This is a genomic window from Telluria mixta (genome assembly GCF_029223865.1).
GTDB lineage: Bacteria > Pseudomonadota > Gammaproteobacteria > Burkholderiales > Burkholderiaceae_D > Telluria > Telluria mixta.
The window spans coordinates 1776935-2005491 of sequence record NZ_CP119520.1 but is presented as its reverse complement, the minus strand read 5'-3'; the positions used below and the strand labels follow the sequence as shown (position 1 = coordinate 2005491).

The window sequence follows — 228557 nt, the reverse complement described above, 5'->3', positions numbered from 1 at the left end:
AAAACAGCGATTGCCTTTGCCGCCGCCGCCTTCGCGGCCGGTTTGTCCATGCCGGCGCTGGCCCAGATCTCGGGCGACACCGTCAAAATCGGCATGATCACGGATTTATCGGGCGTGTATTCCGACATCGACGGCAATGGCGGTGCCGAAGCCGTGCGCATGGCGATCGCGGATGCGGGCGGCGCCATCAATGGTAAAAAAATCCAGTTCATCGTCGCCGACCACCAGAACAAGCCCGACATTGCCGCCAGCAAGGCGCGGGAATGGTTCGACCAGCAGGGCGTCGACATGCTGATCGGCGGCACGAACTCCGGCGCCGCCCTCGCCATGGCCAAGGTGGCGGCGGAAAAGAAAAAAGTCTTTATCGCCATCGGTTCCGGCAGTGCGCAGCTGACCAACGAACAGTGCTCGCCGTATACCGTGCACTACGCGTATGACACGGTCGCGCTCGCCCGCGGCACGGGCGCCACGATGGTGAAGCAGGGCGGCAAGAGCTGGTATTTCCTGACGGCCGATTACGCGTTCGGCCAGTCGCTGGAAAAGGACACGACCGACGTCGTGAAGGCCAATGGCGGTACCGTGCTGGGCAGTGTGAAGCACCCGCTGGGCGCATCCGACTTTTCGTCGTTCCTGCTGCAGGCGCAGTCGTCGAAAGCGCAGGTGCTGGGGCTGGCGAATGCCGGCGGCGACTTCATCAATTCCGTCAAGGCGGCGAAGGAATTCGGCCTCACCAGCAAGATGAAGATCGCGGGCCTGCTCGTGTTCATCAACGATATCCACACCCTCGGGCTACAGACTACGCAAGGACTCTACCTGACAGACGCCTGGTACTGGGACATGAACAACGACACCCGCGTGTGGGCGAAAAAATACTTCGCGAAGATGAAGAAGGAGCCGTCGTCGCTGCAGGCGGCGGATTATTCCGCGGCGATGAATTACCTGAACGCGGTTAAGGCGATCGGCACGGACGATGGCGACAAGGTCATGGCCCAGCTGAAAAAGACCAAGATCAATGACATGTTCACGAAGAATGGCGAGATCCGTCCGGACGGCCGCATGGTGCACGATATGTACCTGATGCAGGTCAAGACGCCGGCCGAGTCGAAGGCGCCATGGGATTACTACAAGGTCGTGGCCACGATTCCGGGCGCCCAGGCGTACACGACCAAGGCCGAGACCAAGTGCGCGGCCTGGAAGTGAGCCTGACGTAAGCACGTGCCCATGGAAATTTTCGGCGTCCCCCTGCAGGCGATGATGAGCCAGCTGCTGCTGGGCCTTGTGAACGGTTCGTTCTACGCGATGCTGTCGCTGGGCCTGGCCGTCATCTTCGGCCTGCTCAACGTAATCAATTTTTCGCACGGCGCGCTGTACATGATGGGCGCGTTCGCCGCGTACATCGGCGTCACGTCGTTCGGGCTGAACTACTGGACGATGCTCGTGCTGGCGCCGCTGATCGTCGGCGCGTTCGGCATCCTGATCGAAAAGACGATGCTGCGCTGGCTCTACCGGTTCGATCACCTGTACGGTCTGCTGCTGACCTTCGGCATCACCTTGCTGCTGGAAGGCCTGTTCCGCTCGTTCTTCGGCGTGTCCGGCCAGACCCTGGACGTGCCGGAAGCGCTGTCAGGCGCCACCGACCTCGGTTTCATGATCCTGCCGAACTACCGCGCCTGGGTCGTGGCCGCGTCGCTCGTCGTGTGCCTGGCGACGTGGTTCACGATCGAAAAGACGAGATTGGGCGCCTACCTGCGCGCGGGCACGGAAAACCCGAAGCTGGTCGAAGCGTTCGGCATCAACGTGCCGTTGATGGTGACATTGACCTACGGCTTCGGCGTCGCGCTGGCGGGCTTTGCAGGCGTGCTGGCGGCGCCCGTCATCAACGTGACGCCGCTGATGGGTTCCAACCTCATCATCGTCGTGTTCGCCGTCGTCGTGATCGGCGGCATGGGCTCCATCCTCGGGTCCATCGTCACGGGCCTGGCGCTGGGCGTCATCGAAGGGCTGACGCGCGTGTATTACCCGGAAGCGTCGGAAGTCGTCGTGTTCGTCGTGATGGTGATCGTGCTGCTGCTGCGTCCCGCCGGCCTGTTCGGCAAAGAAAAATGAGGCCCCGACCATGACCATGAACCGAACCCTCGGCTACGGCCTCGCACTGGTGGTGGCGCTGGCGGCGCCGTTTGTCGGCTATCCGGTCTTCCTGATGAAGCTGCTGTGCTTCGGCCTGTTCGCCTGCGCTTTCAATCTCCTGATCGGCTACACCGGCTTGCTGTCGTTCGGCCACGCGGCATTTTTCGGTGGCGCCGGCTACGTCACGGGGCACGCGCTTGCGGTGCTCGGGTTGCCGTTCGAGATATCACTCGTGCTGGGCGTGCTGGCAGCCGCCGCGCTGGGTTTGGTCATGGGGCTGCTGGCCATCCGGCGCCAGGGCATTTATTTTTCGATGATCACCCTGGCGCTCGCGCAGATGGTGTATTTCGCCGCGCTGCGTGCGCCGTTTACGCACGGCGAGGACGGGCTGCAGGGCGTCCCGCGCAGCAGGCTGCTGGGGTTCGTCGACCTCGGCAACGACCTGGCCCTGTACTACGTCGTGCTGGCGATCTGCGTGGCCGGCTTCGCCTTGATCGTCCGGACGGTGCATTCGCCGTTCGGGCAGGTGCTGAAGGCGATCAAGGAAAATGAAGCGCGCGCCATTTCTCTGGGCTACGACGTGGATCGCTATAAACTCGTCGCGTTCGTGCTGTCGGCCGCGCTGGCTGGCCTGGCGGGGGCGACGAAGACCGTCGTGCTCGGCTTCGAGACGCTGACGGACGTGCACTGGACGATGTCCGGCCTCGTCATCCTGATGACCCTGGTGGGCGGCATGGGCACCCTGGCGGGGCCGATCCTGGGCGCCTTCCTCATCGTCGCGCTGGAGAACAAGCTGGGCGACCTGGGGAACTTCCTGGCCGAGACGACGCATGTAGAATGGTTCGCATCACTCGGAGAATCCGTGGGCATCATCACCGGTCTCATCTTTGTTGCGTGCGTGTTGTTGTTCCGCCGGGGTATCGTCGGCGAGATCGCGGCGGTGCTCCACTCTCCGGTTTCAAGGAGGTGAACGTGATCGACGAATCCCTCATGCTGGACGTGAACGGCATCCGCATCCACACGACGACGACGGGGCAGGGACCGGCCGTGCTGCTGCTGCACGGCTTTCCCGACACGCACCTCGTCTGGCGCAAGCAGGTCCCCGTCCTGGCCGCCGCGGGTTTCCGCGTGCTGGCGCCCGACCTGCGCGGGTATGGCCGCAGCGACGCGCCGGGCGGTGTGTTCGACTACACGATGGACAAGCTGCGCGGCGACGTGCTGGGCCTGCTCGACGCCCTCCACATCGATAAAGTCTTCCTCGTCGGCCACGATTGGGGCGGCCTCATCGGCTGGCAGATCGCGGCGCTGGCACCGGAACGCGTGCACCGCTACGTGGCAATGTCCACCGGCCACCCGTACGCCATCGCGCGCGCCGGCATCCTGCAGCGCTTGCGCATGACCTATATCCTCGGCTTCATCATGCCGGGCATCGCGGAACATACGCTTCGTGCGGCCGACTGGTTCATCATGCGCCAGTTCACGGACGAGCCCGGCCAGGCCGACCACTGGAAGCGTGACCTGTCCCCGCCAGGCCGCCTGACGGCCGCCTTAAACTATTACCGCGCCAACCTGAGCCTGGCGCTGCCGCGCGGACACCGCCAGGTGAAGGTCCCCGTGATGGGCTTGTGGAGCGACCGCGACCCGGCGCTGGGCGAAAAGCAGATGCGCGATTCCGCCCATTATGTCGACGGCGAGTTCCGTTTCGAGCGCATCCGCGGCGCGGATCACTGGCTGCAGCTGACGGCGGCCGACGAGGTCAACCGCCTGCTGCTGCAATTTCTCGAAGAGGGACGTGCAGCGGCCGTCTGAGTTTGTTGCGTCGCAACAAGGGTGTCGGACTACAATAGCGCTTTTACGCGTTATTCATCATGTTCGATTTTGCCCTGCTGGCCGTCGCGGCCTTCGTTGCCGGTCTCGTGGATGCTGTCGTCGGTGGGGGAGGATTGATCCAGATCCCGGCGATGTTTGCCATGTTTCCTCGTGAGGTACCGGCAACGCTGCTGGGCACAAATAAACTGGCCGCGATGTTCGGTACGGCCGTTGCGGCCGTCAAATACTCGCGCCGCGTGACGGTCGCCTGGAGCACGGCGGCACCGGCGGCGCTCGCCGCGTTCGCGCTGTCGTTCATCGGTGCGTGGACCGTGACCCGCGTCCCGGGCGACTTCGTCAGGAGTCTCCTGCCGCTGATCCTCGTCGCGGTGGCCGTGTACACGTACAAGAAGAAAGACCTGGGCGCCGTGCATGCGCCGGCGCACAGCGGCATGACGGAACGGCTGCTCGCGATGGGTGTCGGCGCCGCCATCGGTTTTTATGACGGCTTCTTCGGCCCCGGCACCGGCAGCTTCCTGATCTTCCTGTTTGTTCGCTTCTTCGGATTCGACTTCCTCAGCGCGTCGGCGGCGGCGAAGATCGTCAACGTCGCCTGCAATATCTCGGCGCTGATCTGGTTCGGCTACAGCGGTCACCTGCTCTGGCAACTCGGCCTGTTGATGGCCGTGTGCCAGATCGCGGGTTCACTGGTCGGAACGCGGCTGGCGCTGAAGCACGGTAGCGGCTTCGTACGCAAGCTGTTCCTTGTCGTCGTCGGGCTGTTGATCGTAAAGACAGCGTTTGACACGTTCAAGCGCTTGGGCTGGTGATTGTTTCACGTGGAACAGTCAACGCGACTTGCGGACGCGTGTGACAAGCGTCGGCAAGTTCCACGCGCCACCGGGCGTAATCTGGCGGCACATGCCGCTCGTCGCGTCGGAGGTCTGCGTGAACGCGCGGCCGTCCCAGGTCCAAGTCGCGGTCGCGACGCAATCGGCGATGCCGCGACCCTTCTGGAATGAGCTAATGACGCCGTCGTCGTAATCGGTTGCGGACGTCGTGACCAGAACGGCGGAGTAGGGTGGCTTGGCGTCCACGACCCAGTAGCCGTCGCCCGTGTTGTAGGCGGCGGTCCAGCACGTGTGCGATACGAGCAGCTTGTCTTTCGTGAAAGGCCGGGCCTCGAACTCGCCCGATGTTTCGGACGTCGAGTCCAGCAGCTCGCAATCGCCTTCCTTCACCGTCTTGCGTAGCGCGGCCCTGAGCGCGCGCGTTTGGCTGGAAGTCAGTTTAATGGGATTCTTGTCCTGGCTGACTGGCCCTGCTTGCACCTCGGGCGCGGGCAATGGCGGCACAACACTTGATTCAGATTTGCTGCCCCGGCGCACCAGCGCACCGGGGGTGTCGAGCCGGCCCTGGAACTCATCCATCTTGAGCAGTACGGCATTGGCGCCGGCTGTCGATATGGTCCACGTCGTTCCCTTGCCGGACCAGGAGATGCGGCCATCCTTGAGCAGAGCCGGCAACAGGGCGCGGACCTGCGCATCGGTCAGCGTGAGGATGGACGACTTCGGGTCGATGCGGACGATGCCGAGGGCGCGGCCATCGAGGGACATTGCGAGCTGGTCGGGCGTCGGATGACGTTCGTCATCTGCCAGTTGCAGTTCGACCTTGACCGTCTGGTTCGGCCCCGCCGCGCGCGTGACCAGGAGGGTGGCGGCCGGACCATCGCCTTCGTCGTTATAGCCTGCGGCGCGGCAGGTTCGCGTATTGTCGCAGGCGAGTTCCCAGTCCTTGTGGCTGAAGGTGGTTGACGGCAGATCGGAGCGTGGATACGCGCTGGCGTTGGCGCTCAAGGCGAGCAGGGCATAGGTAAGCGGGCGAAGTTTAGACATGGTGGCAAGGTGAAGTGAGTGTGGCGAAAAGCCTAACACGTCACTGTTTCACGTGAAACAAATCGTCGTTTTCGGGGTCGAGCCGAAGCCGCACGGAAAAAAGAATCTATAATCGCTTCTTAATCCTCCTCGCAACACACTCCATCATGCTATTTCCGACTGAATTCGACGTGATCGTCGTTGGCGGCGGCCATGCCGGCACCGAAGCGGCGCTCGCGTCTGCGCGCATGGGCCAGAAGACCCTGTTGCTCACTCATAACATCGAAACCCTGGGCGCGATGTCCTGCAACCCGTCCATCGGCGGCATCGGCAAGGGCCACCTCGTCAAGGAAGTGGACGCCATGGGCGGCGCAATGGCTATCGCCACCGACGAAGCCGGTATCCAGTTCCGCATCCTGAACTCCTCGAAGGGCCCGGCTGTGCGCGCCACGCGTGCCCAGGCCGACCGCATGCTGTACAAGCAGGCGATCCGTTCGCGCCTGGAAAACCAGCCGAATTTGTGGCTGTTCCAGCAGGCCGTCGACGACCTGGTGGTCGAAGGCGACCGCGTCGTCGGCGCCGTCACCCAGATCGGCCTGCGCTTCCGTGCGCGCGCCGTCGTGCTGACGGCCGGCACTTTCCTCGACGGGAAGATCCACGTCGGCCTGCAGAATTACTCGGCCGGCCGTGCGGGCGACCCGCCGGCGGTCTCTCTGTCGTCGCGCCTGAAAGAACTCAAATTGCCGCAGGGCCGCCTGAAAACGGGTACGCCGCCGCGCATTGACGGCCGCAGCATCGACTTCTCCGTGATGACGGAACAGCCGGGCGACCTCGATCCGGTCCCGGTGTTTTCGTACATGGGCAATGCCGCGATGCACCCGAAACAGCTGCCGTGCTGGGTGACGCACACGAATGCGCAGACGCACGACATCATCCGCAACGGCCTCGACCGCAGCCCGATGTACACGGGCGTGATCGAGGGCGTCGGTCCGCGCTACTGCCCGTCGATCGAAGACAAGATCCACCGCTTCGCTTCGAAGGAATCGCACCAGATCTTCCTCGAACCGGAAGGCCTGACGACCAACGAGTTTTACCCGAACGGTATCTCCACGAGCCTCCCATTCGACGTGCAACTGGCCCTGGTGCGCTCGATGCGTGGCCTGGAAAACGCATTCATCCTGCGTCCCGGCTATGCGATCGAATACGATTATTTCGACCCGCGCGGCCTGAAGGCATCGCTGGAGACGAAGGCCGTCCAGGGCCTGTTCTTCGCCGGCCAGATCAACGGGACGACCGGCTACGAAGAAGCCGCGGCCCAGGGCATGCTGGCGGGTATCAACGCGGCGCTGCTGACGCAGGGCCGCGAGGCATGGACGCCGTCCCGCTCGGAGGCCTATCTCGGCGTGCTGGTCGACGACCTGACGACGCAGGGCGTCGCGGAGCCGTACCGCATGTTCACGAGCCGCGCGGAATACCGTCTGTCGCTGCGCGAAGACAATGCGGATATGCGCCTGACGGAGATCGGCCGCAAGTTGGGCGTCGTGGGCGATGCGCAGTGGGAAGCGTTCGAACGCAAGCGCGAAGCCGTTGCGCGCGAACTGGAGCGCCTGCGTGCGACGTGGGTCAACCCGCGCATTCTCGCCGCAGCCGAATCGGAACGTGTAATCGGCCAGGCCATCGAGCGCGAATACAACCTGGCGGACCTGCTGCGCCGTCCGGGTGTGGAGTACGACAAGCTGGTAACCCTGCAGGGTGTCGACGGCCAGGCGCTGGGCGGTCCGGGTGTGGAAGATCCGGCTGTGAAAGAACAGGTCGAGATCCAGCTGAAGTATTCGGGCTATATCGATCGCCAGGCACGTGAAGTCGAACGCCACGATCATTACGAAAACCTGAAATTGCCCGAGAACCTGAACTATCTCGAGATCGCGGCATTGTCGATCGAAGTGCGCCAGAAGCTCGATAAACAGCGGCCCGAAACGCTGGGCCAGGCCTCGCGCATTTCCGGTGTCACGCCGGCGGCAATTTCTCTGCTGCTCGTGCACCTAAAAAAACGCGGCGCCAAGGGTTTTACCAGTGTCCCGAACGAGGAATCGGCCGCATGAAGAATTTCGACCGAGCGGCCTTGTCCGCTGTGCTGGGGGAGGGCATCGATGCGATGCGCCTCGACGTGAGCCCGGCCCAGCAGGACAAGCTGATGAATTACCTAGCGTTGATGTTCAAGTGGAATGCCGTCTACAACCTGACGTCGCTGCGCGACCCGATGCAGATGGTCACGCACCACCTGCTGGATTCGCTGGCGGCCGTGCCGGCATTCGCGGCTGCAAAGAACGTGCTGGATGTCGGTTCCGGCGGTGGTTTGCCGGGCATCGTGCTGGCGATCGTTCGTCCCGACATGAAAGTGTCGATGATCGACACGGTCCATAAAAAAACAGCTTTCCTGACGCAAGTGAAAGCGGAGCTGGGCCTGGCCAACGTCACGGTGTACACGGCACGGGTGGAGCAATTGCAGGTGAGCGACAAATTCGATGTCATCACCTCGAGGGCTTTTGCCGACCTGTCGGATTTCGTCAACTGGTCTTCGCACCTGCTGGCCGACGGCGGCCGCTACATCGCCTTGAAAGGGGTAGCACCGAAAGACGAACAGGAACGGCTGCCGGCAGAGTGGAAGGTCGACAAGGTGGAACCGCTGGACGTACCAAGGCTCGGCGCCGAGCGTCACCTGGTATTCATCGAACGTTCCACGTGAAACAATCCCGCGAGCACTCCAGTCCCGGCACAAACATATAAACTGTATAAACAGTTTATACCGTTAATACCATATAAATCGTATAAATCGTTTTAATGGTATTAATCGTATGACTGATAAAGGCATACATGGCGAAAATTTTTTGCGTAGCAAACCAGAAGGGCGGGGTCGGCAAGACCACCACCAGCGTGAACCTGTCCGCCGGCCTCGCCAAGCTTGACCAGCGCGTGCTGCTGGTCGACCTCGACCCGCAGGGAAATGCCACCATGGGCGCGGGCATCAACAAGGCGGGGCTGACCTCGTCGATCTACGAGGTGCTGCTGGGCGAGGCCGACGTGGCCGCGGCGCGCCTGCGCAGCGAAGCAGGGCGCTTCGACGTCCTGCCCGCCAACCGCGAACTCGCCGGTGCCGAAGTGGAGATGGTCGAGCTGGAAAACCGCGAGCGCCGCCTGAAGGAAGCGCTGGCCAAGGTCGACGCCGACTACGATTTCATTTTGATCGACTGCCCGCCCGCGCTGTCGATGCTGACCCTGAACGGTCTCGTGTCCGCGCACGGCGTCATCATCCCGATGCAGTGCGAGTACTACGCACTGGAAGGCCTGTCGGATCTCGTGAACACGATCAAGAAGGTGCATGCGAACCTGAACCATGATCTGCGCATCATCGGCCTGCTGCGCGTGATGTTCGATCCGCGCATGACCTTGTCGCAGCAGGTGTCGGCGCAGCTCGAGCAGCATTTCGGCGACAAGGTGTTCAAGACGATCATTCCGCGCAACGTGCGCCTGGCGGAAGCGCCGTCGTACGGCATCCCGGGCGTCACGTTCGATCCGTCCTCGAAGGGCGCGCAGGCATATATTGCCTTCGGCGCCGAGATGGTCGAACGCATCAAGACAATGTAACCAGAACCAGCATAAGTCATGGCAACCAAAAAACTCAAAGGACTCGGCCGCGGCCTCGATGCGCTGCTGGGCGGAGACACTCCCGAGACGCCGGCCGCACCATCCGGTGCGCCGTCGCTGCTGCAGGTCGGACAGATCCAGGCCGGCAAATACCAGCCGCGCACGCGCATGGACGACGGTTCGCTGGCCGAGCTGGCGGCGTCGATCAAATCCCAGGGCATCATGCAGCCGGTGCTCGTACGGCCGATCGACGTGTCGCCGTCCGGCGCGCGCTACGAGATCATCGCCGGCGAACGCCGCTTCCGCGCCGCCCAGCTGGCGGGCCTGGACGAGATCCCCGTGCTCGTGCGCGAAGTCGATGACCAGAACGCCGCCGCGATGGCGCTGATCGAGAACATCCAGCGCGAAGACCTGAATCCGCTGGAAGAGGCGCAGGGCATCGCGCGGCTGATTTCGGAATTCAGTTTCACCCACGAGCAGGCGGCGCAGGCCGTCGGCCGTTCGCGCAGCGCCGTGTCGAACCTGCTGCGTCTCGTAAACCTCGCGCAGCCCGTGCAGACGATGCTGATGGCGGGCGACATCGACATGGGCCACGCCCGTGCCCTGCTGGCCGTCGACGCGGCCAGCCAGATCGCGCTGGCGAACCAGGTCATCGCCAAGCGCATGTCCGTCCGCGAGACGGAAAAGCTGGTCGCGCGCGCGCTGGAAGAACAGAACGCGCCGCCGGTCGCGGCGCGCCAGAAAGAAAAATCGGGCGACATCGTGCGCCTCGAGGAGGAATTGTCGGACCGCCTGGCGACGCCCGTCGCGTTCAAGATGGGGCCGAAGGGCAGGGGACAGATGATCATCGACTTCGCCGACCTCGACGTCCTGGACACCGTGCTCGCGCGCCTGCGCGCCTGACGCGGACACTCCCGCACCGATGCCGGGCCGGGTGCCCGGCATTTTTTTATCCGTACCGGATGCACCACGGCGACGCGCCCGCGCACTCCCACTGCCCAGTGCCCTCACTGCCGCGGTGCAAAACGAGCAGGCCGATGAGTGTGCCCTTGGTCGCGCTACCAGGCCGCGCGAGCCGGTATATGCATGGCCGGAACTGTTGGTTTACCTCACCGTGCGGTCGTAATTACACAACATTTCGTAGGAAATTTAACGTTTTATTGTCGAAATAGTTTGTAGTTTTTACACCCGATATAAGCGAGCGCAAGGCCGGAAGAGTTTGACTATGGCTCCGATAACACCTTATAATCCCGCTGATTCATGTAATTACCATACCGTTACACGGTTCCACCACGGCTGGCGCGAAAAGAACAGAAAAATGCTGCGCTTGGTCTCCCTGCAAATTCTGGCAACACTTGTGGCCGGCGTAATCGCCGGACTGCTTGGGGGGTGGGCTGCGATGTTTTCGGCGGTACTTGGCGGGATGTGTTGTGTCGTGCCCAATGGCATCATGGCGTTTCGCCTGTTCGCCAGTTCACAAAAAGTGGGCGGTCCAAACCCTGCCACATTTTTCATCTGGGAATTTGTAAAGATTGCTTTAACGCTCGCGCTGCTGTACGCAACGGCGCGGCTGTACCACGGCCTGAACTGGCTGGCCCTGCTGGGCGGGTTCATCGTGGCGCTGAAAAGTTACATCATTTTATTATTTGGGCATAAACAATGACGAACACGGTAGAAACCGCGGCGGAGCATGCGCCAACCGCAGGCGAATATATCCAGCACCACCTGGGCCACTTCACCAAAGGTCACCAGTCCTTCGTGGTCGACTTCAGCGTATTGAACCTCGACACGATCTTCTGGTCGGTTCTGACTGGCGTGATCGCACTGGCGATCATGTTGGTCGCCGCTCGTCGTGCGACCTCGGGCGTACCGGGCCGTTTCCAGGGTCTGTTCGAATCCATCGTCGAGATGGTCGAAGACCAGTCGAAATCGATCGTCCACGGCGACCGCCGCTTCATCGCGCCGCTGGCACTGACCGTGTTCGTCTGGGTGTTCCTGATGAACTCGATGGACTTCCTGCCGGTCGACCTGTTCGCCGGCCTGTTCCGCGCCCTCGGCATGGGTGAGCCGCATTTCCGTATCGTCCCGACCGCCGACCTGAACGGCACCATGGGCATTGCACTGGGCGTCCTGGCCGTTGTCCTGTACTACAACGTCAAGATCAAAGGCATCGGTGGCTGGATCCACGAATTGTTCGCCGCACCGTTCGGCATCTGGCTCGCGCCGGCCAACCTGCTCCTGAACATCATCGAATACGCAGCACGCACGGTGTCGCTCGGCATGCGACTGTTCGGCAACATGTACGCCGGCGAACTGCTGTTCCTGTTGATTGCTCTGCTCGGTTCCACGCTCACCGTGTTCGGTATCGTCGGCCACATCATTGCGGGTTCGATCTGGGCAATCTTCCACATCCTGATCGTGCTTCTCCAGGCATTCATCTTCATGATGCTGACGCTGGTGTATATCGGTCAGGCCCACGAGAGCCACTGACCGACGCGATCGCAAGAACGAACAAGATAGTGGTAGTAAAGAAGTTGTAAATTTTTAATTTTTTAAATAACTTTTGGAGTAAATCTAATGACTGACTATTCTTACGTTGCGCTGGCTTGCGGTCTGATCATCGGCCTGGGTGCAATCGGTGCCTGTATCGGTATCGCTCTGATGGGCGGCAAATACCTGGAAGCTTCGGCACGTCAGCCTGAACTGATGAATACCCTGCAGACCAAGATGTTCCTGCTGGCCGGTCTGATCGACGCGGCATTCCTGATCGGCGTCGGTATCGCCATGCTGTTCGCGTTCGCAAATCCGTTCCACGCCTAATCGAATCATCATTCGGTTCTGAACAGCCGAACCCCCCAGGTTCGGCATCCGTTTTTGTGAGAAGGAATTTACCGTGAACTTGAACGCAACTTTATTTGTTCAGTTCGTGGTCTTCTTCATCCTGGTGTTCGTCACGATGAAATTCGTGTGGCCACCGGTGATGAAAGCGCTCGACGAGCGCGCCGAGAGGATCGCGAACGGTTTGGCCGCAGCAGACCGCGGGAAGGTGGAACTGGCCGCCGCCGAAAAGCGCATCGCCGCCGAACTGGCCGCGACGCGTGACGAAAGCGCCAAGCGCATCGCCGACGCCGAAAAGCGCGCCGCCGCGATCATCGAAGAAGCCAAGCAGCAGGCAAGTGTCGAAGCCGCACGCATCGTCGAAGGTGCCAAGGCCGACGCCGAACAGCAGGTTACCCGCGCGCGCGAAGAACTGCGTGCCCAGGTGGCTGCCCTGGCCGTCGCCGGTGCCGAGCAGATCCTGAAGCGCGAAGTCAATGCAGCGGCCCACGCCGACCTGCTGAACCGCCTGTCGACCGAGCTCTGATCATGGCTGAACTCGCAACCGTCGCCCGCCCTTACGCCGAAGCCCTGTTCCGCGTCGCCCAGCAGGGCGACCTGGCCGCCTGGTCGGCCACCGTCGCGGAACTGGCGCTGATCGGTGCCAATCCGGATGTGCAGGCTTTTGCTGCCAATCCGAACGTCAAGCAAGCACAGCTGGCCGATACGATTGCGTCCCTGGTCAAGTCGCCGCTGAACGCTGAAGCGAAGAACTTTATCGCGATGCTGGCCGAGAATGGCCGCGTTGCCCTGCTGCCGGAAATCGGTGCCCAATTCGCTGTGCTCAAGAATGCACAGGAAGGCGCCGCCGACGCGACGATCCATAGCGCGTTTGAACTTTCGGCCGATCAGCTCAACCAGCTGGTCGCCACGCTGGAAAAGAAATTTGGCCGCAAGCTGAACCCCACGGTCGTGGTCGATCCGTCGCTGATCGGTGGCGTGCGCGTGGTCGTCGGCGATGAAGTGCTCGATACCTCGGTCCGCGCGAAGCTGCAGCAGATGCACAACGCGCTGGTTGCCTGAGAATCGCTAGACAAGCACCGTCGCCGCGTCCAGGACTTGCCCTACGCATCAAGAAACTATTAGGAGTTAGCACTCATGCAACTTAATTCGTCTGAAATCAGCGAACTGATCAAGAGCCGCATCCAGGGCCTCGAAGGTCAGGCTGATGTTCGTAACCAAGGCACGGTGATCTCCGTCGCCGACGGTATCTGCCGCATCCATGGTCTGTCGGACGTGATGCAGGGCGAGATGCTGGAATTCCCGGGCAACACCTTCGGCCTCGCCATGAACCTCGAGCGCGACTCGGTCGGCGCCGTGATCCTGGGCGCCTACGAAGGCATCTCGGAAGGCGACACCGTCAAGACCACGGGCCGCATCCTGGAAGTGCCGATCGGTCCGGAACTGCGCGGCCGCGTCGTCAACGCACTGGGCCAGCCGATCGACGGCAAGGGTCCGGTCGACGCCAAGCTGACCGCCCCGATCGAAAAGATCGCCCCGGGCGTGATCGCCCGTGAATCCGTCTCGCAGCCGCTGCAGACCGGTATCAAGTCGATCGACGCGATGGTGCCGATCGGCCGTGGCCAGCGCGAGCTGATCATCGGCGACCGCCAGACCGGTAAATCGGCTGTCGCTGTCGACGCGATCATCAACCAGAAGGGCCAGAACGTCACCTGCGTGTACGTCGCAATCGGCCAGAAGGCATCGACCATCAAGAACATCGTCCGCTCGCTGGAAGAGCACGGCGCGATGGAATACACGATCGTCGTCGCCGCATCGGCGTCCGAATCGGCTGCAATGCAATACATCTCGGCCTACTCGGGCTGCGCGATGGGCGAATACTTCCGCGACCGCGGCGAAGACGCGCTGATCGTGTACGACGACCTGTCGAAGCAGGCAGTCGCTTATCGCCAGATCTCGCTGCTGCTGCGCCGTCCGCCGGGCCGCGAAGCGTACCCGGGCGACGTGTTCTACCTGCACAGCCGTCTGCTGGAGCGTGCCGCACGCGTCAACGCCGACTACGTCGAAGCCTTCACCGGCGGCGCCGTCAAGGGCAAGACCGGTTCGCTGACCGCACTGCCGATCATCGAAACGCAAGCGGGCGACGTCTCGGCATTCGTGCCGACCAACGTGATCTCGATTACCGACGGCCAGATCTTCCTGGAAACCTCGCTGTTCAACGCCGGTATCCGTCCGGCGATCAACGCAGGTATCTCGGTGTCGCGCGTCGGTGGCGCAGCCCAGACCAAGGTCATCAAGGGCCTGTCCGGCGGTATCCGTACCGACCTGGCACAGTACCGTGAACTGGCCGCGTTCGCGCAGTTCGCATCGGACCTGGACGAATCGACCCGCAAGCAGCTGGACCGCGGTGCGCGCGTGACCGAACTGCTGAAGCAGAAGCAGTACTCGCCGCTGCCGATCTCGCTGATGGCCGCTTCGCTGTTCGCCGTCAACAAGGGCTTCTTCGACAGCATCGACGTCAAGCGCGTGCTGGACTTCGAAGCGGGCCTGCACGGCTTCCTGAAGTCGAGCCACGGCGCGCTGCTGTCGAAGATCGAAGAGACCAAGGCACTGGACAAGGACAGCGAAGCAGCGCTGGCCGCCGCCGTCGCCGATTTCAAGAAGTCGTTCTAAGACCGGCTTATTGATGGATCTCGGGACGGGGAGCAATCCCCGTCCACTTAAGGAGTAAGGGCTCATGGCAGCAGGCAAAGAGATACGAGGCAAGATCAAGAGCGTAGAAAATACGAAGAAGATCACCAAGGCGATGGAAATGGTCGCCGCGTCCAAGATGCGCAAGGCGCAGGACCGGATGCGCGCCGCCCGTCCCTACAGCGAGAAGGTCCGTAACATCACGGCCAACCTCGCCACTGCGAACCCGGAGTACACCCACGCGTTCATGGCGCAAGCCAAGGACGTCGAGGCGAAAGCCGTCGGCTTCATCGTCGTCACGACCGACAAGGGTCTGTGCGGCGGCATGAACACCAACGTGCTGCGCCAGGTGACGCAGAAGTCCCGCGAGCTGGAAAGCACGGGCAAACGCATTGAAGCCGTTGCAATCGGCAATAAAGGTCTGGGTTTCCTGAACCGTGTCGGCGTGAAGGTCGTGTCGAGCGTCACCCAGATCGGCGACACCCCGCACCTGGAAAAGCTGATCGGCCCGATCAAGGTCATGCTCGACGCTTACCAGGATGGTCAGCTGGACGCGGTGTACCTGTGCTACACCAAGTTCATCAACACCATGCGCCAGGAACCGGTCATCGAGCAGTTGCTCCCGCTGCCGGCCGGTCACCTGGAAGCGGACAGCGGCGCCCACTCGTGGGACTACATCTACGAGCCGGACGCGCAAGTCGTGATCGACGAGCTGCTGGTCCGTTACGTGGAAGCGCTGATCTACCAGGCGGTGGCCGAGAACCTGGCGTCCGAGCAATCGGCGCGTATGGTGGCGATGAAGGCCGCGACCGACAACGCGGGTAACGTCATCGGCGAGCTGAAGCTGGTCTACAACAAGACCCGCCAGGCGGCGATTACCAAAGAACTCTCCGAGATCGTGTCGGGCGCAGCTGCGATCAGCAGCTGAGCGACGTAGCGACCTCACGAAACGACATTAAAACTATATCTGAAGGAACGAAAATGGCTGATGGCAAAATCGTTCAGTGTATCGGCGCGGTGGTTGACGTGGAATTCCCGCGCGACGCCATGCCGAAGGTGTATGACGCACTGAAAATGGAAGGCTCCGAACTGACGCTGGAAGTGCAGCAGCAGCTGGGCGACGGCATCGTCCGCACCATCGCGCTGGGCAGCTCGGAAGGCCTGCGTCGCGGCATGACCATCCAGAACACCGGCAACCCGATCATGGTCCCGGTTGGTCCGGCCACGCTGGGCCGCATCATGGACGTGCTGGGCAACCCGATCGACGAGCGCGGTCCGGTCAGCCAGGAACGCACCGCGTCGATCCACCGTACCGCCCCGCAGTACGACGAGCTGTCGCCGTCGCAAGACCTGCTGGAAACCGGCATCAAGGTGATCGACCTGGTCTGCCCGTTCGCCAAAGGCGGTAAGGTCGGCCTGTTCGGCGGCGCCGGCGTCGGCAAGACCGTGAACATGATGGAACTGATCAACAACATCGCTAAAGCGCACTCGGGTCTGTCCGTGTTCGCCGGCGTGGGTGAGCGTACCCGTGAAGGTAACGACTTCTACCACGAAATGGCCGATGCGAAGGTCGTCGATCTGGACAACCTGGGCAACTCGAAGGTCGCGATGGTCTACGGCCAGATGAACGAACCGCCGGGCAACCGTCTGCGCGTCGCGCTGACCGGCCTGACGATGGCGGAAGCGTTCCGTGACGAAGGCAAGGACGTTCTGTTCTTCGTCGACAACATCTACCGTTACACGCTGGCCGGTACCGAAGTGTCGGCACTGCTGGGCCGTATGCCGTCCGCCGTGGGCTACCAGCCGACGCTGGCCGAAGAAATGGGCCGCCTGCAAGAGCGCATCACGTCGACCAAGACCGGTTCGATCACCTCGATCCAGGCCGTGTACGTCCCTGCGGACGACTTGACCGACCCGTCGCCTGCCACGACCTTCGCCCACCTGGACTCGACCGTCGTTCTGTCGCGTGACATCGCCTCGCTGGGTATCTACCCGGCCGTGGACCCGCTGGACTCGACCTCGCGCCAGCTGGACCCGCTGGTCGTCGGCGAAGAGCACTACACGACTGCGCGCGCCGTGCAGGGCACCCTGCAGCGCTACAAGGAACTGCGTGACATCATCGCGATTCTGGGCATGGACGAACTGGCACCGGAAGACAAGCTGGTCGTCGCACGCGCACGTAAGATGCAGCGTTTCCTGTCGCAGCCGTTCCACGTCGCTGAAGTGTTCACCGGCGCACCGGGCAAGTACGTCTCGCTGAAAGACACGATCAAGGGCTTCAAGATGATCGCGTCGGGCGAGCTGGACCACCTGCCGGAGCAGGCGTTCTACATGGTCGGCACCATCGAAGAAGCGATCGAGAAGGCCAAGAAGCTGGCTGCCTAATCGCTAGCCTCTTCAAAGGACACTTATGGCAAATACCATTCACGTTGACGTCGTCTCGGCCGAAGAGCAGATCTTTTCGGGCGAAGCGGAATTCGTCGCGTTGCCGGGTGAATCGGGTGAGCTGGGTATCTACCCGATGCACACCCCCTTGATCACGCGCATCCGCCCGGGTGCCGTGCGCATCAAAGTGGCGGGCCGCAGCGACGAAGAGTTCGTGTTCGTCGCCGGCGGCATCCTGGAAGTCCAGCCGAAAGGCGTGACCGTCCTCGCCGACACCGCGATCCGCGGCGCCGACCTGGACGAAGCGAAAGCCCAGGAAGCCAAGCGCAAGGCCGAAGAGCTGATGGTCAACAAGGAATCGGCAATCGACTACGCCAAGGCGCAAGCCGAACTGGCGGCGGCGGTCGCCCAGCTGGCCGCCATCGCCAAGCTGCGTCATAAAGGACGCTGATCGCTGTTGTTCGAGCGCTCAAAAAAAAGGCAGCCCTGGCTGCCTTTTTTATTTCCCGGAACCGGGGTCAGAGCCCGGTTTTGGGAAATAGCCCGCGAGCCGTTGCCGAAATTCGGGCTCTGACCCCGGTGTAAGCGGCGCCGTCCGAAGATGCAAACCTGATAAGCTGGCATCAACGACAAGACGACGAGTAATCACATGCGAACCATCGAACAAATCCTCCGCGCCGCCCGGACCGTGGCCGTCGTCGGGCTCTCGAACAAGCCCGAACGCGCCAGCCTGGAAGTCGCCAGCTACCTGCAGGGGCAGGGCTACCGCATCATCCCCATCAATCCCGCGTACGCCGGCCAGGAGATCCTCGGCGAGACCGTCTACGGCACGCTCCAGGAAGCGGCCGATGCGCTCGCGTCGTCCGGTACGCGCATCGACATCGTCGATTGCTTCCGCAAATCCGAAGAGATCCCGCCGATCGCCAAGGACGCCATCGACGTGCGCGCCGGGTGCCTGTGGATGCAGCTCGGCATCGAGAACCAGGTCGCCGCCGACCTGGCCCGGGCCGCGGGCCTGGACGTGGTCATGAACCACTGCATGCTGATCGAGCACCGCAAGCTGGGAGAACAGGCCGCATGAGCATGCTGGAACGCTTCCGCGCACCCAAGCACCTGGAATTGCGCGACAAGGATGCCGGCGATACCCCGCTGCGCGACGACAAGAAGGGCAAGCTCAAGAATGGCGAGATCAAGGAGCGCGAGCGGGTGCTCACTGCCGAGCTGACGGCCGAAGTGGCCAAGCTGCAGGAAAAGTTGTATGCGGCGCGCGACCAGAAGCTGCTGCTGATCCTGCAGGGGATGGACACCTCCGGCAAGGACGGCACCGTGCGTGCGCTGTTCTCGCAGATCAATCCGATGGGCCTGCACGCCACCGGCTTCGTGGCGCCGACCGAGAAGGAAAAGGCCCACGATTTCCTCTGGCGCGTGCACGCGCGCGTGCCGGCCAAGGGAGAAATCGGGATCTTCAACCGCAGCCATTACGAAGACGTGCTCGTGCCGCGCATTCTCGGCACGCTGGACGGGAAGGACCTCGACCGCCGCTACGCCCAGATCCGCGACTTCGAACGCATGCTGGCCGAGACGGGGACGACGGTCATGAAGGTCTTCCTGCACATCTCGAAGGACGAGCAGCGCGAGCGCCTGCAGGCACGCCTGGACGATCCCGAGAAGCACTGGAAGTTCGACCCGGCCGACCTTACCGCGCGCGAAAAATGGGACGTCTACCAGGACGCCTACGCCGACGCGATCAACGCGACGGACGGCGACCACGCGCCGTGGTACATCGTGCCGGCGGATTCGAAGACGCACCGCAACCTGATCATCGCCCACCTGATGCTGGAGACCATGCAGGGCATGAAGCTCGAGTGGCCTGAGCCGAAGGCGGACATGGCCAAGGTAAGGATAGACAACTGAGTCGACGGGTGAGATTGGCATAGAATGGAGATCCACCAACCCGTACGATCTCCGACCATGTTCAAGTCCACCGCTTTGCTGCTTTCCCTCGGCGCCGCCGCGACGTTTTCCACGCTGACGGCGGCACCCGCGCTGGCGCAGACGCCGGCCGCCCAGCCCGCGGCTCACCCGGCCAGCTGCCCGGCCGTGCTGAAGCACACCTTCAACCGCCTGCAGGACGAAACGCCGCAGGACCTGTGCCAATACAGCGGCAAGGTCGTGCTGGTGGTGAACACGGCCAGCTACTGCGGTTTCACCAAGCAGTACGAAGGCCTGGAAAAGCTGTACGCGAAATACGCGCCGCGCGGCCTCGTCGTGCTGGGCTTCCCGTCGAACGACTTCAAACAGGAAGACGCGGACGCGAAGAAAATCGCCGACCTCTGCTACAACACGTACGGCGTGAAGTTCCCGATGTTCACCAGCACCGTCGTCTCCGGCGATAAAGCCAATCCGCTGTACTCGGAGCTGATCAAGGCGACGGGCAACCAGCCCAAGTGGAACTTCAACAAATACCTGATCGACCGCAACGGCAAAGTCATCGACTACTTCCCGAGCAAGGTGACGCCGGAAGATCCGACCCTCGTCGGCAAGATCGAGCAGGCACTGAAGGGCTGAGCTTCTCTTGACCGGTGACAGGTTTATCGTAATAACCCGCATACCTTCATGGTCATTTTGATGCACATCAACGATTTTGTTGAGGTGGCTCAATAGACTGATCTTCGTTGAACAACAACACGAAGAAAGGTCTCACCATGAAGAAGTCGATGCTGAAACTGGTGTTCGCCGCCCTGGGTCTCGTCGGGGCTGCCGTGCCCGCACTGGCGCAGGAATCGCCGTGGCTGGTGCGCGCGCGGGCGGTGCACATCGATCCGGCCGACAAGTCCGATCCCGTCGGCGGTACCGGCGCGAGCGACCGCCTGCACGTCGGCGACAAGTGGATCCCTGAAGTCGACATCTCCTATTTTTTTACGCCCAACTGGGCCGCGGAGCTCGTCCTCACGGTGCCGCAAAAGCATGACGTCACGCTGGACGGCAAGCGCATCGGCAGCTTCAAGCACGTGCCGCCGACCCTGCTGGCGCAATACCACTTCCTGCCTGGCGCGCAGATCGACCCATACGTCGGCGCCGGCATCAATTACACCCTGATTTCCAAGGTCGACATCCTGGATGGCGCCGGACGCCTCGAGCACGACAGCATCGGCGCGGCGCTGCAGGCCGGCGTCGACATCCGCATCGACAAACAATGGTCGGTCAATCTCGACGTGAAGAAGGTACAGATCCGCAGCGACGTCGACATCAACGGCGCACGCGCGAGCCGCGTGAAGATCGATCCGGTGCTGTTAGGCGCCGGCATCGGCTACCGGTTCTGACCCCCGTAACGAACCCCGCTTCCTCCAAAAGCGTGCCGGCCGTAACAGGCCGGTTTTGGCCGGCCTCATGTCGGCCTTTTTTATTTGCGCAGCACCGCGCGCAGCGGCCCGCGTAAGGCGTTGCAGACGACGATCTCCTGCGCGCGCGCAAGGCTGTCGCGCGTGAGCGGGCATTCGATCGCGCCCCAGGCCGGATCGTCCAGCAGCACGCCGCGCATCACGCCGGGCAGTACGCCGGACGACAGCGGCGGCGTGTACCAGTGGCCACCGATCTTCACGAACACGTTGCTGCGGCCACCCTCCGTCAGTTCGCCGCGTTCGTTGAAGAACAGCGTGTCGAAGGCGCCGGCGCTTTCCGCCGCGCGCCAGGCGGCGTCGTAGCGGCTGCGGATGCTCGTTTTATGACGCAGGAAGACGTCGTGCGCGCGCGTGGGCGCGTCGGCCAGCAGCACGGCGACCGGTTCGGCGAGGGGCGCCAGCGCGCCCGTCTGCACGACGATCTCGCCGTCCGGGCGCAGCGCGAGCCGTACGCGGTGCGGGGCGTCGTCCGGCAGCACAGCGCACGCTTCCATTGCGGCAGCGCGCGCCAGCTCCGGCTTGAACGGGTGACCGAAATACGCGGCGGACGCGCCAAGGCGCGCGAGGTGGCGCTCCAGATGGCGGCAGCCGTCCGCGCGCGTGCCGTAGATGGTCTCGAAGATCTCGAAGTCGTTCGCCAGGCCCGTGAGGAAGCCCGCCTTGAGCCGGCATTCGGCAAACTCGGCGCCCGCGTCGCTGTCGTACACGATGCCCGCGCCGACCCCGAGTTCGCCGTGCCGCACGCCGTTCTGTTCCGGCTGCAAGGTCAGGGTGCGGATCGGGACGGATAAACAGAAGTCGCCGAACCGCGCATTCTGCAGCGTCCCGAACCCGTTGCCCGCCGGCGGATCGATCCAGCCGATCGCGCCCGTATAGATGCCGCGCGCGGCCGGTTCCAGTTCGCGGATGATTTCCATCGTGCGGCGCTTGGGTGCGCCCGTGATCGAGCCGCAGGGATACAGGGCGGTAAAGATGTCCTGCAACGTGGTGCCCGGCGCGAGCTGGGCCTGCACGGTGGACGTCATCTGCAGCACGCTGCTGTAGCGCTTCACCTCGAACAGCGCCGGCACGCCCACGCTGCCGGTGCGCGCGATGCGTCCCAGGTCGTTGCGCAGCAGGTCGACGATCATGAGGTTCTCGGCGCGGTTCTTCGGATCGGCTGCCAGGTGCTGCGCGCGTACGGCGTTCACCACGTCGTCCGTGTCGGCCGGCGCGGTGCCCTTCATCGGACGCGCCAGCAGCCGGCCGGCATCGTGGCGCACGAACAGTTCGGGCGACAGCGACAGCACTGCGCGTCCATCCGGTAGGGCAATGAGCGCACCGTAGGGCACCGGCTGGCGTGCGCGCAGGCGCGCGTACAGCTGTTTGATGTCGCCGAAGGCGTCGAAGCGGAGACGGTACGTGTAATTGACCTGGTACGTGTCGCCGGCTGCGATGTAGTCGCGGATGCGGTCGATGGCCTGCGCGAACGTGGCTTCGTCGACGTTGGCGCGCACGGCGCCGATGCCGGCCGGGGTGTCCGGTGCGCTCGTGGCCAGCCAGGCGTCGACCTGGTCCGCATCCAGCATCGTGTAGCGCTCGAACAGCAGCACCTGGGCCAGCGGCGCATGCAGCTCGCGCGGCGGTGCGATGCCGAGCAGCTGCTCGCCCAGTTCATACGTCAGCACCGGCACGGCGTGCAGGCCGCGCGCGAGGGCGTCCTGCACGCCGTCCAGCAGGCGCGGCCAGTCTTCCACGCGCTGGCACGCCAGCATGCCCGCATAGCCCTCGTACAGGCGCGAGCGCGCCTGCGCATGGCCTTCGGGGCTCGCGTCGTCGAGCAGGGCGAACACGGTGGCATCCATGGCGGTGGTCAGGCGAGGAGAAGGGCCAGCTGCAGCGGGCTGTTCTCGGTGGGGTGTTGTTTGAAACCGCTCTTGGCGTAGCGGTGCCAGCGTCCGGTCACGTACGCGACGAGCATCCCGGCGCGCGCGGCCACGTCTTCCTCGCGGCCGTGGCCCTGCGTGCTGGCCACGCGCAGCGCCTGCTTGAACGCCAGCTCGACCTTGTCGTAGAACTGGTTCATGCGCACGACCAGGCGGTCGTCTTCGCCGACGAGGGCGTCGCCGATCAGCACGCGCGTCATGCCCGGATTGTTGACGGAGAACGACAGCAGGATCTGCAGCATCGCATGCGCCTGCGCGAGGCCGTTGTCCTCGCGTTCCGCGACCTGGTTGAACAGGGTGAACACGGTACCCTCGATGAATTCGATCAGGCCCTCGAACATCTGCGCCTTGCTGGCGAAATGGCGATACAGGGCCGCTTCCGACACCGACAGCCGGGCGGCCAGCGCCGCCGTCGTGATCTTCTCGCCCTTCGGGTGTTCGAGCATGGCCGCCAGGGCCTGGAGGATCTGCTGTTTGCGTTGGCCCGGCTTGGTGCTTGCCATGTTGTTAGAGGTTCTCCGTGTTGTATCTGGGTGCGAGCCGGCGCAGGTGCGCGGGCAGCTTGAGCACGGATTTTACTTTGACATCGACGTAACCGGGGCGTTTGACCATCTTCGGCAACGGGGCTTTGCCGATCGGATCGCTGAAGCGCAGGTATTGCGTGACCCACGCCGTGCGCACGCCGAGCTGCTTGGCGCGCTTGAGGTTCATGAGGGTGTCCTCGACGAGGATGCAGCGCCCGGCCGCCACGCGATGGCGCCGCAGCAGGCGGCGCAGCATCAGCTTCGACGGCTTGGGACGCAGCTGGCCGTGCACGCGCATGTCCTCGATCGAGACATGGTGGGCGAACTGGCGCTGCAGCCCGATGTGGCGCACGACGCCCGTCGAATACGCGGTCGGCGCGTTCGTCAGCAGGATCTTGCGGCCGGGCAGGCGGCGCAGCAGGCGCTCCAGGCCGCGCTCGTAGCGCACCAGCTCGTGCAGCGCGCCGATGTCGTGCGTCTGGCGCAGGAAGTCGGCCGCGTCCACGCGGTGGTGGCGAATCATGCCCAGCAGCGTCGCGCCGTAGCGCTTCCAGTAGCCGACGCGGGCCGCATCGACCGCTTCCCGGCTTGCGGGCGTGACGCCGTCGCCGAGCACGCGCGCGATGTACGTGTTCATGTTGGCGCTAATCGCCGGAAAGATCGCGTGCGATGCATCGTGCAGCGTGTTGTCGAGGTCGAACAGCCAGACAGGCGAGAGGGGCTTGGACACGGGAACGAAAAACGAACAGTGGAATCGCGATTATATCGGGCCGGCGTCAAAGGCTTCCTCTGATACAGCTCGCAGGTGGGCTAAGCGGGCTCATCCACAATGAGTCAAGGATGACTTCAGTGAGGTGTCCATGCGTCGCTTCTTCCACCTGATTCTGGTGTGCCTGCTGGCCACGCCGCTGGCCCACGCAACCGACCGCGGCGCCCTGTTCCGGCTCACGCTGGACGGCCACGTGATGCATCTGTTCGGCACCTTGCACGTCGGCCTGCCGGACTTCTATCCACTCGAAGACCGCCTCACGGGCGCGCTGGCCGAAGCATCGACGCTGGCGCTCGAGATCGATCCCGACCAGCCGCGCGCCGACCTGCAGCATGCGCTGCGCACGTACGGCATGCTGGCGCCCGGCAATCCCGCCTACGACAGCCTGCCGCCCCTGCAGAAGCGGCGCCTCGACAGGCTGTTGCAGCAGGGCGGGCTCGACGCGTCATCGATGCTGGCCTTCAAACCGGTGCTGCTGGCGACGATGCTCACGTTGGCCGAATACACGCGCCAGGGCTACCGGGCCGACCTGTCGAGCGATGCGTGGCTCGCGCGCCAGGCGCGCCGGCGCCACGTCCGCGTGCTGGCACTGGAATCGCTGGGCGGCCAGCTGGCGCTGCTGGACCGCCTGCCGGTGCCGGACCGCTGGCGTTTTCTGGAAGAGATGATGGACACGATCGAATCCGGTGCCCAGCGTACGGAAGCGCGCGAAGTCGTGCGGGCCTGGAGCACGGCGGACCGGCAGGCGCTCGACCGGATGGCGGATAAATGCGAGACGGACCGGAGCGTGTCCGGCCGTTTCGTGACCCAGGTGTTGCTCAAGGAGAGAAACGCCGGCCTGGCCGAGCGCCTGCTGCAATTGCTGCAGGCGGAAGACCGGACCGTGGCCGCGATCGGTGTGCTGCACTTGCTGGGGACGGGGAGTGTGCCGGCTTTGCTTGAACAAAGCGGGGTAACGATCGAGCGGATCTATTGAGCGTTGACGGGATGCAGAAACAAAAAAGGGTCCGACGAATCGGACCCTTTTTCTAAATTCTGGCGGAGCGGACGGGGCTCGAACCCGCGACCCCCGGCGTGACAGGCCGGTATTCTAACCAACTGAACTACCGCTCCAGCTTTTACTGCAATCTCGCATTCTGACGCTTGTCATCGCGCCGCGAGTGTCCTGCATTCCTGCCGCGCAAACGCGCAGCGTGGACAAGATGCTTGTCTTATCCGTTACGTCAGGCATCGGGGATACCAAAACAGGCGGGAATCTGGACAAATCCTGGTGCCCTTGACGTGGATTGAACACGTGGCCTCTCCCTTACCAAGGGAGTGCTCTACCACTGAGCTACAAGGGCAGTGATTTTTGTGGCGCCGTTAAGACGCCACAGAAATTCAGTGCGAGCGGATCATAGTGCCAAAAGCCTGTTCGGTCAAGACTTCCAGCAACAAAGAGTGCTCGATGCGGCCATCGATGATGTGCACGGTGTTCACGCCCGACTTGGCGGCGTCCAGCGCCGACGAGATTTTCGGCAGCATGCCGCCGGAAATCGTGCCGTCCGCGAACATCTCGTCGATCTCGCGTGCCGACAGGTCGGTCACCAGGTTGCCGTTCTTGTCCTGCACGCCGGCGATATTGGTCATCATGATCAGCTTTTCGGCTTTCAGGATTTCCGCGATCTTGCCGGCGACGACGTCGGCATTGATGTTGTAGGCCTGGCCGTCCTGGCCGAAACCGATCGGCGAGATGATCGGGATGAAGGCGTCGTCCTGCAGCGCTTTCACGACGGCCGGATTGATCGCTTCGATTTCGCCGACGAAACCGATGTCGAGGAACTCGCCCGGTTTCTCCTTGTCCGGCATCGCCATCCTGCGTGCACGGATCAGGCCGCCGTCCTTGCCGGTCAGGCCCACGGCCTGGCCACCGTAGTGGTTGATCAGCATGACGATGTCCTGCTGGACTTCGCCGCCCAGCACCCACTCCACCACTTCCATGGTTTCTTCGTCGGTGATGCGCATGCCTTGCACGAAGGTGCCCTGCTTGCCGATTTTCTTCAGGGCGTTGTCGATCTGCGGACCGCCGCCGTGCACCACGACCGGATTCATGCCGACCAGCTTCAGCAGGATGACGTCGCGCGCAAAGCCGTGCTTCAGGCGCTCGTCGGTCATCGCGTTGCCACCGTATTTGATGACGATGGTCTTGCCGTGGAAATTGCGGATGTAGGGGAGTGCTTCGGCCAGGATCTGCGCCTTGATCTGCGGCGAGACCGCAGTCAGGTCGTTGTTCTGGTCGTCACCCGTCAGATTGGTCAGCGTTGCGTTCATTGGGGGTCCGGAAAAGAATTTGCGAGATTTTACAGGCAATAGCCTACCGCAGTGGCCATTATAGAAGTTCTATGTTGTATTTTCTGGCACCGGCCGTTAAGGTGCATTACATCTGGATACACGATGTCACCTTTCGCATGAGCACTTGTTCACAATGCGGCGCCGAATTCGGTTGCGCGATGGCCGATGGCACCGATGGTGCACCGTGCTGGTGCACGAAGCTGCCGCCCGTGGTCGCGCTGCCGGCGTCCGGTGAAGCGGCCGGGTGCTGGTGTCCGGCCTGTCTGGAGCAGCATATCGCGCAACGGACCATCGAGGCGCCGAATACGTAGTCAGCGCGCCGTCCGGAAAAACCGCATCATTTCGCGGCTCGCGTTCGGGCCCTTGCCGTCCGTGTAGCTGCCGCGCGTATCGCCGCCCGACCACGCGTGGCCGGAACCGTGGATTTCCCAGTGTTCCGCGTGGATGCTGCCATCGGGCCGGCGGTGCACGGTGCGCGTATAGGCATGGCCATCGGGCACGCTGCCGGGTTCCACGACGACGTCTTCCGATGGATGGCGCCGGCGCTGGTTGATCAGTTCGTGGCCGTTGGCCGGATGCACGGTCGTGTCGCGGTCGCCGTGGAACACGATGATCGGCAACGATTTACCCGGCTTGTGGCCGGTGCGGAAATCGCCCTTCATTGCGGCCATCGCCGACGGCAGGTCGTGCGCGGCCGCGAACGGCAGGCCGGAATGGACACCGACGGCCGCGTACAGGTCCGGATACAGCGTGCCCATGATGGCAGCCATCGCGCCGCCCGCGGACAGGCCCGCGACGTAGACGTGTTTCGGATCGATCACGTAGCGCGCCATGATGTCCTGCGTGAGCCCCGCGATGATCGATGGTTCTCCCTGGCCGCGCTGCTGGTCCGCCGCGCTGAACCAGTTCCAGCAGCGCGAGGCGTTGGCCTGCTGCGACTGGGCCGGATAGGCGACGAGGCAGCCGTATTCCTCGGCCAGCGCGTTCATGCCGGTGCCGAGCGCGAAGTCGTCGGGATGTTGCGAGCAGCCGTGCAGCATCACGAGCAGCGGCGCCGGCTGTCCGGCATAGGTGCTCGGGATATACAGTTTGTAGTCGCGGGTGCCGGCGTCATTCGTATAGCTGGCGTCGATGAAATGGCCGGGCATGCCGATCGCGGCCGCACCCGTCGACAGCGGCGGCACATTGAACGGGTTGGCACTCTGGCCCAGGCGGGACAGGTCGGCCAGCATGTCGGAAAAGGCGTCGTAGGTCGGATAATTCGAGGCCGGCGGCGTCATGGTGTCCACACTTTTGACCGCCGCGGTCTGCACGGCAGTGGCATTCTTGACGGATTCCCGGATGACGGTGCGGGCAACGGACGGGCCGCGGCGCATCAGGGAGCGGGTCGCAGCGCGCATTTGCGCCAGGAACTTGTGATTCAGGGTCATCGGCACTCCTTGTGGGGGTGTGTCGGCAATGCGCCGGCGCGTGGCTGAGGCATCGATCGAGGGTTCAGTCTTGATGGCGAAGCTTGCGCGAACCTTACAGATGGGATAAGCGCAACGCGCACAACGGAAGAGCCCAGTCTACGCAGGTGGGCTCGCCGGTCAAGCGCAATTCGTCCCGGTAGGTTAATCTGCGCACCATGTGTCCCATATCCCAGACTCGTTCGCGCTCCAGGTCGCGCGACGCAATACCCCACAGCACAGGCCATACGGCATGAACAACACACGTCTTCCGCCGGAACAACAGACGCCCGTGCCGTCTCCATGCATCAATGTGTGCAAGATGTCGCCCGCGACGGGCCTGTGCGAGGGGTGCCTGCGCACCATCGACGAGATCGTCGCCTGGGGGCGCGCCGACGACGACTACAAGCGCGCCGTGTGGGCGGACATCCGCCGGCGCGAAGAACAGATTCCATTCGATTGATGCCGGCGCTGCGAATTTAGAACCAAAAATCTAGCACGGTCGTGCTTTTATCATCCATAATCGACGGGTCCGATCAACTATCGCGAGAAACCCATGGCGCTGCCTCCCGTCCTGCAAAACCTGTCCCTCCCCGTCATCGCGTCGCCGATGTTCATCGCCAGCGGTCCCGCGCTGGTGGCCGCGCAGTGCAAGGCGGGCATCGTCGGATCCTTTCCGGCGCTGAACGCGCGTCCGGCCGAGCTGCTCGACACGTGGCTGACGGACCTGCAGCGCGAGCTGGCGGATTACGAGGAACTGCATCCGGACAGGAAAGTCGGCCCGATCGCCGTCAACCAGATCGTGCACCAGTCGAACGACCGCCTGGAACACGACGTGGCCGTGTGCGTGAAACACCAGGTGCCCATCATCATCTCGTCGCTGCGCGCGCCGCCGAAAGAGATGCTGGATGCCGTGCACGCCTACGGCGGCATCGTGATGCACGACGTGGTCTCGATCCGCCACGCCGAAAAGGCGCTGGAAGCGGGCGTCGACGGCCTGATCCTCGTCGCGGCCGGCGCCGGCGGCCATGCGGGCGCGTTGTCGCCGTTCGCGCTGGTGGGCGAAGTGCGCAAATTCTTCGACGGCCCCATCGCGCTGTCGGGTTCCATCGCGACGGGCGACGCCATCCTCGCCGCGCAGGCGATGGGCGCCGACTTCGCCTACATCGGCTCACGCTGGCTGGCGACGCGCGAATCGAACGTCACCGACGCCTACCGCAGCGCGATCGTGGAATCGTCGGCGGCCGACGTCGTCTACACGAACCTGTTCACGGGCGTGCACGGCAACTACCTGAAAAAATCGATCGTGGCGGCCGGGCTGGATCCGGACAACCTGCCGGTGTCGGACAAGAGCAAGATGAGCTTCGGCTCGGGCAGCGCGAAGGCGTGGCGCGATATCTGGGGCGCGGGGCAGGGTGTCGGCCTGATGGATGATGTGCCGACGGTCGCCGAGATGGTGGAGCGCCTGACGCAGCAGTATCAGGCGGCAAGGGAGCGGCTGGGCCTGAAGGCCTGAGTCAGCGTATAAACGTCGCCCCTGCGAAGGCAGGGGCCTAAGTTTTACGCGTCAACGGTACGCATGCAAAATTGGACCCCCGCCTCCGCGGGGCGACGTTGGTCAGGGTTGCGCCGACGCTTCCATCACCTTGTCCGCATCCCGAATCACCCACAGCCCCGGCAGGTTGCGCCAATACCCGTGCGCATCCATGCCGAAGCCGACGACGAACTGGTTCGGCACCGTCAGGCCGACGATGTCCGCCTGCACCGGTTTCACTTTACCCAGTTCCTTGTCGGCAAACACGGCCAGGATCACCTCGGCTGCGCCCATGTCGAGCAGGCGCTGCTTCACGTGGGCCAGCGTCTCGCCTTCATCGAGGATGTCGTCGACGATGATGATCGTACGGCCCTTGACGTCCTGGCGCGGGATAACCTTCCACACGACTTCGCCGCCACGGTCCAGGTCGCCGTAGCGGGTGACGTGGATGTAGTCGAACTCGAGGGGGAACGTGAGTTGCGGGAGCAGGTTGCCGGTAAACACCACCGCGCCGCCCATGACACCCAGCACCAGGGGGAATTCACCCGTGTCGTCATTGTCGAAACGCTGGTTCAGCACCTCGGCGACGTTGCGTACGGCCGCCTGGACCTTGTCCGCGCTGACGATTTCCTCGGCATTGGCCAGCAGGGCGCGGGCGCGGTTGTAGTGAAAGTCTTGCATGATATTTCAGAGTCGGTTGCAGGATCGGATTGATCCTTGGGTGTGCGATTATCCGCCAGTTTGCGCTTGCGCGCGATTTCCGACAGCGCGGGTCGGCGGTATGCTTTAGAGGGCGTATCATACCGGCTTGATAAACACATCACCCGACAACCGAGCCACCATGCCAGCACCTGACTCCACCCACGTGCGCGCCGAGCGCCTCGAGAAGCTGCGCGCCGCGATGGCGCGCCACCAGGTCGACGCCTTCATCGTACCGTCCGCCGATCCGCACCTGTCCGAATACCTGCCCGGCCGCTGGAAGGGCCGCGAGTGGCTGTCCGGGTTCACGGGGTCCGTCGGCACCTTCATCGCCACGCAGGATGTTGCCGGCGTCTGGACGGACGGCCGCTACTACACGCAGGCCGAGAACGAACTGGCCGGGACGGACATCCAGTTGATGAAAATCCCGTCCGGCGCGAGCCTGCTGCACATCGACTGGCTGGCGGATAACCTCGACGCAGGCCAGACCGTGGGCGTGGATGCGCGCGTACTGGGCCTCGCCGTCGCGCGCCTGCTGGGCGATGCACTGACTGCGCGCGGTGTGAAACTGCGCACCGACCTCGACCTGCTGGACGAGATCTGGGACGACCGTCCCGGCCTGCCGCCCGAACCGGTCCAAGAACACGTGGCGCCGTTCGCCGTGCTCGATCGCGCGGATAAACTGCATGCGACGCGCAACGCGATGGCGAAGCTGGGCGGCGAACGCCATTTCATCTCGACGCTCGACGACATCGCCTACCTGTTCAACCTGCGCGGCGCCGACGTCAGTTTCAACCCGGTGTTCCTCGCGCACGCGCTCGTGGAAGCGACGGGCGCCACCCTGTTCGTCGCCGACGGCAAGATCGATGCGAGCCTGCGCGCGCGGCTGGAACAGGATGGTGTGCGCGTCGCCCCTTACGACCAGGCGCAGCAAGCCCTGGCCGCGCTGCCGTCCGACAGCACCTTGCTGATCGACCCGCGCCGCATCACTGCCGGCATGCGTGCCGCCGTGCCGGCGCATGTGCGCGTGGTGGAAGCCATCAACCCGACGACGCTGGCGAAATCGCGCAAGCTCGATGCCGAGATGGACCACGTGCGCGACACGATGGAACAGGACGGCGCCGCCCTGTGCGAATTCTTCGCATGGCTCGAGCAGACGCTGGCCGATCCGAATCGCACGCCGCTGAACGAAGTCCACATCGACGAGCGGATCACGGCGGCGCGCGCACGGCGGCCGCACTTCGTCAGCCCCAGCTTCGGCACCATCGCCGGCTTCAATGCAAACGGCGCGATCATGCACTACCGCGCAGCGCCGGAACACTGCGCCGTGATCGAAGGCGATGGCCTGCTGCTGATCGACTCCGGCGGCCAGTACCTGGGCGGCACGACGGATATCACGCGCGTCGTCCCCGTCGGCACGCCGTCCGCCGCGCAAAAGCGCGATTTCACGCTGGTGCTGAAAGGGATGATCGCGCTGTCCGTCGCGCGCTTCCCACGCGGGACGAAAGGGCCGATGCTCGATGCGCTGGCGCGCGCCCCGATCTGGGCGGCGGGCATCGATTACGGCCACGGCACCGGCCACGGCGTCGGCTACTTCCTGAACGTGCATGAAGGGCCGCAGGTGATTTCGCCGTCGGCGCCGCCGGAACCGCATACGGCCATGGAACCGGGCATGATCACGTCGAACGAACCGGGCATCTACCGCCCCGGCCAGTGGGGCATCCGCATCGAGAACCTCGTGCTCACGCGCGTCGTGGGTGACGAGGGCTTCGGCGAATTCCTCGGCTTCGAGACGCTGACGCTGTGCCCGATCGACACGCGCTGCATCGACCTGTCGCTGATGCGTGGCGACGAGGTCGCGTGGCTCAACGACTACCATCGCAGCGTGCGTGCGCGCCTGCTGCCGCACGTGAGCGGCGCGGCGCGCGACTGGCTCGAACTGCGTACCAAGGAGATCTGACATGGCGGGAGCACGTTCCACCCGCGCCAGCGCGGCCGTCGACCGGCTCAAGCGGCGCACCGGCGTGACGTCGTATTCGATGGCGCGCACCGGCGACGGTCTGTTCTTCCTGTCCGAAAAGCCGGGTGCGCCGCCGCTGTGCGCGCCGCTCGAGCTGGACGAGTTCGTGGCATTCGTCAACGGCCTCGGTCCGCAAGAGGTCAAGCGCATCAGCAAGCACGACGTCGAATTCGAAAAACAGCTGGTCAGGAAAAAGACTTGACGGCGCCCGTATCGAACGACCTGGCCCTGACGCTGCCCGAGCTGTTCGGCGCCTACTGGTCGCAGGCCGAACTGGCCACGAACGCCCTGATCCTGCTGAACCTGGCCGGCGCGCTGCTGCTGGGCCTCATGGTCGGCTACGAGCGCTCCTACCACGGCCGCGCGGCCGGCATGCGCACGTATGGCCTCGTGTGCATGGCGTCGTGCGCGCTGACGATCGTCGCGGGCTATCCGAGCCACTGGTTCGGCGGGCACGGGTCGTCCGTGGCGCTCGTCGACCCCACGCGCGTGATCCAGGGCGTCGTGACGGGCATCGGCTTCCTCGGCGCCGGCGTGATCATGCGCTCGGGCTTCAACATCAGCGGCCTGACGACGGCGGCGTCGATCTGGTCGTCGTCCGTGATCGGCATCCTCGTGGGCCTCGGCTTCTACATGGCCGCAATGGGTCTCGCATTCTTCTCCGCGATGATCATGATCTACCTGAACAAGGCGGTAGGCCTGCTGCCGTCGCGCCATGCGGTGGCCGTCACCCTGCACTTCAAGCCCGGCGTGTATCCGCAGGAAGAAACGCTGCGTCGCGCGGCGCTGGAGCGCGGCTACGAGATCGCCGGCGGCTCATTGACCATCTCCAGCGAGAAGGGCTGCCAGGAATGGCATTTCGTCGCGCTGGAATTGCCCGGCAAGCCGGGCGCGCCGCTGTCGGTGCTGGCCAGCGAGCTGTCCACGTTCGAGGGCGTGGACGGCTTCCAGCTCTCGCACGCGCGCAACTGAGGTAACTAACAACAACACGAGGAGCACATGACACCCCAGGACGTTCTCGATTTCTGGTTCGGCGCACCGGGCAGCCCTGAAGCAGGCAAGCCGCGCCGCGAATGGTTCGTCAAGAAGGACGAATTCGACGCCGTCATCCGCGACCGCTTCGGCACCGCCATCGACCAGGCGCTGGCCGGCGGCCTGCGCGAATGGGATGTGCAAGGGCCGCACGGCACCCTCGCGCGCATCCTCGTGCTCGACCAGTTCACCCGCAACGCCCACCGCAACACGCCGCTCTCGTTCGCCGGCGACGCGCTGGCACTGGCGGCCGCGAAGTCTCTCGTCGACAGCGGCGCCGACCGCGAACTGCCGCCGCTGCAGCGCGCCTTCGCCTACATGCCGTTCGAGCACGCCGAGGACGCGTACATGCAGGAGCGCGCCGTCGAACTGTTCGGCGTGCTGGCGGCCGAACATCCGGGCTACGACGAGATGCTCGATTACGCGCACCGCCACCGCGGCGTGATCGCGCGCTTCGGCCGCTTCCCGCACCGTAACGAGATCCTCGGGCGCGCGTCGACGCCTGAAGAAATCGAGTTCCTGCGCCAGCCGGGCTCCCGCTTCTGATGCCTGCGACCCTGAACATTGTCGGCGCCGGCCACGTGGGCCGCGCCCTCGGCCGCCTGTTTTCTACGCGCGGCGTGTTCACGATCCAGGACGTCCAGACGCGCAGCAGCGCCAGCGCGCGCGATGCCGTCGCGTTCATTGGTGCCGGCACGCCGGTCGACAATGTGCCGCGACCGGCCGACATGTGGATGCTGGCCGTGGCGGACGATGCGATCGGCGCCGTCGCCGCCGCGCTGGCGCAATCCACGCCGATGGCAGGTGCCGTCGTGTTCCACTGCAGCGGCGCCAAGGCCTCGACCGAGCTGGAAGCGCTGCGCCAGGCGGGGGCGCTGGTCGCCAGCGTGCATCCGGTGCGCAGCTTCGCGGATCCGGCTGCCGTCGCGGCGGCGTTCGACGGCACGTTCTGCGGCGTGGAGGGCGATGCCGCCGCGCTGGCGGTCCTGCTGCCCGCGTTCGAGGCGATCGGCGCGCGGCCCGTGCAGATCGACCCTGCCGCCAAGACCGTGTATCACGCGGCCGCCGTGTTCGCGTCGAACTACCTGGTGACCGTGATGGATGCCGCGTTGCGCGCCTACGAGGCTGCCGGCATCCCGGCCGACGTGGCGCGCGAGCTGGCGCGGCCGCTCGCCACCGAAACCTTGGCGAATGTGCTGCGGCTCGGACCGGAAGCGGCGCTGTCCGGCCCCATCGCGCGCGGCGACGCGGCGACGGTGGCGCGCCAGCAGGCGGCCGTCACGGCGTGGGATGGCCCGACGGGAGACTTGTACGATGCCCTTGCCACGGCCACGTGGGATCTGGCGCGGCGCAAGCCTCGTAGTATGTGACGCCATGTCACGTATTTTGTCGATGAAATTTACAATTCGTCGTCGGGATTTTCGCCTTATCGCGTATGCCTTGTATTTTCAAACGAAAAAAATCGGGCATTATTTTTGCGTCTCCTCTCGCGCTAAAACACTAGGGGAGGCAAACCAATGTTTAACAAATTCTGGAAAGCCGGTGTAGCGAGCGCGATGGTTGTGGAGAGCAGTCTGGCGGCTGCTGCGCCTCTCACTTTTATCCCGCCTAACGACCCGACGGGGTACATCGGCTCGACGCATGCGAATGACGGATGGTCGATGGGACGCGGTATCGGTTTCAGGGTAACGACACAGGAAACGATATCGAGCATCGGCGTCTACGTGGACCTGTCCAACACCGAATTGCATTGGGGCATATACACGATCGACTCGTTGGGAAACGACTACTCGAAGCTCGACACGCTCGCATCCGGCAGTTCGGTGGTCACCACCAACGGGCTCGCGTGGGTCGACTTCAACGTTTCCGACGTTGTCATCAACGAATATTGGAATTACCTGATCGAGTTCTCGTTCGACGGGGCATCCAACCAGAATTTTTATTATTACAACCGTGACGAATCCTGGGATCAGGGAATATACCGTTCACTGGACGGTGAAGCACTGAGCCGTTTCGAAAGTTACTATAACGTGCCGGCGATTCGGGTCAACGTTGCCAACATACCGGAGCCCGCATCGCTTGCATTGGTCGGTGCCGGTTTGCTGGCGCTGGGTGTGCGCCGCCGCCGAAGCTGAAGACCTGGCGTGATTGCGCCGCTTTGCGTCATGTTGTAAAAAGCCTGTCTGCCCAAACAGATGGGCTTTTTTGTTGGAGATCACATGGTTTTGACTGCATGGGCGACGCTGGCTGCACTGGGCGTCTATTTCTGGACCGGCGTAATGGCCGGCTGGGCGAGGAACAAATACAAGGTGCCGGCCCCAATGATGGACGGCCCGCTGCCGTTCCAGAGCGCGCAGCGGGTGCAGGCGAACACGCTGGAACAGCTGCCGCTCGTGCTGGCGCCGCTGTGGTTGTGCGGCCACTACCTCGGAGACTACTGGGCAGCCGCTGGCGGCTTGCTGTGGTGCGTCGGGCGGATCCTGTACGCGCTGGGCTATTACCGCGATCCGGCCAAGCGCGAGATCGGCTTCATCATTGGCATGGTCGCGTGCGGTGCGCTCGTTGCCGGCAGTGCGGTCGGGCTATTGTCCGCCTAAGCTGTTGCAGTAGAGCAAAATCTCGAAAACCATTCGTCGACAAAGTTCCCATACTGCAATAAGCTGTGTCTGATTTCAATTTATTGGATGACGGCGTCGCCGTCATTCGTGGAGGACGACAGCATGCTGTTCCTGAAAAGTACGAGTGTCACCAAGGCACCGGGCATTTATGAAGTCGACGTGGCGGCCAAGCCGCCGGGTAAAACGTTCGGCGTATTCCTGGCAACCGATCCCGACAATCCGCCACAGGCCGTGCTGACGGCCCTGGCCGAACTGGGATTCGAGAAAATTTATCAACAGACCTATGTCCACAAGGACAAGGGCAAGGTCCTCGACCTCCATTTCCAGAAGAACGGCACCGATCTGTTCAACGGCTGGAAGACCGAGGAATGCGCGGCCAACCTGGCCGCGATCGACACCCTGTTCGGCAACGTCGGCATCAAGATCGCGCCGCGCGTGATGAGCCTGGCCGAAGCCTACGCCTGATCAGCTTTTCACTTCAATGTGATACAGCGCCCACGGGCAGGCGGCAAAGCGCTGCGGCAGCGGCAGTGCCGCCATCTCCGCCACCCGGTCGGCGTCATACACGGTCCATAGCGGTCCCAGACCTCCCAACGGCATCGGATTGGCGTCGATGTGCGTGGCGACGATGAAGCGCCGCGCACGCGCCTGCGCGATGGGCAATTCCACGTTGTAACCATCCACGGCGCGCAAGATCAGGATCGTCCTGTCGTTCAGCGTGGCGCCGGTGCGCGCCAGCACGTCCGTCAGCAGCGGGCCGCGCAGCGTGTGCGGCTTGCCGTCGTATTCCAGGGTCGGCCGGATGGTCTGCGGCGGCAGGGCCAGCAGGCTGGCGTAATCGAATGCCCAGGCTTTCGTGAACGTGACCTGGTGCTTGTGCATCATCTGGTCCAGCGCCGGGTCGAGCGGACCGCGGTTGCTGTGTGCAATGTCTCCGGTGACCGTCAGCAGGGCAGGGCCGCGGCCGGACGGTCGCGCCGCCTGGCCGGCGATCGGAAAGGCGCCCGCAACCGCCGCGGCGCCGAGGAACTGGCGTTTGTTCATGAGAAGATATCAAGATCGATGCGATGTTCTTATCATAGCAATATTGTCGAATGGATTTGTTTTCCACAGGCATGGATTTGCTCCCCATTCCGATCGAGGATGGCGAACTGTCCATGCTGGCCCAGCTCCCTATGCCGATCGGCAATGCCGACATTCTGGCGCGCCTGCTTGCCGAGACACCATGGCGCGCGGACACCGTCGTCGTGTACGGCAAGCGCTATCTGCAACCCCGCCTGACTGCCTGGTATGGCGAGGCCAGCTATACCTACTCCGGCCTGACCCTGCATCCGCTGCCGCTGACGCCGCTGCTGGAACAGTTGCGCGCCGCGGTCGAGCAGGCGACGGGGCGGCGCTACAACAGCGTCCTGCTAAATTACTACCGCGACGGCGCGGACAGCATGGGCATGCACAGCGACGACGAGCCGGAACTGGGTCCGCAGCCGGTCATCGCGTCGCTCAGCTACGGCGCCACCCGCACCTTCATCCTGCGTCACAAGGGCACCAGACGCACCGTCAAGGTCGACCTGACGGACGGCAGCCTGCTGTTGATGGCAGGGAGCCTGCAGGCCAACTGGCAGCACGGCATCAATAAGACGGCGAAACTGGTTGGACCACGCCTCAATCTAACTTTTCGTTACGTGAGCTAAATCGTTGTTATCTCTGCCCAATTTTCGCTAAAGCATTACTGAACTTAGGGTCATTAAGTTACATTCGATTACAAGTCTTACGAGTTCAGCACGGACTTCACGAATTTGCGGTGCTATCTTGACCACATCACGATTCACGATTGAATCGCGAACCAGTCAAACAACGCAAAGGGAATCCGTAACATGAAAAAGCTCATCGTTGCACTGATCGCCACTTCCGCCGCCATCGGCGCGGCACAAGCCCAGACCACCCAGACCCAACCGCGCGCCTACGTCGGCGTCGGCATCGCCACTGCGGACCACGTGAATTCGTCGGTAGGCGGCCTGACGAATGTCGACAGCGACGGCTACAAGGCCTCGGGCAAGATCTTCGGCGGCTATGAATTCGACCAGAACTGGGGCGTCGAAGCCGGCTACACCGACTTCCGCAACTCGGATTTCAACTACACCGCCAACGGCGTCAACGGCAGCGGCCGCACCAAGGGCAACAGCTACTACGTCGCGGGCAAATATAATTACCCGGTCAACGACCAGTTCGCCGTGTACGGCAAGCTGGGCCTGCAGCATAGCGAGCGCAAGCTGGAAAGCGCCGCGCTGAACCTGAAAGACACCGACACTGGTGCCTACGGCGCGGTCGGCGTGCAGTACAACCTCAACCAGCAGGTCGCTCTGACCGCCGAGTACGAGCGCTATGGCAAGAGCAAGGCAATCGGCGCCAAGGCCGACGCCTGGACCGTGGGTGCGCGCTACAGCTTCTAAGCGTCTCCGGCTTCACTCCTGGGGAAAGGGCCTGCCATGCAGGCCTTTTTTTTTCGCCCGCAAAATTCGGGGTCAGAGTGAGATGCACCGGTTTGGTAGACAGGTTAAATCAGGTACACCCGTGCATTTTTTCGACTTCAGCTGGCGTACGGTAGCCGAGCGTCTGATGAAGTCGTTGCTGATTGTAATACACGTCGATGTAGGCGGTAATGGCGGCTAGTGCCGACTGCTGATCTTCATAGATCGTGTGGTGCGTCAGCTCGTTCTTCAGGTTCGAAAAGAAACTCTCCGCCACGGCGTTGTCGTGGCAGTTTCCTCTGCGGCTCATGCTTGGGCGTATCTGGTTGTCGCGCAGATGATTGCGAAACATGGCTGAGGAAAACTGCGAGCCCTGATCCGTATGGCAGATCATCCCGTTGACAGGCTTTCGCTGTGCGATACCAGCTTGCAGCGCTGTCACGGCCAGGTTCGCTGTCTGGCTCGTTGCAGTGGCCCATCCGATGACACGATGCGTGCACAGGTCGACGAAGGCGGCAAGATGCAAAGGTCCCTTCCTTGTTGCGATCTGCGTCATATCGCCGACCCAGACCCGATTGGGCAGCGTTACGGCAAATTGGCGTTTGACCAGGTCTTCCGCCGGCGGCTCGGTCTTTTGATACGTCCGCATCTTTTTGAACCGCGCCATGCGGCGGGTTTCGATGCCAGCGATCCGACGTATCCTGGCCACGCGGTTACGACTGCAATTTACACCTTCAGCAAGTAGCAAACGCCATGTTTTGATGACGCCTGGCGCGTGCCATTGCTCTGCGTGCAGTTCTTCGATGCGACTACGTAGCGCCACGTCTTCGCGGCTGCGTATGCTCGGCTCGCGCTCACGTGCGGCATAACAACCGCTTCGGCTCACCTCCAGCAACCGGCACATCATCGCAATCGGAAACTCTTTGCGATGCTCATGAACAAAGGCGTACCTTACGGCTTGCGTTTCGCAAAGTACGCGTCGGCCTTTTTTAGGATGGTGTTCTCCATCTTCAACCGCTCATTTTCCCGCCGCAGCCGGGTCAACTCATCCTCGTCCTGTGCCAACGGCCGCCCTGGGCCGTTGAACGCCTTCTCGGCGCCAGCTTTCTCAAGCGTCTCGGCCCATTTGTAGAGCACGTTGCGCCGCACGCCAAGCTCCAGTGCCAAGGCTGTCGCGTTATCAGTTGCCTTCAGGCGTGTGACCGCCTCTTGCTTGAAAGCCTTCGTGAACTCTCTGCGCTCGGTAGGAGCAGGTTTAGTCTTATCCATGGGAACGCATTGTCCTCTATTTGGGATGTCCACTAAACCCGGTACACCTCAGAGCACATTTTCGATCAATTTCCTGCTGCGCAGCGGATCCTCGATGGCAGTCCACATACGCGCGTTGAACCCGCTACCGGCTACAAGCGGCTGCTTGAACTTGCGTTGAAGATCGTGCACCAAAAAGTGCTCTGACCCCGAACTTTACGGACGCACGGTCCGCCCGCGCTGGCCTGCCGGCCGCATCCACGGCGGCAGCGCCAGCGGCAGCGCGGGCGGCGTGAACCCGGCCGAGATAAAGCGGTGCAGCGACGACCACGGCCATTCCGATGGGTTTTGGCAAAGGCCGTGGCGCATCGGATTGCTGTGCACGTAGTCGACGAGGCTGGCGTATTCCTCGTCGTCGCCCACGCGGTAGTCGCGATAGTGACGCTCCCAGATGGTGCCGTCGCCCGTGCCGCCATCGCCCTTCGCCTTCTTGCCGCCCGGCAGGCAGGCTTTATGCAGCGCCTTGGAAAAGGCGATCTTGACGGCGCGCCAGCGCGACGCGCAGTCGTGGTCGCCCGGCGGCAGGGTCCAGATGGCGTGCGCGTGATTCGGCAGCACGACCCAGGCATCGACGTGGAACGGTTTGCGGATACGCGCCTGGCGCATCGCTTCGCCGAAAGCCGAGAAATGGTCCGTAAGTAAGGTGCTGTCCCGATCCAGCAAGCGCACCGTGAAGAAAAAGGTCCCGCCCGGGACCCGGTTGTCGCGGTAATGTGTCATGAACGTAGTCTGCCAAGCGGCGCAGCCATGCCGTGTCGATCTGGCGCAAACGCGCACGAGTTGAAGAGTCTCAACCACAACGATTCTACCCACGATATCGCTTAAACGACGATCCATTTCCGCGCATTAAACCGTGTGGCGGATATGGCAAACATGATGTTTTGACACCGCAATGGTCGTCATTTGTTCGTCCGGTGAATTTTTTTTCAAACGGACTGAACCTTTTCACAACGGCCGGTATTAACCGGACGATTTCCGCAGTAACAAGCTGACATGCCACCCATTGCCCTGCTGTCCCAGCACCTGGTCTGCACCGGCCAGCTCGTTGCGCCCGACGCCGCCGCGCTGGCGCGCCTGTTGTTGCTGGCGCCCGTGCTGGAGGAGTGGGTGGTGCGCGCCGGATTGCAGGAGTGGCTGATCCGGCGCACGGCGTTGGCGCTGCTGCCGGTGGTCGTGTCGGCGGCCGCGTTCGCGCTGCTGCACGTCGGATCCGGCCGGCATGCGGCGGGGCTCGTGCTGGCACCGGGACTGGCGCTCGCGCTGCTCTACCAGCACGGGCGCGACTGGCGCTGGTGCGCGCTGGCGCACTGCGGGATGAATGCACTGGCCCTTGGTGGCTGTGCCCTTTGAACGAATCTGGGAGTAACTATGATCGGGCTGCATAGAAGTGTTTATACCGTTCTCGCCGCGCTCGCGTTCGTCCCGGCCGTGCACGCGGCCGATGCGCTGAACGGCAAGAACCTGTACCTGAACGGGCCGACCGGTGGCGGCACGTCCTGCGCGTCGTGCCACGGGCCGTCGCCCGCCGCCAACGTCAACGGCATCCTCGCCGCAGCCAATAAACCGGACGTGATCAGCAGCGCCTTCAGCGCCAACAAGGGCGGCATGGGCACGCTGTTCAACGGCAAATTCACGACGGCGGAAATCGCGGACCTCGCCGCCTTCATCGGCAACCCGACCGTGACCGCCGCACCCGCGGCCGCCGTCAACCCGGCCTCGCTGAGCTTTGCGGCCACGACCATCGGCCAGTCGGCGTCGCCCCTTGCCACCACCTTGTCCAACACGGGCAACGCGGCGCTGAACGTGGGCACCTTGACCCTGTCCGGCGCGGCTGCGGGCGACTACGCCGTCAGCGGGGGCACCTGCGCCAACGGCACGTCGCTCGCGGCGGGCACCAGCTGCACCGTGCAGGTCGCCTTCAAACCCACCGCGTCCGGTGCGCGCGGCGCGTCGCTCGTCATCGCGCACAATGCGACGGGCGGTTCCAGCACCGTGGCGCTCTCCGGCACCGGCAACGCCGTCGCGCAGGCGACCGTCGCGCTGTCGGCTAACGCGCTCGACTTCGGCGCCCTCGTCGCCGGCACCGCGTCGCCCGCGAAGAGCATTACCGTCAACAACACGGGCCAGGCCGCGCTGACATTCAGCAGCATCACCGTCGGCGGCGCCAACGCGGGCGTGTTCACGCTGGGCGGCACATGCGCGACGGGGACGTCCGTCCCAGCCGGCGGCAGCTGCACCGTGACCGTGACGGCGAATCCGTCCGCCAACGGCGCGTTCAGCGGCAATCTGTCCCTGGCATCGAACGCGTCCAACGGCGCCGTGACGGTCGCCTTGTCCGGCACCGTGTCCGCAGCGGCACCGGCCGTCACCGCGAACCCGTCCGCCGTGGCATTCGGCACGCAGACGATCGGCGCACCGGCCGCGACGCAGACCGTGACCCTGGCCAACACGGGCAACGTGGCGCTGACGCTGAACGGCATCGCCGTCTCGGGCGCGTCCACCGTCACCATTGCCAATAAAACCTGCGGCACGACGCTGGCCGTGGGCGCCAACTGCACCGTGACCCTGGCGTTCGCACCGACAGCATCCGGCGCGGCCGCGGCCACCTTGGCCGTCACGTCGAACGCGGCGCCGCTGCAGGTGTCGATCAGCGGTACCGGCACCACGGCGCCGGCAGCGAAACCGGCGCTGTCGGAAGCGGGCCCCGTCGCCTTCGCGGACACGCAGGTGGGCAAGAGCGCCGCGACGCATACCATCACGCTGTCGAACGGCGGCACGGCCGCGCTGAAAGTGTCATCGCTCGTGCTGGACGGCGCGCAGGCGTCCGATTTCGTCCTGGGTGGCACCTGCGCGACGAATGTGTCCGTCGCCGCGTCAAGCAGCTGCACCATCGACGTCGGCTTCAAACCGACGGCCGCCGGCCAGCGCGCCGCGACCCTCGTCCTGATGACGGATGCGGGCAACCAGTTCACCGTCGCACTGAGCGGTACCGGCGTCGCCGTGCCTGTGCCGATGCTGACCGTGAATCCGCAATCCTTCGACTTCGGCGTGGCCGACGTCAACGGCACGTCGCCCACGCACCGCTTCACGCTGACCAATACTGGCGCCAACGCGGCCACGGTGACGGCCGCCACGTTCACGGGTCCGTACGCGCTGCAGGCGGATACGGGCGCCTGCGCGGCCGTGCCGTTCACCCTGCAGCCGGGTGCGAGCTGCGACCTCGTCGTGCGCTTCACGCCGGTGGGTGCGGGCGATGCCGCCGGCAGTCTCGCATTGGCGGCCGATGGCGGCGGCGCGTGGAATGTCGCGCTGACCGGCAAGGGCAATGTGCAGACCGTGCAAGCGCCGCAGAACGCGGGTGGCGGCGGCTGCTCGTCCATCAAGGACGGCAATGATCCGGTGCTGGCGCTGCTGGTCGTGCTGTCGTTCGGTGTGTTGGGCTGGCGTCGCTTAGTTGTCAAACCCTGGCGCAAGGAGGTGAGCAAATGAGCGCCCGGACGACGACGCGCGTATTGCGCATGGCACTGGTGCTGGCCGCCGCGCTGGAAGCATCCGGCGCCTCCGCGCTCGACAAGGGGGCGGCGGCCCCGGCGTTCGACCTGCCGGGCAAGGACGGCACGGTGCAACTGGCGAAGTACCAGGGCAAGCTCGTGTACGTGGATTTTTGGGCCTCGTGGTGCGGCCCGTGCCGCCAGTCCTTCCCGTGGATGAACGAGATGCAGGCGAAGTACGGCGCACGCGGGCTGCAGGTCGTCGGCGTGAACCTCGATGCGAAGACGGACGACGCGCGCCGCTTCCTCGCCGAGACGCCGGCCCGCTTCGCGATCGCATTCGACCCGGCCGGCGCCACGCCGCGCGCGTACGGCATCAAGGGCATGCCGAGCAGCGTCCTGATCGGACCGGACGGCAAGGTCCTGTACGAGCACGCGGGTTTCAAGGAGGCCGACCGCGCGGAGCTCGAGCAGGTGATCAAGAAAGCCCTCGGAGGTACGCAATGAAGGGTTTCGTTCTGATCGTGCCGGCGCTGCTGGCGCTGGCCGGTTGCGCCACCGTGCAGCCGTGGGAAAAAGGCAAGCTGGCCAAGCCCGAGATGACCTTCGGCGGCGACAAGCTCGAAACGCGCTACGCGGACCACATCTACACGAGCCGCGAGGCCGCATCCGGTGGCGCGGGTGTGGGTGGCGGCGGCTGCGGCTGCAACTGAGGAGACTCCATTGACGACATCCAGACAACCTCCCCAGGACCTGGCGGCTTCGCTGCTCGCCGCCGCGCTGCTGCTGCCCGGCGTGCAGGCGCTGGCCGACGAACCGCCGCAGGGCGGCAGCATCAGCCTGCGCTATCTCGACTACGCCGACCGCCAGAGCGGCCTCGATCGCATCCGCGCGCACTCGCCGTCGATCTCGGTGACGGCGCCCGTCGCCGGCGACTGGTCCATCGAAGGCACGCTGACGGCCGACGACGTGTCCGGCGCCTCGCCGCGCTATCACACGGCCATCTCCGGTGCCTCGCATATGCAGGACGAGAGAAAGGCGGGCGACTTCGCCGTCACGCGCTACTTCCGGCGCGGCACCCTGACGGCCGGCGCCGCGTATTCGACGGAGCACGATTACGTGTCGCGCGCGCTGTCGCTGAACGGTACCTTGTCCAGCGAAGACAACAACACGACGTGGGCATTCGGCGTCGCGGGCAGCCGCGACAGCATCGATCCGGTGAACCACGTCGTCGTCGATGAGCACAAGCGCACGGTCAGCGTGCTCGTGGGCGTGACGCGCGTGCTGACGCCGAACGACATCGGCCAACTGACGCTCACGCGTACGAACGGCGACGGTTACTTCAACGATCCGTATAAACTGTTTGACAACCGCCCCCGTTCGCGCCGCCAGAACACGGTGCTGCTGCGCTGGAACCACTTCGTGGACAGCACGGGCGGCACGTCGCGCCTGTCCTACCGCTACTACAGCGACTCGTTCCGCATCCGCGCGCACACGCTGTCCGGAGAATACGTGCAGCCGCTCGGCGGCGGCTGGAGCATCGTGCCGGAACTGCGCCTCACCACGCAGAGCGCCGCGTACTTCTATTACGACCCCGTGTACGACGGCACGCTCGGTCCGCCGTTCCCGCCCGGTTTTGCCAATGCCGATCCGAACCGGTTGTCGTCGCCGGACCAGCGCCTGTCCGGCTTCGGTGCCGTCACGGTGGGGCTGAAGGTCCAGCGCGAGATCGGCAAGCTGTGGACCGTCGACGTCAAGGTCGAAGGCTACGAGCAGCGCGGCAACTGGCGTTTGTTCCACGACGGCAGTCCGGGTCTGGCGCCGCTGCACGCCCGCATCTTCCAGGTCGGATTGACGCGGCGATGGTAGACGGCATCTACCGCTTTCCGTTCGATGCGATGGCCAGCCGTTGTGAAATCAGGCTGGCCGCGCCGGACGGACACGCGGCGGAAGAACTGGCGCTGGCGGCGATCGCGGAAGTGCGGCGCATCGAGCGCACGTATTCGCGCTACCGCGCCGACAGCATCGTCAGCCGCATCAATGCCGCGGCGGGGCGCTACCGGGTGGAATGCGACGAAGAGACGGCACAGCTGCTCGACTACGCGGATCACCTCCACCGCGCCAGCGGCGGCCTGTTCGACATCACGTCCGGCGTGCTGCGCCGCGCCTGGGATTTTCGTAAGCCGTGCGTGCCGCATGCCCGCGACCTGGCGCCGTTGCTGGCGCTGGTGGACTGGACGGCCGTGCAGCGCGAGGACGGTGCCGTCTACCTGCCGCGCGCCGGCATGGAGATCGACTTCGGCGGCTTCGGCAAGGAATACGCGGCCGACCGCGCCTGTGCGCTGCTGCAGGAGCGCGGCGTGCGGCACGGCTACGTGAACCTCGGCGGCGACATGCGCTTCATCGGGCCGCAACCCGACGGGCGTTTGTGGAGCATCGGTATCCAGGACCCGCGCAAGCCGGATGGCACCGTCGCCAGCATCGCCGTGAGCCACGGTGCGCTGACGACGAGCGGCGACTACGAACGGTTCTTCGACGTGGACGGCAAGCGCTATTGCCACGTACTGGATCCGCGCACGGGGATGCCCGTGTCGCATTGGCGCTCGGTGAGCGTGCTGGCGCCGCTGGCCGTGCTGGGCGGCAGCGTGTCGACCATCGCCATGCTGAAGGAGCTTGAGGGCCTGTCCTTCCTCGCCGCCAGCGGGCTCGCGTACTTCGCCATCGACAGCACGGGACAAGCGCATCACCACAGTATTTCAGGAGATTACGCATCATGAAGCAGCTCTTTCGATGGATGGCCGCGCTCATCCTGCTGGCCAGCACGCTGGGCCGGACAGCCGTTGCGGCCGACGATTTCCTGCCGCCCGAACAGGCGTTCAAGCCGAGCGCCGAACTGCGGACAGGCGGCATCGTTCACGTCACCTGGGCCATCGCGCCCGGCTACCACCTGTACCGCGACCGCCTCGTGTTCGACGCGCCGCAAGTCGGCGTGCCCGCATTGCCGGACGGCGTGCGCAAGTTCGACAGCAATTTCAACAAGGAGATGGAGACGTATGCCGGGCAACTCGCGGCCGACCTGCCCGTGAAGACGGATGCGAAGACGCCGTTCGTGCTGCGCGTGGGCTACCAGGGCTGCGCGGATGCGGGCCTGTGCTATCCGCCCGCCGAAGTCGCGTTCACGGTGGACCCGGCGGCGCCGGGTGCGCTGAAACTCGCGACACAGGAGGCGGCGCCCGCGCCCGCGCCCGCGCACGAAGACGACAGCTCGCTGGCCCAGCGCACGCTGCAATCGGGCAGCGCCTGGCGCATCGGCCTCGCGTTCCTCGCGTTCGGCCTCTTGTTGTCGTTCACGCCGTGCGTGCTGCCGATGGTGCCGATCCTGTCGTCCATCATCGTCGGCGAGGGCAACGTCTCGCGCAGCAAAGGTTTTATCCTCGCGCTGGCGTACAGCCTGGGCATGGCGCTCGTCTACACGGCGCTCGGCGTGGCGGCCGGCCTGGCCGGTGAAGGTCTCGCCGGCGCGCTGCAGAAGCCGTGGGTGCTGCTGACGTTCGGCGCGCTGCTCGTGGTGCTGGCGCTGTCGATGTTCGACGTCTACCAGCTGCAGCTGCCCAGCAGCCTGCAAAGCCGTTTGAGCTCGACGAGCGGCCGCATGAGCGGCGGCCGGTTCGCCGGCGTGTTCGTGATGGGCGCCTTGTCCGCGCTGATCGTGGGCCCGTGCGTGGCCGGTCCGCTGGCGGGCGCGCTGCTGTACATCAGCCAGACGAAAAACGTGTGGACGGGCGGCTGGGCGCTGTTTTCGATGGCGGCCGGCATGAGCGTGCCGCTGCTGCTGACGGGCGTCTCGGCGGGCAGCCTGCTGCCGCGCGCCGGCGCGTGGATGAACCACGTCAAGCGTGTGTTCGGCCTGCTGCTGCTCGCGGTGGCCATCTGGATGGTGACGCCCGTGTTCCCGGTCACCGTCGCGATGCTGCTGTGGGGCGCGTTCGCCGTGCTGTGCGCCGTGTTCCTGCGCGTGTCCGAACCCGTCGCCGCGGGCGCGGGACTGGGCCGATATGCCGGTAAAACGCTGGGCCTCGTGCTGCTGACGGGCGGCCTGTTCGAACTGGTGGGCGCCGCCAGCGCGGGCCACGACGTGCTGCAGCCGCTGGCGCATTTGCGCGGTACGCAGGTCGCCGCCGCGGCCGAGGGCAAGGCGCAGAAGTTCGAGCGCATCCGCACGCTGGCCGAACTGGATCGGGTGCTCGCATCGTCCCCCACGGCCGTGATGCTGGATTTTTATGCCGACTGGTGCGTGTCGTGCAAGGAGATGGAGCGCTTTACGTTCTCCGAACCGAAGGTGGAAGCGCAGATGAAGCAGGTGCGCCTGCTGCAGGTCGACGTCACCGCCAACAACGACGAAGACCGCGCGCTGATGAAGAAATTCGGCCTGTTCGGACCACCCGGCATCATCCTGTTCAAGCAGGGCAAGGAAGTGCCGGAGGGTCGCGTCATCGGGTTCATGGCGCCCGAACGGTTCGCCGAGCACCTGTCCCGCCACTTCGCGTCCTGACATCATGAAAAAACATGCCAAGGTCCTGATCCTGGGTTCCGGCCCGGCAGGCTATTCGGCCGCCGTGTACGCGGCGCGCGCCAACCTGGACCCCCTGCTCGTCACCGGCGTAGCGCAGGGCGGACAACTGATGACGACGACCGACGTCGAGAACTGGCCCGCCGATCCGGATGGTGTGCAGGGTCCCGATCTGATGCACCGCTTCGAACTGCACGCGCGCCGCTTCGACACGCAGATCGTGTTCGACCATATCCACACGGCGCATCTGCACGAACGGCCGCTGCGCCTGTCCGGCGACCAGGGCGACTACACGTGCGACGCGCTGATCGTCGCCACGGGCGCGTCCGCGCGCTACCTGGGCCTGCCGTCGGAGCAGGCCTTCATGGGGCGCGGTGTCTCGGCCTGCGCGACGTGCGACGGCTTCTTTTATCGCGGGAAGGAAGTCGCCGTGATCGGCGGCGGTAACACGGCCGTGGAAGAGGCGCTGTATTTGTCGAACATCGCGTCCAGGGTGACGCTGGTCCACCGGCGCGACCATCTGCGCGCGGAAGCGATCCTCGTGGAGCGCCTGCTGGCGCGCGTGGAAGAGGGCAAGGTGGACGTCCTGTGGAATCACACGGTGGACGAGGTGCTGGGCGATGCGGCCGGCGTGCACACGCTGCGCCTGCGGGGTGTCCGCGGCGGCATCCGCGTGCTGCCCGTGCACGGCGTGTTCGTGGCCATCGGCCACCAGCCGAATACTGGCATCTTCGCGGGTCAGCTGGAGATGGAAAACGGGTACATCGTGACGCGCGCGGGACGCAACGGCCTGGCGACCGCCACGAGCGTTCCCGGCGTGTTCGCGGCCGGCGACGTGCAAGACCACATCTACCGGCAGGCGATCACCAGCGCCGCCAGCGGGTGCATGGCGGCGCTGGATGCCCAGCGCTATCTGGAGAAATAAAGTAGCTTAGCTGGTGAGCGGCTTGTAGCGGATCCGCTTCGGCTTGGCGCCTTCTTCGCCGAGGCGCTTCTTCTTGTCGGCTTCGTACTCCTGGTAGTTACCGTTGAAGAAGGTGACCTGCGACTCGCCTTCGAACGCGAGGATGTGCGTGGCGATGCGGTCGAGGAACCAGCGGTCGTGCGAGATGACCATCACGCTGCCCGCGAATTCCAGCAGCGCGTCTTCCAGCGCGCGCAGGGTTTCGACGTCCAGGTCGTTCGACGGTTCGTCCAGCAGCAGCACGTTGCCGCCCTTGAGCAGCGTCTTGGCCAGGTGCAGGCGGCCGCGTTCACCGCCGGACAGGTTGCCGACGAGTTTCTGCTGGTCCGCGCCCTTGAAGTTGAAGCGGCCCAGGTAGGCGCGCGACGGCATCTCGAAACGGCCGACGGACAGCATGTCGGCGCCGCCGGACACGTCTTCGAACACGGTCTTGTTCGCGGCGAGGCTGTCGCGCGACTGGTCGACGAGCGAGACCTTCGCGGTCTTGCCGATGACGACTTCGCCGCTGTCCGGCTGCTCGACGCCCGCGATCATGCGGAACAGCGTCGACTTACCGGCGCCGTTCGGGCCGATGATGCCGACGATCGCGCCCGGCGGCACGGTGAACGACAGGTTGTCGATCAGCAGGCGGTCGCCGAAGGCTTTCGACACGTTCTTGAACTCGATGACTTCGTTACCGAGGCGTTCCGCGACGGGGATGAAGATCTCCTGCGTCTCGTTGCGCTTCTGGTATTCGTATTCGGACAGTTCGTTGAAGCGGGAAAGACGCGCCTTCGACTTGGCCTGGCGTGCCTTCGGATTCTGGCGCGCCCACTCGAGCTCTTTCGCCAGCGCCTTCTGGCGCGCGGATTCCGTCGCTTCTTCCTGTTTCAGGCGGGCTTCCTTCTGCTCCAGCCAGGACGAGTAATTGCCCTTCCAGGGGATGCCATGGCCGCGGTCCAGTTCCAGGATCCATTCGGCGGCGTTGTCGAGGAAGTAGCGGTCGTGGGTGATGCCGACGACGGTGCCCGGGAAGCGCAGCAGGAACTGCTCCAGCCATTCGACGGATTCGGCGTCCAGGTGGTTGGTCGGTTCGTCGAGCAGCAGCATGTCCGGCTTGGACAGCAGCAGCTTGCACAGCGCCACGCGGCGCTTCTCGCCACCCGACAGCACGCCGATCTTGGCGTCCCACGGCGGCAGGCGCAGCGCGTCGGCGGCCATTTCAAGCTGCAGGTTCAGGTTGCCGCCGTCGGAGGCGGCGATGATCGATTCCAGGCGCTCCTGCTCCTTGGCCAGCGCGTCGAAGTCGGCGTCTTCCTCGGCATACGCCGCGTACACGGCTTCCAGTTTCGCCTGCGCCTCGAAGGCTTCGCCCAGGCCGCTTTCCACTTCCTGGCGCACGGTTTTTTCCGGATCGAGCTGCGGTTCCTGCGGCAGGTAGCCGATGTTCAGGCCCGGCATCGGGCGCGCTTCGCCCTGGATGTCGGTGTCGATGCCCGCCATGATCTTCAGCAGGGTCGACTTACCCGAGCCGTTCAGGCCCAGCACGCCGATCTTCGCGCCCGGGAAGAACGACAGCGAAATGTCCTTCAGGATCTGGCGTTTCGGTGGGACGATCTTGCCCACGCGGTTCATGGTGTAGACGTAATTGGCCATTAGTAACGTGCTTCTATTTTGAAAATAAGGACGACAGGATACCGGAAAAAAAACCGGGGTCAGAGCCCGATTTTAGGAAATTGCCAAAATTCGGGCTCTGACCCCGGTTTGTGGCGACTCAAGCTTGTTTGGCCACCGGCTGCGGCCGATTCAGCAGGCCTTCGGCCGCGAACAGGGCCAGCGCGAGCCAGATCAGCACGAAGCCGACGAGGCGGTCTGGAGTAAATGCTTCGTGGAACAGCCATACGCCCAGCAGGAATTGCAGGGTGGGTGACATGTACTGCAGCAAACCGACGATCGACAGCGGGATTTTTCTCGCGCCCGCCGCGAACAGCAGCAGCGGGATCGCCGTGATCGGTCCGGCCGCGACGAGCAGCAGGCGCGTCGTGTTCGAATCCGTGTTGATGAAGGTGTTCTGGCCGTGTACGCTGAGCCAGACGACGTAGGCAGCCGCGAGCGGGAACAGGACCATCGTCTCGAACGACAGCCCCTCCAAAGCGCCGAGCGCGGCCGTCTTGCGCAGCAGGCCGTAGCCGCCGAACGACACGGCCAGCGCCAGCGCAATCCAGGGAACGTTGCCGGCCTGCCACGTCAGCCAGGCAACGCCCAGCGCCGCGACGCCGATCGCCATCCATTGCGTGCGCCGCAGGCGTTCCTTCAACAGCATCGAGCCGAACATGATGTTGACGAGCGGATTGATGAAATAGCCGAGGCTCGCCTCGATGACGTGGCCGTTGTTCACGGCCCAGATGTAGATGAGCCAGTTGACGCTGAGCAGCAGGGCCGATGCGACGAAGCTGCCGAACACGCGCGGCTGGCGCACGAGGTTCAGCCAGGCCCACTGGCGGCGCACGGCGAGTACGATCACGAGGAACAGCAGCGACCACAGCATGCGGTGCGCGAGGATCTGCAGCGGCGGCACTTCGTCGATGGCGTGGAAATACAACGGAAACAGGCCCCAGCACAGGAAGGCGAGGGCGGCGGACAGGATGCCGGTGTTCATGGGAGGCGTGATACGGGTGAACGGTCTGACATTATCCCTGAACGGACGCGGCCTTGCTGGCGGGTCCGGTTTTCCGGCAGCCGAGGCGTGCGCTCGGTCCGCTTCCATTGATGCAGACTTTGAGAGAATAGCGTCCGGGCAAAAGGACGCGCTCTTGTCTTTCCTTGTCAATTATTCTATTGTGCAACGCACCAGAACAACAAAACGGTGAAACCTTGACGGCAGAACATAAGAAAAGCAGCCTGGCAGGGCTGACGCTGGCGGCGGTCGGTATCGTCTACGGCGACATCGGCACCAGTCCGCTGTACACGCTCAAGACCATCTTCGATCCCGTCCACGGCCTGGCCCTGAGCACGCCGAACCTGCTGGGCATCGTGTCCCTGATCTTCTGGGGCCTGACGATGATCGTCTCGCTCAAATACGTCACGCTGGTGCTGCGCGCCGACAACCGCGGCGAGGGCGGCATCATGGCCCTGATGGCGCTCGCGCTGAACTCCGTCACGCGCACGTCGCGCTGGCACTACGTGCTGATGGTGCTGGGCGTGTTCGGCGCCACCATGTTCTACGGCGACAGCGTGATCACGCCGGCGATCTCCGTGCTGGGCGCGATCGAAGGTCTCGAAGTGGCCACGCCCGGTCTGGAAAAATACGTCGTGCCGCTGACGATCGTCGTGCTGGTGGGGCTGTACAGCGTGCAGCGCCACGGCACGGCCGGCATCGGCCGCTGGTTCGGCCCGATCATGGTCGTGTGGTTCGTGGCGCTGGCCGTCATGGGCGTCATCAACATCGTGCAGGCGCCCGTGATCCTGCATGCGCTGAACCCGCTGCACGCGTTCCAGTTCATGCTGCGCGAGAAAATGATCGCGTTCGTCGCGCTGGGTGCCGTCGTGCTGGCGTTCACCGGCGCCGAGGCGCTGTACGCGGACATGGGCCACTTCGGCAAGAAGCCGATCCGCTTCGCCTGGTTCATGGTCGTGTTCCCCGCGCTGGCCCTGAACTACCTGGGCCAGGGTGGCCTCCTGATCACGCATCCGGAAGCGCTCGAGAACCCGTTCTTCCACCAGCTGGGCAGCTGGAGCGTGCTGCCGCTCGTGCTGCTGTCGACGATGGCGACCGTGATCGCGTCGCAGGCCACGATCTCCGGCACGTTCTCGATGACGCGGCAAGCGATCGCACTGGGCCTGTTGCCGCGCATGCGCGTGATGCACACGTCGGAGAGCGAGATCGGCCAGATCTATATCCCGGCCGTGAACTGGCTGCAGCTGATCGTCGTGCTGCTGGCGGTCGTCGGCTTCGGTTCGTCGGACAAGCTGGCCGGCGCCTACGGCATCGCGGTGACGGCGACCATGTTCGCGACGACGATCCTGACGTTCTTCGTGATCCGTTACCGCTGGCACCTGCCGCTGTGGCTCTGCTTCGGCGCCACCGGCTTCTTCATGGTGATGGACATCATGCTGTTCTCGGCGAGCACCCTGAAGCTGCTGCACGGCGGCTGGTTCCCGCTGCTGCTCGGCGCGGTCCTGCTGACGATCATGCTGACCTGGAAGCGCGGCCGCGAACTGGTGTTCGAGAACCTGGAAAAGCACGCGATCCCGCTCGACGACTTCCTCCAGTCGCTGTTCGTGGCACCGCCCGCGCGCGTGGCCGGCACCGCCATCTTCCTGCGCAGCGAAACGGACGGCGTGCCGCACGCGCTGCTGCACAACCTCCTGCACAACAAGGTGCTGCACGAGCGCGTCGTGTTCCTCACCGTGCACATTCGCGAAGAGCCGTACGTGCCCGAAAGCGAGCAGGTCGAGGTCGTCCCGCTGGGCCACAACTGCTACCAGCTGAACGTGGCCTATGGCTTCAAGGACGAGGCCAACATCCCGGACATCCTGCGCCTGTGCGCCGCCAAGAGCCTCGAATTCGAGATGATGGAGACGTCGTTCTTCATCGCGCGCCAGACCGTGATCTCGGTGCCGGGGCAGGGCATGATGCCGTGGAGGGAGCACCTGTACGTCGCGATGCAGCGCAACGCCCGCACGGCCGCGGATTATTATCAAATCCCGACCAACCGCGTGATCGAGCTGGGCACCCAGGTCGAGATCTGAATTACAAAGGCATACAAATACGCAACAGACGCTTGCAGGACGGGTTGGTAAGGTTCGGTCTTCCACCGATCAACCATCCAATCTGTCCCGTAGGAGTCCCATGAAACTGTCCTTCCCGCTGGCCGCCGCCTTCGCCGCCCTCCTGAGCCTGTCCGCATGCGGCGGCGGTGGCGATTCGGGCAGCACCACCCCTCCCGTCGTCAACAATCCCGCCGCACTGACCAAGACCGACATCTCGATCGGTACGGGCGCCGAAGCCGTCAACGGTGCGCGCGTGCAGGTCAATTACACGGGCTGGCTGTACAGCGCCGCCGCCGCCGACTTCAAGGGCACCAAGTTCGACTCTTCGCAGCCCGGCAAGCCGTTCACCTTCGTCATCGGCGCCGTCGGCACCAACGAATCCGTGATTCCCGGCTTCGGCCAGGGCGTGCAGGGCATGAAGGTCGGCGGCAAGCGCACGATCCTGATCCCGAGCAGCCTGGGTTACGGCGCGGGCGGCGTGCCGGGCGCGATCCCGGGCAACACCGGCCTCGTGTTCGAAGTCGAACTGGTTAAAGTCTGCGGCAGCGCGGCCTGCTGATTCATTCGCGCAGCGCGCTAGCGGGACGGATCCGCACCGCCGCCAGTGCGTGGCGCAGGGTCGACACCAGCGCCACCACGCCCGCCACCAGCAGCGCGGCGACGAGCGTCCAGGCGCCGATCGGCGCACGCTCGGTGAAGGCGCCCAGCCAGCGCTGGATCGCCACCCACGCGAACGGTAATCCCAGCACCGCGCCGGCACCGACCAGCGCGGCGAACTCGCGCGCCACCAGTGTTGCGATCGCCGCGGGGCCGGCCCCATACAGCTTGCGCAGCACGATCTCCCGCTCGCGCCGGCGCACGCTGTACGCGGCCAGCACGTAGATGCCGAAGGCGGCGATCGCCGTCGCGATCGCGCTCGCCGCCGCCAGCAGCCTGGCCAGGCGCAGGTCGTCGGCGTAGAAGATGTCGGTGATCAGCGTTGGCATGCGCACCACGTCCACGGGCTCGTTGGGGAAGTAGCGCGGCCACAGGGCTTCGATGGCGCGCCTGACGTCATCGACGTTCCCGCTGCAGCGGACCGTGAACCCGCCCACGCGATCGTTCAGGAAGAACACACTCGGCTGCTGGCCGTCGCGTGCCGACCGCTGGCGCAGGTCCGGCGCCACACCCACGATCCGCTTCGGCCGGTTGTCGCCCGCCGTATTGGTCACCATCTGCCCGACCGCATCGCGCGGCGTGGGAAAACCGAGCTGGCGCGCGGCCGCCGCATTGATCACCACACGGTCCTCGTCGCCGAACTTGTCGAACGCGAGAGCAAACAGGCGCCCGGCCACCGGTTTGACGCCGTAGACGTCGAAGAATTCGGGACTCACCGCGTACAGGTTGATGTCGGTGGCCGTGCCGCCGGCGCGGCGCAAGGTGACGATGTTGTGGCCGACGCTGAACGGCAAGTGCGAGACCGCCACGCCCGCGACACCCGGCAGGCGCGCGATCGCGTCGCGCAGGGCGCGCGTGCGCGGATCGCGCATGTCGTTCGCGGCCGGGAACATCAGGAGCGGCGCGGTATCGAAGCCGGGATCGAGCGTGCTGGCGTAGCGCGTCTGCCACGCGACGGCGAGCGTCGTGGCGGTCAGGCCGATGGCGACGCCGAACTGCAGCGCCGTCAGCGTACGCCGGATCCACAAACCGCGCGCGGTCTCGCTCGACCCGCGCCCGGCCAGGGCGGCGGTGGCGCGCACGCGCAGCGCCGACCAGGTGGGATAGGCGCCGGCGGCCAGGCCAAGCAGTACGCCCAATGCCAGCGTCGCCGCTAGCGACACAACGTTGAACATGCCGTCCAGCTTGCGCTGTACCAGGTCGGCAAAGACCGGCAGCAGCAGCCACGCCAGCAGCAGGCCGAGGACCGTCGCGAGCAGGCAGACCAGCACCGACTCGGCCAGGAACTGGCGCGCCACGGCCGGCGCCGACGCGCCCAGCACCTTGCGCACGGCGATCTCGCGCTGGCGCGCCAAGGTGCGCACGGTGGCCAGGTTGACGTAGTTGGTCGCGGCCAGCAGCAGCACCAGCACGGCGACGGCACCCAGCCCGATCACGCCGTGGCGGTTGCCGTGCGGCGCGAACAGGTCGTTCAGGTCGGGCGCGAGGTACACGTCGGCGATCGGCTGCAGCCGGTAATCGATCAGGTCGCGCCCGCCCAGCGCCGCGACCTGCTGGGCATAGTCGCGCTGTACGAGCGGCGATGCGCGCAGGCCGCGCCGCAGCGCGTCCAGCACCGCGCCGGCGTCGGCGCCCGGCAGCAGCTTGAGGTAGACCCGGCCGGGCGAAAAGCCCCAGGCGACCCCGGCGAACCGGCGCGCGTCGGGCGGCAGGATCACGCCGCCCGTGCCGGCCAGTGCCTCGTAAGGCAGCGTGGTGGCGGCCGGCGGGTTGGCGACGACGGCCGCCACCACGTACGTCTGGCCGTCGCCCTGCAGCGTGCGCCCGACCACGTCGACGCGGCCGAATACCTTCAGGGCGGTGTCCGCCGTCAGCGCCAGCGCCTCCGGCCGCGTGAGGGCCGCGTGCAGGTCGCCCGCCAGGACGCGCGGCGCGAAGATCTTCTCGAAGTCGGGATCCACCAGCGCGACGCCGAAGGCAAGGGCCCGGCCGCCCGCGCGTACGTTGACGCCGCGGTCGAGGAAGGCGGTGGCGAGCACCTTCTGGCCGCTGGCCAGCGCCGCGTCGCGCGCGGGCAAGCTGGCGGTCGTGCCCCAGTCGTTGCCGAGCAGGGCGAGGTTCCAGCGCTCCTGCAACTGGACCACGCGCTCGCGTTCCGGCACGTGCTCGTCGTACGAGAACGAGTGCCGGACGAAGCCGAGCAGCAAAAAGCACACGGCGATGCCGACCGCGAGGCCGAGCACCACCACTGCGGAATATGCGGGCTCCTTGACGAGCAGGCGCCAGCCGATGCGGAAATCGCGCAGGTTCATCGTGTCCCCCTCATGCCGCCAGCAGCGCGTCGACGACGATGCGGCCGTCGAGCAGGCGCAGGGTGCGCGACGCCTGCGCCGCGTGCGCCGGCGAGTGCGTGACCATCACGACGGTCGTGCCCTCGGCGTTGATGGTGCGCAGCAGGCGCATGACCTCGTCGCCGTGGGCCGTGTCGAGGTTGCCGGTCGGTTCGTCCGCCAGCAGCATGGCCGGCCCGGCCACGAGGGCGCGCGCGATCGCCACGCGCTGCTGCTGGCCGCCCGAGAGCTGCGACGGCCGGTGCCCGGCGCGGTGCGCCACGCCCAGGCGCTCGAGCATGTCGCGCACGCGCCGCCGGCGCTCGGCCGCGGGCATGCCCGTGTATTCGAGCGCGAGTTCGACGTTCTCGAACACGGTCAATTCCTCGATCAGGTTGAAGCTCTGGAAAATGAAGCCGATCTTCCCGCGCCGCAGCGCGTTCAGCTTCGCCTCGCTCCAGCCGGCCACGTTGCGGCCTTCGAACCAGTATTCGCCGGACGTCGGCACGTCGAGCAGGCCGAGGAGCGACAGCAGCGTGGACTTGCCGCAGCCGGACGGCCCCGTGATGGCGACGTATTCGCCGGCCGCGATCTCGAGGTCGATGCGGTCGAGGGCGGTGGTGCGGACTTCGCCCGCCGTGTGGATCTTGCTGACGCCTGATAGTCGGAGCATGTCGTTCCTTCGTTGTTGATGTGATGTTGGAGGGTGCGGGTTACTTCGTCAATTCCAGCTGCCCGGCCTTGCCGAACGACGTGTAGCCGGACACGATGACGTCCTCGCCGGCGGCCAGCCCGGACAGGACTTCCACCTGCGTGTCGTTGCGGCGCCCGAGGCGCACCGTGCGCCGTTCGGCATGGCGGCCGTCCGGCGCCACCACGAACACCCAGGCGCCGCCGCCGTCGCCGGCATAGGCGCCCGGGGGCAGCAGCAGGGCCCGGGCCGGCTCGCCCAGCGTCAGCCGCGCGTCCAGGCCCTGGCCGGGGCTGATCACGGGCGGTTGTGCAGCCGTGAAGACCATCTCGACGGTGAAGCGGCCGTCCTTGACCTGCGGGTAGATCGTGGCGACGCGCAGCGGATATTTATCGCCGTCCTGGACAACCTGGCCGGGACGTCCCGCCGCGACGCGGCTGAGATAGAACTCGTCGACCTGCGCGACGAGCTTGAAGCGCTGCGGATCGTCGATGCGGCCGAGGCGCTGGTCGGGGCGCACCGTCTCGCCGACGAGCAGCCGGAAATCGGTCAGCACGCCGGCGGCCGGGGCGCGCACGGCGAGCGCGTCGACGGTCGCGTTCACGAGCTTCAGGCCTGCCTGCAGGCCCGCGATCACGCCTTCGATCTGCTGCAACACGCGTACGCGCACCTGTTCCTCGGCGGCGCTGCTGGCCCGTTCGTCGTGCAGCAGGCGGCGCTGCTGCGCGAGCTTGTCGGCGGCATCCTCCAGCGCGGCCGCCGACAGGAAGCCGCGTGCCGCCAGGCCGGCGTTCCGCGCATGCTGCTTGCGCGCCTGCTCCAGCGCGAATTCCAGGTCGGCCAGGCGGCGCTGGTGGTCGCTGCGGCTGGCTTCCTGGGCCACGCGCAGGGTCGCGAGGTTCGAGATCTGTTGCGCGTATTCGGTCTGGCGCGCCAGCAGTTCCAGGTTGCGCTGCGGGTTCGACAGGCGGAATAGCAAGTCGCCCTTCGCCACGTGCTGGCCGTCGTGCGCGATCACTTCCTCGACGCGGCCGGATTCGACCGAGTCGAGCACGATGGCGCGCAGCGGCTCGGCGCTGGCGCGCACGACGATCTCGTCGCGGAACACGCCGGGCGCCACGCGGGCGATGCGCACGTCGCGCGCCGCCACCTGCAGGCCGTGCGGCAAGGCCTGCCACGCCGCGAAGGCGGCCAGGGAGAGGGCGGCCAGCAGCGCGCCGGCGCGCAGAACGAGCCGGCCGCGCCGGACGGGTACGCGCACGTCCATGGCGGCGCCGGTGACGAGGTGGGGAGAAGGATTCGTGGTCATGCCGGCAGGGTTTGCAAGCGCCGTGCCACGCCGTTTTTGCCTGCGCCGGCACCGGTTTTACGGCGCGATTGTCCGGAACCGGACAGGTGCCCTGTGCGCTTCCGGACAGGTGACCGCCGGGCAGTTCAACGCGGCCATGCGCGCTGCTAGAATGGTCCGATGGTTGAACCCCGCACCCGCCTCCTGATCCTCGACGACGACCGCGACGTCGCCTGTGCCGCGCAGATGCTGCTGCGCCGCCGCCATGGCGCGGTGGCGACGCTCGACGATCCGGCGCGCCTCGACGCGCTGCTGGCGGACGGCGTGCCGGACGTCGTCCTGCTCGACCTGAACTTCACGCCAGGCCGCATCGACGGTGCCGAGGGACTCGCCGTGCTCGATCGCCTGCGCACGCTGGCAAGGCCGCCGGCCGTGATCGCGCTGACCGCGTATGCCGACGTGCCGCTCGCTGTGGAGGCGCTGAAGCGCGGCGCCGTCGACTTCATCACCAAGCCCTGGGACAACGCGCGCCTTGCCGCCGCCGTCGATGCCGCGCTGGCGCGCCGCGCGGCCGCGAACGTGCCCGGCGCGTCGGCCCTGATGGGAGACGCCGCGCCGATGCGCGAGGTGAAGGCGGTGATCGCGGGTGTCGCGCCCACCGAGGCCAACGTCATGGTGCTGGGCGAGAACGGCGTCGGCAAGGAACTCGTGGCGCGCGCTCTCCACCAGGCGTCGCGCCGCGCCGCCGGTACGTTCCTCGCCGTGGACATGGGCGCGCTGCCCGACGCGACCTTCGAGAGCGAGTTGTTCGGCCACCGCAAGGGCGCGTTCACCGACGCGAAGAGCGACCGCGCCGGCCGCTTCCAGGCCGCGCGCGGCGGCACGCTGTTCCTCGACGAGATCGGCAACATGCCGCTGTCCGCGCAGGCCAAGCTGCTGACGGCGCTCGAGCGCAGGGAAGTCACGCCCATCGGCGCGGATCGTCCCGAGCCGGTCGACGTGCGCATCGTCAGCGCGACCAACCTGACGGAAGACCGCCTGTTCGATCCGGGCGTGTTCCGCGCCGACCTGCTGTTCCGCCTGAACACCATCGTGATCCGCGTGCCGCCGCTGCGCGCCCGGCGTGACGACATTCCCGGGCTGCTGCACCACTACCTGTCGCTGTACGAAGGGCAGTACCAGCGGCCGGTGCGCGAGCTGGCGCCGGCCGCGCTGGAGCGCCTGTGCGCGTGGGACTGGCCGGGCAACGTGCGCGCGCTGCGCCACGCGTGCGAGCGCGCCGTGATCCTGGGCGGCGGCGCCGATTACCGCTACGAGGACTTCGGCCTCGCGCCGGCGGCGCCGGCACCCGCACACGTGGAGACAGACCAGGACTTCAGGCTCGGCGCGCTCGAACGCGACACCATCGCCGCCGCGCTGGACAAGGCCAGGGGCAACATCAGCCTCGCCGCGCGCATGCTGGGCGTCAGCCGCGCCGCGTTGTACCGCAAGCTGGGCAAGCATGGCATCTGAAGCGCGCGTAAAAGCCGCGGCGCTGCTGGCGGTGGCCGGCCTGGCGGCGCTGGCCTTTGTCGCCGGCCGGACGGGCGATGCGCCGCGCGTCGTCGTGCTGTGCGCTCTGGCGGCCGTCGTCCCGGGACTGGTCCTGTGGCGCACCTTGAACGTGCTGGCCGCGCCGCGCGGGCTGCCCGCGTTTGAGCCGCGCGCCGTGCTGAACGTCGAGCAGCAAAGCCTCGTCGACAACGCGCTGGCCCTGGAAGCGCGTCTGGAACATGCGCCGGTCGCGCTGTTCGGCATCGACGGGGACGAGAACGTGCAGCCGCTGAACGCGAACGCGCGCAAGCTGGTCGCCCCGGGCCGCGCCAGCGATGCCGCCGCCCTGTACCGCCAGCTGGCCGGCCGGCCCCACGGCGACCGCACCTTGCTGCAGTTCGAGACCGAGCGCGGCACCGAGCGCGCGCTGGCGACGGTGTCGATGCTGACCCTGCACGGCCGCCCGCAACGCCTCGCCGCGCTGATGCCGGTCGAGAGCGAACTGGAAGCCGAGGCCCTGAACGCCTGGCGCCGGCTGGTGCACGTGCTCACGCACGAGATCATGAATTCGCTGACGCCCGTGGCCTCGCTGTCGCGCACGGCGCGCGACCTGGTCGAGGAAGCGGGTCCCACGCTGCCGGCCGACGTGGCGGCGGACCTCGGCACGGCGCTCGACGCCATCGGCCGCCGCGCGGACAGCCTGGCCAGCTTCGTCGCGAGTTATCGCAGCCTGTCCAACGTGCCGGAAGCGCGGCCGGAACGGGTGCAGTTGGCCGCCCTGTTCGCGCGGCTCGATGCATTGGTGGGGCCGGCGTGGCGCGCGCGCGACGGCGACGTCGAGTTCACGGTAGCGCCGGCGTCGCTGGAACTGATGGCCGACCCGGGACAGCTCGAACAGGCACTGATCAACCTGCTCAAGAATGCGTTCGAGGCCACGGGCGCGGGCGGCCGCGCGCGCGTCGTTGCCCGGCTGGCGCGAGGCGCGCGCCTGCGCATCGAAGTGGACGACGACGGTCCCGGCGTGCCGGACGCGCTGGCCGCGCACATCTTCACGCCGTTCTTCACCACGCGCAAACAGGGCGGCGGTATCGGCCTCGCGATGGTGCGTCAATTGGTACATTGCAATGGCGGTACGGTACGCTACGCGCGCCCCGTGAGCCGCGGCGCGCGCTTCGTCATCACGTTCTGAACGCGTCCCGCGCACGCCTGATTTGGCTCAGTTCCGCGCGGCGCGTCGGGCCGTATCGTTGGCACGCCTGAATGTCACCGGAGCCTGCCATGTCGATACGCCGTTGCCTGTTCGCCCTGTTGCTGCCGTTCCTCGCCTGCGCGCCCGCCTGCGCACCGGCCTGGGCCGCTCCGCTGTACACCGCGACCTTCCTGCCTGAAAACTTCACGGCCTACGGCATCGGCAACGACGGCAGCATCGTCGGCAGCGGCCTCGATGCCGATTTCCAGGGCCGCGCGTTCGTGTGGAAAGACGGCACGACGACCTTCCTGCCCACGCCGGGCGCGTCCGCTTACGCGACCGCGACGAACGGCGGGGCCGCGGCCGGCGCCTCGCTGGTCGGCGACGCCACACGCGGCTTCATCTACCGCGCTGGCGGCATCCAGCCCATCGGCACGCTGTACGGCGGCGACAGCGTCGCCTTCGCCATCAATGCCGGCGGCCAGGTCGTGGGCGATTCCACGGATGCGTCCGGCAACACCCGCGCGTTCCTGTACAGCGGCGGCACGCTGACCGACATCGGCACGCTGGGCGGGGCGGATGCGCGGGCGCGGGGCATCAACGACGCGGGCATGATCGTCGGCGGTTCCCAGCCGGGCCCGGGATTCCCGGACGATGGCGCCCACGCGTTCCTGTACCACGACGGCACCATGCAGGACCTCGGCACGCTGGGCGGCGGCTTCAGTTGGGCCGAGGCGGTGAACAATGCCGGCCAGGTGGCGGGCTACAGCCTGGTCGGCGACGCGGCCGTCTGGCATCCGTTCCTGTACAGCGGAGGCGTGATGATCGACCTCGGTTCCTTCGGCGGCGATTTCGGCGAAGCCCATGCGATCAACGCGGCCGGCATGGTGGTCGGTTATTCCAGCTTCGTCGACGGTGGCTTCTCGCACGCGTTCGTGGTTGCCGACGGCAACCTGATCGACCTGAACACCGTCACGGAAGGGCTCGGCATCCAGGTGCTCATGGATGCGGTCGGCATCAACGACGCCGGCCAGATCGTGGCCAACAGCTGCGACCGGTTCGGCGATTGTGCGCCGGTCCTGCTCACGCCCGTGCCGGAGCCGGCGGGCGCCCTGATGCTGCTTGCAGGCATCCCCGTGCTGCTGTGGCGCCGTAAAAAATGAGGAACTGCTATGCTGGGTCCGGACCTGGAGGACAGCAATGACCACGACGGACACAGCGGACCCGCATGCCATCGAACATCTGACATCGCGCCAGCGCGTGTTCGCCATCGTCGGCGCGTCGTCCGGCAACCTGGTCGAGTGGTTCGACTTCTACATCTATTCGTTCTGCGCGCTGTATTTCTCGTCGGCCTTCTTCCCGAAGGGGAACCCGACGACCCAGCTGCTGAACACGGCCGGCATCTTCGCGGCCGGCTTCCTGATGCGCCCGATCGGCGGCTGGCTGTTCGGCCGCGTCGCCGACCGCTACGGCCGGCGCAACGCGATGATGATTTCCGTGCTCATGATGTGCGGCGGCTCGCTGATGATCGCCGCGCTGCCGACCTATGCCAGCATCGGCACGGCGGCGCCGGCGCTGCTGCTGGTGGCGCGCCTGTTCCAGGGCCTGTCCGTGGGCGGAGAGTATGGCACCAGCGCCACCTACATGAGCGAGGTGGCGGAGCCGGGGCGCAAGGGGTTCTTCGCGTCGTTCCAGTACGTGACACTGATCGGCGGCCAGCTCGCGGCGCTGCTCGTGCTGGGCATCCTGCAGTTGTTCCTGACGCACGACGAACTGAAGGCCTGGGGCTGGCGCATCCCGTTCGTCGTCGGCGCCTGCGCCGCCCTCGTGTCGCTGTACCTGCGCCGTTCGCTGCACGAGACCACCACCGCCTCCGAGCGCAAGAGCGAGGCCGCGGGCAGCGTCGCGTCGCTGCTGAAGCACCACCGGCGCGCGTTCGTCACGGTCCTGGGTTTTACCGCCGGCGGCTCGCTGATCTTCTACGCGTTCACGACGTACATGCAGAAATACCTCGTCAACACGGCCGGCATGAGCACGGAGACGGCGAGCCGCATCATGACGGTCTGCCTGCTGGTCTACATGCTGCTGCAGCCGGCGTTCGGCGCGCTGTCCGACCGCATCGGCCGGCGCACGTCGATGATCTGGTTCGGCGCGCTCGCCGCGGTGTGCACGACGCCGATCATGATGACGCTTCGTAACGTCTCCAGCCCATTGGCGGCCGGCGCCCTGATCGTGTGCGCGCTGGCGATCATCAGCCTGTACACGTCGATCGGTGGCCTGATCAAGGCGGAGATGTTCCCCGTCGAAGTGCGCGCGCTGGGCGTGGGCCTGTCGTATGCCGTCGCCAACGCCATCTTCGGCGGCTCGGCGGAATACGTGGCCCTGTGGTTCAAGCAGGCCGGCCACGAGCCGTATTTCTACTGGTACGTGAGCGTCATGTGCGCGCTGGCCTGCCTCGTCGCGATCCGCATGCCGGACCCCTCGAAATCCGGCCTGCTCAAGTGATGCTGGCGGGACGCACCATGTCGATGTGCATGATGCCGTCCTCGTCGTACGGCGCGGACACCGTGACGAAGCCGAAGCTCCCATAGAACGCTTCCAGGTGCGCCTGCGCGCCGATGCGGATCGCGTGGCCGGGATGCAGCCGTTCCGCGCACGCGATGCCTTGCGCGACGAGTTCTCGTCCCAGGCCCGTGCCGCGCGTGGACGGGCTCGTGACGACGCGGCCCAGCGACATCTCGTCGTATTTCGCGCCGGGCGCCAGGCAGCGCAGGGTGGCTGCCAGTTCGCGCTTGCCGTCGACGGTGCGCCAGCCGAGCAGGTGATGCGCACCCGGATCGAGGCCGTCGATGTCCGGGTACAAACACGTCTGCTCGAGCACGAACACTTGCTGGCGCAGCGCCAGCATGTCGTACAGTTGCGCCGCCGTCAGGTCGGCGAAACCGCTCCACTGCCATTCGATCATGTTCATTTCCTTGTCAGGCCGCCGTCTCGAAACCTTCGAGCACGTTGACCACATTGATGCCGAGTTCGGGCACGACCGAACCCCCTTCGAACACGAAGACGGTCGGCAGCCCGAGAAAGCCGATGCGCTCGCCGATGCGCAGAAAATCGCCGCTGGCGAGGCCGAAGTGCGAGCGCGGATCGCCGCTGAAACCGTCGACGCCCAGCGAGACGACGAGCGCCTGCGGCGCAAAGCCCGCCATCTTCACGCACGCCGTCTCCAGCGCGAGAAGCCATTGTGACGCGCCCGTCCCGCGCGGCAGCGGCACGTTCAGGTTGAAGCCGAGGCCCGCGCCGGTGCCCGTCTCGTCGGCGTGGCCCGCATAGTACGGGTAGTCCGTGCGCGGGTCGGCGTGGATCGACGCGAACAGCACGTCCTTGCGCCGATAAAAGATGTCCTGCGTGCCGTTACCGTGGTGGTAGTCGATATCGAGGATCGCCACGCGGTGCAGGCCGTCGTCGAGCAGGTGCTGGGCAGCCAGTGCCGCGTTGTTCAGGAAGCAGAAGCCGCCGCAGTAATCGGCGCCGGCGTGGTGGCCGGGCGGCCGCGTGAGCGCGAACGTGCCGCGCTCGCCCAGGCGCAGCGCGTGCGCCGCATTGATCGCGCAGTCGGCGCCCGTCTTCGCGGCGATCCACGTGCCCGCCGTCAGCGGTGTGGTGGCGTCGAATGCGTACAGGCCGAGGCGGCCCGTGAAGCTGTCCGGTTCGACGTCGCGGCGCATGCCCGGGCCGGGCCACACGGAGGGCACCAGGTCGCGTTCCGCATTGTGCGGGTCTAGCGACAGCCACTCGTTCCAGGCGCTGCGCAGGAAGTGCAGGTAGCGGGGCGTGTGGGTGCGTTCCAGCGACGTCAGGGGCACGCCGTGCGGAGTGACGATGCGGCCCAGGCCGCGTCGCGTGAACTCGTTCGCCACGACGTCGATGCGCTGGGGCGGCTCCGACGGCGTGGCATGCTGCGTGTGATGTTCGTTGAAGAAAGTTAGCAAGGCGGCCTCGGTTCAGCCCGACCTGGCGAGTCAGCTGTTACGGCACAGTGTACTACTGTTATATGCCGCCACGAAGTCGTCGAAGCTGCCGGTATCCGTCGCCTCGATCTGCGCCTGCTCGGCCAGCGACGCCTGCGCCATCTCGTCGAACAGGCCCGTCTCGGCCGGCATCAGCGGTTCGGTGCGGAATGCCTGGGCGTGCAGTTCGCTCTGGCGCAGGCCGAACTTTGCGAAGGAGCCGAGCGTGCGCACTTCCTGCAGCACGCGCGCGGACGGTGTTTTTTCCGGGTCCGCGACCTTGGCCTTCTGCGCGTTCAGCGCGTCCATGTGCGCGCCCTTGTAATTGTGCTCGTGGTCCAGCAGTTCCGCGACGGGGCGGATGCGTTCCAGCAGGTCTTCCGCCCAATCCTGCAGCAGCACTTCGTGGTCGTTGCGCGTGAGGGTCAGGCCCGGACGGCGGCCTTCCTTCACGGTGCGCGCGAAGTTGCGCGCGTGGACCTGGCCCTCCATCGCATTGATCATGGGGCTTTCCTCGAGTGCGCAGAACAGCAGGAAGGCGTCCAGGAAGCGGCCCGTCTCCAGCGCGATGCCGACCGGCTCGAACGGATCGACGTCCAGGCAGCGCACTTCGATGTATTGCACACCGCGGGCGCACAGCGCCTGCACCGGGCGCTCGCCCGTGCGGATCACACGCTTGGGACGGATCGTCGAATAGTATTCGTTCTCGATCTGCAGGATGTTGGTCGACAGCTGGATCCACTCGCCATCCTTCTTCGTGCCGACTTCCGCGTACGGCGGATACGGGCGCTTGACGGCGTCCATCAGCGAGGTGACGTAGCTCTCCAGGCTGTTCTCGTGCGGGCGCAGGCCGGACTGGGCATCGTTCTGGTAACCCAGGTCGCTCATGCGCAGGCTCGTCGCGTAGGGCAGGAACAAAGTGTCGTCCGACAGCGTCTCGAGGTTGTGTTCGCGGCCGCGCAGGAAGCCTGTCGACAGGGTGGGCGAGGCGCCGAACAGATACATCAGCAGCCAGCTGTAGCGGCGGAAGTTGCGGATGGTCGCGATATAGCTTTCCGACTGGAAGTCGCGTAAGGCGTTGCGGCGTTCTTCCGTGATGCCCTCGTGTTCCGCCAGCAGCTTCCACAGGTCTTCCGGCAGCGAATAGTTGTAGTGAATGCCCGCGATGCATTGCATGGCCTTGCCGTAGCGCAGCGCCAGGCCGCGGCGGTACACGTGCTTGAGCATGCCGAGGTTCGACTTGCCGTACCAGGCGATCTCGATGTCTTCCTCGGCCGGCAGTTCGCAGGGCATCGACTGGCTCCACAGCAGCTCGCCGTCCAGCTTGGAATAGGCGTAGCGGTGGATCGCGTCCAGGCGGTGCAGGGCCAGGCCGATGTCGTGCTCGGCCGGCGTGATGAATTCGAGCAGCGCTTCCGCATAATCCGTCGTGATCTGCGGATGGGTCAGGGCCGAGCCGAGTTTTACCGGGTGCGGAGTCCGGGCCAGATGGCCCTGGCCGTCGACGCGCAGCGTCTCGCGCTCGATGCCGCGCAGGCCTTGCAGGAGCAGGCCGCGGTGGGCATCGTCGTCCAGCAGGGCCAGGCGGCGGGTCAGTTGGTTCGACACGAGGTTTCCTTTCTTATACTGCCGTGAGACGCAGAGATTAACCGAAATCGGCCAACCGCGCCGGGCACTCCCTCGCCGGGCGCCCCAATATGACATTGTAGTTAATGAACCAGGTCAGGTTCCGGGACATTCTGCGCCGCGATCCACCGGTCCACGCACTTCTCCAGCACGTCCAGCGGCAGGGCGCCGTGTTCCAGCACGGCGTCGTGGAAGGCGCGCACGTCGAAGCGCGGGCCCAGTGCCGCCTGTGCCCGCGCACGCAGCGCGGCGATGCGCAACTGGCCGATTTTATACGCCAGCGCCTGGCCCGGCCGGGCGATCATGCGGTCGACTTCGACCTCGTTGTCGGACGGCGGATTGGCCGTGTTCGCGTTCAGCCAGTCGACGGCCTGCTGGCGCGGCCAGCCCAGCGCGTGGATACCCGTATCGACGACGAGCCGCGCCGCGCGCAGCTGCTCGTCGGCCAGGCGGCCGAACTGCGAGAACGGATCGCGCATCAGGCCCAGTTGCGGCCCCAGGCTCTCCGCATACAGCGCCCAGCCTTCGCCGAAGGCCGGATACCAGGCGTGGCGGCGGAACGCGGGCAGGCCGTCGATGGCGTGGGCGCGCGCGACCTGCAAATGGTGGCCGGGGATGCCTTCGTGCAGGGCGAGCGTCTCGACTTCCCACAGCGGCCGCGTGTCCAGGCGGCTCGTGTTGACGACGAGGGCCGCGACGCGGTCAAGCGTGCCCGCTTCGTAATAGGCGCCGCCCTGTGTGTCGGCCCCCGCCTGCTGCACGGGTTTGACGGCCAGCTCCTCCTGCGGGATCGTGCCGAACTGCGTGGACAACTGGGCCTGGACGCGCGCGATGGTGCGCCGGTAGCGGTCCAGCAGCGCGTCGGCGCCCGTCGGGAACAGGCGCGGATCGCTGCGCACGAACGCGACGAACTGCGGATAACTGCCCTTGAAACCCGTGCGTGAGGCAGTCGCTTCCATCTCGGCGCGCAGGCGCGCCACTTCCTTGACGCCCAGCGCCTGGATCTCGGCCGGCGTCAGCGTGGTTGCCGTCGCGGCCTTCACGAGATACGCGTACCACGCCGCCCCACCGGGCAGGCTGGACGCGCCGATGGTCGTGCGCGCGGCCGGCAGGTAGTCGGTTCGCACGAAGTCTTCCAGCTTTTGCAGCGCACCCGCCGCCGTGCGCAGGGCGGCCGCGCCATCGGTGGCGAGCCGTGTGCGCGCATCCTCAGGGATGGTCGCGGGCAGGCGCTGGAACGGCGCGCCGAGCGCGCCGTCCTGCACGTGCTCGCGCATGGTCCGCAGCTGCGCGGGCAGGCCGGCCATGATGGCTTTCGGCGCCGTCCAGCCGGTACGAACCCCCTCGCGCATCTGCTCGATGATGCCGTCGACGTGGCGGGGCAGGGCATTCAGGCGCGCGAGGTAGTTGCGGTAGTCGTCCTCGGTAACGAAGGGCATCTGCGCGACCAGTTGCGGGAAGCGGATCTGCAGGCCGTCCTGGGCGCTGACCGGCTGCGGATCGAATGCGACGAACGCGGCGCGCGCGAGGATGCGTTCCTGGTCGCCCGTGAACAGGTCCCAGGAGAGGCGGTCCTGGCCGGCCAGCTGGGCGCGGTCGATCTGGCGCGCGAGGTCGAGCATGCGGCGCGCGTGCTCGATGACGGCCGTCTGTTCCGCGAGCGAGGTGTCGGCCAGTAGCGCATCGTAGCGGTGGTCGCCGACGCTCGTGGCGAATTCGGGCTGGTGCTTGAGGCGCCATTGCCAGTCGCGCTCGAACAGGGCTTGCGCCTGGTCGGCGGCGTCCGCCGCGAATGCGACGAGAGGCCCCAGCAGGATGAGGGTCGCGAACAGTCGACGCATCGTGTTGGCTTCCGGGTGGTGGACCCGAAATTCTAGCAAAGAGAGTATCCGGGCCGCGCCGGGGACGCCGTCAGCCGAACCGCCCGCCGCTCACGCGCTCGATCCCGGCCAGGTCCCGCCAGCTCTGCGCGTCCGTGAAGCCGGCGTCCGCCAGCAGCGTGCGCACGGCCGCCGCCTGGTCGTAGCCGTGTTCGAGCAGCAGCCAGCCGCCCGGCACGAGGTGGCGCGGGCTGCCTGCGATGATGATGCGCAGCGCGGACAGGCCGTCCGCATGGTCGGTCAGCGCACCCACCGGTTCGAAGCGCAGGTCGCCCTGGGCCAGGTGCTCGTCGCCGGCCGCGATATAGGGCGGGTTGGAGGCGATGACGTCGAAGGTTTCTCCGGCGGCGAGCGCGTCGAACCAGCTGCTCTCGAGGAAGCGCACGCGCGCGCCGTTGGCGGCGGCATTCGCCTGCGCGACGGCCAGCGCGTCCGGGCTGACGTCCAGCGCGGTGACGTCGGCATCCGGCCGCGTGTGCGCGACGGCGACGGCGATCGCGCCGCTGCCCGTGCCCATGTCGAGCAGGCGGGGTGCGTTCTGCGGCAGGCGTTCCAATGACAGTTCGACGATCAGTTCCGTGTCCGGACGGGGAATCAGCACGGCGGGTCCGACCTGGAAATCGAGACCGAAGAACTCGCGCCTGCCGACGATGTAGGCGATCGGTTCGCCGCGCAGCCGGCGCGCCACGAGATCGTCCAGGCGGGAGGCTTCGTCCGGCGTGAGGGCACGGTCGCCCTGCGTGATCAGCTGGACGCGGGATAAACCCGTCGCCTCGCACAGGAGGATGCGGTTTTCCAGCGGGTCGAGCGGCAGGCTTGCCTGCACGGCCGCGATGGTGGCGCCGGGCTGGATGGTCATCAACGTACGCGCCGCACCAGCACCCAGACGAGGGCCAGCGTGAGGATCACGAACCACACGGCCGACCACTGCGGCACGTTCAGGCCGAACACGGTTTCCTGCGCCGCTTCGCACAGGCCGTCGGCCTGGAACAGGCCGGGCAGCAGGGTCGCGGTCGGGATCTTGTTGAGCGTCGTCTGCATCGGATCGATGCCGCACGAAAAGCCCGGGTGCGCCAGCACATACAAATGTTTGCCGACAAAGCCGAGGCCCCCCAGCGCGCACAGCAGCGCGAGTCCGGCGCCGGCCTTGATCTTGTTCGCGAATGCGCCGATCAGGCTGAAGATGGCGATGCCGAGGTAAAAGTAGCGCTGGATCACGCACAGCGGGCAGGGCAGCATGCCTTGCGCGTGCTGGAGATACAGGGCCGCGCCGATCAGGGCAAGGCTGACGGCGGCGATGGCGAGCAGGAGGTTGCGGGAAGAGGACATGGGTTTCCTGATGACGTAGTCGAAGATGATATTTTCAGTCTAGCAACTTATAACGGTCTTAACTCAATCGCCCAGCGCGGCCAACTGCTCGGCCTGGTGCTCGGCCGACAGGGCGTTCGTCAGTTCGGCCAGGTCGCCGTCCATGATCATGTCCAGTTTATACAGCGTCAGGTTGATGCGGTGGTCGGTCAGGCGGCCCTGCGGGAAGTTATACGTGCGGATGCGCTCGCTGCGGTCGCCCGAGCCGATCAGGCTTTTGCGGGTCGCGGCTTCCTTGCTCTGCTGCTCGCGCAACTGCACGTCCTTGATGCGCGCGGCGAGGACCTTCATCGCCTGCGCCTTGTTCTTGTGCTGGCTGCGGTCGTCCTGGCACTCCACGACGATGCCGGTCGGCAGGTGCGTCAGGCGCACGGCGGAATCGGTCTTGTTGATGTGCTGGCCGCCGGCGCCCGAGGCGCGGTAGGTGTCGATGCGCAGGTCGGCCGGATTGATCTGCACGTCCTCGACCTCGTCCGCCTCCGGCATCACGGCGACGGTGCAGGCGGAGGTGTGGATGCGGCCCTGCGTCTCCGTGGCCGGCACGCGCTGCACGCGGTGGCCGCCCGATTCGAATTTGAGTTTCGAGTAGGCGCCCTGGCCGACGATGCGCACGATGACTTCGCGGTAGCCGCCCAGGTCGGACGGCGATTCCGACACCATCTCCACCTGCCAGCGGTTGCGCTCCGCGTAGCGTGTGTACATGCGCAGCAGGTCGCCCGCGAACAGCGCCGATTCGTCGCCGCCCGTGCCCGCGCGGATCTCGAGGAAGATGTTGCGCTCGTCGTTCTCGTCCTTCGGCAGCAGCATCTTCTGCAGCTCGAGGTCCAGTTCCGCGATGCGCGCCTTGGCCGCATCGATCTCGTCCTGCGCGAACTCCTTCATGTCCGGGTCGGCCAGCATGTCCTGCGCTGCGTCGATGTCGGCCTGCGCGGTCTGGTACTGGCGATAGACGGCCACCAGCGGGCTCAGTTCGGCGTGTTCGCGATTCAGCTTGCGGAAGCTGTCCATGTTCGCGGTGGCGCCTTCGGACATCAGGAGCTCGTCCAGTTCGACGAGGCGGTTGGCCAGTTGGTCCAGCTTGGCCAGCATGGATGGTTTCATAGTGTTCTTATCAGGAATGACGACGGACAAGCCGCACGGCGGCATGACATGCCGCGGCGGCGCAGGCGAAGGATAGCAGGCCGCTAACGGCGGCCGCGGAACAGCTGGGGCAGGAGGCTCGCGAGGCGGGCGCGTTCGTCGCCCTGGGCGCGGTGCAGGGCCTGTTGCGGGCCGTGCAGGAATTTCGCGGTCAGGCCCTTCGACAGGGCGTCCAGCACCGTCTCGATGTCCTCGCCCCTGGCGAGCAGCTTGCGCGCCCGTTCCAGTTCGGCCAGGCGCATCGCCTCGCTCGATTCGTGCAGGTCGCGGATCACGGGCACCACGGCGCGGTCGCCGATCCAGTGCATAAACGACTGCACGCGCGTCTCGATGATGGCCTCGGCCTGGGCGACGGCCGCCTGGCGGCTTTCGACGCCGGTGCGCACCACCTCGGCCAGGTCGTCGACCGTATACAGGAACACGTCGTTCAGGCGGCCCACTTCCGGTTCGATGTCGCGCGGGACGGCCAGGTCGACCATGAACATCGGCCGGTGCCGGCGCGCCTTGATGGCGCGTTCGACGAGGCCCTTGCCGATCAGCGGCAAGGTGGAGCCGGTGGAGGAGATCACGACGTCGAACTGCGCCAGGCGCTCGGACAGGTCGGCGAGCCCGATCGCGCTGCCGTTGAAGCGCGCGGCCAGCGCCTCGCCGCGCGACAGCGTGCGGTTGGCGATCGTGATCGACTTCGGATTGTGGGCGGCGAAGTGCGTGGCGCACAGTTCAATCATTTCGCCGGCGCCGATGAACAGCACGTTCTGCTCGCTGACGCGATCGAAGATGCGTTCCGACAGGCGCACGGCGGCGGCGGCCATCGACACGCTGTGCGCGCCGATCTCGGTCGTCGTACGCACTTCCTTCGCCACGGCGAAGCTGCGCTGGAACAGCTGGTGCAGATAGGTGCCCAGGCCGCCCGCCTCGTCGGCGACGCGCACGGCATCCTTCATCTGGCCGAGGATCTGGGCTTCGCCCAGCACCATCGAATCGAGGCCGGAGGCGACGCGGAACGCGTGGCGCACGGCGTCGTGCTGCGGCAGCATGTACAAATGCGGGCGCAGGTCGGCGAAATTCAGGTGGTGGTAATCCGCGAGGAAGCGGGCGGACGCGTCGAGCGGATCGGGCGCGCAGCTGGCGGCGTACATCTCGGTGCGGTTGCACGTCGAGAGCAGCGCCGCTTCGTCTTCGCCGCGGGTATTAAATTTTGAAAACCACCCGCGCGCCGCCTGCACCGCATCGCCGAGCTGCTCAGGCGCCAGCGCCAGTTGCTCGCGCAGCGAGACCGGTGCTGTGGTGTGATTGAGGCCGACGGCGAGCAGTTGCATGGGTGATCAAAAATTGGGCAGCGCGCCCATTATACCCCTACCGCGTCAGGGTTTCACGCGCCCAGCTTTTCCAGCCTATAGCCGTAGCTATATACCGGCACGAGGCGGAAACCGTTCTCCGGACGCAGGCGCAGTTTGTTGCGGACGCGCGAAACGTGGGTGTCCATCGTACGCGACGGGACGGCCGTCTCGCGCACCCAGATCGATTCGTGAATGTACGCGCGCGACAGTGGACGGCCCAGGTTGCGGAAAAACAGCAGCGCCAGGTTGAATTCCTTGTGCGTGACGTCGATCTGCTCGCCGTCCATCATCAGGCGGCCCGGGCGGGTTTCGAAGATGTACGGACCGAATTGCAGCTGTTCGGCACCATTCTGCGACGGGTACGCCCGGCGCAGCAGGGCCTGCGTGCGTGCGACCAGCTCGCCGCGGCGCAACGGTTTGACGAGGTAGTCGTCGGCACCGGCCGTGACGCCGGCCACGATGTCGTCTTCGGCCGAGCTGCCGGCCAGGAACATCGTCGGGGTATTCGGCGCCAGTTTTTCCTTGGCGCGGCGCAGGAGTTCCGCCGCCGGGACGTCGGACACTTGCCAGTCGACGATCAGGAGGTCGGTGCTGTCCTTGCGGAGTTGCCCCAGCAATTCTTTACCGCTGTCAAACGCTTGACAGCTGTGCCCAGCTCCGTTCAGAACTTGGCAGATGAGTTCTGCCTGGGTCGTATCGTTGTCCAGTACGGATATTCTCATGATTTTCAGGCTGTCTCGGCTGTGGGACTGTAGGACATCACTGTAGGAACATTCCTACAATGTCACTAAATATATCAGACTTTTAAAAAGCAAAGCTACCGATGCCTCAGATAAATTCACATTTTCGTTGGGAAATTGCGTCATAGTTGTGTCAAGCCGTAGACAAACTCCCGGTTACACTGACTTCACTTTGTGGTTGAGGAGCTAACATGTTCAAGAGGAAGAACAAGGACGGTGAACTGGCGCTGTTGCCGGTCTCCAGCGAGGACATCGAACGAGTGCGCGAACGGTGTCGCGGCCTCGTGCGCAAGCGCGCGGCCATTTCGGCCGGCGTGTCCGTGATCCCCGTGCCGGGTGTGGACATCGTGGCGGACCTGTCCAGCTTTGCCGTCATGGTGGAAGAGATCAACCGGGCGTTCGGCCTGTCGCCGGAGCAGATCGACCAGCTGCAGCCGCGCATGCGCATCGCCACTTACCAGGCCGTGGCGGCGATCGGCAGTACGCTCGTGGGCAAGATTGTGACGAAAGAGCTGGTGCTGAAATTGTTGCAGAAGTCGGGCGCCAAGCTGGCGGCCAAGTCGGCGGCGAAGATCGTGCCGCTGGCGGGGCAGGTCGCGTCGGCCGCGATCGGCTTTGCGTTATTCAGGCAGATGGGATACCAGCATATCGACGCCTGCACGCGGGTCGCGCGCGAGGTGGCAGCGGCGCCGGCTTGAACAACCGGCGCCGCTGAAGAGGGGAGTCAGGCGTCCGGCAGGACGACGTTGACGTCGAGAACTTCCAGGTTGCCCTGGCGGTCGAGGGAAATCTTGATGTCCTCGGCGTTGACCTTGGTGTACTTGGAGATCACTTCGATCAGCTCGCGGTGCAGGGCGGGCAGGAAATCCGGGCCGCCGCGGCCGCTGCGTTCGCGGGCGATGATGATCTGCAGCCTTTCCTTGGCCGCCGTCGCGCTTTTCTGATTCTTGGGAAACAGGAATGAGAGCAGAGGCATGTCACTTCGCTCCGAACAGGCGCTGCAGGAAGCCCGGCTTTTCGTAGCTGGTGAAGCGCAGCGGGATTTCTTCGCCGAGGAAACGCGACACGACATCCTGGTAAGCCTGGGCCACGTCCGTATCCTTGAAGTGGATGGCCGGATTGCCCTGGTTCGATGCATGCAGCACGGCTTCCGATTCCGGAATGATGCCGAGCAGGGGGATGCGCAGGATTTCCTGCACGTCCTGGTACGACAGCATCTCGTCGTTTTCCACGCGGCGCGGGGAATAGCGGGTGATCAGGAGGTGCTCCTTGACCGGCTCGCCGCCGCTCTGGGCGCGGCGCGACTTGGCCTGCAGGATGCCGAGGATGCGGTCGGAGTCGCGCACGGACGAGACTTCCGGGTTGGTGACGATCAGCGCCTCGTCGGCGAACGTCAGCGCCATCAGGGCGCCGTGCTCGATGCCGGCCGGGGAGTCGCAGATGATGAACTCGAAGTCCATCTTGACCAGCTCGTTCAAGACGTTTTCCACGCCTTCTTCCGACAGCGCATCCTTGTCGCGCGTCTGCGATGCCGGCAGGATGAACAGGTTGTCGCAGTGCTTGTCCTTGATCAGGGCCTGGGTCAGGCTCGCTTCGCCGTTGATGACGTTGATCAGGTCGTACACGACACGGCGTTCGCAACCCATGATCAGGTCGAGGTTGCGCAGGCCGACGTCGAAGTCGATGACGACGGTCTTGTGGCCGCGCAGCGCGAGGCCGGTCGAGAAGCTTGCGCTCGAGGTGGTCTTGCCCACACCACCCTTACCGGACGTTACAACGATAATTCTTGCCATGAAAAAATTGTGTCCTTTTCAGTATCTGGTCAGTGCTGGTACAGGGGGCGCGCCTTAATTGCGGGTCGCCGAACCCAGCGATGATATATCGATTCGGTCGCCGACCAAACGGATTTGTGCCGGCTGGCGTGCGACCTCTGCCGGGAAACCTTCATCGAACGTCCGGTAAACGCCCGCGATCGACACCAGTTCTGGCTGCAACTGCAGCGCGAAGATGCGCGCGCCCGCATTGCCCGACGCCCCGGCCAGCGCGCGGCCGTGCAGCGGCGCGTACACGTGGATGCTGCCGTCGGCGATGAGCTCGGCGCCATTGTTCACGACGGCGGTCACGATCAGGTCGGTGCCGCGCGCGTAGATGCGCTGGCCGGCACGCACCGGCGTGTCGACGATCATCGCGTGCACCGGTGCGGCCGGGGCGGGTGTGGGTGCGGGCGATGGTGCAGGTTCGGCTGCGGGCTCTGCGGTTTCGGCCGGCGCCGCGGGCATCTCCCGTTCGCGGCCGGCGTTCGTCTGCAGTCCGCTGGTGCCGTCGTCCAGGAACAGGTCGTGGGCGCGGATCACGTCGTGCAGCGGGGCCGGCGCACCGCGCACCGCGACGGCGTTCAGGCGGTACTTCTTGAGCAGCGCGACCAGCGCCTCCCAGTCGATGTGCGCGGCGTCGTCCGCGATGCCGGCGACGTCGATGACGGCGAATTCATCCTCGAAGAAATCCGACACGCCCCCGGTCATCTGCTTCAGCGCGGCATCGATCGCGATCGGATCGGCCGAGTGCAGGATGGTCGAAATGGCCACGACCGTGGAGATCTTGATTTCGATGGGCAGGGAGCTCGAGCTTTTGGGCATAAATCAATGTGGTTGGCTTAGCCCGTGCATTCTACTGTGAAATTTCACTCAACGGAAAAGGGTTTTGGCCCGGTTTGGATGACTGGAAACTACTGTTTCCTGAACAAAAATAATGTCTGATAAAGATGCTCAGCCTTAAGCAAAATCAACAAAAAGGGTGTTTTTTCCGATGAATAAGCTGATAAGATTGATTTTGCTTAAACAAGATTTAAGCGAGGTCACTAATATTGTTGGCTTTCTGTCCAAGCCTAAGCGGAGATTGTGATTCCTCAAGCGCGCGTTGTGCTGGTGTTCGAATTCTTCCAGGCCTGGCCAGAAAAAGGCCGACAGCAGGGCTGTCCACTCATTGAACCCCGGCCGCTGGGGCCGGGATACCGGAGATTGATATGGAAGATGTCGTAATCGTGGCCGCTGGCCGTACTGCAATCGGCAAGTTCGGTGGCACGCTCTCAAAAATTCCGGCTGCCGAGCTAGGCGCCCAGGTCATCAAGCACCTGCTGACGAAGACCGGCATCGACCCGGCTGCAGTGAGCGAAGTCATCCTGGGCCAGGTCCTGACTGCAGGCGTCGGCCAGAACCCGGCACGCCAGGCGGTCATCAAGAGCGGCCTGCCGGACAAGGTCCCGGCCTTCACCCTGAACATGGTGTGCGGCTCCGGCCTGCGCGCCACCCATCTGGCGGCCCAGGCCATCAAGTGCGGCGATGCATCGATCGTCATCGCCGGCGGCCAGGAAAACATGAGCGCCTCGCCGCACGTCCTGAACGGTTCGCGCGACGGCTTCCGCATGGGCGATGCCAAGCTGACCGACACGATGATCGTCGACGGCCTGTGGGACGTCTACAACCAGTACCACATGGGCGTGACGGCCGAGAACGTCGCGCGCAAGTACGAGATCTCGCGCCAGGAACAGGACGAATTCGCGCTGCAGTCGCAGCTGAAGGCCGAGGCCGCGCAAAAGGCCGGCAAGTTCAAGGACGAGATCATCCCGATCGAGATCGCCTCCAAGAAGGGCACCACCGTGTTCGATACCGACGAGTATCCGAAGCACGGCGCCACCCTGGAAGGCCTGGCCAGCCTGCGTCCGGCCTTCAATAAAGAGGGCTCCGTCACCGCCGGCAACGCCTCCGGCCTGAACGACGGCGCCGCCGCCGTGATCATGATGTCGGCCTCCAAGGCCAAGGAACTGGGCCTGACCCCGATCGCCCGCATCAAGGCCTATTCGTCGGCCGGCCTGGACCCGGCCATCATGGGCATGGGCCCCGTCGACGCCGCCCGCCAGGCGCTGGAACGCGCCGGCTGGACGCACGAGGAAGTCGACCTGATGGAAATCAACGAAGCCTTCGCCGCCCAGGCCGTCGCCGTCAACAAGCAGATGGGCTGGGATACGTCGAAGATCAACGTCAACGGCGGCGCGATCGCGCTGGGCCACCCGATCGGCGCCTCGGGCGCGCGCGTGCTGGTGACCCTGCTGCACGAAATGATCCGCCGTGACGCCAAGAAGGGCCTTGCTGCCCTGTGCATCGGCGGCGGCATGGGCGTGGCCCTGGCGGTCGAGCGCGATTAATCATTCGCACGGCGCCACCGCTGGGGCGCCGTGCGGTATCCGTAGTCAACAGGTTAAGTGAAAAACTAGGAGAAGACGATGGCTAGAGTGGCATTAGTGACCGGCGGCATGGGCGGCCTGGGTGAAGCGATCTGCATCAAGCTGGCGGCGCTCGGCTACAAGGTCGTGACGACGTACTCGCCGGGCAGCAAGAAAGCGGAAGGCTGGCTTGCTTCGATGCGCGAACAGGGCCATGACTTCAAGGCCTACGAATGCGACGTGTCCGATTACGACTCCGCCCAGGCCTGCGTGGCCAAGGTCGTGCAGGAAGTCGGCCCCGTCGACGTGCTGGTCAACAACGCCGGTATCACGCGCGACATGACCTTCAAAAAGATGGACAAGGTCAATTGGGATGCGGTCATGAAGACCAACCTGGATTCCGTGTTCAACATGACCAAGCCCGTCGCCGACGGCATGGTCGAGCGCGGCTGGGGCCGCATCATCAACATCTCGTCCGTCAACGGCCAGAAGGGCGCGTTCGGCCAGACCAACTACTCGGCCGCCAAGGCCGGCATCCACGGCTTCACGAAGGCCCTGGCGCTGGAAGTGGCACGCAAGGGCGTCACCGTGAACACCATCTCGCCGGGCTATATCGGCACCAAGATGGTCACCGACATCCCGGCCGAAGTGCTGGAATCGAAGATCCTGCCGCAGATCCCGATGGGCCGCCTGGGCAAGCCGGAAGAAGTGGCCGGCCTGGTCGCATACCTGTCGTCGGACGAAGCCGCCTTCGTTACCGGCGCCAACATCGCCATCAACGGCGGCCAGCACATGCAGTAAGCGGTCACCGCTTGCAATGCACCGACACCGCCTCAGGGCGGTGTTTTTTTTTCGCGTCTGAACACCGGGGTCAGAGCCCGATTTTGGGCAATTTCCTAAAACAGGGCTCTGACCCCGGTGTTGGCTTGCGCGCCGTGCGGGGGCCAAGGTGTCGTATGCTCGTCCCGACGGCGGCCGCCGGGCGCGCGTGGGAAAATGTGAATGATCGATGCTGAACAAGTGAAGACCGTGGTGCGCCTGCCGGCGCCGCAGCGCTATGAATATTTCGTTAAGCGGGTCGCCGCGTCGGGTACCGTGTGGGGCCTGTACCGCAACGGCTGGGCGCTCGCGAAGAAGGACGACGGCACGCTCGTGTTCGCGATGTGGCCGGACGAGGAATTCGCCCGGCTGTGCGCGGAATTCGAGTGGGAAGGCTATGAACCGCAGGCGTTCGCGCTGGACGAGCTGTTGTCCGAGCTGCTGCCCCAGCTGCAGCAGGACGGCCTCTTGCCCGGCATCTTCCGCACGCCCGGTTCGAAAGGCGTGATGCCGACGCCGGGCCTCCTGCGCGTTGACCTCGAGGACGAGTTGCGAAGGGAAACACCATGAACGCATTGCCGCACGGTGCGCTGGCCTTGTCCAGCCTGGAAGAACAGATGCTGCAGCCCGGCGTGAAGGGCTTGCCGTTGACGGCGCCGTTGCGCCAGGGCGCGGTCGGCGTGCAGGGCTGGAACGTGCTGCATGGCGATACGAGCTATCCCGTCGCGCTGCTGAAAACGTCCGCGCTGCGTCACAACCTCGACTGGATGCGCGATTTCTGCGAGCGCCACGGCGTACGCATCGCGCCGCACGGCAAGACGACGATGTGCCCGCAGCTGTTCGGCGCGCAGCTTGCGAACGGTGCCTGGGGCATCACGCTGGCGAACGCCGTGCAGGTGCGGGTGGCGCACCGCTTCGGCGTGCGCCGCGTGCTCGTCGCGAACCAGCTCGTCGCGCGCAGCGACGTGCGCATGGTGCTGCAACTGCTGCACGAGGATCCGGGCTTCGAATGCGTCGTGCTGGCCGATTCGCTCGCGGGCGTCGCGCGCCTGGCGGAAGAAGTCGATGCGCATCCGCTCACGCGTCCGTTGTCCGTGCTGGTCGAACTGGGCCTGTCGGGCAAGCGCGCGGGCTGCCGCACGCCGGAGGAAGCGCTGACGGTGGCGCGGGCCATCGAGCGCGCGCCGGGCCTCGTGCTGGCCGGCTTCGAAGGCTACGAGGGCCTGCTCGTGTCGGACGACCATGATGCCGATCTCCGCGCCGTGTCGGGCTTTGTCGCGCGCCTGTGCGCGCTCGTGCGCGAGGCCGACGACGAAGGCCTGTTCGGCACGCGCGAGATCCTCGTGACGGCGGGCGGCTCGTCGTACTTCGACCTCGTCGCGCGCGGCTTCCAGGAGTTGCACGGCCTGTCGCGGCCCCTCGTCTCCGTGCTGCGCAGCGGCTGCTACCTGACGAGCGACCACGGCATGTACCAGCGCCATATCGCAGCACTCGATGCGCGCGAAGGCGTCGAGCCGGAACAGGGCCTGCGGCCCGCGCTGGAGATCTGGAGCGTCGTGCAGTCGCGTCCCGAACCGGGCCTCGCGATCCTCACGATGGGCAAGCGCGACGCGTCGCACGACGCCGGTTTGCCGGTGCCGCTGTGGCACCACCGGCCCGGTCCCGGCACCGCGCACGCGCTGCCGGCGGACTGCGAGATCGTCAAGATGAACGACCAGCACGCGTACCTGCGCCTGCCGGAGGGGCCGGTGCGCGAGATGCTGGCGGTGGGCGACCTGGTCGGCTGCGGCATCTCGCACCCGTGCACGACGTTCGACCGCTGGCCGCTGCTGCTGGCCGTGGACGACGACTACGCGGTGCGCTTCGCGCTCAACACTTTCTTCTAGAATGGCCGGGCGGTAGGCTACAATCGGTTGTCGTTTTTTCGCTGACCGATCATGCCTGCCACGCCGCCGTCGCTGTTCCCGCCCATCCTCCCGAACCGTCATGGCATGCTGGCCGTGGACGACCTGCACACGATCTACTGGGAAGAAGTGGGCAACCCGAACGGCATCCCCGTCGTGTTCCTGCACGGCGGTCCGGGCGCGGGCCTGTCGCCGCAGCACCGCCGCTTCTTCGACCCGAGCACCTACCGCGTGATCCTGTTCGACCAGCGCGGCGCCGGCAAGTCGACGCCGCTGGGCGAATGGCGCAACAACACGACCCAGCTGCTCATCGAGGACATCGAACGCCTGCGCGCCATGTTCGGCATCGAGCGCTGGCTCGTGTTCGGCGGCTCGTGGGGCTCGACCCTGGCGCTGGCCTACGGTCAGGCGCACCCGGAGCGCTGCCTCGGCTTCGTCCTGCGCGGGATTTTCCTGTGCACGCCGGCCGAGATCGAATTCTTCCTGTACGGCGTGCAGTGGTTCTATCCGGAGCTGTACGACGAGTTCATCGCGCCGATTCCGCTCGAGGAACGGGGCGATTTGTTGAAGGCATACACGAAGCGCCTGCTGTGCGACGATCCGCAGCAGTACTGGCCCGCCGCGCGCGCCTGGAGCCGTTTCGAGGGCCGTCGCGTGTTCCTGCTGCCGCAGGAAGAAGAACACACCTCCGACACGCTCGACCTGGGCGTGGGCCGGCTCGAATCGCACTACATGGCGCACGGCGGCTTCCTCGAGCCCGACCAGCTGCTGCGCGACGTCGGCCGCATCGCGCACCTGCCGGCCGTGATCGTGCAGGGCCGCTACGACGTGATCTGCCCGCCGCTGTCCGCGTACCGCCTGCACGAGGCCTGGGCCGGGTCGCGCCTGCGCATGATCCCGGACGCCGGCCACGGCGCGCTGGAAGCGGGCATCGCCCGCGCCCTCGTCGCCGCCACGGAACAGTTCAAGCGACACGGCCGTTTCGATTGAAACGGCGTTCATCCGGACAGAGGCCGCCGCCTGCTACACTGTCCCCAGCTTCTTACAATAACGACAAGCTACGCAGTATGAATATCCAGACCAACGACATCGGCCATGTCATCCAGCTGGCGATCGCGCCCGTGTTCCTGCTGACGGGCGTGGCGACCAAGCTCGGGGTACTGATGAGCCGCCTCGCGCGCATCATCGACCGTACCCGCGACCTCAAGATCCAGCTGCGCAAAGGCCCCGACCCCGATTGCAGCGAAGAGCTCGACGTGCTGTACCAGCGCTGGCAGCTGATCAACTACGCGATCACGGCCAGCACCGGCTGCGGCTTCCTGATCTGCGTGATCATCGCCAGCCTGTTCCTCGGCGATACCACCAACCTGCCGCTGGACCGCTACATCGCCGGCATGTTCGTGGTGGCCATGGTCGCGCTGATTGCCAGTTTTATTTTCCTGCTGCGCGAAGTATCCGTCTCGTTCCGCTACATGCGCATTCACCGTCACGACGCTCCGGCCCGACCGGACTAGATCCTCGAATCGAGACCATCATGAACGACTATCAACGTCCCCCCACCCTGCACAGCTACGGCCTGCGCGCCGAGCTGGAACTGGCGCTGTCCTCCGGCCAGTTCAAACTCCAGCCCGAGAACGGCTTCCTGACCTTGTCGTTCTCGACGGCGTGGAACAAAGGCCTGTTCGACGTCCTCGGCCCGGCCGACAGCTGCCTCGTCATCCACAACACGGAAGAATTCGGCGAGCGCCTGCACCGCGCCGTCCAGCGCGCCTTGCCCAACTGGGCCGGCATCGACGGTCCCGTCGAATACGGCATCCGCTCGCGCCTGGGTTCGGCCTTTTCGCGCCCGATTTCCGACGCGCGCGAAAAGGAGTGGAAATTCGCGTGGCGTTCGCTGGCGCCGCACACGAGCCTGAACCCTGTCACGGTACGCATCGGCAGCATCGAGCAGTTCGCCGAACTGCGCACGCCGGAGAGTTATCCGGCTTGAGCGGCTTGAGCGATTAGAACCACGGCTCCAGGAAATCCCGGTGTAATGCCGGGATGTTCACTCACGCCGTGCCCATGACCGCCTCGCTCCCCGACACCGCTTATCCCCACCTGCTGTCTCCCCTCGACCTCGGCTTCACGACGCTGAAGAACCGCGTGATCATGGGCTCGATGCACACGGGGCTCGAAGACCGCTTCTGGAACTACGGCAAACTGGCCGCGTTCTACCGCGAGCGGGCACGCGGCGGCGCGGGCCTGATCGTCACCGGCGGTATCTCGCCGAACCGCCAGGGCTGGCTGCTGCCGTTCGGCGGTACGCTGAACTTCCGCGGCGACGTTTTTAATCACCGCCGCGTCACGCGCGCCGTGCACGAGGAGGGCGGCAAGATCCTGCTGCAGATCCTGCACGCTGGCCGCTACGGCTACCAGCCGCTCGTCGTCTCCGCCTCGAACGTCAAGTCGCCCATTTCTCCGTTCCGCCCGCGCGCGCTCACGGCACGCGGCATCGAGGCGACCATCGCTTCGTATGTCCGCTGCGCGCGTCTGGCACAGAAGGCCGGCTACGACGGCGTCGAGGTGATGAGCAGCGAAGGCTACCTGATCAACCAGTTCCTGTGCGCGCGCACGAACCGCCGCACGGACGCGTGGGGCGGCAGTATCGAGAACCGCATGCGCCTGCCGGTGGAGATCGTGCGCCGCATCCGCGCGGCCGTCGGGCGCGAGTTCATCGTGATGGTGCGCCACTCCGTGCTGGATCTCGTCGACGGCGGCAACACGTGGGACGAGGTCGTGCAGGTGGCGCAGGCGCTCGAACAGGCCGGTGCCACGATCCTCAACACGGGCTACGGCTGGCACGAGGCGAGAATTCCCACCATCGTCACGTCGGTGCCGCGCGCCGCATTCGCCAGCGTCGCGGCGCGGCTGCGCGATGCCGTCAGGATTCCTGTCGTCGCGTCGAACCGCATCAACATGCCGGCCGACGCGGAGCGCCTGCTGGCCGACGGCAGTGCGGACATGGTGTCGATGGCGCGGCCGTTCCTGGCCGATCCCGACTGGGTGAACAAGGCCGCGGCGGGGCAGGCGGACCGTATCAACACGTGCATCGCCTGCAACCAGGCGTGCCTGGATCACACGTTCGCCAACAAGCGCGCGACCTGCCTCGTGAACCCGCGCGCCTGCCACGAGACGGAACTGGTGTACACGCCAACGCTGCGGCGCAAGCGCATCGCCGTCGTCGGCGCCGGGCCGGCCGGATTGTCCGCCGCGACGGTGGCGGCGCAGCGCGGCCACGCCGTCACCCTGTTCGATGCGCTTGATCGGATCGGCGGCCAGTTCAATATCGCCATGCGCATCCCGGGCAAGGAGGAATTCGCGGAAACCATCCGCTATTTCGGCCGCCAGCTGGAGCTGACGGGCGTGGAGCTGCGCCTCGGCCGGCGCGTGACACGTGAAGAATTGATCGCGGCCGGCTACGACGACGTGATCGTGGCGACCGGTGTCACGATGCGCCGTCCGCGCATCGAGGGCATCGATCACCCGAAGGTGCTGTCCTACCTGGACGTGTTGCGCGACCGCGCGCCCGTGGGCCCGCGCGTGGCGATCATCGGCGCCGGCGGCATCGGCTTCGACACGGCGGAGTTCCTCGTCCACGACGCCGGCGCGCCGCGCCCGCAGCCCGTCGCGGACTGGGCCGGCGAATGGGGCGTCGACCTGGACGTGGCCGCGCCGGGCGGCCTCGTGAAGCCGCACGGCGTGACGCCCGCGCGCAGCATCTGGCTCCTGCAGCGCAAGACGACGCGTCCGGGCGCGGGCCTGGGCAAGACGTCGGGCTGGGTGCACCGCGCCACCCTGGCGCGCAACGGCGTCGCGATGCTGGCGGGCGTGCAGTACGACCGCATCGACGACGCGGGCCTGCACATTACCGTCGGCGGCGACGCCAAGCTGCTGGAAGTGGACAACGTGGTGATCTGCGCCGGGCAGGACAGCCTGGCGGAACTGATGCCGCCGGAAGGGCAGCAGGGCGGACCCGCGTTCCACAAGATCGGCGGCGCGGCATTGGCAGCCGAGCTGGATGCGAAGCGGGCGATCCGCGAAGGGGCGGAGCTGGCGGCGCGGCTATAGGTGGACGCTGGCGCGGCCAGTGTTGGTAGCATAAATACAACTACCAATATGCGTTTTCGTTAACATATTGTCAAATAGGTGATAAGTTGCGGTGTCGATCACTCTGCTTCGGCCCGCGCCATGTCCACCTCAACGAACACCATTCCCTACCTCGACGGCTGGCGCGGTCTCGCGATCGTGCTGGTCCTGCAATCGCACTTCGGCCTCGGCGGCGGCGGCCGGCTGGGCGTCGCACTGTTCTTCGCACTGTCCGGCTACCTGATGGGCGAACTCCTGTTCGTCAAGAACGTGCCGCTGGGCCGTTTCTTTAAACGCCGCATCAGCCGCATCATCCCGACCTACTGGCTGTACATCGCCGTGGCGTTCACGCTGGCGGGGGCGGCCTGGTACCAGGCGCCGTACGACGTGCCGGGCGACGAGCTCGTCTCGACCTTGTTATTCGCGCGCACGTATTACCCCGATAGCATCAGCATTTGGGCGGGAAAATGGTCAATTGGACATTTCTGGTCGCTGAACGTGGAGGAGCACAGCTATCTCTACCTGGCGGCGCTGGCCGGCGTGGCCGGGCTGGCCGGTGTCAGGCGGATCTGGTTGCTGGCGCTCAGCACGATCGCCTGCCTGGGCCTGAATCTCTACTACACGGTCTACCCGCCGGGCGGCGCGTCGCCGTGGTTCGCGCGGTCGGAATGCGCGGCGCTGGGGTTGATCGCATCGGCGACGCTGCGCGCGTTCCGGCACGAGATGCCGGCGTTGCGCGACGGTGCGGCCTGGATTGCACCCGTGACGCTGGCGGTGGCGGCCGTGTGCTTCAGCTGGTCGGCGGTGCCGCTCCTCGCCATCACGCTCGGGCCGCTGCTGCTGGCCGTGTCGGTGAATTACATGGCGACGGCGCCCGCGCTGATGCGCCGGGCCTTGTCCGGGGCCGTGCTGCGCTGGTTCGGCATCTGTTCGTTTTCGCTGTACGTATGGCAGCAGATGGCCTACGAGGCCTACCTGAACCATGTGCTGCAACGCCAGCTGGCTGGCGTGCTCGGGATCGCGGTCGGCGCCGTGGCGTTCTACCTGTACGAAGACCCGATGCGGCGCTGGCTGAACGGCGAGCGCCGCGCGAAGCACACCGCTGCCGCCGCGGCGCCGATCCAGGCGGAAGGCCAGGTATGACGACGCTCAGTGTCCCGCGCCGCTGCTGCGCTTCTTGCTCTTCTTGCTGCGAGAGTCGGACGCCGGCTGTGCCGTCTGGTCACCCTGGCGCGGCGTGTTGAGGTCGCTCTGCCGGGATCCCGTCGGCGATTCCAGCGAGCCGCCTTTCTGCTGCTGTTCCATGCCGCCGTAGCCCGATTGGCGCGATGCGTTCAGGCGGTCTTCCTCGCCGCGTGCCTGCATGCGCTGGGCGCTCTGGCGGGCGCTCCAGCCGGCCTGCTGGGCGCCGGGACCGCCGCGCTGGCTGCCCAGGTTCTCATCGATACTGCCTTGCAACGAGCCGCGGGCGCGCAGGGACGCGCCCTGCTGTTCGATATTCGCCGACTGGACATTGGCCCCGCCCGGCGCCACCCAGCCCGGTGCGCGCGGCTGCTGGCTGCCTTCCGCGACGGGAACGATTTTTTCCTTGGCGATGCCGCGGGCGCGCGTCGCGTCCGGTCCTTTTTGTTTGGTCATTTGATCCTCCTGTGGGCTGCGCATGCTGATGCGCTGACAGGAGGATCATGCGCGCGGGGAACGCGCTATTCCAGAGGAAGAGGGAGCGCACCTTTGTAGGACTGGAACTACCAACTTATCCTTTTGAAACAACGATTTACGTTATCTCAGCAGTGCGTCGTGCTATTTTTTGCGCACGACGACGCAGCCGATCGAATAGCCGGCGCCGAACGAGCAGATGACGCCGTTGGCGCCGCTGGGCAGGTCGTCCTGGTGCGAGTGGAACGCGATGATCGAGCCGGCCGACGACGTGTTCGCGTAGCGGTCGAGGATCACCGGCGCTTCTTCCGGCGTGGCGTCGCGGCCCAGCAGGGTGCGCACGATCAGCTGGTTCATGCTCAGGTTCGCCTGGTGCAGCCAGAAGCGCGAGATGTCCCCGATTTGCAGGCCCGCGCCTTCGACCGTGTCGCGGATCATCGCGGCCGCCATCGGGCACACTTCCTTGAATACCTTGCGGCCCTGCTGGCGGAACAGTTTGTCCGGCTGGCCGACGCCGTCTTCGTCGAAGCGGTTCATGAAGCCGAAGTTGTTGCGGATATTGTTCGAGAACTTCGTCTTGAGTTTCGATTCGAGGATCTCGAACTGGTGTGCGCTCGTGGCCGTGTCGGCCGCTTCGATGACCATCGCAGTGCACGCGTCGCCGAAGATGAAATGGCTGTCGCGGTCGCGGAAGTTCAGGTGGGCGCTCGTGATTTCCGGATCGAGCACGAGCACGGCGCGCGCCTGGCCCGTCTGGACGGCGGCGGCCGCGGTCTGGATCGCGAACGTGGCGGACGAGCAGGCCACGTTCATGTCGAAGCCGTAGCCGTCGATGCCGAGCGCTTCCTGCACCTCGACGGCCATCGCCGGGTAGGCGCGCTGCATGTTGCTGGCGGCGACCAGGACCATGTCGATGTCGGCCGGCGTGCGGCCCGCGCGGGCGAGCGCCTGGCGGGCGGCCGCGACGCAGATCTCGGCCTGCAGCGACAGTTCCTCGTCGGCGCGCTCCTTGATGCGCGGCGTCATGTGGGCCGGGTCGAGGATGCCGGCCTTTTCCATCACGTAGCGCGACTTGATGCCCGACGCTTTTTCGATGAAGGCGCTGCTGGACGGTTCCAGCGCGGTGACTTCGCCGGCCGCGATCTTATCGGCGTGCTCGGCGTTGAACAGTTCGACGTACTGGTTGAAGGCCGTCACCAGCTCATCGTTGGAGATCGAATTCGGTGGCGTGAACAGGCCGGTGCCGCTGATGACGACAGGTTTCATATTTGACTAGCTTTCATGGACGATAACGGGAGGCAACTCCCTGAACCAAGCGATTCTACACAATCGTACTGACGGTGGGAACCGAGGGGGAATTCCACAAGAAGCCCGTCAGTACAGGCGTTGTGGAAGATCAGTGAGCCTGTTGGGCGAGCGACGGCGGCGTTGCCGCGCGCTTGGACAATTGCACCGGCAACCCCTGCAGATGATGCAGTGCCTGGGTCAACTGAAAATCGTCGGCGCTGCCGAATTCGAGCGGCTTGTGCGCGCGCGCGGCCGCGAGGATGCGCATCTGCTCCTCGATGTCGTCGTGGTTCGTCGCTTCCTCGGCCGCGCGGCTGGTATCGTTCTTGAGGTGGTGCTGCAGGTCGGCCTCGCGCATGCGCAGGGCGTTCAGGCCGTCGCCGTCGGCGTTTTCGTCGACGGGGATGTCGGGCACGATGCCGCGCGCCTGGATCGAGCGGCCGCTGGGCGTGTAGTAGCGCGCCGTCGTCATTTTCACCGCGGTGTCGCCGGCCAGCGGACGGATCGTCTGCACGGACCCCTTGCCGAACGTCTGGCTGCCGACGATGGCGGCGCGTTTATGGTCCTGCAGCGCGCCCGCGACGATTTCCGACGCCGATGCGGAACCCGTGTTCACGAGCACGACCATCGGGACCGTCTTGAACAGCTCCGGCACCTTGTCGAGCGGATCGCTGCCGCGGCTGAGCAGGTAGTCTTCCGGCTTGCCGTAGAAGCGGGCCTTCGAATCTTCCCGTTGGCCGTTCGTCGAGACGATCTCGGCATTCTTCGGCAGGAACGCGGCAGAGACTCCAATCGCGCCCTGCAGCAGGCCGCCCGGGTCGTTGCGCAGGTCGAGCACGAGACCTTTTAAATTCGGCTCCTCGCCCGCCAGCGCGGCCAGTTTCCTGGCGAGATCCTCGACGGTCGGTTCCTGGAACTGCGATACGCGCACCCACGCGTAGCCGGGCGCGACGATCTTGCCTTTCACGCTCTTCTGCACGATTTCGTCGCGCATCACGGTGAACGACAGCGGCGCGGCGGCATCCTTGCGCAGCACCGTGAGCACGACCTTCGTGCGCGGCTCGCCGCGCATGCGCTTGATGGCCTCGTCGAGGTCCATGTCTTTCACGGCCGCGCCGTCGACGTGCGTGATCAAATCGCCCGCCTGGATGCCGGCGCGGGCGGCCGGCGCGTCCTCGATCGGGGTGACGATGCGGACATAGCCTTCTTCGCTCTGGTTGATCTCGATGCCCAGGCCAACGAATTTGCCTTCGGTGCCTTCGCGCAGTTCGCGGTAGGCCTTGCGGTCCAGGTAGGCCGAGTGCGGGTCGAGCGCGCCCACCATGCCGGAAATGGCCTGCGTGAGGAGCTTGCGGTCTTCGACGGGCTCGACATAGTCGGCCTTGATCGTGTTGTAGGCATGCGCCAGCTGGTGCAGGCCCTCGATGGGCATGCCGTCGACCGGCTTGTGGGCCAGGGCCGAGTATTGCATCGTGACGCCGACCCCGAGGATCACTCCGAGAGTGACCAGGGCAACGTTCTTGAAGCTGGAGCGCATGGGCGATGAGCGAAAGGGGACTGCGGTCCAGTATAACCGTCCCGCGGCCCGGGTGCGACGCCCGGACGCGCGGGAATGCCGTCAGGCGACAGCGCGCTTGCCGGCTGGCAAGGTGCCGCGGCTGTTGATGATGCGCGAAAACAACGTCAATTGGCCGTTGGTCGTGTCGTCCCAGCTGAAACCCTCGGCATAGCGGCGGGTGGCGGCGTGGTCCGGGTAGTTGCAGCGCAGTTCCGTCACCGCCTCGGCGATGCCTTTTGCCGTGCGCTCCTTCATCAGCACACCCGCTTCCGGCTTGGCCACGACTTCCGGCGTGCCCCAGACGTTCGATGCAACGACCGGCGTGCCGCAGGCCATCGATTCGAGCAGCACGTTGGCCCAGCCTTCGCGGCTGGACGCGAGGATCATCGCATCGGCCGCGTTGTAGTAATGCTTGAGCTCGGTCTGCGCGACGGCGCCGAGGAACTTGACGCGGTCGGTCACGCCCAGGCTGGCGGCCAGCGCTTCCAGCTTCTTGCGCTCCGGGCCGATGCCGGCAATGAGAAGTTTCACGTCCGGCAACATCGGCAGCGCGCCGATGGTCAGGTCGTGCGCCTTGCGCGGGTCGAGCACGCCGACGGAAATGACGGTGAAGCCGTCGATGCCCAGTTGCGCGCGCGCGGCGGCACGGTCCATCGGGACGAAGCGCTGCAGGTCGACGCCGTTGCGCAGCGACACGATGCGGTCGCCCGGAATGCCGAGGCCGATCATCTCTTCGCGCAGCGCCTGGCATACCGTGATCATGCCGGCGGCGTTGTTCGCCGCCCACATGAGTTGCTTTCTCGGCAGCGTGAACTGCGGAATCAGGTTAATGTCGGTACCACGGGCCGTGATCACGACGGGCTTGTTGAAATACTTGCCCAGCATCACTGCGGCGACGCCGTCCGGATAAAAATAGTGCGCGTCGATGACGTCGAAGTCATAGCCCTCGTCGATGATGCGCCCGATTTCGCGTTTGCAGGCCTGGGCCATCAGCCACGGTGCCGCCGTCATCCCGACCTTCGGAATGACGAGGTAGCGGGGGTGCGTGACCTCGATGTCGTAGCGGGTCTCGGCTGCCGGCACCTTGGAAAAGGCCGCGTAGTCGCCGAAGCGCGGGTGCTGCGACGGGAACCAGGGCACCGGCGCGACGACTTTCGATTCGACCTGGCCACTGGCGAGCAGGTAGCGCAATCGGGTTTCGACAAAGATGCCGTGGCTGGGTTTGACCGTGTTCGGGAAGAGGGAACTGAATGTAAGGAGCTTCATCGACGATGTGCGCGGGGCGGAGGTGGTGCGGAGCGTAGCTTCTATTATGTAATAGATTGCAATACTTGTCTGTTCTGGAGGAACGTGCGCCAGTTTAATAGCAAAAAAGCAAACGTGTAGCGTGCTCGTCAGAAATCTGTGATAAATTCGTCTAGTTATTAGTCCGGCGGCAAGTCCTCCGGCCCACCCCCACATGAGGCGAACCGGCATGCAGCGCGGGCGTCTCATGGTCCCTTACCTCAATCTGTAGAAGATCATGAAAATTTCAGTTATCGGGACTGGTTACGTCGGACTGGTGTCTGGCGCCTGCTTCGCCGACGTCGGCAACACCGTGCTGTGCCTGGACGTCGATACGCGCAAGATCACGATGTTGAAGGACGGGATCATCCCGATCCACGAACCGGGCCTGGACAGCCTCGTCCAGCGCAACGCCGCCGCCGGCCGCCTGCTGTTCTCGTCGAACTACGACGACGCCGTCAGCCACGCCGACATCATCTTCCTGGCCGTCGGTACGCCGCCGGATGAAGACGGCAGCGCCGACCTGACCCACATCCTGTCGGCCGCACGCAGCATTGGCGAGCGCCTGACGAAGCCGGCCGTGATCGTCGACAAGTCGACCGTGCCCGTCGGCACCGCGGAAAAAGTGAAACGCGCCATCGCGGGCGAACTGGAGAAGCGCGGCGTGAACGTCGCCTTCCACGTCGTCAGCAACCCCGAATTCCTGAAAGAAGGCGCGGCAATCGACGACTTCATGAAGCCGGACCGCATCGTGGTCGGCTTCGATGACGCCGACGCCGGCAAGCAGATGCGCCAGCTGTACGCGCCGTTCAGCCGCAACCACGAGAAATTCGTCGAGATGGACATCCGCAGCGCCGAGCTGACGAAGTACGCGGCGAACGCGATGCTGGCCACCCGCATCAGCTTCATGAACGAGCTGGCGAACCTGTCCGAACTGCTGGGCGCCGACATCGAGGCCGTGCGCCTGGGCATCGGCATGGACCCGCGCATCGGCCCGGACTTCCTGTACGCCGGCATGGGCTATGGCGGTTCCTGCTTCCCGAAAGACGTCAAGGCGCTGATCAAGACGGCCTCCGACCACAAGAAGGAACTGCACCTGCTGACCGCGACCGAGAAGGTCAACGAGGAACAGAAGAACGTGCTGTTCAACAAGCTGGTGCGCTTCTTCGGCGGCGCACAAAACCTGAGCGGCAAGACGATCGCCCTGTGGGGCCTGTCGTTCAAGCCGAACACGGACGACATGCGCGAAGCGCCGAGCCGCATCCTGATCAAGTCGCTGTTCGACGCCGGCGCCAACGTGGTCGCGTACGACCCCGTCGCCAGCACGGAAGCGAAGCGCGTCCTGGTGGCCGAGCATGGCGAAGACCTGTGCAATGCCCGCCTGCGCATCGTCGAGTCGGCCAAACAGGCCGTCGAAGGCGCGGACGTGCTCGTGCTGGTCACGGAATGGAAAGAATTCCGCGCGCCGGACCTGCCGTTCCTGGCCGAGAACCTGAAACTGAAGGCCGTGTTCGACGGTCGTAACATCTATGATCCGGACGCTTTCAGCGCCGCCGGCCTCGTCTACGAAGGCATCGGCCGCCGTTCGGGGGAAGCCTAACTATGACTGAAGTGAGTAATAAAGGCACGATCCTCGTCACCGGCGCCGCCGGCTTCATCGGCAGCGCGGTGGCGGTGCGCCTGACCGCCATGGGTCATACCGTAGTCGGCTGCGACAATTTCAACGATTACTACGACCCGGCGCTGAAGCATCACCGCGTCGAGGCGCTGTTGAAACCGGCCGGCGTGCCGTGCGAGACCGTCGAACTGAGCGACGGCGAGCAGGTGGCCGCGCTGTTCGAGCGCGTGAAGCCTGCGCTGGTCGTGCACCTGGCCGCCCAGGCCGGCGTGCGCTACTCGCTGAAGAACCCGGCCGCGTACGTACAGGCGAACCTGGTCGCATTCGGCCACATGCTGGAAGCGTGCCGCAACCACAAGGTCGAGCACCTGCTGTACGCGAGCAGCAGCAGCGTCTACGGCGCCAACGCCAAGACGCCGTTCAGCGAGGACGACGTCACCGACGCGCCCGTGTCGCTGTACGCCGCGACGAAGAAGTCGAACGAGCTGATGGCCCATTCGTACAGCCACCTGTACGGCATTCCGACCACCGGCCTGCGCTTCTTCACGGTGTATGGACCGTGGGGCCGCCCGGACATGGCGTACTTCAGCTTCGCGCGCAAGATGCTGGCGAACGAGGCGATCCCCGTGTTCGCCGAAGGCAAGCTGTACCGAGACTTCACGTATATCGACGACATCGTCGAAGGCGTCGTGCGCCTGCTGTTCAAGCCGACGAAGCCGGAAGGCAAGCCGCCGCACGCCATCTTCAACATCGGCAACCAGACACCGGTGCAGGTGCTGGATTTTATTCGCACGCTGGAAGGCGCGCTCGACGTCAAGGCAACGCTGGACTTCCAGCCGATGCAGCCGGGCGACGTGCCGGCCACGCACGCCGATACGAGCAAGCTGCAGGCGTGGGTCGGTTACAAACCCACGACGTCACTGGAGGCGGGTTTGCGTGAATTTGCGCGGTGGTATAATCGGGCGATACGTGAAAATGTTTCCTACCTGAAATGAAAAAAGTCCTCATCCTCGGCGTCAACGGTTTTATCGGCCACCATCTCTCCAAGCGCATCCTGGAGACGACCGATTGGGAAGTGTACGGCATGGACATGAACTCCGAGCGGATCGCGCATCTGCTCGACAATCCGCGCATGCACTTCTTTGAAGGCGACATCACCATCAACAAGGAGTGGGTCGAGTACCACGTCAAGAAGTGCGACGTGATCCTCCCGCTGGTGGCGATCGCGACGCCGTCGACGTACGTGAAGGAACCGCTGCGCGTCTTCGAACTGGACTTCGAGGCGAACCTGCCGATCGTCCGTTCGGCCGCCAAGTACAAGAAACATTTGATTTTCCCGTCGACGTCGGAAGTCTACGGCATGAGCCCGGACTCGGAATTCGATCCGGAGAACTCGGAACTGGTCTACGGCCCGATCAACAAGCCGCGCTGGATCTACGCCTGCGCGAAGCAGCTGATGGACCGCGTGATCTGGGGCTATGGCATGGAAGGCCTGAACTTCACGCTGTTCCGTCCGTTCAACTGGATCGGCGCCGGCCTGGATTCGATCCACACGCCGAAAGAGGGTTCTTCCCGCGTGCTGACCCAGTTCCTGGGCCACATCGTGCGCGGCGAACCGATCCAGCTGGTCGACGGCGGCCAGCAGAAGCGTTCGTTCACCTATGTCGACGACGGCATCGACGCGCTGATGCGCATCATCGAGAACAAGGACGGCAAGGCCACCGGCAAGATCTTCAACGTGGGCAACCCGGTCAACAACTATTCGATCCGCGAACTGGCCGGCATGATGCTGGACCTGGCCGCCGAGTATCCGGAATACCGCGAGACGGCCAAGCAGGTGAAACTGGTCGAAACGAGCTCGGGCGCCTACTACGGCACCGGCTACCAGGACGTGCAGAACCGCGTGCCGAAGATCGAGAACACGGTCTCGGAACTGGGCTGGAAGCCGCAGGTTTCCATGCGCGACGCGCTGGTCAAGATCTTCGATTCGTACAAGGACAAGCTGGGCGACGCCAAGCAGCTCAATACCTGATCTGCGCTCGACCTCGTTAAAAGGCTGCCGCGGCAGCCTTTTTTATTCTCATGAACATAGCCATCCTCGGCGGCGGCGTAGCGGGTGTCGCCAGCGCGATCGCATTCAGGTTAAAAGGGTTCGACGTCACCGTTTACGAACGGCGCGCCGCCGATGCGAACATCGGCGCAGGCATCGTCGTGTGGCCGAATGCGGCCTTCGTGCTGGATCGATTCGGCATCGTGGGCGACATCGCGGCCGTCGCAGGCCGTCCGCGGGCGATGCGCCGCCTGTCGCGTGCCGGCGAGGACCTCGGCGCCCTCGATATCGGCCTGATCGATGCGCGGATGGGCTATCCCAGCCTGTCCATCCTGAGAAGCGATTTCCAACGCATCCTGATGGCGCGGCTGCAGGCGTTGCGCGTCGGCGTCCAGTATGGCCGCAACGTTGCGCGCATCGAACCGGGTGGGGTCGTCCACTTCGACGACGGGACGACCCTGACGGCGGACCTCGTCGTCGGTGCCGATGGCCGCATGGCATCGCGCGCCCGCCGTTACGTCACGGGTGACGACACGCCCGTCTACCAGGGCTTCATCAACTGGATCGGCGTCTGCGAAGGCGAGTTCGACGTGGACACGATCTCGGACTATTGGGGCACCGGCGAACGCTTCGGCATCGTGCCCGTCGCCCGCAACAAGGCGTATTGGGCCGGCGGCGCCGCGCAAGCCACGATCGGTGCGCGCGATCCCGACGCATACCGCGACGAGCTGCAACGCATCTTTGCGGACTGGCCGGAACCGGTACGGCGCATCGTCGCCGGCGCGCCCGCCGCACGCATCAACAAGATCTACGTGCACGACCACGATCCCGTGCCGACCTGGCACCGGGACAACCTGATCATGATCGGCGACGCGGCCCACGCGGCCCTGCCCACGTCCGGCCAGGGTGCGTGCCAGGCGCTGGAAGATGCGTGGCACCTGGCGAACTGCGTCGAGGCGCATCCGGGCAACCTGGACCAGGCCCTGGCGGCCTTCACCGCGCTGCGCTTCCAGAAGACGGCAGGCATCACGATGGCCGGCCGCGGGCTCGCGTCGTCGCTGTTCAACCGCGACGAGGCATTCTGCCGCGAGCGTGACCGCGCCAGCAAACAGGCGAATCTTGCCGATCTCGCGCGGGCGATGGCGAATGGGTGGAGCCGGCATCTGCCTGTGTAAATACGAATTCGGGGTTCGTGTTAATCCTTGTATCCCCCGGCAAACACGGCGTAAGTATTTGTAAAGTGCCCGGACAGGGTGGGGAGCGAGGCATATAGTTCTCATCAGTTTTTCTCTCTCTCCACTCTTGAAGTGGTCTTTGCCCACGGTTTCCCCCAACCGTGGGCTTTTTTATGCCTGGAGCACGTTCGATGATTAAAAACCGGTTCGCCCGCGCCTGCCTGTTCGCCCTCGCCATCGGCAGCGCCGCCCCTTCGTTCGCCGTCCCGCTGATGGACATGCGCGTCGAGGACTTGTTGTTCATGTCTGCCGACGTGAAAAAATCCCTGAACCTGACCCCGAACCAGCAGATGCTGTGGAACCAGATCGAAGGCCGTTCGCGCTCCATCCTGCGCGAGCGCCAGCGCCGCCGCGAGGCGCTGCAGGAGCAGGCGAAGACGCTGCTGGCGAAGCCGGAAGCCGAATTGCGCGACCTGAACCGGGCCGTCGAGGCGGAAGCCGTGGCGACCAATACCGAGGACAAGCAGCTGCGCGAAGCGTGGCTGGAAGTGAACGATGCGCTCGACGACAAGCAGCGCGCCCAGGTCGCGACGTTCATCGGGGAGCAGTTGATGCGCGTGGTGCCGGAGGGGCGTCCGGGCGGAGAACGAGGCAATGAGCGGGGCAGCGGCGGTGGCCGTCCGGGCGGCATGGGCGGCCATGGACGCGGGGGCATGGGCGGTCCCGGCGGCGCGTCGATCAATCTCGGCGGTTGAGTTTTGCACACTATGTATCGTTAAGTAAAAATCCGCCACGCTGCGCTGCTTTGACTATTCTTCCCCGCTAGAATTGGTGCCGCTGCGCAACCGATAACAACGATAGTCATGAGCAAACTGATCCCGATCGCCTGCCTGGCTCTGCTGGGCACGGCGGGACCTTCACTGGCCCAGTCCGGGCAAACCTCCGACCCCGTCCAGCAAGTGAACGTGACCGGCGCCCGCGCCGACGACACGGAAACACGCCGCCTGTCGACGGCCGCAAAAATGGTGTTCGGGCGCGAAGAACTCGACCGCAACGGCGACACGAGCATCAGCGAAGTCCTCAAGCGCCTGCCGGGCGTGACCCTGGGCGGGCCGCCGGGGCGGGGCGGCGGCGGTGTGCGCATGCGTGGTCTCGGCAACGGCTATACGCAGATGCTCGTCAATGGCGAGCGTCCGCCGCCGGGCTTTTCGCTGGATGCGCTGGCGCCCGACCAGGTCGAGCGCATCGAGGTGATGCGCGGTCCCGTCGCGGAACACAGCACGCAGGCGATCGCGGGCACCATCAACATCATCCTGCGCGAGGGCTATCGCCAGAAGGACGTGCAGTTGCGCGTGGCCGACAGCATCGAGCAGGGCCGCCACGGCGTGAACGTGGGCGTCGTCGTGCCGGGCCAGGCGGGCAGCCTGTCGTGGAACCTGACGGGCGCCCTCAACCAGGCGCGCCAGCACAACGACAGCGATACGGTGAACCTGAACACGCGGCAGGATGGCACCGTGCAGCGCGAACAGCGCATCCACGACGAAGGCGGCGGCGTCAACGACTCGCTGTTCCTCACGCCGCGCTTCGCGTATAAATTTTCGAACGGCGACACGCTGACGTTTCAACCGTTCCTCGTCGCGAACCGCAACCGCAGCGGCGGCGACAGCCGGCTCGATCAACCCATCGGCACGACCGCGCCGGAATACGCGCACCAGCGCTCCGATTCGACGTCGAATTCGACGTTCGTGCGCGGCTTCGGCAACTGGCTGCACCGCATGGACGGCGGCGCGCGTCTGGAAGTGAAATTCGGCTTCGCCGGCGGCCGCAGCCACAGCGACGTCCTGCGCAACACGTTCGATGCCGCGGGCAGCCCGTTGCTGCGCTACGTCGACAGCGACGCGACGCGCGACGGCAGCCTGAACACGGGCGGCAAGTACACGCGTCCCATGGGCAAGGGCCACCTGTTCGCGGCCGGCTGGGAGATCGAGGGCGGGCACCGCAGTCAGGAGCACGTGGCGGCCGGCGATTCGGCCGCGCTGTTCGACGGCGGCGGCGCGTCGCTCGCAGCCGATTCGCGCCGCGTCGCCGCGTTCGTGCAGGACGAGTGGGATGTCACGCCGCAGTTCTCCACTTACCTCGGCCTGCGCTGGGAAGGCATCCGCGTCGCCAGTGACCGGGTCCGCAACCTCTCCAAAGTCTGGAGCCCCGTACTGCACGGCGTCTGGCGCATACCGGAACACGATAAAGACCAGATCCGTGCGAGCGTCACGCGCAGCTATAAAGCGCCGGGGCTGAACGACCTGATCGCCGTGCCGACGATCTCCACGTACAACGACGCCACGCGTCCGGACCGCACGGGCAATCCGAATTTGAAGCCGGAACTGGCGACAGGTATCGACGTCGCGTACGAGCATTACGTCGGCAAGAGCGGCATCCTGTCGGCCAGCGGCTTCGCACGCAATATCGACGACCTGCAGCGCCGCACGACGGTGCTGGCGCAGACGGCGAGCGGACCGCGCTGGGTCTCCACGCCCATCAACATCGGCAAGGCACGCACACGCGGCATCGAGCTGGAAGCGAAGTTCCCGCTGACGGACCTGTACGCGGGCGCGCCGAACGTCGACGTGCGCTCGAACTACAGCCGCTACTGGTCGAACGTGGAGGGCATCCCGGGCCCGGACAACCGCCTCGACCAGCAGCCGAAGCAGACGGCCAACGTGGGCGCGGACTGGCGCCTGAAAGGCTGGCCGCTGACGATCGGCGGCAGCTTGAACTGGACGCCCGCGACCCTCGTGCAGACCACCGTCAACGAGACCGCGTACACGGGCATGAAGCGCCAGTTCGACGTTTATGGTTTGTACAAGCTGAATGCGAACGCGCAGGTGCGCCTGTCCGCGAACAACCTCGATCCGCGTCTCTACGACAGCGCGCGCAGCGTCGACACGGGCACCCTCGTGCAGAGCGCTGCAACGGCGACCCGTACTTATACGACGCTCGGCATCCGCTACGAAATGAAGATGTAGCGTTGCCACGACGGCCCGGTGTATCGGCACACCGGGCCGTGTTACATTCGCCGATGGCCACAAGCCGCATTTGCAGCACACAAGGAACCCCTCGTGAAACGATACCTTCTCTCCACCCTGACCCTCTCCATGCTGGCCACATTTGCAACTGCGGCATCCACAGCGGACCGCGCCGGCATCGACACGCAATACATCGACCCGAGCGTACGCGTGCAGGACGATTTCTTCACTTACCTGAACGGCAAGTGGCTCAAGACGACCGAGATTCCCGCCGACCGTTCGAGCTGGGGCACCTTCATGAAGCTGCGCGAGGATACGCAGCCGCAGCTCCTCGGCATCATCGAAGCGGACCAGAAGGACCCGCACAAGAAGGCCGGCACCGATGCGCAAAAGATCGCCGACCTGTACACGAGCTTCATGGACGAGAAGAAGCTCGAGACGCTGGGCTACAAGCCGCTTACGGGCGAGCTGGCGCGCATCCGGACGCTGAAGGACAAGAAGGGCGTGCCCGACCTGATCGCGCACCTGTCGAAGATCGGCGTCGCGACGCCGTATGGCATCAGCGTGGCGCAGGATGCGAAAGCGTCGACGAAGTACGCCACCTACATCCGCCAGGGCGGCCTCGGCATGCCGGACCGCGACTACTACCTGAAGGCGGACGACGCCAAGATGGCCGCGGCCAAGGCGAAGTACGAACGGCACGTCGCGCAGATCCTGCAACTGGCCGGCGACAAGGATGCCGACGCGAAGGCGAAAGTGATCGTCGCGTTCGAGACGGAACTGGCGAAGGTGCAGTGGACGAAGGTCGAACTGCGTGACCCGAACAAGAACTACAACAGGATGGACGTGGCGCAGCTCACGGCGCTGACGCCGGGCTACGACTGGAAGACGGCGCTGGGCGCCGCCGGCGTGGGCAACAAGGTCGACTACGTGATCGTCGGCCAGCCGACCTACCTGCAGGGCTTCGACAAGCTTCTCGCCGCCACCGACATCGAGACCGTCAAGGCCTATTTCCAGTGGCAGCTGCTGCGCGAATACGCGCCTTACCTGTCGAAGGCGTTCGTCGACGCGGATTTCGATTTCTACGGCAAGACGCTGACCGGTGCGGACGTCAACCGTCCGCGCTGGAAGATCGGCGTGTCCGTCGTCGAAGGCGCGCTGGGCGAGGCGCTGGGCCGCGAATACGTGGCCAAATACTTCCCGCCGGAGCGCAAGGCGCGCATGGAGGAACTCGTCAAGAACGTCCTCGCCGCGTACAGGGAATCGATCGACCAACTGGACTGGATGGGTGCGGAGACGAAGAAGGAAGCCCAGGCCAAGCTGGCGAAGTTCACGCCGAAGATCGGCTACCCGAACAAATGGCGCGATTATTCCCGCCTGGCCGTCAGGAAGGATGACCTGGTCGGCAACGTGATGCGCGCCGCGACCTTCGCCTACAACCGCAACATCGACAAGCTGGGCAAGCCGATCGACCGCGAAGAGTGGGGCATGACGCCGCAGACGGTGAACGCCTACTACAACTCGCGCATGAACGAGATCGTGTTCCCGGCCGCGATCCTGCAGCCGCCGTTCTTCGATGCGGACGCGGACGACGCCGTGAACTACGGCGGCATCGGCGCCGTGATCGGCCACGAGATCGGCCACGGCTTCGACGACAAGGGCAGCCAGTCGGACGGCGAGGGCAATTTGCGCAACTGGTGGACGGCAGAGGACCAGGCGCGCTTCAAGGCCAAGACGGACATGCTGGTCAAGCAGTACGACGCCTTCGAGCCGCTGCCGGGCTACCACGTCAACGGCGCCCTCACGCTGGGCGAGAACATCGGCGACAACTCCGGTCTCGCCATCGCCTATAAAGCCTACAAGATCTCATTGCACGGCCAGCAGGCGCCCGTCATCGACGGCCTTACCGGCGACCAGCGCTTCTTCATGGGCTGGGCGCAGGTGTGGCGCTCGAAGATGCGCGAGGCGCAGCAGATCGTGCAGGTGAAGACCGACCCGCACTCGCCGGGCCAGTTCCGCGCCAACGGCACCTTGCGCAACCAGGCCGCGTTCTACGAGGCGTTCGGCGTGAAGGAAGGCGACAAGATGTATTTGCCGCCGGAGCAGCGCGTCACGATCTGGTAACGATTTTGAAACAAACCCGTCGCCATCAGCGATAATCAGGGACGGCGGTACCCCCGCCGGCCCCACCATCCCACCCATAACAACCCGAGGGAGATGAAGAGATGATGAAGAAGCACACCCTGTTGAGCGCCCTGACCCTGGCGCTGCTTGCCAACGCCGGCCATGCGGCGGAAGGCGCCGCCGCCAAGAACACGGCCATCAAGAAGGGCCAGACCCTGTCGGCCGGCATCGCCACCGAATACATCGAGCCGGCGGTCCGCCCGCAGGACGATTTCTATGAATACCTGAACGGCAAGTGGATGAAGACGGTCGAGATCCCGGCCGACAAATCGAGCTGGGGTTCGTTCGCCAAGCTGCGCGACGACACGCTGCCGCAGCTGCGCGGCATCATCGAGAAAGCCGCCGCCGGCAACCCGGCCAAGGGCACCGACGCCCAGCGCATCGGCGATTACTACGCCAGCTTCATGGACGAAGCGAAGCTGGAGCAGCTGGGCATCACGCCGCTGAACGGCGAACTCGCGAAGATCGCGGCGCTGAAGGACAAGTCCGAGCTGCCCGCGCTGCTGGCACACCTGGGCAAGATCGGCGTGAACGTGCCGTACGACTTCGGCATCCACCAGGACAACAAGGATTCGACCAAGTACGTCGCCGACATCTACCAGAGCGGCCTGGGCATGCCCGACCGCGACTACTACCTGAAGGCGGACGACGCCAAGCTGGCCGACGCGAAGGCGAAGTACCTGACGCACGTCGAGAAGACGCTCGCGCTGGCCGGCGACAAGAACGCCGCCGCCAACGCGAAGGCCATCGTCGACTTCGAGACGGAACTGGCGAAGGTGCAGTGGACCAAGGTCGAACTGCGCGACCCGATCAAGGCCTACAACAAGGTGCCGCTGGCCGACATGGGCAAGGTCGCGCCGGACTACGACTGGAACGGCTACCTGCAGGCCACCGGCATCGCCGGCAAGACGACCTATGTGATCGTCAGCCAGCCGACCTACCTGAAAGGCTTCGCCGAGATCTCCAACAAGACCTCGCTGGACACCTGGAAGGCCTACCTGACGATGCACCTGGTGGACGCGTACGCGAGCTACCTGAACAAGGCCTTCGTCGACGAGCGCTTCGACTTCTACGGCAAGACACTGTCGGGCGTGAAGGAGCAGGAACCGCGCTGGAAGCGTGGCGTGGGCGCGATCGAGCGTTCGCAGGGCGAGTCGCTGGGCAAGCTGTACGTGGGCGAGTACTTCCCGCCGGAGCGCAAGGCGCGCATGGAAGCGCTGGTCAAGAACCTGCTGGTCGCCTACAAGCAGAGCATCGACAAGCTGGACTGGATGTCGCCGGCCACCAAGAAGGAAGCGCAGGCCAAGCTGGCCAAGTTCACGCCGAAGATCGGCTACCCGAACAAGTGGAAGGATTACTCGGCGCTCGTCGTGTCGCGTGACGACCTGGTGGGCAACGTGATGCGCTCGCGCGATGTCGAGTACAACCGCGAGCTGAACAAACTCGGCAAGCCGATCGACCGCGACGAGTGGGGCATGACGCCGCAGACCATCAACGCGTACTACAACCCGGAGATGAACGAGATCGTGTTCCCGGCCGCGATCCTGCAGCCGCCGTTCTTCGACGCCAATGCGGATGATGCCGTGAACTACGGCGGCATCGGCGCCGTGATCGGCCACGAGATCAGCCACGGCTTCGACGACCAAGGCGCCCAGTACGACGGCGACGGCAACCTGCGCGACTGGTGGACCGCGGCCGACCACAAGAACTTCGAGGCCAAGACCAAGATGCTGGTCAACCAGTACAACCAGTTCGAGCCGATCAAGGGCTACCACGTGAACGGCGAACTGACCCTGGGCGAGAACATCGCCGACAACTCGGGTCTCGCGATCGCCTATAAAGCCTACAAGATTTCCTTGAAGGGCAAGAAGGCGCCGGTGATCGAGGGCCTGACGGGTGAACAGCGCCTGTACATGGGCTGGGCCCAGGTATGGCGCACCAAGATGCGCGAACAGCAGCAGATCGTGCAGGTGAAGACCGACCCGCACTCGCCGGGCCAGTTCCGCGCCAACGGCACGCTGCGCAACCAGCCGGGCTTCTACGACGCCTTCAAGGTCAAGCAGGGCGACAAGATGTACCTGGCGCCGAAGGAGCGCGTGATCATCTGGTAATGCCCTAACAAAACGCCGGCAGTCGCCGCCCCACGCGTGGGCGGCGTTTTTTTTGTAAGACCAGATTATTCATCCAAATTTAATTTCTTTAAAGATAATTATTTTATGCGATAAATGTTGTAAATATTGTTTTTGCATGAGCGAGTCCGACGTAGTTTGTTATTTTTAATACAACAAAATAGCTCACGTAGTCTTAAAAATACTATAAGTGTGTTAGAGTTCAAAAAGTTGTCTTATTGAAAACTCTTCGCATGGGCGTGCCGGCCGAGGCGACGGCGCTCACCAAATTCCAGTGATCATCGTTCATCCGTTACAGTAACAGCACCAGCAGCGAGGACGCAGCATGCCTTCCACCCTGAACACCAACGTATTGCCGATCGAAGCGGCGCGTGCCGCCTATGCCGGCCTCGACATCGCGGTGATCCTGCCGTGCTATAACGAGGAGGCCGCCATCGGCGCCGTCGTCGAAGGCTTCCGGCGCGAACTGCCGCAGGCGCGGATCTACGTCTACGACAACAATTCCAAAGACCGCACGTCCGAGGTGGCCGTCGCCGCCGGCGCCATCGTGCGCGCCGAAACCCTGCAGGGCAAGGGCAACGTCGTGCGCCGCATGTTTGCCGACATCGACGCCGACATCTACCTGATGTGCGACGGCGACATCACTTATGACGCCGCGAGCGCCCCCGCGCTGATCGCCAAGCTCGTCGAGGAAAACCTCGACATGGTCGTCGGCTGCCGCGTCGATTCCGAGGAAGCCGCCTACCGCGCGGGGCACCGCTTCGGCAATGCCCTGTTCACGGGCTTCGTCGCGCACCTGTTCGGTAACCGCTTCACCGACATCCTGTCGGGCTACCGCGTGTTCTCGCGCCGCTACGTGAAATCGTTCCCGGCCCTGTCGAACGGCTTCGAGACCGAGACCGAACTGACCGTGCACGCACTGCAGCTGCGCATGCCGATCGGCGAACTGGATACGCCGTACGGCGCGCGCCTGGAAGGGTCGACGAGCAAGTTGTCGACGTACCGCGACGGTTTCCGCATCCTGCTCATGATCACGAAGCTGTTCAAGAACGAGCGGCCGCTGTTGTTCTTCTCGGTCCTGTTCGGGCTGCTGGCGCTGGTGTCGATCGGCCTGTCGATCCCCGTGATCGTGACCTACCTTGAGACGGGCCTGGTGCCGCGCCTGCCGACCGCCGTGCTGGCCGCCAGCATCATGCTGCTGGCCTTCCTGGCGCTCACCTGCGGCCTCGTGCTCGACACCGTTACCCACGGCCGGCGCGAGATGAAGCGCCTGGCCTACCTGACCGTGCCGTCGGTCGGGGCCACGCGCGAGAAAAAGGCTTGAAGCAGTTCTTCCGTTTCTGCATCGTCGGCGCCCTCGGTTTCGTGACCGACTTCGGCGTGCTGTACGCCGTTGTCAAGGGACTCGGCTTAGGCCCCACGAGCGGACGCATCGTGTCGTTCCTCGTGGCCGCGACGGTCACGTGGAAGGTCAACCGCCACTTCACGTTCGTGAAGCAGGACGCCGGCTCCGTGCGCGAGTGGCTGCAGTATCTGGCGTTCACCGGCGTGGGCGGCTTCATCAACGTGGCCGTCTACCAGGCCTGGCTCTGGTTCACCGACCACAGCACGCTGAACCTGTTCCTCGGCGTCGTGGCCGGGTCGGCGGTGGCGCTGATGTTCAATTTCGTGATTTCCAAGCGCGCGGTGTTCGCCGAGCGGCGCGTCACGCAATGAAAAAAGAGGCCGCTGCGATGAACTGAACCCCAAAAGTTGGACACCAACTTTTGGGGTTTTTTCATGGCCAAGTACAGCGAAGAGTTCAAGTTCGCCGTCGTCCAGGACTGTTTGTCGGACACATCTGAAGGCTATCGTGCGATCGGAAGACGTCACGGATTAAGTAGTCATGTCATTCTGCAGCGGTGGGTCGCGGCCTACCAACTCCACGGCGGGGCGGGTCTGCGCAAGAAATCGAGCGGATACAGCGCTGAGTACAAGCTGTCTGTGTTGCAGCACATGTGGGAAAATCTGCTCTCGATTAATCAAACTGCCGCCAGATTCGATATTCGCAACTATGCGATGGTTAGCATGTGGGAGCGTGCGTACCGGGAGGGCGGCATAGAGGCGTTGGAACCACGCCGTAGAGGAAGACCCAGGCCGATGACGGCGTCAGAGACAAGCAAACCGGATCAGGCACCGGATGACGACAAGCGCAGCCGCGAGGATTTGCTGGCCGAGGTGAACCAGCTGCGGATGGAGCTAGCGTACGTAAAAAAGTTGCAAGCCTTAGTTCAAGCCCGGCCAAAGCAAGCACCGCGGAAAAAGCGCAAGTAGTGCAAGAACTAAGGCAGCAGTACCCGATCGCCAGTTTGCTTAAGCTGGCGCAGCTACCGCGCAGCACCTTTTATTACCAGCAGGGTTTGCTGCGACAGGAAGACAAGTACGGGCAGCTGAAAGAGACAATCAAAGCGGTCTTCGAACGCCACAAGGGGCGCTATGGCTACCGACGCGTCACCGCCGCGGTTCGCCAGTCAGGCAGTCCAGTCAACCATAAACTCGTCCAGCGTCTGATGGGATTACTGGGGCTGAAATCTCTCGTGCGACCAAAGAAGTACCGCTCGTTCAAGGGCGAAGTAGGGCAAGCTGCGCCCAACGAGCTGCAGCGCCAATTCCAGGCCGATGCCGCCAATCGGAAGTGGGTGACGGACGTGACCGAGTTCAACGTCGCCGGCGAGAAGCTGTACCTCTCGCCCGTGCTGGACCTGTACAACGGCGAAATCATTTCCTTCGAAATGAACAAGCGTCCCGTCTTCGACATGGTGAGCTCAATGCTCAAGAAGGCTTTGGCCAGGCTACAGCCTCATGAGAAGCCACTGCTTCACAGCGACCAGGGATGGCAGTATCGGATGCCGGCTTACCAGCATCAGCTTCGGGAGCGGGAACTCGTGCAGAGCATGTCGCGCAAGGGCAACTGCCATGACAATGCAGCCATGGAAAGCTTCTTCGGTGTGCTCAAGTCCGAGTTCTTCTACCTGAACAAATTCGACAGCGTCGATGCGTTACGGGACGGCCTCGTTGAGTACATCCATTATTACAATCACGACCGTATCAAGCTCAAACTAAAAGGCCTGAGCCCTGTGCAATACAGAACTCAGGCCTTGGCTGCCTAGCAAACTAACCGTCCAACTTTACGGGGTCAGTTCATGCGAGCGGCCTTTTTTATGGTGCGGGTGACGCGATTACTGCGTCACGCTCGAGTAGGAGCAGGACTTGACCTGACCGCGTGCCGGGTCGCCGAACACGGTGTTGGAGCAGGCTACCGGACCGGTCACGACCTTCGAGGTGTAGATCGTGCTGGTGCCGTAGCGGACTTCACGCTTGCCGGTGAAGGAGCAGGTGCCGCCTTCGCTGGCGCAGGCCGTGAAGGTCGGCGTGCTGGTTTCCGGCGTGGTCGTCGTCGTGGTCGTGCCGGCGTAGCTGCACGATTTGACGACGCCGCGGATCGGATCGCCGAACACGGCGGTCGTGCACGGGGTCGATGCGGTGATCGTTTTCGACGTGTACACACCGTTCGCGCCGAAGCGGACTTCACGGGTACCGCTGAACGAGCAGGTCGAACCTTCGTTGCCGCAGGCCGTCCAGGACGTCGTGCTCGTCGTCGGTGCGGTGAGCGATTCGTACGCGCCGATGTCGATCTGGCCGACTGCCGGACGCGCTTCGCCGTTGGCTACGGCCTTGTACTGCGCGACAGCCTTCAGCGACACGCCCTTGGCCGACACGCCCGGATCCGAACCGGCATCGATCACCAGCGCGCTGCCGACCGGATGCAGGTCGTAAGCGGCGCGGTTCGCGAAGCTCGGCGAAGCCGAACGGTAGTTCGTCTTGTCGACCGTCGATGCCTGCGTGCTGAACGTGCCCACGCCGGCAAAGATATTGTTCTGGGCCACGGCCGCAGTCGGCACCTTGCTACCGACGAACAGGAACGTACCGCCGCTGGCGTAGTCGTTCAGGAACGTGTTGTTGATCACGTACAGGTCGCTGGCGCTGTTGGTGGCGCCTTCTTCGCCGTAGGCGACCATGCCCGAGTTCGAGGACGACGCCGGCTGCTGGATGATGTTGCCGATGATGTAGGACGTACCGGCGTTCGGCAGGTCGATCTCGTAGGACGGCTTGCCGGCGGCGGTGCTGCCCGTCTCGCCCGCGTTCAGGCTCGAGAAGCGGTTGTACGCGATCATGTTCGTTTCGGCGCGCGACTTCAGATTGTGGCCGACGTTGGCGTCGTGCGAGAAGTTGTAGCGGAACGTGAGGCTCTTCACGTGGCCGATGTACAGGTTGTGCGACTGGCCGTCGCCTGCGCCGTTGTGACCGAACTCGGTGTACTCGATCAGGACGTCGCTGTTAACGTTGGCGTTGGCCAGGATACCGTTCTGGTTGTCGTGGAGGAACGAGTTACGCAGCGTGAAACCGGCAGCTTCGAGGCGGAAAGCGGCGCCGTTCGCGTCCGGCACTTTCGCGCCATACATCTCGACGTTGTCCACGGTCAGGTTGTTGCCGTCGACGACCCAGATGCCCTTGCCACCAGCATTCTTGCCGGCTGCGTCGATCTTCGGACGACCGTTGACGCCGCGGATGGTCAGGTTGTTGCGCATGATGTAGCAGACGTCGCCGCTATACGTGGTGTTGCCGGTGATTTCGATGACGTCGCCATCCTTGGCGGCGGCGATCGCGGCGCACGGCTTGGCGTAGGTCTTGCCCGGGCCAACCGACAGCGTCGCTGCGGAAGCAGTGGTCACACCTGCAAACGCCATCAGGACGGCAGCAGCCAGGTGCGAAGCGGAGAATTGGGTGTTGCGCGATGCGGTTTGTTGCATGTCGATGTCCTCGTAAGCAGATTGCCTGTCAGCAGTTGTGCCTGCTGGAAAGTTGCAGAATACGAGGTTTGAGATCGACGGTTTGTAACGAAGTGTAACCGAAAATAACAGAACGGCAAGCCTGAAAAGAGGCTAATTAATGTTCCTTTTAGCCTTATTTAGTAGAGTAAAAGAACATTTTATGGTCGCTTTTTCTAGCATTCGATGCAAGAAAAAGGAGGCTTGAAACCGTTTTTTTACGGTTTTTCCCTATGGAATGTAATTTCCAGTGGAAAATTTTTCGACAGAATCAGAACGACAATATGCATATCTGCCTAGCAAGTGCCGAGCGGCTGACCGTTGTCGTAATGACTACAAAAAAAATTTTTCGAAATCAAGCAAATGTTGCGTTCACGCTGCATTTTTTTGAAAAAATTTTTTACCAACAATCAACACGTTCGTGGAATGTACAGAAAAAGTTCAGGCCTGGAAACTATTTTCTGACAAAAGGTTGTACTCAGAGTAATTGCGTACAAATAATGCGACTTTCGCGCCACAAAATGTGAGGCATTGACCTGCTGGCGCCAAGAGCTAAAACGGATTCACGTGCAACGTGAATCCGTTTTTTATTATGGCTCTCCAACTTGACCTGGACTATGCGGCTGAGCTGGCATCGCATGAGTTCGAACGTTTTGCCAGCATGATCGATCCAACATGGATCGACGAAGCCTTGCAGCAAACGGGGACGGTGTCCTTGCGCCGCCGCCGTTTGCCCGCCGAGCGCATGGTCTGGCTGGTCATCGGCCTGGCCCTGTTTCGCGATGAACCGATCTGGCACATCGCGCAACAACTCGATATGGCCGATGGGCCGACACCGAGTGTACCGGTGCCCAGCGCGGCGGTGGCCGGACGTGAGCGGCTCGGTGAAGCCGCTTGGATACCTATACCCACCTGATCCGCGCCGCCGAATTTGGCGACTACCGCACGGGTGAACTCAGCTTTGCCAAACCGCTCATGAAAGCGGTTGCGGATGACTCGCTGACCATCTTCGACCGCGCCTATTTCTCAGCCGCTTTTCTGCTCGACTGGCAACGGGAGGGACAACAGAGGCATTGGCTCATGCGGGCCAGGAAGGGATTGCGCCACGAAGTCCTTCATCAGTTCGCACCTGACGACCATCTGGTCCGTTTGCCTGTCTCACCCCAAGCACGGCGACAGCGTCCGGATCTGCCATCCCATTGGGAGGCATGACTCATCAAATGCATGGTTGGAGGGCAGCCCCGTCAATTCCTTACCTCCATGCGCGATGCGCGACGCTTTCCTGCGCGCGAGATCGCCGCGCACCACATGCAGCGCTGGGAGATCGAACTGGGCTTCAGAGAAATCAAGCAAGGTATGCTGAAGAAAACAATGACACTGCGCAGCAAGTTGCCATAACTGGTACGCCAGGAAGTCTGGGGCATGTTCACTGCCTACAATTTGCTACGCCATGAAATCGCCCAGATGGCCGACGAACTGCATGTCCCCCCACAACGTCTGAGCTTCCAATGGCTGGCTCTGGCCATCACCACCGCGCTTTACCACTGGCCCTTGCAAACGCCGGCACGTTCCCCAAGCGGCTTGCCTGGCTGCGCCAGCAGGCACACGCCTATCTGTTACCAGAGCGCCGAATACGCTCCTATCCACGTGTCGTCAAACCTGCCAGAAACAAATATCCAATAAAAAATGCCAGTCAGCTTAACTGACTGGCATTAGGCACAAGGCCGCGTTTTTTATTAGGACTTCCGAGAAATTATTTATAGCTGCACGACTTGACGAGCTTGTAAGCCGGGTCGCCGAACACGGCATTCGTGCACGCAACCGAACCGGTCACGGTCTTGGTCGCATAGAAGCCATTGGCGCCGTAACGGACCTGACGCGTGCCCGTCACCGTGCAGACGCCGCCTTCCGCCGCGCACGTCGTCCAGCCGTCCGACGTGGAACCTGCCGCCGTGGACACCGGTTGGGTAGCTGTCGGCGTGACCGTGTTGCTGGAGTAGCTGCAGGTCTTCAGCTGGCCGTTCGCAGGGTCGCCGAACACGGTGTTCGAACAGAAGATGGAACCGGTGACGGTCGTGGTCGCGAACGACGTGCCGGCGCCGTAGCGGACTTGACGGGTGCCGCTGAACGAGCACATGCCCCCTTCGCCAGCGCACGGGATCCACGCCGGGCCCGTGCCCGTGCCCGTCGTCACGGTCGAGAGCGCGCTGGAGTAGCTGCACGTCTTGACAACGCCTTTGATCGGATCGCCGAGCGCGGCGGTCGTGCACGGGGTTGAGCCGGTGACCACTTTCGAAGTATACATTCCGTTGGCGCCGAAGCGGACTTCACGGATGCCGCTGAACGAGCAGGTCGAACCTTCGTTGCCGCAGGCCGTCCAGGTCACCGGTGCCGCCTTCGCCGCGTCGCCCGTCGCTTCATAGGCGCCGATGTCCAACTGGCCGGCCACCGGACGGGCTTCGCCGGACGCCATGGCCTTGTATTGTGCGACCGGGGCCAGCGACACGCCCTTGGCCGATTTGCCCGGATCCGTGGCGGCATTGATCACGAGCGCGCTGGCGGTCGGGTGCAGATCCCATTTGGCGCGATCGACGAAGCCCGGCGCCACCGATCGGTAGTTGGACTTCTGGACGGCGCTGGCCTGCGAGGTTAGGGTACCGATGCCGCCAAAAATGTTGTTCTGGATCAGCGCAGGGGTCGTGACCTTGGCGCTGACCCACACGAACAGGCCGTCGGAGTAGTTGTTCAGGAAGGTGTTGTTGACGACGTACAGGTCGGTGCCTGCACTGGTCGGGCCTTCCTCGCCGTAGGCCACCATGGCCGAGTTCTGGTTGGCGGCGGGCTGCTCGATGACGTTGCCGATGATGTAGGACGTACCAGCGCTCGGCAGGTCGATTTCGTACGACGGCTGGCCCGAGGCCGTGCTGCTCGTCTCGCCCGGCGACGTGCTCGAGAAGCGGCTGTATGCAATCATGTTCGTGTCCGCGCGCGACTTCAGGTTGTGGCCGACGTTCGCATCGTGCGAATAGCTGTAGCGGAACGTGAGGCTCTTCACGTGGCCAATGTACAGGTTGTGCGTCTGGCCGTCGCCGCGGCCATTGTGGCCGAACTCGGAGTATTCGATCAGGATGTCGCTGTTAACATTGGCATTGGCCAGGATGCCGTTCTCGTTGTCGTGGATGAACGCGTTACGTAGCGTGAAACCCGTGCCCTGCAGGCGGAAGGCGGCGCCGTTGCCGTCCATGACTTTCGCGCCGTACATCTCGACGTTGTCGACCGTCAGGTTGTTGCCGTTGACGACCCAGATTCCCTTGGCGGCGGCGTTCTTGCCGGCCGCATCGATCTTCGGACGGCCGTTGACGCCGCGGATTGTCAGGTTATTACTATTGATGCTGCAGACGTCGCCGCTGTAGGTCGTGTTGCCCGTGATTTCGATGACGTCGCCATCCTTGGCCGCGGCGATCGCGGCGCAGGGTTTTGCATACGGTTTGCCAGGGCCGACCGATAACGTGGCTGCGGAAGCAGAGGTTACACCTGCGAAAGCCATCAGAACGGTGGCAGCCAGGCGTGAATGGTTACGCAAAGTGTGCATGAGATTCCTCGTAAAGTTTCTGTATGGGAAGTGATTCCCACGAGCAAGATGCAGAATACGAGGTTTCCCATCCGCACTTTGTAACGGCGTGTAACAAGAATTGTTCAATTAAAAAGATGTGGAATAAAACGGTTGCCGTTTTGCTCAGCATTATTCATGCCAAAAATTCCACCTTCATGACATCCTGAAAATTGTATTCGGTCTCCCGTCGTTTGCGTTTCCTCAACTCAACTTTATTTGCCCTATGAAACTCATAGTTCTCGAGGCAACAAACCAACAGTTAAAATTTTGCAAGAGGTGTTAGCGTACGTGCATGAATCGCGGGGGATACACTTTTTTGAGGAAAGTCAGCAAAAAAATGCTTAGCTGCGGGAAGTGTTGCGTATAAGCATCAGCGCGGACGGGCTTTGGAATCCGCGCCGCTCGTCCACGGATCTGCGGCAGGGCCGGCTTTCAGGACCATCTCGTTGACCAGTGGCCGCAGAGTGACGCCGGTACGGTCGATGAAGCCCGGCTTTTCCAGCCGGCGGTTGTCTTTCTGGACGGCGCTGGCTTGCGACGTCAAGGTGCCGGGGCCGGCAAATACGTTGTTCTGGAGGAGGGCGGGCGTCGAGACCTTGTCGCTAATAAACAGGAACATGCCGGCGGTAAAGTCATTGATGAACGTATTATTGATGACGTACAAATCCTGCCCCGGATTCGTCGGTCCTTCTACGCCATAGGCCACCAGGCTCGAATTGTCGTTGATAGCCGGCTGTTCGATCACGTTGCCAATGATGTAAGACGTGCCGGCGCTCGGCAGGTCGATTTCGTACGATGGCTTGCCGCTGGCCGTGCTGCCGGGACGGCCCGGCGGGGTGCTGGAGAAGCGATTGTACGCGATCATGTTGTACATCGCACGCGACTTGAGGTCGTGGCCGATGATAGCGTCATGCGAATAGTTGTAACGGAAGATCAGACTTTTGGCGTTGCCGATATACAGGTTGTGCGACTGGCCATCGCCGTAGCCGTTGTGACCGAACTCGCTGTGCTCGATCACGATGGTGCTGTTGCGGTTTGCTCCGCTCAGGATGCCGTTTTCGTTGTCGTGAATGAAGGCCTGGCGCAACGTAAAATTCGTTCCTTCGAGACGCAGCGCCGCGCCGTTGCGGTCCCTGACCTTCGAGCCCAGCATCTCCACGTTCTCGACCGTGACGTTGTTACCGGTGACGACCCAGGTCCCCTTGTTGCCAAACTGTTGTCCGGCGGCGTCAATGATGGGGCGCCCCTGCACGCCGCGGATGATCAGATTGTTGCGCGCGACTGCGCAGACGTCGCCACTGTACGTCCAGTCGCCGACGATCTCGATGGTGTCGCCATCCTTGGCGGCCGCGATGGCGGCGCAAGGCGCCACATAACTCTTGCCAGGACCGACCGACAGCGTGGCGGCGCTGGCGCCGCCGGCCATGGCCAGCAGCAGCGTCGCGAAGGCAAGGGAGAACACCGGTTTGCGCGTTACGGGGATGAACAACAGTGACACGTCGATTCCTTCTCTGATCCATGAAAAAACCGTCCCGCGGGACGGTTTTCTCGGCTTACTTCGCGGCCGCGACCATGTAGTCGACGGCGGCTTTCACGTCCGCATCGGGTGCCGTCGAGCCACCCTTCGGCGGCATCATACCGGCCTTGCCCTGGAAGCCCTTGATGGCATGCTCGTACAGCGTATTGTTACCTTGGGCAATGCGCGGTGCCCACGCGGCCTTGTCGCCGATCTTGGGCGCGCCGGCGATGCCGGCGGTGTGGCAGGCCGTGCAGGCTGTATTGAACAGGGCCTTGCCGGCCTCGTTGTTACCGGCCACGGCCGGGGTTGCGATCGCGCCCGCGACCGGGGGCGTACCCGGCGTTGCCGCCGGTTGGGCCGGTGCCGGCGCGGCGGGCGCTGCCGGTGCAGTTGCAGCCTGGGCCGGCGCCTGGGCGCCTGCCGCCGGTGCTTCCGGCTCCTTGAACTTGGCGCCCGACTGGTTGGCCATATAGACCACCGCGCGGGCGACTTCGATGTCGTCGAGATCGGGATTGCCGCCCTTGGCCGGCATGGCGCGGATGCCTTGTACGGCGTGCTGGACGAGGGTGTCGTAGCCCTGGGCGATGCGGGCGCCCCAGCCGCCCGCGTCGCCAACCTTCGGCGCGCCTGCCGCGCCCGAACCGTGGCAGGCGACGCACGTGGCGTTATACACGGCCTGGCCCGATTGCAGGACCTTCGGCGCGTTCGCGTCCTTGAACGCAAACCCTTCCTCGGCCACCGGACGCACGCGCGCCGCGACGGCTTGGGCGCTCTGGCTTTCGGACCCGGCGCCACCCAGGGGCTTGTTGGTGGCAAAGATCACCAGCAGGATGATGCCGATGACGATGACCAGGAAAAAACCAGCCACTGCGATGATCAGTTGCTTGGGGGTCCGGATGAAGGATTGGTGTTCGTTGTGCGCGTCGCTCATGATTTCCTTAATACAAATTAAAAAAACCTGCTTCTGCCCTGCGGAATACGTGGAATACTTATTTATATGCAATGCCGCCGGGCGATTATAGACCCAAAGACACTTGGTGGAAACGCAATTTCCCACTGGAGCGGACGGTTGCCATAGACGACGCCCGGGAAAGACTGTATCCTTCGCATCGCTTCCTCCAGCGCGGCTGTAGCTCAGTGGATAGAGTATTGGCCTCCGAAGCCAAGGGTCGTGGGTTCGATCCCCGCCAGCCGCGCCATCCCTTCCTTTCCCCCTCGCACGCGACAGTGTCCGTTTCCTTTCGGATTTGCTGCAAATGTGTCAACATTCGACACTGCAACAGATTTTCCAGCCATTTCAAAGAGGACAACGATGAGCGCCAAGGTTTTTGTGGTCATAGTGACCTACAACGGATCCAAGTGGGTGACCCCGTGCTTTTCCAGCCTGCGCAAGTCGACCGTGCCGCTGCACACGATCGTGATCGACAATGGCTCGAAGGACGACACGCTGGCGCGCATCGCGGCCGAGTATCCGGAAGTGGAGGTCGTCGATACCGGAAAGAACCACGGGTTCGGCAAGGCCAACAACATCGGCATGGAACTGGCGTACCGGCGCGGTGCGGACTATGTGTTCCTGCTCAACCAGGACGCCTGGATCGATCCGGACGCAGTGCAAAAACTCGTCGAGGCGCACCAGCGGCATCCGGCCTACGGCGTCATCAGCCCGATGCACCTGAACGGCGCCGGTGACGGCCTCGATTACGGCTTTTCGAATTACATCGCGCCGAACAAGTGCCGGAGCCTGTACTCGGACCTTTTCCTCGGCCGCCTGAAGGACGTGTACGACGTCGGCTTCGTGAATGCCGCCGCCTGGCTGGTGACGCGCGAGTGCCTGGAAAAAGTGGGCGGCTTCAGCCCGTCGTTCTTCCATTACGGCGAGGACGACAATTACACGCAGCGCCTGCAGTTCCACAAACTGAAACTGGGCGTCCTGCCCACGTCGCGCATCTATCACGACCGCGAACAGCGTCCCCCCAGCAAATTCTTCGAATCCGGCGAAACCTTCCGGCGCGAAGTCATCGCACGTAGCTCGAACCCGAACACGCAGTTCTCCTTCGGGCGCGAGTGGATCTCGGTGTTTGCCCACCTCGGCTATGCGCTGGCACGCGTGAATATTCACGACGTCAAGCTGCAGCTGGCCAAGATCCGGCTGCTGGCCGGCATCGACAAGGCGACCGTCCTGGCCAACCGCGAGCGCAGCAAGACCGGCCGCGCCGCTTTCCTCGATCTCGACGCCGGCAGCGGCGCCGCCTACCCGGAAAGCATAGCATTACGACAAGTTACGAGCGTTCAATAACCATGCTTACAACACTCCAGAGCGTCAAGACAAGGTATTGCTTGCCTGTTTAGACCGCAGCCACTTATTCTGCTGTTCTCGGAGCGTTTCGATTCATGCGCACGGTATGTCTTGTTGCTAACTTGTAATCGATAAAATGTTATTATCATCGACGTCAAGGCCCAGTTCGATCCGAACGGGATCCGCGAGGCGGGCTACTGCCTCTGGCGTTTGTAATATGTATCGCCGGCATCCGCAGCTGCGGATGCCGTGACTATTCGATGGGTCGTGCCGAGGGCAGGTCGCTTGGACCCCGAGCCTTGCCGTTTTGCATGCAATGATGAAAATGACAGTTCCTGGCTATCCTTGGCCCTATCTTATTTCCTTGAGTCAAAAACTTTCGGGAACGCCCGCGCGTATCCCGGTTCAATCATTGGTTGTGCAAGTCAGCAATAACAGCTACACCGGAGGCAATTGTGCTTAGGATTTCTAATCACTATGTGTCGAAGATCGTATTCGTCCTGCTGTTCGTCGAAGTGTTGGTGCTGCTTGGCGCAGCCTACATCGGCGCGACGGTGCGGTTCATGGAGCTGGGGCAGAACGCGGCCCTGCCCAATCTCGACCATCATTTCTTTACATCCGCCATCGCCTTTACCGCCGCGATCATCTTCAGCATGAGCGCAATGGGCATGTATCAGCTCGACTTCAACGAAGGCCTGCGCCATCCGTTCTTCATGAAGCTGATGCCCTCGTTCCTGATGGGCTTCCTGATCCTGACGCTGGTGTTCTACGTGGCGCCGGACCTGTATTTCGGCCGCGGCATCATGGCGCTCGTGTTCGGCCTCGCCGCCGGCGGCATCTTCCTGGCGCGCATGGTGTTCTTCAAGTCGTCCGAACTGCGCTTCCTGGAAACCCGCATCCTGTTCCTGGGCAGCGGCCCGCTCGCCAAGGAATGCAGCGACCTGGCCATGCAGAGCACCAGCTACCACCGCTACAACATCGCCGGCTTCGTGCCGACGCCGACCGAAGAACTGTGCGTGCCATCGACCAGTCTCCTGAAGTCGCGCGAGGGCGAATCGCTCGTCGCGCTGGCGCGCCAGTACAACGTCGAGGAAATCGTTGTCTCCGTGCAGAACCGCCGTGGCGGCTTCCCCATCAAGGATCTGCTCGAGTGCAAGCTGCAGGGCTTCAAGGTCACGGATGCCGCCACCTTCTTCGAGCGCGAGACCTGCCAGATCCGCGTCGACTCGCTGCAGCCGTCGTGGCTCGTGTTCGGCGGCGGCTTCGACCAGAGCTTCGTGCGTACGTTCATGAAGCGCAGCTTCGACATCGTCTGCAGCCTGATCATCATGGTGCTGACGCTCCCGCTGATGCTGCTGGCGGCGCTGGCCGTCAAGCTGGAAGACAGCGGTCCCGTGTTCTATTCGCAGGAACGGGTCGGCAAGGACGGCGCCAGGTTCTTCGTCCACAAATTCCGCAGCATGCGCACCGACGCGGAAAAGGGCGGCAAGCCGCAGTGGGCGCAGCAGAACGACCCGCGCATCACGCGCGTCGGCAACTTCATGCGCAAGACGCGTATCGACGAGCTGCCGCAGGTGCTCAACGTGCTCAAGGGCGACATGTCGTTCGTGGGCCCGCGCCCGGAGCGCCAGTACTTCGTCGACCAGCTGATCGAAGTGGTCCCGTATTACAACGTGCGCCACAGCGTCAAGCCGGGCATCACCGGTTGGGCCCAGGTGCGCTACGGCTACGGCTCGTCGGCCGAGGACGCGCTGCAGAAGCTGCAGTACGATCTGTACTACGTGAAGAACAACAGCCTGTTCCTGGACGTCCTGATCCTGATCGATACCCTGAAGGTCGTCCTGTTCCGCAGCGGACGCTGATGTTCCCTGCGGCCGCATCGTGCCCAGTAATGTGATCAATATCGCTGCTTCCAGCTACGCGCTGGCCGCCATCGGCTTCCTTGTACTGGGCCTCTCGGTCCTGTCGGGCTGGCACGGCCGTGCGCAGCGCGGCACGCTGAGCGTCGCCTGCCTGGCGACGGCCGTGTGGGCCGCGGCGCTGGGCCTGGACGCGGCCCGGGAGATCCTGTGGAACACGGACACCGCCGCGCTCGAGGTGCTGCGCGACGGCTCTTGGTCGCTGTTCCTCGTGGCCCTGCTCGGCGACTGGCGCAGCGAAGCGGAAGGCACGCCTTCGCGCCTGATCCTCGGGCGCTTCCCCGCACCGCGCCCGTCGCTGCTGGCGGCGGGATGCGTCTACCTGCTGCTGCTGGCCGGCGTCGGCGTCGCCCACTGGAACAACGACCTGCTGCCCGCGCTCGGCCTGCCCCTGCTGATCGGCTACGTCGGCCTGTCCGTGTACGGGATGCTGCTCGTCGAGCAGGTGTACCGCAACAAGACCATCGAAGAGCGCTGGGCGATCAAGTTCGTCTGCCTGGGCATCGGCGGCATGTTCGCCTACGACTTCTACATGTACAGCAACGCGCTGCTGTTCCGCAAACTGAGCGCGGACCTGTGGACGGCGCGCGGCTTCGTCAACGCGCTGACCGTGCCGCTGATCGCGCTGTCGATCACGCGCCGCAAGTCGTGGACGACGTCGTTCGCCGTGTCGCGCCGCGTCGTGTTCCATTCGGCCGCGCTGTTCGGTTCCGCGATCTACCTGCTGGCCATGGGCTCGGTCGGCTACTACCTGCGCTACGTGGGCGGCAGCTGGGGCACGGTGATGCAGACCGGCTTCCTGTTCGGCGCCATCTCCCTGCTGGGCGTGATCCTGTTCTCCGGCACGGCGCGCTCCTGGCTGAAGGTCACGATCAGCAAGCACTTCTACCGCTACAACTACGATTACCGCGAAGAGTGGATGCGTTTTACGCGCACGCTGTCCGAGCGCGGTCCGAACCTGGGCGAGCGCGCGATCCAGGCGCTGGCCGTCCTCGTCGAAAGCCCCGGCGGTACGCTGTGGCAGCGCGATGCCGGCGGCCGCTTCACGGTGATGGCGGGCTGGCCGACGGTCGATACCCACGTGGCCGAGCCGGCCAACGCGCCGTTCTGCCGCTTCCTGGAAAGCACGCAGTGGGTCGTCGACGTCGACGAATACGTCGCGCGCCCCGACAAATACGAAGGTCTCGCATTGCCCGAATGGCTGCTGGACGCCCCGCGCCGCTGGCTCGTCGTGCCGCTGATGCTGCAGGAAAAGCTGTTCGGCTTCGTCGTGCTGCAGCGCGCGCGCAGCCCGGTGAAGCTGAACTGGGAAATCATCGACCTGCTGGAGATCGCCGGCAGCCAGGCCGCCAGCTACCTCGCGCAGGAAGACGCGGCCAACGCGCTGATGGTGGCGCGCCAGTTCGAGTCGTTCAACCGCATGTCGACGTTCGTCGTGCACGACCTGAAGAACCTCGTCGCCCAGCTGTCGCTGATGAACGCGAACGCGGAGAAGCACAAGGACAACCCGGAATTCCAGCGCGACATGCTGGAGACGCTGAACCACTCCGTGCAGAAAATGAAGCTGTTGCTGCAGAAGCTGTCGCGCAGCGAGAATGCGGAGAAGCCGCAGCCGCTGGCCGTCGACGACGTCGTGCGCCAGGCGCTGGCCCTCAAGAGCGCGTTCGAGCCGCATCCGCAACTGCTCGTCGAGCAGGCGGACTTGCGGGTGCTGGCCGATCGCGAACGCCTGGAGCGCGTGCTCGGCCACCTGATCCAGAACGCGATCGAGGCCACGCCGCGCGACGGCAACGTGTTGGTCCGCGTGGCCCGGCCGGCCGACGGGCGCGAGAATGCCGTCGAAATCGAGATCACGGACACCGGCGAAGGCATGACGGAAGAATTCATCCGCGAGCGCCTGTTCAAGCCGTTCGACTCGACCAAGTCGGCCGGCATGGGCATCGGCGTGTTCGAGAGCCGCGAATACATCACTGAGCTGGGCGGGGCGCTGGAAGTGACCAGCCAACCCGGGCTCGGCACCACGTTCAAGGTCGTCCTGCCGCTGCACCGCGTTGCGGCCGCCGCGACGATCGCCTGAAAGAAGACACCATGACCCAACAAAAACCCAAGCTGTTGATCATCGAAGACGATCCGGGCCTGCAGAAGCAGCTGCGCTGGAGCCTGGACGCGTACGACGTCGTGGTGGCCGGCGACCGCGAGGCGGCGCTGGCGCAGATCCGCCGCCACGAGCCGGCCGTCTGCACGATGGACCTGGGCCTGCCGCCCGATCCGGACGGCTCGACCGAAGGCCTGGCCACCTTGCAGCAGATCCTGGCGCTGGCGCCGGACACGCGCGTGATCGTCCTGACGGGCAACCAGGACCATGCCAACGCCGTCAAGGCGATCGGCATGGGCGCCTACGATTTCCACCAGAAGCCGGTCGATCCGGAGGTGCTGAACCTCGTGATCCAGCGCGCCTTCTTCCTGCACAACCTGCAGCAGGAAAACCGCCGCATGCAGCAGTCGCAGGCCGACTCGCCGCTGGCCGGCGTGATCTCGCGCGACCCGGGCATGTCGAAAGTCTGCCGCACCATCGAGAAGGTGGCGCCGACGTCCGCGTCCGTCATGCTGCTGGGCGAATCCGGTACCGGCAAGGAGGTGCTGGCACGCGCTGTCGCCGCGCGCGAAGGAGCGCTTCATGGCGATCAACTGCGCGGCGATTCCGGAAAACCTGCTCGAGAGCGAGTTGTTCGGCTACGAAAAGGGCGCCTTCACGGGTGCCGCCAAGCAGACCAAGGGCAAGGTGGAGCTGGCCCACGGCGGCACGTTCTTCCTCGACGAGGTCGGCGACCTGCCGATGGCGCTGCAGGCCAAGCTGCTGCGCTTCCTGCAGGAGCGCGTGATCGAGCGCATCGGCGGCCATGACGAGATCCCCGTCGACGTGCGCATCGTCTGCGCGACGCACCAGAAGCTGAAGGACTTGTGCGCGCAGGGCCGCTTCCGCGAAGACTTGTATTACCGCCTGTCGGAAATCGTCGTGACGATCCCGCCGCTGCGCCAGCGCGAGGGCGACGCCGCGCTGCTGGCGCATCACTTCAAGAACAAGTTCTGTGCGCAGGAGTCGCGCTCGTCGCTGCACTTCGCGCCGGATGCGCTGGCCGCGATCGAAGCCTACCAATGGCCCGGCAACGTGCGCGAGATGGAAAACTGCATCAAGCGCGCCGTCATCATGGCCGATGCGAACACCATCGTCGCCGACGATCTCGGCCTGCCCGACACGGGCGCCGAGGAAGAGCCGCTGAACCTGCGCCAGGTGCGCGACGAAGCCGAGTACAAGGCCATCGCCCGCGCGCTCGCGCGCACGGACGGGAACATCGTCAAGGCGTCGGAAATGCTGGGCGTCAGCCGGCCCACCCTGTACGACCTGATGGGACGCCACGGCATCAAGGCCAGCGCGTGAGGGCGATCCGCCGCGGCCTTCTGGCGGCGGGCGTGCTCGCCGTCGTGTCGGGCGGCGTGCTGCTGGCCGCCATCGACCATCTTGGGCACGCGCCGCGCACGCTCGCGCCGTACATCGAAAAACGCAGCAGCGGCCACAATCCGCTCATCGAGAACACGGGCCGCCGCGTCGCCGCCATCCTGACGTCGCTCGACCGGGGCAGCGCCGACGTGCCGCCGGCGCGGCTTGCACTCGCCGCCGGCGCCCAGCAGCGGCCCGCCGGCCAGGACGGCGCCGGCATCCAGGTCACGACGCCGGAGGCGCTGCGCACCGCACTCCGGCAGGCGGCGCCGGGCGACGTCATCACCCTGGCGCCGGGCACCTACCGGTTGCAGGGCAAGGCCATCGACGTGCCGCGCCCCGGCCGGGCCGATGCGCCCATCGTCGTGCGCGCGGCGCAGCCGGGCACCGTGCATATCGAACTCGAGACGCTTGAAGGCTTCGTCGTCGGCGCGCCGTACTGGCGCTTCGAAAACCTGAACATCGACGGCGTATGCCCGGCCGACGACGACTGCGAACACGCCTTCCACGTCATCGGCGACGGCCATCACTTCGCGAGCGTCAACAACACGATCCGCGACTTCAACGCGCACTTCAAGATCAATGCGGCCGGCGGCCGCTTCCCGGACGACGGCCTGATCGAGCACACCACCTTGAGCGCCACGCACGCACGCGCGACCACGAAGCCGGTGACGCCGATCGACATCGTGACGGCCAGCGGCTGGACGGTGCGCGCGAACCTGATCACCGACTTCGTCAAGCGCGACGGCAACCAGGTCAGCTACGGTGCCTACGCCAAGGGCGCCGGCAGGAACAACGTCTTCGAGCGCAACGTCGTGTGGTGCGAGCAGGTGCTGCGCGGCCTGCCGGGGCAGCGCGTCGGCCTGTCGCTCGGCGGCGGCGGCACGGGGACGGAATTCTGCCGCGACGGCCGCTGCATCACCGAACAGGAAGGCAGCACCCTGCGCGCCAACCTGATCGTCGGCTGCTCCGACGCGGGTATCTACCTGAACGAAGCGGCCGGCAGCAAGGTCCTCGACAACACGCTCGTCGACACGACCGGCATCGACGTGCGCTATCCGGCCAGCAGCGCGGTGGTGGACGGGAACCTCGTCGACGGTCCGATCCGCGGGCGCGACGGCGGCATCGTGCACCTGGGCGACAACCGCGCGACGCCGCTATGGCGCGCCTATCTCGGCAGCCATCCGGTGCGGGGTTTGTTCCGTGCGCCGGAAGCCGGCGATTTTACGTGGCGCGACGGCGCGCCGCTGCGCGACGCGGCGGATGAGGGAGAACGGCCCGCGGGGGCGCTCGACCTGTGCGGCACCGGGCGCGCCACGCCCGCCGTCTATGGGGCGTTTGCCCGCTTTACGGAGTGCCTGGCAAAGCCCTGAGCTTCACAACGACGCGACCCACTCGCGGGTCCACTCGGCCACCTGGTCGCGCCAGGCGCGGCGCGAGAACGTGTGGTCGGCATCCTCGATGCGGCGCCACGACACGCGCGGCGTAGCTACCAGGCGCTTCCAGGCCGGGCTCGAGCCGGCCACGTCGCAGAATTCGCGGCCCGTCAGGTCGGCGCCACCGATCACGAGCAGCGTGTGGCCCGTGAACACGTGCAGGCCGTGGTGCATGCGCTCGGGCAGCGAGGCCGCCGCGCCCTGATCTGCCGGGCGTCCCGCGAATGCCGTGCGCACGAGTTTCAGCATCGACGTGAGCGAGCCCGCGTAGTCGAACTGGCCGCGCGCCAGCTTGCGCCAGAATTCCGGGCTACGCAGGCGGTCGCGGTAATGGTGTTTCAACGTCGTGCGGGCGACGCCGTCGTCCGTGCGCACCCAAGGATTCAACAGCACGAGGCCGCGCACCCGCGCATCGCCCGGCGCATACATCGCGGCCGCGGACGCGCCGTCGCACAGGCCCCACAGCACGACGTCGGTGAGGCCCGGCACGGCCTCGATGAAGGCGTCGAGTGCGGCGCGGATGTCGTCCTGGATCGCTTCGAAATCGCGCTCTTCGCCGTCGCTGTCGCCCATGCCGCGATAATCGAAGCGCATGGCGGCGATGCCGTTCTCCGCCAGGTGGCGCGCCAGCAGGGCGAACTGGCGGTGGCTGCCGACGCGGTACTGCGGACCGCCGACGACGACCAGCACGCCGCGCGAACACTCTCCTGCGGGGACGCTGGCGATGCCGACCAGCGCCGCGCCGCCGCAGCGGAACGCCAGGGCGCGTTCGTCATACGACATGGGCACGCTCCTCGATGGCGCCGACGGTCGCGTCGAGCAGGGTGGGACAAGTCGAGATGCCCGTCGTGGCCCAGAAGGGCGCGCCCGTCACCGCGTGCACATGCAGGGGTGTGCCGTGCGCTTCCCAGGCCGCCTTGACGCGCGCAGCTGCCGGCCCAGGCGCCTGGCCCGGCGCACCGAGCACCTCGAACCAGTGCACGGGCACGGGCGGCATCATTGCGTCGGGCGCGGGCAGGGCGTCGATGGCCAGGGCCAGTGCCGGCGTGAGATCGTAGCCGGCGATTTCCAGCGTCTCCCCGGCCTGCAGCGCCGCACGCAGCGCCTTCGTGCCGCTCTGCGCGGCGGCATCCTCGCCCAGCATCGCGTTCGCCGTGCGCAGGCGCAGGAACTGGGTCAGGTACGTGGATCCCGCGGCCACCGGTTGCCACAGCAGCATCGGCGCGAGCGGGACGGACGTCGTGCGCGCATGGTCCAGCGCAAGCAGGGCGCCGAGGCGCAGGCCCCACAGCGTGAGCGGGGCGTCGAGACGCGCGCGCAGCCAGGCGGCGCCCGTGTCCAGGTCCTGCTTCCACAGGTCCCAGCGGGCGTCCGCGAAGTCGCCGGCACTGTCGCCGGTGCCGAGCAGGTCGATCTGCAGCACGCCATACCCGTGCGCGGCCAGGCGGCGTGCGCCGAGGGCGGCCATGCGGCGGGTGCGGTTGAGCTCTTCGGCGAACGGCGGCACGTACAGGACGGCGCCGCGGCAGGTGCCGGCGGGCCGGTGGAACAGGCAGAAGCGCCGGTCCGCGCCGCTGCCGAGGAAGAACGGTTCCGTGTCCACCCCGGCGCGATCCGGAGTCATTCGGCGCGTTTCGCCGCCACGAAGTCGGCCAGGCTGCCGAGGGTTTCGAAGGTGCTGGCGCTCAGGTCGTCGTCGTCGATGGCGATGCCGAAGCGCTCTTCGAGAGCGCCGATCAGGCTGACGACGGCCATCGAGTCGAGTTCGGGCAGGCTGCCCAGCAGGGGAGAGTCGGCATTCAGCCGCTGGCCGGCATCGCCCAGGCTCAGCACGTCGATCAGGGTCGCTTTGACTTCGTCGAGATACGTCATGATGGTCATTCGCTTCAGTAAACGCCACGCCCCGATGGGGCGAGCGGTCGATTATACATTCGGACGCAACAGGGCCAACCTGGCCTTCAACGGTGCGGCCAGGCGGTGCACTTCGCCCACCAGTTCGTGACGGGTGGCGCGCAGCAGGAAATACCAGGTGAGGGCCAGCGGCAGCATCATCACGAGCAGCCGCGCCATGGCCGGGATGGACGCCGGCAGCAGCAGCGCCAACAGCCACGCGACGGCACCGGTCCCCGCCGCCACGACAGCGCTGGGCAGCAGGGCGCGCAGCATCATCGCGGTCGTGAGGCCGAAATAGCGGCTTTGCTGGATCGCGGTGACGGGGGCGCTGGCCACCGTTGCGAAGAACAGCGCCCACGCGAATCCGTCCAGGCTGCCGTCGAACAGCAGCACGCCGAACAGGATGCGGGTCGCCAGGGTGACGACGACCGGGAAGGCGCTCAGGTAGGGACGGCCGATCGCCGTCACTGCTATCGGAATGTAGTTGAAGGCCAGTGTGACGACGGCCGCCAGTACGAGCGGCAGGATCGCCGGCACGCACTCGATCCATTTGGCGCCGTACAGCGCGATGACGATGTCCTGGCCCAGCACGCACGTCAGGGACAACGCGGTCCAGCCGATGCCCGTCAGCAGCAGCGTGGAGCGGGCCAGGATCGGGGCCAGCGATTCGCCGCGGTGGTACGTCTGGGCCAGATAGGGAACGGCCCCGTAGTTCATGGTCGACCCCGCCACGTAGTTGAAGATCGACACGGTGGAGTTCGCGCGGCTGAACAGGCCGACGTGGCGGGCGGTACCCAGCTTGCCGAGAAGTATGTCGGGAATCGAATTGTTCAGTGTCGTCGCGCAGTTCGTGGCGAGCGAACCGACGCCGAAATGCACGACGCTGCGCCAGTGGCGCAGGCCGGGAAGCCAAGGCATGCCTTTCGGGCGCAGGGGGATATAGGCAATGCCACAGGCGAGGATATTGATCAGGTTACCGTATGCCATCGACATGGCACCGAAGCCCATTTCGCCAAGGATCAATGTGCTGGCGCAGAAGCACACCGTGCCGACGACGTGCACCACCGCCTGTTTCTCGGCCTGGAGATTACGTGCCAGCAGGGCGCTCGTGACGGTGCCGAACGGAATGAACACGAAGCCGATGGCCAACACGCGCATCACCGGCACGATACCTGGTTCCTTGAACCAGGTGCCAAGCCAGCCGCTGGCCGTGAACAGGGCGGCCGCAATGATCCAGGACGTCGTGAACACGACGCCGGTGGCCGCGCGGATCTTGTCGTTGTCCAGGTCCCGTTCACGCTGTAGATAATGACTGATGCCGAAGTCACGGAACACCTGGGCGAAGTTCACGAACACGACCGTCATCGAATAGATGCCGATCTCGCTCGGGCTCAGGATCCGGGCCAGCAGGATGCTGACGATGAACTGCAGCACCTTGGTCCCCGAGGTCGCGAGGAAGTTGATGACCATCGAACGACGCAAATCTGCCATGACAACGCAACCGGGAAGAGAAAAATGGGCCGGGTATCAGGCCGGCACGTTGGAGATCAGGTGGATGGCCTGGCGCGACGTCGTCTTGTACTTGTTATTGATGAAGCGCATCGGTCCGATGAAGTGGAAGAACGCCGTCTCCGCCGTGGCGCAGTCGGGCGTGCCGTATTTCGGGAACGGCAGCGATTTCGCAGCGAACGCGTTCGCCACCAGATAGTTCGAGGTCACTTGTTCGGTGCCCCAGCGTTTCCAGTCGTCGCCCAGCTTGCCCTTCATGCGGCGCGAGAAGTCGAGCAGGTTGTCGCGCATCGTCGTCGATGGCGGGAAACCCGTGAAGCCGGAGCAGCCACGCACGTAGCGCGCGTCGCTCGGCAGGCCCACGTTGGCCATCTCGGCTTCCGACAGCGTCTGGATGTGCGCGCCCGGCTTCACCTTCGGCAGCGCATGCACGCGCACGGCGTCCAGTGGGCGGATCGGCGTGTCCGGGATTTCGCCGAGCACGAAGCCGGCGCCGGCCTGGACGGCCTGCAGCACTTCCGGGATCGGCTGCATGGTCAGCGTGTCGGCATCCAGCTGGATGACGTAGCTGTCCAGCGCATAGCCAGAGATCGCGAACAGGCGCTCCCACGTGCCGCCACGCGGGATGTCGGGATGGGTGAATTCGCCCGCCTCGCGCAGGATCACGTGCGGCAGGTGGTGCTTCAGCACGGCGCGATCGTTGTCATCGATCGACGGATCGCACACGACCACGATGCGGGACGGATTCAGGAAGTGCGTGAACGATTTCACCGCGACCAGGTAGGAATGGACGTCGCGCTGATGCACCATCGACAGCAGCGTGAAGGGCAGGTCGCCACGCTTGACCGGGCGGGTGTCCAGGATCTGGCGTGCGACTTTTTGGTACTGCCATCGAAAATAGTCTCGCCTGACGCGCTGCACCACCCTCTCGACTAAAGACATTCCTCGGGACTCCCTTTTGTGCTGATGAAATTCAAAGCATGCGCCTGCAAATCATAGAAACCGCTGGATGTGCGCGGCGAACTCCTTGCTTTGGCGCACAACATTATATGCGGTATCGACGTGCGCACGCGCGTTGTTTCCATGCATTTTTGCCATTTCCGGATCGTCGACGTAGCACAGTACGGCCTGTGTGAAGCCGGCGAAGTCGTCCAGGCCGATCAGGGCGCCGGTCTTGCCGTCGAGGATGGTCTCTTTCGGACCCAGCGCCGCGCTGGCAACGACGGGGATGCCGCAGGCCATCGCCTCGACGATTGCATTGCCGAAACTTTCGCGCTCGGCCGCATGCACGAAGAGATTGGCGGCGCGATAGTACGGCAACAGCTCGTCCTGGCGACCGGCGAATATGCATGACTCGCCCAGCCCAAGCTCTTTTGCCAGCTGTCTCCACTGCATGGCCGGCGCGCCGTCCCCTACATAGATGAATCCTATGGGTTTGTCCGGACGGGCGTCGATGACGGTGCGCATGACGCGTAGAAGGCAATCGATGCGTTTTTCCGCGCGTGCTTGGGACACCGCGAGGATCCAGAAACGGTCCTGGTCGAGACCGAGCTGGGCACGTGCCTCGGCGCGGTCCCCAGGATGAAACTTGGCCGAATCGACGGAGTTACGCATCAAGATGACTTTATCCCGCGGCAGATGCTGGTAATTCAGCAGGAACTGTTCCTGGGCGATGGAGTTGGCCAGGTGCAGGTCGTGTTGTTGCATGCGCAGGACGCGTCGCACCACGATTTTCGCGATTTTTTTGAAGAAGCCATCGCGCTGACGTGGATCGAAACTGTCGTTTTCAGTATTGATCGTGCGAACTCCTAGGCGCCGCAGTAAGCCCAGGCAAACGGTATTCGACAGTGCGCTCATGAACACCATGATTTTCACATTATGGGCACGCACGAACTGTTCGATCGCAGCCCTGCCAGCCAGCGTCATATCGTAGCAATTGAGCTCGACAGGTTCCAGGTGTTGAGGACGGTAGCTGGGATTGCCGGACAGCTTGGGAAACGCCATGTATACGTTCGCATGCTCGCGCAAGTCCGCGCTGGCCAGATCGCGTATGGCCGCCGTGAAGTTCCAGACATACCCGGTGTCGTCGGGATAGCGCATGGTGAATACCACACCTGGTTTGTCCAGCGAGGCCCGGCTTGTCGCGGCACCGATCCGTGTCGATGATTGTCGGCGACCAACTTTGCTTGAAGTTACAATATTTGACACAAAATTAAAGCTCATCAAAACTCCTGCGTTCTTTATCCAATGCAATCGTGCGCCCGCCGAGGTTTTTACCCAATTGACATGTGTAACTTTGCGCAAAGACAAGACCTTGTGTCGCACGATTGGTTTCCGGGGGGACAAAGATGCTGTGCTAGCATTGCAATACTTTTAACAGCGATGTAACGCGAGGAAATTTGAAGTGCGGCGTATTAACATCCGCTCACGATGTCACTTTCTAATGGGCCGAATAACCAAGTAATGTTGAAAAAACTTCAGCATGTGCCAGCGCAACTGGCACCCGGACAGCGTCCAGTCCTGCTCGTGATTGTCGATACCGAGGGAGAATTTGCCTGGGACCAACCATTCAATCGCAACGCGATCGGTACGACGTCGATCGCCAGTCAGTCGCTGATGCATGCAGGTGTATTTGATAAGTTCGGTATCATTCCCACCTATATGGTCGACTGGCCCGTCGCGACCACGCCGACTGCGGTGGCCACGCTGCGTCGGCTGCTGGACGCAGGGCATTGCGAGATCGGCGCTCACCTGCATCCGTGGGTTTCGCCCCCTTACGAGGAAGCGCTATCGGACTTCAATTCGTATGGCGGCAACCTGCCGCGCGAGCTCGAATACGACAAGCTGCGTCTCCTCACCGAAACCATTGCCGATGCCTTCGGCCGGCATCCTCTCGCGTTCAAGGCCGGCCGCTACGGGCTCGGCCCGCACACCGCCGAATCGATCGCCTCGCTCGGCTATGAGGTGGATGCCAGCGTTGTCCCGTACAGCGCGTTCACGGAAGATGGCGGCCCGGATTTCCGTGCTTTCGACGAGCACCCGTTCTGGTTCCGGGCCGGGCGCCGCGAGCTACTCGAATTGCCCGTCACGACCGGCTACTGCGGCTGGTTGCGCAGCGCCGGCCCAGCCCTGTACGAGCTTGCCCAGCGCAACTGGGCAAGGCGCCTGCGCCTCGGCGGCGTGCTGGCCCGTTCGCGTGCGCTCGAGCGTGTGCGCCTGAGCCCCGAAGTCGCGAGCGGCGTAGAGATGCAGCGCCTGACCAGTGCGCTGCTGAAAGATGGTTGCCAGGTGTTTTCGCTTACGTATCACAGCCCGTCGATGATGCCGGGCCATACCCCGTACGTGCGCAGCGAGACGGACCTGGAACGCCTTATCGCGACGGTGCACGATTACTGCGCGTGGTTCCGCGACAGCGTCGGCGGCGAGTTCATGAGCCTGTCGCAGCTGCGGCAGGCCCTGGTGGCGCCACGCTGACGCCGTCGTGTGACTCGTTCCGGCGCGCGGCCAGCGCGTGCAGGCGGCCCAGCAGAGGCCAGCGATAGCCGTTCAGGTGGTACATCGTGCGAATCTCGTCGGTCCAGCGCGTGTGCCATTCCATCACCCGTCCGTAGAATTCGATGCGCTCGAAGCGGCCTTCGTCGAACAGGCCACGCGTCGCTTCCTCGCGCATCAGCAGTGCGGGCGACAACTGCGGGCCGAGTGTCTCGTCGTATGCCGTCTTGAGGATCACGATGCAGCCGCCCCCTTCGACACACAGGTCCATCGCGGCCAGGCGCGGGCCGTCGGGGCCGTCGAACCAGTAGCGATAGACGCGGGCTGCGCCGCGGCGCGCGAATCCTTCCAGCAGCGCGCGGTAGAAGCGGCCCTGATCGTTGTCGGCTGCGACGGCGGTACCCTCGGCGGCTTTCCAGCCCCCCGTCTCCAGCCGGCCGTAGTCGGCCACCGCGCCGGCCATCAGATCGGGCGCGCGCACGATGTCCAGGCGCGTCGCGATACCGTCCTGGCGCAGACGGGCGCGCTGTTTTTTCAGGTTGTTGCGCAGGTTTTTGCCGCGCGCGTTCCAATACTCTGCGAAGGTCCCGAGCAGCGTGATGCGCGCTGTCCGGATGTAATCGAAACTGTGTGCGCCTGCCGGTCGCGCCATTAGCATCGGGTCGCATTGCGTGAGGCCCAGCATCAGCGCGGGACCGGGCAGGGCGGCCAACAGGCCGGCGAGCAGGCAATCGGCAGCACCGTCGGCGCGCTGTAGCCACAGGCCGACGGGAGCCTGCGCAGGCTGGAACGTGTTCCACACGCCGGGACGTCCAGGCGTGACTATCGTCATGGCGTCCGTATCGTCCTCGCGGCCGTGCCAGGCGAGCAGTTCGCGGCCCGTGCCGAAGACGTCGAGCAGCGGCTTGACGAAATCGACCGCGAGCAACGGCGAGGCCGGACTGGCCGCGTGCAGGCGTTGCCAGCGCGCGGCATGGCTGTGAAAGTCGATCGCGGGAACGATGGTCCAGTTCATGCAGGTACCGCCACGCATGATTCAAGCGCCTGCCGCACCTGCGCGTGCAGCCACGCGCGTTCGCCGTCGTCGAGGGACTGATGGCAGGGGAACGCGATCAGGCGCCGGCCCAGGTCTGCGCTGTTGGCACACAGGCTCGCGTCGACGCCCGGCCATGGCGTCGCGCCGAAGCGCGTCATCGGCACGCCGGCCCGTTGCAGGGCATCGCACACGGCCTGCGGCTGGTCGACGAGAAGCGGAAACATCCACGGACAGGCGCCGTCGGGCAGGCGTGGAAACAGCGGGCGACAGCCGGGTGCGTCCTCCAGCGCGCGCTGCAGGTCGAGATAGTTGCGCCGGCGTCGCGCGACGATGCGCCCGGGCGATGCCAGGCGCAGGACGACGCGCGAGAACCACGACGAGCACTTGTCGGCCCAGCGCGGATCGAATTCGAAGCTGCTGTCCGACGAAGACGGCGCCAGCGCGGACGGTGTCTCGCCGCCGCCGCCGCCGGTCCGGCCGCGCGACTTGAGCATATCCCACAGAGCGCTCTTGATCCGCAAAGGCAGTGCGAGCAGGGCCCGCAGCACGGGCAGGCGGCCGTAGGCGAAAGCTGCTTCGAGCGCGTTCAGCGCGGCCTTCAGTTCGAAACCGGCACCTGCGCCATGCAGCGTCGCGTCCAGCCGGTGCCGGCGCGAGACCAGGCAGCCCCCTTCGTAGATCGGGAAGAATTTCATGGTGCTGCCGATCGCGTAGTCGCCCAGGCTCCCCACCGGGACGCCGCCGCGCGCGCCGAACAAGCAATGGGCACAGTCCTCGACGAGGCCGATACCGTGGCGGTCGCAGAGTGCGCGCAGAGGCGCAAGGTCGTGCGGGATCCCGAAGAAATGCGTGGCCAGGATGGCCCTTACGTTGCCGGCGGCGAGTTGGGCGTCGATATCGGCCAGGTCAGGACTGGTGTCGGAGTGTACACGGTAGAACCTGACCTCGGCACCGCACCAGTGCGCAGGCGGAATCATCGACGGACTGTGATAGGCAGGCACCAGCACAACGTCGCCGGTACGTACGCCAAGGGCGCGCAACGCCAGGCCGATCGCAACGCGACCGCTCGTAACGAGACGCACGTCCGCCCCATCCATGAGCGAAGGCAGCGCGGCCCGGCGAGGACCCAGGAATGCGGCACACGACAGGACTGGCACGGGGGGGATGGCAACGCGGCGTATGGACGGCTGACCTTTGGTAGAGCTCATGCATGAAATATAACATGCGGGCCCCGGATTGCATGAGCAACCCATGCTGCCCACCGAACGGCGTATCTGGATAAAGCGATGCTTTATGGTTGTCTTCGGATCATTCGACTGACACGGCAGCGCATTGTTTTTGGAAACAAGGCCACCATCGACGTCGGAACCCTGTCTTGCAATTGCCTGAACAGTAAATCGGCCCAGGCATTCGTACAGGTTCGAGCGCTGACTTCCTCAGCCCGCTTTTGCCCGTTTTGAACCATGGCCATGTACAGATCCGGATCGTTCTTCAGCTTCTCGATCGCGCGGTAGGCTTCTTCAGCGCTGGTGACTTCAATGTAATCGAGCTCTGAACGACGCAGTTCGCCATAGGCGCTTTCCGGCCCCAGGATCGCCGGGACGCCGGCCAACCATGCATTGATGAGCTTGCTTGCCGGTTTGCGCGGATACCTTCCCTGTAAATCCTTGCGGACCGCTAGAATCACGTCCGTGCTGCGGTAGTCGTGCCAATTCGTTGCGTATTGCGCGGCGTTGCCAACCCATTGCGCCGCATCGCAATGCCATTGGACCCCCAGCTCCGCCATCCTGGATCCCCACAGATCGCTCGCAAACGCAGGCGCCATTTCGCCTGCCGCGCCCTTGAACGCCACATTCTCGACCTTCGTGCCCCTGGCGGGATCGCGCCGTACCAGGCCCGGTTGGGGCCAATGCTGGATGTGCAGTACGCGCACGCCTTCGGCGGACGTGCGGTTTTGAACGATCTCGATATCGGCATGCGGCTGGGGCGGGCGATCTGCACGCGCCGACACGATCGTCAGGTTCGACCACAGGCTACGTTCGGCAAGAAGACGCGGCACATGGTCGGCATGCATGACGACGATCCCGGCGGAAGGTACCGTCGCGCTCAGGCCGACAGCAAATCCCTGGTGCTTGAGACGCAAATAGGTTTGCCCGACCCAAACCTGCACACCGGTGCTGAAGAGGCGCCAGTCGCGGTCCGGATCCGCAGCCTCGATCTGATCGACTTGCTGGTGGTCGGGTAAGTAAAACGTTACGTTCATTCCGGTGTGATTCATACCTTGCTGGCAGGTTGTTTTTTACCGGCGCTTGTCAACCCGAGCTTCGCGATTTTCCATTTTGCGATCGAAAGCAATCGCTTGCCGTTTTGGCGTACCCATACCTTGGGTTGCTTGATCGGGTGCCACAATACGTTCTTGCGACGACCGGCGAACATTCGAATGTTCATCGTGCCGAAGCTGCCATTCTTGTGGAAGCCGTCGTTCGGCAGGCCATAATAATGTTTGTTTCGATCTTCATCGGCGACATACCTGCCGTCTCCGCCGAAGTCTACCACTTGCATTCCCGCATGTTTGAGGATGGTCGCCCACATATTTTCGCTATGCCCGGACCAACCATCGCGATAATAACGGTCGATCGTGTCCAGCGCCTCGCCGCTTATACGGAAGAAGGTAAGGAATACCAGCCAGGTGTCGGCTGGCCTGATATTTCCCGCCGGGGAGCGCAGCATTGACGAGTATGCCCAGCCGTCATAACCATGGGCGAGGTGACTTGCAAGCAGGTCGCCCTGGCGGGTACTCAGATCGCTTAACAGGTTATGGACGTCACCTGAATAATCGACATCGTCTTCGACGACCCAGTATTGATCGTAGTTGCGTGCGGCTTTTCGGAACAGCAGGGTGATCAGGTCACAATTCCCGGGGATGAGCTTGAAGGGGCGTGCAGCGCCCTTGCTCGGATAGCCCAATGTGTCGATGGCATCCTGGCCGAATATGTAATGATCCATCTTTACATTGTCGAGGACGACCGTACGAACTTCCGTTCTGGCCCTCGGTGAATATGAAACGATAGCGAATTCGTAATTCGATCCGAGGCGCAAAAAAGCCTCGCGAAAACGCAGCAGGCGTTTCCTGACGTTCTGTGGTTCGGTGGTCTGGAATAAAAGGATTTGTGAGGAAGCCATAGCGCTGTCAGTAAAGAATTCTTTATCGAATTTGTGCCGGTGTTCGAAACGTCGAAGAAGAGCTTCTTTGCTACCGTCTGTTTAACGACAAAAGATACTAACAGCCGCCTGAATGTAAGTCTACTCCTACATCAAAAATCACAATTTTTGTTGCATTTTTGTATTTTACATGGCATCAGCCTGAACGCATTCTGGCCCGTCTACGTGGCGACTTATGCGAATCCAATAGGCGACTGATGCCGCTGATCGGGATCAGCTTGTACGCGATGCGGATATCGATGAATTTTTGAGAATCTTCCGGTTTCGTAATGCCGACACTTTACATGCCAAGCGCATGGGAAAGGGAACCGAACGTCCGAGCTTTGGTGCTCCGAATTTGCCGACAATAAAATCCCACGCTCCGAGCAATGCCGCATCGCCTTGCGCGTATAAACCCCTTGCGTGGAGTCTATTTGCATTGTGAAGTGCAGTGTCGATTAGCTTGAGCCAAAGAAACCGTCTGTAACCTAGCGGCGTATTTTTATGCCAGAAGAGCATCTGGTTTCTTTGCATCAGATAATGATAATACAGGGGACGCAGGCCCCCTTCCTCTTTCGCGGCATGCGTGACTGATGCGTCGAATACACAGCGGCTATGCCAGCCTGCAGCCGAAAGCCGGGCACCGATGTCATTGTCATCGTAATAAGCAAACATGCGATCATCCAGCATACCGGTGTCTTGCAACGCCGCCGTCCTGAACAGTATTGCCGTGCCGATCAGCCAGACGGATTCCGGCGCCGCAATTTGTTTTGCTTTGCATTCGGGAATGGATCTCATCCAGACGGTGGTGCGAAGCTTCCAGTCGTGCAGATTGACGCATCCTTCGATCGAAGCCTCGTCGTGCGAATGTCTGATGACAGGAGAAGCCGCGCCGCAGCGCAGTTCGGAGCGCATTGTTTCCAGGAGCTTTTCTAAAGTTCCTGGAAGTACCATGGCGTCGTTATTCAACAACCAGATGAAATCGTAACCGTCGTCGAACGCTTTCTGTATGGCGAAGTTATGTCCTCCGGTGAAGCCCAGGTTTTCCGGCATGTGAACCAGCGTTACATCGCTGCCTTTGATGCCGCTTTCCAGGATTGCAAAGTCGGCAGGCTCGGAGCCGTTGTCGATCACGACGACCTGCACTTCCGCAGATTCGATCGGTTTCTCCGTTTTGAGGGAGGAAAGGCAAATCAGCGTCTCGTCTGCCTTATTCCAGTTCAAAATGCTGATCAATACCCTTGGCTTTTTCATCATTTGCTTTAATGCTAGTGGTTAAGGTAAGCGCACTTGGGCGAAAAGTGGTTGTCACATGATTGAACACCGGCAGAGGTATTCAGCGGATGAAAGCGATGGGTAAGCGTTACAGCCGGTCTCGCAAGGCAATTTCCATAAAGGAATCACGAATGGCATTTTATGCTACTGCTTGTCATTTTGGTAGCTCTTTGGTTACTCCCGCGAGGTGGGGGCTACCGTGAGGGGGCGATGGCGTGCCTGAACGGACGCCGGGGTGGGGTTCAACTGCCGATAAGCGCTGCGATGCAATCCCGGCCGTGCAGCCGATGCCGGGCTGCTGTGATCTGGAAGTACCGGTTATCCGCTGACCGGGACCGGCTTTATTTCAGATTCGGCAGACCCGTGGATGTCGACCACGGGACGACCGGCTGGTGCTTCAGGCGCCACATCGCGTATTTGTCGTAGGCGGCCTGCTCGACCATGCGCGGCATCGCCTTCAGCAGGCTCCCCTTGAGCAGGACATTACGCGACGATTCGGCGCGCAGGGGCATGGCGGCGGCGGCGGACAGGCCATCCGTCGCGAACCGGTCGGTGTTCTCGCTCAGGAATTCGCAGAGCCGGGCCAGGCGGCGCTGGTTGACGCGGTGGCGGCGCATCCGGGACATCTGCTGGTCGGACGTGTGCACGTACTCGAACGGATGGGTGAGGATCACCACCTGTTCGACGCCTTCGCGGTGCGCCTGCTCCAGCAGCATGCGCGTCTCGGCAAAATTGCTGCCCGTGATGGTCAGGCTCTTGAGGTGGGTTTTTCCGGGTACCTTCCAGTCGCGGAAGGTCAGGATCGGGCATTCGACCACGCCATGGCGTTCGTGGCGGCCGCTGTACAGGCGGTATTGCTCGTCGCCGCTGTCGAACACGGCTACGCCGACATGGGAACTGTAGGGAATGCCCGCGCGCGCCTGGGCGCGATACAACGCGTCGTCATGGTGCAGGCTGCCGCTGCGGAACACGGTCGGCGTCGGCAAGCCCCACGTGTGAAACGTCTCGAGCCCGTATTCCATGAGTTTCAGCGATTCGTCCTCGGCACGGCCGTAGAACGCGTCGATGCTGGGCTTCGTGCGCACGCGTGCGCGCTCGCGCCAGTCCTCGTGCTGGAAGACGGCCCAGCACGGATGCAGGTGCAACTGCACGTCGTGCCCGGCCGCATGCAGCTTTTCGGCGATGCCGCGCATGGGGTCGCGACGGAAGTAATGCCGGTTCAGGACTTCGACGAAGAAGGTCGCCGTGATCCCGTACTGCGCGAAGCAGTCGAGCATATAACCCAGGCCGTGCGACTTGTAATCGCTCACGCACCATACGCGCTGCTCGGCGACAGGGCACACCGTCCGGTCGCGAAACGCCCCCGCGATGCTGAACTCGGTGTCAACAGTGATGGATACTTGGGTACGCATATTGACACCAGGAAATTTGCTTAAATTCAGCATATATCCGCATATGTAAATACGCAAGTTACGGTTTGGAAATGAATAGATTGCTGTTTGAAAACAACAAATTTGATGAAATGTATTTAAAGACGAAATAACGAAACATGCACGGCGCATAGGCGAGGCTTGGGCGCACGCCATGCGGTTAAATTGCAACACCGTTAACGCTGCTTGATTCGATGCTAAAATTCTATTGATCAAAGAACAGACCATAAGGCCTTCCGATCATGACACGCGACATCCCCCACGGCCTGTCGGTCTACCTGGACCTGGTCCGCTTCGGCGCCGCCTCCATCGTCGTCCTGTCCCACCTGTGGGTGCTCGCGTTCCCGCAGCATCCGTTGCCGTGGCCCGGACATTCCGCCGTCGTCATCTTCTTCGTGCTGTCCGGTTTCGTGATTTCCCATGCGGCGCGCCCCGAGCTGGGCCTGCGCGGCTACCTGCACCACCGTACCGCCCGTATCTATCCTGTTGCGCTGGGGGCTGCCGTGTTGTCCCTGCTGCTGTCCGCGTTCGGCGTGGAGACGATGCAGTACGCGGGCACGCGCGGGACGGACCTGCTCGACGTGGGACTGAACGCGACCTTCCTCGCGCAGACGTGGTGCAACGTCGCGTTGCCGTACAACGGCCCGTTCTGGTCGCTGAACTATGAAGTCTGGTACTACGTCCTGTTCGGCATCTGGTGCTACCACCCCAGCCGTTTGCTGCTGCTGGTTGCGGTGGTCGTCGCCGGGCCAAAGATCCTGCTGTTGATGCCCGTGTGGCTGCTCGGCGTCTACCTGCACCGCAAGATGACGATCCTCGACCGCAGGACGGCCCTGTGGATCTTCCTGGCCACGCTCGTCGCCGGGTTGGCGTTCTTCTGGATCGACGCCGGCGCCCGCATCCGCGAAGTCATGCGCGCCGTGTGGCCCGAGGCGATGGACCTGACGCGCGGCTCGAACCAGTTCGTCGGCGACTTCCTGCTCGGCCTGATCGTCGCGCTGAACTTCCTGGCGGCCGGTTCGCTTGGCATGGGCCTCCTGCTGAAGTTCGAGAAGGCGATCCGCTACCTGTCCAGCTTCACGTTCTCGATGTACGTGTTCCACATGCCGCTGGCGGTCCTGATCTGGAACGGACTGGGCGTGCATGCGGCGGTGCCGTTCTTCGGCCTGCTGCTGCTGGGCGTGATGGGCATGGGCGAGCTGACCGAGCGGCGCACGAAGTGGTACCGGTCCGTCCTTGCCCCGCTGTTCCTCGGTACCCGGAAAGCGGTGCGGGCCGCCGGGTGAACATGCTGTCCGTACGCCGTTTCATCTGCGCGGCCCGAACTGGTAAGATGGGCATTTGCCCGTTGCGGGCAGCCCCCTGGCATCGATGAACCACCTGATCCACGATTCCCTGTTCGAGACGGCGGCGCGCACGCCCGCCGCCGAAGCCCTCGCATACGGCGACAGGCGCTGCAGCTATGCACAGCTGGCCGACGACGTGCGCGCCGTCGCCGCACTGCTGCTGGACGCCGGCCTGGCGTCCGGCGCGCGCGTGGCCGTGTACATGGAAAAGCGCATCGAGAACGTGGCCGCCATGTTCGGCGCCGCGGCCGCCGGCTGCGTCTTCGTCCCCGTCAATCCGCTGCTCAAGCCCGAGCAGGTCGCGTACATCCTCGCCGACTGCAACGTGCGGCTGCTGGCCACGACGGCCGAACGCCTCGCGCAGCTGGCACCCGTGCTGGAACGTTGCCCGGACCTGCGCGCCGTGCTGCTGGCCGACGGCGACGCCGCGTCCGCACCTGTCGCATTGCCGGTGCTGGCGTGGCCGGCACGCGCTGCCGCGGCCTTCGCGCCGCACCGCCGCATCGATACGGATGTCGCCGCGATCCTGTACACGTCCGGCAGCACGGGCCAGCCGAAGGGCGTCGTGCTGTCGCACCGGAACATGGTCGCGGGCGCGCAAAGCGTGGCGGGCTACCTCTGCCTGCGCGCCGACGACCGCCTGCTCGCGGTGCTGCCCCTCAGTTTCGATTACGGCCTGTCGCAGCTGACGACGGCCTTCCTGCGCGGCGCCAGCGTCGTGCTGATGAACTACCTGTTTCCGAAGGACATCGTGACGATGGTCGCGCGCGAGCGCATCACCGGACTCGCCGCCGTGCCGCCGCTGTGGATCGCGCTCGCGCGCCTCGCCTGGCCGACCGACTGCACGCTGCGCTTCATCACGAATTCCGGCGGCGCGATGCCGGTGCCTACGGTGCAGGCGTTGCGCGAGATCCTGCCGGGCACGCAGATCTTCCTGATGTACGGCCTGACGGAAGCGTTCCGCTCGACCTACCTCCCGCCGGAGGAAGTCGCGCGCCGCCCCGATTCGATCGGCCGCGCGATCCCGAACGCCGAGATCCTCGTCGTGCGCCCGGACGGCACGCCGTGCGATGCCGACGAGCCGGGTGAACTCGTGCACCGCGGCGCGCTCGTCGCGCTGGGCTACTGGAACGATCCGGCCCGCACGGCGCAGCGGTTCCGCCCCGCACCCGGCCAGGATCCGGGCCTGCCCGTGCCGGAACTTGCGGTGTGGTCGGGCGACACGGTGCGCCGCGACGCCGACGGTTACCTGTACTTCATCGGCCGCAGCGACGACATGATCAAGGTGTCCGGCTACCGCATCAGCCCCACCGAGATCGAATCCGTGCTGCACGCGACCGGCCTTGTCGCCGAGGTGGCCGCCTTCGGTATCGACCATCCGCAACTGGGCCAGGCGATCGCCGTCATCGCCGTGCCGGTGGAAGAGGGCGTGATCGATTCCGCGGCGCTGCTGGCCGAATGCAAGCGCCGCCTGCCGGCCTACATGGTCCCGGCCCGCATCGACCTGCGTGCCGGCCCGCTGCCGCGCAACCCGAACGGCAAGATCGACCGCAACCTGCTGCGCCAAACTTTGCACACGAACGAAGCATCATGACAGAAAGTAACCGCGCCAAACCGCGCCACGCGCCGCAGATCCACTTTCCCGTCGTCGGCGACGTCCTGCAAATCGGCGGCATTCCGCTGACCCGGCTCGCGCAGCGCGTGGGCCGCACGCCGTTCTTCGCCTACGACCGCGCCGTGTGCACGCAGCGCGTGCGCGACCTGCGCGCGCAACTGCCGCAAGGCGTGCTGCTGCATTACTCGATCAAGGCCAATCCGATGCCGGCGCTCGTGCAGCATATGGCCGGCCTCGTCGACGGGCTCGACGTCGCGTCCGGCGGCGAGCTGAAAACGGCGCTGGACACCGGCATGGCGCCGGAGCGCATCAGCTTCGCGGGTCCGGCCAAGCAGGAGGACGAGCTGGCGCAGGCCGTCGCGGCCGGCGTGTGCGTGAACGTGGAATCGGAGCGCGAACTGATCGCCCTCGCGCGCATCGGCGACGCGTTCGGCATCGCGCCGCGCATCGCCCTGCGCGTGAACCCGGACTTCGAACTGAAATCCTCCGGCATGAAGATGGGCGGCGGCGCCAAGCCGTTCGGCATCGACGCCGAAGAGGTCCCGCGCCTGCTGCGTATGGCGGGGGCGCTCGCCGTCGATTTCCAGGGCTTCCACATCTTCGCCGGTTCGCAGAGCCTGCGCGCGGACGCCATCATCGACGCACAGGCGCGCAGTATCGACCTCGCGCTGCGCCTGGCCGAGGCGGCGCCGGTGCCCGTGCGCCAGGTGAACATCGGCGGCGGCTTCGGCATCCCGTATTTCCCGGGCGAGGAACGGCTGGACGTGGCGCCGATCGCCGCGCGCCTGGCGCCCGAAGTCGAAAAACTGACGGCGGCGCTGCCGCAGGCACGGCTGGCGCTGGAACTGGGGCGCTACCTCGTTGGCGAATGCGGCGTGTACGTGGCGCGCGTCGTCGACCGCAAGGTGTCGCGCGGCGAAGTCTTCCTCGTGACGGACGGCGGCATGCATCACCACCTGGCCGCGTCCGGCAACCTGGGGCAGGTCATCCGCAAGAATTATCCGGTCGCCGTCGGCAACCGCATGACGGCCGTGGACAGCGGCCCGGCCAGCGTGACGGGGCCGCTGTGCACCCCGCTCGACATCCTGGCCGACCGCATGGAACTCGCGCACGCGCAGGTCGGCGACCTGGTCGTCGTGTTCCAGTCGGGCGCCTATGGCCCGTCGGCCAGCCCGGGCGCCTTTCTCGGCCACCCGGCGGCGCTGGAAGTCCTCGTTTAAGACCCCGCGCTGACGCGCAGGAATGCGTCGAACATCATCAGCGACCACAGTGCCACGCTGTGGTCGGCCGTGCCCGCGTGGTGCTCGGCCACCAGCTTTTCCAGGTAGCGGCGGTTGAAGATGCCGGTATCGACCAGGCGCGCGCCCAGCACGGCCTCGCGCACGGCGCTGCGCAGCGGGCCGCGCAGCCAGGCCGCCAGCGGGATCGAGAACCCCTTCTTGGAGCGGTACATGATGTCGTGCGGCAGGTGCGGTTCCAGCGACTTCTTGAGGATGTACTTGCCTTCGCCGCCGCGCAGTTTCAGGCTCGGGGGCAGCGTCGCCGCGTATTCGCAGAACTCGTGGTCGAGCAGCGGCACGCGCACTTCCAGCGAGTGGGCCATGCTGGCGCGGTCGACCTTCGTCAGGATGTCGCCCGGCAGCCAGGTCTTGAAATCGAGGTACTGAATCAGCGACAGCGGATCGTCGGTCGGCGCCTCCCTGGCGTGCGCGCGCATCACGTCGATCGCGCGGTAGCCCTGCAGGTCGCTCCTGAACCCGTCCGAGAACAGCAGGTCGCGCTGGCGGTCCGGCAGGCGCGACACGCCGTGGAAATAACCCTCGACGAGGTCGCGCGCGATGGACTCGAACGTCGTCTTGGCGCGGAACACGCGCGGCGCCCAGTCGGCCTTCGGATACAGGCTGCCAAGGGTGCCGAACAGCGGTTTGCGGATCGCTTCCGGCACCTTCGAGCGCACGCTGTGCTCGGCCATCGCGAAGCGGTAGCGGCGGTAGCCTGCAAAATTCTCGTCGCCGCCGTCGCCGGACAGCGCCACCGTCACGTGGCGGCGCGCCAGCTGGCATACGCGGTAGGTCGGAATCGCGGAGCTGTCGGCGAACGGTTCGTCGTACAGATGCGCCAGCGTGTCGATCAGGCCGTAGTCGTCCTTGTCGACGATCTGGGCGTGGTGGTGCGTGCGGTAGCGCTGCGCCACCTGCATGGCGAACTGGGTCTCGTCGAATTCCGGATCGTCGAAGCCGATCGAGCACGTCGTCACGCCTTCGCTGACCGTGCCGTCCCGTTCGCCCGCCATCATCGCGACGACGGCGCTGGAATCCACGCCGCCGGACAGGAAGGCGCCGAGCGGCACTTCCGCTTCCATCTGGCTTTTCACCGCTTCGCGCACGCGCTCGATCAGTTCGGCCTCCACGTCCGCTTCCGGCCGCGCCGGGGCGACGTTGAACGCGAGGTCCCACCAGCGCTTCGGCTGGACGGCGCGGTCGCCGACCTTCAGCAGGATCGAGTGGCCAGGGCTGAGTTTATAGGCGTTGTGGAAGATGGTGTTCGGCTCCGGCACGTAGCCGTAGGCGAAATAATCCTCGACGGCGCGCGGGTTCAGCTTGCGCGACAGTTCGGGGAAGGTCATGATCGACTTCAGTTCCGAGCCGAACACGAACAGGCCGCTGGGCAGCAGCGAATAGAACATCGGCTTCACGCCGACGTGGTCGCGCGCGAGGAACAGCATCTGCTTCCTGCGGTCCCACACGCCGAACGCGAACATGCCGCGCAGCCGGCGCACGCAGTCCTCGCCCCAGGCGATCCAGGCATTCATGACGACTTCGGTGTCCGATTTCGTGCGGAACACGTGGCCCAGCGCGACCAGTTCGTCGCGCAAAGCGCGGTAATTGTAGATCTCGCCGTTGAACACGAGAGCCACGTCGCGCGCGGCGTTCAGGAACGGCTGCTGGCCCGTGGCCACGTCGATCACGGACAGGCGGCGGTGGCCCATGCCCAAGGCCTTTTCCAGATACAGCTCGCCTTCGTCGGGACCGCGATGGTGCTGGCTTTCGTTCATGCGCCGCAGCGCTTCGCGGTCGATCTCCCGGTTGCCCTGGGTGTCAAAGATTCCGACTATTCCGCACATGGTGTTGGCTTTCTTGCTTGTAGAGGGTGAAACGGTAACGCGTCAGTGTGCCTTGTTTCGGCAAAGTCCGTCGTACAGTGCGCCGTACGCGGCCACCATGGCGCGCAGGCTGAAACGGTCTTCCACGCGCGCGCGGGCAGCAACGCCGTGGGTGGTACGCAGGTCGGCATCCTGCGTGTAGCGCGCCAGCGCGGCCGTCAATGCATCGATGTCGCCGACCGGGACCAGGAGGCCCTGCACGCCTTCGTCGACGACTTCCGGGATGCCGCCGACGCGCGAGGCGACGACGGGCAGGCCGCACGCCATCGCTTCCAGCATCGAGACGGGCGTGCCTTCGGCCAGCGAGGGCAGGGCGAAAATCGAGAACGTGTGCAGCACCGAGGCGATGTCGGCGCGCGCGCCCGGCAGCCACACGGCGCCGTCGAGACCGAGCTTTGCGACCTGTTCGTGTACGGCCGGCAGCAGCGGACCGTCGCCGACGATCGCCAGCTTCAGGCGCGGCGCCAGATCCGGCAGCTGCGCACGCAGCCGCGCGAATGCATCGACGAGGGCGCGGTGGTTCTTGACGTCCTGCACGCGGGCGACGGTGCCGATGACGATGTCGCCGGCGGCGAACGGCGCATCCGCGGCGGGCGTGCCGCCGGGCGCGTACCTGTCCGTGTCGACGCCGTTCTTGATGAACAGCGTCTTCGCGGCCGGAATGCGCACGACGTCGCCGAGCCAGCGGTTCAGGTCTTCGGACACGGGAATGAAGCGGTCGACGAACGGAACGAGGCGGCGGCGCAGGAAGTTGTGCTTCGGGCTCAGGCCGTGCGGGTCGCTCGCGTCGCGGCCGTGTTCCGCGTGGATGCGCACGGGGACGCCGGCCATTGTCGCCGTGAACGCGTACTCCAGCGCGGCCAGGTTATACGTGTGCAGCACGGCGGGACGCAGGCGCCGCATCAGGCGCCAGAACGTCAGGTGCGTGCCGAGGCCGAGGCCCGGCGGCTTGCCGAGCGCGTGCAGCTCGACGTCGCGGCGCGCGATGCGGTCGGCAAAGGACGTGTAGGCCGTCAGGCAGACGACGGCGTGGCGCCACGCTGGCATGCGGTTGATGCAGTCGACGAGCAGCGTCTCCAGGCCGCCCACGCCGAGCGAATACACGAGGTGCACGACCAGCGGCCGGGTATCGACCCCGGCCGGGGCGAGTGCATGTGCCGGTGCATTCATCGTCGCAGTTCCATCATGCAGCCAGCGCCTTCTTCGTCAGACGGCCGTAGATCGCCGGATAGCGGCCCACGCTGACCTTCCAGTTGCGTTCCGTCTCGACGTAGTGGCGGCCAGCCTGGCGCAGTTGCGGCCAAGTCTCCTGCGCGGCGAGCAGGGCGCCGACCTTGTCGGCCAGCGAATCCGGATCGTCGGCGCGGAACAGCACGCCGGTCTTGCCGTCGGCGATCAGTTCCAGATGGCCGCCGACGTCGGACGCGGCCAGGATGCGGCCTTGCGCCATCGCTTCCAGCGGCTTGAGCGGCGTGACGAGGTCCGTCAGGCGCATCGACAGGCGCGGGTACACGAGCACGTCGAGCAGGTCGTAGTACTTGTTGACCTGGTCGTGCGGCACGCGGCCCGTGAACACGACCTTGTCGGCGATGTTCAGGTCTTTCGCCATCTGGCGCAGTTGCGCGTCCTGCGGACCGCCACCGACGAGCAGCACGCGCAGGTCCGGCATGCGCGCGACGAGTGTCGGCACGGCGCGCAGCAGCACGTCCAGGCCTTCGTACGCGTAGAACGAGCCGATGAAGCCGATCAGGCGCGAGCCGGAGAGGCCCAGCTTGTCTTTCAGTTCGTGGTCGGGCGTGCCGCCCATCGAGAATTTTTCGATGTCGACCGCGTTCGGGATCACGGTGACCTTGTCGGCCGGGACACCGCGCGCGACGATGTCCTTGCGCAGGCCTTCGCAGATCGTGGTGACGGCGTCGGCCTGCTTCAGCGCATAGGTCTCGAGCGCGCGCGTGAGGCGGTAGCGCAGGCCGTTTTCCGTGCTCGTGCCGTGGTCGACGGCGGCGTCTTCCCAGAACGCGCGCACTTCGTACACGACGGGGATGTTGAAGCGCTTGCCGGCGCGCAGCGCGGCGATCGCGTTCAGCGACGGCGAGTGCGCATGCAGGACGTCCGGCTTGACGAGCGGGATGATCTCGGCCAGGCGCTTGGCCAGGCCGTCGATCACGTTCACCTGGTTCAGCACGGGCATCTTCGCCAGCGCACCTTTCGATTCCGGCGTGCGGTAGAAGTGCAGGCCGTCGACGGTTTCTTCCAGCATGTCGCCGGCATTCTGCTTGGCGCCGGTGACGTGGAAGGTTTCCCAGCCGAGCGCGCGTTGTTCGCGCAGGATCGAGCGGGTGCGGAAGGTATAGCCGCTGTGCAGCGGGATCGAGTGGTCGAGGACGTGCAGTACACGCATGGTCTTGATTTCCGTTTTCGTTGTCGCGTTATGTTATTGGCGGGTGCGGGTCGCGTTCAGCGCCTGGTCCAGTGCCGGGCCCTGTTCGGCCAGGAAGCGGTGCAGTGCGGCGCGCGCGCGTTCCTTGTCGTTGTCGTACGGGACGGCGAGCATCACGGCGGCACCGTCGTCGCCGCGCAGCATCGCCTTGTTCGCGGCCTGCCACAGCTTGCCCGCGGGGTCGCTGCCCGTGTAATGACCGCCGACCCATTTGAAGGACCAGACCATGATCGCACTCTGCGGCGTGCGCAGGATGCCTTCGTGCAGCGTCACCGGCGTACCGGCGACGGTTTCAAGGCGCGACGTGCCTTCGACCTCGTGCCAGGCATCCTCGTAGCCGCTCAGGCGGTTCATGGAGCTGATCAGGTTCTTGTCCTTGTTCTGGTTGCGGTAGTACAGGACGGTCAGGCTGACGGGCAGGCCACCGGCCTGGTAGGCGCGGTGGAAGCGCGCGTCCGGTTCCATGTAGAAGGGCTTCCAGTCGGCGAAGTCGGCGGCCGCCGGCGCGCTGATGGCGACGTCGGCCAGGCGCACGGGCACCGGGTCGTGGTTGGCGCGCTCGCCCATCAGCGCCAGCGCGGGCCAGAACGCGCACATGAGCAGGACGCCGATCACCATCGCCGGCAGGCGGGGCGGCATGCCGGCCGTGCGTGCCACGGATGCGGCTGCGGCTGCGGCGGCCGGCGCCGGGGCGGTGTCTTCGCGCCAGAAGCTGCCGATCCAGAACATGACGAACATGACGAGGCCGAAGAACAGCCAGCCGTAGATGATGTGGTCGACGCCCGTCGCCAGCTCCATGCCGGACAGGTGGCCGATCATCACGATCATGTAGGCACGCAGGCCGTTGGCGATGATGGGGACGATGACAGACAGGCCCACGAACAGGGCGCGGCGGGTCGCCGAGCGATACGTCAGGTAGGCGTACAGGCAGCCCAGCGTGATCGAGGAAATCAGGTAGCGCACGCCGCTGCAGGCTTCCACCACGGACCAGTTACCGGTCGGCAGTTCGAAGCGGGTGCCGCTGCGCAGCACGGGGATGCCGGTGGCACGCACGGCCCACACGGTGAAGTCGGCCGTGAACTGGATCAGCGGTCCCACGAAGATCTCGCCGAACGGCACCGCGAACAGCAGGAACAGCAGGGGGAAGGTGAGCGAGCCGGCCAGGCGCGGGCCGAACAGGGCCAGCGCGGCGACGGGGAACATCGCGACGAACGTGTATTGCGACACGACCTGCACCTCGCCCAGCTGGGCCGCGAGCCAGCCGGCGCCGAGGACGCCCAGCAGGAGCAGCGCGGGCGGCCAGGGCTTCGGCGGGTACAGGCTGAAATTCTCGCGCCGGCGCCAGATGAGCCACAGGCTGATCGGCAGGATCACGTAGCCGTGGGCGAAGGTTTCGGAACTGTTCCACACCGAGACGATCGAGCGCACGGTGCCCAGGTACAGCAGGAACGGCGCGAGCAGGGCCAGCACGATCAGCGCCGAGGCCTGGCGCGAGATGGGGGCGGACGTGGCGTTGATGACGCCGGGCGGCGGTTTCAGGAACATTCGAGACTCTCCCCAATGCAGGCCAGGTTGCTGGACCAGCTGTAGCTGCGCTGGACCTTGGCGCGGGCGGCGGCGCCGATCGCGGCGGCCGCGCTGTCCTGGCCGGTCAGCAGCGTGCTCACGGCGTCGACGAAGGCGCCGGCATCCTCGGCCAGTACCAGTTCGCTGCCCGGTACGGCGTCGATGCCTTCCAGCGCCTGCGGCGACACGACGACCGGCGTCGCCATCGCCATCGCTTCCAGCACCTTGTTCTGGATGCCGCGCGCGATGCGCAGCGGTGCCACCGACACGGCGGCATGCGCGATGTACGGCCGCACGTCCGGCACGGTGCCCGTCACGACGACGCCGGGCAGCTTCGCCAGTTCCTGCACGGCCGGCGCCGGGCGCGAGCCGACGATGTAGAACTTCACGTCGCCGAAGCGCTCGCGCAGTTGCGGGAAGACGTCGGCCGCGAACCACTGCACGGCATCCACGTTCGGCCAGTAATCCATCGCGCCCGTGAACACGAGGGCGCGTTCACCCGGCGTGTACGGATTCGCATGCGGCTGGTCGGGCGAAAAGTAGTCGGTGTCGACGCCGTTGCTGAAGTGGCCGATCTTGGCCGTGCTTTCCGGCGCCAGCTGGCGGAACAGGTCCGCTTCGGGCGCGGAGACGAACAGCGACGCATCGTAGTCGCGTGCCACGCGGCGTTCGTACGCGAGCAGCTGGCGCGCCTCGTAGCGGTACAGCCAGCTCATCGGCCACGATTTCTGTTCGGCGTACTGTCTCCACTTGTCCGAGTCGACGTCGCAGAAGTCGACGACGCGGCGCGCCGAGCGGTACGGGTCGGCGTACTGCGCCATCGCCGACGAGAACACGAGCACGCGCTCGATCTTGTGTTTCGCGACGGTGTCGTCGACCCAGCGCGCGAGCGACGGGTCGCGGTAGTACTCGAGCGAGAGCGAGCGGTTCTTCACCAGCGCCTGCAGGCTGCGCACGCGCGCCAGCAGGGGCTTCATGCCGGCGAAATGGCTGCTGGCGCACAGCGCCTCGACGTGCGGCACGTACTGCCAGTCGTCAGGGTCGTCCACGAACGTGGCCAGGTGCACGCGGTAGTGCCGGGCCAGGTGCTTGAGCAGGTGGTACGAGCGGATCTTGTCGCCTTTGTTGGGCGGGTACGGGATCCGGTGGATCAGCAGCAGCAGGTCTTCCATCGCTTATCCCAGGTTACGGACGATGTAGGGGCCCATGAAGTTCGCCACCGGGAGCGGCAGCTTCTTCCACATCTTGATGAACAGCTGGTATTTCGGGTTCAGCGGGTTATTGTCCGGCAGCGCGGTCGCGCCGTACAGCTTGTACTCGTACGGCAGGTGCTGCGCCGTGAAGCCCCAGTTCTTTTTAAAATCGTAGGCGCCGGTACCCAGCTTGCTGCGGCCGAAGTCGAACAGCCGGCAACCACGCGCGGCGGCGGCCTGCATCAGGTTCCAGTACATGAAGTCGTTGCCGGCCACTTCGCGCGCGAGGTCCATGCCGCCGCCATAGTAGGGCACGACTTCGTCGCGCCAGTAGAACGACAGCACGGCGGCCACGAGGCGGTTGTCGTCCGTGACGATGGTGCGCACTTCGCACTCGTCGCCGAAGACGTCCTGCAGCATGGCGAAGTATTTTTTCGGGAACACCGGCGTGCCCAGGCGGTGCACGCTGCGGGCATAGGCCTCGAACATGCGGTCGACGTTGTTGTCGACCTCGCCGCGCAGGCCCAGCTTGATGCCCTTGCGGACCATCGCGCGCTGCTTGCGCGGGATGGCGTTCAGGTTCGCTTCGTCGTCTCCCGTGATCTCCTTGCGGAAGGTGACGTACAGTTCCTTCGTGTGCCAGCTGGCGTCGTCCAGGTGGAAGCGCTGCATGCCGCGGTATTCCAGGTGGCCGACGCCGAGCTTCTGTGCGAGTTCGTGCGCGGCCTCGTCGAGCATCCCGCGCGCGGCATCGCTCGTCGCGGCGGGACCGCCGTACACGCAGAACGGCATCGCGCCCAGCGAATGGCCGAACAGGCGGCTCTTGATTTCGGCGAGGGGCAGGACGCCGAGGATCTCGCCGTCCTGCTGCACGTAATAAAACCAGGTCTTGATGCCGAACGAGCCTTCGATCACCTTCTGCCAGCCGGACAGGTGGAAGAAGGTGGCGTCCGGGCAGGCGCGCACGAATGCGTCCCAGCGGGGTAGTCGTGCGGTTGCAGCAGGTGCAGCGTCATGGGAGAAGTGGCCATGACGGGCGCGGCCCGTTTGGCCTGTGCGGCTTCGATGATCGAGTTCATGGGCGGTTCAGGAAGATGTTGTCCATGCGATCCCACGCGAAGTCGCGCGCGAGGGATTCGATGCGGCGTTCCATCCGGTCGATGTTGATGTAGTGGCGGAAGCGGGCCTTGGCGCCGAGGCCTTCGGGGCGCGGCTGGCCGGGATCCACTTCCCATGGGTGGAAGTAGAACAGGGCGGGCTGGCCATCCTCGCGGTTGACCTTGGCCATCATCCAGCGCGACAGCGCGTACGGCAGCAGGCGGAAGTAGCCGCCGCCGCCGGCCGGCAGGTTACGGCCCATCATCTGCACGGTCGTGATCGGGATTTCCAGCAGGCCGTCGGTGCCGTTCGGGTAGAAGGCGAAGCGCGGCGCTTCCGGCATGCCGTAGTGGTCGTGCACGACGGGGTAGATGCTGGAGCTGTAGCGGTAGCCGGCGTCGAGCAGTTCGTCGAGCGCCCACAGGTTGTCGCGGCCGATCGAGAAGCTGGGCGCGCGGTAGCCCAGCACGGCCTGGCCGCCGATGTCTTCCAGCAGCGCCTTGGCGGAGCGGATGTCGTTGGCGAATTCCGCGCGGGTCTGGTCCGACGCGCGCAGGTGGCCGTAGCCGTGGCTGGCCAGTTCGTGGCCGGCGGCGACGATGCGTTTCACGACCTGCGGATAGCGCTCGGCGATCCAGCCCAGGGTGAAGAAGGTGGCGCGCACGCCGTGGCGTTCGAACAGCGCGAGGATGCGGTCCATGTTGGCTTCGACGCGGCATTCGCGGGTCGGCCAGCTGGCGCGGTCGATGTAGGGCGCGAAGGCGGAGACCTGGAAGTAATCCTCGACGTCGCAGGTCATCGCATTGCGGATGCGTTGTCCCGGCGTGGGCCGCGGGGCGAGTTCGACCATGTTCATTCTTGATTATCCATAGGGTGGGTTACCGCCCCTTGGGGCGTGGCGACGATCTTCTTCAGGATCGACAGCACGGAAACGATCGATTTCTCCAGGCGCATCATGCGCTCATCGAGCACCTCGACGCTGCTGGCGCGGCGTTCGCCGATGCGCTGGTCGATGGTGCGCAGGCCGGTCTTGTAGTCCGCGTCGCCATCGTCTTCGGGCAGATGGCCCGGCAGCGTGTCCGGCGCCGGCGTGCCGACGGGATCGGGCGCCTGGAATTCTTCGCTGATGTCTTTCACGACAGTGTTGATGTCCTGCTCGCCGAACGCATGCATCTCTTCCAGGAAGCCCATCAGGAGCACGCGGTCCATCAGTGTGTTGACCTTGCGCGGGATGCCGCCGCTGTAGGCGTAGATCGCGGCGTGCGCGCCGTCGTCGAACGCCGGGTCGCCCTTCCAGCCGACGGTCGTGAGGCGGTGCTCGACGTAGGCATGGGTTTCCTGCGCATCCATCGGGCCCAGGTGGTAGCTGGCGATCACGCGCTGGCGCAGCTGCTGCATGCCGGGGCTGTGCAGGGTGGCGCGGAATTCCGGCTGGCCGAGCAGGAAGGTCTGCAGCAGCGACTTGTCGTCGGTCTGGAAGTTCGAGAGCATGCGCAGCTCTTCGACCGTGCGCGCGGACAGGTTCTGGGCTTCGTCGATCACGAGCAGGGCGCGCTTGCCCTGGTGGTCGACGTCGCACAGGAATTTTTCCAGGCGCGTGAGCAGGTCCGTCTTGCTGGCGCCCTCGTACGGCAGGCCGAAGGCCGACACGACCATGCGCAGCGTGTCGTCCGGGTCGAGGTGCGTGTTGACGATATGCGCGGCCACGATCTGGTCGGACGGCAGCCGGTTGAACAGGTTGCGCACGAGCGTGGTCTTGCCCGCGCCGACTTCACCGGTGATGACGATGAAGCCCTCGCCCTGCGACAGGCCGTACTCGAGGTAGGCCATGGCGCGCTTGTGGCCTTTGCTGCCGAAGAAGAAATGCGGGTCCGGGCGCAGCTGGAAAGGTTTGGCGGATAATCCGTAAAAAGACTCGTACATCGTATGCCTCCGCGGGCTCAATACTGGACGGAAAGCGTCGCCACGATGGCATTCTCGTGGTAGTCGCGGTTGTCGAATACGCCGGCGCGGCCTGTCGAGTGGCGCAGGTCGAGCGATCCGATGGTCTTGGTGTCGAAACGGCTGCTCAGTCCCATGCTCAGTTGGCGAATGTCGTTCGTCAGGCCGGTCTGCAGCGACTTGATGTTCACGCCGTACACGGTGGCGTGCGCCGCTGACCGCGAGGACAGCCGGTAATCGAAGTTCGCGCTGGCGCCGAGCTGGCTCGTGTCGTTGTTCAGGGAGCTCAGCTGCGAGGGCAGCAGGACGCTGTCTTCCTGCGGCAGCGACAGGGCGTTCATGCGATCCTTGAACACGGTAAACAGCAGCGTGCTGCGCGCGCCGCGGAGCGTGGCGCTGCCCTGCAGGCGCTTGTTTCGCAGGTAGCGGTTGCTCAGGTAGGGGACTGCGCTGGGCAGCGTGGGCGGCAGGCCCGCCTGCGCGATATACGCCTGCACGATCTGCTGGCGCTGCACCGGATCGGGATATCTGGTGACGAGCATCTGGTCCAGCATGGTGGCCGTATCGACCGCGGCCGGCAGCAGGAATTGCTGGCGCGACGTCGTGATGATGTCGGAATAGTTCAGCGTCCACACGCTGTGCGGCGTGCGGTAGCTGGCGTCGAACGAACCCGTCTTACCGAAGTAGCGGTGGCCGACTGAGGCGACGACGCGGGTGCGGGTCGACGGCTGCCAGATGAAGCCGCCCGACCAGCTGCGGCCGCGCGTGCTTTGCGCCAGCGCGGTCGCCTTGTATTCGTAGCTGTCGTAGCCGACGCTGGAGGTCAGGCTCAGGTGCGACGTGGCTCGGTACTGCAGGCCCGCCAGGCTGTTCTCGGTCGTCGTCTTGCCCGTGTTCTGGGCGTTCATGTCTTGGTGCGAATAATTCAGGTTCCACCCAAGATCGGGGAACGCGGGGCCGCTGACCACATCGACCGTACTCATGCTGGACAGGCTGTTGCCGAAACCGTTGCCCCTGCCGCCTTCGACCGAATCGCGCGTATAGCGGGCCGTCGCCGAGGCCGTCGAGCCGAACTGGTGGCGCAGGTACGGGCTGACGCTCCAGGTGCGGATGTCGGCGCCGTTGTTGGCCGTATAGGCGTTGTTCGGCAGCGGGCCGAACGCCGACACCGCCTGGCGCGAACCACCGGCGCTGGCGTCCAGGTACAGCCAATCCTTCACGCCCACGGCCTGCGCCGCCGCCTGGTAGCGGCGGTCGCTGTTGCGCGTGTTGGCGACGTTGTCGTTGCTGTAGACGAATTTGCGCCATTCCGCGCTCGCACGGAACTTCAGGCGCGAGCTGGTGCCAGTGACGCCGATGCTGGGCGCCGCTTCGCTGATGAAGCTGCCGCGTGCCTGGTCATCGGGCTGGTTGCTGGGGTTGTCGGAATACGTTTCGCGTAACTGGATGGCGGGTGTGATCCGCCAGTCCGCCTGCGCTTCGTTCGACAGCAACAATGCCGCCAGTGCGAGCGGCGTGAGGCGGAGCACGCGGCGGACGGACAAATCAGCCGTAGTGATAGTCATACGTTTCTTCGATGCCGGGGAACTCCCTGGTCTTGTTATAGATGAGATTGACGTTCTGGTAGCCTTCCAGCTGGTGCAGCGCTTCCTTGACCGCGTGCTGGGTCGTCGTCTGCGCTTCGACCACCATGACGATCTGGCCCATGTGCGAGGCCAGCACGCGCGATTCGCTCGTCAGCAGCAGCGGCGGCGAGTCGAAGATCACGATGCGGTCCGGATAGCGGTGGGCGATCTCGTCCACCAGCGTGCTCATGGCCGAGCTGGCCAGCAGCTCGGTCGCGCGCGGCGTGCTGGTGCCGGCCGGCAGGATCGACAGCGTGTCGACGTTGGTACGCAGCATGACGTCGGACATGTCGATCTTGTCGTCCAGCAGGATGTCCATCAGGCCGCGGTGCGCCGGCAGGCCGAGCGAGCGCAGCACCGATGGGCGCGCGACGTCGGCGTCGACGAGCAGTACCGTATGGTCGAGTTCCATCGCGATGCTCATCGCCAGGTTGATCGCACAATAGGTCTTGCCTTCTCCCGGCAGGGAGCTCGTCACCATGATCAGGTTGCCCGGCTTTTCGCCTTCCGCGCGTTCCGCGAAGGCACGCTGCAGCAACGGACGCTTGATGACGCGGAAGTCTTCCAGCAGGCGCGTGCGGCCGCCGGCGGCGGTGACCATGCCCATGTCGCGCATGCGGTTCAGGTCCAGTTCGACGCGGCGGGTCGAGAATTTTTGCGCCGGACGTGCTTCGGCGGCGGCGGCGGTTGCGGATGCCTGGGCCGCGGCGGGTTCGGGCGCCAGCACGACGGGCGCGACTGGCGCGGCGGCGGCCGCCTCGATGGCGTCGACGGCGGCCGTTTCCGGCGTCCGCGCGGCGGCGGGTGCATGGCGTTGCTGGTCGATCCGGCTGGCCGCTTTTTCGATGATGCTCACGGTGTACTCCTTAATCTTAAAGCGTGGGGCGGACCAGGATCGCGGCCATCCCGATGCCATAGGCACCGAACAGCAGCAGCACGGAGCCCGCGAGCGCGACCAGGCGGCGACGGCGCTTGACGGTCTGTTCCGGCGTCCAGTTCATGCCGATCGAGCCGAGCACCGGCAGGCCGGTCACGTCGCGCAGCGTGCTCTGGCTCAGGAACGTCGGACGCAGTTGGCTCATCAGGAACGCGACAGCCAGGCCGGCGACGAGGGCGCCGCCGAACACCAGCGAGAACAGGCGCACGCGGTTCGGGCCGGTCGGATGGTTCGGCACGGTCGGCGGATCGATCACGCGGAACTGCAGCATGTCCGTGGCGGACGACAGGTCGCCCGACAGGCGCGCCGATTCGCGGCGTTCGACCAGCTTCTGGTAGTTCTCGCGGTTGACGCTGTAATCGCGGTTCAGCTGGGCGAACTGGGCTTCGATTTCCGGCGCCGTCGTGCTCTGGTTACGCAGGCGCGCTACGCGGTTCTCGAATTCCGCAACGCGGGCACGCATCGACGCCACGCGGGCCTCGGCCTGCGACAGCGACACGTTCAGCTGCTGCAGCATCGGGCTGTAGCTGGCGCCCGGGTCGAGGCTGCGCTTCTTGTTCTTGGCCAGGTCGGCCTTCTGCGCCATCAGCTGCTCGAGCAGGCGGCGGTTGGCGATCACGTCCGGATGCTGTTCCGTGAACTGCAGGCGCAGGTTGTCGAGGTTTTTCTGGGCCTGTCCGATACGGGCTTCCAGTTCCGGATCCACGAGGGCCGGGTCGACCGTCACCGTGCCCGGCTTGGCCGGTTCGCCGTCGATCTGGCGGCGGATCGCGTTGCGTGCCTGCTCCGCCTCGGCCAGTTCCAGCTTGGCCTGGCTCAGCTGGTCGGTCGCCGCCGTGAGCTGGCTGCCGAAGTCCCCGCCACCGCCGCCTTCACGCGGCAGCATGCCCAGGTTCTTGAGCTTGAATTCCTTCAGCGAGTTCTCGGCCGCGGCCAGTCTTTCCTCGTAGGTCTTGATCTGGTCGTCGATGAACTGGACCGCCTTTTCGGAATCCTGCTTCTTGCCGCTGAAGCTGCCCTCGACGAAGATCGTGAGCAGCGACGACACGACGTCCTTGCCCAGTTTCGGATTGTCGGAGACGTAGGTGATCGTATAGATGTCGTCGCGCTCCGTGCCGGTCACCTTGATCTGCGCCATCAGGTCATCGACGATCTTGTCGTGCTGCTTGGTGTCCTTGGCCTTGACGTCGAGATCGACCATGCGCATCAGGCGCTCGACGTTCGGGCGGCTGATCAGCGTGCGGCGCATGAACATGACCTGCTGTTCCAGGTTCGGTACCGTCGTCATGCTCGAAAGCAGTGGCTTCAGGATGCTTTGGGTGTCGACATAGACGCGCGCCGACGCTTCGTACTGATTGGGAAGGCGCAATACGACCGCCCAGCCTATCAGTGCGACAACCCAGGTAATGACGATGGCATGCCAACGGTATTTGCCAATCGCCTTGAGGAAGTTTAATAGTACGGCTGTGATCTCTGCCATCTCGTCAGTCTCGCCATGAACGACCCATTACCCAGAGGGAAGAGGGGCCCAAAAAATAATTAAATACCTCGCATGATCGCTTGTACCCCGAGCAATTGCAATTACGCGCGAGAAAAATATGGTGAGCTCATTCGGGAGTGCCTCATCTGCAACACAGATGCCACCAAGCAAGCTGAGAACCGTGGGGTTTTCTGCTTAATACCCGTGAATTATTAGCATGAATTTAATAAAAAATCGTTAAACCGTTGTATGCCTTCAACGCCGACAGCGGACGTTGAGCGATCGCATCGCGTAGACTTACGTTTGAGCAATTTTTCAAATTCTAACGCTTTATTGTAATGTCTAAATTGCAAAAGGGGGTGCACGGTTGATGCCGTTTCGAAATACGTTCCAGTCCCCGCACCGGCACCTGGCGGCCCTGCTGGCGGTCGTCACCCTGGCGGCCGGCGCGCTGCCGGGCCAGTCCATGGCGACCGATCTGCGGCCCATCGTGCCAGTCATCAAACGTTCGGTCGTCGGCATCGGGACATTCGAGCGGACGCGCAGTCCGTCGACCGTCTTCACCGGCACCGGTTTCATCGTCGGCGACGGCCTGGACGTCATCACGAATGCCCACGTCGTCCCGGCCGCGCCGACCGACGGCAAAATGGAGCAGCTCGGCATCGTGCTGCCGGACGGCGAAGGCGTACGCTTCCGCCCGGCCGAACTGGTGTCACGCGACAACGAACACGACCTGGCCCACCTGCGCCTGTCCGGCACGCCTTTGCCCGCGCTCGAGCTGGGCGATTCGGACACGGTCCAGGAAGGGCAGGAGCTGGCATTGACGGGCTTCCCGCTGGCCATGGCACTCGGCCTGCATGCAGCCACGCACCGTGCCACGCTGGCGGCCATCACGCCCATCGTCCGGCCGTCGATCGGCGCACGCAACCTCGACCCGCGCCAGATCGCGGCCCTGCAGCGCGCGCCCTTCAATATCTTCCAGCTGGACGGGACCGCGTATCCCGGCAACAGCGGCAGCCCGGTCTACGATCCCGCCACTGGCAAGGTGGTGGGTGTCATCAATGCCGTGTTCGTGAAGGGATTGAAGGAGACCGCGATCACGGCGCCGAGCGGCATCACGTATGCGATCCCGGCGAACTTTGTGCGGGATCTAATGCGCAAAAAATGAGCACAAAAGCGATACGCGAGTGATGACCGAGTACAATTTGTATTGTGCGCAGTCTTTTCGTTTGGCACTATGTTATACAATAGGAAGCTGTTAATGGCTTTATAACAACGGCTTTACCGAAAGGGATCTGACGTGGGCAAGTACAAGGCGAACCTGGGGAAATATTCGGCGATCGTATTCGCCGCTGCATGTGCGCTCGCGCTGGGCGGTTGCGCAACGCGCGGTGGACAACAGCCGATCGAGACGCAGGTGACCGATTCCCAATATCTGATCGGGCCGGGCGATGCCGTCAACATCATCGTCTGGCGCAACCCTGAAGTATCGATGTCGGTACCGGTGCGTCCGGACGGCAAGATCACCACGCCGCTCGTCGAAGACCTGCCGGCCGCCGGCAAGACGTCGACGGCGCTCGCACGCGACATCGAAAAAGCCCTGGCCAAGTATATCCAGCAGCCGGTCGTCACCGTCGTCGTCACGAACTTCGTCGGCAACTACGACGAGCAGATCCGCGTGATCGGCCAGGCGACCAAGCCGCAAGCGCTGGCGTACCGCCGCAACATGAGTCTGATGGATGTGATGATCGCCGTCGGCGGCACCACCGAGTTCGCGGCCGGCAATCGCGCCAGCCTGATCCGTAACGTGGATGGCAAACAACAGCGCTTCAACGTCCGCCTGGACGACCTGGTCAAGGACGGCGACATCTCGGCCAACGTGCCGATGCGTCCGGGCGACGTATTGGTCATCCCGGAAAGCTTCTTCTGACAACAGAAGCCGTCGATATTTTTTACACCACCCGGCGTTCCAACATACAATAGTAGTTGCTGGGTGGTACGGCACCAAAATAAGCATCTGATTTTAATGTAAGTTTTTCTTTCAGGCAGCATGCTGGCGCAAAACTTGCTTGGTCAGGTACTGGTCGCCCTCAGTGAGCGACAACATTTTGGGGAACGCACGTGGCTACCGAACATCAAGATAACGACAAGATCGAACCGGCGCCGTCCTTGACCAAACAGGGCGCGGCTCGCCGCCGCCTGGCCAAAGTCGGCATGGGCGCCGGGGTACTCGCGACGCTGGAAAGCAAATCGGCGATGGCGTCGATGGTGTGCCGGTCTCCATCGGGCTCGCTGTCGAACGGCCTGGCCGCGAGCCATTACGGGACGAAGGCGCCAGCCTGCAATGGCCTGTCGCCGGGCTACTGGAAACAGCCCCAGCACGCCTGGCCGGTGTCGCGCGACCTCAAGTTCACCGATGTCTTTTACGCGGCGAGCACCGGTTCGGTCTGTCCGGTACGGGCTGCCTCGTACGACAACGGCAAGTACTACGAACCGGGCTCGTACTTCTGCGCCAAGCTGGAAGACATGCTGAACCCGCAGCCGTTCGACACGAACAACGTCGGCATGCACCTCGTGGCGGCCTACCTGAACATCCAGCAGAAACTGGTCGGTTTCCTCGAGCTCAACGACCTGCAGACCATGTGGAGCGAGCTGCAGACGACGGGCCGCTACAGCCCGACCGCCGGGGTGTACTGGGACAATGCCCAGGTCGCCAACTACCTCGCCTCGATCCACGACTGAAGCGGGGCGGCGAAACGCATGTGGCGTCTGACGCCTGGCCAGGCGCTGGCCTGCCGGGAATGGGATGGGGAAGCCGTGCTGTACAACGACTTGTCGGGCAGTACCCACCTGCTGGATGGCGCCGCGCTCGACCTGTTGTTCGCCCTGCGTGACGAACCCGCCGATGCGGCGGGACTGGCCGGCCGCCTGGCCGACCGTTTCGATGCCGGCGACGACGACCTCGTGTCCCTGATCGACGAGATGCTGGCCGCGCTGGCCGGCCTGGACCTGATCGAACCATGCTGACGGTCGGTTCGCTGTCGCGTGCCGAACTCACGGCGCGCCTGTCCGGTGATGGTCTGGTCCTGCGCACGGGCCCCTTCACCAACCGCATCCGCAGCGACGTGCCGCCGTTGATCGACAGCGTCGCGCTGATGTACGCGGATTATCCCGTCGAGCCGGCGGGCGGCTTCGTCGACTTCCATCTCGAATTGCGGCGCTCGGGCGGCCTGCGCCGCTGGTACCGGTCGCAAGTGCATTTCGCTTACGACGGCACCACGCCGTTCGAGCCCCTGCCGCTGGCGCAGGCGTATCCGATGCTGGAATGGACCATGAACTGGTGCGTCTCGCACCGTGCCCACGGCTACCTGATCATCCACGCGGCCGTGCTGGAAAAACACGGCCGCGCCATCATCCTGCCGGCGCCGCCCGGCTCCGGCAAGAGCACGCTGACGGCTGCCCTGCTGGGCCACGGCTGGCGCCTGCTGTCGGACGAGATGACCCTCGTGCACCTCGACGACGGTGTCCTCGTGCCGCTGCCGCGTCCGGTGAGCCTCAAGAATACGTCGATCGACATCATCCGCGCGTTCCGTCCGGATGCCGTACTGAGCCGCCCCGTGGAGGAAACGACCAAGGGGACGATCGCCCATCTGAAGGCGCCGGCCGGGAGCATAGCCCGTGCCTTTGAACCCGCACGGCCGGCCTGTATCGTGTTCCCGCGCTGGGAGGCCGGCGCGGCCATCGCATTGGACCCGCTGCCGAAGGCGCGCGCCTTCATGCAGGTGGCCGACAACTGTTTCAATTACCAGGTGCTGGGCGCGCGCGGCTTTACGGCCCTCGGCCGGCTGATCGACGCCAGCGACGCCTACACCTTCCGCTACAGCAGCCTGCCCGAGGCGATGGCGCTGTTCGAACGCCTGGCGCAGGGGGCAGCATGATGCCGCTGCTCATCCGCGTGTTGCGCGATCCGGGCATCGTGCAGGGCCTGGACGACGCCGGCTGGGACCTGCTGCTGCGCCAGGCAGATGCCGCCAACCTCGACGCCTGCCTGCTCGTGCTGCTGGAAGATGCCGGCCTGCTGGACACCGTCCCCGCGGCGCCGCGCGCGCACCTGGAGTGGACGCGCGTGGGCGCCGCCGGGCATGCCCAGGCGGCCCGCTACGAAGTCCGCCAGATCGGCCGGGCGCTCGATGGACTGGGATTGCCGCTGATCCTGCTCAAGGGCGCCGCGTATGCGATGGCGGGCCTGGACGCCGGCCGTGGCCGCCTGTTTTCCGACATCGACATCCTCGTGCCGAAAGGGCGCCTGCCCGAAGTCGAGGCGGCGCTCATGATGCACGGCTGGATCACCACCCACCACGACGCGTACGACCAGCGCTACTACCGGGAATGGATGCACGAGCTGCCGCCGATGCAGCATGCCCGGCGCGCCAACTCGATCGACGTGCACCATGCGATCCTGCCGGAAACGGCACCCGTGCGCCCGGATCCGGTCAAGCTGCGCGCGAGCGCTCGTCCGATCGCGGGCGAGCCGCATCTGGCCACGTTGTCGCCGGCGGACATGGTCCTGCACAGTGCCGTGCACCTGTTCTTCGACGGCGAATTCGACAAGGGTTTGCGCGACCTCGTCGACCTGCACCGGCTGCTGACGCAATTCGGCAAGGAACCCGGGTTCTGGGAAGCGCTGCCGGCGCGGGCGCGCGAGCTCGAGCTTGGGCGTCCGCTGTTCTATGCGCTGCGTTATTGTCCGCGCCTGCTCGGCACCGTTGTCCCGCCGGCAGTCCAGGCGGCGGTGGCGCCGGAGGGGCCGAACGCAGCCCTGCTGTGGCTGATGGACCGGTTGTTCGGGCGCGCGCTGCTGCCGCTGCATGCGAGTTGCGCGGACGCCTTCAGCGACGCGGCGCACTTTGCCTTGTATGTGCGCGGGAACTGGCTGCGTATGCCGCCGTTGCTGCTGGCCCGGCATCTGTTCCATAAAGCGTTCCTCAGCGGGAAGAACGACACGCAGACGGCCTGACCCGTCGGGACGTAAAAAAACCGCGGCCGAGGCCGCGGTTTTGCATGGTACTGCTGCCTGTCTGAATCAGGCCTTCGGAGCACGGCGGCGCTTGGCGCCGACCAGGCCCAGCATGCCCATACCCAGCAGCATGATGCTGCCCGGTTCCGGCACGCGGCCGTTCTCGACCGAGAAGGCGCCGTCGACCTTGAACACCAGGTCGCTCGGGGTCACGCTGTAGTCCGGGAACAGCGCGTCGCCACCTTTGTGGAAGCCGTTGGTCAGCGAGTCGCCGGCCGGCAGGTTCAGGTTCGAGTCGTATTTGAAGGTCACATTCGTCAGGCCGGCCAGGTAGTTCTGGTCGATGAAGTCACCTGCCTCCAGGATCGAAGCGGTCATCTTGGTCGAACCCAGACCGATGCCGGTGGCGCTGTCGGTGGTGAACGTCGACAGGGTGCTGGTCGGATCGACGGTCAGCAGGGCGACCATGATGCCGTCATCGAAACCGGTGCCGGTGCTGGTGAAGGCATTGGCTTTGGTGTCGTAGTAGATGGCGACTTTATTCGCGCCCGGGGTGTTGTTCAGGCCAAAGCTTGCGTTCAGCGTGGTGCCCGACGTGCTGGACGTTTTCACGAATTCGCTCAGCTTTGCCACGATCGTGAATTCGAACGCCGAGGAGTCGTTCGGGGCGCCGTTTGCCGTGGAGTCCAGGTTGCCGCGGAAGTTGCCGGTCGTGTTGCCGTTGACGGCGGACAGGTTGGCTTGGTACAGGAAGTCGAATGTACGGCCTTGGGTCAGCTGCGCAGCGCTCGGGATCCCCTTGGCAACGCCGCTGCCGGTCGAGTTCCAGTCCAGGCTGGTCACGTCGGTAGCGTAGACACCGCCGCTACCGTCTTGCAGAGTGAATGCTTGTGCCGACGATGCAGCGAATGCGAATCCGAGTGCGGCTGCAACCGGAATCAATTTGCGGAACGAATTCTTCATGTTGGCTCCAAGTGGATGCTTATTAAGTTGTTCGGTATAAGCTCCGCGTTCTGCGGGCTTGTTCCCACTTAATGCAATCCCCGTGCCAGTTTTTACTTATTTTTATAAATCAAGGACTTAGGTGGAAAACGTGGAGCCGTTGATGCGGAACTGTAAAAAATTCCGATTTTTTATGTGTCCTGACGTAAAGTTTTTAGATGATTTTAAGAAAGAATGCTCAGCGGGAATCGTTCATATCGTAGGGAAATCGAGATACGCAAAAAAAAACCGCGGCCGAGGCCGCGGTTTTATCTGGTGCTGATGCCTGTCTGAATCAGGCCTTCGGAGCACGGCGGCGCTTGGCGCCAACCAGGCCCAGCATGCCCATGCCCAGCAGCATGATGCTGGCCGGTTCCGGAACGTTGACAGCGGTTGCGCCGTCGACCTTGAACACCAGGTCGCCCGGCTGCACGCTATACGACGGGAACAGCGTGTTGTCGCCAGGGCCAGAGTGGAATGCGCTGGTGATCGAATCGCCTGCCGGCAGGTTCAGGTTCGAGTCGTAGTTGAAGGTCACCTGCGTCAGGCCAGCCAGGTAGTTCTGGTTGATGAAGTCGCCCGCCTCCAGGACGGTCGCCTTCATCTTGGTCGAGCCCAGGCCGCTGCCGGTAGCGATGGTGGTGGTGAACGTCGACAGCGTGTAGGTCGGATCCACGGTCAGCAGGGCAACCATGACGCCGTCGTCGAAACCGGTACCTTTGCTGGTGAAGGAATTGGCTTTGGTATCGTAGTAGATCGCGACTTTATTCGCGCCGACCGTGTTTTGCAGGCCGAAGGTGGCGCTCACCGTACCGTTCACCAGATCGACGGACGAGGTGCGCACGTATTCGCTCAGCTTGGCCACGATCGTGAATTCGAATGCCGACGAGTCGTTCGGCTTGCCGTCACCGGTGGAGTCCAGGTTGCCGCGGAAATTGCCGGTGGTGTTGCCGTTGACCGAAGACAGGTTCGCTTGGTACAGGAAATCAAATTTCGTACCTTGGGTCAGTTTCGTACCGCTTGCGACGCCTTTGGCGATGCCGCTACCGGTCGAGTTCCAGTCCAGGCTGGACACGTCGGTTGCGTACGTGGTGCCGGTACCGTTTTTCAGGGTGAATGCTTGTGCCGACGATGCGGCGAAGACCAGACCGAAGGCGGCTGCGACCGGGATCAATTTGCGGAACGAATTCTTCATGTAGGCTCCAGTGTGGATGCTTGTTAAGTTTGTTCGGTTAAACCGCGTGTTGTCGTTGCGGCTCATGAACACGTTAATGCAAGAGCCGTGCCAGCCTGCGTGCTGCTGTTCTAAATCAACGACTTATGAAGAATTGCAATAAACTACCCGATCTGGGGAACTGTCTGCTGTAAAAAATTCCGACAGTCACTACATAACGTTCGTCAAAGCGCCGTTTTGATCCTTGGTTGCAGCGCCGTTGATCTCCACATAGGCGGTCGGCGCATGGCGGTGGAACGCCTGCACACCTTCAAGGAACGCCGTCATGCGTTGCGCCGCAGGATAGTTGGCGAATGCTTCGGCCACGCGACGGGCTCCTGCCGCCAGCGCCGGATCGTCGAGCATTGCGCGCACCTGGCGCGTCAGCTTCTTGGCGCGGAAGCGGTCGGCGCGCAGCAGGGCGCCGGCACCGGCCTTGATGACGCCACTCATGTTCAGGAACTGATCGAGATTGCTGGCGACGCCCAGCACCGGCACGCCGGCGGCCAACGCCTGCTGGCTGGTCGGGCTGCCGCCGTTGCAGACAACGAGGCTGGCGCGCTGCGCCGCCAGGTCGCCCGGCAGATAGGGGGCGACGAACGCGTTCGCAGGCGCGCTGGCCACGTCGATCGTCCCGGCCGTGGCCGCGATGACGGTCACCGGCAGCGGCGCCAGCGCTTCCAGCACCAGCGGCAGGAGGCGGCCCTGGCCGGAGCTGCCGAGCGTGACGTAGACGATAGGCTTATCTTCCGGCAATTTATCCCACCAGTCCGGCTTGGCCAGCGGCGGCGCCCAGATGATGGGACCGATATAGGCGTGCTGTTGAGGCAGGCTCTTCGGCGGGAACAGGTCGGGAACGTCGGCATACATGCTGTAGTCGGCATCCGTATAGACCTTGCGCAGGTCGGTGCCCAGCGACGGCAGGCCGTATTGGCGGCGTACGCGGTTCAGCGGCACGGAATGCGAGGCGAACGCGACCGGACGCGCCATGCGGAAGATCGCATTCGCGATGCGGATCGGCAGGAGGCGCGTCAGCGGGATGTGCGGGACGGCGTAATGCTGCACGACGTACGGACTCCAGTAGGCATTCATCAGCGACACGTACGGTATCCGGCGCAGCCGCGCACTGACCGAGAGCGACAGGCGAAAATCGCCGACGACGATGTCGGGACGGACGGCGTCGAGCACGCGCAGGTCGTCCTCGACGTAGCCCGCGAGCGTCGCCGTGCTGTACACCGGCTTGCCGCCTGCGAGTGCGTCGAGGAATTGCTGGCTGGGAATGCTGTGTATGGTCCAGCGGGTGAATTGCGTCCCGTTGAAGCAGAATTCATAGCCATCCGCGCACGCAACGTGCACGTCGAAACGTGCGGGATCGAGGGATTGCGCAAGGGCGATGGGGCGGCCGACGTGGGCGAGCGTCACGGCTTCCGCAAAGAACAGGATTTTGATACGTTCCATAGGGGTATCGATCGAAAGAGGGTTGCGGGAACGTGCCAGGCGGGCGGCGCCGACGGCGCGGACACGCCGCGCCGTCGGTTTACTTCATCAGTTCTGCAAGTGGCTTGCGCAACGAACGGGCCTGGGGCGCCGGACCGGCGCCGAGCCGGCCCATGAAGACCGGATGGCCGTTGCCGGTGCCGATCAGCTTGTGCAGGCGTTGCTGCAATTGCCGCGCCGAACCATGCAATTTCTCGACGGTCGAGAACGACTCGCCGTGCTGCACGTAGGCGGAAAAGATCAGGGGCGTCATCTCGGGCTGCATCGCCAGGCCCAGGTGGGTCAGCGTGAGCCAGAAACGCTGCACGGCGCGGCCGGCGGCGACGTGGTCCTCGACCGTTTCCGGCGCGTGTCTGGCCATGATGACAAAGTGGGCAGCGCAGCGCAGGCCCGGCACGAGGTCCATCTGCAGGCGCGGTGCCCAGGTGCCCATCAGGCGGTTCATCGTCGACAGGCGACCCCAGCTGACCATCGCCCATTTCATCAGGCGCAAGGTGGCGGCATCGACGCCCAGGGCCTGGTCGGGCACGCGATCGGGGCTGTGGCGCGCGTTCCAGTGGATGATGCGTCGGTGTACCTCATAGGCTTCCGGCATCGTCAGGCGCAGCTTGGCGTTCGAAAACATCAGGCGCGCCGCGGCCATTTTGCCGCCGAAACCTTCGATCCAGCGCACTTCGTAGCCGGCGCCGACGCTCTCCTCGAGGACACGTTTTTCCTCGGGCGTCAGGGCGCGCGTGCTCATCGCGCGGCGCTGCACGCTGCGGGTCGTGATGGCGCCCAGCAGCGGACTCGGCTTCACGGCCGGGTCGGGTACGAAGCGTACGTCGAATACGGGGAGGTGATCCTGGTCGTCCGGGCGCCGGGTGATCTCGGTGCGCAGGCCGTGGGCGGTGGCGGCGATCGCCATCGTCTCCAGCAAGGTGCCGTGCGAGATCTGGCTCGGGCGGCCGCGGAAGTCGTACACCGTATCTTCGCGGGTATCGTGGAAGTGCACGGCGACATGGTCGGGGCCGAGCACTTCGAATCGCCACACCTGGGTGTTGTCGCCGCTCGGCGCCCAGCGCGCCAGGTCGAGGATGTCGTGGAGGGTCTGCGGGAGATTCATGCCTGTACCGCTTTCCCGGCGAGCTGGCGCGTCATCTGGCGCTTGGCGATCGAGATCATCAGGCGGTGGAACGGGTTGCCGTTGCCGCCCGGACGCCAAGTGTGGGCCAGCTTGTTGCGATAGGCGTCGAATTGCACGCCGTGCGGCGCGGCCAGGACCTTGCCGCGTCCCAGCAGGATCTTCAGCGCCTCGGTAGCGACGATGCCGGCGCACAGCTGGCAGGCCATGAAGGTCGACGGACCGCGGCGCTCGGCGAAATTGACCGCGTCCGGCACGACGAGGTAAGGGCGGTGCAGGCCGGCCGGTGCCAGGCCGACGACGAAGCGGATGGCCTTGTCCAGTTCGGGCAGGTCGCCCCACTGGAAATACTCTTCGAACGTCATCTGCCCCGGGAGGAAATTCAGCAGGGCGGCGCCCATGCCCAGCGGCGCGGCCGTCGTGGCCGGGATCCCGAGGCGGGCGCACGCGGCGAACGTCTGCTGGCGGGCGTCGAAAGCAAAGAAGTCGAGCGCGTCGACGTAGAGGTCGACGCCGTCCAGGAATTGGTCGAGATTGCCCTGGTTGACACCGTCAGGAAAGATCTTGACGTCGATTTCGGGATTGATGTCCTTGGCCATGCGGGCCAGGACTTCGGCCTTGGGCTGGCCGACCGTCGACATCATGGCGCCGACCTGGCGGTTGAAGTTGACGATGTCGAAGGTGTCGAAGTCGGCGATATGAAACTTCGTCACGCCCAGGCGTGCCAGGGTCAGCAGGTGCACGCCGCCGACCCCGCCGCCGCCGGCAATGGCGACACGCTTGCCGCGCAGGGCCTGCTGTTCTGCAGGCGTTACCCAGCCGATATTGCGCGAAAACGCCTGTTCATAGCGGAACGGATTTGTCATTGATGAGGAAAAACGGTTTTATCGATAAAACGGCCGAAAGTACCGATATCTGCTACGCACAGCGCATTTTATGCGTGTTGTTCATCCATGCGCAGGAGGCGGTTGATGATGCCTCGTTCTTCACGCGGCGAGAAGAAATAGGGGTAAAACGACCGTTCGGACACGTTGTTATCGGCGCTGAATGTGCCGCCGTATTTCTGGATCTGTTCCGTCACGAATTCCAGATTCACCCGCAGCAGGTAGGCCGGTGCCTCGACGCGCGGATTGATTTTCAGCTCGCCCTCTTGCTGGAAACCGAGCATGCGTTCGTAGAAACGGCGGTGGCGCGGATTTACCTCGATGACGATATCCGTGCATTGGTGGATGTCGCGGGCATAGATCACGGCCAGGTGAAACAGGTTGGCCAGTGACGTTTTCGAGCGGACTGACGGGTCGAACGCCAGCTTCGTGAACTCGCACAGGCGCGCACCCTTGTTGCGGTGCGCGTCCAGCTCCTCCTTGAAGATCTGGTCGGCCATCAGGCCGATCGGCGAATCGATACCGATCGTGAGCGTACCGACCACGTCACCCTTGTCGGTGGCGGTGAGGGTAATGCGATTCGGGTCGTCGCTGAATTGATGCGTGCCGGAATAACCGCGCCAGGCATACATCTTGTTGATCAGCATACTTGCCGAATTTCGCCCGTCCGCAGTATCGGTAAGCCGGATTCCATACGAATCGTGGTTCACGATAACATCCTCATATTGCGAGGGCGTCATATTATCGCGATCACCAAAATCATGAGCGTCCGATAGGGATGCGGCCGAACCACCCTCTGGATCCTTGAAATCGTCGAAAGTCGTCATCGCAGGATTCCCCAATTGTTTAAAAACGTTCGCGTACTGCGAACGGAAGTTCTGGTGCCCGCGCCCTGGCAGTGCCGGGCGTGGATTATTATTTATTTATTAAGGTATATTAGCTTCTTACAAAGCCTTTAGCAATGCGCGCGCTTCGTCGGCCTGGTCGAACGATCTATCGTCCGCCAGAAGCTTGTCGAGCTCCTTGCGCGCGCCTGCCTTGTCGCCCGATTTGCTCAGACCTACCGCCAGGTGGTAGCGCACTTCGGACGACTTCGGCGCCAGGCTGCTGGCTTTCTGCAGCAGCGGCACGCCGCGGCCCGTATTGCCTTGTTCCACCAGAAGCCAGCCCAGCGTGTCCATGACGCCGGCGTTGTTCTCAGCAAGTTTATATGCCTGCTCGGCAGTTGCAAGTGCGCGCGGATCTTTCACTTGCTGATAAGCATACGCCAGGTTGTTCAGTGCGGCAGCATTGTTCGGCGTGCGCTTGACGATGTCTTCCAGGCGTGCGATCGCGGCCTTGTAATCCTTGGCCGCCAGGTTGTTCTCGGCGGCGTACATGCCGATCAGGACGTCGTTCGGGTTGTCCTTCAGGAACTGGGCCGCGCGTGCCTGCGCTTCCTTGCCCTTGCCGGTCAGCGTCATGGCCTGCAGGGATTTCATGAGGATTTCCGGTGCCTTGGCGATCGCGAACGCCTTGTCGTAGGCGGGCAGCGCCTGCGCCGGCTTCCTTTGCGACATCAGCACATCGCCTTCGGTCGCGTAGCCGACGGGCGACTTGTCGTTGATCTTTTGGATCTGGCGCGCCATGGCCAGCGCCTCGTCCCCACGGCCCATGCGCACGGCCAGCTCGACCTGAGCGAGGCGGGCAGCGACCAGGTCGGGTTGCAGGTCGACGGCGCGCTTCAGATCCTCGGCTGCGGCGTTATTGTTCTGCATCAGCATGTGCACACCGGCCAGGCGCAGGTGCGGCGCAGCCGATTTCGGAGCCAGGTTGACCAGCTTGCTGTAGGTTTCCAGCGCGCCGGACGTGTCCTTGTTGGCGATCTGGGCCTGGCCCAGCAGTTCCACCAGTTCGGGATTGGTCGGGTTGGCGGTCTGGACCTTGCGTGCCAGCGTCAGCGCTTTCTGCGCCTGTCCCGTACTCAGGTAGTGCCGGCCGAGGTTGAGCGCCGGCCCGACGGCCTCCGGCTTCGCGTTGCTGGCCTTCTCGAACCACGTCGTCGCTTCCTCGGGATGCTTCTGCATCATCGCCAGTTCGCCCAGGGCGCGCATCGCGTCGACGTTGTTCGGTTCCTTCTGCAGGACTTTTTCGTAGCGCTGCTTGGCGACGTCGGGTTTTTTCTCGACGAGGTCCAGGCGTGCCAGGTTCTGGACGGCCGGGATGAAGGTCGGTTGCAGGGCAACGGCCTTGTCCAGCGCGGCGCGGGCGGCGGGCACGTCGCCCTTGACCATGTTGACGGCGCCCCGCAGGGTCAGCACCTGCGGATTGTCGGGCTGCTGCTTTTCGAGGGCGTCGATGGCGGCCAACGCCTTGTCGTAATGCTTGAGGTTGATCTCCGTCTGGACCAGCGCCATCGTGGCCTGCGCCGATTTCGGGTCGAGCTCCGTGGCCTTTTGCAGTTCGGACAGGCCGCGCGCCTGGTCGCCCTGGGCCAGCTTGGACAGGCCGAGCGACGTACGCAGACCAGCGGCTTTCGGTGCCAAGGTCGCGGCTTTTTCCAGGTAGGCGCTGGCTTTGTTGAAGTCATGCACCTGCATATAGGTTTCGCCGGCCAGGGCGAGCACCTGCGGATCGTCCGCCGCACTCTTCAGTGCCGGCGCGAGCGTGACGGCGGCATCGTTCGGTTGTGCGCTCTTGAGCTGGACCTGGGCCAGCAGCTTGCGGGCGTACACGTCGTTCGGATTGAATTCGAGGTATTTGCGCAGATGCTGGTCGGCTTGCTGCAAGGCGCCGAGGTTCAGTTCCGACGCGCCGGCCAGCAGCACGCTGGGCATGTGGTCCGGTGCGACTTTCAGGACGCGCCCCAGGGCGTCCTGGGCCGCCGAGTACTTACCTTGCGAGAATTCGTACAGCGCGCGGGTATATGTCACGAGCAGATTGCCCGGCGCATTCTTCTCGGCCGCATCGATTTCGGCTTTTGCGTCCGCGAACTTGCCGCGGGTGATGTGGACGTACGCCTTCTCGATATGTGCCGTGCGATGGCGCGGATTCAGTGCCAGCGCCTGGTCGAAGGCGGCGATCGCCTCGTCGGCCTTGCCCTGCGTGCGCATCAGCGAGCCGCGCGCCATGAAGACATCCGCATTCTTGGGATCCTTGGCCACGGCTTCGTCGATGTAACGCTCGGCCGCGTCCTTGTCCTGCTTGGCGACCGCGTAGCGCGCCAGGCCGAGCAGGGCGTCACCCGCATTGGCGTTCAGCGCCAGGGCTTGCTCGAACGCCTGCTTGGCCTCGTCGAGCTTGCCGGTGGCCAGCAAGGCGTCGCCGCGCAGCGTCTGCAACGACGCCGATTTGGCGGCCACTTCCGGCGTGACTTCGTCGAGGATTTCCTTGAACTTGCCTTGCTGCGACATCGCCTTGGCCAACTGGGGCAGCACGCGGTCGGCGGCGATCCCGCTCGAGCGGGCCTTGCGGAATTCCTTCTCGGCCGAGGGGAAATCGCCCATGTCGAGTTCGAGGTTGCCCAGCTCCATGCGTGCCTCGGCGTTTTCCGGGCTCTTTTCGACCGCATTCTTGAGCTGAATCATTGCTGACTTCAGGTCACCTTTCTGCTGATACTGCTTGGCTTCGCCCAGCAGCTGCTCGGTCGACTGCGTGGAGCGGCCGCAGGCGGACAGCCCGGCTACCATGAACGCACCGGACAGGATGGCAGCAGTAAGTTTGAGCTTGTTGGGGTGACGCGGCATCTGGCATTCCTCGAGATATCTATCGTAACCGCATTGTTGTGCGGATTCCTCTTCAACAATAATACCTGAAGGAATACTAACAAAGCCGCACAAGTTTGCCGCCGTGTTGCAAATCCCCCATCAAAGTGGTGGAACTCTGTCACATTTGACGTCAAATCTCGACAATATGACGGCCATATTACTATTCCGGGCCGTTTTCACCTTTGCGCAGGCGGCTCAACAGGGCCTCGACGTTGTCGCCGACGGGCAAGCCATGGCGACGTAACAATTGAACGTGCAATACAAGGTTTTCGAGCACGAGTTTGGCCGAGACGGCCAGCAAGGTCATCAAGCGGTCTTCGGTACTGAAGTTTTCCATCGAGGCGGCCATCTCGCACAAATGGCTGGCGACGAGCTCGCGCAGGTCGTCCTCGGGAAAGGGCAGGTCTGCGAAGTCGATCGGGTCTTCCTGTTCGACTTCGCGCATGAGGGCAGCGAGTTGTTGCGGCTGGATGGGCATGCATGGCTCCGGTGATGGTCCCCGGAGCCATTCTAGGACAGGACTACATATTGCGGCGATACTGTCCGCCCACCTCGAACAACGCCGTCGTGATCTGGCCCAGGGAGCAGACGCGTACGGCGTCCATCAGGCGGGCAAACACGTTCTCGTTGTCGATGGCGGCCTGCTGCAGCGCGGCCAGCGCGGCCGGTGCCTCGTCCGCATGGCGGCGATGGAAGTCTTCCAGGCGCGTGAGCTGCGACTGCTTCTCGTCGTCGGTGGAACGGGCCAGTTCGATCGTCGCCGGGGCCTCCGCGGCCTTCGGATTGCGGAAGGTGTTCACGCCGATGATCGGCAGGCTGCCGTCGTGCTTGCGGTGCTCGTACAGCATCGACTCTTCCTGAATCTTGCCGCGCTGGTAGCCCGTTTCCATCGCACCGAGCACGCCGCCGCGCTCGGCGATGCGCTCGAATTCCTGCAGCACGGCTTCCTCGACGAGGTCCGTCAGCTCCTCGAGGATGAACGAGCCCTGGTTCGGATTCTCGTTCTTGGCCAGGCCCCATTCGCGGTTGATGATCAGCTGGATTGCGAGCGCGCGGCGGACGGATTCGTCGGTCGGCGTCGTGATCGCCTCGTCGTACGCGTTCGTGTGCAGCGAGTTGCAGTTGTCGTAGATCGCGATCAGCGCCTGCAGGGTGGTGCGGATGTCGTTGAAGTCGATCTCCTGCGCGTGCAGCGAGCGGCCCGACGTCTGGATGTGGTACTTCAGCTTCTGCGAGCGGTCGTTCGCGCCGTACTTGTCGCGCATCGCGACGGCCCAGATGCGGCGCGCCACGCGGCCCAGCACCGTGTATTCCGGATCCATCCCGTTCGAGAAGAAGAACGACAGGTTCGGCGCGAAGTCGTCGATGTGCATGCCGCGCGCGAGGTAGGCTTCGACAAACGTAAAGCCGTTCGACAGGGTGAAGGCCAGCTGCGAGATCGGGTTCGCGCCCGCTTCGGCGATGTGGTAGCCCGAGATCGACACCGAGTAAAAATTGCGCACCTGGTTCTGGACGAAGTATTCCTGGATGTCGCCCATGACCTTCAGCGAGAATTCCGTCGAGAAGATGCAGGTGTTCTGGCCCTGGTCTTCCTTCAGGATGTCGGCCTGCACCGTGCCGCGCACGTTGGCCAGTACCCACGCGCGGATCTTTTGCGTTTCGTCGGCGTTCGGCTTGCGGCCGTTGTCGCGCTCGAACCGGTCCATCTGCTGGTCGATCGCGGTATTCATGAACATCGCGAGGATGGTCGGGGCGGGGCCGTTGATCGTCATCGAGACCGAGGTGTTCGGGCTGCACAGGTCGAAACCGTCGTACAGCACCTTCATGTCGTCCAGCGTCGCGATCGATACGCCCGAGTTGCCCACTTTCCCATAGATGTCGGGCCGCAGCGCCGGGTCGGCGCCGTACAGGGTGACGGAGTCGAACGCCGTCGACAGGCGCTTTGCATCCATGCCCTGCGAGACCAGCTTGAAGCGGCGGTTCGTGCGGAACGCGTCGCCTTCGCCGGCGAACATGCGGGTCGGATCCTCGCCCTCGCGTTTGAATGGGAACACGCCGGCCGTGTACGGGAAGGCACCCGGCACGTTTTCCAGCATCAGGAAGCGCAGGATCTCGCCGTGATCCTCGAAGCGGGGCAGGGCGACCTTGCGCACCTTGTTGCCCGAGAGCGTCGTGTACGTGAGGTTCGTGCGGATTTCCTTGTCGCGGATCTTGACCACGTGCTCGTCGCCCGCGTAGGTTGCCTGCAGCTGCGGCCAGGACGCGAGCAGTGTCTTCGCCTCGCCTTCCATCGCGTTCTCGCGTTCCGTGATCAGGTCGTCCAACACGACTTCACGGTTCGCGGCGGCGAGCATGCGCTTCGTCTCCGTCAGCTGCTGGCGCTCGCGCGCGAGTTTCACCTGCTTGCCGACGTTGCGGTGGTAGCCGCGCACGGTGTCCGCGATCTCGGCCAGGTAGCGCGAGCGCGCGGGCGGCACGATCACGTTCTTGCCGCTCGAGTATCTGGTGGCCGGCCTGGGCAGTTTCGGCGTGTCGATTTTCAGGCCGAGTTCCGCCAGCGCCGGCAGCAGGCCGAGATACAGCGCGGTGACGCCGTCATCGTTGAAGCGCGACGCCTGCGTGCCGTAGACGGGCATCTCGTCCGGCGACCTGCTCCACAATTCCTTGTTGCGCTGGACCTGCTTGGCCACGTCGCGCAGCGCGTCCTGGGCGCCCTTGCGGTCGAACTTGTTGATGGCGATGAAGTCGGCGAAGTCCAGCATGTCGATCTTCTCGAGCTGCGACGCGGCGCCGAATTCCGGCGTCATCACGTACATCGATACGTCGACGTGCGGCACGATGGCGGCGTCGCCCTGGCCGATGCCGGACGTTTCGACGATCACGAGGTCGAAGCCCGCGACCTTGCATGCGGCGATCACGTCCGGCAGGGCCTGCGAGATTTCCGATCCCGCTTCGCGCGTCGCGAGCGAGCGCATGAACACGCGTGCCTGCCCGTTCCACGGGTTGATCGCATTCATGCGGATGCGGTCGCCCAGCAGCGCGCCGCCGGATTTGCGGCGCGACGGGTCGATGGAGATGACCGCGATGTTCAGGCGGTCGCCCTGGTCGAGGCGGATGCGGCGGATGAGTTCATCCGTCAGCGACGATTTACCCGCGCCGCCCGTGCCCGTGATGCCCAGCACGGGCACTTTCAGGCCTTCGGCCGTGTCCATGATGCGCTTGCGCAGACTGCCGTCCGCCTTGCCGTTTTCCAGTGCCGTGATCAGTTGCGCGAGCGGGCGGTGGCGCTGCTCGATCGGCCCGGTCTGCAGCGGATCGAGGGTGGTCGGCGCATAGCTCGACAGGTCGACGTCGCACGCTTCCAGCATCGAGCGGATCATGCCGACGAGGCCCATGCGCTGGCCGTCTTCTGGAGAGAAGATGCGCGTGACGCCGTAGGCATGCAGCTCTTCGATCTCGTGCGGGACGATGACGCCGCCGCCCCCGCCGAACACCTTGATGTGGGCGCCGCCGCGCTGGCGCAGCAGGTCGATCATGTACTTGAAATATTCGACGTGGCCGCCCTGGTAGCTGGAGATGGCGATGCCTTGCACGTCCTCGGCCAGCGCGGCCGTGACGACTTCGTCGACCGAGCGGTTATGCCCCAGGTGCACGACTTCGGCGCCGTTCGTCTGCAGGATGCGGCGCATGATGTTGATCGAGGCGTCGTGGCCGTCGAACAGCGAGGCGGCCGTGACGAAACGGACTTTGTTGGACAGCTTGGCGTGCTCCGGCAGGTCGAGCTTGGCGGCAGGCGTGATGTCGTTCATGGTGTTCCCTGGAAAACGGAAGCGAACTGTGGGTTCTTTGTACGGTATATGACGTTAACGTAAACGTCAAGAATGGTTCTCGACATCATGCGGCACGCTTTTTGATGTTGCCGGAGAGGAGTTCCTCCTTGTGCACGCGATACTCGGCCACGGCTTTTTCCTTGACGTGGCCGAAGCCGCGGATCTGCTCCGGCAGCGCCGCCAGCTCGACGGCGACGGCGTGGTTCGATGCGTCCAGCGACGCTAGCTGCGCCTCGATCATGTCACGGTATTCGGTGACGAGGGCGCGCTCCATCCTGCGCTCGGCCGTGTAGCCGAACACGTCGAATGCCGTGCCGCGCAAGCCTTTCAGTTTGGCCAGCAGCTTGAACGCACCCCACATCCACGACCCGAACTCGGCTTTCACGAGGTGGCCCTTGGCGTCCTTCTTCGCGAACAGCGGCGGCGCCAGGTTGAATTTCACGCTGAACTTGCCGTCGAACTGGCTTTGCAGCTGCTCCACGAAGCGGCCGTCCGTGTACAGGCGCGCCACTTCGTACTCGTCCTTGTAGGCCATCAGCTTGGCATACGACTTCGCGACGGCCATCGACAGCTTGTTGCCCAGCTTGAGCGCCGCCTCGCGTTCGCGCACGCGCGTGACCAGCGTTTCGTATTGCGCTGCATAGGCCGCGTCCTGGTAACCGGTCAGGAATTCGACGCGCTTCTTGATCACGCTGTCGAGGCTCTGCGGCATCTGGACCAGGACCGGCTGCGCCGGGATCGCCGTGCGTTCGACACGTTGCAGGTCGACGGCGGCGCGGCGGCCCCACAGGAAGCTGCGCTGGTTCGATGCGACGGCCACGCCGTTCAGTTCGATGGCGCGCAGCAGCGAGGCTTCCGACAGCGGCACGAGGCCCTTCTGCCATGCATAGCCCAGCATGAACAGGTTGGCGGCGATCGAGTCACCCATCAGCGCCGTCGCCAGCTTCGTCGCGTCGAGGAAGTCGGCGCCGGCCTCGCCACCGACCGCTTCCACGATCAGCGAACGGACCTGGTCGGCCGGGAATTCCCAATCTCTCTGCTGGGCGAACGTGCCGGTCGGCTGCTCGTGCAGATTGACGACGACCATCGTGCGGCCCGGACGCATCTTCGAGATGGCGTCGGCGGCGCCGGCCGTCAGCATGTCGCAGCCCAGCACGAGGTCGGCCTCGCCGGTGGCGATGCGCTGCGCACGCAGGCGTTCCGGCGTCTCCGCGATCTTCACGTGCGACGTGACGGAGCCGTTCTTCTGGCTCATGCCCGTCATGTCCAGCACGGACGCACCCTTGCCTTCGAGGTGGGCCGCCATGCCCATCAGCGCGCCGACGGTGATGACGCCGGTGCCGCCGATGCCGTTGATCAGGATGTTGTACGGCGCCGCGATCGAGGGAAGGGCGGGCGTGGGCAGCGGACCCCAGCCGTCATCGCCATCCTTCTTGCTGGCGCCGGCCTTGTTCTTCTTCAGCGTGCCGCCTTCGACGGTGGCGAAGCTCGGGCAGAAGCCCTTGGCGCACGAATAATCTTTGTTGCACGCGGACTGGTCGATGGCGCGCTTGCGGCCGAATTCCGTTTCCTTCGGCAGGATAGCCACGCAGTTCGACTGGACGCCGCAATCGCCGCAGCCTTCGCACACGGCTTCGTTGATCACCATGCGTTTTGCGACATCCGGGAACTCGCCCTTTTTCCGGCGACGGCGCTTCTCTGCCGCGCAGGTCTGGTCGTAGATCAGCACCGTCACGCCGGGGATCTCGCGCAGTTCGCGCTGCACGTCGTCCATCTTGCTGCGGTCGTACAACGTCACTTCCGCCGGCAGCGCGGAGCGGTCTTCGTAACGCGACAGGTCTTCCGTGACGAGCGCGATGCGCTGGACGCCTTCGGCCGCCATCTGGCGCGCGATCAGCGGCACGGACGTCGTGCCGTCGACCGGCTGGCCGCCCGTCATCGCGACCGCGTCGTTGTACAGGATTTTATAAGTGATGTTGACCTTGGCCGCGATGGCGGCACGCACGGCGAGATAGCCCGAGTGGAAATAGGTGCCGTCGCCCAGGTTCTGGAATACGTGCGGCACCTTGGAGAACGCGGCCTGGCCGATCCACGGCGCGCCTTCGCCGCCCATGTGCGTCGTCAGCTTGTTCATCTCCGGGTAGATCGACGTGGCCATCACGTGGCAGCCGATGCCGGCCAGCGCAAACGAGCCGTCCGGCACCTTCGTCGACGTGTTGTGCGGGCAGCCGGAGCAATAGAACGCGGGACGGAACGGCGTCGTCACGGCTTTCATGAGCACCGCGTCCTTCGCTTCCAGGAAGGCCAGTCTCGCCTTGATCAGGTCGCGGGTGCGCTCGTCGAGATTCAGACGGGTGATGCGGCCGGCGATCACGCGCGCGACTTGCGCGACGGAGAAATCGGCCTTCGGCGGGAGCAGCGATTCGCCGCGCGGCGCGACCCACTCTCCCTTTTCGTCGAACTTGCCGATCACGCGCGGACGCACGTCGTCGCGCCAGTTATAAAGCTGTTCCTTCAGCTGGTATTCGACGACTTGGCGCTTTTCTTCCACGACGAGGATCTCGTCCAGGCCTTGCGCGAATTCGCGCACGCCTTCCGGCTCCAGCGGCCAGATCATCGCCACCTTGAACAGGCGCAGGCCGACCCGGGCAGCCATCGCTTCGTCGATGCCCAGTTCTTCCAGCGCTTCCAGCACGTCCACGTACGATTTGCCGGAGGCGATGATGCCGAGCTTCGCATCCGGGCTGTCGATCGTCGTGCGGTTCAGCTTGTTTTCACGCGCATACGCGAGCGCCGCGTAGATCTTGTAGTCCTGCATCAGGGCTTCCTGATTGCGCGCCTGCTGGCCCAGCGGGATCGCCGACAGCCGCGTATTCAGGCCGCCTTCCGGCATCGCGAAGTCCTGCGGGATGTTCACCTTGACGCGGAACGGATCGGCGTCGACCGAAGCGCTCGATTCCACCGTGTCGGCCAGCGCCTTGAACGCGACGGCCAGGCCGGAAAAGCGCGACATCGCCCAGCCGTGCACACCCAGGTCCAGGTATTCCTGCACGTTGGACGGATACAGCACGGGGATCATGCAGGCGGCGAAGATATGGTCGGACTGGTGCGGCAGGGTCGACGAATACGCGCCGTGGTCGTCGCCCGCGACGAGCAGCACGCCGCCGTTCTTCGCCGTGCCGGCGTGGTTCATGTGCTTGAAGACGTCGCCGCAGCGGTCCACTCCCGGGCCTTTCGCGTACCACATCGCGAACACGCCGTCGTACTTGGCCGGCCCGATCAGGTCCACGGTTTGCGTGCCCCAGACGGCCGTCGCGGCCAGGTCCTCGTTCACGCCCGGCACGAACTGGATGGATTTCGCTTCCAGGTGACCCTTGGCCTTCCACAGGTTCTCGTCCAGGCCGCCCAGCGGCGAGCCACGGTAGCCCGAGACGAAGCCGGCCGTGTCCAGGCCGGCCTGCTCGTCGCGCAGCTTCTGCATCATCGGCAGGCGCACGAGGGCCTGGATGCCGGACAGGAAGATCTTGCCGGAGGTGGCGGTATACTTGTCGTCGAGGCTGACGTCTTTGAGGGGAGCGGGAACGGCGGGCGCGGCAGGCATGGACGCGGATGCGCCCTGGCCCAGGACGGTGTCAGGCATGGTGTCTCCAAACTTTGTGTTTTCAGATGGACCCGTGCCGGAGGCGCGCCGGGTAGGCGCTGGCCGGAATGGGTCCCGGTGCCGCTTTGGCGGCTGTTACACCAAGTGTAGAGACAAGTTGACGTATACGGAAATACGGAATGAGGATGGAGCCATAAGAAAAAATGATGGCTCGGCTTACCCCTTGAGTGCCGTTGCCCCGATCCAGTGACCGCCGGCGCACAAGTCATGCGCCACCTGGACGACGAGACGGCTGACGGCCGCCGCCGCATTGGTCAGCGGGATATTGCGCGAGGTGCACAGCACGACGGTGCGCGCAATGGCCGGATCGCGGATGGCCAGCGCCCGCATGGCGCCGCGTTCGACCTCGGCCTGTACCGGCGCCACGGGCAGGATGGTGGCGCCCATGCCGGCGAGGATGGCCGATTTCAGGATCGCGATCGAGTTGATTTCGATGACGCCGTGCGTGGCCAGGCCCGCGGCGCGTGCCGTGCTTTCGATGCGCGGCCGCACGCCATGCTGCAGCCCCGGCAGGATTAGGGTCGTGTCCAGCGCAGCGCGCAAGGTCAGGCTGTCGTGCCCGGCGGCGGCAGATGCGTCGGCGCGGCAGATGAAGCGCAGCTCTTCCTCGACGAGTGGAATGGCGGCGAAGCTGCCGAGCTGGCCGTCGTCGAACAGCACGGCCAGGTTGATACGGCCGGCGCGCAACTGCTCGGCCAGGCTGCCGGTGATTTCCTCGGTCAGCTGTAGCGTGATTTCCGGATAGCGCTGGCGGATCGCCGTCAGCAACGGCAGCGCGAGGGCATCCGAAATACTGTGCGGCAGGCCGAGCGTGACGCTGCCCGATGGCCGTTCGGCCGATTGCACGACGGCAGCCTGCGCATCCGCCACCTGCTTGAGGATGGCCTGCGCATGTTCATAGAACACCTTGCCGGCGTCGGTGTTGAGTACGCCCTGTGCCGAGCGGTGCAGAAGCTGCACGCCCAGTTCCTCTTCCAGCTGACGCAATTGCTGGGTCAGCGCCGGCTGCGCCACGTGCAGGACCAGCGCGGCACGCGATAGCGAGCCGTGGTCCACGATGGCGACGAAATAGCGCAGCTGACGGAGTTCCATTTTTGTAAATACTTGTAGCTTTATGGCTACAAGAAATCACCATAAGTTTATTATTAGAAAGTTTCCTGTCATCAAGTTGATATACTCGATGGACGCCGGATCGCGGCGAGATTAACACACACACTCGGGACTCTTTCATGCTCAAGAAGGTCGATTCCTCCCAGTTGCACGTTGGGATGTTCATCCATGACCTCGATTGCGGCTGGATGGAACATCCTTTCGTCCGTAACCGCTTCGTTCTTAGCACCGAGGATGAGATCCGCAAGATCATGGTAGTGGGCATCCGTTCGGTGACGATCGACTGCACGCGCGGTCTGGATGTGTCAGATGCGCCCACGGTGGCCGAAGCGGAAGCCGCGACGGAGGCCGAGGTCGCCGCGATCGCCGCCAAACCGGTGGCGCCGCTGCGTACGACGCTGGCCGAGGAATTCGACCGGGCCGTGGCGATCCGGCGCCAGGCCGCCGATCTCGTCAAGACCGTGATGCAGGATGCGCGCCTGGGCAAGGCGGTGGAAATGGACAAGGTATCGCCGGTGGTCGAGAACATCACCGCATCGATCCTGCGCAATGCATCTGCGTTGCTGGGCCTGTCCGCCATCAAGACCAAGGACGATTACACGTTCCTGCATTCGGTCAGCGTCTGCACCCTGCTGGTCGCCTTCTGCCGTTCGCGCAAGCTGGATGCCGCGACCACTTACCAGGTCGGCATCGGCGGCCTGCTGCACGATACGGGCAAGGCCCGGGTGCCGGACGCCATCCTGAACAAGCCGGGTCGCCTGACCGACGAGGAATTCGAGATCGTGCGCCGCCACCCCAGGGACGGCTACGATATCCTGCGCCGTTCGTCCGGGATCGGTCCCATCCCGCTCGACATCACGCTGCACCACCACGAGCGGCGCGACGGTACGGGTTATCCGGACCGCCAGGGCGAACAGGACATCAGCGAGCTGGCGCAGATGGCGGCGATCGTCGATGTCTACGACGCCATCACGGCCGACCGCTGCTATCACAAGGGCATGCCGGCGGCCGAGGCACTGCGCAAGATGTACGAGTGGAGCAAATTCCATTTCAATCCGGCGCTGACGCAGGAATTCATGCGTTGCGTCGGCATCTATCCGGTCGGGACCCTCGTCCTGCTGGAATCGGGCCGGCTGGCGGTGGTCGTCGAGCCGCACGAATCGAGTCTGCTCACGCCCAAGGTCAACGTCTTTTACAGCACGAAGAGCCAGACCTACATCAAGCCGGAAACGGTGGACCTGGCGCGTGGTGTGGGCTTCGGCGGCGCCGACAAGATCGTGCGCCACGAATCGCCCGACAAATGGCAGGTCGACCCGCTGCGTTTCATGCAGTTGGCCTGAGCGCTCCGGGAACGTTCAAAAGAATTCGGCGGTGTCGTTGGAGGCGACGGTCTGCAGCAGGCCGTGCGCGACGAGGTCGTCGTAATGGCAGGCGCGGTTGCGCCCGTTGCTTTTCGCGTAGTACAGCGCCTGGTCGGCGTGGCCCAGCGTGACCACGGGCGATTCGTACGCGCTGATGCTGACGAAGCCGACGCTGACGGTCACCCGTCCCACCTGCGGGAACACATGGCTTTCCACGTTGATGCGGAAGCGCTCGATGATCTTCCAGGCGTTGTCCAGCGTCGTCGAGCGCAGCAGCACGACGAATTCCTCGCCGCCGAAGCGGAATACGCGGTCCTGCGCGCGGAACGACGATTGCAGCAGGTTGGCGATCAGGATCAGCACTTCGTCGCCGTACAGGTGGCCGAACTTGTCGTTGACGGCCTTGAAGTGGTCGACGTCGACGACGGCCAGCCACTGCTTTTCCTGGGCATGGTGCTGGCGCCGTTCCGGCAGGCCCGGCAGACGCGGATCCCGTTCATGGGAATTCTGCAGCATGCGCGCCAACTGGTCGTCGAACGTCTTGCGGTTGAGCAGACCGGTAAGTGAATCGCGTTCGCTGTAGTCGAGCAGGTTCTGGAAATTCCGGTAAACGCCGACGATGCCGCCGATCACGTACACGGTCTCGCGCGAAAACGCCTTGTCGTCACGGATTTCCAGGCAGGTCGTCGCTTTGTCGGCGAACCAGATCGGCAGCCAGAGCACACGCATGCCGTCGGCCGCAATCGCTTCCGCGCTGGTCTGGTGCTCGGCCAGGCAGCGTTTGAGTTCGGGGAGGGCAGATACCGGATCGCCCAGCACGCCGTCCTGCGAGTCTTCCAGGCGGGCTGCGCCACCCTTCACGATGTTCGCACGCGCACGCAGATATTGCTGTCCGGACACGGTCGTGATGGCCAATATGCGCGTCTGCGCCGCGCCCGCCAGCTCCTGCACTGCCGAGATCACGGAAATATCGAGCATCGCGTGATCGCGGTGGCCGGTCATGTCCACCATGTGTTTCAGAAGCGAATCCATGTCGTTCTCAGCAATGTAATCAACCGACCTGCAGGCTGGGCACAGCCGCCGTCGCGTTCGCAGGTATCAGGCGTTTCACAAAGAGCAAGCGAAACAGGATATAGCGTTTTTGCATTCTAAGCAATTATGCAAATGCAATTTTTTTAGCCTGAGTGAATTTTCTCAAAGCCAAACTGCAACGTGCTCCCCCAGGCTAGGGGGATTTTGATTCTGTCGAACAAAAAATAGTTCCGCACAGAAAAGTTGTTGATGGTCAAGTTGCCGCGCGGCATCAAAATTTATAGTGGACTCACTGGCACGGAACACGGCAAGTCAGCAGGGAAGTGGTGACTTGACCGGTGTCCTCGGGCTGGTAGCTGTTCTTATTAACCCACCATATGGGAGTTTGTCATGAGCAACTTCATCTCTGCAGTCAAAACCTTCGCTGCCGACGAAAACGGTGTGACGGCCATCGAGTATGGCCTGATCGCTGCCCTCATCGGCGTAGCGGTGGCTGCTACGGCGAAAACGTTGGGCGGAGACCTGTCGGACCTGTTCTCGGACATCTCTGCCAAGGTCAACGGCACCGCCTGATGTAGCAGGGCAGCCCTCCGGGTCTTCGGGCCCGGAGGGCTTTTTTTTGGGAGCTGTCATGCAAATCGAACAATACCGCGATGCGCTGCTGCTGCTCATGGTAAGCATTGCCGCTGTTAACGACCTGGCGACGCGGCGTATCCCGAACCGTCTTCTGCTCGCCGGGCTGGCCGGTGCGCTGTTCCTGCACGCCTTGTCCGCTGAACCGGGCACCGCGCTGCTGTCCGCATTCACCGGCATGCTGCTGGGCCTGGGTATCTTCCTGCCGTTCTACCTGGTGCGTGGCATGGCAGCCGGCGACGTCAAGATGATGGCCGTGATCGGTTTTTTCACCGGCCCGGCCGAAGCATTCCAGATTGCCATCCTTACCTGGTGCGCCGGCGGCGTGATGGCGCTGCTGCTCATCCTGGTGCGCAGCCGCCTGAGACTGGCCCTCGTCAATATCGGGCACCTGCTGTCCGGATTCATTGCCACGGGCACGAAGTCAGCGGACACGGCGCTCCCGCAAAGCGCCGGTTCGATGCCTTATGGACTGGCCATCGCGGCCGGCACGATCGTCGTTCTGGTCACTCAATATGGATGAGTCCGCTCTTGGTAAAGCTCAAGGGTGGCCAAAAGACCGGTAGTTAGAATGATTTTGACCTGTTTCGGAAAACAAGCAAGGCAAGGGGACTCCGATGTTTGAAACGCTATCGACAGGCATTACCGCGGCGGCATCGCGGGCCGTACAGCCCGCGTCGCCGGGCAGTCCGGAGATCGCACCAGTCCTGCCGCGCCAGGCGAAAACCGTGCGCGATACCGGACTTGAACCGCGCTTCGTGACGGATCTGGTGCTCAAGGCGATCCAGGCCGGCGGCAAGACCCCGTTGACCCATCTGGCCGGCAAACTGCGGCTGTCGATCAGCGTGCTGCGCGAGGTCCTCAATCCGCTGATCGCGGAACAGCAGGTGGAAGTGGCGTGGTGCGGCGAGTCGGACATCGACATGCAGTACCAGTTGACCGCGCACGGCCAGCGCAGCGCCGTCGACGCCCTGGCGCGCTGCGGCTATGTCGGCCCGGCCCCTGTCACGCTCGCGTCGTATCGCGCCGTGGTTGAACGCCAGGCGTTGCGCCACGCGGATGCCGAGCGCATCACACCCGCGCAACTGGCGGGCGCGCTGGGCGACGAGGGCCTGTCGCAGGCCGCGCGCGACGTGCTGGGCGCGGCACTGTACGCACGCCGATCGCTGCTGTTGTACGGACCGTCCGGCGGCGGCAAGACGACGCTGGCGCGCAAGCTCGGACGCCTGCTGCCCGGTCCCATCGCGGTGCCGTATGCGCTGATGGCCGGGCGCCAGGTGATCCGCCTGTACGATCCCGCCGTGCACGTGGCACCGCCGCCGATCGCGCGCCAGCAGGAAGAACGGCGCAGCTGCGATGCGCGCTGGACCGTGTGCCAGCGTCCGCTCGTCCACGTCGGCGCCGAACTGGGGCGCGACATGCTCGACCTGCGCTATGACGCGGAGCAGGGCGTGTACCATGCACCGCCGCACCTGCAGGCGAACAACGGGATGCTGGTGCTCGACGACGTCGGCCGCCAGCGCATCGCCGCGGCCGAGCTGCTGAACCGCTTCATCGGTCCGCTGGACGCGGGAACCGACCAGTTGTCGCTGCAGGGCGGCCAGGCGGAACTGGTGCCGTTCGATGCCGCCGTGGTGTTCGCAACCAACCTGGCCCCGACGAGCGTATTCGATGACGCCGCGCTGCGCCGCATCGGCTACAAGGCCGACATCGGCGCGTGGTCGCCGGGCGCCTACCGCGCCCTGTTGTGCCGCCAGTGCCGGCTGCGCCGCATCGATGTCGAGGATGCCGCGGTCGACCACCTGATCGAGCGGCTGCACCCGCAATCCGGGCGCGCGCTGCTGGCCTGCTATCCGGGCGAACTGCTCGACCGTGTCGCCGATTTCGCCGGCTTTGCCGGGACCGAACCGCGCCTCACGATCGCGGCGGTCGAGCAAGCCTGGCGCAGCATGTTCATCGCTTGCGCGACGGAGATTCAAAAATGAAGAACAAGCGTGCCATCCTCGTCATGGCCGTTGCGATCCTGTTCGGATTCGCGGCTGTCGTGTTCGCATCACGCTGGCTGCTGAAGCAGCCGGGCAGCAGCAGCGGCCGCATCCTCGTGGCCGCCACCGACATCAGCCTCGGCCAACGCCTGGCGCCCGAGATGTTCAAGCCGGCCGACTGGCCTGCCGACAGCGTCCCGAAAGGCGCCTTCACGGATCCGCAGAAACTCGGCGGGCGCGTTCTCAAGACGAACCTGCTGATGGGTGAGCCGGTCAGCGAGGCCAAGCTGGCGCCGGCCGGCACGCTCGGCGGATTGTCGGCGCTGATCACGGAAGGCAAGCGCGCGATCACGGTGCGCGTGAACGACGTGATCGGCGTGGCCGGCTTCGCGCTGCCGGGCAACTACGTCGACATCATCGTCAGTACCCAGAAGGACGTGCCTCCCGGTGTCGACGCCCGCCAGCAGAACATCTCGAAGATCGTGCTGGAGCGGATCCTCGTGCTGGCCATCGCCCAGGAAGTCAACCGCGACGAGACCAAGCCGAAGGTCGTCAACGCGGTCACGCTGGAAGTGACGCCGGAGCAGGCCGAAAAGCTCGACCTGGCGCGCAGCGTGGGCACGCTGTCGCTGGCCCTGCGCAACCAGGTCGATCCGCAGGCGGCCAGCACCGAAGGCGCGACCAAGCTCACCTTGCTGCCCGAGGCGCCGCCGCCCGCGCCGCGCAAGCCCGCGCCCAAGCCCGCCCCGGCCATGCGTCCCGCGCCGGTGGTGGTCAAGGTGGCGGCGCCGGTGCGGCGTGATTGTGTCACCGTGCTCAACGGCCTGCGCATGTCGCAGGAGTGCTTCTGAACTTCATCCAGGGTAAAGCCATGAACGGATGCTTGACGCCATCACCGCTGCTTCGTTGCTTGTTCGCCGCCGGCCTGGCGCTGGCGGCTACCGGACCCGCAGGCGCGGCCGCCAAATCGAAAGCCCAGCCCGTGGACAACCCGACCGGCGCCACGCCGCTGCGTGCCGAGGCCGGACCCAACTGCAAAGGCGAGGCCGCGAAGCCGGCCCAGCTGGCCCTGCAGGTCGGCAAGTCCAGCCTGATGCGTTTGCCCGAGCCGGTCCAGCACCGCAGCGTCGGCAACCCGCTCGTCGTGCAGGCCCTGATGGTGGCGCCCGACACGCTGTACATCGCCGGCGTCGACGTAGGCACGACCAACATGATCATCCAGGGCAAGAGCGGCCTGTGCAGTGTGGTCGACATCACCGTGGCCATGGACCCAGCGGCCCTGCAGGCGATGCTGGCCACGGCCATGCCGGACGAGCATGAGGTCAACGTGCTGGCCGCATCCGACGCCCTCGTGTTGACCGGCACCGTGAGCGATACCGTCGCTGCCGCACGTGCCGTCGAACTGGCCACTGCGTACGTACGGCGCCCGCTGCGCGCGCTGACGGTGCCCGACAAGGAAGACGCGACGAGCCAGAGCCGGCATGAAGGCCAGAACCAGGGCGGTGCGGCAGCGGCCGCGGCGCGGATTGTCAACATGCTGTCCGTGCGCGCCCCCCAACAGGTGCAGCTCGAAGTCAAGATCGCCGAAGTGTCGAAGAGCCTGCTCGACCGCCTGGAAGGCGGTACCCGCTGGACCTTCAGTTCCGGCAGCTGGGGCGCCATGCTGCTGTCGAATTTCATTACCGGGACGGCGCATGGCGCGCTCTCGGTGGGCAAGAGTGCCGACCGCAACCTCACCGCCGCAGCCGAGAAGCAGGATGGCCTGGTGCGCGTGCTGGCCGAGCCGAACGTGATGGCGATCAGCGGCCAGGAAGGTACGTTCCTCGTGGGCGGCAAGTTCTACATCCCGGTCGCGCAGGATAACAACCGGGTGACGCTGGAAGAGAAGGAATTCGGCGTCGGCCTGCGCTTCACGCCGACGGTATTGGGCGGCGGGCGCATCAACCTGCGCGTCGCGCCCGAGGTGTCGGAGCTGTCGCGTGAGGGTATCGGCCTGTCGGCCACCGGCTTCAACGGCACCGCCATCCTGCCGGTCGTGACGACGCGCCGTGCCACTACCACGGTCCAGCTGTACGACGGCCAGAGCTTCGCGATCGGTGGCCTGATCAAGAGCAACCTGGTCGCCAACCTGAAAGGGCTGCCGGTGCTGGGCGAGCTGCCCGTGCTGGGCGCCCTGTTCCGCAGCGCGGATTATCAGCAGGACCGCACGGAACTGGTATTCGTGATCACCGCGCACCTCGTCAAGCCCCTGTCCGGCAACAGCTACGAGCTCCCGACCGACAAGGTGGGCGAGCCGTCGCGTGCGAGCGTGATGCTGGGCGGTCGCCTGGAAGGCAAGCCGCCGAAAGAGACGACAGCAGTCGTGTCGCTGCCGGCGCCGGCGACACCTGCGGCGCAAAGCCCCGGCGGTTTCGAACTGAAATAGGAGAGAGCAATGGCCATCAGATGCAAGGGAACGGCGTGCGTGGCGCTGGCGGGCATGCTGCTGTACGGATGCAGCGCGACCCCGCGTTTCGACAAGCAGTTCGGGTCCGCCGTGCGCGCCAACGTGGCGGCGCAGGTACTCGATCCGGCCGCCGCGGCCAATACGAATCCCGCCGCCGGCATGGAAGGCGCCGCCGCCGTCATCGCCCACGAGCGCTACGAGAATTCGTTCAAGGAACCGGAGAAACCCATCAGGGCCCTGGTCGTCAGCGGCGTGGGCAGCAAGTGACCCTTTTCCGAATGCCGTCCCAAGGACCACGATGAAAGCCCTCCTGATCAGCCGCGACACCCAGCTTTACGCGGAGATCGCGTCCCAAGGCGCCGCCCGCGTGCCGCCGCTGAATGTCGGCGCCAGCCGTGTCAGCCTGCGCGATGCGCTCGAACGTCCGCTGCCTGATGCGCCGAGCCTGATCATCGTCGACATCAGCGATGCCGATGCCGCCGACGGCGACCTGCTGGAGCGCCTGACCCGCCACTACTCGGCAGCGCATTTCATGCTGATGACCGACAATCACCACCCCGATCTCCTGATCCGCGCCATGCGCGCCGGCGTGCGCGAAGTCCTGCAACTGCCGCTGGTGCACCGCGCGCTGCACGAGGCGATCGACCGTATCGCAGCCAGCGCCGGCGTGGCCGCGATGCGCGATGGGAAGATACTTGCCTTCATCGCCTGCAAGGGCGGCAGCGGCGCTACCTTCATCTCCACCAATTTCGGCTACGCGCTGGCCACCCTGGCGGACAAGAAGGTGCTGCTGATCGACCTGCATCGCCAGTTCGGCGACGCCACGCTGTACGTGTCGGACCAGAGGCCGGCCATGACGCTGTCCGACGTGTGCCAGCAGATCGCGCGCATCGACGGGCCGTTTCTGGAATCGTGCCTCGTCCACGTGGCGCCCGGTTTCGGCGTGCTTGCGGCCGCCGACGACCCGGGCCAGACGACCGAAGCCAAGCCCGAACACATCGACACGATCCTGCGCGTCGCGCGCCAGCATTATGACTACATCCTGCTCGACGTCGGGCGCCAGATCGACGCGGTGTCGCTGCGCGCGCTCGACACCACCGATGCGATCTACCCGGTCCTGCAGCTGGCCCTGCCGGACATTCGCGACGCCCGGCGCCTGCTCGACATCTTCCGCTCGCTCGGCTATGTGACCGACCACATCCGCCTGATCGTCAACCGTTACGAAAAGGGCGGCAAGCTGCGCCTGGCGGACCTGCACGCGGCGCTGGGCGCGGAAGTGCTGCACACCGTCCCCAACGATTACATCGCCGTCACCGATTCCGTCAACCAGGGCATTCCAGTGCTGCAGCTGGCGCGGGGCAGCGCCGCTGCGCGCAGCCTGGCCGACCTGGTCGAAGTGGTGACCGCACGCCGCATTCCCGAGGCCAAGGGTCTGTTCGACCGCCTGTTCGGGCGTGGCGAAGACGATTGATTTTTTCAAGGAGCCGTCCATGTCCCTGCGCGAACGCCTGTCCGTGACGGACGAGGAGCGCCAGCATCAGCCCGTAGCGGCTGCGGCGCAACAAGCCTACACGGAGCTGAAGAAGACGATGCACCAGATGATCCTCGACCGGATCGACCTGGAGCGCCTGAAGCGCCTGACGAGCGAGCAGTTCAAGCACGAGCTGGCGCTGCTGGTCCAGCGCATCATCGAGGAAGAGCGCATCGTGCTGAACCAGCAGGAGCGCCACCACCTCGTGCTCGACATCCAGCACGAGATGCTCGGCTTCGGCCCGCTCGAGCCGCTGCTGAACGATCCGACCATCTCGGACATCCTCGTCAACACGTATGACAAGGTGTACGTCGAGCGGCGCGGCCGCCTGGAGCTCACCGACGTTTCGTTCCACGACAACGCGCACCTCATGAAGATCATCGAGAAGATCGTCTCGCGCGTCGGCCGCCGCGTGGACGAATCGAGTCCGATGGTCGATGCGCGCCTGCCGGACGGTTCGCGCGTCAACGCGATCATCCCGCCGCTCGCGGTCGACGGGCCGCTGGTGTCGATCCGGCGCTTCGGCGCGACGCCGCTCACGGTACAGAACCTGCTCGACTATAAAAGCGTCACGCCGCCGATGATCAAGGTGCTCGAGAGCCTCGGCCTCGCCAAGGTGAACATCCTGATCTCGGGCGGTACCGGCAGCGGCAAGACGACGATGCTGAACCTGATCTCCGGCTTCATTCCGGGCAACGAGCGCATCGTGACGATCGAGGACGCGGCCGAACTCCAGCTGCGCCAGCCGCACGTCGTGCGCCTCGAAACGCGTCCCCCGAACATCGAAGGCAAAGGCGAAGTGACGCAGCGCGCGCTCGTGCGCAACTCGCTGCGCATGCGCCCGGACCGCATCATCCTGGGCGAGGTGCGCGGATCGGAAGCGCTGGACATGCTGCAGGCCATGAACACGGGCCACGAAGGCTCGCTCGCGACCATCCACGCGAACACGCCGCGCGATGCCCTTGCGCGCCTGGAGAACATGGTCGGCATGGCCGGCGTGAGCCTGACGCCGCGTGCCATCCGCCAGCAGATCGCTTCCGCAATCACTGTGATCCTGCAGGCCTCGCGCCTGGCCGACGGCACGCGCAAGGTCGTCAGCATGCAGGAAATCACCGGCATGGAAGGCGACATCATCTCGATGCAGGAAATCTTCCGCTTCGAGCAGACGGGGATCGACGCGGACGGCAAGGTGCAAGGCCATTTCTGCGCCACGGGCGTGCGGCCGCGCTTCGCCGACCGCCTGCGTATGTTCGGCGCCGCGGTACCCGAGGACACCTTCGACCCCGACCGCGTGTTCACCTGAACCGCATCGCCGCGAAAGTCACGCATGGACATCCTCTTCTACGGATTCATCGTCTTCCTGTTCGCCGCCGTTATCCTCGGTATCGAAGGCGTCTATCTATGGTGGGTGAGCACGCACGGCGCCAGCGCTCAACGGATCGCGCGCCGGCTGCAGCTGATGTCGGGGAACCAGGGCCGCAGTGCCGAACGCATTTCGATCCTGAAGTCGCGCCGGTTCGGCCGGCATGACCTGGTCGACCGCCTGCTGCAGCGCTTCCGTTTCGCGCACCGCCTCGACAGGCTCCTCGTGCAGTCCGGCATCGCGTGGTCGGTCGAGCGCTTCCTGCTGTGCTCTGTCGCGACGATGCTGTTGGCCGCCTACCTCGTGCTGCAGTGGCCGCTGCCGCTGCCGGTCCGCGTCGGGATCGTGCTGTTGTGCGCCTATGTGCCGCTGCTGCTGGTGCGGCGCGCGCGCATGCGCCGCCTCGCGCGCATCGAGGAACAACTGCCCGACGCCGCCGACTTCATCGCGCGTGCGCTGCGCGCGGGGCACTCGTTTTCGAACGTGCTGCAAATCGTCGGCAACGAGCTGCCGGAACCGCTCAGCGGCGAGTTCCGCATCGCGCGCGAGGAAATCAACTACGGCGTCCCGCTGGGCGAAGCGCTGCACAACATGGCGGCGCGTATTCCGCTGACCGACCTGCGTTACCTCGTCATCGCGATCCTGATCCAGCGCGAGACCGGCGGCAACCTGGCCGAGATTCTCAGCAACATCAGCCACATCATCCGTAGCCGGCTGCGGCTGGCGGCGCAGGTGCGCGTGCTGTCGGCCGAAGGGAGGATGTCGGCGTGGATCCTCGGGCTGCTGCCGTTCGCCGTGGGGGCCATGCTTTTGCTGGTGAATCCCACTTACGTCATGGTGCTGTGGAGCGATCCGCTGGGCGTGAAAATGCTTTGGATGGCGCTGGTCATGATCATCATCGGTGTGATCTGGCTGAAGAAGGTGATCCGCATCCACATCTGAGGAGACATCGATGACTCGCGCGCAGCTTCTGTTCCTGTTGATTGTCTTCGTGGTCGTCTGCTGCCTCGCATGGCTCGCGGCGGTGCTGTTCGCGCCGGCCGCGCTGCGTGCCCGGCTGGCGAGCTTCATGGGCCGCGCCGACCAGGCCCAGGCAGAGCGCAGCGGCTGGATCGAACGCGTGGCGCGCGCCGCCAAGCCGCTCACCAAACTGTCGGTGCCGGACGAGGGCTGGGAAAAGTCGGCGCTGCGCACGCGTTTCATGAACGCCGGCTGGCGCAACCCGGCGGCGCCGACGCTGTACTTCGCATCGAAGACGGCCCTCGCGCTGGGCCTGCCCGCACTGGTCGGCATCGTGCTGGCCTTCGTACCCGCCGCCATCGCCGATCTCGGCATGCTGTTCCTGCTGCTGCTCACGGCAACGTGCGGTTATTACTTGCCGAACATGATCCTCGACCGCGTCGTCAAGCGCCGCAAGCGCGACATCTTCGAAAACGTTCCCGATGCGCTCGACCTGCTCACGGTGTGCGTGGAGGCGGGCCTGAGCCTCGAGCGTGCGTTTGTCAAGGTCGCCACCGAGATCCATATCAAGAGCGTCACGCTGGGCCAGGAATTGCAACTGGTGCTGATGGAGATGCGTGCCGGCTTCAGCAAAGAAAAGGCGCTGCGCAATTTTGCGCTGCGCGTGGGGCTGGACGACGTCGACTCGCTCGTCGCCATGCTGATCCAGTCCGAGCGCTTCGGCACCAGCATCGGCGACGCCTTGCGCGTGTACTCGGACACGCTGCGTGGCAAGCGCCGTATGGTGGCGGAAGAGGCGGCCGCCAAGATCGGACTGAAACTGTTGTTTCCCCTCATCTTCTGTATCTTCCCGACCCTGTTGATGGTACTGCTGGGGCCTGCCGGCATTCAGATCACCAAGCTCTTCGGTAGCACCCTCGGCGGTTCCCACTGAACGAACGGAGATTGTCATGCGCGCGCGTATCCGCCTCTACAGCCTGCCATTGTTGTGCAGCGGCGTGCTGCTGCTGGCCTGCAGCAGTCCATCGCTGCAGCCGAATGCCGGCACGTCCGCGCCCCCGGCGGCGGATGACAGTTATCTGCGCGGCCGCAACCTGTACCTCGCGCGCCGCTACGACGACGCGATCGCCGCCTACCAGGCCGCGCTGCACATCGACGCCACGCATGTCAATGCGCGCAACGGCCTGGCGATCGCCTACGCCGAACAGCGCGATTTCGCGCACGCGATCCCGATCTGGCGCGATCTGACGCGTGACGTCACCATGGCGTCCGGCCCCGCATCCGCCTTCCTGTTTTCCAACCTGGGCTATGCGTACCTGCTCAGTGGCGACCTGGATGAGGGCCAGGTCGCGCTCGAAAAAGCCTGCCTGCTCGACCCGCTCAACCACCGCGCCTGGCAATACCTGGGCGAGGCGCTGGTCAAGCTGGGTCGGGAAGAGCGCGGCCAGCAGATGCTGCGCCAGGCCGAGGCCTTGCGCGAGCACGACTTCCGCGCCGATTATGCGACGGCGAACGGCGGCACGCGCCTGCCGGCCATCGAGCAGGCGGTCAAGACCGACCGGCGCCCCGACGATGACGCCTGGGTGTCCGTCGAAGTGATCCGCAGGGACGACGGCATCCTCGAATTGCGCCGCATGCCGGCAAAAGTCACCGCGCTGCATGGCGCGCCTGTCGACGGTGCGGCCGCCCAGCCGCTCGTGCCGGAAGCGGTCGCCAGGCTCGAGATCAGCAATGGCAATGGGCGCCAGGGGTTGGCTCGCCTTGTGTCACGACAATTGCGCGATCCGGGACTGAAGGTGGTGCGACTGATGAATGAAAAGCGATTCGACGTGCGTCAGACCCGCGTCGAGTACCAGTCAGCCTTCCGGACGACGGCGGAACGCCTGGCCCGGCAGGTCGGCACCGGCGATCCGGTCGAGGTCGGTATGGCCGGGCACGCCGACGTGCGCCTCGTCATCGGCCACGATTTGCCGCTGCAGCGCATCGTCGAAAGACCGCCGTCGGGTCCGCTCATGGCGCAGGCGGGCCGGGCTGATGCCCCTTGAACGTTGCAGTGCCGTTTTCACAACAGTAGCGGGCGACAGACTCCACCGAAATTCGGAATAATAAAATTCTTGATAACTCGGGAGAATCGCCATGAAGCTCACTCGTTTTCAGTCCGCCATTGCCCAGTCAGTTCTCGCGACCTCGCTGCTGGTCTCGCTCGCCGCCTGCGCGCCAACGCCGACCCGCGAAGGTACGGGCGAATACATCGACGATTCCGTGATCACCGGCAAGGTGAAAGCGGCCTTCGCTGCCGATCCGACGGTCAAGGCGACCCAGGTGCAGGTGGAAACGTTCAAGGGCACGGTGCAGTTGAGCGGCTTCGTCGATTCGCGCGAATCCGCCCAGAAAGCCGTGGAAATCGCGCGTGGCGTGAACGGCGTGAAGTCCGTCAAGAACGACACGGTCATCCGCTGATTCTTTCCGGCTGCTTATCGTGAGCTGACTTATTGCCAGCTCACCTTACCGAAGCCATTCGTCGTCGCGTTGCGCGTGGCCGGCTTGCCGTAGACGGTGGCCGAGCCCATGCCGCTCAGATTGACGTTGGCTGCCGTTTTCGCGTACACGCTGGCGCCGCCGAGGCCGGTCATGTCCAGATCGACGGTTTCCGCGCGTAATTGTTGAGCGTCGAGCCCACCGACGCCACCCAGTTGCGCGCGCAAGACCTTGGTCTGGCCGGCCACGGTGATATGGCCGGCGCCGCCCAGGTGCAATTCGATGCGGTCGGCCTGGCCGGGGTTCAGCGTGAGGCCGCCGACGCCGCCCAGGCGCGCGTCGACGTCGCGGTATTGTCCCGTGAAGCGCACGGCGCCGGCGCCGTCCAGCGCGAGCTTCAGCTTGTCGCCGCTGAAGCCGGTGACCTCGCTCGAGCCGACTCCCTGCGACACGAATTCACGCAGGTTCGGCACGGTGAGATCGGCGCGCAGCTCGTTCTTGCTGTTGCCTTCGAAGCGGGTATTGTTTTCCATATCGATCACGAGCGTGTCGCCGCGCTGCGTGGTCGTCACTTTCGTCACGTAGCGGCGGTCGCCCGACACCACCAGCGACGGCGTCGCTCCCTGGTGCAGGTTCAGGCGGATCACGCCGCCCAGGCGCACCTTCGATACATTCGCATCCACGTTGCGGTTTTCGCGGACGAGGTCGTCGGCCACGGCTGCGTGCGCGCTGACGGCCAGGCTGGTGGCCAGGAAAGCGCTCTTGATCAGTTTGTTCATGTCGGGGTCTCCAAATAGTGATCTGATGGAATCACTATAGGCAAACACCCTGCATGGAACCCGTCGATTGCGACAGAACGCAGCATTGGCGGTACAGGCCGTGAAATCGCATCTTGGCCGCCGGCCACTGGGTCGGCGAGATCGAATCGATTGCGCTGTAAATGGAAGGAGACGATGATGGGATGGACAATCAGCGTCGGCACGGCCGGCGCACGGAGCAGCAAAGGAAGGGGCGGCAGGCCCCAGGCGCTGTCGGTATGCATCGACGCACAAGGCGTGAGCGCCCAGGTACTACATCGCAATCCACGAGGGCACGGTTGTCCGTGCACGTTTCGCCACTCATTACGAAGTTACGAAGAGAGACAGAAATGACGAAACATGAACACTACGACGTGCTGAACGTCGAAGGCGGCCGCCCGGTCAAGATGTGGACGCGCGGCGTCCCGGTCGAAGAGGAGGCCAAGCGCCAGCTGGCCAACACGGCACGCATGCCGTTCATCTATAAACACATGGCGGCGATGCCTGACGTCCATCTGGGCAAGGGCTCGACGATCGGCAGCGTGATTCCCACACTGGGCGCTGTGATCCCGGCCGCGGTCGGTGTCGACATCGGCTGCGGCATGATGGCCGCCAAGACGACCCTGAGCGCGAACGACCTGCCGGACAACCTGGGCCCGTTGCGCAGCGCCATCGAGCGTTCCGTTCCGCACGGGATGTCGCCGAAGACGCGCGGCTTCAAGGGACGCGACAAGGGCTCGTGGGACACCCCGCCGCAGGCCGTCGACCAGGCGTGGATGGCGCTGAAGGACGAATTCGACGTCATCTGCCTGAAGACGCCGAAGCTGAAGAACACGAACAACTACAAGCACCTGGGTACGCTCGGCACCGGCAACCACTTCATCGAGATCTGCCTGGACGAGCAGGGCTTCGTATGGTTCATGCTGCACTCCGGCTCGCGCGGCGTCGGCAATGCGATCGGATCGCACTTCATCGAGGTGGCCAAGCAGGACATGCGCACCCACTTCATCAACCTGCCGGACCAGGACCTCGCGTACCTGCCGGAAGGGACGCAGCACTACGACGACTATGTCGAAGCAGTGGGCTGGGCGCAGAAGTTCGCACGCATGAATCGCGAAGTGATGATGCAGAACCTGATCGCGGCCGTGCGCACGGTCATCAAGAAGCCGTTCGAGACGCACGTGGAAGCGGTGAACTGCCACCACAACTACGTGCAGAAGGAGCATCACTTCGGCAAGGACGTGCTGGTCACGCGCAAGGGCGCGGTGTCGGCACGCGAGGGCGAGCTGGGTATCATTCCGGGATCGATGGGCGCCAAGAGCTACATCGTGCGCGGCAAGGGTAACCCGGAGAGCTTCCACAGCTGCAGCCACGGCGCCGGCCGTACCATGAGCCGCACCGAGGCGAAGCGCCGTTTCTCGGTCGACGACCAGGTGCGCGCCACCGAGGGCGTCGAATGCCGCAAGGATGCCGACGTGATCGACGAGATCCCGATGGCCTACAAGGACATCGACGCCGTGATGCAGGCACAGAGCGACCTCGTGGAGGTTGTGCACGTCCTGAAGCAGGTCGTCTGCGTTAAGGGATGAAGTGAGGGGATGAAAGGACATGACATGATCGAACTGGATGGCGCCGTGGGCGAGGGCGGCGGGCAGATCCTGCGCAGCGCGCTGACGCTTGCCATGATCACGGGGCGGCCATTCCGCATCCGGAACATCCGCGCCAACCGCGCCAAGCCCGGCCTGATGCGCCAGCACCTCGTGGCCGTGCAGGCGGCCATGCAAGTGTGCGGCGGCGAGGCGACGGGCGCGGCGCTCGGCAGCCAGGACCTGACGTTCGTGCCGGGGCCGGTCCGCGGCGGCGACTACGAATTCGCCATCGGCACGGCCGGCAGCTGCACGCTGGTGCTGCAGACCGTGCTGCCGGCCCTGCTGAAGGCGGACAAACCGTCGACCTTGCGGCTCGCGGGCGGCACGCACAACCCGATGGCGCCGCCCGTGCAATTCCTGCAGCGCCTGGTGCCCGCGCGTGGCCGAGATGGGCGCCCGCATCGACATCCAGCTGGAGCGTTTCGGCTTTTATCCTGCCGGCGGCGGCGTCGTCCTGGCACGCGTCGAACCCTGCGCCGAGCTGCGGCCGCGCACGTGGATGACGCGCGGCGAACGCCGGGCCGCGTACGCCGAGGCGTTCGTGGCCGGCATTCCGGGACGGGTCGCGCAGCGCGAACTGGAATGCGTCGGCACGGCCATGAACTGGGGAGACGGCCAGTTGCTGGTACGCGGGCTGCCGGCCGACCAGGGGCCCGGCAATGCCTTGATGCTGACCCTCGACTACGAACACGCGACGGAAGTGTTCACGGCGTTCGGCGAAAAGTCCGTCACCTCCGAACAGGTGGCGCGCCAGGTGGTGCAGCGCGCGCGCCAGTACCTCATGTCGCAGGCGACATTTGCCGAATACCTGGCCGACCAGATGATGTTGCCGCTTGCACTGGCCGGCGGTGGCGGGTTCACGCTGGACGAGGTGTCGATGCATGCGCGTACCAATGCACAGGTGATCGAGACGTTCCTGCCCGTGCGGTTTACGTTCGACCGGCGTGATGATGTCGACTGTTGTACGGTGGAGCGCAATGATGTCGAATAATTTTACATTCGTGGCGCATAAAGCAAATTCTCTATGTAAATCAATTGCATCTTGTAATGGCACAAGTTTTGCTGCTTTGGTTTCCTAGTGCTTAATAACCCTAGGGAATAAGAATGACATTGAAAACCGTCGCCGGCATGCTGGCCTTGGCTGTTTTTACGACTGGCGCACAGGCTGCCGGCCTGTCCTTCACGGGCGCGTTCAATCACGACAACGACGTGCAGCGCTTCACGTTCACGGTGAGCGGCACGTCGACCGTGAACCTGCGCAGCTGGTCGTATGCCGGTGGCGTGAATGCGCTCGGCGACACGATCGCCCGCGGCGGCTTCGACCCGATCCTGTCGCTGTTCGACGGTACGGGCGCCAAACTCCATGAGCAGGACGATGCCATGTGCGGTGACGTGGCAGCCGATGTCATGACGGGCCGCTGCTATGACGTCAACTACACGACCGAGTTGGCGGCGGGGACCTACACGGTGACGGTCCAGCAGTTCGACAACTTCGCCGTCGGATCGAATCTCGCCGAGGGCTTCGCGCGCGACGGCGTGGCCGCCCAGAACTTCCGCAATGGCTTCGTCGACGCGGCCGGCGACAAGCGCGATGCGCATTGGGCATTCGATATCCTGAACGTCGACACCGCTGCCGCGACGCCGGCGGCGGGCGTGCCGGAACCGGCGTCGCTGGCGCTGCTGGGCATCGGTATGCTCGGGCTGGTGCGCCGCAGACGTTCGTAAGCTTTCCTGTGCGCCCAAATACAAAAGGGTTACGTGCGTGAGCGCGTAACCCTTTGTTTTTACTGCTGAATCTTGGTGCCGGCTGCAGGACTCGAACCCGCCACCTGATGATTACAAATCAACTGCTCTACCTGATGAGCTAAGCCGGCAATGTGGCCAGAATTATACCCTTATTTGATCCGGGTCAACGTGGGACGCCCACCTTTTTTGGGTGGTTCGTCATCATCGTCGGGAACATGCGACACCTCGGAGGTCTTGGCCGGGACGGCGGCCAGGCCAGGAGCTGGCGCGGCGACCGGTTCCGGCGTGGACGGGGGCAGGTCCGCGGCCGTCGTCGTGACGTCGAAGGCCATGCCCTGGCCGTTTTCGTTGGCGTAGATGGCCAGTACGTTGTGCACCGGAATGTACAGCTCGCGCGAGACGCCGTTGAAGCGTGCCCGGAAGGTGATCGCGTCGTTGTCCATTTTCAGCCCGGAGGTCGCACCGTAGCTGATGTTCAGGATGATCTCGCCCTTTTTCACGTATTCCATCGGAACCGTGGTGGCGGCGTCGACCTTGACGGCCAGGTAAGGCGTGTAGCCGCTGTCCGTGCACCATTCGTAAATGGCGCGCAGCAGGTACGGCTTGGTGGAGATGTCTGGCATGGTGTGATCGAAATGATGCGAGATGTTACACGCCAGTGTACTTCGATTCGCCTGCGGCGTCGTAAACTGGCGTGCAACGAAGGTGGCGCGTTAGCGGCGCATCACCTTTTCGGACGGGGTCAGGGCCTCGATGTAGGCCGGACGCGAGAAGATGCGCTCGGCGTACTTCATCAGCGGCGCCGCGGTCTTCGACAGTTCGATGCCATAGTGATCCAGGCGCCACAGCAGCGGAGCGATGGCCACGTCCAGCATCGAGAACTCGTCGCCCAGCATGTACTTGTTCTTCAGGAACAGCGGGGCCAGGGTCGTCAGGCGGTCGCGGATTTCGGCGCGTGCCTTGTCGTGGCTCTTGTCGCCCACCTTGTTGCGCTCGTTTTCGAGCGTGTTGACGTGGACGAACAGTTCCTTCTCGAAGTTGAACAGCATCAGGCGGGCACGGGCGCGCATGAGCGGGTCGGCCGGCATCAGCTGCGGATGCGGGAAGCGCTCGTCGATGTATTCGTTGATGATGTTCGATTCGTACAGAATCAGTTCGCGCTCGACCAGGATCGGCACCTGGCCGTATGGATTCATCGTCGAGATGTCCTCGGGCTTGTTAAACAAATCCACGTCGCGCACTTCGAAGTCCATGCCCTTTTCGAACAGGACCAGGCGGCAGCGCTGGGAGAACGGGCACGTGGTGCCGGAGTAGAGAACCATCATGGTTTATAGTTCCTTCAAGAAACAAAGGGGTGAAGCGCCAGGCGGCTCACCCCGAATAGACATTGCCCGCATTATAACCGGGCAATCAAGTCACTTTACGTCTTTCCAATAAGAAGCATTCAACGACCAGGCCAGGAAAGAGAAGAAAGCGAGGAAAATCACGACGATCGCACCCAGGCGCTTGCGAAAATCGCGCGCCGGTTCGGCCATCCAGTCCATGTACGCGACGAGGTCGGCCACCTGCGAGTCGAACTCCTGGGGGCTCAGCGTGCCCGGCGTCACCTGTTCGAAGCCGGCGAAGCGGTGCACTTTCTTGCCTGCTTCGTGCGGGTCCGGTTCCTCGACCATCTTGACCGTGCGCACACCCTGCATCTGCCACAGCACGTGCGGCATGGCGACGTTCGGCACGACCAGGTTGTTCCAGCCGGTCGGACGGGCGTCGTCCTTGTAGAAAGTGCGCAGGTAAGTGTAGATGTAGTCGGGGCCCGTACCGGCGCTCGAGGCGCGTGCGCGCGTGATCACCGACAGGTCCGGCGGCACGGCGCCGAACCAGGATTTCGCATCCGCGGGACGCATTGCGATCGTCATCATGTCGCCCACCTTCTCGCCCGAGAACAGCAGGTTGTTCCTGATCTGGTCTTCGCTCAAACCCAGATCGCGCAGGCGATTGTAGCGCATCGACGATGCGGAATGGCAGTTCAGGCAGTAGTTGACGAACAGCTTGGCGCCGTTTTGCAGCGACGCGATGTCGGTGCGTTCCGGCGCCCGGTCGAGCGCGACCGTCCCTTCGTTTGCGAACACGAATCCCGGCAGCAGGGCCAGGACCGCGAGCAGTTTTTTCGAAAAAAACATCATGGTTGTCCTTTGGCTAGTTTCCGGAATCAATGCGGGGTGAACGTAACGCGCTTCGGTACCGGCTTGAACCGGCCCATCGCGCTCCACCACGGCATCAGGAGGAAGAAGCTAAAGTACAGCAGGGTGCAGGCCTGGGCGAGCAGCGTGTAGGCCGGGGTCGGCAACTGGGTGCCGAGGTAGCCGAGCGTCAGGAACGCGACGAAGAACACGGCGTACACGTACTTGTGCCAGTCCGGACGGTAGCGGATCGATTTCACCGGCGAATGGTCCAGCCACGGCAGGAACGCCAGGATCACGACGGCCGAACCGAACAGCACGACGCCCCAGAATTTCGCATCCAGCACCTGCGGCAGCATGCCGATCTCGGCCAGGATGGCGACGACGGTGATCGCGACCTTGGTTTTGTACGACAGGCGCGAACGCAGCCAGATGAACACGACGTAGGCGGCCACGCCTGCCATCACGACCCACATGAAGTCCGACGTCGTCGCGCGCAGTACCGAGTAGAACGGTGTGAAGTACCAGGTCGGCGCGATGTGCGGCGGGGTCTTCAGGGAGTCGGCCGGCAGGAAGTTGTTGTATTCCAGGAAGTAGCCGCCCATCTCAGGCGCGAAGAACACGACGGCGCTGTAGATCAGCAGGAAGGCCGACACGCCGAACAGGTCCTTCGTCGTGTAGTACGGATGCGAGGGGATGGTGTCGACGCCGTGGCCGTCCGGGCCCAGGTTTTCCTTGACCTCGATGCCGTCCGGGTTGTTCGAACCCACTTCGTGCAGCGCGATCAGGTGCGCGGCGACGAGGCCCAGCAGCACCAGCGGGATCGCGATCACGTGGAAGGCGAAGAAGCGGTTCAGCGTAGCGTCCGACACGACGTAGTCGCCGCGGATCCACAGCGACAGGTCCTGGCCGATGAACGGGATCGCGCCGAACAGGTTCACGATCACCTGGGCGCCCCAGTACGACATCTGGCCCCACGGCAGCAGGTAGCCGAAGAACGCCTCGGCCATCAGGCACAGGAAGATCGCGAAGCCGAACAGCCAGATCAGCTCGCGCGGCTTGCGGTACGAGCCGTACAGCAGGCCGCGGGTCATGTGCAGGTACACGACGATGAAGAAGGCCGAGGCGCCCGTCGAGTGCATGTAGCGCACGAGCCAGCCCCACGGGACTTCGCGCATGATGTATTCGACGGAACCGAACGCGAGACCCGCGTCCGGCTTGTAGTGCATGGTCAGGAAGATGCCGGTGACGATCTGCAGCACGAGCACCAGCATGGCCAGCGAGCCGAACAGGTACCAGATGTTGAAGTTCTTCGGGGCATAGTAGCGGCCCCACTGGTCGTTCCACAGCTTCGACAGCGGGAAGCGGTCGTCGACCCAGGCCAGGGCCTTGTGGCTTTTCGGCGCGTCGGCCGGGAGTTTGGTGTCCTTGAACGCTGCGCCCATCTTATGCCTCGCCTTTCTCGTCTTTGCCGATCACGATCTTGTTGTCGGACAGATACATGTACGGGGGAACATCGAGGTTGGCCGGCGCCGGCTTGTTTTTGAAGACGCGGCCCGACAGGTCGAACGTCGAACCGTGGCAGGGGCACAGGAAGCCGCCGTGCCAGTCGTCCGGCAGGTTCGGCTGGGGGCCTTCGGTAAAGCGGGAAGAGGGCGAGCAGCCCAGGTGGGAACAGATGCCGACGGTAACCAGGACTTCCTTGTGATCCTGGCGCGCGCGGAATTCGTTTTTCGCGTATTCCGGCACCGGTATCTGGAACGATTTATCGGAATTCGGATCGGCGACCAGGCTGTCGTTCTTCGGCAGGCTGGCCAGCATTTCGGGGGTACGACGCAGGATCCAGACGGGCTTGCCGCGCCATTCCACGACTTTCATTTCGCCCGGCTTGACGTCGGAAATATCCACTTCGACCGGTGCACCGGCCGCCTTCGCTCGTTCGGAGGGCTGCAACGTACTGACCAGCACCCCGGCCGTTGAAACACCGACAACGCCACCCGCCGCGCATGTAGCCACGAGCAAGCCTCGCCGGCCTGAATCGACCTGCTTCTCATTACTCATACCAACTCCATTCGTCAAATGCGAAATGTTGCAATGCAATACGTTGCAAACCAGTAAAAGGCTTTTTTGCAACAGTCGATTATAGGTGATCAGTTTTGCAAATTAAAGAAAAAACGTTTGCATTGTCAGGCGACTCCCCAAAACGCGCGTTTTTGACTTGGACCACTTGACCACATGGATATCTCCTTGGGCCGGAGCGCGCCACGTTTCCTGTATCATCGCTGTGAACCTGACAAGGTTTTAAAAAACACAAGGGAGGACCGCAATGGCGATGCTGGAAGAGTTCAAGAAATTTGCGATGAAGGGCAATGTCGTCGACCTGGCGGTCGGCGTGATCATCGGCGGCGCGTTCGGACGCATCGTCGATTCGCTCGTGCAGGATGTCATCATGCCGCCGATCGGCAAGCTGTTCGGCGGCCTCGATTTTGCCAGCTACTACATTCCGCTCAACGGCCAGGCGTATGGCCTGCCGCTGGCCGAGGCCAAGAAGGCCGGTGCGGTGCTCGCGTACGGCAATTTCTTCACGATCCTGCTGAATTTCCTGATACTGGCGTTCGTCATCTTCCAGATGGTCAGGCTGATGAATCGCATGCGCGCGCCGTTTACCAAGGCCGAGGAAGAGCAGCAGGCAGCCGCTGCGGTAGTCGCGTCGGAAGAGGTTATCCTGCTGCGTGAAATCCGTGACGCGCTGACGCTGAAGCGATAGTCGCGGGAGCCATCCGATGCGCCGCTACTGGCTGCTGTTCGCGCAAACCGTCACGATTGCCCTCGGCATCTATGTCGTGATCGCGGCGCTGCGGCCGGCGTGGACGGGGCGCGCGCCGACGCAGGTCGGCGGGGTAGTGCCCGTGCTGCAGGCACCGGGCGGCGGCCCCGCGCCGGCCAGCTACCGCGACGCCGCCGGCCGCGCCATGCCGGCCGTCGTCAACATTCTCACCAGCAAGGCGTTGCGCGAAACCCATCCGCTGCTGAAGGATCCGTTCTTCAAACGGTTTTTCGGCGACAAGATGCCGCCGCAGGAACAGATGGCCAGCCTGGGCTCCGGCGTGATCGTCAGCGGCGACGGCTATATCCTGACCAATTACCACGTCGTGGAAGGCGCCGACGAGATCGAGGTCGGCCTCGCGGACGGGCGCAAGTCGGCCGCCAGCGTCGTTGGCACCGATCCGGAAACCGACCTCGCCGTCATCCGCATCAAGGCGGATAAATTGCCCGTGATCGTGCTGGGCGACCCTGAGCAGGCGCGCGTGGGCGACGTCGTGCTGGCGATCGGCAATCCGTTCGGCGTCGGCCAGACCGTCACGCTCGGCATCATCTCCGCACTGGGACGCAATAACCTGCACATCAACCACTTCGAGAATTTCATCCAGACGGATGCCGCCATCAACTTCGGCAACTCGGGTGGCGCGCTCGTCGATACGCGCGGGAACCTGCTGGGCATCAACTCGGCCATTTATTCGCAGACGGGCGGTTCGGTCGGGATCGGCTTCGCGATTCCCGTGTCGACGGCGAAGACGGTGCTCGACTCCATCATCAAGCATGGCCAGGTCGTGCGCGGCTGGATTGGCGTCGAATCGCAGGACATTACGCCCGAGATTGCCGACAGCTTCGGGCTCCCGCGCGACCGCGGCGCCATCATCGCCGGCGTCGTGCGCGGCGGGCCGGCCGACCGCGCGGGTATGCGCCCGGGCGATATCCTGCTGGCCGTCGAAGGCAAGAAAGTCGGCAGCACCAACGACATGATGAACCTCATCGCCGACCTGCCGCCCGGCGGCAAGGCCAACATGACGGTGATGCGCAAGAACCGCGAGACGACCATCGCCGTGACCGTCGGCCGTCGTCCGCGCCAGACCCCCTGATTATTTGGCTCATTTGGACCCCCTTTATGCACCTGCGCGACCTGACGCAATTCCTTAGCGAACTCAAAGAGAACAACACCCGGCCGTGGTTCATCATGAACAAGCCCCGCTACGACATCCTGCGGGTCGAATTCCTCGAAGTGCTGACGGAACTGATCAAGGAGATTGGCCGGTTCGACAAGCAGGTCGTCGCCTGCGACCCGAAGAAGGCGATGTTCCGCTTCCAGCGCGATACGCGCTTTTCGCACGACAAGACGCCCTATAAAACGCATTTCTCGGCAGGGATCGCACCCGGCAACAAGCGCCGGCCCAGCGAAGGGGGTGGGCCGACCTATTATTTCCACATCGAAGCGGACGGTACGTTGCTGTACGGTGCCGGCGAATACCTGCCGCCGGCGGCGCGTTTGAAGGCGATTCGCGAGCACGTCGTCAACGATGCGACAGGTTTCGCCAAAATGTTGAAGAATAAACATCTGCGCGAGGCGTATGGCGACCTGCAGCCGGAAGACAAGCTGCAACGCCCGCCGAAGGGATTCGATCCGAACCATCCGCTGGTCGAATACCTGAAGCTGAAGAGCTATTTCGTCTGGAAGGAAGAGAAGCTGGACATCAACGCCCCGGACAAGCTCGTGCCGCAACTCGCGCAGGGTTTCAAGGACGCCACCGCGCTCGTCAACTGGCTGCGCGGGGTGCCGCAGACATTCGAAGAGTAAAGGGAGTCACACATGGCGTTGCACCACGCAGTCTCGGGTGAGCGGATCGCACTCCAGCGGGGCGAAGACGACATCGCGAATTTCACCTCGATCGCGCTGATCAAGACGGATCACATGGAGTTGATCCGGCTCGTGATACCGAAGGAAAAACCGATGCCGGAGCATTGGGTCGAAGGGGAGATGACCTTGTTGTGCCTGGAAGGCGAGATCGCGTTCCAGGCCCACGGCCGCACGACGATCCTGCGGCCGAACGAGATGGTTTATCTCGCCGGCGGCGAACCGCATGCGATCCAGGCCAACCAGGATGCGGTCGCGTTGCTGACCATCCTGCTGCATCCGGGTGATAACACGGGTGGGCCGACGCGGAATACGCCCGCGCCGTAATCCCAGGATCAGGCCAGCTCGTCGCGCGGATCGCGCGCCAGCAGCCTGGTCACCATGTCGCTGGCGGAATCGCCATCGAACAGCACGCCGGCCACCGCATTGGTGATCGGCATCTCCACGCCCAGCCTGGCCGCCAGCTCGCGGACGGCCTTGGCGCAGGGCACGCCTTCGGCCACGTGGCCGAGTTCCCGGACGATCGTGTCGAGCGGCTTGCCCTGGGCCAGTGCCAGGCCGACGCGGCGGTTGCGCGACAGATCGCCCGTGCACGTCAGGATCAGGTCGCCCATCCCCGTGAGGCCCATGAAGGTGCCGGCATGGCCGCCCAGCGCCGTGCCGAGGCGGGTGATTTCCGCGAGGCCGCGCGTAATCAGCGCGGCGCGCGCATTCAGGCCCAGGCCGAGGCCGTCGGCCGTGCCGGTGGCGATGGCAAGGATGTTCTTGACGGCACCGCCCACTTCCACGCCGACCATGTCATCGCAGGAATACACGCGCATATTGCCGCCGTGTACCAGGGCAACGACGCGGTCGCGCAGTGCTTTATCAGTCGATGCGACCGTCAGCGCGCACGGCAGGCCGCGCGCCACTTCCTGCGCGAACGACGGGCCCGACAATGCGGCAGCCGGTACGGCATCGCCCAGCACCTCGCGTACGACCTGGTGCGGCAGCAGGCCGGTCTCGTATTCGAAGCCCTTGCACAGCCAGACGATGTTCGGAATGGCGCGGCCCTTCAGTTGCTGCAGCAGGGGGCGCAGGCCGGCTACCGGGCAAGCCGCGATCAGCAGCGGCGCCTCACCGGCGGCGTTCACGACATGGGCGACGGCCGCATCGAAGTCGGCCGTGACGTCCAGGCCCTCCGGAAATGGGAAGCCGGGCAGGTATTCGGTGTTTTCGCGCGCGCTGGCGGCTTGCGCCATCTGCGCGGGATTGCGTCCCCACAGCAGGACGTCGTGGCGCGCGGCGAGCGCGATCGCTACCGCCGTGCCCCAGGCGCCGGCACCGAGGACGGTGATCTTTTGGGGTGGTTTCGGTTCGTGCATGGTATGGAAAGACGGGCTAGATGCCCCAGATGTCGGAGGCCTTGACGTAACCGCTGGTGCCGTCGCGGTGGCGTACCCGCACCCAGGTACCGGCTTCCGGATCGACGAGCTCGAGCAGGACGTTCTTTTCGGCCGTCATCACGACGGATGCGTTGTCGTCGGGCGCCGAGCGCACCTTGGCGGAGGCGACGCGCACGATGACGTTGCGCTTGGCCGACAGGTTTTTCGCTTCGGTCCAGGCCATGTCGCCGGTGGCGTCACGCACCTTGACCCAGTCGCCGTAGCTGAGGACGACCTCGACCGGCATGCCGCTGGGGGCGACGTACAGCTTGCCGCTGCGGGTGGACGGGGCGTCGTACAGGATCACGGCATGCGCGCCGACCGTCTTGAAATCGAACGCGGCGGCCGCGCACGATGCCAGCAGCAGCAAACTGCCTGCGATGAGACGATGGCGGAAGCGGATGGGGCGCATGTGGGCCTTTGAAGACGTGTCTGCCGGCATCGGCAGCGCGTCAAAGAAACAAGGCGTCCGGCCCCGCCCGGGACGGGCAGAGCAGGACGCCCGGGATATTACTGGTTGCCAGCCGGCGTGCCTGCAGCGGCAGCCTGCTCGGCCAGCGCCTGGCGGCGCTGCTGGTAGAACACTTCGAAGTTGATCTCGGCCAGGTGGACCGGCGGGAAACCGGCACGGGTGATCACGTCGGCGATGTTCGCACGCAGGTACGGATAGATGATGTTCGGGCAACCGATGCCCAGCAGCGGATCCATCTGCTCGGCCGGGATGTTACGGGCTTCGAAGATACCTGCTTGCTTGCCTTCGGCCAGGAAGGCGACTTTGTCCTTGACCTTGGCGGTCACGGTGATGGTGACGGTCGATTCGTAGATGCCATCGGCAATGCCTTCGGCGCCGACGTCCAGCGAGACCTCGATGGTCGGGGCTTCCTGCTCCAGGAAGATCGCCGGGGAATTCGGTTGTTCCAGCGACAGATCCTTCAGGTAGATACGCTGGATTTGGAATACGGGTTGCAGGTTTTCGTCAGCCATGGAACGCTTTCGTGTAATTTTTAAAAAGAATGGCAACATCCTGCCATTCAAGGTGCTTGACAGGAAATCCCTGCAAACCTACTGCGCGTTGCATTGTTGGCCTGCGATGCTCGCTGTACTACTCGTACAGCTGCGCTTCTCGACCAACACTGCTGCCGCTCGCGACGGTTTTCAACGATCCCCTTAAAGGCGCCGGCAATTGTATCAAAACCAATTCGGTTTCAGTAGCTTGCCGGGGGCCCTGACAAGCCGGCACCCGTCAGGCTGCTGCGCCCTTCAGCAGCGGATCCAGGCGGCCCGCCTGGTCGAGTGCGTACAGGTCGTCGAATCCGCCCACGTGGGTGTCGCCCACGTAGATCTGCGGCACCGTGCGGCGGCCCGTGCGCTGCATCATGATGGCGCGCTGTTCCGGATCGAGGTCGACGCGGATGCGTTCGATGTCGGTCACGCCCTTGGCTTCCAGCAGGCGCTCGGCGCGCACGCAGTAGGGGCAGCTTGCGGTGTGATAGAGGACAACATGGGCTGTCATGGCAATTCCTTTCAAATTATTTGATCAGGGGCAGGCCGGCAGCCGTCCAGGCCGCGATGCCGCCTTCCAGGCCATAGATATCTTCGAACCCTGCCGCTTTCAACAGGCGCGCCGCTTTATCGGCGTGTTTGCCGTCCTGGTCGACGACAACGATGGTCTTGATTTTCGACTTGTCCAGCTCGCCGGTGCGATTGCCCAAGTCTGCCAGCGGAATGTGTTTCGCGTCGCGCAGGTGCCCCGCGGCAAACGCGTCGGCGCCGCGCACATCGATCACGGCGGTGGATTTACCCCGGTTGAGCATCTGGGTGGCCTGCAGCGGCGAGGCCAGGCGGCCACGCGGCGCCAGCGACAACCACAGCAGGGCACCCCCCGACAGGACAGCGATCGCGACAGTGATGTAATGGTCGATGATGAAATTCACGAAGGTTCCGTTGGTTGAACTGAATCATCGCATTATAAAATAGAAGTCGGATCGGTATTTCCTGCTCACTTTTTTCCTATAAAGCTAAAGCACCTATGTACAAAATCGTATTCATGCGCCACGGCGAGTCCACCTGGAACCTCGAGAACCGCTTCACCGGCTGGACCGATGTCGACCTGACCGAAAAAGGCGTCAACGAAGCCAGGCTGGCCGGCCGCCTGCTGAAGGAAGCCGGCTTCACCTTCGACCTGGCCTATACCTCGGTCCTGAAACGTGCGATCCGCACCCTGTGGCTGGCCATGGACGAGATGGACATGATGTGGCTGCCAGTCAAGAACGACTGGCGCCTGAACGAGCGTCACTACGGCGCGCTGCAGGGCCTGGACAAGGGCGAAACCGCCGCCAAGTTCGGCGACGAGCAGGTGCTCGTGTGGCGCCGCAGCTACGACACGCCGCCGCCGGCCCTGGAAGCCAACGATCCGCGCACGTCCTTCAATGATCCGCGCTATGCTGGCCTCGACAAGGCTCAGATCCCGCTGACCGAATGCCTCAAGGATACCGTCGCCCGCGTGATGCCGGCCTGGGACGAGGAAATCGCCCCGGCCATCCGCGCCGGCAAGCAGATCCTGATCTCGGCCCACGGCAACAGCCTGCGCGCCGTGATCAAAATGCTGGACAACATCAGCGACACGGACATCGTCGGCCTGAACATCCCGAACGGCACCCCGCTCGTGTATGAACTGGACGCGGACCTGAAGCCGATCCGTCATTACTACCTGGGCGACCAGGCAGCGATCGAGGCCGCCATGGCCGCCGTGGCCAACCAAGGGAAGGCGAAGTAAGTCTTGCGTTTTTCCTTCGTGAAGTCGACGTCCGCGGGCCTGTCCGCCCGCGGCAAGCTGGTATGCGGCCTGCTGGCCTGCGCGTTCGCCTTCGGCAGCGTGCAGGCGGCGCCGCGCCAGACCACGCGCAGCAAGGAGAAGGCCGCCGCCGAGGCGGCGCGCGCCGGTATCCAACAAAAGCTCAGTGCGCTCAAGAAGGACATCAGCCGCACCGAGAGCGAAAAGGAAGATGCGGCCGACGAGCTGGCGGAATCGGAAGAGGCGATCTCCGACGCCAACCGTTCGCTGCGCGAACTCGCGGACGAGCAGGCTGCCACTAACACCAAACTGAAGGATCTCGCCACCGAAGAGGCGAGACTCGGCGACACCATCGCGGCCCAGAAGCGCCAACTGGCGAAGCTGTTGCGCGAACACTATGTCGCCGGCAACGAGGACCGCATCAAGCTGCTGCTGTCCGGTGACAATCCGAACCGGATCAACCGCGACCTGCAGATGATGGCCTACGTATCGCAGGCGCAGGCGAAACTGCTGAATTCCCTGCGCGCGAACCTGGCGGCCGTCGAGGCGAACCACGCCGAGACGCAGAACGCCAAGGATGAGCTGGAAGAAATCGCACAAGAGCAGAAGTCGCAGAAGGCCCTGCTCGAAAAGGAAAAGGCCAAGCGCGCCACCCTGCTGGCGAATCTGTCGAGCAAGCTGACGGACCAGCGCAAGCAGGCGAGCCGCCTGGAACAGGACGAGCAGCGCATGAGCGGCCTCGTCGACCGCCTGACGCGCCTGATCCGCGAACAGGAAATCGCCGCTGCCGCCGAGCGCAAGCGGCAGCAGGAACTGGCTGCCGCGCGCGCAAAAGCGGCCGCCGAAGCGAAAGAACGTGCACTGGCGCGGGCCAAGGCGCAGCGCGAAGAACGCGAACGCCTGGCGCGCGAAGCGGCCAAGGAAGCGGCGAAGACCGGCAAACCCGTGAAACCGTTGCCGCCGCCGAAGCCCGAGCCGGAAGACACGCGGGTGGCGGAAGAACCGCCGCAAAAACAGGAGGCACCGCAGCGCACGGCCGACACCGCACTGGCCGCCGACCTGCCGAGCGGCGCATTCGAAAGCCTGCGCGGCCGCCTGCCGGCACCGATCTCCGGCAAGATCGCAGCCCGTTTCGGCGCCAAGCGCGGCGACGGTCCGACGTGGCGCGGCATGTTCATCAAGGCCCCGGAAGGGACCGACGTACGCGCCATCGCGGCGGGCCGTGTCGTGTTCGCCAACTGGATGCGCGGCTACGGCAACCTGATCATCATTAACCACGGCGGCGAGTACCTGTCGATCTACGGCAACAACCAGACTTTGGTGAAACAGGCAGGCGACGCCGTCAAGCCTGGCGACGTCATCGCCAGCGCCGGCAATACCGGCGGCAACGAGGAATCGGGGCTATACTTCGAGCTCAGGCATCTCGGAAAAGCGTTCGATCCTTCGAGCTGGATCAGGTTCTAATTTCCGGAAGCACAATCCAGGGAACAGCATGGGCAAGAAACTCAAGAACCTCGGTCTGATCGGCCTCGGCATGGTGGCCGGGGTGGCCGTCTCGGTCCAGTACTCGGCGCTGGCGCAAAAAGGCGGCGACGCGCCCCTGCCGCTGGACGAGCTGCGCCAGCTGGCCGATGTCTATGCCCTCATCAAGAGCGATTACGTCGAGAAGGTCGACGACAAGAAGCTGCTGTCGGACGCCATCGCCGGCATGGTGAATTCGCTCGATCCGCATTCCGTCTACCTGGACCAGAAGGATTTCACCGAGATGCGCGAAGAGGTGCAGGGCCGCTTCGTCGGCCTCGGCATCGAGGTCGCGATGGAAGACGGCTATGTCAAGATCGTCTCGCCCATCGAGGAGTCGCCCGCCTACCGCGCCGGCATCAAGGCCGGCGACCTGATCACCCGCATCGACAACGTGCCGGTCAAGGGACTGTCGCTGGACGACGCCATCAAGCGCATGCGCGGCGAGCCGCACAGCAAGGTGATGCTGACCATCGCCCGCCGCGGCGCCGACGCGCCGTGGGTCGTGCCCGTCGAGCGCGAGGAAATCAAGGTGGTCAGCGTCAAGGCGAAGATGATCGAGCCCGGCTATGCCTGGCTGCGCATCAACCAGTTCCAGGAAGAGACCGTCGACGAGGTCGCGGACAAGCTGAAGGACCTGTACGCCCGCAATCCGAACATCAAGGGCCTCGTACTGGACCTGCGCAACGACCCGGGCGGCCTGCTGCCGAGCGCGATCGGCGTCTCTGCCGCCTTCCTGCCCGCGAACGACGTGATCGTCTCGACCAAGGGACAGATGACCACGTCGAACGTCACGTACTACGGCCGGCGCGAGTTCTATGCCATCAAGCCGGGCGCCGATCCGCTGGCCAGGTTGCCGGCCGCGCTGAAGACCGTGCCGATGGTGGTGCTGGTCAACACGGGCTCGGCGTCCGCGTCGGAAATCGTCGCGGGCGCCCTGCAGGATTACAAGCGCGCCATCGTGATGGGCAGCCAGACCTTCGGCAAGGGCTCCGTGCAGGACCTGCGCCAGCTGACGCCCGACACGGCTGTCAAGTTGACGATCGCGCGCTACTACACGCCCAAAGGGCGCTCGATCCAGGCGCTGGGCATCGTGCCCGACCTGAAAGTCGACGAAACGCCGGACGGCGACGGCCTGAACGCCGTGCGCGTGCGCGAAGCCGACCTCGATCACCACCTGTCGAACGAGGCAGCCGGCAAGAGCGCGAACGCGAAACGCCGCGACGAGCTCGAGGAAGAGCAGTTCACCATGGCCGCGCTGAAGAACGCCAAGCCGGTCGAATTCGGCGGCAAGGACGACTTCCAGCTCGCGCAGGCCCTGAACCACTTCAAGGGCCTGAAGGTGCAGCTCGCGAAGGCCGATCCGGACGAGGACAAGCCGGCGCCGGCCGGGCTGCCGGGCCAGGAGCAGAAACCGGTCGAGATCAAGGACGGCGCCAGGCCGGCTGCGCCGAAGCGATGAACGACCAGCAACTGCTTCGCTATTCGCGCCATATCCTGCTCGACGAGATCGGTATCGAAGGCCAGGAGCGCCTCCTGGCCGCGCGCGTGCTCGTGATCGGTGCCGGCGGCCTCGGCTCGCCGGCCGCGCTGTATCTCGCCGCGGGCGGCGTCGGCCGTCTGACCCTTGTCGACGACGACACCGTCGACCTGACGAACCTGCAGCGCCAGGTGATGCACACGACGGCCCGCGTGGGCCAGCCCAAGGTCGAGTCCGGGCGTGAAGCCCTGCACCAGATCAATCCCGAGGTCGAAGTCGTCCCCTTGCGCGAACGCGCCGATGCCGCACGTTTAGGGGAACTTGTGCGCGATGCCGATGTCGTACTCGACTGCAGCGACAACTTCGCCACCCGCCATGCCGTGAACCGCGCCTGCGTTGCCGCCGGCGTCCCGCTCGTCGCGGGCGCCGCGATCCGTTTCGACGGGCAGATCTCGGTCTTCGACGTGCGCGACCCTGCTTCGCCCTGCTATGCCTGCCTGTTCCCGGAGGACGGCAAGTTCGAGGAAGTGGCATGCAGCACGATGGGCGTGTTCGCGCCGCTGGTCGGCATCATCGGTGCCATGCAGGCAGCCGAGGCGCTGAAGCTGCTGGCCCGGAGCGGCCGTTCGCTGGCCGGCCGGCTGCAGATGCTGGATGCGCGCGCCATGGAATGGACGGAAATCGGCGTGGCGCGCAATCCGTGCTGCCCCGTTTGCGCGGGCGACCGGCCAGGGACGCCAAGCGTAGAATAAGCTGCGGCGCCGGCGTTCACGCAGAAGGTGTCTTTCTGCGCCGCCTGTCTTACAATTAGACAATTTTCCTGACGAGTTGGAACATTTTCCAAACGACTTTTAACGTCATCCGGGCTCGTTCGGCCTTATACTGTTTTTTCGACCACATTCATCACATCTATGCAGAACTTCAAGCATCGTTTCGCACGGCAGCGCCGCCAGGGCGGTTTCACCCTTGTCGAAATCATGGTCGTCGTGGTCATCATCGGCATCCTGGGCGCGCTCGTCGTGCCCAAGCTGCTGGGCCGTACCGGCGAGTCGCGCGTGACCGCGGCCCGCGTCGACATCGCCACGCTGATGTCGGCACTCAAGCTGTACAAGCTCGATAACCAGCGCTATCCGACCACCGAGCAGGGCCTGCAGTCGCTGATCCAGAAGCCGACCAGCGGCCCGGCCGCCAACGGCTGGAAGGAAGGCGGCTACCTCGAGAAACTGCCGAAGGACCCATGGGGCAACCCGTACCAGTACCTGTCGCCGGGCCTGCACGGCGAGGTCGACGTGTTCTCGCTGGGCGCAGACGGCCAGCCGGGCGGTACCGGCGAGGATGCCGACGTCGGTTCGTGGGACAACAAATAACGCTGATATTCCGATGACGACGCGCGCGCCGGGCCGCGGCGGCGGCTTCACCCTGGTGGAGATCATGGTCGTGATGGTCATCATCGGCGTCACGCTGGGGCTGGCCAGCCTCAACGCCATTCCCAGCCCGCACCAGGACCTGCAGAAGGAGGCGCAGCGCATCGCGCTGTTGCTGCAGCTGGCGCGCGACGAAGCCATCGTGCGCAACCGCCCCGTCGCCTTCGAAGCGACGCCCGAGCGCTACCACTTCCTCGTGCGCACCGAAACGCGCTGGGAGCCGATCGCGAAGGACGACCTGCTGCGCGAGCGCGATTTCAAGAATGCCCCGCTGACCCTGCTGCTGGATCCGCCCAGTGCGGGGGCCCTGAATCCGCTGCGGATCACGTTCGGCAATGAACCCGTCGACAAGCCGTTCGTGCTCACGCTGGCCAGCGGCAACGACCGTGTGTTCATCCGCGCCGACGGCGTCGGGCACTTCACGGTGGAGTGAAGAGGTCAATCATGCGCGACATGCGATTCCCGAACCGGCAATGCGGCTTCACCTTGCTGGAAGTGCTCGTGGCTCTCGTCATCGTGGGCACGGCGCTGGGCGCGGGCCTGCGCGCGGTCGGCAGCCTGAGCGCCAACGGCAGCGGCCTGCGCGCCTCGATGATGGCGACGTGGTCGGCCGAGAACCGGCTCGTGCAGATCCGCCTGGGCAAGGAATTCCCCGACATTGGCAAGCACAGCTTCGATTGCCCGCAGGGCGACATGCACTTCGTGTGCCAGGAAGACGTGATCGCGAGCCCGAACCCGCGCCTGCGCCGGGTCGAGGTCTCCGTGTACGACATCGAAAACCCCAACCGGCGCATCGTCAAGCTGGTCCAACTCGTGTTGAAACCGTGGCGATGAGAACGCATTCCCGGGCCCGCGGCTTCACCCTGGTGGAGCTGCTCGTGGCGATCAGCATCCTGGCCATCGTCGCCGTGCTCGGCTGGCGTGGGCTGGACGGCATCGTGCGTGCGCGCGTGGCCCTCACCCAGCAGATGGAAACGACGCGCGGCATGCAGCTGGCCTTCGCCCAGATGCAGAGCGATTGCGAGCACATCGTGCAGCGCGACGTCGTCGACCAGCGGCCCTATCTCCTCATCGGCGGCGATCGCCTGACGCTCGTGCGCGAAGTGTTCACGGAAAACCAGCCGTCGCGGCTGCAGGTGGTCGCGTACCGCATCGTCAACGGCACGCTGATGCGGCGCGAATCGCAGCCGGTGCGCGATCTCGTGCAGCTCGACGCGCTGTGGCAGGCCGTCACCAGCGATGGCGACACCAACCCGTCCGTGGCGCTGCAGGCCGGCGTAACGGGCATGCAGGTTGCGACCTGGGTCAGCAACGCCTGGCGCCAGGGCGGCGTCGATCCGGGCGCGAATACGGCGGGCACGGGCCAGGTGCCGGTCCCGCCGCCGCAGCAGCCCGACCAGGCAACGCCGCAGGTGAGCAACGAGCCGACCGGCCTGCAGGTCGCCTTGCAGTCGCAGAACCTGCAACAGCCGATGGTCAAATCCTTCCTGCTGGGGGAACCATGAGAACGCGACAGCGCCGGCCTGTGCGCGAACGCGGCGTGGCCGTGATCACCGCGCTGCTGCTCACGACGCTGGCGATTTCCATCGTCGCCAGCCTGTTCTGGCAGCAGCAGGTGCAGGTGCGCTCGATGGAAAACCAGCGCCTGCACTTGCAGACCAAGTGGATCCTGCGCGGCGCGCTCGACTGGGCGACGCTGGTCCTGTTCCAGGACGGCATCGACCACCGCGACTACACCTCGCTCGACCAGGTCTGGGCGACGCCGCTGGCGGAAACGCGCCTGGACCAGTACGTCGAACGCCAGCGGGTCGAAGGAGAAACATTCGATGCGAGCCTGTCGGGTAACATTACCGACGCATGCTCGCGTTACAATTTGCGCAACCTGGGGATGAGCCGCGGGTTGCCGGATCCGCAGCAGCTGGAGATCTTCAAACGCCTGCTGAACAACCTGCAGCTGGACCAGGGCCTGGCGCTGCGCATCGCGAACTTCGTGGCGGCCGGGTTGCCGGCCACGATGGACGAGGGCAACGACCCGACGAAGCAGACGCAGGCCGCGCCCGTGGTCGGCGCGCCGGTGAAGATTTTGCAGGTGGAGGATTTGTTGTCGGTGCGAGGCGTGACGCCGGCCATCGTGGAGCGGCTGCGGCCGTTCGTGACGGTGCTGCCGGAAAAAACGCCGGTGAACGTCAACACGGCGCCGGCGGAAGTGCTGGCGGCCCTGATGGCGAACATGTCGGTGTCGGAAGCGAACACGCTGCTCGTGCGGCGCAAGCAGGCACCGTGGCGCAGCAAGGCGTATTTTGACGCGGACATCGGCGACGGGCGGGACGCGACGCCGGATGCCGCGAGCGTGAAGAGCGACTGGTTCCTGGTCGACAGCCGCATCCGCCTGGACCGGGCCGCGCTGGACGCACAGGCGCTGATCCACCGGTCGCCGGCCCTGGTGGCGGGCGGCGGGCCGAAAGTGGTGTGGATCCGCCAGTATTGAATGTGGAAGAGAAGTCTCGAGGGATAGCGCAGGGCATGTTAAAACGACCAACAGAAGATCGAGAAAGCGAGACAGTTTGAGCACACTTTATATCCGGCATCCTGCGCGTGCCGAAGGTGAACATGCGTTGTGCCGCTTCGCCCTCGTCACCGATGGCGGCGCGATCGACCAGCATGGCGAAGGGCCGCTGCGCAACCTGGGCGACCTGGTCGGCACGAGCCGCCGCATCGTGTTGCTGCTCGCCGCGACCGACGTCAACCTGCTGCAGGTGCAGGCGCCGCCGCTGTCCGGCGCGCGCCTGAAAGCGGCGCTGCCGGCCCTCGTCGAAGAACACATCCTGGGCGATCCGATGGATGCCATCCTCGTGGCCGCGCCCGAGCAGCCCGACGGCACGCGGCCCATCGCCGTCGTCGAACGCGACTGGCTGGAAGGCATCGTGAAAAGCCTGCTGGCGCAGGGCGCGCGCACCATCATGGCCGAGCCCGCGCAACTGTGTTTGCCTTTGCAGCCGGGCAGTGTCGCGGCCGCCATTTCCGGTGTTGAACTGACCTTGCGCCAGAGCCTGTTCCAGGGCTTCGGCCTCGCGCTCGACGCCACGCCGGCCGTCGTGCTGCAGACGGCGCGCGCCTTCAGCGGCGACGCCCCGCTCGTGCTGTACGTGCCGCCCGCGCAACTGGGCGAATACCAGGCGCTGGCGCAGGAAGCCGGTCCCGGCATCCTGATTGAGGCCGATAACTGGACGCACTGGATCGCCGGTTCCAAGACGACCGCACTGGACATCGTGAGCGGCCTCGGCGCGGCGGGGGCGCCTACGCGCGACTGGCGCCGCTGGCGCTGGCCGATCGCGCTGGGCGCGCTGGCGATCGCCGTCAACCTGATCGGGCTGAATGTCGACTGGCTGCGCCTGCGCCGCGAAGCCAACACGGTCCGCCAGTCGATGATCCAGACGTTCCGCAGCGTGTATCCGCGCGAGACGGCGATCCTCGATCCGGTGCTGCAGATGCGCCAGAACATTTCCCGCGCGCGCGCCAGCACGGGCGACGTGGCGCCCGACGAATTCACCTACCTCGCGTCGGCGCTGGGCGAAGCGACACGCGCGCTCGGCCGTCCGGTTGGACTTGTATCAATTGAATACCGCGAACGCGCGTTGACCGTCAAAGTCAAACCCGAAACGGTCGACCCCGGTTTGACCGGGCAGTTGCGCACGGCCCTGGCCACGCGCCGGCTCACGCTGGAAGAAGCCGCGCCGGGCAACTGGGTCATCCGCAGCACGGGAGCCAAACCATGAGTATCGCCACCACCTTCGCCCAGTACCGCGAGCGCGCTACGGCGCTCTGGCTCGCGCGCACCGAGCAGGAACGCCGCTTCCTGGCGGTCGGCGGCGCCGTCGTGCTGGCCGCGCTCCTGTACCTGCTGCTCATCGACCCGGCCATCGAAGGACGCGCCCAGCTGCGCCGCCAGTTGCCGCAACTGCGCCAGCAGGCCGCCGAACTGCAGGCCATGGCCCAGGAAGCGAGCACGCTGGCGCAGGCGCCGGAAACGCACGTCGTGCCGCTCACGCGCGAAACCGTCAGCAGCAGCCTGTCGGGGCGCGGCCTGAATCCGCAATCGCTGTCGATGAACGGCGAGTACATCAAGCTGCAGTTGAATAACGTGGCGTTCGCCAACCTGGCCACGTGGCTGGACGAGCAGCGCCGCGCCAACCGCTTGCTGGTGCAGGACGCCGTCGTCACGTCGTTGCCCGCCGCCGGCCAGGTCGACGCCAGCCTGACGCTGCGCCAGAACACCGGCAGCGGCCAATGAGGCGCACGTTTGCGTGGATCGCGCTGCCGACGCTCGCGGTGATCCTGACGGTGCTGGCGTTCCTGCCGGCCGCGTGGCTCGCACCGATGGTCGAACGGCAGACGGATGGCCGTTTGACTCTGGGGGATGCGCAGGGTACGCTTTGGCGCGGCTCAGCCTTTGTGGGCGGCGCGCCGGGCGCGGGCGGTTCCGTCACGCCGCTGCTGCCGGGACGTTTTTCGTGGCGGCTGTCGCCGCTGGTGCTGTTCGGGGATGTCAGCATGGACCTGGCCAACGACCAGGCGCTGGCGCAGCCCGTGCACATCAGCGGCAGCTGGTCGCAATGGCAGGTCAGCGCCGGCCAGCTGCTGTTGCCGGCCGAAGGCCTGGCCGGGCTGGGTGCGCCTTTGAACACGCTTGCGCTCACGGGCACGATCAAGCTGTCCTGGAACCTGCTGGACATCGCGCGCCAAGGCAATACGGTGGCGGTGAGCGGACACACGGTGCTGTCGCTGACCGACATGGGATCGCGCATGAGCCCGATCAAACCACTCGGCACCTACGAGATGGCCATGGACTGGCACGGCCAGCGGGCCGATGTGGTGCTGCGGACGGTGAGCGGCGCGCTCTTGTTGTCTGGTAATGGAGCATTGGAAAACGGCCGCCTGCACTTCTCGGGACAGGCAGCGGCGGCCGACAAGTACGAAGACACGCTGGGCAACCTGCTCAACCTGCTGGGTCAACGGCGTATGGTGAACGGCAAGAACATAATCGCGTTAGAGTTCAGATGATGAAAAAAAATCCAACCCGCAGCATCCAGCAACTCCCGGCACTGCGCCGCATCGTGGCCGGCGCCATGCTCTGCTGCACCGTCGGAACCAGCGTCCTGCCACCGTTCGCCTATGCCCAGGATGGTGGTGGTAGTGGCGCCGCGCTCAACTTCGTCAACGCCGACATGGAGTCCGTGATCAAGGCGGTCGGCCATTACACGGGGACGACGTTCATCATCGACCCGCGCGTGAAAGGCACACTGACGCTGGTCTCGGAAAAGACATTGACCCGCGCCCAGGCCTTCTCGCTGCTGACCTCGGCACTGCGCCTGCAGGGCTATGCGGTCGTCACGGGCGACGGCTACGCGAAAGTGGTGCCGGAAGCGGAAGCGAAGCTGCAATCGTCGCCCACGCAGGTCGGCACCGGCGGCTCGCGGGTCAAGGGTGACCAGATCGCCACGCAGGTCTACCGCCTGCAGCACGAGTCCGCCGCCAACCTGACGGCCGTGCTGCGTCCGCTGATCTCGCCCAACAACTCGATCATGGCCGATCCGGGCAACAACAGCCTCGTGATCACCGACTACGCCGACAACCTGCGCCGCCTGTCGAAGATCATCGCCGCGCTCGACTCGCCGGCCACCGGCGACCTCGACGTGGTCCCGATCCGCAACGGCATCGCCAGCGACGTCGCCACGCTCGTCACGCGCCTGATGGAACCGGCCGCCGGCGGCGATGCGGGCCGCGTCACCGTGCTGGCCGATCCGCGCACCAATGCCGTGATCGTGCGCGCGCCGTCGCCGGCCCGCGCGAGCATGGCCAAGAACCTGATTGCCAAGCTCGACCAGCCGACGACGGAACTCGGCAACATCCACGTGGTCTACCTGAAGAACGCCGACGCCAGCAAGGTCGCGCAGACGCTGCGCGCCGTCGTGTCGCAGGATGCGTCGGCCGTGCCGGTGCAGCAGCAGGGCACGTCGGGCGGGTCGATCCAGTCCACCGCCACGGGCGGCACGGGCACCGGCGCCGGCTCGCTCGGCGGCCAGCAGGGCCAGAGCAGCGTGGGCGCGGGCGGCACGGGTGGCTCGTTCTCGCAGCAGGGCCAGGCGACGTCCGGCGGCGCCGGCGGCGGCCAGGGTTCCGGCTTCATCCAGGCCGATGCGTCGACCAACAGCCTCATCATCACGGCGCCGGACGCCGTGTACCGCAACCTGCGTTCCGTCATCGATCAGCTCGACGTGCGCCGCGCCCAGGTCTACATCGAGGCGCTGGTGGTCGAGGTGACGTCGACCGATGCGTCCGAGTTCGGCGTGCAGTGGGTGGGCCTGACCGGCAACAACAACAGCAGCTACCGCGTCGGCGGCCTGCAGTCGTTCAGTCTCGGCGGCAGCAACAATAACATCGTCAACCTGGCGCTGGCCGCGGCGACGGGCATCAGCGGCGCGTCCGGTACGACCACCGGCAGCTCGATCCCGACGCCGACCGGCCTGTCGATCGGCCTGTTCAAGCAGGTGAACGGCGAGCTGGGCCTGGGCGCGATCGCGCATGCCCTTGAAAGTACGGGACACGCCAACATCTTGTCCACACCGAACATGATCACGCTGGATAACGAACTGGCGACGATCAAGGTCGGTCAGAACATACCGATCATCACCGGTTCCTTTACGACGGGCGCGAGCGGGGCAAGCAATCCGTTCCAGACGGTCGACCGCAAGGACGTGGGCCTGCTGCTCAAAGTGCGCCCGCAGATTTCCGAAGGCGGTACGATCAAGCTGGCGATCTACCACGAGAATTCGGGGATCGACAATTCCGTCAGCTCGGCGTCGGGGATCGTGACCACCGTCCGCGCGATCGAGAGCAACGTGTTGGCCGACAATGGCCAGATCGTCGTGCTGGGCGGGCTGATCTCGGACGACGAATCCGAGAACAACGAAAAGACGCGTGGACTGGGCGACATTCCGATCATTGGCAACCTGTTCAAGTACCGCACCCGCACGCGCGCCAAACGTAACCTGATGGTGTTCCTGCGCCCGGTCGTCGTGCGCAGCAAGGAACAGAACGACAACCTGTCGATGGACCGCTACGAATTCATGCGCGCTGCCGGCCAGACGGCGCAACCGGTCGACGACACCGTGCTGCTGAAGAATCTCGGCGCACCGGTGCTGCCGAGCCTGGTCAATGGCCAGCCGCCCGTGGGCAGCGCGATGGCGACGATGCCGCCGCCGGCACCGGCCACTGCGCGTCCGGGCGCCGCCACCGGGCCGGTCACGACGCAACCCAGGGCGCCGGCCCAGCCGGAGTTCCGCCCGGTGCAACCTGCGCAACCTGCGCAACCTGCGCAACCTGAATACCGGCCGGCGACACCGACCCAACAGAACTGACAGACGATGAATAACTTGTTGCCCTTCGCGTTCGCCCGAGATTACGGCGTGCTGGCGCGTTCCAACGGCGACCCGTCGCAAGCCGTCGAAGTGCTGGTCTCGAACGCGACCAAGCCGGCGGCCATCGCCGAGGTCTCACGCCGCTTCGGACGCATCACCCTGCGGCGGATGGAACGCGCCGAACTGGAATCGGCCATCGCCGCCGCCTACCAGTCGGCTGGCGGCGACGCGTCGCAGGTCGCGGACGAGTTCGACGCCGACCTCGACCTGACCAAGCTGTTGCAGGATGTGCCCGCGATCGAAGACCTGCTGGAATCGTCCGACGATGCGCCGGTGATCCGCATGATCAACGCGCTGCTCACGCAATCGCTGCGCGAAGGCGCGTCCGACATCCACATCGAACCGTTCGAGCAGACGTCCGTCGTGCGCTTCCGCATCGACGGCGCGCTGCGCGACATCGTGCGTCCGCGCAAGGGCATCCACGCCTCGCTGATCTCGCGTATCAAGATCATGTCGCAGCTCGACATCGCGGAAAAACGCTTGCCGCAGGACGGTCGCATCACCTTGCGCATCGGCGGCAAGCCCGTCGACGTGCGCGTCTCGACCCTGCCGACCGGCCATGGCGAGCGCGCGGTGCTGCGTCTGCTCGACAAGGAAGCGGGCCGCCTCGACCTCAGCCACCTGGGCATGAGCGGGCAGATGCTGCCGCAGTTCGACAAGCTGATCAACCAGCCGCACGGCATCGTGCTCGTCACGGGCCCGACCGGTTCCGGCAAGACGACCACCTTGTATGCGTCGCTGTCGCGCCTGAATTCGACGACCACCAACATCATGACGGTGGAAGACCCGATCGAATACGACCTGCCCGGCATCGGCCAGACGCAGGTCAACGCCCGCATCGACATGACGTTCGGCAAGGCCCTGCGCGCGATCCTGCGCCAGGACCCGGACGTGATCATGATCGGCGAGATCCGCGACCTCGAAACGGCCCAGATCGCCGTGCAGGCGTCGCTGACGGGCCACCTGGTGCTCGCGACCCTGCACACGAACGATGCCGCGTCGGCCGTGACCCGCCTGCTGGACATGGGGATCGAACCGTTCCTGCTGTCGTCGTCGCTGCTGGGCGTGATGGCCCAGCGCCTCGTGCGCAAGCTGTGCCCGCACTGCAAGCGCCAGGAAGCGGGGCAGTGGGTGGCGGTCGGGTGCGACCGCTGCGGCCACACGGGCTTCCACGGCCGCGTGGGCGTGTACGAGCTGCTCGAGACGAACGAACAGATCCGTTCGCAGATCCACAACCAGGCCGCCGAGGCCGAGATCCGCAACGCGGCCCTGAAATCGGGCATGAAGACCATGCACGACGACGGCCAACGGTGGGTGCAGGAAGGCATCACGACGGAAGCCGAACTGCTGCGTGTGACGAAGGTGGATTGATCGATGCCCGCCTTCCGCTATGAAGCCGTCGACACGGGCGGCGTCACCCGCAAGGGCGTCCTGAACGCCGACAGCCCGCGTGCCGCGCGCGCCGACCTGCGCCTGCAGGGATTGACGCCGCTCGCCGTCGAGGCCATCGCGGCCCAGGTCGACGAGAGCGGGGCGGCGCGTGCGCGCGGCTTCGGCGAACGGCTGTCCCAGGTCGAGCTCGCCCTGTTCACGCGCCAGCTCGCGAGCCTGCTGGAAGCGGGCCTGCCACTCGAACAAGCCTTCACGGCCCTGCTGGAACAGGCCGAGCGCGCCTATGTGCGCGACCTGATCGCGTCGATCCGGTCCGAAGTGATGGGCGGCGCGTCGTTCTCCAGCGCACTGGCGCGCCATCCGCGCGACTTCGCAGAGATCTATCGGGCCCTCGTCGCGTCCGGCGAACAGATCGGCCAGCTGTCGCGCGTGCTGTCGCGCCTGGCGGACTACATCGAACGCCGCAACGCCCTCGTGCAGCGCGTGCGCCTCGCGTTCACGTATCCGGCCATCGTCACCGTCGTCGCGTTCGCGATCGTGATCTTCCTGCTGACGTACGTCGTGCCGCAGATCGTCTCCGTGTTTGCCAACACCAAGCAGAAACTGCCGTTCCTGACCGTCCTCATGCTCGGCGTGTCGAACTTTACACGCGCCTACGGGATCTATGTGGCATTGGTCGTCATCGCGGCGTGGTACGCGTGGCGCCGCGCCCTGCGCAACCCCGTGCTCAAGCGCCGCTGGCATACGTGGCTGCTGAACGCGCCCGTGTACGGCAAGTTCGAGCGCAGCCTGAACACGACCCGTTTCGCAAGCACGCTGGCGATCACGACCGGTTCGGGCGTGCCCATCCTGCGCGCGCTCGAGACGAGCCGCGACACGCTGTCGAACGTGGCGATGAAAGAACTGGTGGAGCAGGCGACGGCCAGCGTGCGCGAAGGCGTGAGCCTGGCGCGGGCGCTGTCGGCCCAGAAGCTGTTCCCGCCCATGCTCGTGCACATGATCCGCGCGGGCGAGATCACGGGCGAGTTGCCGGCGATGCTCGAACGGGCGTCGAATTCGCAGCAGGCCGACCTCGAACGGCGGACATTAACCATCGCCGGCCTGCTGGAGCCGGTGCTGATCCTGGCCATGGGCCTCGTCGTGCTATTGATCGTGCTGGCGGTGCTGATGCCGATCATTGAAATCAACCAGTTGGTGCAGTGACAAGGAAACTGATGAACAAGCGCTTGCCTTTACTCCTGAGCCTGCTGGGCGTGATCCTGCTGGCCGTGTCGCTCGCGTACTGGATCCTGCAGCTGTACCAGCCGCCCCAGCGCCCGATCGCGGCGGTGCCGCAGGCCGCCATGCCCGACCCGGCCATCGATGCTGCCGCCACGCTGTTCGGCGGCCAGGTCTCGGTGGCAAGCGCGACCAATTACCAGCTGACGGGCGTCGTGGCGGATGGGAACAGCAGCGTGGCGATCATCGTCGCCGAAGGAGCGCCGCCGAAGGCGCTGCGGGTCGGCAAGGAGCTGGCGCCCGGCATCACGCTGGCGGAAGTCCATCCGCGCTATGTGATGCTGTCCGACGGCGGCGTCATGAAGCGCGTCGACCTGGCGACGGATACCAAGCCCGCGGCGGCTATGGGTGGCGCGCCCGGTGGGGTGCCGCCCAGCGGGATGCCCGGTGGGGCGCAGCCGGGTGGCATGCCGCAGCAGAATTTCCCGCAACCCCAGCAGATCACGACGGCACCGGCCGCGTCGCCGGTGCAGGCCGTGCCTGAGCCGCCGATGGCGCCGGGTGCCGTCCAGCAGCAGCCGCAGCAGCAGCCGTCAATGACGAACCCGGGCGACGTCGGTACGCACGACAATCCCCCGCCCGCGAATCCGAACCCGATCAATCCGCCGCAGAACGGTCAGCAGATGCCACCGCAAAATCCGGCCGGCCAGATGAATACGCAATAAAAATCGCAGTAAAAATCACAGCAGGATTCAGCGCCGCAGCGCGGTGAACGCGGAAAATTCCCACGAACGGAAACCGACCAGCAACGTAAAACCGTCGCGCTCCTGCGGGGGCAGGCGGCGGTCGTTGCGGTGCATGCGCGCGAGTTCTCCGGCCAGTTGATGGATCTTTTCCGCCAGCTCGGCGGCGCTTGCCAGCGACAGGCGTGCGGGCAGGCACATCAAGGTTTCGCCAGCACCGTCGAAGTTACCGGCAAAATAATCCTCGACGACGTGCGCACGGAAGAAGCGCTGCACCGGCCCATCCGGCAGCCAGCGGAACGCGTTCGAAACCCGCAGCGTGTAGCGGTTCAGCGGCTTCAATTCGATCACGCCGAGGCGGTCGAGTTCCACCAGCAAGCCGATGCATTCGGGTTCGCTCAAACGATAGGTTTCCACCATCTGCTCCAGGCTCCAGTGCCCCAGGCAGCAGATCGCCACGAGCAGCAGGCGCGGGTTGGCGACCAGCGCCGTTTCCTGGATGAGCGTCAAGGTGTCGGCCTGCGGCCGCGCATCGGCCGCGCGCCGCAGCACGTCTTCCATGGCGATGCCGGCCGCCTGGCAGATCTGGGCCAGGCGCGACAATGTCATGTCCTTCTGGCCGAACATGCGCTTGATACTCGATTCGCTCATCGCGATGCGGTCGGCCAGCATCTTGTAGGTGATCCCGGCGGCGCGCAATTCGGCGCGCAGCACGTCCAGCAGCATGTCGGGGGAGCTCATGGTTGTGGTCGGTTCTCTGTTTTCGTTCGTCAACTCGGCCTGACGAATGTACAGAAGAAGGCAGGGCAGTTCAAGAAATGTCGAGTCCACCTGGCCACGACCGCCTGATGAGGTCGGTCAGCGTTATGATACGCATCAGTTCAGGCGCGAACGTCCGTGTCGCCGCCGCTACGCCGGTGTCCAATCGATACCAAGGGAGAGCTTATGAAAACGGTGACCGTGATCACGCTGGCGTTATTGGGCGCGGCTGCATGTTCTCAAGTGACTGCGCAAGTGCCGGGCGTGCGCCGCACCGACCTGCTCAAGCATGACAGCGTGGTGTCGGGACGCGAAGTCGTCGAGGTGCGCGTCGAGGTCGACCCCGGCCGTGGCGTGCCCAGGCATACGCATCCGGGCGATGAAGTGCTTTATGTTGTGGAAGGCACGCTGGAGTACATGCCCGACGGCAAAGCGCCGGTGACGCTCAAGGCCGGGCAATCCATCTTCATCCCGGCCGGAACTATCCATGCGGCCAGGAACCCCGGCACAGTGCCAGGGGCGGGCATCGCCACCTATTTCGTCGAGAAGGGCAAGCCGCTGATTATGCCGGCAAAGTAGGAGCCCGATCAGTCCTCGTCCGGCTCCAGCTTGACCTTCTTGAGCGCACGCTTGGCGGCCAGCCGTTCGCTGGCCTCGGGTTTCGCATGCGCCCCGGCCGTGCGCGCCTTGGCGAAGCCGGCGAACGGGTTGCGGGGTTTGATCGGCGGCGCCGGCTCGACACGCAGCCGCATCTTTTGCCGGGTTGCCAGTGCCTTGTTTGCCATCGCCGCCTCTCCTTTGCTATGCGTTACAGGACGTAGCGCGACAGGTCTTCGTTGACCGCCAGCGCATCCAGCCGTTCGTTGACGTAGGCCGCGTCGATGACGAGCGCCTGGCCCGACTTGTCGGTGGCCGAGTACGAGATCTCTTCCAGCAGCTTTTCCATCACCGTGTAGAGGCGGCGCGCGCCGATGTTCTCGGTGCGCTCATTGACGGAATACGCGATCTCGGCCAGGCGATGGATGCCGTCGTCGGCGAACTCGAGTTTGACGCCTTCCGTCGCCAGCAGGGCCTCGTACTGCTTGGTGAGGCTCGCGTCCGTCGAGGTCAGGATGCTCTTGAAATCCTCGATCGACAGCGATTCCAGTTCGACGCGGATCGGGAAGCGGCCCTGCAGCTCGGGGATCAGGTCCGACGGTTTCGACAGGTGGAACGCGCCCGACGCGATGAACAGGATGTGGTCCGTCTTGATCATGCCGTACTTCGTGTTCACCGTCGTGCCTTCGACGAGCGGCAGCAGGTCGCGCTGCACGCCCGCGCGCGAGACGTCGGCGCCGCCGTGTTCCGAACGCGACGCGATCTTGTCGACCTCGTCCAGGAACACGATGCCGTTCTGCTCGACGTTGGCGATGGCCTTCTGCTTCATCTCGTCTTCGTTGATGAGCTTGGCGGCTTCCTCGTCGACGAGCAGCTTCATCGCCTCCTTCACCTTCATCTTGCGGGGCTTCTTGCGGCCACCGCCGACGCCGGCGAACATCGACTTGATCTGTTCCGTCATTTCTTCCATGCCCGGCGGCGCCATGATTTCCATCTGCGGCGAGGCCTCGGCGACGTCGATCTCGACTTCCTTGTCGTCCAGGGCACCTTCGCGCAGGCGCTTGCGGAACGTCTGGCGCGTGGCATCGCCGCCATCCTTGGCGTCGCTGCTGACGTTGAAGCCGAAGTCGCGCGCCGGCGGCACGAGGATGTCGATGATGCGGTCCTCGGCCGCGTCCTCGGCGCGCTGGCGCACCTTCTTCATTTCGCTGGCGCGGGTCTGCTTGATGCCGATGTCGATCAGGTCGCGGATGATGGTGTCGACGTCGCGGCCGACATAGCCGACCTCGGTGAACTTGGTCGCCTCGACCTTGATGAACGGCGCGTCGGCCAGCTTGGCCAGGCGGCGCGCGATCTCGGTCTTGCCGACGCCCGTCGGGCCGATCATGAGGATGTTCTTTGGGGTGATCTCGTGGCGCAGCGGTTCCTCGACCTGCTGGCGGCGCCAGCGGTTACGCAGCGCGATCGACACGGCGCGCTTGGCTTTACCCTGGCCGACGACGTGCTTGTCGAGTTCCGAGACGATTTCGGACGGAGTCATGTTCATATGTGTGCTCATGTAGGCTTTCGTGCTTGAGAGGCCGTTATTCCAGCGTCTCGATGATGTGCGACATGTTCGTATAGATGCACAGTTCGCCGGCGATGGTCAGCGCTTTCTTGACCACGTCGGCCGGGGCGAGATCCGTGTTTTCCTGCAGGGCCTTGGCGGCCGACTGGGCATAGATGCCGCCCGAGCCGATCGCGCCGATGCCGTCTTCCGGTTCGAGCACGTCGCCGTTGCCGGTGATGATCAGGGTCTTTTCGCGGTCGGCCACCAGCAGCATGGCCTCCAGGCGGCGCAGCACGCGGTCGGTGCGCCAGTCCTTGGCCAGTTCGACCGAGGCGCGCAGCAGATTGCCCTGGTGTTTTTCCAGTTTCGCTTCGAAGCGGTCGAGCAGGGTGAAGGCGTCGGCCGTGCCGCCGGCAAAGCCGCACAGCACCTTGTTCTGGTAGAGCTTGCGCACCTTGCGCGCCGAGCCCTTCATGACGACGTTGCCCAGGGTGACTTGTCCATCGCCGCCGAGCGCGACCTGGTTGCCGCGCCGTACGCTGACGATCGTCGTGCCGTGAAATTGTTCCATATTTGCCTCGTGGTTGATCTGCTCACCGCAAGTGGGGATGCGAGATGAAATTGCAAGACTGAACCGTATACGGCGGTCTCAGTACTTGTGGGCGTACAGGCGTACCTGGTCGCCGACGCCGAGCAGGCGCAGCAGGGCAACAACGAGATGGTTCAGGTCGCGCAGCACGACCTCGCGCCCGTCCTGGGCCAGGGCGTGCAGATGGGCGGCGAGGGCGTTCGCGGCCGTGTAATCGATGCGTGCGAGCCGCGAGCCGTCCAGCACGAGCACCGGGTGGAGCGCCGCATGGCCGGCGATGGCGGCCAGCAGCGGTGCGCTGTCGCCCCGGATCACGGCCGGCAGCAGGAAGCGGTCGCCCGCCGTCGCCGGATCGGCCGCCAGGCTCGTCGCAGCGTGTCTGGGCGCTTCGAACGATGGCGGCGACACTTCGAAGGTGACGCAATAATCCATCGCGGTCTCCTCGAAATCCTTTTCGCGGTTCGTCAGCAGCAGCAGTTCCAGCAGCAGCAGCCAGGGCGCCTCTCCCGCGCCGCGGTCGCCGATCGCCAGCATCGGGCGCAGCACCGCAACGAGGTGGTCGGCACCTGCCAGCACCAGTTCGCGTCCCGCCTTGCGCAGCGCCTGCAGCGCGTCCAGCAGCAGGGTACAGCCCGGCGCCGTCACCGCCGTGATCGCCTGGAATTCGAACCGGACCAGCGGACCGGGCGCGGCTGCGCGGGCGAGTTGTGCCCGGGCGAGCGGACCGTCGTCCAGGCGGCCGGACAGGGTCGCCGTCGGGATCGCCCCGGCAAACTGGCGGTCGGGCGCGTGGGATGTGTCCGCCACCGGGCGATACGTGGGCGGCGACGTCTCGAACTGGCTGGCGTAGTCGATCGCAATGCTTTCGAACTCGTGTTCGAGGCCCATGATCTGGACCAGGTCGAACAGCATCCACCACGGCAGGCGCTCGCCGCCCTGGTCGCGCACGCTGGTGCGCAGCAGGAGGGCGGCCGCGTCGAGCTGGTCGTTGGCGTACAGGATGGCCGCTTCCTCGACGACGGGCGCGCTGGACGGGGTCGCGGCCGCGTCCGGCATTTCATCCGGACCCGGCAGGAGGTCCGTGTCCTGGTCAGGCGGCGGCGCGCCGGCGGCCGCGGGTGGACGCCGGGTGCCGGCCCAGGCATCGTCGTCGAAGATGGCGGAGGTCATCTCCAGTTCGATCGCGTCGATCTTGGCCGCGGTGGCGCGGGCGATTTCACGCTGGCGTTCGCGTTCCGCCTCGGTATCGAGCGCGAGCCGGGTAACGGGGCCGGCCGCGAGCGGATTGTCCGCGCGCGAGCGGACGTCCGCACCCGCAAGCGGTGCGTCGCCTTTTTTCTTCAGGAAATCGAAGAGCCCCATCCCATCCTTGTCTGCCCGAGCAGCAGTCGTTAGCCGGTCGAGACATTAGCATGGCGGCGCGGACGGCGTGGTGCGCACGCCTGAGCTGCGTCAAGTCGACGGCGATCCTTCAAGTGTATCCGATAGGAAATAATTCGTGCGCACGAACCCAGAGCCAACATCGGCCCCAAAAACAAAAAAGCATGCGGCGGGCGCATGCTTTTTCATCGGGAGCGTACAGCGATCAGTCACCGTACAGTTTCTGCTTCAGCTCGCGGCGTTGCTGGGCTTCCAGCGACAGCGTCGCGGTCGGACGGGCGATCAGACGGGGGATGCCGATCGGTTCGCCGGTTTCCTCGCACCAGCCGTATTCGCCGGACTCGATCGAGGCCAGCGATTGCTGGACCTTCTTGAGCAGCTTGCGCTCGCGGTCGCGGGTACGCAGTTCCAGCGCGTGCTCTTCCTCGATGGTGGCACGGTCGGCCGGATCGGGAACGAGTACCGTTTCGCGCAGGTGTTCCGTCGTTTCGCCCGCGTTTTTCAGCAGTTCCTTCTCGAGTTCCTGCAGGCGGTTCTTGAAGAACGCCAGCTGGGCCGGGTTCATGTAGTCGTCGTCGCTCATGGCCCGAATTTCTTCTTCCGTCAGGAGGCGTTCTTCGGGCTGCGCAACGGTATTCGGTTTCGTTGTTTTAGTCATGACTTCACTTACCTTTGATACGACAGAGTTTCCATTTTATCAGCTAACTCAGCGGTTACCATTGCTTCGGTGTGCGCCGGGCGAGCTGCCGTGACCGTTGTTCAGTCGTTCAACCACAGGGTGCATGAGAGCACCATAGAACCGGGGTAGTTTATACCAAACACTGTTCCAATCCGCGAATAAAGACATCTTTCGGTAAATTTTTACCAATAAACACCATCTTGCTGCCGCGCGCTTCGCCATCCGCCCACTTTGCACCGAGGTCGCTGCCCATGATTTGATGCACGCCTTGGAAGACGACCTTGCGATCCGCGCCGGCCATCGACAGCACACCCTTATAACGCAGCATGTTCGGCCCGAACACTTGGACCATGCTGCCGAGGAATTGATCCAGACGTTCGGGGTCGAAAGCACGGTCGCTCTTGAACACGAACGCGGCGATGTCGTCGCTGTGGTGGCCATGATGGTGGTCGTGGCTGTGGTCGCACGCTTCCGTGTGCACGTGATCATGGTCGTGGTCGTGACCATGCTCGTGCGCCTCTTCCGTCGTGAGGAAGGCGGGGTCCAGCTCCAGCTTGTCGTTCAGGTTGAAGCCGCGCAGGTCGAGCACGTCGCTGATCGGGGCGCGGCCGAAATCTGACGTGCTGATCGGTGCACGTGGATTGATGCGGCGGATGCGCGCCTTCAGCTCCTCGACGGTGGCGGCATCCACGAGGTCGGTCTTGGACAGCAGGATCTTGTCGGCAAAACCCACCTGGCGCTGGGCTTCCTCGTGGCGGTCCAGCTGGTCCATGGCGTGACGGGCGTCCACGACGGTGACGACGGCGTCGAGCAGGTAGTGCGCGCCGACTTCCTCGTCGACGAAGAACGTCTGGGCCACCGGGCCCGGGTTCGCGAGGCCGGTCGTCTCGATGACGACGCGGTCGAAGTTGATCTCGCCGGCTTCGCGCTTGCGTGCCAGGTTCGTCAGGGCGACGATCAGGTCGCCGCGCACGGTGCAGCAGATGCAGCCATTGTTCATTTCGACGATCTGCTCGCTCGGGTCCTGCACGAGGATTTCGTTGTCGATATTTTCCTGGCCAAACTCGTTTTCGATGACGGCGATGCGCAGGCCGTGCTCCTCCTGCAGGATGCGGTTGAGCAACGTGGTTTTGCCGGCGCCGAGGAAGCCGGTGAGGATGGTGCTTGGGATCAATTCCATATGTCGCTGTCCAATGGTGTGCGCCGTTCCGGCCGCAGGGAATCGGAAGATTATGCCGGAATTTGCGAATCGTCACCACCCGGCATGCCGCGCCTGCCTGCGCTGGAGCACTTACTTTCGCTTTGCGCGCGGATGGGCCCGGTCGTAGACGGCCGCGAGGTGCTGGAAGTCGAGCGACGTATAGATCTGGGTCGAGGTGATGCTGGCGTGGCCCAGCAATTCCTGCACGGCGCGCAGGTCGCCCGAGGATTGCAGCACGTGCGAGGCGAACGAGTGGCGCAGCACGTGCGGGTGCACGTGGACCGGCATGCCGGCCCGCTGCGCATGGGCTTTCAGACGGTACTGCACGACGCGCGGGCTGATGCGCGTGTCGCGCGCCGACAGGAACAGGGCAGCGCTGCCGTCGCGCGCCGGCGGGCGCACCGCAAGCCACGCTTCGAGCGCCGTGCGCGCCGGTCCGCCGACGGGGACGCGGCGCATCTTGTTGCCCTTGCCGGTGACGACCACTTCCTGCGCGTCGAGTTCCAGCCAGCCGAGCGAGGCCGGCTGGCCATCCCGGGCGGGGACGTGGTGGACGTCGAGCCCGGCCAGTTCGGACACGCGCAGGCCGCTCGAGTACAGCAGTTCGAACATCGCGCGGTCGCACAGCTCGGCCGGTTCGGGGTGTCCGGACGTCGTCTTTTCCATGAGCTGGACGGCATCGTCGACGGCAAGTGCCTTGGGCAGTCGCTTGGGCCGGCGCGGCGCGCGCACCCCGTCGGCCGGGTTGGCGGCCAGCGGGCGCTGGCGCGACAGCCAGTCGAAGAAGCCGCGCCAGCCGGACAGCTTGCGCGCGATCGAGGCGGCGCTTTGCCCCTCGGCGTGCAGTTTCGCCGTGACGCGGCGGATGTCGAAATGGGTCAGCGTTGCCCAGTCGGCCTGGCCGGTGAGCCGGGCCAGTTCGGCCAGGTCGCGGCCGTAGGCGGCAATTGTGTGGTCGGACAGCTGGCGCTGCGTTTTCAGCT

At 64.7% G+C, this 228557-nt stretch carries 214 protein-coding genes, 4 tRNA genes and 3 pseudogenes (2 of these 221 running past the window's edge); 128 read left to right on the top strand and 93 right to left on the bottom strand.

What is annotated here, in order from left to right; translation table 11 throughout:
- The 5 genes in view from P0M04_RS08915 to P0M04_RS08895 are tightly spaced (at most 59 nt apart) and all read left to right on the top strand, a layout consistent with a single transcriptional unit that may run on beyond the window.
- Window positions 1-1200 carry the 3' portion of an ABC transporter substrate-binding protein gene (locus P0M04_RS08915; RefSeq protein ID WP_259451762.1) on the top strand. Its footprint begins 3 nt before the window's first position, so 1200 of the gene's 1203 nt are visible here — the last part of the coding sequence; its start codon lies beyond the left edge, outside the window; the stop codon is at window positions 1198-1200.
- Between the two features lie 21 nt (window positions 1201-1221).
- Complete coding sequence (locus P0M04_RS08910) at window positions 1222-2106, top strand: branched-chain amino acid ABC transporter permease (RefSeq protein ID WP_259451761.1); 885 nt, start codon at window positions 1222-1224, stop codon at window positions 2104-2106.
- 16 nt (window positions 2107-2122) lie between these two features.
- The gene (locus P0M04_RS08905) at window positions 2123-3097 is read left to right on the top strand and encodes a branched-chain amino acid ABC transporter permease (protein ID WP_259451760.1); all 975 of its coding nucleotides are present in this window, start codon (window positions 2123-2125) and stop codon (window positions 3095-3097) included.
- 2 nt (window positions 3098-3099) lie between these two features.
- Window positions 3100-3936 (top strand): alpha/beta fold hydrolase, encoded by an 837-nt coding sequence (locus P0M04_RS08900; protein ID WP_259451759.1) that lies wholly within the window; start codon window positions 3100-3102, stop codon window positions 3934-3936.
- Between the two features lie 59 nt (window positions 3937-3995).
- Window positions 3996-4766: a sulfite exporter TauE/SafE family protein gene (locus tag P0M04_RS08895; protein ID WP_105378652.1), complete on the top strand. Its 771-nt coding sequence runs from the start codon at window positions 3996-3998 to the stop codon at window positions 4764-4766.
- Window positions 4767-4784: 18 nt separating this feature from the next.
- Here the strand turns inward: P0M04_RS08895 and P0M04_RS08890 are convergent, their stop codons facing one another.
- Window positions 4785-5831, bottom strand: coding sequence for a DUF1176 domain-containing protein (locus P0M04_RS08890; RefSeq protein WP_259451758.1), 1047 nt, complete (start codon window positions 5829-5831; stop codon window positions 4785-4787).
- 146 nt (window positions 5832-5977) lie between these two features.
- Between P0M04_RS08890 and mnmG the strand changes: the two genes are divergently transcribed.
- From mnmG to P0M04_RS08805, 17 genes are all read left to right on the top strand, one after another.
- Window positions 5978-7912 carry a tRNA uridine-5-carboxymethylaminomethyl(34) synthesis enzyme MnmG gene (gene mnmG / locus P0M04_RS08885; RefSeq protein WP_259451757.1) on the top strand — a complete coding sequence of 645 codons (1935 nt, stop codon included), beginning with the start codon at window positions 5978-5980 and terminating at the stop codon, window positions 7910-7912.
- Complete coding sequence (gene rsmG / locus P0M04_RS08880; RefSeq protein WP_259451756.1) at window positions 7909-8556, top strand: 16S rRNA (guanine(527)-N(7))-methyltransferase RsmG; 648 nt, start codon at window positions 7909-7911, stop codon at window positions 8554-8556. The genes mnmG and rsmG overlap by 4 nt, the downstream gene beginning before the upstream one ends.
- A 128-nt stretch (window positions 8557-8684) precedes the next feature.
- Window positions 8685-9455, top strand: a complete 771-nt coding sequence (locus P0M04_RS08875; protein ID WP_259451755.1) for a ParA family protein — start codon at window positions 8685-8687, stop codon at window positions 9453-9455.
- Between the two features lie 18 nt (window positions 9456-9473).
- Window positions 9474-10358 (top strand): ParB/RepB/Spo0J family partition protein, encoded by an 885-nt coding sequence (locus tag P0M04_RS08870; RefSeq protein ID WP_259451754.1) that lies wholly within the window; start codon window positions 9474-9476, stop codon window positions 10356-10358.
- Window positions 10359-10773: 415 nt separating this feature from the next.
- Complete coding sequence (locus P0M04_RS08865; RefSeq protein WP_259451753.1) at window positions 10774-11118, top strand: ATP synthase subunit I; 345 nt, start codon at window positions 10774-10776, stop codon at window positions 11116-11118.
- Window positions 11115-11945: a F0F1 ATP synthase subunit A gene (atpB, locus tag P0M04_RS08860; RefSeq protein ID WP_259451752.1), complete on the top strand. Its 831-nt coding sequence runs from the start codon at window positions 11115-11117 to the stop codon at window positions 11943-11945. The genes P0M04_RS08865 and atpB overlap by 4 nt, the downstream gene beginning before the upstream one ends.
- An 87-nt stretch (window positions 11946-12032) precedes the next feature.
- Window positions 12033-12275: a F0F1 ATP synthase subunit C gene (gene atpE, locus P0M04_RS08855; RefSeq protein WP_056133842.1), complete on the top strand. Its 243-nt coding sequence runs from the start codon at window positions 12033-12035 to the stop codon at window positions 12273-12275.
- Between the two features lie 73 nt (window positions 12276-12348).
- On the top strand, window positions 12349-12819 hold the full coding sequence (locus P0M04_RS08850; RefSeq protein WP_259451751.1) for a F0F1 ATP synthase subunit B: 471 nt from the start codon (window positions 12349-12351) through the stop codon (window positions 12817-12819).
- Between the two features lie 2 nt (window positions 12820-12821).
- A complete protein-coding gene (locus P0M04_RS08845; protein WP_259451750.1) occupies window positions 12822-13355 on the top strand; it encodes a F0F1 ATP synthase subunit delta in 534 nt (177 codons plus the stop codon).
- Window positions 13356-13430: 75 nt separating this feature from the next.
- Window positions 13431-14966 (top strand): F0F1 ATP synthase subunit alpha, encoded by a 1536-nt coding sequence (gene atpA, locus P0M04_RS08840; protein WP_259451749.1) that lies wholly within the window; start codon window positions 13431-13433, stop codon window positions 14964-14966.
- Window positions 14967-15030: 64 nt separating this feature from the next.
- Entirely contained in the window at window positions 15031-15912 is an 882-nt protein-coding gene (atpG, locus tag P0M04_RS08835) for a F0F1 ATP synthase subunit gamma (RefSeq protein ID WP_259451748.1), read from the top strand.
- 53 nt (window positions 15913-15965) lie between these two features.
- Window positions 15966-17369, top strand: a complete 1404-nt coding sequence (gene atpD, locus P0M04_RS08830) for a F0F1 ATP synthase subunit beta (RefSeq protein WP_036237211.1) — start codon at window positions 15966-15968, stop codon at window positions 17367-17369.
- 25 nt (window positions 17370-17394) lie between these two features.
- Window positions 17395-17820, top strand: coding sequence for a F0F1 ATP synthase subunit epsilon (locus P0M04_RS08825; protein ID WP_259451747.1), 426 nt, complete (start codon window positions 17395-17397; stop codon window positions 17818-17820).
- A gap of 198 nt (window positions 17821-18018) precedes the next feature.
- Entirely contained in the window at window positions 18019-18450 is a 432-nt protein-coding gene (locus P0M04_RS08820) for a CoA-binding protein (protein WP_259451746.1), read from the top strand.
- On the top strand, window positions 18447-19283 hold the full coding sequence (locus P0M04_RS08815) for a PPK2 family polyphosphate kinase (RefSeq protein ID WP_259451745.1): 837 nt from the start codon (window positions 18447-18449) through the stop codon (window positions 19281-19283). The genes P0M04_RS08820 and P0M04_RS08815 overlap by 4 nt, the downstream gene beginning before the upstream one ends.
- A gap of 57 nt (window positions 19284-19340) precedes the next feature.
- Window positions 19341-19937, top strand: coding sequence for a glutathione peroxidase (locus P0M04_RS08810; protein ID WP_259451744.1), 597 nt, complete (start codon window positions 19341-19343; stop codon window positions 19935-19937).
- Between the two features lie 137 nt (window positions 19938-20074).
- Window positions 20075-20692, top strand: a complete 618-nt coding sequence (locus P0M04_RS08805; RefSeq protein ID WP_259451743.1) for an OmpW/AlkL family protein — start codon at window positions 20075-20077, stop codon at window positions 20690-20692.
- An 80-nt stretch (window positions 20693-20772) separates the two neighbouring features.
- On the opposite strand, the gene P0M04_RS08800 is transcribed toward P0M04_RS08805, so the two are convergent.
- From P0M04_RS08800 to P0M04_RS08790, 3 genes are read right to left on the bottom strand one after another with little or no spacing between them, the layout of a single operon-like run.
- Window positions 20773-22614: a chorismate-binding protein gene (locus P0M04_RS08800; protein WP_259451742.1), complete on the bottom strand. Its 1842-nt coding sequence runs from the start codon at window positions 22612-22614 to the stop codon at window positions 20773-20775.
- A gap of 8 nt (window positions 22615-22622) precedes the next feature.
- The gene (slmA, locus tag P0M04_RS08795; protein WP_259451741.1) at window positions 22623-23198 is read right to left on the bottom strand and encodes a nucleoid occlusion factor SlmA; all 576 of its coding nucleotides are present in this window, start codon (window positions 23196-23198) and stop codon (window positions 22623-22625) included.
- A 4-nt stretch (window positions 23199-23202) separates the two neighbouring features.
- Entirely contained in the window at window positions 23203-23949 is a 747-nt protein-coding gene (locus P0M04_RS08790) for an HAD-IA family hydrolase (protein ID WP_259451740.1), read from the bottom strand.
- Window positions 23950-24079: 130 nt separating this feature from the next.
- Here P0M04_RS08790 and P0M04_RS08785 point away from each other — a divergent pair, with 130 nt between their 5' ends.
- Window positions 24080-24964 (top strand): TraB/GumN family protein, encoded by an 885-nt coding sequence (locus P0M04_RS08785; protein WP_259451739.1) that lies wholly within the window; start codon window positions 24080-24082, stop codon window positions 24962-24964.
- 60 nt (window positions 24965-25024) lie between these two features.
- Here the strand turns inward: P0M04_RS08785 and P0M04_RS08780 are convergent.
- The 3 genes from P0M04_RS08780 to argB all read right to left on the bottom strand — a co-directional run bounded on the left by P0M04_RS08780 (window position 25025) and on the right by argB (window position 26298).
- A tRNA-Asp gene (locus P0M04_RS08780) sits at window positions 25025-25101 on the bottom strand.
- Between the two features lie 155 nt (window positions 25102-25256).
- Window positions 25257-25331 (bottom strand) — tRNA-Thr (locus P0M04_RS08775).
- A 37-nt stretch (window positions 25332-25368) separates the two neighbouring features.
- A complete protein-coding gene (gene argB / locus P0M04_RS08770) occupies window positions 25369-26298 on the bottom strand; it encodes an acetylglutamate kinase (protein ID WP_156133487.1) in 930 nt (309 codons plus the stop codon).
- A 137-nt stretch (window positions 26299-26435) separates the two neighbouring features.
- Between argB and P0M04_RS08765 the strand changes: the two genes are divergently transcribed.
- Window positions 26436-26630 carry a cysteine-rich CWC family protein gene (locus P0M04_RS08765; RefSeq protein WP_259451738.1) on the top strand — a complete coding sequence of 65 codons (195 nt, stop codon included), beginning with the start codon at window positions 26436-26438 and terminating at the stop codon, window positions 26628-26630.
- On the opposite strand, the gene P0M04_RS08760 is transcribed toward P0M04_RS08765, so the two are convergent.
- Window positions 26631-27749: an extracellular catalytic domain type 1 short-chain-length polyhydroxyalkanoate depolymerase gene (locus P0M04_RS08760; protein WP_259451737.1), complete on the bottom strand. Its 1119-nt coding sequence runs from the start codon at window positions 27747-27749 to the stop codon at window positions 26631-26633.
- A gap of 271 nt (window positions 27750-28020) precedes the next feature.
- On the opposite strand from P0M04_RS08760, the gene P0M04_RS08755 reads away from it, so the two are divergent.
- Both P0M04_RS08755 and P0M04_RS08750 read left to right on the top strand, forming a co-directional pair.
- The gene (locus P0M04_RS08755) at window positions 28021-28230 is read left to right on the top strand and encodes a DUF1289 domain-containing protein (RefSeq protein WP_259451736.1); all 210 of its coding nucleotides are present in this window, start codon (window positions 28021-28023) and stop codon (window positions 28228-28230) included.
- Window positions 28231-28323: 93 nt separating this feature from the next.
- Window positions 28324-29283 (top strand): NAD(P)H-dependent flavin oxidoreductase, encoded by a 960-nt coding sequence (locus P0M04_RS08750; protein WP_259451735.1) that lies wholly within the window; start codon window positions 28324-28326, stop codon window positions 29281-29283.
- Window positions 29284-29385: 102 nt separating this feature from the next.
- Here the strand turns inward: P0M04_RS08750 and P0M04_RS08745 are convergent, their stop codons facing one another.
- Window positions 29386-29982 carry a hypoxanthine-guanine phosphoribosyltransferase gene (locus tag P0M04_RS08745; RefSeq protein WP_259451734.1) on the bottom strand — a complete coding sequence of 199 codons (597 nt, stop codon included), beginning with the start codon at window positions 29980-29982 and terminating at the stop codon, window positions 29386-29388.
- Window positions 29983-30142: 160 nt separating this feature from the next.
- Between P0M04_RS08745 and P0M04_RS08740 the strand changes: the two genes are divergently transcribed.
- The 8 genes from P0M04_RS08740 to P0M04_RS08705 all read left to right on the top strand — a co-directional run bounded on the left by P0M04_RS08740 (window position 30143) and on the right by P0M04_RS08705 (window position 36135).
- Window positions 30143-31960 carry an aminopeptidase P family protein gene (locus P0M04_RS08740; RefSeq protein WP_259451733.1) on the top strand — a complete coding sequence of 606 codons (1818 nt, stop codon included), beginning with the start codon at window positions 30143-30145 and terminating at the stop codon, window positions 31958-31960.
- A 1-nt stretch (window position 31961) separates the two neighbouring features.
- Window positions 31962-32222, top strand: a complete 261-nt coding sequence (locus tag P0M04_RS08735) for a hypothetical protein (protein ID WP_259451732.1) — start codon at window positions 31962-31964, stop codon at window positions 32220-32222.
- A complete protein-coding gene (locus P0M04_RS08730; RefSeq protein WP_259451731.1) occupies window positions 32219-32992 on the top strand; it encodes an MgtC/SapB family protein in 774 nt (257 codons plus the stop codon). Before P0M04_RS08735 ends, P0M04_RS08730 begins: the two co-directional genes overlap by 4 nt.
- Window positions 32993-33019: 27 nt before the next feature.
- Window positions 33020-33598 (top strand): DUF924 family protein, encoded by a 579-nt coding sequence (locus P0M04_RS08725; protein ID WP_259451730.1) that lies wholly within the window; start codon window positions 33020-33022, stop codon window positions 33596-33598.
- Window positions 33598-34422 carry a Rossmann-like and DUF2520 domain-containing protein gene (locus P0M04_RS08720; protein ID WP_259451729.1) on the top strand — a complete coding sequence of 275 codons (825 nt, stop codon included), beginning with the start codon at window positions 33598-33600 and terminating at the stop codon, window positions 34420-34422. The genes P0M04_RS08725 and P0M04_RS08720 overlap by 1 nt, the downstream gene beginning before the upstream one ends.
- Before the next feature lie 147 nt (window positions 34423-34569).
- Window positions 34570-35187 carry a PEP-CTERM sorting domain-containing protein gene (locus tag P0M04_RS08715; RefSeq protein ID WP_259451728.1) on the top strand — a complete coding sequence of 206 codons (618 nt, stop codon included), beginning with the start codon at window positions 34570-34572 and terminating at the stop codon, window positions 35185-35187.
- An 84-nt stretch (window positions 35188-35271) separates the two neighbouring features.
- Complete coding sequence (locus tag P0M04_RS08710) at window positions 35272-35649, top strand: MAPEG family protein (RefSeq protein WP_259451727.1); 378 nt, start codon at window positions 35272-35274, stop codon at window positions 35647-35649.
- A gap of 123 nt (window positions 35650-35772) precedes the next feature.
- Window positions 35773-36135, top strand: coding sequence for a hypothetical protein (locus P0M04_RS08705; protein WP_259451726.1), 363 nt, complete (start codon window positions 35773-35775; stop codon window positions 36133-36135).
- On the opposite strand, the gene P0M04_RS08700 is transcribed toward P0M04_RS08705, so the two are convergent.
- Window positions 36136-36714, bottom strand: a complete 579-nt coding sequence (locus tag P0M04_RS08700; protein WP_259451725.1) for a putative pterin-binding protein — start codon at window positions 36712-36714, stop codon at window positions 36136-36138.
- Between the two features lie 50 nt (window positions 36715-36764).
- On the opposite strand from P0M04_RS08700, the gene P0M04_RS08695 reads away from it, so the two are divergent.
- Window positions 36765-37361, top strand: coding sequence for an alpha-ketoglutarate-dependent dioxygenase AlkB family protein (locus P0M04_RS08695; protein ID WP_371877372.1), 597 nt, complete (start codon window positions 36765-36767; stop codon window positions 37359-37361).
- 183 nt (window positions 37362-37544) lie between these two features.
- Entirely contained in the window at window positions 37545-38120 is a 576-nt protein-coding gene (locus P0M04_RS08690) for a porin family protein (RefSeq protein WP_259451723.1), read from the top strand.
- Window positions 38121-38229: 109 nt separating this feature from the next.
- Here the strand turns inward: P0M04_RS08690 and P0M04_RS08685 are convergent.
- The 3 genes and pseudogenes from P0M04_RS08685 to P0M04_RS08675 form a co-directional block, all read right to left on the bottom strand.
- A pseudogene (locus P0M04_RS08685) lies at window positions 38230-39069 on the bottom strand (IS3 family transposase); the annotation flags it as partial.
- Window positions 39070-39089: 20 nt separating this feature from the next.
- Entirely contained in the window at window positions 39090-39407 is a 318-nt protein-coding gene (locus tag P0M04_RS08680) for a transposase (protein ID WP_259452990.1), read from the bottom strand.
- Window positions 39408-39602: 195 nt separating this feature from the next.
- Window positions 39603-40166 carry an REP-associated tyrosine transposase gene (locus P0M04_RS08675; RefSeq protein WP_259448485.1) on the bottom strand — a complete coding sequence of 188 codons (564 nt, stop codon included), beginning with the start codon at window positions 40164-40166 and terminating at the stop codon, window positions 39603-39605.
- A 273-nt stretch (window positions 40167-40439) separates the two neighbouring features.
- Here P0M04_RS08675 and mrtJ point away from each other — a divergent pair, with 273 nt between their 5' ends.
- Genes mrtJ through trxB form a run of 8 tightly spaced genes read left to right on the top strand, consistent with a single transcriptional unit; the run spans window position 40440 to window position 48432 of the window.
- On the top strand, window positions 40440-40796 hold the full coding sequence (mrtJ, locus tag P0M04_RS08670; protein ID WP_259448484.1) for a JDVT-CTERM system glutamic-type intramembrane protease MrtJ: 357 nt from the start codon (window positions 40440-40442) through the stop codon (window positions 40794-40796).
- 18 nt (window positions 40797-40814) lie between these two features.
- Window positions 40815-42935 carry a choice-of-anchor D domain-containing protein gene (locus P0M04_RS08665; protein WP_259448483.1) on the top strand — a complete coding sequence of 707 codons (2121 nt, stop codon included), beginning with the start codon at window positions 40815-40817 and terminating at the stop codon, window positions 42933-42935.
- Window positions 42932-43444: a TlpA family protein disulfide reductase gene (locus P0M04_RS08660; RefSeq protein WP_259448482.1), complete on the top strand. Its 513-nt coding sequence runs from the start codon at window positions 42932-42934 to the stop codon at window positions 43442-43444. The genes P0M04_RS08665 and P0M04_RS08660 overlap by 4 nt, the downstream gene beginning before the upstream one ends.
- The gene (locus P0M04_RS08655; protein ID WP_259448481.1) at window positions 43441-43650 is read left to right on the top strand and encodes a DUF4266 domain-containing protein; all 210 of its coding nucleotides are present in this window, start codon (window positions 43441-43443) and stop codon (window positions 43648-43650) included. The genes P0M04_RS08660 and P0M04_RS08655 overlap by 4 nt, the downstream gene beginning before the upstream one ends.
- A gap of 10 nt (window positions 43651-43660) precedes the next feature.
- Window positions 43661-44806, top strand: a complete 1146-nt coding sequence (locus P0M04_RS08650) for a DUF3570 domain-containing protein (RefSeq protein WP_259448480.1) — start codon at window positions 43661-43663, stop codon at window positions 44804-44806.
- Window positions 44800-45714: an FAD:protein FMN transferase gene (locus P0M04_RS08645; protein WP_259448479.1), complete on the top strand. Its 915-nt coding sequence runs from the start codon at window positions 44800-44802 to the stop codon at window positions 45712-45714. The genes P0M04_RS08650 and P0M04_RS08645 overlap by 7 nt, the downstream gene beginning before the upstream one ends.
- Window positions 45711-47489, top strand: a complete 1779-nt coding sequence (dsbD, locus tag P0M04_RS08640) for a protein-disulfide reductase DsbD (protein ID WP_259448478.1) — start codon at window positions 45711-45713, stop codon at window positions 47487-47489. The genes P0M04_RS08645 and dsbD overlap by 4 nt, the downstream gene beginning before the upstream one ends.
- Before the next feature lie 4 nt (window positions 47490-47493).
- Window positions 47494-48432, top strand: a complete 939-nt coding sequence (trxB, locus tag P0M04_RS08635) for a thioredoxin-disulfide reductase (RefSeq protein ID WP_259448477.1) — start codon at window positions 47494-47496, stop codon at window positions 48430-48432.
- A 6-nt stretch (window positions 48433-48438) separates the two neighbouring features.
- On the opposite strand, the gene ettA is transcribed toward trxB, so the two are convergent.
- Both ettA and rarD read right to left on the bottom strand, forming a co-directional pair.
- On the bottom strand, window positions 48439-50106 hold the full coding sequence (ettA, locus tag P0M04_RS08630; RefSeq protein ID WP_259448476.1) for an energy-dependent translational throttle protein EttA: 1668 nt from the start codon (window positions 50104-50106) through the stop codon (window positions 48439-48441).
- Between the two features lie 118 nt (window positions 50107-50224).
- Window positions 50225-51109 carry an EamA family transporter RarD gene (gene rarD, locus P0M04_RS08625; protein WP_258851521.1) on the bottom strand — a complete coding sequence of 295 codons (885 nt, stop codon included), beginning with the start codon at window positions 51107-51109 and terminating at the stop codon, window positions 50225-50227.
- Between the two features lie 215 nt (window positions 51110-51324).
- On the opposite strand from rarD, the gene P0M04_RS08620 reads away from it, so the two are divergent.
- Both P0M04_RS08620 and P0M04_RS08615 read left to right on the top strand, forming a co-directional pair.
- On the top strand, window positions 51325-53202 hold the full coding sequence (locus P0M04_RS08620; RefSeq protein WP_259448475.1) for a potassium transporter Kup: 1878 nt from the start codon (window positions 51325-51327) through the stop codon (window positions 53200-53202).
- Between the two features lie 100 nt (window positions 53203-53302).
- Window positions 53303-53782 (top strand): FKBP-type peptidyl-prolyl cis-trans isomerase, encoded by a 480-nt coding sequence (locus P0M04_RS08615; RefSeq protein ID WP_259448474.1) that lies wholly within the window; start codon window positions 53303-53305, stop codon window positions 53780-53782.
- A gap of 1 nt (window position 53783) precedes the next feature.
- Here the strand turns inward: P0M04_RS08615 and P0M04_RS08610 are convergent, their stop codons facing one another.
- Genes P0M04_RS08610 through P0M04_RS08600 form a run of 3 tightly spaced genes read right to left on the bottom strand, consistent with a single transcriptional unit; the run spans window position 53784 to window position 58210 of the window.
- Window positions 53784-56192, bottom strand: a complete 2409-nt coding sequence (locus tag P0M04_RS08610; protein ID WP_259448473.1) for an ABC transporter permease — start codon at window positions 56190-56192, stop codon at window positions 53784-53786.
- A gap of 10 nt (window positions 56193-56202) precedes the next feature.
- Window positions 56203-56883 carry an ABC transporter ATP-binding protein gene (locus tag P0M04_RS08605; RefSeq protein ID WP_259448472.1) on the bottom strand — a complete coding sequence of 227 codons (681 nt, stop codon included), beginning with the start codon at window positions 56881-56883 and terminating at the stop codon, window positions 56203-56205.
- A 40-nt stretch (window positions 56884-56923) separates the two neighbouring features.
- Window positions 56924-58210, bottom strand: a complete 1287-nt coding sequence (locus tag P0M04_RS08600) for an efflux RND transporter periplasmic adaptor subunit (RefSeq protein WP_259448471.1) — start codon at window positions 58208-58210, stop codon at window positions 56924-56926.
- Window positions 58211-58369: 159 nt separating this feature from the next.
- On the opposite strand from P0M04_RS08600, the gene P0M04_RS08595 reads away from it, so the two are divergent.
- The 4 genes from P0M04_RS08595 to P0M04_RS08580 all read left to right on the top strand — a co-directional run bounded on the left by P0M04_RS08595 (window position 58370) and on the right by P0M04_RS08580 (window position 63416).
- Window positions 58370-59701 carry a sigma-54-dependent transcriptional regulator gene (locus P0M04_RS08595; protein WP_259448470.1) on the top strand — a complete coding sequence of 444 codons (1332 nt, stop codon included), beginning with the start codon at window positions 58370-58372 and terminating at the stop codon, window positions 59699-59701.
- Window positions 59691-60911, top strand: coding sequence for a sensor histidine kinase (locus P0M04_RS08590; RefSeq protein ID WP_259448469.1), 1221 nt, complete (start codon window positions 59691-59693; stop codon window positions 60909-60911). The genes P0M04_RS08595 and P0M04_RS08590 overlap by 11 nt, the downstream gene beginning before the upstream one ends.
- An 89-nt stretch (window positions 60912-61000) precedes the next feature.
- Window positions 61001-62074: a hypothetical protein gene (locus tag P0M04_RS08585; RefSeq protein WP_259448468.1), complete on the top strand. Its 1074-nt coding sequence runs from the start codon at window positions 61001-61003 to the stop codon at window positions 62072-62074.
- A 37-nt stretch (window positions 62075-62111) separates the two neighbouring features.
- On the top strand, window positions 62112-63416 hold the full coding sequence (locus tag P0M04_RS08580; protein ID WP_259448467.1) for an MFS family transporter: 1305 nt from the start codon (window positions 62112-62114) through the stop codon (window positions 63414-63416).
- Here P0M04_RS08580 and P0M04_RS08575 read toward each other — a convergent pair.
- From P0M04_RS08575 to P0M04_RS08535, 9 genes are all read right to left on the bottom strand, one after another.
- Window positions 63409-63876 carry a GNAT family N-acetyltransferase gene (locus tag P0M04_RS08575; RefSeq protein WP_259448466.1) on the bottom strand — a complete coding sequence of 156 codons (468 nt, stop codon included), beginning with the start codon at window positions 63874-63876 and terminating at the stop codon, window positions 63409-63411. The two genes, P0M04_RS08580 and P0M04_RS08575, sit on opposite strands and share 8 nt — an antisense overlap.
- 13 nt (window positions 63877-63889) lie before the next feature.
- Window positions 63890-64900, bottom strand: a complete 1011-nt coding sequence (locus P0M04_RS08570) for a histone deacetylase family protein (protein ID WP_259448465.1) — start codon at window positions 64898-64900, stop codon at window positions 63890-63892.
- A gap of 30 nt (window positions 64901-64930) precedes the next feature.
- Window positions 64931-66526: a glutamate--cysteine ligase gene (gshA, locus tag P0M04_RS08565; protein WP_259448464.1), complete on the bottom strand. Its 1596-nt coding sequence runs from the start codon at window positions 66524-66526 to the stop codon at window positions 64931-64933.
- A 101-nt stretch (window positions 66527-66627) separates the two neighbouring features.
- The gene (locus P0M04_RS08560; protein WP_259448463.1) at window positions 66628-68385 is read right to left on the bottom strand and encodes a DUF885 domain-containing protein; all 1758 of its coding nucleotides are present in this window, start codon (window positions 68383-68385) and stop codon (window positions 66628-66630) included.
- Between the two features lie 70 nt (window positions 68386-68455).
- Complete coding sequence (gene prmC / locus P0M04_RS08555) at window positions 68456-69283, bottom strand: peptide chain release factor N(5)-glutamine methyltransferase (RefSeq protein WP_259448462.1); 828 nt, start codon at window positions 69281-69283, stop codon at window positions 68456-68458.
- Entirely contained in the window at window positions 69283-69753 is a 471-nt protein-coding gene (locus P0M04_RS08550; RefSeq protein ID WP_259448461.1) for a disulfide bond formation protein B, read from the bottom strand. Before P0M04_RS08550 ends, prmC begins: the two co-directional genes overlap by 1 nt.
- A gap of 63 nt (window positions 69754-69816) precedes the next feature.
- Window positions 69817-70893, bottom strand: a complete 1077-nt coding sequence (gene prfA, locus P0M04_RS08545; protein WP_259448460.1) for a peptide chain release factor 1 — start codon at window positions 70891-70893, stop codon at window positions 69817-69819.
- 83 nt (window positions 70894-70976) lie between these two features.
- Window positions 70977-72251: a glutamyl-tRNA reductase gene (gene hemA, locus P0M04_RS08540; protein ID WP_259448459.1), complete on the bottom strand. Its 1275-nt coding sequence runs from the start codon at window positions 72249-72251 to the stop codon at window positions 70977-70979.
- Between the two features lie 53 nt (window positions 72252-72304).
- Window positions 72305-72994, bottom strand: coding sequence for a response regulator transcription factor (locus P0M04_RS08535; RefSeq protein WP_259448458.1), 690 nt, complete (start codon window positions 72992-72994; stop codon window positions 72305-72307).
- Window positions 72995-73203: 209 nt separating this feature from the next.
- Between P0M04_RS08535 and P0M04_RS08530 the strand changes: the two genes are divergently transcribed.
- The gene (locus P0M04_RS08530; RefSeq protein ID WP_259448457.1) at window positions 73204-73710 is read left to right on the top strand and encodes a hypothetical protein; all 507 of its coding nucleotides are present in this window, start codon (window positions 73204-73206) and stop codon (window positions 73708-73710) included.
- Window positions 73711-73736: 26 nt separating this feature from the next.
- Here the strand turns inward: P0M04_RS08530 and minE are convergent, their stop codons facing one another.
- From minE to minC, 3 genes are read right to left on the bottom strand one after another with little or no spacing between them, the layout of a single operon-like run.
- Window positions 73737-73988: a cell division topological specificity factor MinE gene (gene minE, locus P0M04_RS08525; protein WP_036231293.1), complete on the bottom strand. Its 252-nt coding sequence runs from the start codon at window positions 73986-73988 to the stop codon at window positions 73737-73739.
- Window position 73989: 1 nt separating this feature from the next.
- Entirely contained in the window at window positions 73990-74805 is an 816-nt protein-coding gene (gene minD, locus P0M04_RS08520) for a septum site-determining protein MinD (protein WP_056134002.1), read from the bottom strand.
- A 54-nt stretch (window positions 74806-74859) separates the two neighbouring features.
- Window positions 74860-75648, bottom strand: coding sequence for a septum site-determining protein MinC (gene minC, locus P0M04_RS08515; protein ID WP_259448456.1), 789 nt, complete (start codon window positions 75646-75648; stop codon window positions 74860-74862).
- 386 nt (window positions 75649-76034) lie between these two features.
- Here minC and P0M04_RS08510 point away from each other — a divergent pair, with 386 nt between their 5' ends.
- From P0M04_RS08510 to P0M04_RS08470, 9 genes are all read left to right on the top strand, one after another.
- Complete coding sequence (locus P0M04_RS08510) at window positions 76035-77213, top strand: acetyl-CoA C-acetyltransferase (RefSeq protein ID WP_259448455.1); 1179 nt, start codon at window positions 76035-76037, stop codon at window positions 77211-77213.
- 78 nt (window positions 77214-77291) lie between these two features.
- A complete protein-coding gene (phbB, locus tag P0M04_RS08505) occupies window positions 77292-78032 on the top strand; it encodes an acetoacetyl-CoA reductase (protein WP_258851500.1) in 741 nt (246 codons plus the stop codon).
- A gap of 201 nt (window positions 78033-78233) precedes the next feature.
- Window positions 78234-78620, top strand: coding sequence for a DUF2750 domain-containing protein (locus P0M04_RS08500; RefSeq protein WP_259448454.1), 387 nt, complete (start codon window positions 78234-78236; stop codon window positions 78618-78620).
- Window positions 78617-79936: an amino acid deaminase gene (locus tag P0M04_RS08495; protein WP_259448453.1), complete on the top strand. Its 1320-nt coding sequence runs from the start codon at window positions 78617-78619 to the stop codon at window positions 79934-79936. Before P0M04_RS08500 ends, P0M04_RS08495 begins: the two co-directional genes overlap by 4 nt.
- Before the next feature lie 51 nt (window positions 79937-79987).
- Entirely contained in the window at window positions 79988-80944 is a 957-nt protein-coding gene (gene pip, locus P0M04_RS08490; protein WP_259448452.1) for a prolyl aminopeptidase, read from the top strand.
- 77 nt (window positions 80945-81021) lie between these two features.
- Window positions 81022-81468 (top strand): DUF2721 domain-containing protein, encoded by a 447-nt coding sequence (locus tag P0M04_RS08485; protein WP_259448451.1) that lies wholly within the window; start codon window positions 81022-81024, stop codon window positions 81466-81468.
- Window positions 81469-81488: 20 nt separating this feature from the next.
- On the top strand, window positions 81489-81944 hold the full coding sequence (locus tag P0M04_RS08480; protein ID WP_259448450.1) for a hypothetical protein: 456 nt from the start codon (window positions 81489-81491) through the stop codon (window positions 81942-81944).
- Window positions 81945-82018: 74 nt separating this feature from the next.
- A complete protein-coding gene (locus P0M04_RS08475; protein WP_259448449.1) occupies window positions 82019-84064 on the top strand; it encodes an NADPH-dependent 2,4-dienoyl-CoA reductase in 2046 nt (681 codons plus the stop codon).
- A 120-nt stretch (window positions 84065-84184) separates the two neighbouring features.
- Window positions 84185-85225, top strand: coding sequence for an acyltransferase family protein (locus tag P0M04_RS08470; protein ID WP_259448448.1), 1041 nt, complete (start codon window positions 84185-84187; stop codon window positions 85223-85225).
- A gap of 6 nt (window positions 85226-85231) precedes the next feature.
- Here the strand turns inward: P0M04_RS08470 and P0M04_RS08465 are convergent, their stop codons facing one another.
- From P0M04_RS08465 to P0M04_RS08450, 4 genes are all read right to left on the bottom strand, one after another.
- Window positions 85232-85720 (bottom strand): hypothetical protein, encoded by a 489-nt coding sequence (locus tag P0M04_RS08465; protein ID WP_259448447.1) that lies wholly within the window; start codon window positions 85718-85720, stop codon window positions 85232-85234.
- Window positions 85721-85882: 162 nt separating this feature from the next.
- The gene (locus P0M04_RS08460) at window positions 85883-87004 is read right to left on the bottom strand and encodes a beta-ketoacyl-ACP synthase III (RefSeq protein WP_259448446.1); all 1122 of its coding nucleotides are present in this window, start codon (window positions 87002-87004) and stop codon (window positions 85883-85885) included.
- 130 nt (window positions 87005-87134) lie between these two features.
- Window positions 87135-88562: a S41 family peptidase gene (locus P0M04_RS08455; RefSeq protein ID WP_259448445.1), complete on the bottom strand. Its 1428-nt coding sequence runs from the start codon at window positions 88560-88562 to the stop codon at window positions 87135-87137.
- An 81-nt stretch (window positions 88563-88643) separates the two neighbouring features.
- Window positions 88644-89849 (bottom strand): glycosyltransferase family 4 protein, encoded by a 1206-nt coding sequence (locus P0M04_RS08450; protein WP_259448444.1) that lies wholly within the window; start codon window positions 89847-89849, stop codon window positions 88644-88646.
- A 256-nt stretch (window positions 89850-90105) separates the two neighbouring features.
- On the opposite strand from P0M04_RS08450, the gene P0M04_RS08445 reads away from it, so the two are divergent.
- From P0M04_RS08445 to P0M04_RS08395, 11 genes are all read left to right on the top strand, one after another.
- A complete protein-coding gene (locus P0M04_RS08445; protein ID WP_259448443.1) occupies window positions 90106-91467 on the top strand; it encodes a UDP-glucose dehydrogenase family protein in 1362 nt (453 codons plus the stop codon).
- 2 nt (window positions 91468-91469) lie between these two features.
- On the top strand, window positions 91470-92480 hold the full coding sequence (locus tag P0M04_RS08440; RefSeq protein ID WP_259448442.1) for an NAD-dependent epimerase/dehydratase family protein: 1011 nt from the start codon (window positions 91470-91472) through the stop codon (window positions 92478-92480).
- On the top strand, window positions 92477-93517 hold the full coding sequence (locus tag P0M04_RS08435; RefSeq protein ID WP_259448441.1) for a bifunctional UDP-4-keto-pentose/UDP-xylose synthase: 1041 nt from the start codon (window positions 92477-92479) through the stop codon (window positions 93515-93517). Before P0M04_RS08440 ends, P0M04_RS08435 begins: the two co-directional genes overlap by 4 nt.
- 50 nt (window positions 93518-93567) lie before the next feature.
- Complete coding sequence (locus P0M04_RS08430) at window positions 93568-94710, top strand: FAD-dependent monooxygenase (RefSeq protein ID WP_259448440.1); 1143 nt, start codon at window positions 93568-93570, stop codon at window positions 94708-94710.
- Between the two features lie 191 nt (window positions 94711-94901).
- On the top strand, window positions 94902-95465 hold the full coding sequence (locus P0M04_RS08425; RefSeq protein WP_259448439.1) for a Spy/CpxP family protein refolding chaperone: 564 nt from the start codon (window positions 94902-94904) through the stop codon (window positions 95463-95465).
- Between the two features lie 108 nt (window positions 95466-95573).
- On the top strand, window positions 95574-97733 hold the full coding sequence (locus tag P0M04_RS08420) for a TonB-dependent receptor plug domain-containing protein (protein ID WP_259448438.1): 2160 nt from the start codon (window positions 95574-95576) through the stop codon (window positions 97731-97733).
- A 93-nt stretch (window positions 97734-97826) separates the two neighbouring features.
- Window positions 97827-99857, top strand: coding sequence for a M13 family metallopeptidase (locus P0M04_RS08415; RefSeq protein ID WP_281042393.1), 2031 nt, complete (start codon window positions 97827-97829; stop codon window positions 99855-99857).
- Between the two features lie 104 nt (window positions 99858-99961).
- Window positions 99962-102028 (top strand): M13 family metallopeptidase, encoded by a 2067-nt coding sequence (locus P0M04_RS08410; RefSeq protein WP_259448506.1) that lies wholly within the window; start codon window positions 99962-99964, stop codon window positions 102026-102028.
- 343 nt (window positions 102029-102371) lie between these two features.
- Window positions 102372-103370: a glycosyltransferase family 2 protein gene (locus P0M04_RS08405; RefSeq protein WP_259448437.1), complete on the top strand. Its 999-nt coding sequence runs from the start codon at window positions 102372-102374 to the stop codon at window positions 103368-103370.
- Window positions 103367-103762, top strand: a complete 396-nt coding sequence (locus P0M04_RS08400; RefSeq protein WP_259448436.1) for a GtrA family protein — start codon at window positions 103367-103369, stop codon at window positions 103760-103762. The genes P0M04_RS08405 and P0M04_RS08400 overlap by 4 nt, the downstream gene beginning before the upstream one ends.
- Window positions 103763-103825: 63 nt before the next feature.
- A protein-coding gene (locus P0M04_RS08395; protein ID WP_371877261.1) for an IS3 family transposase occupies window positions 103826-105195 on the top strand; the annotation gives its coding sequence in 2 pieces (ribosomal slippage) (window positions 103826-104302 and window positions 104305-105195; 1368 coding nt in all).
- A 69-nt stretch (window positions 105196-105264) separates the two neighbouring features.
- Here the strand turns inward: P0M04_RS08395 and P0M04_RS08390 are convergent.
- Window positions 105265-106896, bottom strand: a complete 1632-nt coding sequence (locus P0M04_RS08390) for a right-handed parallel beta-helix repeat-containing protein (protein ID WP_259448434.1) — start codon at window positions 106894-106896, stop codon at window positions 105265-105267.
- Between the two features lie 592 nt (window positions 106897-107488).
- Here P0M04_RS08390 and P0M04_RS08385 point away from each other — a divergent pair.
- From P0M04_RS08385 to P0M04_RS08370, 4 genes are read left to right on the top strand one after another with little or no spacing between them, the layout of a single operon-like run.
- Window positions 107489-107830 (top strand): transposase domain-containing protein, encoded by a 342-nt coding sequence (locus P0M04_RS08385; RefSeq protein ID WP_259448433.1) that lies wholly within the window; start codon window positions 107489-107491, stop codon window positions 107828-107830.
- On the top strand, window positions 107809-108126 hold the full coding sequence (locus P0M04_RS08380; protein ID WP_259448432.1) for a hypothetical protein: 318 nt from the start codon (window positions 107809-107811) through the stop codon (window positions 108124-108126). Before P0M04_RS08385 ends, P0M04_RS08380 begins: the two co-directional genes overlap by 22 nt.
- Before the next feature lie 48 nt (window positions 108127-108174).
- Window positions 108175-108312, top strand: a complete 138-nt coding sequence (locus P0M04_RS08375; RefSeq protein ID WP_259448431.1) for a transposase — start codon at window positions 108175-108177, stop codon at window positions 108310-108312.
- A 24-nt stretch (window positions 108313-108336) separates the two neighbouring features.
- A complete protein-coding gene (locus tag P0M04_RS08370) occupies window positions 108337-108597 on the top strand; it encodes a hypothetical protein (protein WP_259448430.1) in 261 nt (86 codons plus the stop codon).
- A gap of 70 nt (window positions 108598-108667) precedes the next feature.
- Here the strand turns inward: P0M04_RS08370 and P0M04_RS08365 are convergent, their stop codons facing one another.
- The 3 genes from P0M04_RS08365 to P0M04_RS08355 all read right to left on the bottom strand — a co-directional run bounded on the left by P0M04_RS08365 (window position 108668) and on the right by P0M04_RS08355 (window position 112977).
- On the bottom strand, window positions 108668-110506 hold the full coding sequence (locus P0M04_RS08365; protein WP_259448429.1) for a hypothetical protein: 1839 nt from the start codon (window positions 110504-110506) through the stop codon (window positions 108668-108670).
- A gap of 391 nt (window positions 110507-110897) precedes the next feature.
- Window positions 110898-111953 carry a right-handed parallel beta-helix repeat-containing protein gene (locus P0M04_RS08360; RefSeq protein ID WP_259448428.1) on the bottom strand — a complete coding sequence of 352 codons (1056 nt, stop codon included), beginning with the start codon at window positions 111951-111953 and terminating at the stop codon, window positions 110898-110900.
- A gap of 127 nt (window positions 111954-112080) precedes the next feature.
- The gene (locus tag P0M04_RS08355; protein WP_259448427.1) at window positions 112081-112977 is read right to left on the bottom strand and encodes a c-type cytochrome; all 897 of its coding nucleotides are present in this window, start codon (window positions 112975-112977) and stop codon (window positions 112081-112083) included.
- Between the two features lie 192 nt (window positions 112978-113169).
- Between P0M04_RS08355 and P0M04_RS08350 the strand changes: the two genes are divergently transcribed.
- The 6 genes and pseudogenes from P0M04_RS08350 to P0M04_RS08325 all read left to right on the top strand — a co-directional run bounded on the left by P0M04_RS08350 (window position 113170) and on the right by P0M04_RS08325 (window position 121133).
- Window positions 113170-113245, top strand: a tRNA-Arg gene (locus P0M04_RS08350).
- A 140-nt stretch (window positions 113246-113385) separates the two neighbouring features.
- Complete coding sequence (locus tag P0M04_RS08345) at window positions 113386-114342, top strand: glycosyltransferase family 2 protein (protein WP_281042392.1); 957 nt, start codon at window positions 113386-113388, stop codon at window positions 114340-114342.
- 479 nt (window positions 114343-114821) lie between these two features.
- Window positions 114822-116204, top strand: coding sequence for a TIGR03013 family XrtA/PEP-CTERM system glycosyltransferase (locus P0M04_RS08340; RefSeq protein WP_259448425.1), 1383 nt, complete (start codon window positions 114822-114824; stop codon window positions 116202-116204).
- 31 nt (window positions 116205-116235) lie between these two features.
- Complete coding sequence (gene prsK / locus P0M04_RS08335) at window positions 116236-118338, top strand: XrtA/PEP-CTERM system histidine kinase PrsK (protein WP_259448424.1); 2103 nt, start codon at window positions 116236-116238, stop codon at window positions 118336-118338.
- 11 nt (window positions 118339-118349) lie between these two features.
- A pseudogene (gene prsR, locus P0M04_RS08330) lies at window positions 118350-119700 on the top strand (PEP-CTERM-box response regulator transcription factor).
- Window positions 119697-121133, top strand: a complete 1437-nt coding sequence (locus P0M04_RS08325) for a right-handed parallel beta-helix repeat-containing protein (RefSeq protein ID WP_259448423.1) — start codon at window positions 119697-119699, stop codon at window positions 121131-121133. Before prsR ends, P0M04_RS08325 begins: the two are co-directional and overlap by 4 nt.
- Before the next feature lie 3 nt (window positions 121134-121136).
- On the opposite strand, the gene P0M04_RS08320 is transcribed toward P0M04_RS08325, so the two are convergent.
- The 6 genes from P0M04_RS08320 to P0M04_RS08295 are packed head-to-tail and all read right to left on the bottom strand — an operon-like array spanning window position 121137 to window position 126821.
- Complete coding sequence (locus tag P0M04_RS08320) at window positions 121137-121979, bottom strand: hydrolase 1, exosortase A system-associated (RefSeq protein WP_259448422.1); 843 nt, start codon at window positions 121977-121979, stop codon at window positions 121137-121139.
- Entirely contained in the window at window positions 121969-122820 is an 852-nt protein-coding gene (locus P0M04_RS08315) for a hydrolase 2, exosortase A system-associated (RefSeq protein ID WP_259448421.1), read from the bottom strand. The genes P0M04_RS08320 and P0M04_RS08315 overlap by 11 nt, the downstream gene beginning before the upstream one ends.
- Entirely contained in the window at window positions 122817-123068 is a 252-nt protein-coding gene (locus P0M04_RS08310; protein WP_036231460.1) for an acyl carrier protein, read from the bottom strand. The genes P0M04_RS08315 and P0M04_RS08310 overlap by 4 nt, the downstream gene beginning before the upstream one ends.
- Before the next feature lie 51 nt (window positions 123069-123119).
- Window positions 123120-124580: an oligosaccharide flippase family protein gene (locus tag P0M04_RS08305; protein ID WP_259448420.1), complete on the bottom strand. Its 1461-nt coding sequence runs from the start codon at window positions 124578-124580 to the stop codon at window positions 123120-123122.
- A 36-nt stretch (window positions 124581-124616) separates the two neighbouring features.
- A complete protein-coding gene (locus tag P0M04_RS08300) occupies window positions 124617-125540 on the bottom strand; it encodes a hypothetical protein (RefSeq protein WP_259448419.1) in 924 nt (307 codons plus the stop codon).
- Between the two features lie 51 nt (window positions 125541-125591).
- The gene (locus P0M04_RS08295; protein WP_259448418.1) at window positions 125592-126821 is read right to left on the bottom strand and encodes a glycosyltransferase family 4 protein; all 1230 of its coding nucleotides are present in this window, start codon (window positions 126819-126821) and stop codon (window positions 125592-125594) included.
- 240 nt (window positions 126822-127061) lie between these two features.
- Between P0M04_RS08295 and P0M04_RS08290 the strand changes: the two genes are divergently transcribed.
- Entirely contained in the window at window positions 127062-128072 is a 1011-nt protein-coding gene (locus P0M04_RS08290) for a polysaccharide deacetylase family protein (protein WP_259448417.1), read from the top strand.
- Here the strand turns inward: P0M04_RS08290 and P0M04_RS08285 are convergent.
- The 6 genes from P0M04_RS08285 to P0M04_RS08260 form a co-directional block, all read right to left on the bottom strand.
- Window positions 128026-129105: a GNAT family N-acetyltransferase gene (locus P0M04_RS08285; RefSeq protein ID WP_259448416.1), complete on the bottom strand. Its 1080-nt coding sequence runs from the start codon at window positions 129103-129105 to the stop codon at window positions 128026-128028. The genes P0M04_RS08290 and P0M04_RS08285 overlap by 47 nt on opposite strands.
- Window positions 129102-130208 carry an aminotransferase class I/II-fold pyridoxal phosphate-dependent enzyme gene (locus P0M04_RS08280; RefSeq protein ID WP_259448415.1) on the bottom strand — a complete coding sequence of 369 codons (1107 nt, stop codon included), beginning with the start codon at window positions 130206-130208 and terminating at the stop codon, window positions 129102-129104. Before P0M04_RS08280 ends, P0M04_RS08285 begins: the two co-directional genes overlap by 4 nt.
- A 209-nt stretch (window positions 130209-130417) precedes the next feature.
- Window positions 130418-131404, bottom strand: a complete 987-nt coding sequence (locus P0M04_RS08275) for a glycosyltransferase (RefSeq protein WP_259448414.1) — start codon at window positions 131402-131404, stop codon at window positions 130418-130420.
- Window positions 131401-132309, bottom strand: coding sequence for a hypothetical protein (locus tag P0M04_RS08270; RefSeq protein ID WP_259448413.1), 909 nt, complete (start codon window positions 132307-132309; stop codon window positions 131401-131403). The genes P0M04_RS08275 and P0M04_RS08270 overlap by 4 nt, the downstream gene beginning before the upstream one ends.
- 252 nt (window positions 132310-132561) lie before the next feature.
- A complete protein-coding gene (locus tag P0M04_RS08265; RefSeq protein ID WP_259448412.1) occupies window positions 132562-133584 on the bottom strand; it encodes a glycosyltransferase family 2 protein in 1023 nt (340 codons plus the stop codon).
- 359 nt (window positions 133585-133943) lie between these two features.
- Window positions 133944-135014: a polysaccharide deacetylase family protein gene (locus P0M04_RS08260; protein WP_259448411.1), complete on the bottom strand. Its 1071-nt coding sequence runs from the start codon at window positions 135012-135014 to the stop codon at window positions 133944-133946.
- A gap of 260 nt (window positions 135015-135274) precedes the next feature.
- On the opposite strand from P0M04_RS08260, the gene P0M04_RS08255 reads away from it, so the two are divergent.
- From P0M04_RS08255 to P0M04_RS08245, 3 genes are all read left to right on the top strand, one after another.
- The gene (locus P0M04_RS08255) at window positions 135275-136318 is read left to right on the top strand and encodes an acyltransferase family protein (RefSeq protein ID WP_259448410.1); all 1044 of its coding nucleotides are present in this window, start codon (window positions 135275-135277) and stop codon (window positions 136316-136318) included.
- A gap of 85 nt (window positions 136319-136403) precedes the next feature.
- Window positions 136404-137972, top strand: coding sequence for an acyl-CoA ligase (AMP-forming), exosortase A system-associated (locus tag P0M04_RS08250; RefSeq protein ID WP_259448409.1), 1569 nt, complete (start codon window positions 136404-136406; stop codon window positions 137970-137972).
- Entirely contained in the window at window positions 137969-139213 is a 1245-nt protein-coding gene (locus tag P0M04_RS08245; RefSeq protein ID WP_259448408.1) for a pyridoxal-dependent decarboxylase, exosortase A system-associated, read from the top strand. The genes P0M04_RS08250 and P0M04_RS08245 overlap by 4 nt, the downstream gene beginning before the upstream one ends.
- On the opposite strand, the gene P0M04_RS08240 is transcribed toward P0M04_RS08245, so the two are convergent.
- From P0M04_RS08240 to P0M04_RS08190, 11 genes are all read right to left on the bottom strand, one after another.
- Window positions 139210-141117, bottom strand: coding sequence for an XrtA/PEP-CTERM system amidotransferase (locus P0M04_RS08240; RefSeq protein ID WP_259448407.1), 1908 nt, complete (start codon window positions 141115-141117; stop codon window positions 139210-139212). The genes P0M04_RS08245 and P0M04_RS08240 overlap by 4 nt on opposite strands.
- Before the next feature lie 42 nt (window positions 141118-141159).
- Window positions 141160-142326 (bottom strand): TIGR03088 family PEP-CTERM/XrtA system glycosyltransferase, encoded by a 1167-nt coding sequence (locus P0M04_RS08235; RefSeq protein WP_259448406.1) that lies wholly within the window; start codon window positions 142324-142326, stop codon window positions 141160-141162.
- Window positions 142327-142339: 13 nt separating this feature from the next.
- Window positions 142340-143557, bottom strand: a complete 1218-nt coding sequence (locus tag P0M04_RS08230) for a TIGR04063 family PEP-CTERM/XrtA system glycosyltransferase (RefSeq protein ID WP_259448405.1) — start codon at window positions 143555-143557, stop codon at window positions 142340-142342.
- 33 nt (window positions 143558-143590) lie between these two features.
- Window positions 143591-145141, bottom strand: coding sequence for an exosortase A (gene xrtA / locus P0M04_RS08225; protein WP_259448404.1), 1551 nt, complete (start codon window positions 145139-145141; stop codon window positions 143591-143593).
- Window positions 145132-146334 carry a TIGR03087 family PEP-CTERM/XrtA system glycosyltransferase gene (locus tag P0M04_RS08220; RefSeq protein ID WP_259448403.1) on the bottom strand — a complete coding sequence of 401 codons (1203 nt, stop codon included), beginning with the start codon at window positions 146332-146334 and terminating at the stop codon, window positions 145132-145134. Before P0M04_RS08220 ends, xrtA begins: the two co-directional genes overlap by 10 nt.
- Before the next feature lie 3 nt (window positions 146335-146337).
- Window positions 146338-147321, bottom strand: coding sequence for a FemAB family XrtA/PEP-CTERM system-associated protein (locus P0M04_RS08215; protein ID WP_307734390.1), 984 nt, complete (start codon window positions 147319-147321; stop codon window positions 146338-146340).
- Between the two features lie 109 nt (window positions 147322-147430).
- Window positions 147431-148309, bottom strand: a complete 879-nt coding sequence (locus P0M04_RS08210; RefSeq protein WP_259448401.1) for an XrtA system polysaccharide deacetylase — start codon at window positions 148307-148309, stop codon at window positions 147431-147433.
- Entirely contained in the window at window positions 148306-149376 is a 1071-nt protein-coding gene (locus P0M04_RS08205; RefSeq protein WP_259448400.1) for an XrtA/PEP-CTERM system-associated ATPase, read from the bottom strand. Before P0M04_RS08205 ends, P0M04_RS08210 begins: the two co-directional genes overlap by 4 nt.
- 17 nt (window positions 149377-149393) lie before the next feature.
- Window positions 149394-150959 carry a TIGR03016 family PEP-CTERM system-associated outer membrane protein gene (locus P0M04_RS08200; protein ID WP_259448399.1) on the bottom strand — a complete coding sequence of 522 codons (1566 nt, stop codon included), beginning with the start codon at window positions 150957-150959 and terminating at the stop codon, window positions 149394-149396.
- Window positions 150940-151875: an XrtA-associated tyrosine autokinase gene (locus tag P0M04_RS08195; protein ID WP_259448398.1), complete on the bottom strand. Its 936-nt coding sequence runs from the start codon at window positions 151873-151875 to the stop codon at window positions 150940-150942. Before P0M04_RS08195 ends, P0M04_RS08200 begins: the two co-directional genes overlap by 20 nt.
- A gap of 16 nt (window positions 151876-151891) precedes the next feature.
- Window positions 151892-153436, bottom strand: coding sequence for an XrtA system polysaccharide chain length determinant (locus P0M04_RS08190; protein WP_259448397.1), 1545 nt, complete (start codon window positions 153434-153436; stop codon window positions 151892-151894).
- 370 nt (window positions 153437-153806) lie between these two features.
- Between P0M04_RS08190 and P0M04_RS08185 the strand changes: the two genes are divergently transcribed.
- From P0M04_RS08185 to P0M04_RS08160, 6 genes are all read left to right on the top strand, one after another.
- Window positions 153807-154604 carry a S1C family serine protease gene (locus P0M04_RS08185; protein WP_259448396.1) on the top strand — a complete coding sequence of 266 codons (798 nt, stop codon included), beginning with the start codon at window positions 153807-153809 and terminating at the stop codon, window positions 154602-154604.
- Between the two features lie 132 nt (window positions 154605-154736).
- Window positions 154737-155366, top strand: coding sequence for an XrtA/PEP-CTERM system exopolysaccharide export protein (locus tag P0M04_RS08180; protein WP_259448395.1), 630 nt, complete (start codon window positions 154737-154739; stop codon window positions 155364-155366).
- Window positions 155367-155557: 191 nt separating this feature from the next.
- The gene (locus P0M04_RS08175) at window positions 155558-156178 is read left to right on the top strand and encodes a hypothetical protein (protein ID WP_259448394.1); all 621 of its coding nucleotides are present in this window, start codon (window positions 155558-155560) and stop codon (window positions 156176-156178) included.
- Window positions 156179-156196: 18 nt separating this feature from the next.
- Complete coding sequence (locus tag P0M04_RS08170) at window positions 156197-156463, top strand: HPr-rel-A system PqqD family peptide chaperone (RefSeq protein ID WP_259448393.1); 267 nt, start codon at window positions 156197-156199, stop codon at window positions 156461-156463.
- Entirely contained in the window at window positions 156457-157374 is a 918-nt protein-coding gene (locus P0M04_RS08165) for an HprK-related kinase A (protein WP_259448392.1), read from the top strand. The genes P0M04_RS08170 and P0M04_RS08165 overlap by 7 nt, the downstream gene beginning before the upstream one ends.
- Entirely contained in the window at window positions 157371-158453 is a 1083-nt protein-coding gene (locus P0M04_RS08160) for a nucleotidyltransferase domain-containing protein (protein ID WP_259448391.1), read from the top strand. Before P0M04_RS08165 ends, P0M04_RS08160 begins: the two co-directional genes overlap by 4 nt.
- A 66-nt stretch (window positions 158454-158519) precedes the next feature.
- Here P0M04_RS08160 and P0M04_RS08155 read toward each other — a convergent pair whose 3' ends face one another.
- The 11 genes from P0M04_RS08155 to P0M04_RS08105 form a co-directional block, all read right to left on the bottom strand.
- Complete coding sequence (locus tag P0M04_RS08155) at window positions 158520-159416, bottom strand: PEP-CTERM sorting domain-containing protein (RefSeq protein WP_259448390.1); 897 nt, start codon at window positions 159414-159416, stop codon at window positions 158520-158522.
- Between the two features lie 313 nt (window positions 159417-159729).
- A complete protein-coding gene (locus tag P0M04_RS08150; protein ID WP_259448389.1) occupies window positions 159730-160629 on the bottom strand; it encodes a PEP-CTERM sorting domain-containing protein in 900 nt (299 codons plus the stop codon).
- Between the two features lie 189 nt (window positions 160630-160818).
- Window positions 160819-162105 (bottom strand): glycosyltransferase, encoded by a 1287-nt coding sequence (locus P0M04_RS08145; RefSeq protein ID WP_259448388.1) that lies wholly within the window; start codon window positions 162103-162105, stop codon window positions 160819-160821.
- A gap of 79 nt (window positions 162106-162184) precedes the next feature.
- Window positions 162185-163249 (bottom strand): nitroreductase family protein, encoded by a 1065-nt coding sequence (locus P0M04_RS08140; protein ID WP_259448387.1) that lies wholly within the window; start codon window positions 163247-163249, stop codon window positions 162185-162187.
- Complete coding sequence (locus P0M04_RS08135) at window positions 163246-164133, bottom strand: ThiF family adenylyltransferase (RefSeq protein ID WP_259448386.1); 888 nt, start codon at window positions 164131-164133, stop codon at window positions 163246-163248. Before P0M04_RS08135 ends, P0M04_RS08140 begins: the two co-directional genes overlap by 4 nt.
- Window positions 164134-164201: 68 nt before the next feature.
- Window positions 164202-164978 carry an N-acyl amino acid synthase FeeM domain-containing protein gene (locus tag P0M04_RS08130; protein WP_259448385.1) on the bottom strand — a complete coding sequence of 259 codons (777 nt, stop codon included), beginning with the start codon at window positions 164976-164978 and terminating at the stop codon, window positions 164202-164204.
- Window positions 164979-165095: 117 nt separating this feature from the next.
- Window positions 165096-167876, bottom strand: a complete 2781-nt coding sequence (gene prsT / locus P0M04_RS08125) for an XrtA/PEP-CTERM system TPR-repeat protein PrsT (protein WP_259448384.1) — start codon at window positions 167874-167876, stop codon at window positions 165096-165098.
- 181 nt (window positions 167877-168057) lie between these two features.
- Window positions 168058-168375, bottom strand: coding sequence for a hypothetical protein (locus P0M04_RS08120; RefSeq protein WP_036231180.1), 318 nt, complete (start codon window positions 168373-168375; stop codon window positions 168058-168060).
- Between the two features lie 43 nt (window positions 168376-168418).
- Window positions 168419-171706, bottom strand: a complete 3288-nt coding sequence (gene icmF / locus P0M04_RS08115) for a fused isobutyryl-CoA mutase/GTPase IcmF (RefSeq protein ID WP_259448383.1) — start codon at window positions 171704-171706, stop codon at window positions 168419-168421.
- Between the two features lie 85 nt (window positions 171707-171791).
- Window positions 171792-175367: an indolepyruvate ferredoxin oxidoreductase family protein gene (locus P0M04_RS08110; RefSeq protein ID WP_371877260.1), complete on the bottom strand. Its 3576-nt coding sequence runs from the start codon at window positions 175365-175367 to the stop codon at window positions 171792-171794.
- A 177-nt stretch (window positions 175368-175544) separates the two neighbouring features.
- Complete coding sequence (locus P0M04_RS08105) at window positions 175545-176480, bottom strand: LysR substrate-binding domain-containing protein (protein WP_259448382.1); 936 nt, start codon at window positions 176478-176480, stop codon at window positions 175545-175547.
- A 176-nt stretch (window positions 176481-176656) separates the two neighbouring features.
- Between P0M04_RS08105 and P0M04_RS08100 the strand changes: the two genes are divergently transcribed.
- The gene (locus P0M04_RS08100) at window positions 176657-177838 is read left to right on the top strand and encodes an HD-GYP domain-containing protein (protein WP_281042391.1); all 1182 of its coding nucleotides are present in this window, start codon (window positions 176657-176659) and stop codon (window positions 177836-177838) included.
- A gap of 15 nt (window positions 177839-177853) precedes the next feature.
- Here the strand turns inward: P0M04_RS08100 and P0M04_RS08095 are convergent, their stop codons facing one another.
- Complete coding sequence (locus P0M04_RS08095) at window positions 177854-178891, bottom strand: GGDEF domain-containing protein (protein ID WP_259448380.1); 1038 nt, start codon at window positions 178889-178891, stop codon at window positions 177854-177856.
- Between the two features lie 390 nt (window positions 178892-179281).
- Between P0M04_RS08095 and P0M04_RS08090 the strand changes: the two genes are divergently transcribed.
- The 12 genes from P0M04_RS08090 (at window position 179282) to P0M04_RS08035 (ending at window position 190269) form a co-directional block, all read left to right on the top strand.
- A complete protein-coding gene (locus P0M04_RS08090) occupies window positions 179282-179464 on the top strand; it encodes a Flp family type IVb pilin (protein ID WP_259448379.1) in 183 nt (60 codons plus the stop codon).
- 58 nt (window positions 179465-179522) lie between these two features.
- The gene (locus P0M04_RS08085; RefSeq protein ID WP_259448378.1) at window positions 179523-180047 is read left to right on the top strand and encodes an A24 family peptidase; all 525 of its coding nucleotides are present in this window, start codon (window positions 179523-179525) and stop codon (window positions 180045-180047) included.
- 94 nt (window positions 180048-180141) lie between these two features.
- Window positions 180142-181509 (top strand): DUF8689 domain-containing protein, encoded by a 1368-nt coding sequence (locus P0M04_RS08080; protein WP_259448377.1) that lies wholly within the window; start codon window positions 180142-180144, stop codon window positions 181507-181509.
- Window positions 181506-182360 carry a Flp pilus assembly protein CpaB gene (gene cpaB / locus P0M04_RS08075; protein ID WP_259448376.1) on the top strand — a complete coding sequence of 285 codons (855 nt, stop codon included), beginning with the start codon at window positions 181506-181508 and terminating at the stop codon, window positions 182358-182360. The genes P0M04_RS08080 and cpaB overlap by 4 nt, the downstream gene beginning before the upstream one ends.
- Before the next feature lie 59 nt (window positions 182361-182419).
- Window positions 182420-183934, top strand: a complete 1515-nt coding sequence (locus P0M04_RS08070; protein ID WP_259448375.1) for a type II and III secretion system protein family protein — start codon at window positions 182420-182422, stop codon at window positions 183932-183934.
- A gap of 9 nt (window positions 183935-183943) precedes the next feature.
- A complete protein-coding gene (locus P0M04_RS08065) occupies window positions 183944-184222 on the top strand; it encodes a hypothetical protein (RefSeq protein WP_259448374.1) in 279 nt (92 codons plus the stop codon).
- A 31-nt stretch (window positions 184223-184253) separates the two neighbouring features.
- Window positions 184254-185426: a CpaE/TadZ family protein gene (locus tag P0M04_RS08060; RefSeq protein ID WP_259448373.1), complete on the top strand. Its 1173-nt coding sequence runs from the start codon at window positions 184254-184256 to the stop codon at window positions 185424-185426.
- 19 nt (window positions 185427-185445) lie between these two features.
- Window positions 185446-186789 carry a TadA family conjugal transfer-associated ATPase gene (locus P0M04_RS08055; protein WP_259448372.1) on the top strand — a complete coding sequence of 448 codons (1344 nt, stop codon included), beginning with the start codon at window positions 185446-185448 and terminating at the stop codon, window positions 186787-186789.
- Between the two features lie 24 nt (window positions 186790-186813).
- Window positions 186814-187791 (top strand): type II secretion system F family protein, encoded by a 978-nt coding sequence (locus P0M04_RS08050; RefSeq protein WP_259448371.1) that lies wholly within the window; start codon window positions 186814-186816, stop codon window positions 187789-187791.
- Window positions 187792-187801: 10 nt separating this feature from the next.
- The gene (locus P0M04_RS08045) at window positions 187802-188743 is read left to right on the top strand and encodes a type II secretion system F family protein (RefSeq protein ID WP_259448370.1); all 942 of its coding nucleotides are present in this window, start codon (window positions 187802-187804) and stop codon (window positions 188741-188743) included.
- Between the two features lie 16 nt (window positions 188744-188759).
- Window positions 188760-189854 carry a LytR C-terminal domain-containing protein gene (locus P0M04_RS08040; RefSeq protein ID WP_259448369.1) on the top strand — a complete coding sequence of 365 codons (1095 nt, stop codon included), beginning with the start codon at window positions 188760-188762 and terminating at the stop codon, window positions 189852-189854.
- Window positions 189855-189945: 91 nt separating this feature from the next.
- Complete coding sequence (locus P0M04_RS08035) at window positions 189946-190269, top strand: BON domain-containing protein (RefSeq protein ID WP_036231147.1); 324 nt, start codon at window positions 189946-189948, stop codon at window positions 190267-190269.
- A gap of 29 nt (window positions 190270-190298) precedes the next feature.
- Here the strand turns inward: P0M04_RS08035 and P0M04_RS08030 are convergent, their stop codons facing one another.
- Window positions 190299-191066 (bottom strand): GIN domain-containing protein, encoded by a 768-nt coding sequence (locus P0M04_RS08030; protein WP_259448368.1) that lies wholly within the window; start codon window positions 191064-191066, stop codon window positions 190299-190301.
- 368 nt (window positions 191067-191434) lie between these two features.
- Between P0M04_RS08030 and P0M04_RS08025 the strand changes: the two genes are divergently transcribed.
- From P0M04_RS08025 to P0M04_RS08015, 3 genes and pseudogenes are all read left to right on the top strand, one after another.
- On the top strand, window positions 191435-192673 hold the full coding sequence (locus P0M04_RS08025; RefSeq protein WP_259448367.1) for an RtcB family protein: 1239 nt from the start codon (window positions 191435-191437) through the stop codon (window positions 192671-192673).
- Window positions 192674-192697: 24 nt separating this feature from the next.
- A pseudogene (rtcA, locus tag P0M04_RS08020) lies at window positions 192698-193724 on the top strand (RNA 3'-terminal phosphate cyclase).
- A 113-nt stretch (window positions 193725-193837) separates the two neighbouring features.
- Window positions 193838-194458: a DVUA0089 family protein gene (locus P0M04_RS08015; RefSeq protein WP_259448366.1), complete on the top strand. Its 621-nt coding sequence runs from the start codon at window positions 193838-193840 to the stop codon at window positions 194456-194458.
- A 73-nt stretch (window positions 194459-194531) separates the two neighbouring features.
- Here P0M04_RS08015 and P0M04_RS08010 read toward each other — a convergent pair.
- The 6 genes from P0M04_RS08010 to petA form a co-directional block, all read right to left on the bottom strand.
- Window positions 194532-194607, bottom strand: a tRNA-Thr gene (locus P0M04_RS08010).
- 21 nt (window positions 194608-194628) lie between these two features.
- The gene (locus P0M04_RS08005; protein ID WP_259448365.1) at window positions 194629-195102 is read right to left on the bottom strand and encodes a ClpXP protease specificity-enhancing factor; all 474 of its coding nucleotides are present in this window, start codon (window positions 195100-195102) and stop codon (window positions 194629-194631) included.
- 90 nt (window positions 195103-195192) lie between these two features.
- Window positions 195193-195804: a glutathione S-transferase N-terminal domain-containing protein gene (locus tag P0M04_RS08000; protein ID WP_036231132.1), complete on the bottom strand. Its 612-nt coding sequence runs from the start codon at window positions 195802-195804 to the stop codon at window positions 195193-195195.
- A 90-nt stretch (window positions 195805-195894) separates the two neighbouring features.
- A complete protein-coding gene (locus P0M04_RS07995) occupies window positions 195895-196656 on the bottom strand; it encodes a cytochrome c1 (protein WP_259448504.1) in 762 nt (253 codons plus the stop codon).
- A gap of 29 nt (window positions 196657-196685) precedes the next feature.
- Window positions 196686-198101, bottom strand: a complete 1416-nt coding sequence (locus tag P0M04_RS07990) for a cytochrome b (RefSeq protein WP_259448364.1) — start codon at window positions 198099-198101, stop codon at window positions 196686-196688.
- A gap of 1 nt (window position 198102) precedes the next feature.
- Window positions 198103-198717, bottom strand: coding sequence for a ubiquinol-cytochrome c reductase iron-sulfur subunit (gene petA / locus P0M04_RS07985; RefSeq protein ID WP_259448363.1), 615 nt, complete (start codon window positions 198715-198717; stop codon window positions 198103-198105).
- Window positions 198718-198982: 265 nt separating this feature from the next.
- Here petA and mscL point away from each other — a divergent pair, with 265 nt between their 5' ends.
- From mscL to P0M04_RS07965, 4 genes are read left to right on the top strand one after another with little or no spacing between them, the layout of a single operon-like run.
- Window positions 198983-199423 carry a large conductance mechanosensitive channel protein MscL gene (gene mscL / locus P0M04_RS07980; RefSeq protein WP_259448362.1) on the top strand — a complete coding sequence of 147 codons (441 nt, stop codon included), beginning with the start codon at window positions 198983-198985 and terminating at the stop codon, window positions 199421-199423.
- A 16-nt stretch (window positions 199424-199439) separates the two neighbouring features.
- On the top strand, window positions 199440-200576 hold the full coding sequence (locus P0M04_RS07975) for a Do family serine endopeptidase (protein ID WP_259448361.1): 1137 nt from the start codon (window positions 199440-199442) through the stop codon (window positions 200574-200576).
- 26 nt (window positions 200577-200602) lie between these two features.
- On the top strand, window positions 200603-201289 hold the full coding sequence (locus tag P0M04_RS07970; protein WP_259448360.1) for a DUF2461 domain-containing protein: 687 nt from the start codon (window positions 200603-200605) through the stop codon (window positions 201287-201289).
- Window positions 201290-201301: 12 nt separating this feature from the next.
- Window positions 201302-201673 (top strand): cupin domain-containing protein, encoded by a 372-nt coding sequence (locus P0M04_RS07965; RefSeq protein ID WP_259448359.1) that lies wholly within the window; start codon window positions 201302-201304, stop codon window positions 201671-201673.
- 8 nt (window positions 201674-201681) lie between these two features.
- Here the strand turns inward: P0M04_RS07965 and P0M04_RS07960 are convergent, their stop codons facing one another.
- The 5 genes from P0M04_RS07960 to P0M04_RS07940 all read right to left on the bottom strand — a co-directional run bounded on the left by P0M04_RS07960 (window position 201682) and on the right by P0M04_RS07940 (window position 204704).
- Entirely contained in the window at window positions 201682-202710 is a 1029-nt protein-coding gene (locus P0M04_RS07960) for an NAD(P)H-dependent glycerol-3-phosphate dehydrogenase (protein WP_259448358.1), read from the bottom strand.
- A 16-nt stretch (window positions 202711-202726) separates the two neighbouring features.
- The gene (locus P0M04_RS07955) at window positions 202727-203182 is read right to left on the bottom strand and encodes an SH3 domain-containing protein (protein ID WP_259448357.1); all 456 of its coding nucleotides are present in this window, start codon (window positions 203180-203182) and stop codon (window positions 202727-202729) included.
- Between the two features lie 98 nt (window positions 203183-203280).
- Entirely contained in the window at window positions 203281-203754 is a 474-nt protein-coding gene (gene secB, locus P0M04_RS07950; RefSeq protein ID WP_036231111.1) for a protein-export chaperone SecB, read from the bottom strand.
- A 259-nt stretch (window positions 203755-204013) separates the two neighbouring features.
- A complete protein-coding gene (gene grxC, locus P0M04_RS07945; RefSeq protein WP_105378497.1) occupies window positions 204014-204283 on the bottom strand; it encodes a glutaredoxin 3 in 270 nt (89 codons plus the stop codon).
- A 16-nt stretch (window positions 204284-204299) separates the two neighbouring features.
- Window positions 204300-204704, bottom strand: coding sequence for a rhodanese-like domain-containing protein (locus tag P0M04_RS07940; protein WP_259448356.1), 405 nt, complete (start codon window positions 204702-204704; stop codon window positions 204300-204302).
- Window positions 204705-204799: 95 nt separating this feature from the next.
- On the opposite strand from P0M04_RS07940, the gene gpmA reads away from it, so the two are divergent.
- The 16 genes from gpmA to P0M04_RS07860 all read left to right on the top strand — a co-directional run bounded on the left by gpmA (window position 204800) and on the right by P0M04_RS07860 (window position 220802).
- Entirely contained in the window at window positions 204800-205546 is a 747-nt protein-coding gene (gene gpmA / locus P0M04_RS07935) for a 2,3-diphosphoglycerate-dependent phosphoglycerate mutase (RefSeq protein ID WP_259448355.1), read from the top strand.
- A 69-nt stretch (window positions 205547-205615) separates the two neighbouring features.
- Window positions 205616-207028, top strand: a complete 1413-nt coding sequence (locus P0M04_RS07930) for a murein hydrolase activator EnvC family protein (RefSeq protein ID WP_371877267.1) — start codon at window positions 205616-205618, stop codon at window positions 207026-207028.
- A gap of 28 nt (window positions 207029-207056) precedes the next feature.
- Complete coding sequence (locus P0M04_RS07925; RefSeq protein WP_259448354.1) at window positions 207057-208547, top strand: S41 family peptidase; 1491 nt, start codon at window positions 207057-207059, stop codon at window positions 208545-208547.
- On the top strand, window positions 208544-209317 hold the full coding sequence (locus tag P0M04_RS07920; protein ID WP_259448353.1) for a HesA/MoeB/ThiF family protein: 774 nt from the start codon (window positions 208544-208546) through the stop codon (window positions 209315-209317). The genes P0M04_RS07925 and P0M04_RS07920 overlap by 4 nt, the downstream gene beginning before the upstream one ends.
- Window positions 209318-209476: 159 nt before the next feature.
- Window positions 209477-209932, top strand: a complete 456-nt coding sequence (gene gspG, locus P0M04_RS07915) for a type II secretion system major pseudopilin GspG (protein WP_259448352.1) — start codon at window positions 209477-209479, stop codon at window positions 209930-209932.
- Window positions 209933-209945: 13 nt separating this feature from the next.
- Complete coding sequence (locus P0M04_RS07910) at window positions 209946-210422, top strand: GspH/FimT family pseudopilin (protein ID WP_259448351.1); 477 nt, start codon at window positions 209946-209948, stop codon at window positions 210420-210422.
- Between the two features lie 11 nt (window positions 210423-210433).
- A complete protein-coding gene (gene gspI / locus P0M04_RS07905) occupies window positions 210434-210823 on the top strand; it encodes a type II secretion system minor pseudopilin GspI (protein ID WP_371877259.1) in 390 nt (129 codons plus the stop codon).
- Window positions 210820-211494: a PulJ/GspJ family protein gene (locus tag P0M04_RS07900; protein WP_259448350.1), complete on the top strand. Its 675-nt coding sequence runs from the start codon at window positions 210820-210822 to the stop codon at window positions 211492-211494. Before gspI ends, P0M04_RS07900 begins: the two co-directional genes overlap by 4 nt.
- Window positions 211491-212477 carry a type II secretion system minor pseudopilin GspK gene (gspK, locus tag P0M04_RS07895; protein WP_259448349.1) on the top strand — a complete coding sequence of 329 codons (987 nt, stop codon included), beginning with the start codon at window positions 211491-211493 and terminating at the stop codon, window positions 212475-212477. Before P0M04_RS07900 ends, gspK begins: the two co-directional genes overlap by 4 nt.
- A gap of 76 nt (window positions 212478-212553) precedes the next feature.
- Window positions 212554-213765, top strand: a complete 1212-nt coding sequence (gene gspL, locus P0M04_RS07890; protein WP_259448348.1) for a type II secretion system protein GspL — start codon at window positions 212554-212556, stop codon at window positions 213763-213765.
- Window positions 213762-214280, top strand: a complete 519-nt coding sequence (locus P0M04_RS07885; protein WP_259448347.1) for a type II secretion system protein M — start codon at window positions 213762-213764, stop codon at window positions 214278-214280. The genes gspL and P0M04_RS07885 overlap by 4 nt, the downstream gene beginning before the upstream one ends.
- Window positions 214277-215050: a type II secretion system protein N gene (gene gspN, locus P0M04_RS07880; protein ID WP_259448346.1), complete on the top strand. Its 774-nt coding sequence runs from the start codon at window positions 214277-214279 to the stop codon at window positions 215048-215050. The genes P0M04_RS07885 and gspN overlap by 4 nt, the downstream gene beginning before the upstream one ends.
- On the top strand, window positions 215050-217407 hold the full coding sequence (gspD, locus tag P0M04_RS07875) for a type II secretion system secretin GspD (protein WP_259448345.1): 2358 nt from the start codon (window positions 215050-215052) through the stop codon (window positions 217405-217407). The genes gspN and gspD overlap by 1 nt, the downstream gene beginning before the upstream one ends.
- Before the next feature lie 6 nt (window positions 217408-217413).
- The gene (gspE, locus tag P0M04_RS07870) at window positions 217414-218838 is read left to right on the top strand and encodes a type II secretion system ATPase GspE (protein WP_259448344.1); all 1425 of its coding nucleotides are present in this window, start codon (window positions 217414-217416) and stop codon (window positions 218836-218838) included.
- 3 nt (window positions 218839-218841) lie between these two features.
- Window positions 218842-220062, top strand: a complete 1221-nt coding sequence (gspF, locus tag P0M04_RS07865) for a type II secretion system inner membrane protein GspF (RefSeq protein ID WP_259448343.1) — start codon at window positions 218842-218844, stop codon at window positions 220060-220062.
- Between the two features lie 11 nt (window positions 220063-220073).
- A complete protein-coding gene (locus P0M04_RS07860; protein ID WP_259448342.1) occupies window positions 220074-220802 on the top strand; it encodes a type II secretion system protein N in 729 nt (242 codons plus the stop codon).
- Window positions 220803-220829: 27 nt separating this feature from the next.
- On the opposite strand, the gene P0M04_RS07855 is transcribed toward P0M04_RS07860, so the two are convergent.
- Window positions 220830-221561: a helix-turn-helix domain-containing protein gene (locus P0M04_RS07855; protein ID WP_091668409.1), complete on the bottom strand. Its 732-nt coding sequence runs from the start codon at window positions 221559-221561 to the stop codon at window positions 220830-220832.
- 204 nt (window positions 221562-221765) lie between these two features.
- Here P0M04_RS07855 and P0M04_RS07850 point away from each other — a divergent pair, with 204 nt between their 5' ends.
- Window positions 221766-222158, top strand: coding sequence for a cupin domain-containing protein (locus P0M04_RS07850; RefSeq protein ID WP_259448341.1), 393 nt, complete (start codon window positions 221766-221768; stop codon window positions 222156-222158).
- Between the two features lie 8 nt (window positions 222159-222166).
- Here the strand turns inward: P0M04_RS07850 and P0M04_RS07845 are convergent, their stop codons facing one another.
- The 7 genes from P0M04_RS07845 to xerC all read right to left on the bottom strand — a co-directional run.
- Window positions 222167-222364 carry a hypothetical protein gene (locus P0M04_RS07845; RefSeq protein ID WP_259448340.1) on the bottom strand — a complete coding sequence of 66 codons (198 nt, stop codon included), beginning with the start codon at window positions 222362-222364 and terminating at the stop codon, window positions 222167-222169.
- A 23-nt stretch (window positions 222365-222387) separates the two neighbouring features.
- Window positions 222388-223722, bottom strand: a complete 1335-nt coding sequence (hslU, locus tag P0M04_RS07840) for an ATP-dependent protease ATPase subunit HslU (RefSeq protein WP_259448339.1) — start codon at window positions 223720-223722, stop codon at window positions 222388-222390.
- Window positions 223723-223759: 37 nt separating this feature from the next.
- Complete coding sequence (hslV, locus tag P0M04_RS07835) at window positions 223760-224296, bottom strand: ATP-dependent protease subunit HslV (RefSeq protein WP_036231052.1); 537 nt, start codon at window positions 224294-224296, stop codon at window positions 223760-223762.
- Window positions 224297-224374: 78 nt separating this feature from the next.
- The gene (locus P0M04_RS07830) at window positions 224375-225676 is read right to left on the bottom strand and encodes a hypothetical protein (protein ID WP_259448338.1); all 1302 of its coding nucleotides are present in this window, start codon (window positions 225674-225676) and stop codon (window positions 224375-224377) included.
- Between the two features lie 223 nt (window positions 225677-225899).
- Window positions 225900-226352, bottom strand: a complete 453-nt coding sequence (gene dksA, locus P0M04_RS07825; RefSeq protein ID WP_056134490.1) for an RNA polymerase-binding protein DksA — start codon at window positions 226350-226352, stop codon at window positions 225900-225902.
- A gap of 151 nt (window positions 226353-226503) precedes the next feature.
- Window positions 226504-227553: a CobW family GTP-binding protein gene (locus P0M04_RS07820; RefSeq protein WP_259448337.1), complete on the bottom strand. Its 1050-nt coding sequence runs from the start codon at window positions 227551-227553 to the stop codon at window positions 226504-226506.
- Window positions 227554-227664: 111 nt separating this feature from the next.
- Window positions 227665-228557, bottom strand: partial view of a tyrosine recombinase XerC gene (xerC, locus tag P0M04_RS07815; protein WP_259448336.1) — the 3' portion only. 46 nt of this gene lie beyond the right edge of the window; 893 of the gene's 939 nt are visible here — the last part of the coding sequence; its start codon lies beyond the right edge, outside the window; its stop codon occupies window positions 227665-227667.

Coding starts and splice junctions, on each gene's coding strand:
- P0M04_RS08910 (WP_259451761.1), top strand. CDS start 1,222: ATGGAAATTTTCGGCGTCCCCCTGCAGGCGATGATGAGCCAGCTGCTG.
- P0M04_RS08905 (WP_259451760.1), top strand. CDS start 2,123: ATGAACCGAACCCTCGGCTACGGCCTCGCACTGGTGGTGGCGCTGGCG.
- P0M04_RS08895 (WP_105378652.1), top strand. CDS start 3,996: ATGTTCGATTTTGCCCTGCTGGCCGTCGCGGCCTTCGTTGCCGGTCTC.
- P0M04_RS08890 (WP_259451758.1), bottom strand. CDS start 5,831: ATGTCTAAACTTCGCCCGCTTACCTATGCCCTGCTCGCCTTGAGCGCC.
- mnmG (WP_259451757.1), top strand. CDS start 5,978: ATGCTATTTCCGACTGAATTCGACGTGATCGTCGTTGGCGGCGGCCAT.
- rsmG (WP_259451756.1), top strand. CDS start 7,909: ATGAAGAATTTCGACCGAGCGGCCTTGTCCGCTGTGCTGGGGGAGGGC.
- P0M04_RS08875 (WP_259451755.1), top strand. CDS start 8,685: ATGGCGAAAATTTTTTGCGTAGCAAACCAGAAGGGCGGGGTCGGCAAG.
- P0M04_RS08870 (WP_259451754.1), top strand. CDS start 9,474: ATGGCAACCAAAAAACTCAAAGGACTCGGCCGCGGCCTCGATGCGCTG.
- P0M04_RS08865 (WP_259451753.1), top strand. CDS start 10,774: ATGCTGCGCTTGGTCTCCCTGCAAATTCTGGCAACACTTGTGGCCGGC.
- atpB (WP_259451752.1), top strand. CDS start 11,115: ATGACGAACACGGTAGAAACCGCGGCGGAGCATGCGCCAACCGCAGGC.
- atpE (WP_056133842.1), top strand. CDS start 12,033: ATGACTGACTATTCTTACGTTGCGCTGGCTTGCGGTCTGATCATCGGC.
- P0M04_RS08845 (WP_259451750.1), top strand. CDS start 12,822: ATGGCTGAACTCGCAACCGTCGCCCGCCCTTACGCCGAAGCCCTGTTC.
- atpA (WP_259451749.1), top strand. CDS start 13,431: ATGCAACTTAATTCGTCTGAAATCAGCGAACTGATCAAGAGCCGCATC.
- atpG (WP_259451748.1), top strand. CDS start 15,031: ATGGCAGCAGGCAAAGAGATACGAGGCAAGATCAAGAGCGTAGAAAAT.
- atpD (WP_036237211.1), top strand. CDS start 15,966: ATGGCTGATGGCAAAATCGTTCAGTGTATCGGCGCGGTGGTTGACGTG.
- P0M04_RS08825 (WP_259451747.1), top strand. CDS start 17,395: ATGGCAAATACCATTCACGTTGACGTCGTCTCGGCCGAAGAGCAGATC.
- P0M04_RS08820 (WP_259451746.1), top strand. CDS start 18,019: ATGCGAACCATCGAACAAATCCTCCGCGCCGCCCGGACCGTGGCCGTC.
- P0M04_RS08815 (WP_259451745.1), top strand. CDS start 18,447: ATGAGCATGCTGGAACGCTTCCGCGCACCCAAGCACCTGGAATTGCGC.
- P0M04_RS08810 (WP_259451744.1), top strand. CDS start 19,341: ATGTTCAAGTCCACCGCTTTGCTGCTTTCCCTCGGCGCCGCCGCGACG.
- P0M04_RS08805 (WP_259451743.1), top strand. CDS start 20,075: ATGAAGAAGTCGATGCTGAAACTGGTGTTCGCCGCCCTGGGTCTCGTC.
- P0M04_RS08800 (WP_259451742.1), bottom strand. CDS start 22,614: ATGGATGCCACCGTGTTCGCCCTGCTCGACGACGCGAGCCCCGAAGGC.
- slmA (WP_259451741.1), bottom strand. CDS start 23,198: ATGGCAAGCACCAAGCCGGGCCAACGCAAACAGCAGATCCTCCAGGCC.
- P0M04_RS08785 (WP_259451739.1), top strand. CDS start 24,080: ATGCGTCGCTTCTTCCACCTGATTCTGGTGTGCCTGCTGGCCACGCCG.
- argB (WP_156133487.1), bottom strand. CDS start 26,298: ATGAACGCAACGCTGACCAATCTGACGGGTGACGACCAGAACAACGAC.
- P0M04_RS08765 (WP_259451738.1), top strand. CDS start 26,436: ATGAGCACTTGTTCACAATGCGGCGCCGAATTCGGTTGCGCGATGGCC.
- P0M04_RS08760 (WP_259451737.1), bottom strand. CDS start 27,749: ATGACCCTGAATCACAAGTTCCTGGCGCAAATGCGCGCTGCGACCCGC.
- P0M04_RS08755 (WP_259451736.1), top strand. CDS start 28,021: ATGAACAACACACGTCTTCCGCCGGAACAACAGACGCCCGTGCCGTCT.
- P0M04_RS08750 (WP_259451735.1), top strand. CDS start 28,324: ATGGCGCTGCCTCCCGTCCTGCAAAACCTGTCCCTCCCCGTCATCGCG.
- P0M04_RS08745 (WP_259451734.1), bottom strand. CDS start 29,982: ATGCAAGACTTTCACTACAACCGCGCCCGCGCCCTGCTGGCCAATGCC.
- P0M04_RS08740 (WP_259451733.1), top strand. CDS start 30,143: ATGCCAGCACCTGACTCCACCCACGTGCGCGCCGAGCGCCTCGAGAAG.
- P0M04_RS08735 (WP_259451732.1), top strand. CDS start 31,962: ATGGCGGGAGCACGTTCCACCCGCGCCAGCGCGGCCGTCGACCGGCTC.
- P0M04_RS08725 (WP_259451730.1), top strand. CDS start 33,020: ATGACACCCCAGGACGTTCTCGATTTCTGGTTCGGCGCACCGGGCAGC.
- P0M04_RS08720 (WP_259451729.1), top strand. CDS start 33,598: ATGCCTGCGACCCTGAACATTGTCGGCGCCGGCCACGTGGGCCGCGCC.
- P0M04_RS08715 (WP_259451728.1), top strand. CDS start 34,570: ATGTTTAACAAATTCTGGAAAGCCGGTGTAGCGAGCGCGATGGTTGTG.
- P0M04_RS08710 (WP_259451727.1), top strand. CDS start 35,272: ATGGTTTTGACTGCATGGGCGACGCTGGCTGCACTGGGCGTCTATTTC.
- P0M04_RS08705 (WP_259451726.1), top strand. CDS start 35,773: ATGCTGTTCCTGAAAAGTACGAGTGTCACCAAGGCACCGGGCATTTAT.
- P0M04_RS08700 (WP_259451725.1), bottom strand. CDS start 36,714: ATGAACAAACGCCAGTTCCTCGGCGCCGCGGCGGTTGCGGGCGCCTTT.
- P0M04_RS08695 (WP_371877372.1), top strand. CDS start 36,765: ATGGATTTGTTTTCCACAGGCATGGATTTGCTCCCCATTCCGATCGAG.
- P0M04_RS08690 (WP_259451723.1), top strand. CDS start 37,545: ATGAAAAAGCTCATCGTTGCACTGATCGCCACTTCCGCCGCCATCGGC.
- P0M04_RS08680 (WP_259452990.1), bottom strand. CDS start 39,407: ATGGATAAGACTAAACCTGCTCCTACCGAGCGCAGAGAGTTCACGAAG.
- P0M04_RS08675 (WP_259448485.1), bottom strand. CDS start 40,166: ATGACACATTACCGCGACAACCGGGTCCCGGGCGGGACCTTTTTCTTC.
- mrtJ (WP_259448484.1), top strand. CDS start 40,440: ATGCCACCCATTGCCCTGCTGTCCCAGCACCTGGTCTGCACCGGCCAG.
- P0M04_RS08665 (WP_259448483.1), top strand. CDS start 40,815: ATGATCGGGCTGCATAGAAGTGTTTATACCGTTCTCGCCGCGCTCGCG.
- P0M04_RS08660 (WP_259448482.1), top strand. CDS start 42,932: ATGAGCGCCCGGACGACGACGCGCGTATTGCGCATGGCACTGGTGCTG.
- P0M04_RS08655 (WP_259448481.1), top strand. CDS start 43,441: ATGAAGGGTTTCGTTCTGATCGTGCCGGCGCTGCTGGCGCTGGCCGGT.
- P0M04_RS08645 (WP_259448479.1), top strand. CDS start 44,800: ATGGTAGACGGCATCTACCGCTTTCCGTTCGATGCGATGGCCAGCCGT.
- dsbD (WP_259448478.1), top strand. CDS start 45,711: ATGAAGCAGCTCTTTCGATGGATGGCCGCGCTCATCCTGCTGGCCAGC.
- trxB (WP_259448477.1), top strand. CDS start 47,494: ATGAAAAAACATGCCAAGGTCCTGATCCTGGGTTCCGGCCCGGCAGGC.
- ettA (WP_259448476.1), bottom strand. CDS start 50,106: ATGGCCAATTACGTCTACACCATGAACCGCGTGGGCAAGATCGTCCCA.
- rarD (WP_258851521.1), bottom strand. CDS start 51,109: ATGAACACCGGCATCCTGTCCGCCGCCCTCGCCTTCCTGTGCTGGGGC.
- P0M04_RS08615 (WP_259448474.1), top strand. CDS start 53,303: ATGAAACTGTCCTTCCCGCTGGCCGCCGCCTTCGCCGCCCTCCTGAGC.
- P0M04_RS08610 (WP_259448473.1), bottom strand. CDS start 56,192: ATGAACCTGCGCGATTTCCGCATCGGCTGGCGCCTGCTCGTCAAGGAG.
- P0M04_RS08605 (WP_259448472.1), bottom strand. CDS start 56,883: ATGCTCCGACTATCAGGCGTCAGCAAGATCCACACGGCGGGCGAAGTC.
- P0M04_RS08600 (WP_259448471.1), bottom strand. CDS start 58,210: ATGACCACGAATCCTTCTCCCCACCTCGTCACCGGCGCCGCCATGGAC.
- P0M04_RS08595 (WP_259448470.1), top strand. CDS start 58,370: ATGGTTGAACCCCGCACCCGCCTCCTGATCCTCGACGACGACCGCGAC.
- P0M04_RS08590 (WP_259448469.1), top strand. CDS start 59,691: ATGGCATCTGAAGCGCGCGTAAAAGCCGCGGCGCTGCTGGCGGTGGCC.
- P0M04_RS08585 (WP_259448468.1), top strand. CDS start 61,001: ATGTCGATACGCCGTTGCCTGTTCGCCCTGTTGCTGCCGTTCCTCGCC.
- P0M04_RS08580 (WP_259448467.1), top strand. CDS start 62,112: ATGACCACGACGGACACAGCGGACCCGCATGCCATCGAACATCTGACA.
- P0M04_RS08575 (WP_259448466.1), bottom strand. CDS start 63,876: ATGATCGAATGGCAGTGGAGCGGTTTCGCCGACCTGACGGCGGCGCAA.
- P0M04_RS08560 (WP_259448463.1), bottom strand. CDS start 68,385: ATGCGTCGACTGTTCGCGACCCTCATCCTGCTGGGGCCTCTCGTCGCA.
- prmC (WP_259448462.1), bottom strand. CDS start 69,283: ATGACCATCCAGCCCGGCGCCACCATCGCGGCCGTGCAGGCAAGCCTG.
- P0M04_RS08550 (WP_259448461.1), bottom strand. CDS start 69,753: ATGTCCTCTTCCCGCAACCTCCTGCTCGCCATCGCCGCCGTCAGCCTT.
- prfA (WP_259448460.1), bottom strand. CDS start 70,893: ATGAAACCATCCATGCTGGCCAAGCTGGACCAACTGGCCAACCGCCTC.
- hemA (WP_259448459.1), bottom strand. CDS start 72,251: ATGCAACTGCTCGCCGTCGGCCTCAATCACACCACAGCACCGGTCTCG.
- P0M04_RS08535 (WP_259448458.1), bottom strand. CDS start 72,994: ATGAGAATATCCGTACTGGACAACGATACGACCCAGGCAGAACTCATC.
- P0M04_RS08530 (WP_259448457.1), top strand. CDS start 73,204: ATGTTCAAGAGGAAGAACAAGGACGGTGAACTGGCGCTGTTGCCGGTC.
- minE (WP_036231293.1), bottom strand. CDS start 73,988: ATGCCTCTGCTCTCATTCCTGTTTCCCAAGAATCAGAAAAGCGCGACG.
- minD (WP_056134002.1), bottom strand. CDS start 74,805: ATGGCAAGAATTATCGTTGTAACGTCCGGTAAGGGTGGTGTGGGCAAG.
- minC (WP_259448456.1), bottom strand. CDS start 75,648: ATGCCCAAAAGCTCGAGCTCCCTGCCCATCGAAATCAAGATCTCCACG.
- P0M04_RS08510 (WP_259448455.1), top strand. CDS start 76,035: ATGGAAGATGTCGTAATCGTGGCCGCTGGCCGTACTGCAATCGGCAAG.
- phbB (WP_258851500.1), top strand. CDS start 77,292: ATGGCTAGAGTGGCATTAGTGACCGGCGGCATGGGCGGCCTGGGTGAA.
- P0M04_RS08500 (WP_259448454.1), top strand. CDS start 78,234: ATGATCGATGCTGAACAAGTGAAGACCGTGGTGCGCCTGCCGGCGCCG.
- P0M04_RS08495 (WP_259448453.1), top strand. CDS start 78,617: ATGAACGCATTGCCGCACGGTGCGCTGGCCTTGTCCAGCCTGGAAGAA.
- pip (WP_259448452.1), top strand. CDS start 79,988: ATGCCTGCCACGCCGCCGTCGCTGTTCCCGCCCATCCTCCCGAACCGT.
- P0M04_RS08485 (WP_259448451.1), top strand. CDS start 81,022: ATGAATATCCAGACCAACGACATCGGCCATGTCATCCAGCTGGCGATC.
- P0M04_RS08480 (WP_259448450.1), top strand. CDS start 81,489: ATGAACGACTATCAACGTCCCCCCACCCTGCACAGCTACGGCCTGCGC.
- P0M04_RS08475 (WP_259448449.1), top strand. CDS start 82,019: ATGACCGCCTCGCTCCCCGACACCGCTTATCCCCACCTGCTGTCTCCC.
- P0M04_RS08470 (WP_259448448.1), top strand. CDS start 84,185: ATGTCCACCTCAACGAACACCATTCCCTACCTCGACGGCTGGCGCGGT.
- P0M04_RS08465 (WP_259448447.1), bottom strand. CDS start 85,720: ATGACCAAACAAAAAGGACCGGACGCGACGCGCGCCCGCGGCATCGCC.
- P0M04_RS08460 (WP_259448446.1), bottom strand. CDS start 87,004: ATGAAACCTGTCGTCATCAGCGGCACCGGCCTGTTCACGCCACCGAAT.
- P0M04_RS08455 (WP_259448445.1), bottom strand. CDS start 88,562: ATGCGCTCCAGCTTCAAGAACGTTGCCCTGGTCACTCTCGGAGTGATC.
- P0M04_RS08450 (WP_259448444.1), bottom strand. CDS start 89,849: ATGAAGCTCCTTACATTCAGTTCCCTCTTCCCGAACACGGTCAAACCC.
- P0M04_RS08445 (WP_259448443.1), top strand. CDS start 90,106: ATGAAAATTTCAGTTATCGGGACTGGTTACGTCGGACTGGTGTCTGGC.
- P0M04_RS08440 (WP_259448442.1), top strand. CDS start 91,470: ATGACTGAAGTGAGTAATAAAGGCACGATCCTCGTCACCGGCGCCGCC.
- P0M04_RS08435 (WP_259448441.1), top strand. CDS start 92,477: ATGAAAAAAGTCCTCATCCTCGGCGTCAACGGTTTTATCGGCCACCAT.
- P0M04_RS08430 (WP_259448440.1), top strand. CDS start 93,568: ATGAACATAGCCATCCTCGGCGGCGGCGTAGCGGGTGTCGCCAGCGCG.
- P0M04_RS08425 (WP_259448439.1), top strand. CDS start 94,902: ATGATTAAAAACCGGTTCGCCCGCGCCTGCCTGTTCGCCCTCGCCATC.
- P0M04_RS08420 (WP_259448438.1), top strand. CDS start 95,574: ATGAGCAAACTGATCCCGATCGCCTGCCTGGCTCTGCTGGGCACGGCG.
- P0M04_RS08410 (WP_259448506.1), top strand. CDS start 99,962: ATGAAGAAGCACACCCTGTTGAGCGCCCTGACCCTGGCGCTGCTTGCC.
- P0M04_RS08405 (WP_259448437.1), top strand. CDS start 102,372: ATGCCTTCCACCCTGAACACCAACGTATTGCCGATCGAAGCGGCGCGT.
- P0M04_RS08390 (WP_259448434.1), bottom strand. CDS start 106,896: ATGCAACAAACCGCATCGCGCAACACCCAATTCTCCGCTTCGCACCTG.
- P0M04_RS08375 (WP_259448431.1), top strand. CDS start 108,175: ATGCGCGATGCGCGACGCTTTCCTGCGCGCGAGATCGCCGCGCACCAC.
- P0M04_RS08370 (WP_259448430.1), top strand. CDS start 108,337: ATGTTCACTGCCTACAATTTGCTACGCCATGAAATCGCCCAGATGGCC.
- P0M04_RS08365 (WP_259448429.1), bottom strand. CDS start 110,506: ATGCACACTTTGCGTAACCATTCACGCCTGGCTGCCACCGTTCTGATG.
- P0M04_RS08360 (WP_259448428.1), bottom strand. CDS start 111,953: ATGGCCGGCGGCGCCAGCGCCGCCACGCTGTCGGTCGGTCCTGGCAAG.
- P0M04_RS08355 (WP_259448427.1), bottom strand. CDS start 112,977: ATGAGCGACGCGCACAACGAACACCAATCCTTCATCCGGACCCCCAAG.
- P0M04_RS08320 (WP_259448422.1), bottom strand. CDS start 121,979: ATGTCGTATGACGAACGCGCCCTGGCGTTCCGCTGCGGCGGCGCGGCG.
- P0M04_RS08315 (WP_259448421.1), bottom strand. CDS start 122,820: ATGACTCCGGATCGCGCCGGGGTGGACACGGAACCGTTCTTCCTCGGC.
- P0M04_RS08310 (WP_036231460.1), bottom strand. CDS start 123,068: ATGACGTATCTCGACGAAGTCAAAGCGACCCTGATCGACGTGCTGAGC.
- P0M04_RS08305 (WP_259448420.1), bottom strand. CDS start 124,580: ATGGCAGATTTGCGTCGTTCGATGGTCATCAACTTCCTCGCGACCTCG.
- P0M04_RS08300 (WP_259448419.1), bottom strand. CDS start 125,540: ATGTCTTTAGTCGAGAGGGTGGTGCAGCGCGTCAGGCGAGACTATTTT.
- P0M04_RS08295 (WP_259448418.1), bottom strand. CDS start 126,821: ATGAGCTTTAATTTTGTGTCAAATATTGTAACTTCAAGCAAAGTTGGT.
- P0M04_RS08290 (WP_259448417.1), top strand. CDS start 127,062: ATGTTGAAAAAACTTCAGCATGTGCCAGCGCAACTGGCACCCGGACAG.
- P0M04_RS08285 (WP_259448416.1), bottom strand. CDS start 129,105: ATGAACTGGACCATCGTTCCCGCGATCGACTTTCACAGCCATGCCGCG.
- P0M04_RS08275 (WP_259448414.1), bottom strand. CDS start 131,404: ATGAATCACACCGGAATGAACGTAACGTTTTACTTACCCGACCACCAG.
- P0M04_RS08270 (WP_259448413.1), bottom strand. CDS start 132,309: ATGGCTTCCTCACAAATCCTTTTATTCCAGACCACCGAACCACAGAAC.
- P0M04_RS08265 (WP_259448412.1), bottom strand. CDS start 133,584: ATGATGAAAAAGCCAAGGGTATTGATCAGCATTTTGAACTGGAATAAG.
- P0M04_RS08260 (WP_259448411.1), bottom strand. CDS start 135,014: ATGCGTACCCAAGTATCCATCACTGTTGACACCGAGTTCAGCATCGCG.
- P0M04_RS08255 (WP_259448410.1), top strand. CDS start 135,275: ATGACACGCGACATCCCCCACGGCCTGTCGGTCTACCTGGACCTGGTC.
- P0M04_RS08250 (WP_259448409.1), top strand. CDS start 136,404: ATGAACCACCTGATCCACGATTCCCTGTTCGAGACGGCGGCGCGCACG.
- P0M04_RS08245 (WP_259448408.1), top strand. CDS start 137,969: ATGACAGAAAGTAACCGCGCCAAACCGCGCCACGCGCCGCAGATCCAC.
- P0M04_RS08240 (WP_259448407.1), bottom strand. CDS start 141,117: ATGTGCGGAATAGTCGGAATCTTTGACACCCAGGGCAACCGGGAGATC.
- P0M04_RS08235 (WP_259448406.1), bottom strand. CDS start 142,326: ATGAATGCACCGGCACATGCACTCGCCCCGGCCGGGGTCGATACCCGG.
- P0M04_RS08230 (WP_259448405.1), bottom strand. CDS start 143,557: ATGCGTGTACTGCACGTCCTCGACCACTCGATCCCGCTGCACAGCGGC.
- xrtA (WP_259448404.1), bottom strand. CDS start 145,141: ATGTTCCTGAAACCGCCGCCCGGCGTCATCAACGCCACGTCCGCCCCC.
- P0M04_RS08220 (WP_259448403.1), bottom strand. CDS start 146,334: ATGGAAGACCTGCTGCTGCTGATCCACCGGATCCCGTACCCGCCCAAC.
- P0M04_RS08210 (WP_259448401.1), bottom strand. CDS start 148,309: ATGAACATGGTCGAACTCGCCCCGCGGCCCACGCCGGGACAACGCATC.
- P0M04_RS08205 (WP_259448400.1), bottom strand. CDS start 149,376: ATGTACGAGTCTTTTTACGGATTATCCGCCAAACCTTTCCAGCTGCGC.
- P0M04_RS08200 (WP_259448399.1), bottom strand. CDS start 150,959: ATGACTATCACTACGGCTGATTTGTCCGTCCGCCGCGTGCTCCGCCTC.
- P0M04_RS08190 (WP_259448397.1), bottom strand. CDS start 153,436: ATGGCAGAGATCACAGCCGTACTATTAAACTTCCTCAAGGCGATTGGC.
- P0M04_RS08185 (WP_259448396.1), top strand. CDS start 153,807: ATGCCGTTTCGAAATACGTTCCAGTCCCCGCACCGGCACCTGGCGGCC.
- P0M04_RS08170 (WP_259448393.1), top strand. CDS start 156,197: ATGTGGCGTCTGACGCCTGGCCAGGCGCTGGCCTGCCGGGAATGGGAT.
- P0M04_RS08165 (WP_259448392.1), top strand. CDS start 156,457: ATGCTGACGGTCGGTTCGCTGTCGCGTGCCGAACTCACGGCGCGCCTG.
- P0M04_RS08160 (WP_259448391.1), top strand. CDS start 157,371: ATGATGCCGCTGCTCATCCGCGTGTTGCGCGATCCGGGCATCGTGCAG.
- P0M04_RS08155 (WP_259448390.1), bottom strand. CDS start 159,416: ATGAAGAATTCGTTCCGCAAATTGATTCCGGTTGCAGCCGCACTCGGA.
- P0M04_RS08150 (WP_259448389.1), bottom strand. CDS start 160,629: ATGAAGAATTCGTTCCGCAAATTGATCCCGGTCGCAGCCGCCTTCGGT.
- P0M04_RS08145 (WP_259448388.1), bottom strand. CDS start 162,105: ATGGAACGTATCAAAATCCTGTTCTTTGCGGAAGCCGTGACGCTCGCC.
- P0M04_RS08140 (WP_259448387.1), bottom strand. CDS start 163,249: ATGAATCTCCCGCAGACCCTCCACGACATCCTCGACCTGGCGCGCTGG.
- P0M04_RS08135 (WP_259448386.1), bottom strand. CDS start 164,133: ATGACAAATCCGTTCCGCTATGAACAGGCGTTTTCGCGCAATATCGGC.
- P0M04_RS08130 (WP_259448385.1), bottom strand. CDS start 164,978: ATGACGACTTTCGACGATTTCAAGGATCCAGAGGGTGGTTCGGCCGCA.
- prsT (WP_259448384.1), bottom strand. CDS start 167,876: ATGCCGCGTCACCCCAACAAGCTCAAACTTACTGCTGCCATCCTGTCC.
- P0M04_RS08120 (WP_036231180.1), bottom strand. CDS start 168,375: ATGCCCATCCAGCCGCAACAACTCGCTGCCCTCATGCGCGAAGTCGAA.
- icmF (WP_259448383.1), bottom strand. CDS start 171,706: ATGAACGACATCACGCCTGCCGCCAAGCTCGACCTGCCGGAGCACGCC.
- P0M04_RS08110 (WP_371877260.1), bottom strand. CDS start 175,367: ATGCCTGACACCGTCCTGGGCCAGGGCGCATCCGCGTCCATGCCTGCC.
- P0M04_RS08105 (WP_259448382.1), bottom strand. CDS start 176,480: ATGGAACTCCGTCAGCTGCGCTATTTCGTCGCCATCGTGGACCACGGC.
- P0M04_RS08100 (WP_281042391.1), top strand. CDS start 176,657: ATGTTCATCCATGACCTCGATTGCGGCTGGATGGAACATCCTTTCGTC.
- P0M04_RS08095 (WP_259448380.1), bottom strand. CDS start 178,891: ATGGATTCGCTTCTGAAACACATGGTGGACATGACCGGCCACCGCGAT.
- P0M04_RS08090 (WP_259448379.1), top strand. CDS start 179,282: ATGAGCAACTTCATCTCTGCAGTCAAAACCTTCGCTGCCGACGAAAAC.
- P0M04_RS08085 (WP_259448378.1), top strand. CDS start 179,523: ATGCAAATCGAACAATACCGCGATGCGCTGCTGCTGCTCATGGTAAGC.
- P0M04_RS08080 (WP_259448377.1), top strand. CDS start 180,142: ATGTTTGAAACGCTATCGACAGGCATTACCGCGGCGGCATCGCGGGCC.
- cpaB (WP_259448376.1), top strand. CDS start 181,506: ATGAAGAACAAGCGTGCCATCCTCGTCATGGCCGTTGCGATCCTGTTC.
- P0M04_RS08065 (WP_259448374.1), top strand. CDS start 183,944: ATGGCCATCAGATGCAAGGGAACGGCGTGCGTGGCGCTGGCGGGCATG.
- P0M04_RS08060 (WP_259448373.1), top strand. CDS start 184,254: ATGAAAGCCCTCCTGATCAGCCGCGACACCCAGCTTTACGCGGAGATC.
- P0M04_RS08055 (WP_259448372.1), top strand. CDS start 185,446: ATGTCCCTGCGCGAACGCCTGTCCGTGACGGACGAGGAGCGCCAGCAT.
- P0M04_RS08050 (WP_259448371.1), top strand. CDS start 186,814: ATGGACATCCTCTTCTACGGATTCATCGTCTTCCTGTTCGCCGCCGTT.
- P0M04_RS08045 (WP_259448370.1), top strand. CDS start 187,802: ATGACTCGCGCGCAGCTTCTGTTCCTGTTGATTGTCTTCGTGGTCGTC.
- P0M04_RS08040 (WP_259448369.1), top strand. CDS start 188,760: ATGCGCGCGCGTATCCGCCTCTACAGCCTGCCATTGTTGTGCAGCGGC.
- P0M04_RS08035 (WP_036231147.1), top strand. CDS start 189,946: ATGAAGCTCACTCGTTTTCAGTCCGCCATTGCCCAGTCAGTTCTCGCG.
- P0M04_RS08030 (WP_259448368.1), bottom strand. CDS start 191,066: ATGAACAAACTGATCAAGAGCGCTTTCCTGGCCACCAGCCTGGCCGTC.
- P0M04_RS08025 (WP_259448367.1), top strand. CDS start 191,435: ATGACGAAACATGAACACTACGACGTGCTGAACGTCGAAGGCGGCCGC.
- P0M04_RS08015 (WP_259448366.1), top strand. CDS start 193,838: ATGACATTGAAAACCGTCGCCGGCATGCTGGCCTTGGCTGTTTTTACG.
- P0M04_RS08005 (WP_259448365.1), bottom strand. CDS start 195,102: ATGCCAGACATCTCCACCAAGCCGTACCTGCTGCGCGCCATTTACGAA.
- P0M04_RS08000 (WP_036231132.1), bottom strand. CDS start 195,804: ATGATGGTTCTCTACTCCGGCACCACGTGCCCGTTCTCCCAGCGCTGC.
- P0M04_RS07995 (WP_259448504.1), bottom strand. CDS start 196,656: ATGTTTTTTTCGAAAAAACTGCTCGCGGTCCTGGCCCTGCTGCCGGGA.
- P0M04_RS07990 (WP_259448364.1), bottom strand. CDS start 198,101: ATGGGCGCAGCGTTCAAGGACACCAAACTCCCGGCCGACGCGCCGAAA.
- petA (WP_259448363.1), bottom strand. CDS start 198,717: ATGAGTAATGAGAAGCAGGTCGATTCAGGCCGGCGAGGCTTGCTCGTG.
- mscL (WP_259448362.1), top strand. CDS start 198,983: ATGGCGATGCTGGAAGAGTTCAAGAAATTTGCGATGAAGGGCAATGTC.
- P0M04_RS07975 (WP_259448361.1), top strand. CDS start 199,440: ATGCGCCGCTACTGGCTGCTGTTCGCGCAAACCGTCACGATTGCCCTC.
- P0M04_RS07970 (WP_259448360.1), top strand. CDS start 200,603: ATGCACCTGCGCGACCTGACGCAATTCCTTAGCGAACTCAAAGAGAAC.
- P0M04_RS07965 (WP_259448359.1), top strand. CDS start 201,302: ATGGCGTTGCACCACGCAGTCTCGGGTGAGCGGATCGCACTCCAGCGG.
- P0M04_RS07960 (WP_259448358.1), bottom strand. CDS start 202,710: ATGCACGAACCGAAACCACCCCAAAAGATCACCGTCCTCGGTGCCGGC.
- P0M04_RS07955 (WP_259448357.1), bottom strand. CDS start 203,182: ATGCGCCCCATCCGCTTCCGCCATCGTCTCATCGCAGGCAGTTTGCTG.
- secB (WP_036231111.1), bottom strand. CDS start 203,754: ATGGCTGACGAAAACCTGCAACCCGTATTCCAAATCCAGCGTATCTAC.
- grxC (WP_105378497.1), bottom strand. CDS start 204,283: ATGACAGCCCATGTTGTCCTCTATCACACCGCAAGCTGCCCCTACTGC.
- gpmA (WP_259448355.1), top strand. CDS start 204,800: ATGTACAAAATCGTATTCATGCGCCACGGCGAGTCCACCTGGAACCTC.
- P0M04_RS07925 (WP_259448354.1), top strand. CDS start 207,057: ATGGGCAAGAAACTCAAGAACCTCGGTCTGATCGGCCTCGGCATGGTG.
- P0M04_RS07920 (WP_259448353.1), top strand. CDS start 208,544: ATGAACGACCAGCAACTGCTTCGCTATTCGCGCCATATCCTGCTCGAC.
- gspG (WP_259448352.1), top strand. CDS start 209,477: ATGCAGAACTTCAAGCATCGTTTCGCACGGCAGCGCCGCCAGGGCGGT.
- P0M04_RS07910 (WP_259448351.1), top strand. CDS start 209,946: ATGACGACGCGCGCGCCGGGCCGCGGCGGCGGCTTCACCCTGGTGGAG.
- gspI (WP_371877259.1), top strand. CDS start 210,434: ATGCGCGACATGCGATTCCCGAACCGGCAATGCGGCTTCACCTTGCTG.
- P0M04_RS07900 (WP_259448350.1), top strand. CDS start 210,820: ATGAGAACGCATTCCCGGGCCCGCGGCTTCACCCTGGTGGAGCTGCTC.
- gspK (WP_259448349.1), top strand. CDS start 211,491: ATGAGAACGCGACAGCGCCGGCCTGTGCGCGAACGCGGCGTGGCCGTG.
- P0M04_RS07885 (WP_259448347.1), top strand. CDS start 213,762: ATGAGTATCGCCACCACCTTCGCCCAGTACCGCGAGCGCGCTACGGCG.
- gspN (WP_259448346.1), top strand. CDS start 214,277: ATGAGGCGCACGTTTGCGTGGATCGCGCTGCCGACGCTCGCGGTGATC.
- gspD (WP_259448345.1), top strand. CDS start 215,050: ATGAAAAAAAATCCAACCCGCAGCATCCAGCAACTCCCGGCACTGCGC.
- gspE (WP_259448344.1), top strand. CDS start 217,414: ATGAATAACTTGTTGCCCTTCGCGTTCGCCCGAGATTACGGCGTGCTG.
- gspF (WP_259448343.1), top strand. CDS start 218,842: ATGCCCGCCTTCCGCTATGAAGCCGTCGACACGGGCGGCGTCACCCGC.
- P0M04_RS07860 (WP_259448342.1), top strand. CDS start 220,074: ATGAACAAGCGCTTGCCTTTACTCCTGAGCCTGCTGGGCGTGATCCTG.
- P0M04_RS07855 (WP_091668409.1), bottom strand. CDS start 221,561: ATGAGCTCCCCCGACATGCTGCTGGACGTGCTGCGCGCCGAATTGCGC.
- P0M04_RS07850 (WP_259448341.1), top strand. CDS start 221,766: ATGAAAACGGTGACCGTGATCACGCTGGCGTTATTGGGCGCGGCTGCA.
- P0M04_RS07845 (WP_259448340.1), bottom strand. CDS start 222,364: ATGGCAAACAAGGCACTGGCAACCCGGCAAAAGATGCGGCTGCGTGTC.
- hslU (WP_259448339.1), bottom strand. CDS start 223,722: ATGAACATGACTCCGTCCGAAATCGTCTCGGAACTCGACAAGCACGTC.
- hslV (WP_036231052.1), bottom strand. CDS start 224,296: ATGGAACAATTTCACGGCACGACGATCGTCAGCGTACGGCGCGGCAAC.
- P0M04_RS07830 (WP_259448338.1), bottom strand. CDS start 225,676: ATGGGGCTCTTCGATTTCCTGAAGAAAAAAGGCGACGCACCGCTTGCG.
- dksA (WP_056134490.1), bottom strand. CDS start 226,352: ATGACTAAAACAACGAAACCGAATACCGTTGCGCAGCCCGAAGAACGC.
- P0M04_RS07820 (WP_259448337.1), bottom strand. CDS start 227,553: ATGGAATTGATCCCAAGCACCATCCTCACCGGCTTCCTCGGCGCCGGC.